The sequence below is a fragment of the Paenibacillus sp. DCT19 genome, assembly GCF_003268635.1.
GTDB lineage: Bacteria > Bacillota > Bacilli > Paenibacillales > Paenibacillaceae > Paenibacillus.
The window spans coordinates 1970926-2201611 of the sequence record NZ_CP029639.1; the positions used below are offsets into that span (position 1 = coordinate 1970926).

The 230686-nt window shown below is 45.1% G+C and carries 202 protein-coding genes, 2 tRNA genes, 11 pseudogenes and 1 riboswitch (2 of these 216 running past the window's edge); of the genes and pseudogenes, 166 read left to right on the plus strand and 49 right to left on the minus strand.

Annotated features, from left to right (window positions below; translation table 11 throughout):
- The 6 genes and pseudogenes from DMB88_RS08870 to zapA all read left to right on the plus strand — a co-directional run.
- Positions 1-49 (plus strand): annotated as a pseudogene (locus DMB88_RS08870) (EAL domain-containing protein); it begins 1945 nt to the left of the window's first position.
- A 325-nt stretch (positions 50-374) separates the two neighbouring features.
- Positions 375-445 (plus strand) — tRNA-Gly (locus DMB88_RS08880).
- A gap of 512 nt (positions 446-957) precedes the next feature.
- The gene (gene abc-f, locus DMB88_RS08885; RefSeq protein WP_128101072.1) at positions 958-2847 is read left to right on the plus strand and encodes a ribosomal protection-like ABC-F family protein; all 1890 of its coding nucleotides are present in this window, start codon (positions 958-960) and stop codon (positions 2845-2847) included.
- A gap of 493 nt (positions 2848-3340) precedes the next feature.
- Positions 3341-4375 (plus strand): phenylalanine--tRNA ligase subunit alpha, encoded by a 1035-nt coding sequence (pheS, locus tag DMB88_RS08890; RefSeq protein WP_128101073.1) that lies wholly within the window; start codon positions 3341-3343, stop codon positions 4373-4375.
- A gap of 104 nt (positions 4376-4479) precedes the next feature.
- A pseudogene (gene pheT, locus DMB88_RS08895) lies at positions 4480-6932 on the plus strand (phenylalanine--tRNA ligase subunit beta).
- Between the two features lie 139 nt (positions 6933-7071).
- The gene (gene zapA, locus DMB88_RS08900; protein ID WP_164848651.1) at positions 7072-9792 is read left to right on the plus strand and encodes a cell division protein ZapA; all 2721 of its coding nucleotides are present in this window, start codon (positions 7072-7074) and stop codon (positions 9790-9792) included.
- 143 nt (positions 9793-9935) lie between these two features.
- Here zapA and DMB88_RS08905 read toward each other — a convergent pair whose 3' ends face one another.
- Together DMB88_RS08905 and DMB88_RS08910 are read right to left on the minus strand one after the other, a co-directional pair.
- On the minus strand, positions 9936-10316 hold the full coding sequence (locus DMB88_RS08905; RefSeq protein WP_368028325.1) for a cytochrome C oxidase subunit II: 381 nt from the start codon (positions 10314-10316) through the stop codon (positions 9936-9938).
- Between the two features lie 249 nt (positions 10317-10565).
- On the minus strand, positions 10566-10931 hold the full coding sequence (locus DMB88_RS08910; protein ID WP_128101075.1) for a phage holin family protein: 366 nt from the start codon (positions 10929-10931) through the stop codon (positions 10566-10568).
- A gap of 188 nt (positions 10932-11119) precedes the next feature.
- Between DMB88_RS08910 and DMB88_RS08915 the strand changes: the two are divergent.
- From DMB88_RS08915 to DMB88_RS08930, 4 genes and pseudogenes are all read left to right on the plus strand, one after another.
- A pseudogene (locus DMB88_RS08915) lies at positions 11120-13488 on the plus strand (endonuclease MutS2).
- Between the two features lie 49 nt (positions 13489-13537).
- Entirely contained in the window at positions 13538-13984 is a 447-nt protein-coding gene (locus DMB88_RS08920) for a DUF350 domain-containing protein (protein WP_128101076.1), read from the plus strand.
- A 126-nt stretch (positions 13985-14110) separates the two neighbouring features.
- A complete protein-coding gene (locus DMB88_RS08925; protein WP_128101077.1) occupies positions 14111-14674 on the plus strand; it encodes a hypothetical protein in 564 nt (187 codons plus the stop codon).
- Positions 14675-14808: 134 nt separating this feature from the next.
- Positions 14809-16026 (plus strand): MFS transporter, encoded by a 1218-nt coding sequence (locus DMB88_RS08930; RefSeq protein WP_128101078.1) that lies wholly within the window; start codon positions 14809-14811, stop codon positions 16024-16026.
- A gap of 216 nt (positions 16027-16242) precedes the next feature.
- Here DMB88_RS08930 and DMB88_RS08935 read toward each other — a convergent pair whose 3' ends face one another.
- Positions 16243-17466: an NAD(P)/FAD-dependent oxidoreductase gene (locus DMB88_RS08935; protein ID WP_128101079.1), complete on the minus strand. Its 1224-nt coding sequence runs from the start codon at positions 17464-17466 to the stop codon at positions 16243-16245.
- Between the two features lie 95 nt (positions 17467-17561).
- Here DMB88_RS08935 and DMB88_RS08940 point away from each other — a divergent pair, with 95 nt between their 5' ends.
- The 7 genes from DMB88_RS08940 to DMB88_RS08970 all read left to right on the plus strand — a co-directional run bounded on the left by DMB88_RS08940 (position 17562) and on the right by DMB88_RS08970 (position 21900).
- Positions 17562-17795 carry a hypothetical protein gene (locus tag DMB88_RS08940; RefSeq protein WP_128101080.1) on the plus strand — a complete coding sequence of 78 codons (234 nt, stop codon included), beginning with the start codon at positions 17562-17564 and terminating at the stop codon, positions 17793-17795.
- 46 nt (positions 17796-17841) lie between these two features.
- Positions 17842-18237, plus strand: a complete 396-nt coding sequence (locus tag DMB88_RS08945; RefSeq protein WP_128101081.1) for a spore coat protein — start codon at positions 17842-17844, stop codon at positions 18235-18237.
- Positions 18238-18422: 185 nt separating this feature from the next.
- On the plus strand, positions 18423-18923 hold the full coding sequence (locus DMB88_RS08950) for an Lrp/AsnC family transcriptional regulator (RefSeq protein WP_056698588.1): 501 nt from the start codon (positions 18423-18425) through the stop codon (positions 18921-18923).
- A gap of 13 nt (positions 18924-18936) precedes the next feature.
- Complete coding sequence (locus DMB88_RS08955) at positions 18937-20145, plus strand: aminotransferase class I/II-fold pyridoxal phosphate-dependent enzyme (protein WP_128101082.1); 1209 nt, start codon at positions 18937-18939, stop codon at positions 20143-20145.
- Between the two features lie 213 nt (positions 20146-20358).
- The gene (locus tag DMB88_RS08960) at positions 20359-20580 is read left to right on the plus strand and encodes an aspartyl-phosphate phosphatase Spo0E family protein (protein ID WP_174715335.1); all 222 of its coding nucleotides are present in this window, start codon (positions 20359-20361) and stop codon (positions 20578-20580) included.
- Positions 20581-20777: 197 nt separating this feature from the next.
- Entirely contained in the window at positions 20778-21329 is a 552-nt protein-coding gene (locus DMB88_RS08965; protein ID WP_128101084.1) for a type 2 periplasmic-binding domain-containing protein, read from the plus strand.
- A gap of 37 nt (positions 21330-21366) precedes the next feature.
- Entirely contained in the window at positions 21367-21900 is a 534-nt protein-coding gene (locus DMB88_RS08970; protein WP_128101085.1) for a bifunctional adenosylcobinamide kinase/adenosylcobinamide-phosphate guanylyltransferase, read from the plus strand.
- Positions 21901-22122: 222 nt separating this feature from the next.
- On the opposite strand, the gene DMB88_RS08975 is transcribed toward DMB88_RS08970, so the two are convergent.
- Positions 22123-22734 carry a DedA family protein gene (locus DMB88_RS08975; RefSeq protein WP_128104377.1) on the minus strand — a complete coding sequence of 204 codons (612 nt, stop codon included), beginning with the start codon at positions 22732-22734 and terminating at the stop codon, positions 22123-22125.
- A 222-nt stretch (positions 22735-22956) separates the two neighbouring features.
- On the opposite strand from DMB88_RS08975, the gene DMB88_RS08980 reads away from it, so the two are divergent.
- The 9 genes and pseudogenes from DMB88_RS08980 (at position 22957) to DMB88_RS09015 (ending at position 30500) form a co-directional block, all read left to right on the plus strand.
- The gene (locus DMB88_RS08980; RefSeq protein WP_128101086.1) at positions 22957-23532 is read left to right on the plus strand and encodes a cob(I)yrinic acid a,c-diamide adenosyltransferase; all 576 of its coding nucleotides are present in this window, start codon (positions 22957-22959) and stop codon (positions 23530-23532) included.
- Positions 23529-24515 (plus strand): RluA family pseudouridine synthase, encoded by a 987-nt coding sequence (locus DMB88_RS08985; RefSeq protein ID WP_128101087.1) that lies wholly within the window; start codon positions 23529-23531, stop codon positions 24513-24515. Before DMB88_RS08980 ends, DMB88_RS08985 begins: the two co-directional genes overlap by 4 nt.
- Before the next feature lie 571 nt (positions 24516-25086).
- A complete protein-coding gene (locus DMB88_RS08990; protein ID WP_128101088.1) occupies positions 25087-25452 on the plus strand; it encodes an arsenate reductase family protein in 366 nt (121 codons plus the stop codon).
- A 179-nt stretch (positions 25453-25631) separates the two neighbouring features.
- Positions 25632-26525: a 5'-3' exonuclease gene (locus DMB88_RS08995; protein ID WP_128101089.1), complete on the plus strand. Its 894-nt coding sequence runs from the start codon at positions 25632-25634 to the stop codon at positions 26523-26525.
- Positions 26522-27118: a phosphodiester glycosidase family protein gene (locus tag DMB88_RS30940; protein ID WP_254438510.1), complete on the plus strand. Its 597-nt coding sequence runs from the start codon at positions 26522-26524 to the stop codon at positions 27116-27118. The genes DMB88_RS08995 and DMB88_RS30940 overlap by 4 nt, the downstream gene beginning before the upstream one ends.
- Positions 27118-27636 (plus strand): phosphodiester glycosidase family protein, encoded by a 519-nt coding sequence (locus tag DMB88_RS30945; protein ID WP_254438511.1) that lies wholly within the window; start codon positions 27118-27120, stop codon positions 27634-27636. The genes DMB88_RS30940 and DMB88_RS30945 overlap by 1 nt, the downstream gene beginning before the upstream one ends.
- 56 nt (positions 27637-27692) lie before the next feature.
- A pseudogene (locus DMB88_RS09005) lies at positions 27693-28351 on the plus strand (MOSC domain-containing protein).
- 76 nt (positions 28352-28427) lie between these two features.
- Complete coding sequence (locus tag DMB88_RS09010; RefSeq protein ID WP_128101090.1) at positions 28428-29306, plus strand: ROK family protein; 879 nt, start codon at positions 28428-28430, stop codon at positions 29304-29306.
- A gap of 192 nt (positions 29307-29498) precedes the next feature.
- Positions 29499-30500 (plus strand): HRDC domain-containing protein, encoded by a 1002-nt coding sequence (locus DMB88_RS09015; protein WP_128101091.1) that lies wholly within the window; start codon positions 29499-29501, stop codon positions 30498-30500.
- A gap of 92 nt (positions 30501-30592) precedes the next feature.
- Here the strand turns inward: DMB88_RS09015 and corA are convergent, their stop codons facing one another.
- A complete protein-coding gene (gene corA, locus DMB88_RS09020; RefSeq protein ID WP_056698553.1) occupies positions 30593-31528 on the minus strand; it encodes a magnesium/cobalt transporter CorA in 936 nt (311 codons plus the stop codon).
- Between the two features lie 452 nt (positions 31529-31980).
- Positions 31981-32105, plus strand: a riboswitch (SAM riboswitch).
- A 198-nt stretch (positions 32106-32303) separates the two neighbouring features.
- Between corA and metA the strand changes: the two genes are divergently transcribed.
- From metA to DMB88_RS09050, 6 genes are all read left to right on the plus strand, one after another.
- Positions 32304-33221 (plus strand): homoserine O-acetyltransferase MetA, encoded by a 918-nt coding sequence (gene metA / locus DMB88_RS09025; RefSeq protein ID WP_056698550.1) that lies wholly within the window; start codon positions 32304-32306, stop codon positions 33219-33221.
- Positions 33222-33245: 24 nt separating this feature from the next.
- Positions 33246-34433: an aminotransferase class I/II-fold pyridoxal phosphate-dependent enzyme gene (locus tag DMB88_RS09030; RefSeq protein ID WP_128101092.1), complete on the plus strand. Its 1188-nt coding sequence runs from the start codon at positions 33246-33248 to the stop codon at positions 34431-34433.
- On the plus strand, positions 34426-35613 hold the full coding sequence (locus tag DMB88_RS09035; RefSeq protein ID WP_128101093.1) for a trans-sulfuration enzyme family protein: 1188 nt from the start codon (positions 34426-34428) through the stop codon (positions 35611-35613). The genes DMB88_RS09030 and DMB88_RS09035 overlap by 8 nt, the downstream gene beginning before the upstream one ends.
- 253 nt (positions 35614-35866) lie before the next feature.
- Positions 35867-37006 (plus strand): cyclic dehypoxanthinyl futalosine synthase, encoded by a 1140-nt coding sequence (gene mqnC / locus DMB88_RS09040; RefSeq protein ID WP_128101094.1) that lies wholly within the window; start codon positions 35867-35869, stop codon positions 37004-37006.
- A gap of 254 nt (positions 37007-37260) precedes the next feature.
- Complete coding sequence (locus DMB88_RS09045; protein ID WP_128104378.1) at positions 37261-38190, plus strand: aldo/keto reductase; 930 nt, start codon at positions 37261-37263, stop codon at positions 38188-38190.
- 33 nt (positions 38191-38223) lie between these two features.
- Positions 38224-39237 carry a zinc-binding alcohol dehydrogenase family protein gene (locus DMB88_RS09050; RefSeq protein ID WP_128101095.1) on the plus strand — a complete coding sequence of 338 codons (1014 nt, stop codon included), beginning with the start codon at positions 38224-38226 and terminating at the stop codon, positions 39235-39237.
- A 144-nt stretch (positions 39238-39381) separates the two neighbouring features.
- Here DMB88_RS09050 and DMB88_RS09055 read toward each other — a convergent pair whose 3' ends face one another.
- From DMB88_RS09055 to DMB88_RS09070, 4 genes and pseudogenes are all read right to left on the minus strand, one after another.
- Positions 39382-40269: a YitT family protein gene (locus tag DMB88_RS09055; RefSeq protein WP_128101096.1), complete on the minus strand. Its 888-nt coding sequence runs from the start codon at positions 40267-40269 to the stop codon at positions 39382-39384.
- Between the two features lie 106 nt (positions 40270-40375).
- Positions 40376-41610: pseudogene (locus DMB88_RS09060) on the minus strand (cation:proton antiporter).
- On the minus strand, positions 41611-42108 hold the full coding sequence (locus DMB88_RS09065) for a cation:proton antiporter regulatory subunit (RefSeq protein ID WP_128101097.1): 498 nt from the start codon (positions 42106-42108) through the stop codon (positions 41611-41613).
- Between the two features lie 350 nt (positions 42109-42458).
- A complete protein-coding gene (locus DMB88_RS09070) occupies positions 42459-42833 on the minus strand; it encodes a hypothetical protein (RefSeq protein WP_128101098.1) in 375 nt (124 codons plus the stop codon).
- Positions 42834-43140: 307 nt separating this feature from the next.
- On the opposite strand from DMB88_RS09070, the gene DMB88_RS09075 reads away from it, so the two are divergent.
- The 17 genes and pseudogenes from DMB88_RS09075 (at position 43141) to DMB88_RS09150 (ending at position 61606) form a co-directional block, all read left to right on the plus strand.
- A complete protein-coding gene (locus DMB88_RS09075) occupies positions 43141-44085 on the plus strand; it encodes a putative sporulation protein YtxC (RefSeq protein WP_128101099.1) in 945 nt (314 codons plus the stop codon).
- A 437-nt stretch (positions 44086-44522) separates the two neighbouring features.
- Positions 44523-46460 carry a threonine--tRNA ligase gene (gene thrS, locus DMB88_RS09080; RefSeq protein ID WP_128101100.1) on the plus strand — a complete coding sequence of 646 codons (1938 nt, stop codon included), beginning with the start codon at positions 44523-44525 and terminating at the stop codon, positions 46458-46460.
- 130 nt (positions 46461-46590) lie between these two features.
- Positions 46591-47370 (plus strand): 3D domain-containing protein, encoded by a 780-nt coding sequence (locus tag DMB88_RS31710; protein WP_285858868.1) that lies wholly within the window; start codon positions 46591-46593, stop codon positions 47368-47370.
- Positions 47371-47463: 93 nt separating this feature from the next.
- Positions 47464-47670: a hypothetical protein gene (locus DMB88_RS09090; protein WP_251382838.1), complete on the plus strand. Its 207-nt coding sequence runs from the start codon at positions 47464-47466 to the stop codon at positions 47668-47670.
- 233 nt (positions 47671-47903) lie between these two features.
- Positions 47904-48671, plus strand: coding sequence for a LiaF transmembrane domain-containing protein (locus tag DMB88_RS09095; protein WP_368028326.1), 768 nt, complete (start codon positions 47904-47906; stop codon positions 48669-48671).
- A gap of 5 nt (positions 48672-48676) precedes the next feature.
- Entirely contained in the window at positions 48677-48949 is a 273-nt protein-coding gene (gene liaF / locus DMB88_RS31950) for a cell wall-active antibiotics response protein LiaF (protein ID WP_368028327.1), read from the plus strand.
- 3 nt (positions 48950-48952) lie between these two features.
- A complete protein-coding gene (locus DMB88_RS09100) occupies positions 48953-49990 on the plus strand; it encodes a sensor histidine kinase (RefSeq protein WP_174715276.1) in 1038 nt (345 codons plus the stop codon).
- Complete coding sequence (locus tag DMB88_RS09105; RefSeq protein ID WP_128101101.1) at positions 49987-50649, plus strand: response regulator; 663 nt, start codon at positions 49987-49989, stop codon at positions 50647-50649. The genes DMB88_RS09100 and DMB88_RS09105 overlap by 4 nt, the downstream gene beginning before the upstream one ends.
- Before the next feature lie 376 nt (positions 50650-51025).
- Positions 51026-52693 (plus strand): S1C family serine protease, encoded by a 1668-nt coding sequence (locus tag DMB88_RS09110; RefSeq protein ID WP_128101102.1) that lies wholly within the window; start codon positions 51026-51028, stop codon positions 52691-52693.
- Between the two features lie 135 nt (positions 52694-52828).
- Entirely contained in the window at positions 52829-53518 is a 690-nt protein-coding gene (locus DMB88_RS09115; RefSeq protein ID WP_128101103.1) for a response regulator transcription factor, read from the plus strand.
- 1 nt (position 53519) lies between these two features.
- Positions 53520-55136 carry a sensor histidine kinase gene (locus DMB88_RS09120; RefSeq protein WP_254438512.1) on the plus strand — a complete coding sequence of 539 codons (1617 nt, stop codon included), beginning with the start codon at positions 53520-53522 and terminating at the stop codon, positions 55134-55136.
- A pseudogene (locus tag DMB88_RS09125) lies at positions 55049-55972 on the plus strand (4-hydroxy-3-methylbut-2-enyl diphosphate reductase); the annotation flags it as partial. The gene DMB88_RS09120 and the pseudogene DMB88_RS09125, both read left to right, overlap by 88 nt.
- 308 nt (positions 55973-56280) lie before the next feature.
- The gene (gene aroF / locus DMB88_RS09130; RefSeq protein ID WP_056698489.1) at positions 56281-57345 is read left to right on the plus strand and encodes a 3-deoxy-7-phosphoheptulonate synthase; all 1065 of its coding nucleotides are present in this window, start codon (positions 56281-56283) and stop codon (positions 57343-57345) included.
- Between the two features lie 408 nt (positions 57346-57753).
- Positions 57754-59178, plus strand: a complete 1425-nt coding sequence (gene glnA, locus DMB88_RS09135) for a type I glutamate--ammonia ligase (protein ID WP_056698488.1) — start codon at positions 57754-57756, stop codon at positions 59176-59178.
- 231 nt (positions 59179-59409) lie between these two features.
- Positions 59410-60501: a 3-phosphoserine/phosphohydroxythreonine transaminase gene (serC, locus tag DMB88_RS09140; protein ID WP_174715336.1), complete on the plus strand. Its 1092-nt coding sequence runs from the start codon at positions 59410-59412 to the stop codon at positions 60499-60501.
- A gap of 213 nt (positions 60502-60714) precedes the next feature.
- Positions 60715-61179: a tRNA (uridine(34)/cytosine(34)/5-carboxymethylaminomethyluridine(34)-2'-O)-methyltransferase TrmL gene (gene trmL, locus DMB88_RS09145; protein WP_056698484.1), complete on the plus strand. Its 465-nt coding sequence runs from the start codon at positions 60715-60717 to the stop codon at positions 61177-61179.
- Between the two features lie 172 nt (positions 61180-61351).
- Positions 61352-61606: an AbrB/MazE/SpoVT family DNA-binding domain-containing protein gene (locus tag DMB88_RS09150; RefSeq protein ID WP_024629045.1), complete on the plus strand. Its 255-nt coding sequence runs from the start codon at positions 61352-61354 to the stop codon at positions 61604-61606.
- A gap of 120 nt (positions 61607-61726) precedes the next feature.
- Here DMB88_RS09150 and DMB88_RS30950 read toward each other — a convergent pair whose 3' ends face one another.
- Positions 61727-62071 (minus strand): serine hydrolase domain-containing protein, encoded by a 345-nt coding sequence (locus DMB88_RS30950; protein WP_254438513.1) that lies wholly within the window; start codon positions 62069-62071, stop codon positions 61727-61729.
- Positions 62032-62637, minus strand: coding sequence for a serine hydrolase domain-containing protein (locus tag DMB88_RS09155; protein WP_254438514.1), 606 nt, complete (start codon positions 62635-62637; stop codon positions 62032-62034). The genes DMB88_RS30950 and DMB88_RS09155 overlap by 40 nt, the downstream gene beginning before the upstream one ends.
- A gap of 471 nt (positions 62638-63108) precedes the next feature.
- Between DMB88_RS09155 and DMB88_RS09160 the strand changes: the two genes are divergently transcribed.
- From DMB88_RS09160 to DMB88_RS09185, 6 genes are all read left to right on the plus strand, one after another.
- Positions 63109-63873, plus strand: coding sequence for an alpha/beta hydrolase (locus tag DMB88_RS09160; RefSeq protein ID WP_128101105.1), 765 nt, complete (start codon positions 63109-63111; stop codon positions 63871-63873).
- A 10-nt stretch (positions 63874-63883) separates the two neighbouring features.
- Positions 63884-64843 carry an ABC transporter permease gene (locus DMB88_RS09165; protein ID WP_128101106.1) on the plus strand — a complete coding sequence of 320 codons (960 nt, stop codon included), beginning with the start codon at positions 63884-63886 and terminating at the stop codon, positions 64841-64843.
- Positions 64844-64860: 17 nt separating this feature from the next.
- Positions 64861-65763 (plus strand): carbohydrate ABC transporter permease, encoded by a 903-nt coding sequence (locus DMB88_RS09170; RefSeq protein WP_056698472.1) that lies wholly within the window; start codon positions 64861-64863, stop codon positions 65761-65763.
- Positions 65764-65893: 130 nt separating this feature from the next.
- Positions 65894-67489, plus strand: coding sequence for a type 2 periplasmic-binding domain-containing protein (locus tag DMB88_RS09175; RefSeq protein ID WP_128101107.1), 1596 nt, complete (start codon positions 65894-65896; stop codon positions 67487-67489).
- A 121-nt stretch (positions 67490-67610) separates the two neighbouring features.
- Positions 67611-69776 (plus strand): beta-glucosidase BglX, encoded by a 2166-nt coding sequence (gene bglX, locus DMB88_RS09180; protein WP_128104381.1) that lies wholly within the window; start codon positions 67611-67613, stop codon positions 69774-69776.
- 134 nt (positions 69777-69910) lie between these two features.
- On the plus strand, positions 69911-70927 hold the full coding sequence (locus DMB88_RS09185; protein WP_128101108.1) for a LacI family DNA-binding transcriptional regulator: 1017 nt from the start codon (positions 69911-69913) through the stop codon (positions 70925-70927).
- A 344-nt stretch (positions 70928-71271) separates the two neighbouring features.
- Here the strand turns inward: DMB88_RS09185 and DMB88_RS09190 are convergent, their stop codons facing one another.
- Both DMB88_RS09190 and DMB88_RS09195 read right to left on the minus strand, forming a co-directional pair.
- A complete protein-coding gene (locus tag DMB88_RS09190) occupies positions 71272-72336 on the minus strand; it encodes a phosphodiester glycosidase family protein (RefSeq protein WP_128101109.1) in 1065 nt (354 codons plus the stop codon).
- Positions 72333-72743, minus strand: a complete 411-nt coding sequence (locus tag DMB88_RS09195) for a uroporphyrinogen-III C-methyltransferase (RefSeq protein ID WP_128101110.1) — start codon at positions 72741-72743, stop codon at positions 72333-72335. Before DMB88_RS09195 ends, DMB88_RS09190 begins: the two co-directional genes overlap by 4 nt.
- Positions 72744-73176: 433 nt before the next feature.
- Between DMB88_RS09195 and DMB88_RS09200 the strand changes: the two genes are divergently transcribed.
- From DMB88_RS09200 to DMB88_RS09210, 3 genes are all read left to right on the plus strand, one after another.
- On the plus strand, positions 73177-73833 hold the full coding sequence (locus DMB88_RS09200) for a response regulator transcription factor (RefSeq protein WP_128101111.1): 657 nt from the start codon (positions 73177-73179) through the stop codon (positions 73831-73833).
- Positions 73834-73977: 144 nt separating this feature from the next.
- A complete protein-coding gene (locus DMB88_RS09205) occupies positions 73978-75201 on the plus strand; it encodes an aminotransferase-like domain-containing protein (protein WP_128101112.1) in 1224 nt (407 codons plus the stop codon).
- A gap of 247 nt (positions 75202-75448) precedes the next feature.
- The gene (locus tag DMB88_RS09210) at positions 75449-76075 is read left to right on the plus strand and encodes an FMN-dependent NADH-azoreductase (protein WP_056698444.1); all 627 of its coding nucleotides are present in this window, start codon (positions 75449-75451) and stop codon (positions 76073-76075) included.
- Positions 76076-76306: 231 nt separating this feature from the next.
- On the opposite strand, the gene DMB88_RS09215 is transcribed toward DMB88_RS09210, so the two are convergent.
- The gene (locus DMB88_RS09215) at positions 76307-77029 is read right to left on the minus strand and encodes a DUF2161 family putative PD-(D/E)XK-type phosphodiesterase (protein WP_254438515.1); all 723 of its coding nucleotides are present in this window, start codon (positions 77027-77029) and stop codon (positions 76307-76309) included.
- A gap of 359 nt (positions 77030-77388) precedes the next feature.
- Between DMB88_RS09215 and DMB88_RS09220 the strand changes: the two genes are divergently transcribed.
- The 5 genes and pseudogenes from DMB88_RS09220 to DMB88_RS09240 all read left to right on the plus strand — a co-directional run bounded on the left by DMB88_RS09220 (position 77389) and on the right by DMB88_RS09240 (position 88149).
- Positions 77389-79284 (plus strand): PrkA family serine protein kinase, encoded by a 1896-nt coding sequence (locus DMB88_RS09220; protein ID WP_128101113.1) that lies wholly within the window; start codon positions 77389-77391, stop codon positions 79282-79284.
- Between the two features lie 462 nt (positions 79285-79746).
- Complete coding sequence (locus tag DMB88_RS09225) at positions 79747-80745, plus strand: globin-coupled sensor protein (RefSeq protein ID WP_128101114.1); 999 nt, start codon at positions 79747-79749, stop codon at positions 80743-80745.
- 135 nt (positions 80746-80880) lie between these two features.
- A pseudogene (locus DMB88_RS09230) lies at positions 80881-81827 on the plus strand (LacI family DNA-binding transcriptional regulator).
- Positions 81828-82108: 281 nt separating this feature from the next.
- Complete coding sequence (locus tag DMB88_RS09235) at positions 82109-85408, plus strand: endo-1,4-beta-xylanase (protein ID WP_164848652.1); 3300 nt, start codon at positions 82109-82111, stop codon at positions 85406-85408.
- 278 nt (positions 85409-85686) lie between these two features.
- Positions 85687-88149: an EAL domain-containing protein gene (locus DMB88_RS09240; RefSeq protein ID WP_128101116.1), complete on the plus strand. Its 2463-nt coding sequence runs from the start codon at positions 85687-85689 to the stop codon at positions 88147-88149.
- Positions 88150-88290: 141 nt separating this feature from the next.
- Here DMB88_RS09240 and DMB88_RS09245 read toward each other — a convergent pair whose 3' ends face one another.
- On the minus strand, positions 88291-89727 hold the full coding sequence (locus tag DMB88_RS09245) for a SpoVR family protein (protein ID WP_128101117.1): 1437 nt from the start codon (positions 89725-89727) through the stop codon (positions 88291-88293).
- Complete coding sequence (yhbH, locus tag DMB88_RS09250; RefSeq protein WP_128101118.1) at positions 89724-90890, minus strand: sporulation protein YhbH; 1167 nt, start codon at positions 90888-90890, stop codon at positions 89724-89726. The genes DMB88_RS09245 and yhbH overlap by 4 nt, the downstream gene beginning before the upstream one ends.
- A gap of 396 nt (positions 90891-91286) precedes the next feature.
- On the opposite strand from yhbH, the gene DMB88_RS09255 reads away from it, so the two are divergent.
- The 10 genes from DMB88_RS09255 (at position 91287) to DMB88_RS09300 (ending at position 101481) form a co-directional block, all read left to right on the plus strand.
- Entirely contained in the window at positions 91287-92624 is a 1338-nt protein-coding gene (locus DMB88_RS09255) for an MFS transporter (protein WP_128101119.1), read from the plus strand.
- 365 nt (positions 92625-92989) lie between these two features.
- The gene (locus tag DMB88_RS09260; protein WP_128101120.1) at positions 92990-94258 is read left to right on the plus strand and encodes a sulfotransferase family protein; all 1269 of its coding nucleotides are present in this window, start codon (positions 92990-92992) and stop codon (positions 94256-94258) included.
- The gene (locus DMB88_RS09265) at positions 94255-96186 is read left to right on the plus strand and encodes an asparagine synthase-related protein (protein ID WP_128101121.1); all 1932 of its coding nucleotides are present in this window, start codon (positions 94255-94257) and stop codon (positions 96184-96186) included. Before DMB88_RS09260 ends, DMB88_RS09265 begins: the two co-directional genes overlap by 4 nt.
- A 64-nt stretch (positions 96187-96250) precedes the next feature.
- The gene (locus DMB88_RS09270) at positions 96251-96391 is read left to right on the plus strand and encodes a paeninodin family lasso peptide (protein WP_174715277.1); all 141 of its coding nucleotides are present in this window, start codon (positions 96251-96253) and stop codon (positions 96389-96391) included.
- A gap of 248 nt (positions 96392-96639) precedes the next feature.
- Positions 96640-96846, plus strand: coding sequence for a hypothetical protein (locus tag DMB88_RS09275; RefSeq protein WP_128101122.1), 207 nt, complete (start codon positions 96640-96642; stop codon positions 96844-96846).
- Complete coding sequence (locus DMB88_RS09280) at positions 96816-97583, plus strand: phosphoenolpyruvate carboxykinase (ATP) (protein ID WP_128101123.1); 768 nt, start codon at positions 96816-96818, stop codon at positions 97581-97583. Before DMB88_RS09275 ends, DMB88_RS09280 begins: the two co-directional genes overlap by 31 nt.
- Positions 97580-97879, plus strand: coding sequence for a lasso peptide biosynthesis PqqD family chaperone (locus DMB88_RS09285; RefSeq protein WP_128101124.1), 300 nt, complete (start codon positions 97580-97582; stop codon positions 97877-97879). The genes DMB88_RS09280 and DMB88_RS09285 overlap by 4 nt, the downstream gene beginning before the upstream one ends.
- Positions 97880-97882: 3 nt before the next feature.
- The gene (locus tag DMB88_RS09290) at positions 97883-98377 is read left to right on the plus strand and encodes a lasso peptide biosynthesis B2 protein (protein WP_128101125.1); all 495 of its coding nucleotides are present in this window, start codon (positions 97883-97885) and stop codon (positions 98375-98377) included.
- Positions 98367-99554, plus strand: coding sequence for a nucleotidyltransferase domain-containing protein (locus DMB88_RS09295; RefSeq protein WP_128101126.1), 1188 nt, complete (start codon positions 98367-98369; stop codon positions 99552-99554). The genes DMB88_RS09290 and DMB88_RS09295 overlap by 11 nt, the downstream gene beginning before the upstream one ends.
- Positions 99555-99558: 4 nt before the next feature.
- Positions 99559-101481, plus strand: a complete 1923-nt coding sequence (locus tag DMB88_RS09300; RefSeq protein WP_128101127.1) for an ABC transporter ATP-binding protein — start codon at positions 99559-99561, stop codon at positions 101479-101481.
- Positions 101482-101648: 167 nt separating this feature from the next.
- Here DMB88_RS09300 and cysC read toward each other — a convergent pair whose 3' ends face one another.
- Positions 101649-102287 (minus strand): adenylyl-sulfate kinase, encoded by a 639-nt coding sequence (gene cysC, locus DMB88_RS09305; protein ID WP_128101128.1) that lies wholly within the window; start codon positions 102285-102287, stop codon positions 101649-101651.
- Between the two features lie 168 nt (positions 102288-102455).
- Between cysC and DMB88_RS09310 the strand changes: the two genes are divergently transcribed.
- From DMB88_RS09310 to pdaA, 4 genes are all read left to right on the plus strand, one after another.
- Positions 102456-103292: a glycosyltransferase family 2 protein gene (locus DMB88_RS09310; RefSeq protein ID WP_164848653.1), complete on the plus strand. Its 837-nt coding sequence runs from the start codon at positions 102456-102458 to the stop codon at positions 103290-103292.
- 26 nt (positions 103293-103318) lie between these two features.
- Complete coding sequence (locus tag DMB88_RS09315; RefSeq protein WP_128101130.1) at positions 103319-103684, plus strand: hypothetical protein; 366 nt, start codon at positions 103319-103321, stop codon at positions 103682-103684.
- A 121-nt stretch (positions 103685-103805) separates the two neighbouring features.
- Positions 103806-104351 (plus strand): hypothetical protein, encoded by a 546-nt coding sequence (locus tag DMB88_RS09320; RefSeq protein WP_128101131.1) that lies wholly within the window; start codon positions 103806-103808, stop codon positions 104349-104351.
- Positions 104352-104706: 355 nt separating this feature from the next.
- Positions 104707-105489: a delta-lactam-biosynthetic de-N-acetylase gene (gene pdaA / locus DMB88_RS09325; protein ID WP_128101132.1), complete on the plus strand. Its 783-nt coding sequence runs from the start codon at positions 104707-104709 to the stop codon at positions 105487-105489.
- Between the two features lie 232 nt (positions 105490-105721).
- Here pdaA and DMB88_RS09330 read toward each other — a convergent pair.
- The 3 genes and pseudogenes from DMB88_RS09330 to DMB88_RS31715 form a co-directional block, all read right to left on the minus strand.
- A pseudogene (locus DMB88_RS09330) lies at positions 105722-106569 on the minus strand (DegV family protein).
- A gap of 111 nt (positions 106570-106680) precedes the next feature.
- Positions 106681-106935, minus strand: a complete 255-nt coding sequence (locus DMB88_RS09335; RefSeq protein WP_128101133.1) for a hypothetical protein — start codon at positions 106933-106935, stop codon at positions 106681-106683.
- Positions 106936-106976: 41 nt separating this feature from the next.
- Positions 106977-107105, minus strand: a complete 129-nt coding sequence (locus DMB88_RS31715; protein WP_302476285.1) for a hypothetical protein — start codon at positions 107103-107105, stop codon at positions 106977-106979.
- A 289-nt stretch (positions 107106-107394) separates the two neighbouring features.
- Here DMB88_RS31715 and DMB88_RS09340 point away from each other — a divergent pair, with 289 nt between their 5' ends.
- The gene (locus DMB88_RS09340; RefSeq protein WP_128101134.1) at positions 107395-107781 is read left to right on the plus strand and encodes a DUF423 domain-containing protein; all 387 of its coding nucleotides are present in this window, start codon (positions 107395-107397) and stop codon (positions 107779-107781) included.
- A 160-nt stretch (positions 107782-107941) separates the two neighbouring features.
- On the opposite strand, the gene DMB88_RS09345 is transcribed toward DMB88_RS09340, so the two are convergent.
- Positions 107942-108499, minus strand: coding sequence for a hypothetical protein (locus tag DMB88_RS09345; RefSeq protein WP_128101135.1), 558 nt, complete (start codon positions 108497-108499; stop codon positions 107942-107944).
- A gap of 290 nt (positions 108500-108789) precedes the next feature.
- Between DMB88_RS09345 and DMB88_RS30955 the strand changes: the two genes are divergently transcribed.
- Entirely contained in the window at positions 108790-109182 is a 393-nt protein-coding gene (locus DMB88_RS30955) for a hypothetical protein (protein ID WP_254438516.1), read from the plus strand.
- Positions 109183-109587: 405 nt separating this feature from the next.
- Positions 109588-109767, plus strand: a complete 180-nt coding sequence (locus tag DMB88_RS09355; protein WP_128101136.1) for a hypothetical protein — start codon at positions 109588-109590, stop codon at positions 109765-109767.
- 204 nt (positions 109768-109971) lie between these two features.
- Here DMB88_RS09355 and DMB88_RS09360 read toward each other — a convergent pair whose 3' ends face one another.
- Positions 109972-110745, minus strand: coding sequence for a hypothetical protein (locus tag DMB88_RS09360; RefSeq protein WP_128101137.1), 774 nt, complete (start codon positions 110743-110745; stop codon positions 109972-109974).
- A 286-nt stretch (positions 110746-111031) separates the two neighbouring features.
- Positions 111032-111343: a hypothetical protein gene (locus DMB88_RS09365; RefSeq protein ID WP_128101138.1), complete on the minus strand. Its 312-nt coding sequence runs from the start codon at positions 111341-111343 to the stop codon at positions 111032-111034.
- A gap of 408 nt (positions 111344-111751) precedes the next feature.
- Between DMB88_RS09365 and DMB88_RS09370 the strand changes: the two genes are divergently transcribed.
- On the plus strand, positions 111752-112054 hold the full coding sequence (locus DMB88_RS09370) for a YunC family protein (protein WP_056698365.1): 303 nt from the start codon (positions 111752-111754) through the stop codon (positions 112052-112054).
- A 190-nt stretch (positions 112055-112244) separates the two neighbouring features.
- On the opposite strand, the gene mtnA is transcribed toward DMB88_RS09370, so the two are convergent.
- Together mtnA and mtnK are read right to left on the minus strand one after the other, a co-directional pair.
- On the minus strand, positions 112245-113318 hold the full coding sequence (gene mtnA / locus DMB88_RS09375; RefSeq protein WP_128101139.1) for an S-methyl-5-thioribose-1-phosphate isomerase: 1074 nt from the start codon (positions 113316-113318) through the stop codon (positions 112245-112247).
- Positions 113319-113342: 24 nt separating this feature from the next.
- Complete coding sequence (mtnK, locus tag DMB88_RS09380; RefSeq protein ID WP_128101140.1) at positions 113343-114560, minus strand: S-methyl-5-thioribose kinase; 1218 nt, start codon at positions 114558-114560, stop codon at positions 113343-113345.
- A gap of 296 nt (positions 114561-114856) precedes the next feature.
- Between mtnK and DMB88_RS09385 the strand changes: the two genes are divergently transcribed.
- The 9 genes from DMB88_RS09385 (at position 114857) to DMB88_RS30560 (ending at position 122874) form a co-directional block, all read left to right on the plus strand.
- The gene (locus DMB88_RS09385) at positions 114857-115318 is read left to right on the plus strand and encodes a Dps family protein (protein ID WP_056698356.1); all 462 of its coding nucleotides are present in this window, start codon (positions 114857-114859) and stop codon (positions 115316-115318) included.
- Between the two features lie 141 nt (positions 115319-115459).
- Positions 115460-116041 carry a DUF1802 family protein gene (locus DMB88_RS09390; RefSeq protein ID WP_128101141.1) on the plus strand — a complete coding sequence of 194 codons (582 nt, stop codon included), beginning with the start codon at positions 115460-115462 and terminating at the stop codon, positions 116039-116041.
- Positions 116042-116405: 364 nt separating this feature from the next.
- Positions 116406-117188, plus strand: a complete 783-nt coding sequence (gene sufC / locus DMB88_RS09395) for a Fe-S cluster assembly ATPase SufC (protein ID WP_056698351.1) — start codon at positions 116406-116408, stop codon at positions 117186-117188.
- A 26-nt stretch (positions 117189-117214) separates the two neighbouring features.
- On the plus strand, positions 117215-118519 hold the full coding sequence (gene sufD, locus DMB88_RS09400) for a Fe-S cluster assembly protein SufD (RefSeq protein ID WP_128101142.1): 1305 nt from the start codon (positions 117215-117217) through the stop codon (positions 118517-118519).
- Positions 118516-119736 (plus strand): cysteine desulfurase, encoded by a 1221-nt coding sequence (locus DMB88_RS09405; protein ID WP_128101143.1) that lies wholly within the window; start codon positions 118516-118518, stop codon positions 119734-119736. Before sufD ends, DMB88_RS09405 begins: the two co-directional genes overlap by 4 nt.
- On the plus strand, positions 119726-120157 hold the full coding sequence (sufU, locus tag DMB88_RS09410) for a Fe-S cluster assembly sulfur transfer protein SufU (RefSeq protein ID WP_056698341.1): 432 nt from the start codon (positions 119726-119728) through the stop codon (positions 120155-120157). The genes DMB88_RS09405 and sufU overlap by 11 nt, the downstream gene beginning before the upstream one ends.
- 20 nt (positions 120158-120177) lie before the next feature.
- Positions 120178-121575 carry a Fe-S cluster assembly protein SufB gene (gene sufB / locus DMB88_RS09415; RefSeq protein WP_128101144.1) on the plus strand — a complete coding sequence of 466 codons (1398 nt, stop codon included), beginning with the start codon at positions 120178-120180 and terminating at the stop codon, positions 121573-121575.
- A 244-nt stretch (positions 121576-121819) separates the two neighbouring features.
- Complete coding sequence (locus DMB88_RS09420; RefSeq protein ID WP_128101145.1) at positions 121820-122416, plus strand: M23 family metallopeptidase; 597 nt, start codon at positions 121820-121822, stop codon at positions 122414-122416.
- Positions 122417-122739: 323 nt separating this feature from the next.
- Complete coding sequence (locus DMB88_RS30560) at positions 122740-122874, plus strand: YjcZ family sporulation protein (protein ID WP_217363773.1); 135 nt, start codon at positions 122740-122742, stop codon at positions 122872-122874.
- Between the two features lie 146 nt (positions 122875-123020).
- On the opposite strand, the gene DMB88_RS09425 is transcribed toward DMB88_RS30560, so the two are convergent.
- A complete protein-coding gene (locus tag DMB88_RS09425) occupies positions 123021-124070 on the minus strand; it encodes an HD-GYP domain-containing protein (protein WP_128101146.1) in 1050 nt (349 codons plus the stop codon).
- Between the two features lie 120 nt (positions 124071-124190).
- Entirely contained in the window at positions 124191-124931 is a 741-nt protein-coding gene (locus DMB88_RS31720; protein WP_128101147.1) for a molybdenum cofactor biosynthesis protein, read from the minus strand.
- Between the two features lie 123 nt (positions 124932-125054).
- On the opposite strand from DMB88_RS31720, the gene DMB88_RS09435 reads away from it, so the two are divergent.
- The 9 genes from DMB88_RS09435 (at position 125055) to DMB88_RS09475 (ending at position 133330) form a co-directional block, all read left to right on the plus strand.
- The gene (locus tag DMB88_RS09435; protein WP_128101148.1) at positions 125055-126485 is read left to right on the plus strand and encodes a bifunctional metallophosphatase/5'-nucleotidase; all 1431 of its coding nucleotides are present in this window, start codon (positions 125055-125057) and stop codon (positions 126483-126485) included.
- A gap of 69 nt (positions 126486-126554) precedes the next feature.
- Entirely contained in the window at positions 126555-127676 is a 1122-nt protein-coding gene (locus DMB88_RS09440) for an HD-GYP domain-containing protein (RefSeq protein ID WP_251382888.1), read from the plus strand.
- Positions 127677-128208: 532 nt separating this feature from the next.
- On the plus strand, positions 128209-129345 hold the full coding sequence (yfkAB, locus tag DMB88_RS09445) for a radical SAM/CxCxxxxC motif protein YfkAB (protein WP_128101149.1): 1137 nt from the start codon (positions 128209-128211) through the stop codon (positions 129343-129345).
- A 45-nt stretch (positions 129346-129390) separates the two neighbouring features.
- Positions 129391-130743, plus strand: coding sequence for a hemolysin family protein (locus DMB88_RS09450; RefSeq protein WP_128101150.1), 1353 nt, complete (start codon positions 129391-129393; stop codon positions 130741-130743).
- 193 nt (positions 130744-130936) lie between these two features.
- A complete protein-coding gene (locus tag DMB88_RS09455) occupies positions 130937-131161 on the plus strand; it encodes a spore coat associated protein CotJA (protein WP_128101151.1) in 225 nt (74 codons plus the stop codon).
- A gap of 3 nt (positions 131162-131164) precedes the next feature.
- Entirely contained in the window at positions 131165-131443 is a 279-nt protein-coding gene (locus tag DMB88_RS09460; protein WP_128101152.1) for a spore coat protein CotJB, read from the plus strand.
- Positions 131444-131605: 162 nt separating this feature from the next.
- Positions 131606-132175 (plus strand): manganese catalase family protein, encoded by a 570-nt coding sequence (locus DMB88_RS09465; RefSeq protein ID WP_128101153.1) that lies wholly within the window; start codon positions 131606-131608, stop codon positions 132173-132175.
- Between the two features lie 231 nt (positions 132176-132406).
- Entirely contained in the window at positions 132407-132772 is a 366-nt protein-coding gene (locus tag DMB88_RS09470) for a YybH family protein (protein WP_128101154.1), read from the plus strand.
- 318 nt (positions 132773-133090) lie between these two features.
- Complete coding sequence (locus DMB88_RS09475; protein ID WP_128101155.1) at positions 133091-133330, plus strand: hypothetical protein; 240 nt, start codon at positions 133091-133093, stop codon at positions 133328-133330.
- Between the two features lie 135 nt (positions 133331-133465).
- Here the strand turns inward: DMB88_RS09475 and DMB88_RS09480 are convergent, their stop codons facing one another.
- From DMB88_RS09480 to DMB88_RS09495, 4 genes are all read right to left on the minus strand, one after another.
- Positions 133466-134458, minus strand: coding sequence for a 3-oxoacyl-[acyl-carrier-protein] synthase III C-terminal domain-containing protein (locus DMB88_RS09480; protein ID WP_128101156.1), 993 nt, complete (start codon positions 134456-134458; stop codon positions 133466-133468).
- A gap of 114 nt (positions 134459-134572) precedes the next feature.
- The gene (locus tag DMB88_RS09485) at positions 134573-134923 is read right to left on the minus strand and encodes a hypothetical protein (RefSeq protein WP_128101157.1); all 351 of its coding nucleotides are present in this window, start codon (positions 134921-134923) and stop codon (positions 134573-134575) included.
- A 185-nt stretch (positions 134924-135108) separates the two neighbouring features.
- The gene (locus DMB88_RS09490) at positions 135109-135477 is read right to left on the minus strand and encodes a carboxymuconolactone decarboxylase family protein (protein WP_128101158.1); all 369 of its coding nucleotides are present in this window, start codon (positions 135475-135477) and stop codon (positions 135109-135111) included.
- Between the two features lie 11 nt (positions 135478-135488).
- Entirely contained in the window at positions 135489-137132 is a 1644-nt protein-coding gene (locus DMB88_RS09495; RefSeq protein ID WP_128101159.1) for a thiamine pyrophosphate-binding protein, read from the minus strand.
- 411 nt (positions 137133-137543) lie between these two features.
- Here DMB88_RS09495 and DMB88_RS09500 point away from each other — a divergent pair, with 411 nt between their 5' ends.
- Positions 137544-138497 carry a Gfo/Idh/MocA family protein gene (locus DMB88_RS09500; protein ID WP_128101160.1) on the plus strand — a complete coding sequence of 318 codons (954 nt, stop codon included), beginning with the start codon at positions 137544-137546 and terminating at the stop codon, positions 138495-138497.
- 195 nt (positions 138498-138692) lie between these two features.
- Here the strand turns inward: DMB88_RS09500 and DMB88_RS09505 are convergent, their stop codons facing one another.
- Positions 138693-140411 (minus strand): methyl-accepting chemotaxis protein, encoded by a 1719-nt coding sequence (locus DMB88_RS09505; protein ID WP_164848654.1) that lies wholly within the window; start codon positions 140409-140411, stop codon positions 138693-138695.
- 285 nt (positions 140412-140696) lie between these two features.
- Here DMB88_RS09505 and DMB88_RS09510 point away from each other — a divergent pair, with 285 nt between their 5' ends.
- The 8 genes and pseudogenes from DMB88_RS09510 (at position 140697) to DMB88_RS09545 (ending at position 150800) form a co-directional block, all read left to right on the plus strand.
- Positions 140697-141383, plus strand: a complete 687-nt coding sequence (locus tag DMB88_RS09510) for an HAD hydrolase-like protein (RefSeq protein WP_128101162.1) — start codon at positions 140697-140699, stop codon at positions 141381-141383.
- 276 nt (positions 141384-141659) lie between these two features.
- On the plus strand, positions 141660-142550 hold the full coding sequence (locus DMB88_RS09515) for a carbohydrate ABC transporter permease (protein WP_128101163.1): 891 nt from the start codon (positions 141660-141662) through the stop codon (positions 142548-142550).
- A 22-nt stretch (positions 142551-142572) separates the two neighbouring features.
- Positions 142573-143442, plus strand: coding sequence for a carbohydrate ABC transporter permease (locus DMB88_RS09520; RefSeq protein ID WP_128101164.1), 870 nt, complete (start codon positions 142573-142575; stop codon positions 143440-143442).
- Positions 143443-143547: 105 nt separating this feature from the next.
- Positions 143548-145299: a sensor histidine kinase gene (locus tag DMB88_RS09525; RefSeq protein ID WP_128101165.1), complete on the plus strand. Its 1752-nt coding sequence runs from the start codon at positions 143548-143550 to the stop codon at positions 145297-145299.
- Between the two features lie 11 nt (positions 145300-145310).
- Positions 145311-146915 (plus strand): response regulator, encoded by a 1605-nt coding sequence (locus DMB88_RS09530; RefSeq protein ID WP_128101166.1) that lies wholly within the window; start codon positions 145311-145313, stop codon positions 146913-146915.
- A 132-nt stretch (positions 146916-147047) separates the two neighbouring features.
- Positions 147048-148447: pseudogene (locus DMB88_RS09535) on the plus strand (ABC transporter substrate-binding protein).
- An 80-nt stretch (positions 148448-148527) separates the two neighbouring features.
- Positions 148528-148863, plus strand: a complete 336-nt coding sequence (locus tag DMB88_RS09540; RefSeq protein WP_128101167.1) for a cupin domain-containing protein — start codon at positions 148528-148530, stop codon at positions 148861-148863.
- Positions 148860-150800, plus strand: a complete 1941-nt coding sequence (locus DMB88_RS09545) for a heparinase II/III domain-containing protein (RefSeq protein WP_128101168.1) — start codon at positions 148860-148862, stop codon at positions 150798-150800. The genes DMB88_RS09540 and DMB88_RS09545 overlap by 4 nt, the downstream gene beginning before the upstream one ends.
- Positions 150801-150882: 82 nt before the next feature.
- On the opposite strand, the gene DMB88_RS09550 is transcribed toward DMB88_RS09545, so the two are convergent.
- The 5 genes and pseudogenes from DMB88_RS09550 to DMB88_RS09570 form a co-directional block, all read right to left on the minus strand.
- Positions 150883-152061, minus strand: a complete 1179-nt coding sequence (locus DMB88_RS09550) for a YheC/YheD family endospore coat-associated protein (RefSeq protein ID WP_254438517.1) — start codon at positions 152059-152061, stop codon at positions 150883-150885.
- A 54-nt stretch (positions 152062-152115) separates the two neighbouring features.
- Positions 152116-153222 carry a YheC/YheD family endospore coat-associated protein gene (locus tag DMB88_RS09555; RefSeq protein WP_128104384.1) on the minus strand — a complete coding sequence of 369 codons (1107 nt, stop codon included), beginning with the start codon at positions 153220-153222 and terminating at the stop codon, positions 152116-152118.
- Positions 153222-154594: pseudogene (locus DMB88_RS09560) on the minus strand (YheC/YheD family protein). The gene DMB88_RS09555 and the pseudogene DMB88_RS09560 overlap by 1 nt, the downstream one beginning before the upstream one ends.
- 60 nt (positions 154595-154654) lie before the next feature.
- A complete protein-coding gene (locus tag DMB88_RS09565; protein WP_128101169.1) occupies positions 154655-155848 on the minus strand; it encodes a YheC/YheD family endospore coat-associated protein in 1194 nt (397 codons plus the stop codon).
- 30 nt (positions 155849-155878) lie between these two features.
- Positions 155879-157246, minus strand: a complete 1368-nt coding sequence (locus DMB88_RS09570; RefSeq protein ID WP_128101170.1) for a YheC/YheD family endospore coat-associated protein — start codon at positions 157244-157246, stop codon at positions 155879-155881.
- Between the two features lie 270 nt (positions 157247-157516).
- On the opposite strand from DMB88_RS09570, the gene DMB88_RS09575 reads away from it, so the two are divergent.
- The 3 genes from DMB88_RS09575 to DMB88_RS09585 all read left to right on the plus strand — a co-directional run bounded on the left by DMB88_RS09575 (position 157517) and on the right by DMB88_RS09585 (position 159935).
- Positions 157517-157864 carry a YlbF/YmcA family competence regulator gene (locus DMB88_RS09575; RefSeq protein ID WP_128101171.1) on the plus strand — a complete coding sequence of 116 codons (348 nt, stop codon included), beginning with the start codon at positions 157517-157519 and terminating at the stop codon, positions 157862-157864.
- 194 nt (positions 157865-158058) lie between these two features.
- Entirely contained in the window at positions 158059-158343 is a 285-nt protein-coding gene (locus tag DMB88_RS09580; RefSeq protein ID WP_128101172.1) for a hypothetical protein, read from the plus strand.
- Between the two features lie 257 nt (positions 158344-158600).
- Entirely contained in the window at positions 158601-159935 is a 1335-nt protein-coding gene (locus tag DMB88_RS09585; RefSeq protein ID WP_128101173.1) for a DRTGG domain-containing protein, read from the plus strand.
- 160 nt (positions 159936-160095) lie between these two features.
- Here DMB88_RS09585 and DMB88_RS09590 read toward each other — a convergent pair whose 3' ends face one another.
- From DMB88_RS09590 to DMB88_RS09600, 3 genes are all read right to left on the minus strand, one after another.
- On the minus strand, positions 160096-160437 hold the full coding sequence (locus DMB88_RS09590; RefSeq protein ID WP_128101174.1) for a YtpI family protein: 342 nt from the start codon (positions 160435-160437) through the stop codon (positions 160096-160098).
- A 122-nt stretch (positions 160438-160559) separates the two neighbouring features.
- Entirely contained in the window at positions 160560-161048 is a 489-nt protein-coding gene (locus tag DMB88_RS09595; RefSeq protein ID WP_128101175.1) for a sporulation membrane protein YtrI, read from the minus strand.
- 21 nt (positions 161049-161069) lie between these two features.
- Complete coding sequence (locus DMB88_RS09600; RefSeq protein WP_056698247.1) at positions 161070-161399, minus strand: YtrH family sporulation protein; 330 nt, start codon at positions 161397-161399, stop codon at positions 161070-161072.
- Positions 161400-161568: 169 nt separating this feature from the next.
- Here DMB88_RS09600 and DMB88_RS09605 point away from each other — a divergent pair, with 169 nt between their 5' ends.
- From DMB88_RS09605 to DMB88_RS09655, 12 genes are all read left to right on the plus strand, one after another.
- The gene (locus DMB88_RS09605) at positions 161569-163221 is read left to right on the plus strand and encodes an AraC family transcriptional regulator (protein WP_128101176.1); all 1653 of its coding nucleotides are present in this window, start codon (positions 161569-161571) and stop codon (positions 163219-163221) included.
- 131 nt (positions 163222-163352) lie between these two features.
- Positions 163353-164270, plus strand: coding sequence for an ABC transporter substrate-binding protein (locus tag DMB88_RS09610; RefSeq protein WP_164848655.1), 918 nt, complete (start codon positions 163353-163355; stop codon positions 164268-164270).
- Position 164271: 1 nt separating this feature from the next.
- Positions 164272-164856 carry a nitroreductase family protein gene (locus DMB88_RS09615; RefSeq protein ID WP_164848656.1) on the plus strand — a complete coding sequence of 195 codons (585 nt, stop codon included), beginning with the start codon at positions 164272-164274 and terminating at the stop codon, positions 164854-164856.
- A 163-nt stretch (positions 164857-165019) separates the two neighbouring features.
- Positions 165020-169024, plus strand: coding sequence for a DNA polymerase III subunit alpha (locus DMB88_RS09620; protein WP_128101179.1), 4005 nt, complete (start codon positions 165020-165022; stop codon positions 169022-169024).
- Positions 169025-169234: 210 nt separating this feature from the next.
- Positions 169235-169726: a phosphatidylglycerophosphatase A family protein gene (locus tag DMB88_RS09625; RefSeq protein ID WP_128101180.1), complete on the plus strand. Its 492-nt coding sequence runs from the start codon at positions 169235-169237 to the stop codon at positions 169724-169726.
- 530 nt (positions 169727-170256) lie between these two features.
- Positions 170257-170445, plus strand: a complete 189-nt coding sequence (locus DMB88_RS09630) for a hypothetical protein (RefSeq protein ID WP_017689496.1) — start codon at positions 170257-170259, stop codon at positions 170443-170445.
- A gap of 225 nt (positions 170446-170670) precedes the next feature.
- Positions 170671-170847: a hypothetical protein gene (locus DMB88_RS30205; RefSeq protein ID WP_164848657.1), complete on the plus strand. Its 177-nt coding sequence runs from the start codon at positions 170671-170673 to the stop codon at positions 170845-170847.
- A gap of 2 nt (positions 170848-170849) precedes the next feature.
- A complete protein-coding gene (gene accD, locus DMB88_RS09635) occupies positions 170850-171743 on the plus strand; it encodes an acetyl-CoA carboxylase, carboxyltransferase subunit beta (protein WP_056695477.1) in 894 nt (297 codons plus the stop codon).
- Entirely contained in the window at positions 171744-172775 is a 1032-nt protein-coding gene (locus tag DMB88_RS09640) for an acetyl-CoA carboxylase carboxyltransferase subunit alpha (protein WP_128101181.1), read from the plus strand.
- A 106-nt stretch (positions 172776-172881) separates the two neighbouring features.
- The gene (gene pyk / locus DMB88_RS09645) at positions 172882-174309 is read left to right on the plus strand and encodes a pyruvate kinase (RefSeq protein WP_128101182.1); all 1428 of its coding nucleotides are present in this window, start codon (positions 172882-172884) and stop codon (positions 174307-174309) included.
- A 134-nt stretch (positions 174310-174443) separates the two neighbouring features.
- The gene (locus DMB88_RS09650; protein WP_128101183.1) at positions 174444-174947 is read left to right on the plus strand and encodes an acyl-CoA thioesterase; all 504 of its coding nucleotides are present in this window, start codon (positions 174444-174446) and stop codon (positions 174945-174947) included.
- On the plus strand, positions 174947-175348 hold the full coding sequence (locus tag DMB88_RS09655) for an FxsA family protein (RefSeq protein WP_128104385.1): 402 nt from the start codon (positions 174947-174949) through the stop codon (positions 175346-175348). The genes DMB88_RS09650 and DMB88_RS09655 overlap by 1 nt, the downstream gene beginning before the upstream one ends.
- A 95-nt stretch (positions 175349-175443) precedes the next feature.
- Here DMB88_RS09655 and ytvI read toward each other — a convergent pair whose 3' ends face one another.
- Positions 175444-176562, minus strand: a complete 1119-nt coding sequence (ytvI, locus tag DMB88_RS09660) for a sporulation integral membrane protein YtvI (protein ID WP_128101184.1) — start codon at positions 176560-176562, stop codon at positions 175444-175446.
- Between the two features lie 477 nt (positions 176563-177039).
- Here ytvI and citZ point away from each other — a divergent pair, with 477 nt between their 5' ends.
- The 4 genes from citZ to DMB88_RS09680 all read left to right on the plus strand — a co-directional run bounded on the left by citZ (position 177040) and on the right by DMB88_RS09680 (position 181112).
- A complete protein-coding gene (gene citZ / locus DMB88_RS09665; protein ID WP_128101185.1) occupies positions 177040-178152 on the plus strand; it encodes a citrate synthase in 1113 nt (370 codons plus the stop codon).
- A gap of 151 nt (positions 178153-178303) precedes the next feature.
- Positions 178304-179596 carry an NADP-dependent isocitrate dehydrogenase gene (gene icd / locus DMB88_RS09670; RefSeq protein WP_128101186.1) on the plus strand — a complete coding sequence of 431 codons (1293 nt, stop codon included), beginning with the start codon at positions 178304-178306 and terminating at the stop codon, positions 179594-179596.
- Positions 179597-179611: 15 nt separating this feature from the next.
- Positions 179612-180553 carry a malate dehydrogenase gene (gene mdh, locus DMB88_RS09675; protein ID WP_128101187.1) on the plus strand — a complete coding sequence of 314 codons (942 nt, stop codon included), beginning with the start codon at positions 179612-179614 and terminating at the stop codon, positions 180551-180553.
- 133 nt (positions 180554-180686) lie between these two features.
- Positions 180687-181112 (plus strand): hypothetical protein, encoded by a 426-nt coding sequence (locus tag DMB88_RS09680; protein WP_128101188.1) that lies wholly within the window; start codon positions 180687-180689, stop codon positions 181110-181112.
- A 303-nt stretch (positions 181113-181415) separates the two neighbouring features.
- Here DMB88_RS09680 and DMB88_RS09685 read toward each other — a convergent pair whose 3' ends face one another.
- Complete coding sequence (locus DMB88_RS09685) at positions 181416-182975, minus strand: histidine kinase N-terminal 7TM domain-containing diguanylate cyclase (protein ID WP_128101189.1); 1560 nt, start codon at positions 182973-182975, stop codon at positions 181416-181418.
- Between the two features lie 375 nt (positions 182976-183350).
- Between DMB88_RS09685 and DMB88_RS09690 the strand changes: the two genes are divergently transcribed.
- From DMB88_RS09690 to DMB88_RS09745, 12 genes and pseudogenes are all read left to right on the plus strand, one after another.
- A complete protein-coding gene (locus DMB88_RS09690; RefSeq protein WP_128101190.1) occupies positions 183351-184220 on the plus strand; it encodes an SDR family oxidoreductase in 870 nt (289 codons plus the stop codon).
- A 336-nt stretch (positions 184221-184556) separates the two neighbouring features.
- Positions 184557-184897: pseudogene (locus tag DMB88_RS09695) on the plus strand (cupin domain-containing protein).
- A gap of 49 nt (positions 184898-184946) precedes the next feature.
- Complete coding sequence (gene pnpS, locus DMB88_RS09700) at positions 184947-186776, plus strand: two-component system histidine kinase PnpS (RefSeq protein ID WP_128104386.1); 1830 nt, start codon at positions 184947-184949, stop codon at positions 186774-186776.
- Positions 186777-186941: 165 nt separating this feature from the next.
- Entirely contained in the window at positions 186942-187670 is a 729-nt protein-coding gene (locus DMB88_RS09705; RefSeq protein ID WP_128101191.1) for a response regulator transcription factor, read from the plus strand.
- A gap of 151 nt (positions 187671-187821) precedes the next feature.
- Positions 187822-189003, plus strand: coding sequence for a methyl-accepting chemotaxis protein (locus tag DMB88_RS09710; protein ID WP_164848659.1), 1182 nt, complete (start codon positions 187822-187824; stop codon positions 189001-189003).
- Positions 189004-189251: 248 nt separating this feature from the next.
- Positions 189252-190007, plus strand: a complete 756-nt coding sequence (pstB, locus tag DMB88_RS09715; RefSeq protein WP_128101193.1) for a phosphate ABC transporter ATP-binding protein PstB — start codon at positions 189252-189254, stop codon at positions 190005-190007.
- A gap of 59 nt (positions 190008-190066) precedes the next feature.
- Complete coding sequence (gene phoU, locus DMB88_RS09720) at positions 190067-190726, plus strand: phosphate signaling complex protein PhoU (protein ID WP_128101194.1); 660 nt, start codon at positions 190067-190069, stop codon at positions 190724-190726.
- A 188-nt stretch (positions 190727-190914) separates the two neighbouring features.
- Entirely contained in the window at positions 190915-193566 is a 2652-nt protein-coding gene (gene polA / locus DMB88_RS09725) for a DNA polymerase I (protein WP_128101195.1), read from the plus strand.
- 131 nt (positions 193567-193697) lie between these two features.
- Positions 193698-194528 (plus strand): DNA-formamidopyrimidine glycosylase, encoded by an 831-nt coding sequence (gene mutM / locus DMB88_RS09730; RefSeq protein WP_128101196.1) that lies wholly within the window; start codon positions 193698-193700, stop codon positions 194526-194528.
- A 169-nt stretch (positions 194529-194697) separates the two neighbouring features.
- Positions 194698-195486, plus strand: a complete 789-nt coding sequence (locus DMB88_RS09735; protein WP_128101197.1) for an MntP/YtaF family protein — start codon at positions 194698-194700, stop codon at positions 195484-195486.
- Between the two features lie 9 nt (positions 195487-195495).
- A complete protein-coding gene (gene coaE / locus DMB88_RS09740) occupies positions 195496-196092 on the plus strand; it encodes a dephospho-CoA kinase (protein WP_128104387.1) in 597 nt (198 codons plus the stop codon).
- Positions 196089-196652: a lytic transglycosylase domain-containing protein gene (locus DMB88_RS09745; protein WP_128101198.1), complete on the plus strand. Its 564-nt coding sequence runs from the start codon at positions 196089-196091 to the stop codon at positions 196650-196652. Before coaE ends, DMB88_RS09745 begins: the two co-directional genes overlap by 4 nt.
- Positions 196653-196818: 166 nt before the next feature.
- On the opposite strand, the gene DMB88_RS09750 is transcribed toward DMB88_RS09745, so the two are convergent.
- Positions 196819-197040: an alpha/beta-type small acid-soluble spore protein gene (locus tag DMB88_RS09750; RefSeq protein ID WP_053783555.1), complete on the minus strand. Its 222-nt coding sequence runs from the start codon at positions 197038-197040 to the stop codon at positions 196819-196821.
- Between the two features lie 116 nt (positions 197041-197156).
- Here DMB88_RS09750 and nrdR point away from each other — a divergent pair, with 116 nt between their 5' ends.
- From nrdR to DMB88_RS09770, 4 genes are all read left to right on the plus strand, one after another.
- Entirely contained in the window at positions 197157-197624 is a 468-nt protein-coding gene (gene nrdR / locus DMB88_RS09755) for a transcriptional regulator NrdR (RefSeq protein ID WP_128104388.1), read from the plus strand.
- Between the two features lie 207 nt (positions 197625-197831).
- Positions 197832-197903 (plus strand) — tRNA-Ala (locus tag DMB88_RS09760).
- Positions 197904-198336: 433 nt separating this feature from the next.
- Positions 198337-199125, plus strand: a complete 789-nt coding sequence (locus DMB88_RS09765; protein ID WP_128101199.1) for a CAP domain-containing protein — start codon at positions 198337-198339, stop codon at positions 199123-199125.
- A gap of 35 nt (positions 199126-199160) precedes the next feature.
- Positions 199161-199745 carry a copper amine oxidase N-terminal domain-containing protein gene (locus tag DMB88_RS09770; RefSeq protein ID WP_128101200.1) on the plus strand — a complete coding sequence of 195 codons (585 nt, stop codon included), beginning with the start codon at positions 199161-199163 and terminating at the stop codon, positions 199743-199745.
- Between the two features lie 135 nt (positions 199746-199880).
- On the opposite strand, the gene DMB88_RS09775 is transcribed toward DMB88_RS09770, so the two are convergent.
- On the minus strand, positions 199881-200267 hold the full coding sequence (locus DMB88_RS09775; protein ID WP_128101201.1) for a RidA family protein: 387 nt from the start codon (positions 200265-200267) through the stop codon (positions 199881-199883).
- Between the two features lie 108 nt (positions 200268-200375).
- Here DMB88_RS09775 and DMB88_RS09780 point away from each other — a divergent pair, with 108 nt between their 5' ends.
- From DMB88_RS09780 to DMB88_RS09815, 9 genes are all read left to right on the plus strand, one after another.
- Positions 200376-200714 (plus strand): winged helix-turn-helix transcriptional regulator, encoded by a 339-nt coding sequence (locus DMB88_RS09780; protein WP_128104389.1) that lies wholly within the window; start codon positions 200376-200378, stop codon positions 200712-200714.
- 270 nt (positions 200715-200984) lie between these two features.
- Positions 200985-202502 (plus strand): spore germination protein, encoded by a 1518-nt coding sequence (locus DMB88_RS09785; protein WP_128101202.1) that lies wholly within the window; start codon positions 200985-200987, stop codon positions 202500-202502.
- On the plus strand, positions 202499-203674 hold the full coding sequence (locus tag DMB88_RS09790; RefSeq protein WP_128101203.1) for a Ger(x)C family spore germination protein: 1176 nt from the start codon (positions 202499-202501) through the stop codon (positions 203672-203674). The genes DMB88_RS09785 and DMB88_RS09790 overlap by 4 nt, the downstream gene beginning before the upstream one ends.
- A 15-nt stretch (positions 203675-203689) precedes the next feature.
- On the plus strand, positions 203690-204292 hold the full coding sequence (locus DMB88_RS09795) for a GerAB/ArcD/ProY family transporter (RefSeq protein ID WP_128101204.1): 603 nt from the start codon (positions 203690-203692) through the stop codon (positions 204290-204292).
- Positions 204292-204642, plus strand: coding sequence for a GerAB/ArcD/ProY family transporter (locus DMB88_RS31955; RefSeq protein ID WP_368028363.1), 351 nt, complete (start codon positions 204292-204294; stop codon positions 204640-204642). Before DMB88_RS09795 ends, DMB88_RS31955 begins: the two co-directional genes overlap by 1 nt.
- Entirely contained in the window at positions 204573-204821 is a 249-nt protein-coding gene (locus tag DMB88_RS30210) for a hypothetical protein (protein ID WP_164848568.1), read from the plus strand. Before DMB88_RS31955 ends, DMB88_RS30210 begins: the two co-directional genes overlap by 70 nt.
- A 357-nt stretch (positions 204822-205178) precedes the next feature.
- The gene (locus DMB88_RS09805) at positions 205179-205988 is read left to right on the plus strand and encodes an alpha/beta hydrolase (protein WP_128101206.1); all 810 of its coding nucleotides are present in this window, start codon (positions 205179-205181) and stop codon (positions 205986-205988) included.
- A gap of 46 nt (positions 205989-206034) precedes the next feature.
- On the plus strand, positions 206035-206556 hold the full coding sequence (locus tag DMB88_RS09810; RefSeq protein WP_128101207.1) for a MarR family winged helix-turn-helix transcriptional regulator: 522 nt from the start codon (positions 206035-206037) through the stop codon (positions 206554-206556).
- Between the two features lie 188 nt (positions 206557-206744).
- The gene (locus DMB88_RS09815; RefSeq protein ID WP_164848660.1) at positions 206745-208100 is read left to right on the plus strand and encodes an FAD-binding oxidoreductase; all 1356 of its coding nucleotides are present in this window, start codon (positions 206745-206747) and stop codon (positions 208098-208100) included.
- A 172-nt stretch (positions 208101-208272) separates the two neighbouring features.
- On the opposite strand, the gene DMB88_RS09820 is transcribed toward DMB88_RS09815, so the two are convergent.
- From DMB88_RS09820 to DMB88_RS09830, 3 genes are all read right to left on the minus strand, one after another.
- Positions 208273-208569, minus strand: coding sequence for a putative quinol monooxygenase (locus tag DMB88_RS09820; protein WP_128101208.1), 297 nt, complete (start codon positions 208567-208569; stop codon positions 208273-208275).
- Between the two features lie 70 nt (positions 208570-208639).
- Positions 208640-209290 carry a nitroreductase family protein gene (locus tag DMB88_RS09825; protein WP_128101209.1) on the minus strand — a complete coding sequence of 217 codons (651 nt, stop codon included), beginning with the start codon at positions 209288-209290 and terminating at the stop codon, positions 208640-208642.
- 30 nt (positions 209291-209320) lie between these two features.
- Complete coding sequence (locus DMB88_RS09830) at positions 209321-209740, minus strand: MarR family winged helix-turn-helix transcriptional regulator (protein ID WP_056695410.1); 420 nt, start codon at positions 209738-209740, stop codon at positions 209321-209323.
- 416 nt (positions 209741-210156) lie between these two features.
- Between DMB88_RS09830 and DMB88_RS09835 the strand changes: the two genes are divergently transcribed.
- From DMB88_RS09835 to DMB88_RS09850, 5 genes are all read left to right on the plus strand, one after another.
- Positions 210157-212010, plus strand: a complete 1854-nt coding sequence (locus tag DMB88_RS09835; protein ID WP_254438518.1) for an AraC family transcriptional regulator — start codon at positions 210157-210159, stop codon at positions 212008-212010.
- Positions 212007-212171 carry a hypothetical protein gene (locus tag DMB88_RS30970; protein WP_254438519.1) on the plus strand — a complete coding sequence of 55 codons (165 nt, stop codon included), beginning with the start codon at positions 212007-212009 and terminating at the stop codon, positions 212169-212171. Before DMB88_RS09835 ends, DMB88_RS30970 begins: the two co-directional genes overlap by 4 nt.
- A 51-nt stretch (positions 212172-212222) precedes the next feature.
- Entirely contained in the window at positions 212223-213824 is a 1602-nt protein-coding gene (locus DMB88_RS09840) for a helix-turn-helix domain-containing protein (RefSeq protein ID WP_128101210.1), read from the plus strand.
- A 107-nt stretch (positions 213825-213931) separates the two neighbouring features.
- Complete coding sequence (locus tag DMB88_RS09845) at positions 213932-214912, plus strand: ABC transporter substrate-binding protein (RefSeq protein ID WP_128101211.1); 981 nt, start codon at positions 213932-213934, stop codon at positions 214910-214912.
- Positions 214913-215743 carry a (2Fe-2S)-binding protein gene (locus DMB88_RS09850; RefSeq protein ID WP_128101212.1) on the plus strand — a complete coding sequence of 277 codons (831 nt, stop codon included), beginning with the start codon at positions 214913-214915 and terminating at the stop codon, positions 215741-215743.
- Here DMB88_RS09850 and DMB88_RS09855 read toward each other — a convergent pair.
- Complete coding sequence (locus DMB88_RS09855; RefSeq protein ID WP_128101213.1) at positions 215732-216451, minus strand: hypothetical protein; 720 nt, start codon at positions 216449-216451, stop codon at positions 215732-215734. The genes DMB88_RS09850 and DMB88_RS09855 overlap by 12 nt on opposite strands.
- 131 nt (positions 216452-216582) lie before the next feature.
- Here DMB88_RS09855 and DMB88_RS09860 point away from each other — a divergent pair, with 131 nt between their 5' ends.
- From DMB88_RS09860 to DMB88_RS09900, 9 genes are all read left to right on the plus strand, one after another.
- Positions 216583-217464 (plus strand): helix-turn-helix transcriptional regulator, encoded by an 882-nt coding sequence (locus DMB88_RS09860; RefSeq protein WP_164848661.1) that lies wholly within the window; start codon positions 216583-216585, stop codon positions 217462-217464.
- Between the two features lie 356 nt (positions 217465-217820).
- A complete protein-coding gene (locus DMB88_RS31725) occupies positions 217821-221915 on the plus strand; it encodes a beta strand repeat-containing protein (protein WP_302476286.1) in 4095 nt (1364 codons plus the stop codon).
- Positions 221916-222030: 115 nt separating this feature from the next.
- Positions 222031-222270 (plus strand): DUF896 domain-containing protein, encoded by a 240-nt coding sequence (locus DMB88_RS09870; RefSeq protein WP_128101216.1) that lies wholly within the window; start codon positions 222031-222033, stop codon positions 222268-222270.
- Between the two features lie 319 nt (positions 222271-222589).
- Complete coding sequence (locus DMB88_RS09875; protein WP_302476287.1) at positions 222590-224014, plus strand: NAD(P)-binding domain-containing protein; 1425 nt, start codon at positions 222590-222592, stop codon at positions 224012-224014.
- Positions 224015-224244: 230 nt separating this feature from the next.
- Entirely contained in the window at positions 224245-224727 is a 483-nt protein-coding gene (locus DMB88_RS09880) for a hypothetical protein (RefSeq protein ID WP_128101217.1), read from the plus strand.
- Between the two features lie 424 nt (positions 224728-225151).
- Positions 225152-225898: a DeoR/GlpR family DNA-binding transcription regulator gene (locus DMB88_RS09885; RefSeq protein WP_128101218.1), complete on the plus strand. Its 747-nt coding sequence runs from the start codon at positions 225152-225154 to the stop codon at positions 225896-225898.
- Between the two features lies 1 nt (position 225899).
- Positions 225900-226811, plus strand: coding sequence for a 1-phosphofructokinase (pfkB, locus tag DMB88_RS09890; protein WP_128101219.1), 912 nt, complete (start codon positions 225900-225902; stop codon positions 226809-226811).
- A 79-nt stretch (positions 226812-226890) separates the two neighbouring features.
- Positions 226891-228858 carry a PTS fructose transporter subunit IIABC gene (locus DMB88_RS09895; RefSeq protein WP_128101220.1) on the plus strand — a complete coding sequence of 656 codons (1968 nt, stop codon included), beginning with the start codon at positions 226891-226893 and terminating at the stop codon, positions 228856-228858.
- A 230-nt stretch (positions 228859-229088) separates the two neighbouring features.
- On the plus strand, positions 229089-229868 hold the full coding sequence (locus DMB88_RS09900; RefSeq protein WP_128101221.1) for a class I SAM-dependent methyltransferase: 780 nt from the start codon (positions 229089-229091) through the stop codon (positions 229866-229868).
- 189 nt (positions 229869-230057) lie between these two features.
- Here DMB88_RS09900 and DMB88_RS09905 read toward each other — a convergent pair whose 3' ends face one another.
- Positions 230058-230686, minus strand: partial view of a zinc-dependent alcohol dehydrogenase gene (locus tag DMB88_RS09905; protein ID WP_128101222.1) — the 3' portion only. The gene runs 511 nt beyond the window's last position; the window shows 629 of its 1140 coding nt (coding positions 512-1140); its start codon lies beyond the right edge, outside the window — the gene reads right to left on this strand; the stop codon is at positions 230058-230060.

Sequence of the window (230686 nt, forward strand, 5' to 3'; positions counted from 1 at the left end):
GGATTTCGAGACGAAGTTTCTACGAGATGTTGATAAACCAGCAGGATAAGGCAACAGAGAGGACAGGAGCGTTCAGGCGCTGCTGTCTTTTTTTAAGATAATTGAATGGTTCAGTTTTCAGCGGAGCTGAACCATTCGATTATCGCAACAAAAACGACAACGAAACGTGGTCTGTCTTCTGTTAAGGTACGACGATAGATGTCTTTCTTATGAAAATGGTTTGCTGAATGGAAATAAAAGTTGCACATCATTGTTGCTCATGCTATATTATTATTGTAAAATTAATGTTAACCGCCTAACACATGTAAAAAGATAATCTTTAGGTTGTTAAGGCAACTGATATCTCATCAGAATATTGGCGTGATTCTTATCATGCGGGTGTAGTTCAATGGTAGAACTTTAGCCTTCCAAGCTAATAGCGTGGGTTCGATTCCCATCACCCGCTTAATTTAATGCTTAAATCCCTTGCTGTATGCAGTAAGGGATTTTTTGCGCATTCAGCCTGATGCAGGATCTGAGGAATGATCTTGCTGACCTTTGCTTTTCTACCAACATCTGTTACAATAACAGAGAAATTGATACTACACATGAATGAGAGGTAACCATACGTCCCATGAAGTAAGACACATGAACTGAACCCAAGTTAACTGCAGACGTTTTTTTATGACGCAGTCAGCCAGTCCGGCTGAGCAATGAGGGGATTCGTGTGTCCAAATTCAGCAATGGGATCAAGTGTAGAGTGAGTAGGCTATATTAGCCATACCCGATGTTTGGGTTTATTTGCTTATACTTGGGGGATATCTTTTGCCTGTTTTGTGATGCTTTTTCCAATCCTGAATTGCCCAACCGCCGGCTGATGCCAGCGGTTTTTTTGTTAGGAATAAGGGGAGATGTATTTCCTGCTACTTCCTGCAATGACCGCAGAACCTATTTTGGAAGCGGGAAGGATGAGGCCTCATGATGACATTGGTATGCTTACATGAAGTATCTAAAGAATGGAACGGAATAGAATTGTTTACAGGATTGCAGCTGGAAATTAATGAAGGGGAGAGACTGGCGATTTTGGGCCCGAACGGTTGTGGCAAAACGACTTTGCTACGTATGATTTTGGGTGAAGAAGAGGGCGGAGGAAGGATCGAGCGCGCTATACCACAGCAGAACTGGGGATTTATGCGCCAACGCTCTCAGATTGAACCTGGGATAAAGGTGCTGGATGCAGTCCGTCAGGAGAGTGGACGAATTTACGAGGTGAAGCGTAAGCTTACCGAACTGGAAGGACGCTTAAGTGCATGTGGTGCTGGGGAAGAGCAACAATGGATGGAAGCCTACACGTTAGCGATGGAAGAGTACGAGCAATTGAACGGTTATATGTGGGAGACTGAGGTTGAGAAGGTCTTAACACGTCTGGGATTAACATCCGAGCATTGGAGCAGGCCTTACGATTCCTTAAGTGGTGGACAAAAGACAAAAGCTAGGCTTGCTGGATTATTGGTCAGTAAACCGAAGTTTCTCATTCTGGATGAACCAACGAACCACTTGGATGAAGAAAGCATGCGCTGGTTAGAGAGCTGGCTATCTGCTTACACAGGCACACTCTTGTTTGTGTCACATGACCGAACGTTTATTGATGAAGTGGCAACAGGGGTCATTGAGTTTAACTCAGACAAACTCGTCAAGTACAAGGGTGGGTACAGCGCATATAAAGGTCACAAAGAACGAGAATTACGAGAACAGGAGGCTCTGTATCGTAAACAAGAGCTGGAGAAGAAGGCGTTAGAAGAGACAATTCGCAACTACCAGCAGTGGTTTCATAAAGCGCATAATTCAGCAACCGACGTGGAGGTCAAAATCACCCAAAGCTTCTATAAAGCCAAGGCAAACAAGAACATCTCTCGTTACCATGCCAAGCAAAAGCAGCTTGAACGGTTGGAGAACGAGCGCGTGGATAAACCACGTGAGGCTACTCGTTTAAAAATGGAATTGAATATGAATTCTCTCGGTGCACGCCAGCTCCTAAGATTGAATCAGGTTGAATTTGCGTATCCTGCGGGAAATCCTTTATTTCACGAATTGAGTGTTGCTGTGGAGCGTGGAGATCGTTTGGCTGTGCGTGGTTCCAATGGTACGGGGAAGACAACATTGCTTAAACTGATGATCGGAGAGCTTGAGCCGGTAAAAGGGAAGGTGACGAGGAATCCCGGTCTGAAGATCGGTTACTTTTCACAAGAACTCGAAGGACTTCCCGAAGAGCAGACATTGCTGGACAGCTTGCTCAGTCTGCCCTCCATGACCCAAAGTGCGGCACGCACGATTCTTGGATGTTTCCTCTTTTCTAGAGAAGATGTGTTCAAACGAATTGCAGATCTGAGCATGGGAGAAAAGTGTAGAGTAGCTTTCCTCCGGTTGTACTTTGGAGGAGCTAACCTGCTCGTGCTGGACGAACCAACCAACTATCTCGACATTGATACGCAGGAAGTCATGGAGAATGTATTAAAACAGGCTTCAGGTGCATTGGTCTTAGTCTCGCATGATCGAATGTTAACCAAGGTGCTTGCCAATCGGTTACTCGATCTTAAGCCGGATGGGACAGGGGTCTACTTCGAAGGCGGAGTAGAGGATTGGGAAGAGTCCCATGTTCTAAGAGCATCAGCATTGCAAAACAGAGATTCAGATGATGAACGATTGCGACTGGAGATGCGACTGTCTGAGCTATTATCGCCTATGAATAGTGTTACAAGAGATACCGAGGATCAGACCAAGCTAGAACCGGAAGCAGAACGAGCGAAGGAAGCTGAGGAAATTCAGTGGATTAAGCAGCGGCTGGGTCAACTGCATCAATCCAATTGACCTGTATGTGTAAATGGCATGCGTTTATCTCCTTGTTTTCGACTAATATCGCTGCATGAAGGTTGCTATTTCATTCAATATTGAATATAATAATGAACGATCATCAACAGCTTGCCTCGAAGAGAGGTTGCAGTATTTGAAGCCTGTTGGTATAGGTTTTCTTAACATGTAAACGCAATGATGGAGATAAGTAAGCAGTGCCTCTGTACAGGGAGGAAGCGCCGTAGATTGAGAGCGTTTCTGTAGAACAAGGCTGCCGAAATTCACTCCGAAGCGGTTCCCTGAACTTGATGATGCACATTGTGCTGCGACAGTAGGGGTAAACGGTTAACGGTCGTTATTCCGTACAAAGTGAGATAGGCGTATTGCAAGCCAGTAGGGCGCAAGCAATATCGTTGTCTAACAAGGGTGGTACCACGGTCTTTTCGTCCCTTTTGGGGAGAAAAGGCCTTTTTTTGTTGCAAATTACACCATAAAAAGGGGGCATTTACACATGAAAGAACGTTTAGAGGCATTGAAGATCGAAGCGTTGGAACAGTTGTCTGGCGTGAACGATCCACAGACGCTGGGTGATCTGCGTGTAAAGTATTTAGGGAAAAAGGGTGCATTGACTGAGATTTTGCGCGGTATGGGTGCACTGAGTGCAGAGGAACGACCAGTCGTTGGGCAGGTTGCAAATGATGTACGTGGTGCGATTGAGGAAGTCATCGATAGCAAGCAAATTCAGTTCCAGCAAGAAGAGACGGCAAAGCGTCTGCAATCGGAGAAAATTGATGTCACTCTCCCGGGGCGTCGCGGACGTCAAGGTGGATTACATCCTTTGACTAAAGTAGTGCAGGAGATTGAAGATATCTTCATCGGTATGGGATACCGTGTAGCAGAAGGGCCTGAAGTAGAGATGGACTACTACAACTTCGAGGCTTTGAATCTGCCTAAAAACCACCCGGCACGTGACATGCAGGATTCCTTCTATGTTACAGAAGACTTGCTGATGCGTACCCATACGTCGCCTGTTCAGGTGCGAACAATGCAGAGCATGAAGGGCGAAGTACCTGTCAAAGTCATCTGCCCAGGTAAAGTGTACCGCCGTGATGATGATGATGCAACGCACTCCTTCCAGTTCAACCAAGTCGAAGGTCTCGTAATTAGCGAGAACATTCGTATGAGTGATCTGAAGGGAACCTTGCTGCAATTCGTACGCGAAATGTTCGGTGCTCATACCGAAATTCGTCTGCGTCCAAGTTTCTTCCCATTCACTGAGCCAAGTGCTGAGGTAGATGTAACGTGTGTACAATGCGGTGGCAGCGGCTGTCGTGTATGTAAACAAACAGGATGGCTTGAAATTCTTGGTGGTGGTATGGTTCACCCGAAAGTATTGGAAATGGGTGGTTACGATCCTGAGAAGTATAGTGGATTCGCGTTTGGTATGGGTGTTGAGCGTATTGCCATGCTGAAGTATGGCATCGACGATATCCGTCATTTCTATAACAGTGATATGGCATTCCTCAAGCAATTTGGACGCCTATAATCTTAAAGTGCGTGTTCAAAAAGGAAGGTTTTCAGTACCGAGAAGATAGGCGTACCAAGCATTGAGCGCCAATACTAATTTATAGATAAAGGAAGTGAACGTCCATGAGAGTATCGACAGATTGGCTGTCTGATTATATTTCCCTAGAAGGTGCGACGCCACAGGAATTGGCTGAGAAGATCACCCGGGCGGGTATTGAGATTGATGTAGTAGAGAACCGGAATCAAGGCGTAAACAAAGTTGTTGTAGGATACGTAAAGAGCAAGGAAAAGCATCCAGATGCAGACAAATTAAACGTATGTTTGATTGATGCTGGTCAAGAGGAAGACTTGCAGATCGTATGTGGAGCGAAAAATGTGGATGCAGGCCAAAAGGTAGCAGTAGCCCTTGTTGGCGCTAAACTCCCTGGTGGGTTTGATATCAAAAAGGCGAAGCTGCGCGGCGTAGTTTCCCTTGGTATGATCTGCTCCGCAAAAGAGCTGGGTATGAACGACAAGCTTCTTCCTAAGGATCAGCAGGAAGGCATTCTCGTATTGCCAGAGCAAACGGAAATTGGAACACCAATCAGCCAGGTCCTTGGATTAGATGATCATGTGCTCGAATTGGATCTGACCCCGAACCGTTCTGACTGTTTGAGTATGCGTGGTGCAGCGTATGAAGTAGGCGCGATCCTGGGACGTGAGGTAAACTTGCCAGATCCGAAGCAAAAGCTCGTTGAAATTAGCGATGCGGCTGCAAATCATATTTATGTTGAAATTACAGCTACAGAGCAATGTGCACATTATGCAGCTCGTTATGTTACAGGCATCAAACTCGGTGCTTCCCCACTCTGGATGCAGAACCGTCTCATGGCGGCGGGTGTTCGACCAATCAACAATATCGTAGATATCACGAACTATGTCATGCTGGAATATGGTCAACCATTACATGCCTTTGATGCAGATAAGCTGGAGAAGGGTCATATTGACGTGCGGATGGCTAAGGAAGGCGAAACGATCGTGACACTTGATGGCCAAGAGCGTAAGCTTGAGCCACATATGCTGATCATTACAGATGGCGTGAAACCAGTAGCCATCGCTGGGTAATGGGTGGCGAGAATTCCGAGGTATCGGAAGGAACGGTTAATCTGTTGCTGGAGTCCGCCAAGTTCGATGGCGGAACAGTTCGGAAAACGTCGCGCCAACTGGGGCTGCGTTCCGAAGCAAGCATGCGTTTTGAAAAAGAAGTTGATCCAGGAGCAGTAATTACAGCCCTTGACCGTGCGGCAGAGCTGATCCAGCGTTACGCTGAAGGTGAAGTTCATCAAGGTACGGTAGAAGCTGGTGCGGTTGCAGCAGAGAAACGCATCGTAAAATTGTCTCTGGACAGACTTAATCGTTACCTCGGAACAGATCTGTCCTTGCTTGAAGTTAAAACGATCTTTGCTCGGCTACATTTCGCTTGTGGCGACGCTGAACAGGGTATTCTCGATGTGGAAGTACCAACGCGTAGAGGGGACATCACAGTAGATGTAGACTTGTTCGAGGAAGTTGCTCGTCTCTATGGATACGACAATATTCCTACAACACTTATTGAAGGGCCAACAACCCCTGGTGCGTATACTCGTTCCCAAGCGATGCGTCGTACAATCCGTGGCGTGCTTGCAGGTAGCGGCTGGCAGGAAATGATCAGTTACTCCTTCGTACATCCAGACAAAACGTCACTGTTCCCTGCTCTTACAGGGGAGAGTAAACATGTGAAGCTGGCCATGCCGATGAGTGAGGATCGCAGTGTGCTTCGCACAAGCATTTTGCCACAGATGCTGGATGCAACAGTATACAATATGAACCGGAAACAGGATTCACTGGCAGTGTTTGAGGTGGGCAGTATTTTCTTTACTGAGGAAGAGCAGCTGACTAAGCAGCCTCATGAAATTCCTGTTCTGAGCTTGCTGATTACCGGAAATCGTGCAACTCCGCAGTGGAATGTTGGGGCAGAGAAAGTGGACTTCTTCGACTTGAAAGGTGCGCTTGAGAACCTGTTTGCTTACCTCGGTCTGGAGCAACGCATTCGCTTGGTAGCGAACAGCCCAGAAGGATTCCACCCAGGACGTTCTGCTTCAGTATATTTGGATGGAAAAAATGGAGAAGAAGGCAAGCTGATCGGTACGATGGGTCAATTGCATCCAGAACTGCAACAACAATATGATCTGAATGATGTATATATCGCTGAGATCGGACTTGAAGCTATCTACAGTGAAGCTGATGCGGATATCCGTTATCGTGAGCTTCCGCGTTTCCCGGCAGTGGAGCGCGACATTGCTGTCGTGGTAAACAAAGATATTGAAGCCGGTGACATGATAAAAGCCATTCGTGAATCAGCAGGTGAACTGCTACAGACGGTACAGGTATTCGATGTGTTCACAGGCAGCAAACTGGGTGAAGATAAGAAGAGTGTAGCCATGGCACTAGTCTATCGCAATCGTGAGCGCACGCTTACGGATGAGGAAATTACCGAGGTGCATGCCCGCGTAGTTGCTCGTCTAGAGGAGCAATTCGCAGCTGAATTGCGTAAATAGAACAGAAGTCAATTTTTTGAACAAAGATTAGCAGGAATTGCTTGAAGTCACATCGAATCCTTAGCATATAGAGGATCGATGTGACTTTTTTGGTTATACAGCTTAGAATCAACATACAGACTTGAAGGAGGGCACAACTGTGACTACACCTGATCGTACACGCGTCACCGTAGATATCTACGGGACTTCCTATAAACTGGTTGGCAGCAGTGCCGACTATATGAAACAAGTAGCTAACTTGGTAGATGAGCGTATGAATGCCATCTCCAAACATCACTCTCGCTTAGACACACCGCGTATTGCGGTGCTAGCAGCAGTACATATGGCTGAGCAATCTCTTCAGACCCAGGAAATCCGGAATGAATTGAAAATGCTAACAGGTGAACGTACTGAACTTCGTAATGAAGTTAATCGATTGAACAAGGTACAAAGTGAACATCAACAGGAACTGGAACGCCGTGATGTAGCTTTGGCTGAAGCAACCAAGCTCAAGACTGAGGCTGAACAGGCCTTGGTGAAGCTGCGTGAGGAACAACAGGCTGAAATAGCCAAATTAAATTCCGCTCTGGAGAACGAGCGTGCACAAGCAGCGGCGAGAGAGCAGAAGCTCCAAGCTCAAACCTCAGCACAATTGAAAGAGAAGGAAGAGAAGATGTTAGCTCGCCTGAAAGAAGCCGAAGACAAGGCAGCGGGTCAGCTTAAGGCTGTTCAGGCACAGGCTGCAACTCAACTGAAAGAGGCACAAGCAAGTGCCAGAACACAATTAGAGCAAGCAGAAGCTAAAGCGGCTACCCAATATAAGGAACTGCAAAATAAAGTGGCTGCTCAGCTAGAAGAAGCAGAGAACCGGGCTGTTGCTGAGCGAGAGCAGCTAGAAGTGCAGGCCGCACAGCAGGTTCAGGCTGCTAAAGAACAAGCAGAAGCTGCGATCTTGTCAGAATTAGAGCAAGCGGAGACTCAGTTGAAACAAGCGAAGGACGAAGCAGAACTGAAGTACAACGCGTTGAAGTCTGAATTGGAGCAGCGTATCCAGGAAGCAGAGCAATCTGCTACAGATCAGGTGCTAGAGCTCACTGAGAAGGCGAAGCAAGATCGGTTATTGTTGGAGCAACAGGCTGACGAGAAGCGTCTTGCAGAGATTGAGGAGCTGCAGGCTTCGTTCCAAGAGTCATCGGAACAGGCTGAATTGGAATGGATGGAGAAAGAGGCGGCTTACGAAGAGCAGCTGCAGCAAGCGAAGCAAGCCGCGACAACTGAACTTGCGAAGGCTCGTGCCACTGCAGAGACTAGATTACAGGAAGAACAAGAGAAACTGCAGCAGCAGTTGGAAGCTGAGCGTGAACAGGCTGAGGCTCGTCTTGCAGATGTAAGCACACAGCTTAATAATGTGGCTGAGCAACTCCAACAAGCTCAAGAAGTCGTTGCGGATCAAGAACAACAACTTCTTAGTGAGCAAGAGCAGCTTCAAACATTACGCGAGGAACAAGTGGCTCGTAAGCAGCAACAGGAAGTTCACACACGCCGTATTACGGAGCTTGAGCATCAGCTTGAGCAATTGAAGAATGATCGTACCGAGCTTCAGGAACAGTTGCGCGAAACAGAAGCACTTCTGCAGCAGACGCTTGAAACAGAACAACAATGGAAAGAACAATATAACGAAACGATTGAACGTGAAACATCTCTTACCGCACAGCTTCGCAAGGTTCAAGAGCAACAGGGCACATTGGAACAGGAGCTTCAGAAGCTTCGTGAATCCGAAGCGAAGTCGGAAGATGAGCAGCGCAGACTGCAAAAAGTGCTGGAGCAGGCTCATGCAGCTGTGCGCACATTGCAGCATGAGATTAGCACTTTGGCACAGAGTGAACAGTCTTGGAAAGATCTTGCCGAGCAGCGTCGACTTGAAATGGAAGAGTTGGAAACACAGGTTCTTGAGGCTGTCGAACAGAATGAGACGCTGGAAGCGGGAGTTCAATCTCTACATGATGAATTATCTGTCGTGAAGGATGAAGCACAACGTCACAGAGCTGCCGTAGAACGTTTCGAAAGCCAGGCTGAAGAACAAGAACAACAACGCCTACAACTTGATGGCGAGATAAGTGAACTTCGAGAGGAACTGAACAAGCTGCAAGAGAGCTATAAGCAGATCCGCCATGATTATGGAGATGCTCTTCAGCGCGAAGAGGACTACACTCGTCAGCTTGATGAGCTGGCTGTGGATAAGGATACGCTTGAGCAGCAGCTCTCTGCTACTCGTAATGAAGTTCAACAGATTTCTGCACGAATAGATGAACAGGCAAGCTTGCTTGCGCAGACGGAGGAAGAAGCATTGGAATGGCAGATTAAGTACGAAGAGTTAACTGCCAAACAATCAGACTTGTCTTCACGTTTGCAGGCGTTAACTGAAAGAGAAGAGCAGCTTGAAGAACAACTCCGTTCCAAAGCAGCAGAGTCGGAGCAAAAGGATCAAGTTTGGCAGCGACGTGCCGACGAGTGGGCAGCACAGGAGCAATCCTGGCAAGAGCGCTGGACTGCATTGGAGAATGAGATGAATGTCTGGCAGAAGGAAAGTGCTGCAAGTGCTGAGAAGGTTGAAGAGCTGGAACAAGAGCGACAGCAATTAGATCAGCTACGTGAGGAGGCTACTTCTGACAAACAAGCTCTGGAGCATGAACTGCTTGAGATCAGTGACCGTTATGAGCTTGCTGCGAATCAGCTTCGCTTATTACAAGTGGAACGTGAAATGGAGCAAGAGAAGGCGGAGCAACTGAACACGGAGCATCGACAGTTAAAAGATGAATATACGAAGTTACAGACGGAGTATAACGAATGGATTGAATTGATTGAACAGGATCAAAACTAACCTCTGTTAGGTTTGGATATCATCCTGGCATCGATTTCTTATAGTGCATGCTCAAAAACGGGCTTTTTGAACAACCTATTGTACAATTTGTTATAATAAGAGAAAGAGCTCCCTATGTAACGGGGGCTCCTTGTCTTGGGTATCTATTCTTCAACAATAATTTTGGAGATCATGCTACTGTGCCCGCTACCACAGAATACAGAACATGACATCTCGAATTCGCCGACTTGGTCAGGGATGATCACTTTTGAAGTGTTTTGGATGTCTAGTTGCAGCTTAAGTTCAGGTACAAGCAAGCCGTGATTTCCATTGGTGTTTTCGTAAATAATGTTAACGGGAACCCCTTTTTTGAGATGATACTCGGGTTTGTCGAACTCATAGTTGCTTGCTTTGATCACGAGTTCCTCACTTGCAGTAATTCCGGGATCAGCATCGCTGCCATTACTTGAGTTTCCTGATCCACATGCGGCAAGAACCATAATCAACATGCAAGCTATGAGCCATGCTATACTTTTTTTCATCATGTGCCCCCTTATGTGTAATATAGATGAAATTTGAATAATTCTTCAGTCATCATACCGCAAATTGGCAATGCCTGTACATGTGGGCTATGTCGTTTTATTGAAAATTAAATTGTTGTGCCTTAGTTCTCGTTCCGATATAAGGAAATGCCATGGATAGGAACATAAAAAAAACCTCATCAGGCTTTGAAGCCATCAGAGGTTTACGGGAGAGCTGTGTTACAGAATTTAGCGCTATAAGCCAGGTGTAATCTAAGAACGATCTTTAGATTCACGTCCAGCTTCAAATGGTGTGGATACTGGGATGAACAAATCAATAATCCCGATAACCAGCGCGGCCAAAATGGCTCCAAGCAGGGTGACCTCAACGTGGTCGACAACATATTGACCAAGCCAGATCACAAGTGCACTGACAATGAAGCCAACGATTCCACGACCGAAGGGTGAGACCCTTTTACCAAATACGCCTTCAATGATCCAACCAAGAAGGGCAATGACCAGAGCTAGCATGAGGGCGCTCCAGAAACCACCAACGGCAAAGCCAGGTACAATCCAACTGACGACCATTAAAACAATGGCTGCGATAATGAATCGTACAACATGTCCCAAGAAGTTCAACGTGTTTACCTCCTTATATTCAGATCGGATTATGCATTAGGCATCCTATTTACTCGGGGACGTTGCAAAATCCTGACACCTGTAGTTTGTGGCGTGATGTCATAACTTATGTGTGGAAGGATTCGTTAAATAGCGTTAGAATGTTTCTTTCGCTATAATACAGTTATAGTTTGGAAGGAGTTGTACACTTGGATACGAAAATTTTACACACATTGGAATACCGCAAAATTTTAAATACATTGCAAGGCTTTGCCCAAACGACAATGGGTAAGAAGAAAGCGGATACCCTTGAGCCTGTTGGTGACTTAGAGGAAGTAAAAAGATTGCTGCAGCAAACGGACGAAGCCTTTAAGTTTGATCGATTGAAGGGTTCACCATCTTTCGGTGGCATTGTGGACATTACAGCCTCCATTAAACGTTCTGAAATTGGGGGCACCTTGAACCCACATGAACTTCTCGGGATTTCGAACACCACTCTTGCTTCACGTAGACTCAAACGGCAAATTGCCACACTTCATGAAGATGAAAAGGTGGAGTCGCTGTTCTTCATTAGTGATCAGCTGTCGGAGCAAAAAGCACTAGAAGATGAAATTCGTAGCTGTATCGAAGATAATGCTGAAGTTGCTGATAGTGCGAGTGTTACGCTTGCACAGATTCGTCGTGAACTTCGGGGCGGGGAAGCTCGGATTAGAGAGAAGCTCGATTCCATGATTCGTTCTTCAACCGTATCTAAAATGTTACAGGATCAGTTGATTACCATTCGTGGTGATCGCTTCGTAATCCCAGTAAAAGCAGAGTATCGTTCTTACTTCGGGGAATTGTACACGATCAGTCCGGTTCGGGTGCAACACTGTTTATTGAACCAGAATCAATCGTTGCGATGAATAATAAATTACGTGAGACTCGAATCAGGGAAGAGCGCGAAATTGAAGTTATTTTGCAGAAATTGACCGCTCTTGTCAGTGAACAGGCAGAGTGGCTGTTGGACGATGTCGATCTGTTGGGGACACTTGATTTCATATTTGCGAAGTCACGTCTAGCGCGTGAACTGAAAGCAACCTTACCACGGATGAATGATCGCGGCTTCATTAAGCTGAAGAAGGGGCGTCATCCGTTAATTGCCATTGAGAATGTTGTACCAACGGATATTGAATTAGGTAATGATTATACCTCGATTATTGTCACAGGGCCGAATACGGGCGGTAAAACAGTCACGCTCAAAACGATTGGATTGCTCAGTCTAATGGCGATGTCTGGATTGTTTGTCCCTGCTGAAGATGGAAGCCAGCTCTGTGTATTTGATGCGATCTATGCGGATATTGGAGATGAACAGAGTATTGAACAGAACTTGAGTACATTCTCCAGCCACATGACCAACATTATTCGGATTTTGAAAAACATGACCACGAAAAGCCTCGTTCTACTTGATGAGCTTGGAGCGGGAACAGATCCGGCGGAAGGTTCAGCACTAGCGATTTCCATTCTGGAGCATATGCACCAGACAGGTTGTCGTATGGTAGCTACAACGCATTATAGTGAGCTGAAGGCTTATGCTTATGAACGCAAGGGTGTTATCAATGCAAGTATGGAATTTGATGTGAATACATTAAGTCCAACGTATCGTTTGCTTGTGGGTGTTCCTGGTCGAAGTAATGCTTTTGCCATTGCGGAACGTCTTGGGCTTCCAAGCAACATTCTCGATTATGCCCGTGGTGAGGTGAAGGAAGAGGATCAGCGAGTGGAGAATATGATTGCTTCACTCGAAGAGAATCGACTGACAGCCGAGCAAGAGCGTGAGAAAGCTGAACACTTGCGTGCAGACATGGAAAAGCTGCGTAGTCGTCATCAATCCGAATTGGAGAAGCTGGAACAACAGCGTGACCGCCGGATTGAAAAGGCCGAAGAAGATGCCCGCCTGATTGTGGACAAGGCTAGAGCAGAAGCGGAGAAAATTATTGCCGAGCTGCGTCAGCTAGCTATGGAAGAAGGCGCATCAGTTAAGGAGCACAAGCTGATTGCAGCTCGTAAACAGTTGGATGAAGCTGAACCAGAGAAACGGAAGAAGACGGTTAAACGTACTTCATCTGCTCCGAAGGCTCGTGCTATTGGCCCAGGCGATGAAGTATTGGTGTACAGCTTGAATCAGAAAGGCCACGTTGTGGAGATGTCTGGAAGCAAGGAAGCAGTGGTACAGCTTGGTATCATGAAGATGAAAGTATCACTGGACGATCTTGAGCTTAAGCAGTCTGCTTCAACAGTAGTAACACCCAAACAAAAACCTGTGACAGGTATGAAACGAACTCGTGATGACAACGTCAAGAGTGAGCTGGATCTGCGTGGTGCTAATCTGGAAGAGGCTCTGATGGAGACGGATCGTTTTATCGATGAAGCGTTCCTCTCCAATCTCGGTCAGGTATATATTATCCACGGTAAAGGAACAGGAATTTTACGTTCCGGTATTCAGGATTATCTGCGTAAGCATAGACATATTAAGAGTTATCGGTTGGGTAATTACGGGGAAGGCGGCAACGGTGTTACCGTAGCAGAGCTGGAATAGCTAACCCAAGCCGTGAATCAATACATTTCCGCATTCTTGGTCAGCTTGAATGCGGAAGCGGGAAGGGGAACCGTGCGTGAAAGGGACGATTGACCAATTGCTGTCCCATCCCTTGGGGATGGTGCTCGGTTTTTTTTCGGTAGCCATTATGGAGCTTCTCATTTTTCTCGCTTGCTTCGAACTGGTTACCAAGTACAAGTGCTGGGATGAGATTAAGAAGGGAAATATTGCGGTTGCTATGGCAACAGGCGGCAAAATTTTTGGTATATGTAACGTACTTCGTTTCTGTATTCAAGCCAAATCTTCAGTCTATGAAGCCATGACGTGGTCATTTCTAGGTTTTATTCTCCTGCTCGTTGCCTACTTCTTGTTTGAATTTTTGACCCCGGTGTTTTCCATTGATAAGGAGATAGAAGCAGATAACCGGGCGGTTGGACTGATTTCCATGATTATCTCGGTCTCGCTATCCTTTGTTATTGGCGCGAGCATCATGTAGGAGGTCTTGCGGCATGAAACTATTAATTCGGATTTTGTTTGCTGCATCCATTGTATTTTTCACCATTGGCGTCATTTATGTTATGAATACTTGATGGTTATATAGAAAGAGAAAGGTTGATTAGATATGGAAACAACAGTATGCCCTTGGTGTCACACGGAGATTGTATGGGATGAGGAGCTGGGACCTGAAGAAGAGTGCCCACATTGTCACAATGAACTGAACGGATATCGCACACTTAACATTAACATCGGAGACGAAGAGGAGATTGACAACGAAACAGACGTCTACGAGGATGATGAGGTGCACGATCATCAAGGTACGGATATTTCTGATTTGTGGGGCGATGAGGTAGAACTGAAACTACCTGAATTGCGTACACTAACCAAGTATGCGGATGAGGGGAATGATCTGATCCAATACGAAGAAGGTGTCGAGAAGCAACTCGATCATCAGGAAGAAGTCCCAGAATGCCCACATTGCCGTGAATTCATGTTGTTAGCAGGTACTCAACAAGCAGATCAGGCAAACTTTACATCTGTTCCTAATGGTGCTGCGGGAACGGGCGATCTGTTGTCACCTCCGTTCACAGTGCAGATGTATGTCTGCTCAGGATGTTTCCAGGTTCAATACAGTCTGTCAGAGGATGATCGTCTTCGTCTGATTCAGAATCTGAGTGCGAAGAAATAAATCATTTACTAAAGCTTGATCAAAATAAAATGATAGCTATGCCAAAGATTCATCATGTTTTCCTAGCGCTTGGGGTACGTTAAACCTGAGACCTACCTGTAAAGTGCTCACTTCAGGTGGACAAAGGGGAGCAGATGAAGATATCTTTGGGTCGACAATCCATTCTGCTTTTGGGCGTGAATGGATTGTTTGTGTTAGCAGGTGCTTTGTCGGGAACATTTCTGAATGTGTACTTGTGGAAGAGCAGACCAGACTACGCGATGTTAGGTTGGTTCACGGTCAGTCAGCAACTCGCCATCGGGCTCACATTTTGGATTGCTGGTAAATGGGTCAAGGAACATAACAAAATGAGTGCGTTGCGACTGGGGACAGCGTTATCAGGGCTTTTTTATATGACAGTTCTCTGGGTTGGTTCTAACGCTGTATACTGGATTTGGCCTCTAGGCATACTGCTTGGGTGTGCGCTAGGTCTGTTCTGGATTGCATTTAACGTTGTATATTTTGAAATAACGGATCGCGATAATCGGGATTTATTTAATGGCTGGGTTGGCTTGTTAGGATCGATGACAGGTATTATCGGGCCATGGTTCTCTGGTCTAGTTATTTCCCGAATGACAGATAATACGGGATATCGCCTTATTTTTACGGTGTCTCTGGTCATTTATGTGATAGCAGTTGTGTTCAGTTTCTTTCTGAAGAAAAGAAAGGTGAGCGGTACATACCGCTGGTCTGAGCCTTGGCTACAGCTGTCCAAACCACATAGTCCATGGAGACCACTCGCCTTAGGTCTGTTTGCTCAGGGAGTACGCGAGGGCGTATTCGCATTCTTGATCGCTCTGCTGGTCTATGTGGCTACTGCTCAGGAGTACAAATTAGGGCAGTTTTCGCTCATTACTTCAGCCGTGGCACTTGTAAGTTATTGGGCAGCTGGCAAATGGTTTAAGCCACAGTATAGAGCAAAGGGGATGCTCATTGGAGCCGTACTGCTACTGGTCGTGCTCATGCCGCTTCTCTGGAAAGTGACCTACGGTACCCTGTTAATCATGGGAATCGGAAGTGCACTTGCGATGCCCTTGTACATTTTGCCGATGATCTCAGCGGGTTTTGATATGATGGGTACGAGTGGCGAAAATGTCGAGAAAAGGGTAGAACTTGTCGTATTAAGAGAACTTTCCCTAATGATTGGGCGGCTGTTTGGATTAGGGGTCTTTATTCTAACGGTCATGAATGAGCCTTCACTGCGAACGCTAACCTGGTTAATTATTGTCCTAGGAGCCTTTCCGCTGATTGGCTGGATCTTTATGCGCAAGATGTTGACACACACGGAAGGACAAGGTACGGCATCGTCATAATGCTCAGACCAGGGTTGGGTCTTACACACATTGCTTATTCACTAGGTGGAGCTTCCTGTATGCAAGTGCTGCCTGCTATATGTATTAAAAAAGGTACGTTCAAGGATGTAACTCCTGTGAATGTACCTTTTTTTGTACCTGTTTTGAATTTAACTGCTTCAATTGCTGTTATGTCCAGACTTTAGTTACATCCCTATACTTGTTCGCTTACCCTTTTTATACCGGAGAAGGCTTGCTGGTTCTTGTAAGTGAAAATAGATCCAGGTCGGCGTGCTTTGTACCTGTAGCAATGAGCTCCGTAATCAACCTTGCACCAATCATGCTGTACACAGTACCGTTGCCTCCATACCCTTCTACAAAGTATGAATGTGGGTAATCCGGATGAGAGCCAATGAAAGGGAGGCCATCATGCGTACTACCGAAGACCGCTTCCCAGGCATAATCCACCTCAAGGTCGGATAAAGGGAAATATTCAGCAATCCGTTGCAGTAAAATGTCACCCTTGTGAGCCGCCTTGATCTGACGTTGATCCTCACGTGGGCGATCTTCATCAAGTCCACCTGCAACAATTCGTCCATCCGGTGTAGTTCGCATGTACAGATAAGGTCTGGCAGTTTCCCATATCATGCATTGCTCATACCAGCTACTGAGATCCTTCAGTGGTTTGGTGGCAATGGCGTAAGTGCTCTTCAGATATGCTCCGCGGTCATTCTTGATCTCTTGAGTTTCATATCCTGTTGAAAAAATAACATGTTTAGCTCGAATTGTTCCCTGTGGTGTATAACACACCACCCCATCTTCATTGTAGTCGCAATGCGTCATGGCGGTGTGATTGAAGACTTTGGCTCCCTGACGGGAGGCCGAGTCGATGAGAGAGTGAACCAAGCGATACGGATTGACCTCCGCATCACCGCTCGTATACAATGCCGCTCTTTTATTAAAAGGGAACATGGAACGAATCTTGTCTTCATTCCAGAGTTCCACATCGAATCCATAATGTTTCAGATTGCGATATTCCGCTTCAAGCATGACCACATCATCCTCACCACTTGCGCAATATAGGCTTGTGCGAGGCACAAACCAAGGATCGATATCTAGCTTATGAGCAATGTCGGCTAGATGCTGCATTGCCTCTCGGCACAACTCGTAAAATCTTACTCCTGTCTGTTCTCCAAATGTCTCGATACAGGAGGTTAGTGTCTTATCATTCGTATATTGGAGTAAGCCTGTGTTCGCCATACTACTGCCATGCCCGATCTCTCTCTTGTCAATGAGGATGGTTTGAATGCCACGTTCGGTTAGAAGTTTGGCAGATAATGCTCCAGCCATTCCACCGCCAATAATCAGGCAATCACATGTCAGATTCTCCTCCAGGACAGGATAATTGCGTTGCGGTTGGAACGTGGTTGGCCAGTACGTTGTTCCGTTAATTAGTTCCACAATAGACCACCTCGGTTCATTTGATGAAGTATACTTTTTCAGGACAAGGTAACAATAAACTCGCATAAACTTTAGGTTAAGGAGGTCAGACATCTATGCAATATTCACAAATGCAAGCACTGAGCCCGAAGGAACTGAGTTATATTGCGGATTCAATTTCCAATGAAGAAATGCTGATTAAACAGTGTGCTGCTACAGCTTCCATCTCACACCAACCACAGATTAGGCAGGCATTGAACCAATATGTTCACGCCCATGAACAACATCTGAACACGCTGATCCAGGCACTGCATCAACATCAATCCCTTGCACCTTCCCAGTCGCAATAAACCTCAAACCGTTAGCAAGTGATTTTAATGCTTAGGAGGAAAATACGTGTACACACAATCTTTGTCATCCAGTGGGAATTTTATGCAAGAACAAGACTTATTGAAGTCGATTCTTGCAGATTTGAGACGAACTTCACGGGAATATACGACAGCAACTACGGAAGCTTCCTGTCCTACGATTCGTAGAATGTTCAATGATCTGACGAATGATACTTTGCGTTTACAGGGTGAATTGTTCAATTTGATGCAACAAAACAACATGTATTCTGTATCGTCCAAAGCGCTTCGTACAGATGTAGACAAGCAGCTTCAGTCAGCACAGCAGACACAGCAGAAATGTCAGCAATTCATTCAGGAAAAGAATACGCAAAGCAGTCCATACACTCAGGCACCCAATGTACCCCAACATCAGCCTAGTTACGGTAATCCTTATTACATGTAACCTCCGTAAAAGGGGTTTGAAGCACAAGCTTGTTTAGCAGACCATACCACCGCTTGCCTGAATTCAAGGCAGGCGGTTTTTGTCTTTGCATCAACGTTAAATTCATGTAATATAAGTATTAATTCATTGAAGAGATAGCTCGAATACGTACGTTACGGAACTCGGATGACGCTGGAGGGAAACACATGAAGGATTTGAACGACCTGCAATTGAAAGTTCTGAATCTGTTGAAGGAAGACGCGAGAAGGACTCCCGCGCTGCTATCTACGCTGCTCGGAGAGTCGGAAGATAAGATTAAGAATGTCGTCGCACAGCTGGAGCAAGAGCATGTCATCGTTAAATACGCAACGGTTGTAAACTGGAGCAAAATTGATGACGAGAAAGTCACAGCACTGATCGAAGTTCAGATTACGCCAGAGCGTGGTCGGGGATTCGAAGGTATTGCTGAACGAATCTACTTGTATCCTCAAGTAAAATCGGTTTATCTCATGTCGGGAGCATATGATTTGCTCGTTGAAGTTGAAGGTGGCAACCTTCGTGAAGTTGCTAATTTTGTATCCGAGAAACTGTCTCCAATAGATTCAGTGCTCTCCACCAAAACGAATTTTATTCTCAAAAAATATAAGCAGGACGGGATTATTTTTGAAGACCATCAGGAAGACAACCGTCTCATGATCTCGCCGTAAAGGAAGATGTGTCATGATAGTGAATGAACAGACAACAGGGAACAACAAGAAAATGACTTCGTATCTGGCACCTTTGGTACAGCAGATACCGCCATCCGGAATTCGTAAGTTTTTTGATCTGGTTGGTGATAACAAAGACATCATTACACTTGGTGTCGGGGAACCGGACTTTGTTACGCCATGGCACATGAGGGAAGCTTGTGTGTATTCATTGGAAAGAGGTATGACTAGTTATACATCCAATGCCGGTATGCCGAAGCTGAGAGAAGCGATCAGCGATTATTTGCATACCCAATTCGATACGAAATATGATCCAAAGGACGAAATTATTGTAACGGTTGGCGGCAGTGAAGCGATTGACCTCGCATTGCGGGCCTTGATCGTACCTGGAGATGAAATTCTGATTCCAGAGCCGTCGTATGTAGCATATTCCCCAATCGCTTCAATCGGTGGTGGTGTGCCTGTTGGTGTGGAAACCTACGCCAAAGATCAATTCAAAGTGACAGCAGAGGCACTCGAGGCAAGCATTACGCCTAAATCCAAAGTTGTGATTCTATGTTATCCAAGCAATCCAACCGGAGCGATTATGACGTATGAAGAATGGCTTCCGATTGCTGAAGTGATCAAGAAGCATGATCTTATTGTTATTGCTGATGAGATCTATGCTGAGTTAACGTATACACAAAAACACGTTAGCTTCGCTTCAATCCCTGATATGAAGGAACGTACAATTCTAGTCAGTGGATTCTCCAAAGCATTTGCAATGACCGGCTGGCGAATTGGATACATGTGTGGGCATCCTGAACTTATTGCAGCAATGCTCAAAATCCATCAGTATACGGTTATGTGTGCTCCAGCGATGGGGCAAGTTGCTGCACTGGAGGCCTTAACGAACGGATTAGGTGAGAAGGACAGAATGGTGGAGTCCTATAATCAGCGCAGAAGACTGATCGTGCAAGGCTTCCGTGATATCGGCTTAGACTGTCATGAACCTCAGGGGGCATTTTATGCTTTCCCAAGTATTCAAAAGACAGGCCTGACTTCCGATGTCTTCGCAGAGCGACTGCTTACGGAAAATAAGGTTGCTGCTGTGCCTGGGAATGTGTTTGGGCCACAAGGTGAAGGTTTCCTTCGTTGTTCTTATGCAACTTCAGTGACCCAATTGAATGAAGCTTTGGAACGAATCGGAAATTTTGTTTACAAGATACAAAAAGAGGGTTAATAAGTAAGAGGTTCTTTTGTATGGTTAGAAAAGGATACACGAATGATACAATTTGTTATATTAGAAAAAATGACTTTCTTTTACAAATTATTGTGATATAATTTCAATTTGAAATAACTTTTTCTAACATTTAACATTCGGAAAAACATTTTCCAAGGAGGGGTTAGCTTGTTTTGTGTTGAATATGATTTACCGACGAATCGTGGGCAATATTTGGCTGAAGGCGATCATGGCGACCGATGGTCGGTGAAACCGGATCACGCATCATTGCATGACATTTCCTTGGAAGATGAAATTCATCTGCTGCGTCTGAAGATGGAGCAGATCTTCCTTGAAGAAAAATCATTCACTTCTGACATCGTTATCGAGATCAGCAGTTTGCTGGATCTGAAGATTAACGAATACATGAGAGCTAATCCGATCAAAGGCAAGTAATGCCTTGCCCGATGTATGTGATATAGGTTGCTGTGATTGTAGGCTATCGAAACGTTACGTATATTGGCTATAGGGAGACCCTGAGGGGTCTCTTTTTTTGTGGAATGAGTCGAATCATCGCCTAAGAAGGCGTGCTTGTTTTTTTGCGTGGAACAATTGTGATATATTGGACATAGGAGACAAAAGGGGGAGCTGGAATGAAAAGAGTTTGGGGTCTTATCGCAATCATCTCCATAATTTTGGTGCTTACTGGTTGTGGAGGAAAGAGTGGATTCACGATTTTTATAATTGATAACCAGGGTGATCCGTCCGTTATTTCAGAACAATTGCAGGCGAATTTGCAACAAAAACTAGGTGAAGAGCCTAAAGTGGAAGTTGTCACCAGTGCGATGTATGATGTACAGAAAATACTGGTTGAGTATGCCGCAGGTGGACATGATATTTTTATACTGCCTGAAGCAGACATGAAACAATATGGCAACAATGGTTCAAACGTATCTTTGGATGATACATTCGATCAAGAGAAATACGCACGCGGTGTGTTTGAAGGTGGAGTATTTGTCGAGGATGGCACAGGAGATGATGGATCTGATATCAAAAAAGAAACACATCTCTATGGAATTCCGCTTGAAGATATGAAGATGTTCCAAGAAGTGCAGTATGCTGCGAAGAATTTATTTGCTACCATTCCAGTATCGGCTTCCAATATTGAAGAAGCGAAGAAAGTCTTGAAGGCATTAACAGAGTAATAGGTGTACAACCTAGCTACAGAAGGAGGGGAGCGGATTGTTGATTACGGTCACTGGGGGTATAGGTAGTGGTAAAACGAAGTTTGCCCTTAGTTATGCGGCGGGGATCAGCCGGGAAGGCATCTATTTATCCACTGGCGATCATGAAGCGATCATTCCGGAATTTCCATCCGCTCACTATCGGGTCATTGAAGCTGGGAATGGTCAACATCTGACAGAGGTTATTCATCAGATTAATCGAGAATCGAATCTATTTCTGGCAGATCGTCGGATTGTAATTGTGGATAGTTTAACCTCGTGGATGGTTGCTGGTTTTAGGGCGTATAAGGATTTGGATGAACAGCGGGGAGAAACGCAGCGGTTGCTGGATGCGATGTTATCTTACCAGGGAAAGATGCTTGTTATCACTAACGAAATGCATGGTTCACTGAACCCGACAGAAGAGGAGCGTATCTTTGCTGCAAGGATGGCTTCTGTAAACCGGGCACTTCAGGCGCACTCTGAACAGGTCTATATGCTCGTATCAGGCTTAGCGATGGAGCTTAAGGGGCGTTCAGTACGCTATGAATAAGTCGTCTTATATCATACGATTCATGGCAAAATGCTACATAATGGAGTTTAATAAAGAAAGACGTGCGGTCTATAGGAGACGGCACGTCTTTCTTCGTAGGGCACGAGTGAGTGACTGAGGAAATGATTTGGTTAGACTCTTCCCTTTATGTAACGCGAATTTACATTAGGGTGTATCTTAAGTCAAATTCGAATAAGAGCTGGCGGAATTCTAAAACATAGTCTAGTTCCGAGATTTACTTCGTTTGATCCACCAAATGACGAAGCCTACAATAAGGACAGCGAGAATGATGTAAATCACAAGGGAGTACACATCCATAAAACTCAGAATACTTTCCCATGAGGCTCCAAGTGCGGCTCCAACAGAGACGAGAATAATATTCCATATCAATGTACCGATTGTGGTAAAAAGCACGAATAATCCAAACTTCATATTGGACATACCCGCAGGGATGGAGATCAGGCTACGAACAAGAGGAATCATACGGCAGAACAAGACAGTCCACATTCCGTACTTATCGAACCATGCATCTACACGATGAATATCCTCTTTTTTGATACGTAAAATATGCCCCCAGCGGTCTACAATTTTCTCCAATCGATTCACATCAATCAGCAGCCCAATGGCATATAAAATGATAGCTCCAAGCACAGACCCGATCGTAGCAGCAATAATAACGCCAGGCAGTGTGAGGCTAGTATAGGTGGTCATGAATCCGCCGAAGGGCAAAATAATCTCAGAAGGAATGGGCGGAAATACATTCTCCAGGGCAATGATCAGTGCGATGCCTATATATCCGTAGTGCTCCATGAAATCGGTTATCCAGTTCTGCATCATCGTCTCCTCTCTTATGGGGTTTAATCAATTCGGTGTATACTCAGCATTACAACCCAATTCAATATACGAGGCAAGCTTCCAGGCGGTTTCTGAAAAAAATGCATTTCCGTATCTAATGGTGGTCAAGTATACTGGTTAAGTTGAAGTTAAGGAATGTTCGCATTATTCATTAACCCGAATATTCTACCGCGCGAATCAATAACAATTGGAGGGATTAGCATGGGCATATACACACGAACAGGCGATGAAGGCCAAACATCAGTGATTGGTGGACGAGTCATCAAGGATGATGATCGAGTAGAGGCATATGGCACGATCGATGAACTGAATTGTTTTGTGGGACAGGCAATCAGTTTAATTGATCAAGCGACAGGGCAATTCGAGGATCTCCGGGAGCATTTGCTTGAGGTACAGCAGGAGCTGTTTGACTGTGGATCAGATCTCGCTTTTGTAAGAATTAGTGAGACAAAATATAAAGTTCGTGATGAGATGGTTACTAGACTGGAACAATGGATTGACATGTATGATGCAGAGAATCCAAAGGTAGAACGGTTCATTTTGCCAGGGGGAAGCCTGCTATCTTCTACACTGCATGTATGCCGTACCGTGTGTCGTCGTGCGGAACGCCGTGCGGTTACTCTTGGACAACATACAGATATTAATCCATCGGTAAGACGTTATTTAAACCGTTTATCGGATTATTTCTTCGTGGTTGCACGGACAGCCAATGCGAGACAACAGGTAGCTGACATTGAATATGTGCGGAGCAAAAAAGTTTTCCGCCGCAAAGAATGAGCCTGTATTATTCGCCGCTTGTTTATACGATTCCTGAGCAGGAGGATGGCTGGCTGCTGAAGACCGTGCTACAGCGGCGGCTGCAAATATCACGTAAACTGTTGTCGAGATTGAAGCTCACGGAGCAAGGAATCATGTTAAACGGAGAGCGTGTGTATATCAGCGTGAAGGTGTCTGCAGGGGATAGACTCGAAGTTCGTATGGAACAAGAAGAGTCGGATGACATTTTGCCAGAAGAGCTGCCTTTTAACATTCTATATGAAGATGAACATCTACTAATTGTTAACAAAGATTCGGGCATTATCGTGCATCCCACGCATGGACATTATACAGGTACGTTGGCTAATGGCGTCGTTCATTATTGGAAGGCAAAAGCAGAGCGGTTCCGCTTCCGCCCGATCCACCGTCTGGATCAGGAGACATCAGGCGTGCTCGCGATAGCCAAAAATCCTTATGTGCACCAGCATGTGTCAGAGCAGATGATTGCGGGAACGGTCGATAAAAAGTATATGGCTATTGTGCATGGTTGCCCTGCTGAGTTGCAAGGTGCAGTAGATGGTCCGATTGACCGGGATCCGGAAGAGCCTCATCGCCGAATCGTAACACCTGATGGTTATGCCGCAAGAACCTTATACAACGTGGTAACGACATGGGGAAATAGCATTGCCAGTGTAGTGAATCTGAAACTGGAGAGTGGCCGAACGCATCAAATTCGTGTGCATATGACTTCTATTGGTTGTCCGCTAATTGGTGATCGGATGTATAAGACATTGCCAAGTGACGGAATCGATTCTGAGACAGAAACGATGCGTAACGAGCGGGATGGATGGATTGATCGTCAAGCGCTTCACGCGTATGAGCTATCATTCGACCATCCTATTCTGAAGCAGCGGATGACATTTCAGGCACCACTGCCCCCAGATTTGGCAGCGTTGGAGAAACGCCTAGATGCTGAAGCACACCCCAGAGAGGATCGCATCTAATATTTCGCAGCCATAATAAGTATTTGAGCAGACCATATGAAATGGATTGCTTGAGAAGTAAAACTGCAATGCGATGGTATCGATTTCGAGCGACTTTTGGATTTGCGAAGCAAACCAAGGGAAGCAAGAAACGAAACCGGAGCATCACGAATCATTAATGTATAGCAAGCCATATGAAATGGATTGCTTATGAAGTAAAACTGCAATGCGATGGTATTGTTTTCGAGCGACTTTTGGATTTGCGAAGCAAACCAAGGGAAGCGAGAAAATAAAACCGGAGCACCCAGAATCATTAATGTATAGCAATCCATATGAAATGGATTGCTTATGAAGTAAAATTACAATGCGATGGTATCGATTTCGAGCGACTTTTGGATTTGCGAAGCAAACCAAGGGAAGCGAGAAACGAAACCGGAGCACCCAGAATCATTAATGTATAGCAATCCATATGAAATGGATTGCTTATGAAGTAAAATTACATTGCGATGGTATCGATTTCGAGCGACTTTTGGATTTGCAAAGCAAACCAAGGGAAGCGAGAAAACGATACCGGAGCATAGGAGGAACAGTAATGAGTCAATTAAAAGTATATCAGTATGCCAAATGCGGTACATGCCGCAAAGCAGTGAAGTGGCTGGAGGCTCAAGAGCATCAGCTTGAGTTAATTCCTATTTTTGATAACCCGCCTACCGAAGCTGAGCTTACCGATTTGATCCAGAAGAGCGGGCTTGAGGTTAAGAAATTTTTTAATACCAGCGGAGAGGTCTACAAAGAGCAGCAGCTGAAGGACAAGTTGCCTGGCATGTCGGCCGAAGAGCAGATTCGTCTCTTGGCTTCGAATGGTCGCCTCATCAAACGTCCAATTGTAACCGACGGGGAAAAAGTCACCGTGGGCTTCAAAGAAGATACGTATGAACAGGAATGGAACAATCGTTAAGAACTTCGGTTAACTTGGAATCTACCGTAATTGAAAAGGTAGGAGAATCGCTGCCCTGAATGTTAAAATTCAGGGCTTTTTTGGCTGACCGATAAGTGGTAGAACTATGCTATAATGATAGAGTTATTTTGCAATTTTATTTTATTGGTTACACACAAGATAGGAGAGAGTAAACACAAGTGAATCAACGTAATGAACCTACTTTGTTGCTGGTAGACGGTATGGCAGTGTTGTTCCGGGCATTTTACGCAACATCTGCAAGCGGATATATTAGGCGTACAAAGGCAGGCTTGCCCACCAATGCAGTTTACGGATTTATCCGTTATTTCTGGGATGCGGTTCAGACCTTTGGGCCAAGTCACGTCATCTGTTGTTGGGATATGGGTGGTAAGACGTTTCGTGGTGAAGAGTACGCCGCTTACAAAGGCAATCGTCCCGAAGCCCCAAATGATCTAATTCCGCAGTTTGACCTGATTCGTGAAGTCATGGATAGTCTGAATATTCCGAACATTGGAGCTGCTGGATATGAGGCTGACGACTGCATTGGCACGTTAGCGAAATATTACACAGAGCAGACAGACATGAATGTGATGGTACTGACGGGTGATCATGACATGCTGCAACTGATTAATGATCGTACAAGCATTATTATTATGAAAAAAGGTCATGGCAACTACATGGTGTACACACCAGAGTCGCTTATGACGGAGAAACAGCTTACACCTCGCCAGGTCATTGATATGAAGGGCTTGATGGGGGATGCGAGTGACAATTATCCAGGTGTTCGAGGCATTGGTGAGAAGACGGCGCTGAAGCTTGTTCAGGAGTATGATTCGATCGAAGGTATTCTGGACAACTTGGACAAGCTTACACCTTCGGTACGCAAAAAGATTGAGAACGATCTGGACATGCTTCATCTGTCTCGCAAATTAGCAGAGATTCACTGCGCAGTTCCAGTTGCATGTGCACTGGATATGTGTGAATTACGTCTGGATCCGGATATGGTGATGGACAAGTTTGAACAACTTGAGATGAAGAGCCTTGGCTCTTGGATGGGAGTGGCAATAGGGTGAGCAGTATTCAATCACAAAGATCAAGTAAGAGATGGTGGACAGGGGCTATGGCTCTTGTCCTGGCTTTACCGGTATTATTGTCAGGGGCAGTAAGTGCTCCGCAGACAGTCGAAGCCAAAGCAGCAATCAGTACAAAAGTGCAGAAAGTAAAAGCAGCAGGACGAAGCTTCACCGTACAAACGGTTAGTATTCCAAAAGGCACACCAGTGACAGTAGGACTAGCGAAAAAGCAGGTAGGACAGACCGCAACATTGCCTTCCATTGTCAAAGCGTATGGGGCGCAAGCCGCGATTAACGGAGCTTTCTTTGAGGCTTATAATGGTGCTCCAGATCCATATGGCATGTTAATAGCTAATGGTAAAGTAATACATATAGGAAGATACGGTACAAGCATTGGTTTTAAAGAAGATGGCACAGCAATTATGGATTCACTTCGTGTAAACTTAACAGGCATGGTAACGACGCCAGAAGGCAAATCCCGCAGTTGGTATGCTACCTTTATTAACAGAACACCGTCTGCAAATGCAAGCATTACGATGCTGTATACGCCTGAGCGAGGTTCAACGGTTGGGTTCAAAGGGGTACAGCAGTAGTGATCGAGAAAGGGATTGTGACCAAAAAAGTACCGAATACCAATATTGCCATTCCGAAGAATGGTTCAGTTCTGGTCTTCACAGGTAGCCACAAATCAAACGCCGATCGTTTCGTTGTTGGCTCTACGGTGGAGATGAATTACAAATACACGAATGCAGAAGGTAAGGAGATTCCTTGGGACGAAGTCGTTACTGCTGTAGGAGCCGGTCCGCGTCTCGTTAAGGATGGGAAGATCTCAATTAATCCAGCAAGTGAGGGCTTCAAGGATCCGAAAATTCTCAATGCTTCTGGTGCAAGAAGTGGAATTGCCATTATGGCAGATGGTTCGGTTCTTCTGGCAACCGTTTCCGGAGCAACGATGAAGGAATGGGCTGCTGTGATGCAGAAGCTTGGAGCGAAGCAGGCGATGAATCTGGATGGGGGTGCATCTTCGGGTATGTATGCGGATGGTAAGATGCTCACTTCACCTGGTCGATTGCTCAGCAATACACTTGTTTTTGGTGGCTCTGTTAAGTAAGGCGTTGAACAAAGAAGGGGAGGAATGCACAAGTGAAACTCACACAACAATTCGAATTGGGCGACAGCCCTACGGCTGTCCTAGCCATAAATGTGGGTCAGCCTAAACCCTTGCCTGGTCAGAAACGTGAAGTGCTGAGCGGAATTGTGAAGACTCCCGTTTCTAGTCCTGTTTTCTTGTCATTCACAGGCATGACGGGAGATGCACAGGCAGACCTAGAACATCATGGGGACCCGACAAGGCGGTTTGTGTTTATGATCATAGTCGTTATCCGTTGCTGGAGCAATTGATGAATCGCAAGCTCGAGTGGGGCGCTTGTGGTGAAAATTTGACGGTCGAGGGCTGTGCAGAGGATCTGGTGCGAATTGGCGATGTATATCAATTAGGCGATGCCAGGGTTCAGGTTAGCCAGCCCAGACAGCCTTGCTTCAAGCTGGCAGCTCGGTATGATTACAAGGGTTTACCTGTTTATTTTCAGGAAAGTGGTTATACCGGCTTTTATTTTCGTGTGCTACAAGAAGGAGAAGTGAAGCCAGGGTCTGGGTTCAGACGAATCAGCACGGATCTAACATCCATGACGATTCTGGAAGCGAACCGGGTGATGCATCAGGGTAAGCAGGATGCGGAAGGCATTCGTGCTCTGCTGGCCATTACAACGCTCTCGGACAGTTGGAGACAGACGTTGGTGAAGCGTTTGGACAAGCTGGAGGGCTAGTCTTTGGATTGAACAATTAGAATGATCGATGACAGAATGGAATTCCTTTTTAACTTAATTGAGGAGTGTGACGAACATGACGATCTTAGGCGCAATTGAAGCTGGAGGCACGAAGTTTGTATGTGGTATTGGGAATGAAAAGGGAGAGGTTCTGGAACGAGCAAGCTTTCCTACGACAACACCTGAAGAAACGATGGCACAAGTCATTGCTTTCTTTGAAGGCAAAAATATTGAAGCGCTAGGTGTAGGTTCTTTTGGCCCAATCGATCCGATTGAAGGCAGTCCAACTTACGGATACATTACCACTACACCCAAACCACATTGGGGGCAATACAACCTTATTGGCAAATTGAAGGAACACTATGATGTGCCAATGACGTTTGATACTGATGTGAATGGAGCTGCACTTGGTGAAGCGACTTGGGGCGCAGCCAAAGGATTAGACAGTTGCTTGTATATTACGGTGGGTACAGGAATTGGTGCAGGTGCTGTAGTATCTGGTCAAATGGTGCATGGGTTGTCTCATCCAGAGATGGGACATATCATCGTACGTAGACATCCGGAGGATACCTTTGAAGGCTTCTGCCCTTATCATAGCGATTGCTTAGAAGGACTTGCTGCAGGTCCAGCGATTAACAAACGATGGGAACAGCCAGCTTATGAGCTATCACCGGATCACAAAGCATGGGAGATTGAAGCCCATTACTTGGCACACGCACTGATGAACTATGTTCTGATTCTCTCTCCACAGAAAATTGTGATGGGCGGCGGTGTGATGAAGCAGGAGCAGCTCTTCCCGCTGGTACGCAAAAAATTACAGGAATTGCTGAACGGTTATGTACAGCACCCAGCACTTCAGTCCGATATCGATCAATATGTGGTTTCACCGGGTCTTGGAGATAACGCAGGGCTGTGCGGCTCCTTGGCGCTTGCGAAGCTTGCACTAAATAAATAAAGTATACAACATGAAATGATTGACGAATTTTTCCATTATGGTATGATATGAGCAACAGCATAGCACGGTTTGTTGAGGAAGCACCTCTCTTGCATTCATTTTGCAGGAGGGGTGTTTTTTTTGCCTTTTTTGAAGGTGATGAGGGTGAGCCTTACAAGCGGTGTAGCTGAAACTCGAAGGAGGGATTGGTCAATGGAAGTCATTTTTATGAACAGATTAGCCAGAAATACAGACCAGAATGAAGAGCTCGCACAAGTGTGGATTGGCGAAGAAGAAGGAGCATGGCATCTGGGGTGGAGCTTGTACGAAGAAGGGGATCGAGAGGATATTATCTGGTATGAGGGCAGTTCGTGGGAAGAGCTCATGCATATTTATCGGCATCAACTAGCACTACAGATGAGTGCAGGGTTCCGACCGTTACTGCAAGGGTTATTTCATGAAATTGAAGAGCTCCGCTCACGAAATTATGGCGGACAACGGCTCCAATGTTACAGTGAATTGTATGCCAATGAGACATTGTACGAAGACTTATGCGCATGGCGTAGAAAGAGAGCCGCATCTGACCGAAAAGCACCTTATTTTATTGCAACGAACCGGTTGCTTCGCATGATTAGTTCGTATGTGCCGCTGACGATGAATGAGCTGATGCAATTGCCGGGTGTTGGAGAGAGCAAGGCTTCCGAGTATGGTCAAGCATGGCTGGAGCTAACAAACGGGGTGGAGCGTTCCACCGTATTTCCACTCGACTGGGTATACTCTGCATTGAAAGAAGAGGAGTATGAGAACTGGCTGTACCGACAGAAAGAGCAGAAGTATAAGCAGGAACTAGATAAGTTCAAGACTCGTAAGCAAGTACTGGAAGGCATGAAGGAAGGGCATACGTTAGAGGAGATTGTTAACCGTTCGGGATTGTCACGTCGAGAGCTAATCGAATTACTGGAAGTCTTGGATTTAGAGGGGTATGATACGGATTGTCTTCTTGATGCAGAGCTTGCGATTATGCCTGAACAAGAACAGGAAGCCGTTTGGAGCGCGTATGAGGAACTGGGAGATACGTTTCTGAAGCCTGTATTACATAAAGTATATGGTGAGGAGAAGCCAGGCGGAGGTAGCCTGGAGCAAGTATATGAGAAACTTCGTATGATCCGGATTCGTTATCGTCGTCATGTAGAGACAGAGCGAAACGTCGGTTAATGGCTGATTAAACTCAAAAAAAGACGAGGCCTTATTCCCAGTAGGGAGGCTTCGTCTCCTGTTCTTTTTTTATATGTTGATTCTGCTGCTATTCATATCCAGTCTTTTTTGCGGAAAATGAAGAACATACTCAGGCCAAGTGTTACCATAAGCCCAATAACGACAAAGTATGAATACTTCCAGTGCAATTCTGGCATAAATTCGAAGTTCATCCCATAGATACCGGTAATAACGGTCAAGGGCATGAACACTGTCGTGATGGCGGTAAACACACGCATAATCTCATTCGCTCGGTTAGCAATACTGGATTGATAAGCTTCACGTAAGTTGCCCATCAGATCCCGATAGGTTTCGAATGTCTCGGATATTTTCACTGCATTCTCATAAATATCGCTAAAGTATTTCTGCAATTGATCATCAATGAGACGCAGGTCTTTTTTGTTAAGAGTATTAATGACCTCTTTTTGAGGACCAAGCACTTTTTTGAGCCATAGAATCTCACTACGAAGCCCGATGATTTCGTTAAGGTGAGATTTTTTGGTGTGCATTAGAATATCTTCCTCAAGCTTTTCGATCCGTGCCTCAATCCGATCACCGACAGTAAAATAATTATCGACAATTAAGTCAACCAGCAAATATAACAGACGATCCGGAGTGCTGATTTCCTGTTCCCATAGAATAGGTTTTAAAGTTCGCAGCTCACTGACTTTCTGTTTAGTCACACTGATAATAAAATGTCTGCCCAAGAACAGGTTGACAGCACGTAAGAATATCTCTTCATCATCAAAACGAATGCTGTTAATGACAATAAAATAATGACTTTCATAAATTTCGATCTTTGGACGCTGTTCCTCGTCACTTAAGCAGTCTTCGACCGCCAGGTCATGCATCATAAATAGCGGCTGAAGCACGGCCAGATCATCCACATCTGCATCAATCCAGTAAAAGCCCTCCGCTGGTGGAGTCAGCGCTTGCTGAATGTCCTCCACTGGGATAAATACACCGTTGTTTACCAACCGGATTTTCATCGTTATCGACTCCTTCTGCACCCGCCGAGTTGGCGGATCTTCATCATTATGGGCGCAAAAAGAATAGATCAGCCGGTCGGCAGCGGAGCCTGGTGATCAGGTCTGCGTTCGCTCTATATGCAAACGGAAGTAACGTCCCGCTGCCGGCATGCTGATGTCAATTCTCTATGCTGTTTGTCGGAATTCGGCTGCCAGTCAGGCCTCGGGTCGCCATCCATTGATTATGTCACCTCTCACATAAGGGTTTACAACACCTGTTTAGTATACCGCTGGTCCAAGGTGCTTTCAAGCGCAAAAATGTGTCTATTTCGCGCCCTGAGGCAGTGTATGACAGGAGGTGAAAAACGGTTCCGAGATGTAGATGCTTAAGATGAACTGTAGCTTGACGTGAACGGATTAATGTTTTAAAGTAAACGGAAAGCAATTATATTTCAAAAATTAAATACAGCGAAATCTTATCAAGAGTAGGTGGAGGGACTGGCCCGATGAAACCCGGCAACCGGCGGTATACCGCACGGTGCTAATTCTTGCAGCGACTAAGTGCCCAAGAGGTACTGTTGTAACTGAGAGATGAGAGAGGCGCATATCTGTTTACATATGACCTTTCTCGGAATCCGAGGAAGGTCTTTGTTATATGCCCCGACTTCTCAGCACTGATTTTCGCTAAGGAACTTGAGCTTGTTCTACGCCTTAAGATGTAGAAATCTATGCTTGTCGGCAAGCTCAGGGCAGCAAATGCTGCAATCTATTTATGCTCAAGGAGGAGTTTGACACCATGCCAATCAAAATACCAGACACTTTACCTGCCAAGGAAGTGCTTGCAGGAGAGAACATTTTTGTCATGGACGAGACATCCGCATATCAACAGGATATTCGTCCACTTCGTATCGCTATATTAAACCTTATGCCAACCAAAGAAACGACAGAGACGCAGCTCTTACGTTTGGTGGGGAATACACCTATACAGGTTGACATCGTTCTGGTGCATCCAAAATCCCATACGTCCAAGAACACTTCCCAGGAGTACCTGGATGAATTCTACAAAACATTTGATGAAATTGAGCACCGCCGCTTCGATGGCATGATCATTACAGGTGCACCTGTAGAACAGATGGATTTCGAGGACGTGAACTATTGGAAGGAAATCCAAGAAATCTTCGAATGGACCAAAACAAATGTAACTTCAACCATGCATATATGTTGGGCCTCACAGGCAGGCTTATATCATCACTTCGGCGTTCCTAAAGTTTCACTGGACGAAAAATGCTTTGGCGTATTTCCACACACGATTAACAAATCTCATGTCCCACTCTTGCGTGGTTTCGATGAAGTGTTTAATGTCCCTCATTCACGTCACACTGAAGTGCGTCATGAAGATATTGAGAAGGACGAGCGTCTAGAAATTTTGGCTGAATCTGAGGATGCAGGTATTTTCCTAGTTGCAACCAAAGACGGTAAACAGATTTTCGTTACCGGACATGCTGAGTACGATCCGTTATCCCTCAAATGGGAATATGATCGTGATGCAGCTAAAGGATTAAATGTAGCCCTACCTAAAAATTATTTCCCGAAAGATGATCCTTCCCGTGTTCCTCCAGCGACATGGCGGGCTCATGCTAACTTATTATTCTCTAATTGGCTCAATTACTATGTGTATCAAGAAACACCTTACGATATTGGTCCGCAAATTTAATCGAGATAACAGGGGGATTCTGCAATGGAAGATAACAAGTTGAAAATCGAAAGCCGCTTAGCTCAAATTGGCTCTATTAATGAACCGGTCACAGGCGCAATTAACTTTCCAATCTATCAAGCAACAGCGTTTCGTCATCCGAAGCTTGGACAGAGCACGGGATTCGACTATATTCGTACAACCAATCCTACACGTAAAGTGTTGGAGGAAGCGGCCGCTGCACTGGAGTCTGGTGATGCAGGTTTTGCCTGTAGCTCAGGCATGGCAGCACTACAAACGATTTTTGCATTGTTCAGTCAAGGAGATCATCTGATTGTATCACTCGATCTGTACGGGGGCACATATCGTCTGCTTGAACGGATTCTGTCTCGTTTTGGTGTAACAGCAAGCTATGTCGATACGAATGATCTGGTTGCACTAGAGAAAGTTCTTCAGCCGAATACCAAAGCGGTCTTTATTGAGACACCAACGAATCCGCTGATGATGATTACAGATGTTGAAGCGGTAAGCACATGGGCGAAGAGCCATAACCTGTTGACTATTGTGGATAACACACTGTTAACGCCATTCTTCCAACGTCCAATCGAGCTTGGTGCGGATATCGTCATTCACAGTGCAACGAAGTACCTTGGTGGACATAACGATGTCCTTGCTGGATTGATTGTGACCAAAGGAGAGGAACTGTCAGCGGAAATGGCATTTCTACACAACTCCATTGGTGCAGTGTTATCTCCAACAGATTCCTACCAGTTGATGAAGGGGATGAAAACATTGGCTCTTCGGATGGAGCGCCATGAATATAACGCATTAACAATCGCGAAGTATCTTTTGGAGCATCCAGCTGTTGGTGAAGTCTATCACCCAGGATTGTCGGATCATCCCGGATATGAGGTGCAGAACAAGCAATCCAGCGGTAACACAGGTATCTTCTCTTTCAAAGTGAAGGATGCTCGTTACGTAGAGCCATTGCTGCGTCATATTAAACTCATCGCATTTGCTGAAAGCTTAGGCGGTGTTGAATCATTAATGACATATCCAGCAGTACAAACTCATGCCGATATCCCGATTGAGATCCGTGATGCTGTCGGTGTAGATGATCGTTTGTTACGCTTCTCCGTTGGTATTGAGCACGCCGAGGATCTTATCGCAGATTTAGCCAATGCGCTCGCAGCAGCAAAACTCGAAATTGAAGGAGGAGCACATCATGAGTGAACAGAATAAAAATTCCGGTTCTTCTAATTCTTCTGAATTGAAATTCGATACCAAACTGCTGCATTTCGGGGACGAGGTAGATAAAACAACGGGAGCTTCCAGTGTGCCGATCTATCAGGCATCCACCTTCCATCACTTTGATATTTTCAATCCACCACAACATGATTACAGTCGTTCCGGGAACCCAACACGTCAGGCTTTGGAGGATTACATCACGCTGCTTGAAGGCGGGGTACGTGGTTTTGCGTATTCTTCAGGGATGGCAGCGATCTCCAGTGTGTTCATGATGTTCTCGGCAGGGGATCACATCATCGTGACAGAGGATGTATACGGCGGAACGTATCGCTTGCTAACCTCGATTCTTAATCGGATGCAGATCGAAACGACATTTGTAGATATGACTAAAATCGAAGAAGTGAAGGCAGCGATTCAACCGAATACAAAGGCTGTTTATATGGAGACCCCTTCCAATCCAACGCTGAAAATTACGGATATTGCAGCAGTGACATCATGGGCTCAGGAGCATGAACTCGTTACCATTTTGGATAACACATTTATGACTCCTTACTACCAGCGTCCAATAGAGCTAGGTGTAGATATCGTTGTACATAGTGCAACCAAGTTCCTTGGTGGTCACAGCGATGTGTTGGCAGGGCTTGCCGTGGCTCGTACAGAAGCGCTTGGCAAACAGCTCAAGCAGTTACAGAACGGGTTGGGAACTGTGCTTGGTGCACAAGAGTCCTGGCTGCTGATGCGTGGTATGAAGACACTTGGCGCTCGTATGGCACACAGTGAACAGAGCACAGCCAAGCTTGCAGCATGGCTGAATGAACGAAGTGATGTTTCAGCCGTTTATTATCCAGGGTTACAAGAACATCCAGGTCGCGATGTGCATGAACGCCAATCAACTGGCTACGGTGCTGTCGTATCATTTGATGTAGGTTCTGGTGATCGTGCCAAAGCAGTGCTTAATCGTGTGAAACTGCCAATCGTTGCTGTAAGCTTGGGAGCGGTAGAGAGTATACTGTCTTACCCAGCCATGATGTCTCATGCTGCTATGCCTGCGGCGGTTCGTCGTGATCGCGGAATTACGGATGGATTGCTTCGCTTCTCGGTCGGTCTTGAGGACATTGATGATCTGATTGCAGATTTGGAGCAAGCACTAGAGGAATCCAAGTAAGACAGGCTAAATTTTCTCTGAGCGTAGTAAATAAAAACAATTGGATATGTACGTGTTTTTGAACAATCTCTATATGTCTGAATTTTCACTTATTTTTAAAGCACCTGCTCATAAGGTGCTTTTTTTCACATGTAACCTGTGTTACGATAGTTGGAGTACAGAAATACGATGTTTTCACCGGAACTTGTGTATCTAATCCACAAGCTAGGATGATCGTTATCATATTTTCACTTCATGAGGGAGGCTTTTTATAATGAGTACGGTAGACCGTATCTTAGATAAAGCCCTTCGGGGCGAGCGTTTGGATTTGGAAGATACGATTCAACTATTTGAATCGGACGAAGTGGACAAAATTGGGGCAGCAGCTAATGTCATTATGAAACGTATGCACCCTGAACCATACAGAACATTCGTAATTGGGCGTAACATCAACTACACAAACGTATGCGATGTATACTGCCGTTTTTGTGCTTTCTATCGTAGACCTGGTTCCGATGAAGGCTATGTATTGCCGGATGAACTAATCTTCCAGAAGATTCAGGAAACAGAAGACGTTAACGGTACAGAGATTCTTATGCAAGGTGGTACAAACCCGAATTTGCCATTTAGCTACTACACAGACATTCTCAGAGAGATTAAAGTGCGTTTCCCGAATATCACGATGCACTCCTTCTCTCCAGCTGAAATTATGAAGATGGTTGAAGTATCGGATGGCCTTTCACTGGAAGAGGTTGTTCGTGCGATTCACGAAGCGGGGTTGGATTCCCTTCCAGGTGGCGGCGCTGAGATTCTAGACGACCGCACACGTCGCAAAATCAGTCGTCTTAAAGGCTCATGGCGCGATTGGATGGACGTTATGCAAACGGCTCACCGGATTGGTATGAATACAACAGCAACGATGGTAATTGGTCTTGGTGAATCCATGGAAGAGCGTGCATTGCATCTGATGCGTGTTCGTGAAGCTCAGGATGAATGTATCGCTAATAAATATGATTCCGAAGGATTCTTGGCATTTATTCCGTGGACATTCCAGCCGGACAATACGAATCTCAAGTTAGAGCGTCAGACACCTCAAGAGTATCTAAAAACGGTAGCAATCAGCCGTCTCGTGCTGGATAATATCAAAAACATTCAATCCTCATGGGTTACAATGGGACCTGAGATTGGTAAGAAATCACTGGAGTTTGGTTGCAATGACTTCGGTAGCACAATGATCGAGGAGAATGTCGTATCCGCTGCAGGTGCAACCTACAAAGTAAACATTGGTTCAATTCTGCAACTAATTCGTGAAGCAGGCTATATTCCAGCGCAACGTAATACCAGATATGAAATTTTGCGTATGTTTGATGAGGAAGAGAACACCCTTGAGCAAGACTTCGTTATGCAAAACTAGTTATACATTGAACATAAGCTTTTGATACCTTAAGAAGCCATAATGCCGCGATGATCCTTCATACAGAAGGACGTCGTGGCTTTTTGCATTCACCGACTATTATTTCCCATATATAAAATGGCAGAACCTAATCAGATCATGAAACAGTATATAATTCACATTTGAAGGTATTTTATATTCTTTTTGAACTGTTACAATGAAAAGGCAATGCAGTTAGATGAGATCAGATGACATATGAGGAGAGGGGCAGGATGATGAAGCAAAGATTACTTGGAAGAACAGGACTGAACGTGCCCGTACTAAGCTTCGGCGCATCCTCATTAGGTTCGGTATTTCGTGATATTGATCCTAACGAAGGCATTCGAACTGTACATGCTGCACTAGATGCAGGAATGAACTATATTGATGTATCTCCTTATTATGGATTAACGAAAGCCGAGACCGTACTAGGTAATGCAATTCGTAATGTGCCACGTCAATCCTACACGTTATCAACGAAGGTAGGACGGTATGGTGAGGATGAGTTTGATTTTTCACGTAAGCGCATTCAGGAAAGTGTGCAGCAGAGCTTAAAACGACTTCACACCGACTATTTGGATATGTTGTTTCTTCATGATATCGAATTTGTACCCGTTGAAATCATCATTGAAGAAGCTTTTCCAACTTTGTTAGAACTCAAAGAGCAAGGAGTCATTCGATATGCGGGCATATGTGGACTGCCGTTAACCTTGTTTGAGAAAGTATTACCACAGATCGAAGCCGATGCAATCATCTCGTATTGTCATTACACCTTGAATGATACGTCGTTATTGTCGTTACTACCACTATTGGAGGAACGTAATGTTGGACTTGTGAATGCTTCGCCACTCGCCATGGGGTTGTTAAGCACCAGAGGTGCATCAGCTTGGCATCCTGCGAGCGAAAAAGTGAAGCAGGTTTGTCTGGAGGCAGCACAATTCTGTGCCGAGCAAGGTAGTGATATCGCTAAGCTGGCTGTACAATATGCAACCGCCAATGATCAGATTCCAACCACTCTAGTGAGTAGTGCAAGTGTTGAGAATATTCGGAAGAACGCTGGTTGGGTAGATGAGACGTTAGACGAGGAATTGCTCTCAGCCGTGCTCCGTATACTTGCACCGATTCATAATGAAACCTGGCCAAGTGGTCTTTTAGAATATAATTGAGATCATCCAGAAAGCTTCTAAGGGGGAATAGAGATGAGAGCTGTCGTATGTGAAGAAGTTGAACATTTATCTTTACAGGATGTGCCTGAGCCTGAACGAACAGAGCATGAAGCGATTGTTTCAATTAAACGCATTGGTATCTGTGGTACAGACCTTCATGCATATAAGGGGAACCAACCCTTTTTTACGTATCCTCGCATTTTAGGACATGAATTGGCAGGCGTCATCGAGGAGATCGGACAGAACGAAGCAGGTCTACAGATCGGTGACACGGTTAGCATTATTCCCTATTTGCACTGTGGGCGATGTATTGCTTGTCGTTCAGGTAAAACCAATTGCTGTGTCTCTATGCAGGTGATGGGGGTACATGTGGATGGAGGCATGCGGGAAAGAATAGCCGTGCCTGTAACCCATCTATTGCGAGCGGATGGGCTGACGCTGGATGAAGCTGCTATGGTGGAACCCCTAAGTATTGGAGCTCATGCCGTAAGGAGGGCTAGATTACAACCCGGAGAACAGGTTGTTGTCATTGGTGCAGGGCCGATCGGGCTTGGTGTAATGGCATTTGCGAAACAAGCGGGAGCTAAGGTTATTGCCGTGGATCGTAATCAGGAGCGATTGGAACTTAGCCGCTCTTTGGCAGGGGCAGACGTCCTGGTACAAGCAACAGGACAAGCGGTAGAACAAGTCAGAGAAGTTACGGGAGGAGATTACGCCACCGCAGTCTTCGATGCAACAGGCAACGTGAATTCGATGAATGAAGCCATTCAGTATGTTGCTCATGGTGGGCAGTTGATATATGTAGGTTTGGTCAAAGCGGATATTACCTTCCATGACCCAGAGTTTCATAAACGGGAGATGAGTATAATGGGAAGTCGGAATGCGACGCGAGAGGACTTTGAACAGGTCATGCAGGTTTTGCGAGCGAAGAAGCTGGATTTGGATACCTACCTTACGCATCGAACGCCATTTGACCTGTTACCTTCGGCAATTGAGCAGTGGCTGCTTCCAGAGTCTAGAGTCGTAAAAGCGATCGTTGAATTATAGAGTTCGTTCCTCACAATTATAAATACTAAAAACTCTCTCAGATCTTCAGGATAACAAGTATCCAGAAGGTAGAGAGAGTTTTTGGTGTCTTACCTATATAGTATTAATCGTGTTTAAGAAGTAAAGATCACTTCTCTGGATTGGTCACAAGACCCGCATGGGATCAATGTGTCGCACGATTGATTTGAGCCAGATCATTTCAAGAAAGTGAACCTCGTAATAGAGTGCGCCTGGAAAATGTTGAACCCATCCATCGCTTGCAGCTGATTGTATAGAATGACTAGACGGGTTAGATGTTAAAGGTTCTCTGCGCAATCGTTTCCGCAAAGCCTGCGTGACTTGATCCCTTTGCGCGGTTAAAATATACACCTTACGTTTCGCAGAGAATCCACGGAAAGCCACGTACACCATTTCATAAGCAATCAGATATGCGATGACAGAATACATGGCCTGATCCCAACCAAATACAACACCAGCAGCCGTTAGAATCAGCAAGTTAAGCAGCATGATTATTTTTTCGATAAGCATCCGTTTCCCGCTAAATAAACGTTCAGGTGGCCGAGAAGACGGATCACCGATTTCCAGCGTATCCAGTGTCCCGCCATAACGCACCACTAGCCCAATTCCTATTCCCAGACATAACCCGCCGAACATCGCTGCGGCAAGTGGATGTTCTACTAGTGGTGGCATGGGATGAAGCACGATGGCACCGATCGAAAAGACAACCAGACCCAACACAGTAACGAGTACAAACTTTTTCTGCACGATCTTATAGGATAAAAATATAAATGGAACGTTGAATAAGAAGAGGAATAATCCAATTCTCATCTCAGTCCAATGGGCAAATAACGATGAAATGCCCGTAATGCCTCCAATAATGATTTTATTGGGATGAAGGAACAATTCAAGTCCCACGGAGGCCAGAATGCCACCTGCTATCACAAGTAAAAGATTTAACAGGCGACGGCTCGATGAGATTCTGGTCTTGGTGGTTTGTGGCGCCGGATTAGCCGATATCAGAGGTGCCTTCATACGTCATCCTCCTTTGTGCGGTTCCGAGCCCTTCTCCCTGGGTAATTTACAGAAAGATCGGCGTAGAGCCGCGAGTTGCTATATAATGCCTATTCAGATAGACATGTTATCCTTCTTTTTGCAAAACCTTAGGTTCTTCTTTTTTCTTGCGTGGATCTTTGAACTTGAATATTTTATCCAAAATTCTAAACACATGTTTGGACTCTTTGGTCAACAATGGTCCAAGGATTGCCAGAATGAGTACATACAACGCGGCAAATGGTTGAATCATTGCCATCCCCCGGCTTTACCCATGTTGGCCAAGATAATGGAAAATTCACCACGTGACACAATGGTTAATCCAATATTAGCCGATGCTTTTGGAGATAAGCCTGCGCTACGTCCAGCCAGCATGCCTGCAAGGAAATTACCAAACAATGTTAGAGCTACTGCAATCAGAGCTAACCACACGGCATCGCCACCCAGAGACAACGGATCAATGGAGAGCCCGAAGCTGAAGAAGAAGATAGCTCCAAAGAAGTCACGGAACGGTAGAATCAAGTGCTCAATCCGTTTAGCGTGTTCCGTTTCAGCAAGAACGAGTCCGACTAACAAAGCCCCAATGGCTTCAGCAACATGAATGGTTTCAGAGAAACCGGCCACGAGGAACAATGCACCGAATACAACGAGTGAGAATATCTCGTTAGATCGTATTTTAAGCAGTTTATTCAATAATGGCGTTGCTTTACGTCCAAGAATAATCACAATTAACATGAACCCAAGGGCAATAAGTGCGGACATAATGACGCCTCCGATGGAGGATGAATCACTGAGTACCAGTCCGGACAAGATCGAGATGTATACAGCGAGAAACACATCTTCAAACATGATGATTCCCAGGATCATTTCAGTCTCTGGATTAGCTGTACGTTTCAGATCGACGAGTACCTTGGCTACAATGGCACTTGATGAAATAGTGGTGATACCTGCAATAACCAATGCTTCTGCAACTGGGAAACCGGAAGCAAAACCGAATATTAATCCCAGTGTAAAGTTAATACCGATATAGATCGAGCCGCCAACTGCAATAGAGCGACCCGATTTAACTAAACGACCTACCGAGAATTCAAGACCAAGGTAGAAGAGAAGGAACAAAATACCAATCCGACCCATGAAATCAATAAACGGCTGACTCTCAATGAAACGGAAGTCCATATGCCAAATCTTCATGGCATGTGGCCCAACGGCCATTCCGACTAAAATATAAAACGGAACAACCGAAAAACGTAGTTTAGCAGATAGGAGTCCGGCTGCTGCAATGAGCACCAGCGCCAGACCCACTTCGAATATCAAATGATCCATTCACTCACCCCTCCCGCTCAGGAGGAGGGATTTAAACAGTTTCTGTTGATTGCGTTCGCCAACGGCTACCACCGTGGATTCTGCACTGATAACTACCTCCGGACCTGGGCTGATATGTTTTTTGTGGTTTTTCTCAACAACGGCAATAACCGTTGCTCCAGAGTTTTGACGTACGTCTAGTTCGCCAATGGATTTACCGATACATCCGTAGGATGCCTCAATTTTGTACCATTCAATGATCAGATCATCAAAAGTAACTTCAATGTTCTCAAGTTGTTTAGGCTTATAGGTCAAGCCGCCGACAATAGCAGCGATCTGTCTTGCTTCATAATCATCCAGGGTGATCATGGAGATGCTTTGATCTGGATCATCGTATTCAAAGTGATACATTTCACGACGTCCATCATCGTGAATAATGATTACAATTTTATCGCCACTGCTCGTTTCAATCTGAAATTTCTTACCGATACCTGGTAGATCCGTTTCGCGTACATCCATGGATAGTTGCCTCCTTAAAATGAGGGCTGGCCACAGAAGACAGGCTTATTTCCCGTAAATAGAATGATCTAACGATGGGAAGAAACATTAAATATGCGGGTAAACAGAGCCAGGGACTCCTGACACACAGCCGTTTGTTTTGAATTGAATATGAAATATGGGTATGACAAAAGAGTGCTGCAAAGATTGGCATCAAAGCCAATAGGGTATTGTTATCTAACTTAGCTAAAAGAGTATTGAGTTATGCACAAGTATTCCGTCTTTTCATAAATGAGTAAAGAGGAACCTCTATGCAAAGCAACCTTAAATACGCTGCAACGACTAGCGAAGAGTGTAGACGTATTTTGGTGCTATAGGAGTGGGGAAACATACATACTGGTGTATTTGATAGGTAGCAGAATTAATCTGCGCTTAAACAGACAAATCAACGGTTTAAAGGGCAGACGTGGCGTCGGAATCCGAAGTATCAATAGCAATGCAAGCACAAGAAAGACTGGTTTCTTATGCACAACCGCAAGGAGTTTAGCCATCACTTGTGGGTATCTACGGATGACGGGCTTCTGTTGAGACTCTGGAATCTGAATCATTATTTCCTTGTTAGAGTTGGAATCAACAGATACGCCGACAGCGGATTCTGTCTGCATCGGAATAGGGAAGCAGAGGGCTTGGAATACGCACAAAATGATAATCAAAACGCTGCGAAGAATTCTTGGTTGTGTTCTCATTCTGGCTTCCCCCCTTTTCCGTGAAACATACTGTTATAAAAATAATAACACATTTTTGGCTGATCTCCAAACCACTTTCGAAAAACCAATGCAATTTTTTGTGAATAAAGACCCCATTTGGTCAGCAACATGTAGTATAAAACTAGGAAATAAGCCGCTAGATCTTGTACTTTAGAACGATTAAGAGTGAATGTGGCAAAATGCTGAAATATACTGAGAAATCATGACATGCTTTCCATCAATCCGCTTCGTATATCCCCATACACCTTGCCATATACTTTGAACAGGACGGAAAGGAGTGATTTTTGTGGAACTGTTTACCGTATGGACAGATGTATCCGGGCAGGAGGAAGCGGATCAATTTCATCACTGTATCAAGGAAAAAACCAAAGGTTTACATATAAGCAAAAGAGGTTTCAGGCTTACCTTCAAACATAATGATGGAAGGGCAGTCTGGGTATGCAGAGGTAATGAGAATCACAATGACTTTCAGCAATGGCTACCAAAGATTAGTGAATTGTTTGCTAATGGCTTGGCTGATTTTATTATGCTTACCCGTGAGCGACATATGGTTGAAGAAATGATCTCCAAAGCATGTTCTGTCATGGATGAGCACGAAGTAGAGAAGGTAAACCGAATTTGTATGCCGTTGTTAATCAATGGTGATCTGGATCAGCCAGGGCTCCGTGATCGTCGACGCTCAACACTCGCAAGTGAATTGAAGCGGGATTTGGAGGAGGTACATTTTTTTCTTCTGGATGGCATTGTGAACTTTCGAATGAAGCAGTACAAACAAGAGCTACATGAACTGGTGGAGTATGCTCTAGATGAGTTTTGGATGGATCGACAATATGAAGAGTTCATGGGATTGCTTAAATATTTTGTTTTTTTTCAGGAAGCGAAAGTGCCTCTAATTCATCTCGTTCATAAAGGTAAGCATGAATTCCAAGTGTATGATGCTGCGCTTAATCTCTTGCCTGTGCAAAAAGATGAACAGGTTGTGGTGGAGATGCCTGGACTGGAACTGGAGATGGATATAGAAGATATGATTGTAAGTACGCTTATATCGATCTCGCCTGAGAAAGTGATGCTGCATACCAGCACGGCAGATATGCCCATTATTAATACCATTCGCCAGATCTTTGAGGACAAGGTGCAGTTATGCCATCATTGCCCGGAATGTGAGGTGCTGCGTTCGGGATTACTAACCGGTCTTGACGCAAGCGATCTCGGCAATTATAATAACTGTTGATCCACGAATTATGGGTCGCATTACTTATAATGACTAATGAACCAAAAGCGTTGACAAAGATATGAGCCACTCGAATGGTCGGTGCAGAGAGAGGAAACCTTGGCTGAAATTTCCTCCGGATGCCACGTTTGGTTTACCCCTTTGTAGTTGCGGTTTTGAAAGCGGAATGGTAAGAGCCTATGGTAAGATATCATAAGGATACAAAGCCGTGAGTAAGGATCTGCCGGGTCATGCCCGTTATCGTCATGCCAATGAGGGCTGTACATCCAGATCGGATGAATCAGCTGAATTAGGGTGGAACCACGAGTATATTACACTCGTCCCTTTACCGGGACGGGTGTTTTTTGCGTTTTTTTGCCTTTGTGCGAAAGAGTGCAATAGATAATCAGTCCATTATTGAATGGACAAAGGTTACATTTACAGGAGGAATGAGACAAATGGCAGTTAACATTAAACTCCCTGATGGTTCCGTACGTGAGTACGCTGAGGGAAGCAGTATCGAGGATGTAGCGGCTTCGATTAGTAGTGGCCTGCGCAAAAATGCTGTAGCGGGTAAATTGGATGGCATCGTAGTGGACTTGTCCACAACGCTTCATGAAGGTGCACTGGTAGAGATCGTAACGTTGGATTCACCAGAAGGTCTGGAAGTAATGCGTCACAGTACAGCTCACTTGATGGCTCAAGCAGTTAAGCGTCTATACGGTAACAAAGAGGTTCATCTGGGCGTAGGGCCTGTTATTGAAGATGGTTTCTATTATGATATGGATCTGGAACAACCACTCAATCCTGAAGATCTGCAGAAGATTGAGAAGGAAATGGAACGTATCGTTAACGAGAATCTACCGATTGTTCGTAAGGAAGTTAGCCGTGCTGATGCAATCAAAACGTTTGAAGAAGTGGGCGACCCTTACAAGCTTGAATTGATTCGTGATCTACCAGAAGATAGCGTGATCACCATCTACGAGCAAGGTGAATTCTTCGACTTGTGCCGTGGACCACACGTACCATCAACAAGCAAAATCAAAGTATTTAAGCTGATGAATGTTGCAGGTGCATACTGGCGCGGAGACAGCAAAAACAAAATGTTGCAACGTATTTACGGTACTGCATTTGTGAAGAAAGCACAGTTGGATGAACATCTGCACTTGCTTGAAGAAGCTCGCAAACGTGACCACCGCAAATTGGGTAAAGAGCTGGAAATGTTCACATTCTCTCAATTGGTGGGACAAGGCCTGCCAATCTGGCTGCCTAACGGTGCCAAATTGCGTCGTACTTTGGAACGTTATATTGTAGATTTGGAAGAAAGTCTGGGATACCAGCACGTATACACACCTGTTCTCGGTAACGTAGAACTGTATAAAACGTCCGGTCACTGGGAGCACTACCAAGAGGATATGTTCCCGAAAATGGTTATGGACAATGAGGAACTGGTTCTTCGTCCAATGAACTGTCCTCACCATATGATGGTGTACAAGTCCAGTATGCATAGCTACCGTGATCTTCCGATCCGGATTGCTGAGCTTGGTATGATGCACCGTTATGAAATGTCAGGAGCACTCACAGGGCTGCACCGTGTACGTGCAATGACATTGAATGACTCTCACATCTTTGCACGTCCAGACCAAATTAAAGAAGAGTTCGCTCGTGTAATCGAGTTGATTCAAACGGTGTATAAGGACTTTGGTATTCATGAATACCGCTTCCGCTTGTCTTATCGTGATCCACAAGATACAGAGAAGTATTTCCAAAATGATGAAATGTGGGAAATGTCCCAACGCATGCTGCGTGAAGTTGTGGAAGAACTGGATCTACCATTCTATGAAGCCGAAGGTGAAGCGGCATTCTATGGTCCGAAGCTGGACGTTCAGATCAAAACAGCACTGGGCAAAGAAGAAACGCTCTCTACTGTGCAGTTGGACTTCCTGTTGCCAGAGCGCTTTGAGCTTGAATATGTCGGAGATGATGGACAGAAGCACCGTCCAGTTGTTATCCACCGCGGCGTAATCAGCACAATGGAACGCTTCACAGCATTCTTGCTCGAGAACTTTGCTGGAGCTTTCCCGCTGTGGCTCTCTCCTGTACAAGCAAAAGTAATCCCGGTATCGGGCAACTTCGAAGATTATGCGCGTGAGGTTGAAGAGAAGCTGAAACGTGCGGGCATCTCGGCGGAAGCAGACTTGCGGAACGAGAAGTTAGGATACAAAATCCGTGAAGCTCAGCTTGAGAAACTTCCTTACATGTTTGTCGTTGGTGAGAATGAGCGTAATGCTGGTAGTGTCTCTGTGCGTAAGCGTGGAGAAGGCGATCTCGGCATGAAGCCACTCGATGAAATTATTACTCAACTCAAAGAAGAAATTACGACACGTCTCGTGTAATGTTCTAAAAATAAGGTTATCACCGTCTGGTACAGTGGATTCGTCTGCTGTGCCAGACTTTTTTTATTTTGCCAGATACCTGTATAACGTGAATGCTTTTTGGAAAACCTTTGCAGTGAGGGGAGGTTTTATGATGAAAAAGCAATTTATATTACAACAGGGTAGTTTACGATTACTGATCTCATGGTGTGTGATCGCCGTCGGATTAGTGATAGGTATAAATCAGGCAGAGGCGTATACATTTGAAGAGGAAAATGCAGTGAGGCATGTTGAGAATCGTTATAGTAGTAGTCCAAACGTGGTACAGGTTGAAAAGCGGGAAGTCAAGTTACCTGAGAAATACAGTGATCAAGCTCAACTAACAACGATGGTCTACATGGGTTTATTGTGGTCACCGCAACCCATTGTCATTCCTAAACCTGCAGTGCCTGGTCAACAAATTGTTCTTGATCCATCCATGCCTGTTTTGGCTCCGCGTTCAGAGCAAGTGCTCGGCACGCAAAAGGTAACTGCAACGGGTTATACCGCTGGAATTGAATCGACGGGAAAAGGGCCTAAGCATCCTCAATATGGAATTACATATTCAGGTGTTAAGGTAAGGCGTGATAAGGAGACGGTTTCTACGATCGCTGCTGATCCCAAATTGTTTCCTCTAGGTTCTATCCTTTATATTCCTGGTTATGGCTATGGGATCGTGGCAGATACAGGCTCAGCCATTAAGGGCAACAAAATCGATCTTTATTTCCCAACAACCAAACAGGTGTATAAGGAATGGGGCAAAAAGGATGTAGAAGTTCAGGTGATTAAACAAGGCGCCGGAAAATGTACGGAACAAATGCTGGACGAGCTCTCACAAGCGATTGATGTGTACAAGTCGGTACCGGATTCATGGCTTGATAAAGCGGTATGATTTTGGATGTTCCAATCCATGAATAAGCGCGGTGCTCTCTTCACATAATACTCTCTGGGGACGAACCCCACGGCTCAGCAATGAGGCGCAAATATGAAGAGAGAGGTGATTGTTTTGGCTAAGAAATCCCAAGGTTACAAAACGCCAAACGAGAAGTACAATGCGGAGTTTGGTCAAGAGAACGTAGCGAGCAAAATTAAACAATCCGAGCAAAACAAAGTGAAGGATAATTTCCAAACACCTGACGAAAAATATAACGCTGAGTTTGGCGTAGAAAACACAGGCAAAACACAAAAATAAGCTGCACACAAACACCTTGGAGCATGTTCTCCAGGGTGTTTTATTATGAGAATGTGACTAACGGATATATGTCTACTACATATCAGCATTCATGAAGCAACAACGCAAAAATTACCATAAATATCCTACGTTCTCGGTCTAGAGACTGAGATGACTTCCACCTGCCGCCGCTGTTATCAGCGCCTCGTCTGAGGTACACTGGATACAGAATACAGACGAAGGAGACATGAGCGATGAAACGATCTACGCGGGACCGCTGGTGGGTGGGCATTCCCCTCATAGCTATTGGTGCAATGATCTTGTTCAGACAATTGGGATATGACATTGATATAGGATACATTTTCAGAACCTACTGGCCGTTGTTTTTAATCTGGTGGGGTGCAAAAGGGATTTCCGAAATTCGGCGCAATGGGGGCTACGCCTTCATCGGTCCTGTTATCGTATTGTTGATCGGTGGTTACTTTCTTGCCCGCAATCTGGGATGGATCGACTATTCAATGGGAGAGTTCATCCGTTATTTGATTCCGGTGATGCTGATTGGCGGAGGATTGTTTGTATTGGTCGGACCACGGAGACGTGATCGGAAGCATCAGGATAAAATGCAGTCACCTCCACCACCTGAACAGCCTTATCAGCCTTTGCCACCAGAGGATTTGGAAATGCATTCAACATTCGATGAGCAGTTCGAGAAAACATTTGGTAAACCAAAGCAGGAACAGAAACAGAATCCACATGGTTCATTCCATACAGAGCAAGAGCACTCCAACTCTTATGAGCATGAGCAATATAAAAAGCACAGCACACAAGATACTTCTCACAAAAAATATGGAAAATTTGATTCGAGCGACCATTATGGTCAGCATTCCAACGATTACGGGAGCTACGGAGGCTATGGCGGCGATACAATCAATAAGTCTGCCTTTATAGGTGATCTGTACATGGGACAGGAAGTATTCACGCTGAAGCCGATGAACATTTCCGCATTTATCGGGATACGGTAATTGATTTGACGAAAGCACAGATCCCGTATGGTGAGACCAAAATTGTGATCTCGAACTTTATAGGGGATGTCAAAGTATTCGTTCCAGAGGATATGGATCTTGGTGTGACGGTGACAACCAATTCCTTCATAGGTGATATGTCGCTGCTGAACCAGAAGCGTGGTGGTTTCATGAGCAGTGCCCAAGCTGAAACTGCACATTATCGTGAAGCAGGCAAAAAGGTGCGGATCATTGTGAGTGTATTTATCGGTGATGTCAAAGTCAATAAGGTGGGTTAACGCATGATTCGAACGATTCTCAAAGCGAATAAATGGGAGCTGATGATGTATTTTGCGCTAACGGGTCTAATCACACTTGGCGGCTTCTACCTATTATATGGAGATGTGCTAGCCGGAGAGAGCCGTCAACGTGCTTGGACCTATGTTGGCGTAGTTGTATTAGCCACTATCGTTACCGGATATATTGCTGCCTTGCGGCTACAACGCAAAATTGATCTGCTGGATCTCAATATGCTGAAAGTATCCAAGGGTAATCTATCGGTTCGTATGCCGGATGCAGATGATGCTTCGTTTGGTCGGGTATATCAGGAGTTTAATGTGATGATGGATTCCATTGAGAAAAAAATGAGACTTCTACAGCGCCTTGGTGAGCAGGAGGTCATTGAGAAGGAGCAAGCCTCAGAGCGTGCTGTTATCGAGGAGCGCAAACGAATGGCTAGAGATCTGCATGATACGGTAAGTCAACAGTTATTCGCGATGCATATGTCGGCTTCATCTTTGCCACGTTTGCTGGAGATAAATCCGGAACAGGGGCATAACGTGCTGGATCAGCTCATTCAGATGTCTCATATTGCACAGCGGCAGATGCGAGGGCTTATTGCACAGCTTCGGCCAGTGGAGCTGGAGGGACGTGATCTCTCCGCCGCACTGGATAGCTGGTTTCCTGACTACTGTAGACAGAATGGCCTCAAAGGTGTGAAAGAGCTGGAACTGGATGGCGGGATTTCGGATGCCATTGAGCACCAGCTGTTTCTTGTTATTCAGGAGGCTGTTGCCAATGTGGTGAAGCATGCCGAGGCAGGGCTGGTCAGTTTGTCGATTCGAGAAAGTGAACATCAGATTAGCATGAGCATTAGCGACGATGGGCAGGGCTTCCTGCAACAAGCCGAACGTCCCGGGTCTTACGGGTTATCCACGATGCGTGAACGGGCAGAGAAGCTTGGAGGACAGGTACAGATTATATCAAAGCCGGGAGCGGGAACAACGGTGCGGGTGTTCATCCCGAAATTCCCGAATGAATCAGAGGGGGAGACCGAATGAGCGGAAAAGTAAAGGTAATGATCGTAGATGATCATGATATGGTTCGCATGGGGCTCAAGACGTATCTCATGCTGGAGCCGACATTCCATGTAATTGGCGAGGCGGGAAATGGAGAAGCGGCACTGCATCATCTGCGTAAATTGGATGAGAGTGAAATGCCTGATCTGATCTTGATGGATCTGATGATGCCCGTAATGAATGGTGCAGAAGCAACACAGGCGATCATGAGTGAATTTCCGGCTATGAAAATTGTAATGCTGACGAGTTTCCTTGAAGACGATCTGGTCGTACAGGCCATTGAAGCAGGGGCTGTGAGTTATGTGTTGAAGACTGTATCTGCTGAGGAGCTGATCTATGCCCTTCAAGGCGCATACCGTGGGATGCCAGTCATGACAGGTGATGTGTCACAGGCGTTAACCCGTGGGATCAGACAGCGGACTGCTCGGGAGAGTGAATCTGGTCTCACTGAACGAGAGAAGGAAGTGTTGCTGCTGATTGCAGAAGGTAAGACCAATAAGGACATCGGCGAAGAATTACATATTAGTATCAAAACCGTCAAAACACATGTCAGCAACCTATTAATGAAATGTGAGATGGATGATCGCACACAACTGGCAATCTATGCTCATCGTCAAGGATGGGTGAAGACGAAAGATTAAAATGCTGGTCGGACGGGAAAAATGAACTTATAGAGGTTGTTCAAAAAGTCCGCTTTTGATTACGAAGGATGCCCTGAGGCATCTCAGCATCGAATATGGGATTCAGCCGAAATGTCCGTTGCTCACGTAGCTCCATCTACGCTCCGCTACTCCATTTCTAGCTTCATCCCATCTTCTCGGTACTGAAAACCGCCCTTTTTGAACACGCACTTATAGAGGTCGGCACTAAAAATCGTACTTTTTTGAATATGAACATATTATGATAGGGTTTTATCTCCTTTTTAATTGTTTTTAAGGTACAGTTAAGGTTTAAAGTACAAAATAAGGACAGTTAAAGAATATCTCTTACGAAGAAGAGATTGGGAGGTAGAGAGGCATGGACGAACGTAATTATAGATCAAGCCGTCAAGACGAGGAAAATGAAACAAAGCAAACGGAGAACCGTAATTCTTCCGGAACGGACGATTCCTCATATTATTATTCTTATGGACCTTTTCAGTCCGTGAATCAGGAAGATACAGCAAGCAATCAAGCGAATACGAACCCACGTGAAGAAGCAGACGTACAGATTACTAGACCTGATCCCGTGAAGCCGGTGCCTTCATATTATAGCCAAGGATCTTCCGAAGAGGCTGGTCGAGGTAAAGTAGGAAGCGGTGGTGGAAATGGCGGGAACGACGGTAAAGGTGGCAATTGGAACTATAACAATCGTCGCCCACGCTCGTCCGTCAGATCCCTTATGTTCTCTTTCATTGCAGGGATGTTAGTTATTACCGTTCTGATGTATGTGGCAGACACCACGAACATGTTTACACCACAGGCATCTATGACAAGCGCCCAAAGTGAAAGTACAAGCAAAGAATCTTCAACAAACACGGGTGGAGGAAACAATGTAACAGCATCGTTACTGCCAACAGGTAAAACGGATGTATCATCCGTCGTGACGAGCACTAGCCCGGCTGTCGTCAAGATTGAGACATTGGCGAAGCAATCAACTCGTAGTGGTGGCTACCAAGGCGGCTCTACAATGAGTGACCCGCTATACCAATATTTTTTCGGTAATGGTGGAACCAACGGCAATCAGGATCAAAATCAGCAGCAACAACAACAGCAACAGCAAAGCAGCAATCAACTTGTCCCACTGGGGATTGGTTCTGGATTTATTTTTGACAAAGAAGGTTATATCCTGACGAACCAGCACGTAGTCCAAGGTGCAGATGTCATTCAGGTTACTTTAGAGAACAATAGCAAGCCTTATGAAGCGAAATTGCTAGGAAGCAGCTTCGATCTTGACTTAGCTGTATTGAAAATTGAGAAAAACAGTGGTGATGCTGATTTCCCTGTGGCTCCACTAGGAGATTCGAACAGCACACAGGTTGGTGAATGGCTTGTGGCCATTGGTAACCCTGAAGGATTCGAACATACCGTTACTGCAGGTGTTCTGAGTGCGAAAGAACGTACGATTAGCATTCCGGACGAAGAAACAGGCAAAACACGTGAATACAGTCACTTGCTGCAAACAGATGCGTCCATCAACCCTGGTAACTCCGGTGGTCCGTTGCTTAACCTTAATGGTGAAGTGATTGGTATGAACGTTGCTGTTAGTGCAGATGCACAAGGTATCGGATTTGCTATTCCTTCCAGTGTAATTTCGGAAGCAGTGAAATACCTGAAAGAAAACAAAGAAGTTCCAAAAGAGCCAGTACCTTTCATCGGTGCTTCTCTGATGGCACTTACACCTGAAGTTGCTAAACAAATGGGAACTGACATCACTGAAGGTTCTGTAGTAGCAAGCACAATTTATCAATCTCCGGCTTATCAAGCAGACCTGCGGGCCTATGACATCATTACAGGTGCCAACGGTACGGCGTACAATACAAGCCAAGACTTGATCGATTTTATTAAGAAACAGGAAATTGGTAGTGAAGTAACGTTGAATGTCGTTCGTGATGGCAAGAAAATGGATATCAAGATCAAGATCGGCAACAAAAACGATTACGATACATCACAAACTTCAAACGAGCAACAACAAACGCAGCCTTAATCGTTGAAAGACGGTTGTTGCAAAAGCAGATAAGCGGAAGGGTTTGAGGGCCCTTTCGCTTTTTTTGCCTGAAGATGCAGATCGTGCTTGTGCCTGTTACAATAGGAATAAAATGTAGGATAAAGGAGAAAGACCATGCGCTCAACTATTCTGATTGTTGATGATGATGAAAAAATCGTGTCCATGCTTCGTCGGGGGCTGGCATTTGAAGGTTATGAAGTACAGACAGCTTCTAATGGGGCTGAGGGTCTCAGTAAACTGATGGATAAGGAACCGGATATTGTCGTTCTGGATGTCATGATGCCCCAGATTGACGGATTCGAGGTGTGCCGCAGATTACGAGAAGCGGGCAGTAAAGTGCCAGTTCTTATGCTAACGGCCAAAGATGAAGTACAGAGCCGGGTTACAGGCCTGGATACGGGAGCGGATGATTATTTGGTTAAACCGTTTGCTCTTGAAGAGCTGCTTGCGCGAGTTCGCGCGTTGCTACGACGCAAAGCGGACATTGTCGATAAGCAGGATAACCGACTTATGTACGAGGACATCATTCTCGATAATGATTCCCGTGAAGTATTGCGTGATGGACAGCGGTTGGAACTCACGGCCAAGGAGTTTGAGCTTCTGAATTTATTTATGCAAAATCCAAAAAGAGTGTTATCCCGTGATCTCATTATGGATAAAATCTGGGGCTATGATTATAGCGGCGAATCTAATGTTCTAGAAGTATATATCGCGATGCTTAGACAAAAAACCGAAGAGTATGGAGGCAAACGCTTGATCCAGACCATTCGGGGAGCGGGTTACATTCTAAGAGGTGATTCCTGATATGTCCATTCGGTTAAGATTAACCGCATGGTATTCGGGTATTTTGGCAGCCGTGCTTATCTTCTGGGCAGTCGTGATTTATGCTTTTGTCTATTTTAACTCTTACCAGGAAGTGGAACAGCAATTAAAGGTTAAGAGCGAACGCATTACCGAGCAAATCGGTGTTAATCCGCTTTCCCAATCGCTCGACCTAGATCCATTTACAGAAAGTCAGCTTCAAGAAGCACAGATCTATATTCAACTGGTGGACTATCAGAGCAGATCGATCAAGATCTCAGGAAATATGGAGAAGGCTGGCATTGACTTTCCTGTGGTGGAGCTGAAGGACATACGGGAACAGCGAGGCATATCCAAAATATACGTACATGGTACTCCTTTTCTTGTGAATCAGCAGCCGTTATCCCTTCAAGGAACGAATGAAATTAGGGGACTTCTGCAAGTGGGTGCGAATGTTACTTCCCAGGAGCGGCTACTGGAAGCACTGCGTAATATATTGATTTTTGGCTGGCTTGTGGCGATGGCTCTTGCCATTACATCAGGGCTTATTTTGGCTCGTAAATCGATGCGGCCGTTGGTTAATGTCATTGATGCTGCCAATCAGATTCAGTCAGGAAATGACCTCAGTGTGCGGATTCAATACACAGGGCCAAAGGATGAGATTGGACGGCTTATTGAAACGGTGAATAACATGCTTGAACGAACAGAATTATCCTTCCGGGGCTTGGAGGAAACCAATGCGGCTCAGCGACGATTCGTATCTGATGCATCGCATGAGCTACGTACACCACTTACAACGATTCGGGGTAACGTAGATTTCCTGAAGAAGCTGTGGGATCAGGAGAGTACGGATCGTCCGAATCTTGATGAAGAGACCGTTAAAGAGATGTCGCTTGAGGCGATTGAGGATATGGCGGATGAGGGGAAACGGATGAGCCGACTCATTAGTGACATGTTGTCACTAGCGAGAGCGGATACGGGTCAGAAGATAGAGCTGAATCCAATTCCATTGCAGATTCTGGTGCAGGAAGTGGCTCGCAGATCGCAATTCTTAGATCGTCAGTCCGAATGGCGTCAGGGTGATCTATCGATCCTTAATGGCATTTATGTTAACGGTAGCAAAGATTATTTGCAGCAAATGCTGTTTATTTTTATTGAGAATGCGTTTAAATACACTCCGGAAGGGTCAGTCACACTTGACGCTATCCTGTACAAAGGTCAGGTAGGGCTACGCATCAGTGATACAGGCATTGGTATGGAGCGAGACGAGGTACCGTTTATCTTTGACCGTTTCTATCGTGCAGATGAATCACGCGGAGCGACACCAGGGATCGGCTTAGGGCTATCGATTGCCAAGTGGATTATTGAAGAGCATCATGGCTCGGTAGAAGTCGTTACTAAACGTGGAGAAGGTACCACATTTATTATCTGGTTGCCTGTTGTCTTTGCTCCCCTATCGAATAAAGGTATAATAGAGTGGACTGCAATTACATCGGCAAATTTGCCGAAGAAAGAAAGCGGGTGGCAACCAAAGTGGAAGTACTGCGAATTTCGCCACGGGGATATTGTTACGGAGTTGTGGATGCCATGGTATTGGCACGTCAGGCTGCACGTAATCTAGATCTACCCCGGCCTATATATATATTGGGAATGATTGTGCACAACAAACATGTGACAGATTCCTTTGAAGATGAAGGCATTGTCACATTGGATGGGCCTAATCGGATGGAAATTTTGAGCCAGGTAGAGAGTGGCACTGTTATTTTTACAGCACATGGTGTATCTCCAGAAGTCCGTAAGCTGGCACGTGATAAAGGGCTGACTACAGTGGATGCGACTTGTCCAGATGTAACGAAAACCCATGACCTTATTCGCGAGAAGACGGCTGAGGGGTATCAGATTATCTATATCGGCAAAAAGAATCATCCAGAACCTGAGGGTGCCATAGGTGTTGCTCCGGATCAGGTTCATCTGATTGAAAAGGAAGAAGAGATCGAGCAATTGAATGTACCAAGTGGCAAAATTCTGATTACCAATCAGACCACAATGAGCCAATGGGACATCAAACATATTATGAGTCGTCTGCTGGAGAAATTTCCAGGCGCTGAAATTCACAATGAGATATGTTTAGCTACACAGGTTCGTCAGGAAGCTGTGGCTGAACAGGCAGGACAGTCGGATCTCGTTATCGTTGTTGGTGATCCGCGGAGTAACAATTCAAACCGGCTGGCTCAGGTTTCCGAAGAAATCGCGGGTGTCACAGCTTATCGTGTGTCAGATGTATCTGAAATTCAGCAAGAATGGCTGAAGGGCGTGAACAAAGTAGCGGTTACTTCAGGAGCATCAACACCGACACCGATTACGAAGGAAGTCATCACGTATCTGGAGCAGTATGAGCATGATCAACCAGAGACGTGGGAAATCAAACGTACAGTGAATATGAGTAAACTGTTACCCCTGTTCGCGAGAAAACACGTACAACCTAAATTACGAAAGAATCTTGTGCTAGTCCTCCTTTGTCGGGAGAACCTAAGCGCAAGATTCTTTTTTTTTTGGATGATGTACAAACGTATGGGGTCCTTGACGAAGAAGGCAGACTATGGTATATTTACTTTAGTGATTAAAAGCTTAAAAGCGAACAAGCGTTTAAGCGCGACAGAGAAAAGTTGATAATCAGATGCACTTCTTATGAGTGCTTTTATGGTTCGTAATCAGAAACGGACATATTGAATAACCTCACATACAAGGAAGGATGGGAATATATTATGATCGTTATTGCAGGTAAAGCTACTCCGGAGGAACAGATTCAGGATATTGTAGCCGTAATTGAAAAGGAAGGTCTTCAGGTTCATATTTCACGTGGAGAAGATCGTACAATCATCGGCTTGATCGGCAAGGTTGAACCGAAAATGCAGGAGCATCTTCGCCAAATGAAGGGTGTAGAGAATGTAGTCAAAATCTCGAAGTCTTACAAATTGGCTAGTCGTGACTTCCACCCGGAAGATACAGTGATTTCGATTAAGGGCGTTGACATTGGCGGTAAAGAACTTGTCGTTATGGGTGGACCTTGTGCGGTTGAATCGGCTGCACAGATTGATGAGATCGCTGGCCTGGTCAAAGCAGCAGGGGGACAGGTACTTCGTGGTGGTGCGTTTAAACCACGTACAGGTCCATACAGCTTCCAAGGTACAGGCGTGGAAGGTCTGATCATGATGGCTGAAGCAGGTAAGAAGCATGATCTGTTAACCATCACAGAGGTCATGACACCAGAATATGTAGATATCTGTGCAGAGTACGCTGATATTCTGCAGGTAGGTACACGTAATATGCAGAATTTTGATCTGTTGCGCAAATTGGGCGAGTGCGGTAAACCTGTCCTGTTGAAACGTGGATTTAGTGCGACTTATGATGAGCTGTTGAATGCAGCAGAATACATTCTTGCAGGCGGTAACCCTAACGTAATGCTCTGTGAGCGTGGTATCCGTACATTTGAATCTTACACTCGTAACACGCTCGACTTGTCAGCAATCCCTGTATTGCAGTCTCTGAGCCATCTGCCAGTCATTTCAGACCCAAGTCACGGAACTGGACGTCGTGAGCTCGTTGAGCCAATGACGAAGGCTTCTGTTGCAGCGGGTGCTAATGGTCTGATTATTGAGATGCATACGGATCCAGATAACTCCATGACAGGAGACGGTGTACAATCGTTGTTCCCTGATCAATTCGCGAACCTGTTGCAGGATCTTGAGAAGTTGGCACCAATCGTAGGTAAAACATTCAATACAGCTAAACAACCAGCAGAGTTCTTTCCAGCTAGAGTTGGCGTATAATTCATAAAGAAAGTTATATGAGCATAGCTTCCGGACATCTACAGGCCGTTCATTCAACATGAATGCAGCTTGAGGATGTCCGGTTTTTCATTCTTTTGGGCATTGAATGGATTTATTAATCAATGGTGATAAGAAACATTTATGATGTGAAGTTTTTTCCACAATTTAGGTATAAAACTACCCGCTTTACCGCATTAAATCGATTAAATATAGCTTGTGCATGTTGTTAAGTGAAGTGGGTGTATTTATAAAATGTAAGTATAGCTAACATCTTCGCAAAAAATACCTTACATAAGTATTGACGATGTCATGTTTGAGATTTTATAATGACGACAGAAAAAAATTCGAATATGGACATTTTCATTAGTGGGGTTGTTTATTGTTCGGAATATTTGGGAGGACGAATACATGTCGGTTGAAAACGTATTGAAATCAATTCAAGAGAACAACATCGAGTGGGTAGATTTTCGTTTTGTAGATTTAGCTGGTCGTGCACATCACATCTCGTTGCCAGCTTCGGCTGTTGATGCAGACACATTCGTAAATGGAGTAGCTTTTGATGGTTCTTCTATCCAAGGTTTCCGTGGAATTGAAGAGTCCGATATGGTTATGATGCCAGACCCTGAAGCGACATATGTCGATCCGTTCACAGCACACCCTACATTGAATGTAATGTGTGATATCTTCACACCTGATGGTGAGCGTTATGAGCGTGACCCACGTAGCATCGCTGTTAAAGCAGAAGCTTTCCTGCAAGAAAGCGGCGTTGGTACAGCAGCATTCTTCGCACCTGAGTCCGAGTTCTTCATCTTCGACGATGTACGTTACGAGAGCGGTACGAACAGCTCTTCTTACTATGTAGATTCCGAAGAAGCATCTTGGAACACAAACCGCAAAGAAGAAGGCGGTAACCTGGGCTTCAAAGTTCGCACTAAAGGCGGATATGTTCCAGTAGCTCCAGTTGATACGCAACAAGATATTCGTAGTGAAATGTGTCGTCTCTTGGAAGAAGCAGGTTTGTCCATCGAGCGTCACCACCACGAAGTGGCGACAGCAGGTCAAGCCGAAATCAACTTCCGCTTTGATACGTTGAAGAAAACAGCAGATAACCTGCTTGTATACAAATACATCGTGCACAACACTGCACGTCAATATGGCAAAGTAGCAACTTTCATGCCAAAACCATTGTTCGGTGACAACGGTAGCGGCATGCACGTACACCAATCCATCTTCGATGGCGATTCCCCATTGTTCTATGACAAAGCGGGATATGCTAACCTGAGCGAAATGGCTTTGCACTACATCGGAGGTATTCTGTACCACGCTCCAGCACTGATCGCTTTGACTAACCCTAGTACGAACTCATTCAAACGTCTCGTACCTGGTTATGAAGCACCAGTTAACTTGGTTTACTCCAAAGGTAACCGTTCTGCAGCAGTTCGTATCCCAGTTGCAGCAGTGACACCTAAAGGTTGTCGTATCGAGTTCCGTACACCTGACTCCACAGCTAACCCTTACTTGGCATTCTCCGCAATGTTGATGGCTGGTCTGGACGGAATCAAACGTAAAATCAACCCAACAGAGCTTGGATATGGTCCATTGGACAAAAATATCTATGACCTGTCCGATGCAGATAAAGAAAACATCCGCAGCGTGCCAGCTTCTTTGGAAGAAGCGCTTGATGCATTGGCAGCTGATAACGAGTTCTTGACTGAAGGCGGCGTATTCACTAAAGAATTCATTGATAACTATATCAACCTCAAGCGTGATGAAGCTAAAGCAGTAGCGATTCGCATTCATCCGCACGAGTACAGCCTCTACTTCGACTGCTAATCCAGTTGGAACAGACTGTTCCTCATTCAGAAAAAGCCTCCGGGATTCGTTCTCGGAGGCTTTTCCTCGAATTGAAATGTTGTAGTGCTTTAACTTTGCAGGGTGATAAAGGAATTTGATAGCTCAGATTGTGTTTTCAGTGCTTATTTCACTTGAAGCATATAGGGAATACTGATATCATAGCGATAATATTTACTTCTTATGTAAGCTATGGATGGAAAGGGCGGGGATATTTTGACAAAGAGAGCGTATAATTTTAATGCAGGACCAGCGGCACTGCCACTTGAGGTTTTGGAGCGTGCTCAGGCGGAATTTGTTGATTTTCGTAATACAGGTATGTCGATTATGGAGATGTCCCACCGTGGAGCTGTGTACGAATCGGTACATAACGAAGCTCAAGATCGTTTGTTATCTTTGCTTGGTAACCCAAAAGGTTACAAGGTTCTGTTTTTACAGGGCGGTGCGAGTACACAATTCGCTATGTTGCCTATGAACATGCTCGGTGCGGGTCAGACAGCCAGTTACGTAAATACAGGCAGCTGGGCTAAAAAAGCACTGTCTGAGGCTAAATTGATCGGTGAGACCCAAGTAGTCGCTTCGTCCGAAGCCGACAAATTCATGAAGCTACCAGATGTATCGAATCTGAGCCTGCCAGAAAACAGCGCTTATGTGCATTTGACATCCAATGAGACGATTGAAGGGACACAGTTCAAGGACTTCCCAGACACCGGCTCTGTGCCTCTGATTGCAGATATGTCCAGTGATATCTTCTGTAAGCCATTTGACTTGAATCAATTCGGAATGATCTATGCTGGTGCGCAAAAGAACTTGGGACCATCAGGAATTACGGTTGTCATTGCTCGTGAAGAGCTAGTGAGTGAGTCACCGAAAACAATCCCAACCATGTTCCGTTACAGCACACATGTAGATAATAATTCCCTTTATAACACACCGCCTTCTTTCTCGGTATATATGGTGAATGAAGTGTTGAAATGGATTGAAGAACAAGGTGGCCTAACAGGTGTTGAGCAAAAGAATAAGAAGAAAGCAGAATTGCTCTATAGTACGATTGATTCTTCCGGAGACTTCTATCGTGGTTGCGTAGATGTTAATGACCGTTCCTTGATGAATGTGACATTCCGTCTGGCGACTGAGGAGTTGGAAAAACAGTTTATTAAGGCTTCTGAGCAAGAAGGATTTGTAGGTCTGAAAGGGCACCGTAGCGTAGGTGGACTGCGAGCATCCATTTATAATGCAGCTCCATATGAGAGTGTGAAAGCACTCACGGACTTTATGAACCATTTCCAACAAACGAACGGGTAAAGAGGAGAGAGTTACAGATCAACAAGAGATAGGCGCATTAAAGCATGTGTTCAAAAGGTAAGCATCCTTTGTAATCAAAAGCGGACGATATGAACAACCTCTCAAACGTTGCATCTGTGCCTTTCCAGAGCCTTCCACATTGACGTGTGGAGGGCTTTTCTTTAAGATTAAGGGATTGTCGTTAAACATGAATAAAAAGGAGATCGAACCTATATGGCTTTACACATTGTTCTGGTTGAGCCCGAAATTCCTGCGAATACGGGCAATATATCCCGCACATGCGCGGCTACCGGCATCCACCTACATCTGGTTCACCCACTGGGCTTTCGTACGGATGACGCTACACTGAAGCGTGCAGGCTTGGATTACTGGCATGCTGTACACATTGAATATCATGATTCTTTTGCTGAAGTTCAAGAGAAATTCCCTGAAGGACGATTTTTCTACGCAACGACGAAGGCGAAAAATCGGTATAGCGATTTTGAATTCCGTGATGGGGATTTTCTCGTTTTTGGTAAAGAAACCAAAGGCCTTCCGCCGGAACTCATTGCAGCTAACCCAGAAACGTGCATGAGAATGCCAATGACAGGTGACGTAAGGTCGTTGAACCTCTCCAATTCTGCAGCGATTATCGCCTATGAGGCATTGCGTCAACTGGAATTCCCGGGTCTAGATTGACCGGGGTTCCATCCTGCGAACAGGTTACGAATGGTCAAAAAAAACATTTTTCAAAAAAAAGGACAAAAAATGTTTATTTCCAGCAGGATTCGACAAAATGTTGGCGAATCTATAAACTTAGTACAAATGTACCTAGAAATTTAGAGTGAGATAGGAGAGGTGTGCCGTAGCTATGAAGCCAGCTGGAGTCGTTCGCAAAGTTGACCAATTGGGTAGGATCGTATTGCCTAAATCTTTGCGTAAAAGGTATCAAATGAATGAGGGAGATCCTGTAGAAATCCTAGTTCAAGGGGATCATATTATTTTGGAGAGATATCGCCCAAAATGTATTTTCTGCGGATCCATGGAAGAAGTCAATGAGTTCAAAGAGCGTTACATATGCGCACAATGTTTAGATGAAATGACCCAGCTTCCACAGCACGGGTAATAAGATTACGTCATGGAGGAACACTCCATGGCGTTTTTTCTTTTTGAAGACTAGATTAACACATGGATAGGAGAGAGATAACTCAAGCACGTGTAGTTGATCTTATCATTTGTTTCTTGTTTAGGATAGGATCGGGAGAATCTCAGTCCACACAGCGTCAAGAATCTGTTGCATTTGATCTTCTTCACTGTTGATCGAGATGACGGCTTGCTGTGCAGGCAAAATGATACACAGTTGACCGTGAGCTCCATCGGCACGATATGCATCATGCGAACACATCCAGAATTGATATCCGTAACCTTTACCCCAATCACCGGCTCCAGATGTCATAATCTGTCTACGTGTAGCACTTCGAATCCACTCAGCACGTATAAGCTGCTGCCCCCTCCAGTTGCCCTCCTGAAGAAGCAATTGCCCGAATCGACTTAATTCCTCATTACTAATCCAAAGACCTGCGCAACCCAAAGTGACACCAAGTGGAGAGGTTTCCCAATCAACGTCATGTATACCGAGTGGTTCAAATAAACGGGGGTTAAATAGTCTTTCACGGTTTGCCCGGTTGCTGCTTGAAACAGAGCAGAGATCATGAATGTATCCCCACTGCTGTATGTAAATTGTTCCCCTGGCATCCGATCTAAAGGTAGCGACATGTAATATTTGACCCAATCCTTCTCTTCCAAAGAAGCACGTTCTTCTACGTGTAGCGGAGGATTGTTATGTCCTGAAGACATACGAAGCAGATCCCCCAACGTTAACTGCTGTGGAGGAAAAAACGTCTCAGAGATGGAGGGGAGATTATCGTATGTGAAATACTCGCCAAGTGTTGAATTAAGGTGAAGTAAGCCTTCTTCAATCGCAAGGCCAACAGCCATGCATGTGAAAGATTTACTGATGGAGTGCTGTAAACGGCGAGCATCTTGATCGCGATCCCATTGTGCTATGAGCTTCCCGTTACGCAAAACGCGAGCAGACAACACGTTAAGTTGATCATTCTTTATTTTATGGACAAATCTATTTAGCTTGTTAGTCATATATAAACCACCTTTCGTCGGGTGAAACCCTAGTGAAGTAGGTTGGTGAAACGTTTCCGTAACGAAATCCAAAATTAGGGCTTATGTTAGTACATTCCGAGATTGATGTCAATGAATAATGTGAAAACGGTTACGAAAAAGCAGGTAGTTCCCTGAAAAAGTGTCTTTTAGCGTAATATATTCGTTGCGAACCACGTTTTTTAATAAAAAAAGCGCGAAAATTGTAAAAAGGTTATTGACAGGATTTACTGATCGGGATTATGATTTATTCGAAACGATTCGAAGAAATCGCTTCCAAGATAATTATGGGTTTTACAAGTCCATATATATTAAAGTTGATCGAATTTGAAACGATTCGAGAGAATCGTTTCGATAACCCAGCACACTACAGGGGAATCTACGACATGCTGCATTCAAACACCGCTAACAGAGTAGAGTGAAGGCGGCAGTTGATAATGAAAGGGGTTACAAATGGCGCATATCACGATCGAAACGGGATCACCCACATTATGTATGAATACGAGCATACATGTTGTATCCAGCGACTCTGGAGAGACTTCAGGCGGTACGCTATATCTGCTACATGGGGCAGGCGATAATGCAAGTACATGGCAGCGTCTGACGACAATCGAAATGTACGCTCAGCAGTATGGCTGTACCATCATTATGCCAGAAGCGAATCGAAGCTATTACACGGATATGGAATACGGCCTGAATTACTTCCACTACATCACTCAGGAGTTACCTGACTTATGCAAGCGTCAGCTTAATCTGAATTCCGATCCAGCGAAGACGTATGTTGCCGGTTTATCCATGGGTGGATACGGTGCACTGAAATGTGCACTGACCTATCCGGAACGATATCGCAAAGTCGTTTCCTTATCGGGTGTGACGGATATTCAGAAACGTTTACAAGATCCTATGATGCCTCCAGGCATGATCAAAGAAATGAAAGCGGTTTTTGGTGAACAGCTGACAGTGAAGCCTGATCAGGATCTATACACCTTGTCAGCCAACTTGTTGCAGCAGGGTGGAACCTTACCCCGTATTCTGAGTTGCTGTGGTGATCATGATCCATTTGTCGAGATGAATCGAGCATTTGCCGAGTACATGCAGGATACCGCTTTTGAATTTCGATATGTGGAGACACCAGGCACGCATGAATGGAGATTTTGGGAACAGCACCTAAGAACGATGTTTGATTTTCTGTATAACGACAAGACCAAAGTAGAGTGAGGAGATGCAAATGAAACCTGCAGCCGAAGGACCCAGCAAAAAGCTGAAGGGACACGTGAAAGGCAATTCGCTCTGGAGTGAAATCTGGAAGCACCGAATGACATATACCCTGCTGATACCGGGACTTGTCTGGTTGATCCTATTCGCCTACATGCCAATGGGAGGTCTATCTCTGGCATTCAAAGACTACAAGGCGAACCTGGGAATCTGGGGTAGTCCATGGAGTGGATTTGAGAATTTTAAATATGTTTTCCGTGACCCGACCTTTATTGATGCCGTGTGGCGCACGCTGTACATCAATATTCTGAAACTGATCATCCAGTTCCCATTCCCGATCATTCTGGCGTTGTTGCTGAATGAATTGCGAATGCGCAGAGGGAAGAAATGGTTCCAAACCGTCCTTACCTTCCCACACTTCCTGTCCTGGATCATTGTATCGGGGGTAGTTATCAATGTGTTGGCATATGACGGACTGGTAAACAGTGCGCTTGGATTACTCGGATTGCCAACGATTAACTTCTTAGGTTCCGAATCAAACTTTGTACCGATGCTGTTATTGACTGATATTTGGAAATCAAGTGGATGGGGCGCAATTATCTTCCTTGCCGCAATCTCCGGTATTGACCAGGATCAGTATGAATCAGCACAGATTGACGGAGCTTCTCGTATGCAGCAGATGTTCCGTATTACACTGCCTAACATTCTTCCAACGATCACGGTTATGTTTATTCTGTCGGTTGGTGGGCTAATGTCTTCCGGTTTCGACCAGATCTTCAACTTAGCCAACGCCGCAACCAAAAATGTATCAGAAGTACTCGATGTATACATCTATCGAATCACGTTCCAGTCTTCAACCGATTTCTCATTCTCGACAGCAGTCAGCCTATTCCGTTCCATCGTGAACATGATTTTGTTGCTTCTCGCTGACCGATTTGCGAAATGGCTTGGCGGAGACGGATTGTTCCGATAAGAGAGGAGGAGTAACGAATGAGTAAGAAAGCGAACAAGAAGCCGAGAATTGGCACTGAAAAAATGACCTTTCTCGATTACATCATATTTGCCATTCTACTTGTGCTTGCATTGATGATTCTAATTCCGTTCTGGAATGTCATCATGATCTCATTTGCAACACAAAAAGAGTACGCTGAAAATCCATTTCTGATGTTCCCGAAAGAGTTCACACTGGATTCGTACCGAGCATTATTCGCTGATGGAAGTATCATTTCGGGGTACAAAAACACACTTATTTTGCTGGTCATTGGATTGCCGCTTAGCTTGTTCCTGACAACAAGTATGGCTTACGGCTTGAGCCGTAACAATTTTCCATTCAAAAAGTTTCTGTTTTTCCTGGTGCTGTTCACCATGATCTTTAACGGTGGGATTGTACCACTGTATCTCATTATGAAATCGTTGCATCTTACAGGCACGTTGTGGTCAGTGATCCTCGCGGGAAGCTTCAGTGCCTTCAATATGATCCTAATGATGAACTACTTCTATACCTTGCCAGAGTCCTTGATGGAGTCAGCGAGACTGGATGGAGCGGGTGAATGGAGAATCCTATTCTCTGTCGTTCTTCCACTGGCGACACCGATTATAGCGACCATCACACTCTTCTATGGTGTAGCTTACTGGAACAGTTGGTATGATGCGATGATCTTCCTTCGAAAAGCCGATCAGTTACCTTTGCAGAATGTGCTCAGGACGATCATTGTTACGTCTCAGACGAATGCATCCAATGCATCTAGTGTCGATGCAACCCAAGTGAGCAACTTCTCTATGGGAATGAAGATGGCGGCTGTATTTGTAACGATGGTTCCGATTATGTGTTTCTTCCCAATGCTGCAAAAGCACTTTGCCAAAGGGGTATTAACAGGGGCAATCAAAACCTGATTATACGTATAGAAGTCATTCAAAAAAACGCTTTTGATTACGCAAGATGCCTGTTGGTATCAGCAGCATCGAACGTCCTTTTTGGACACCAGTAGGCTTGGAAATTCAACTACAAACATGGGGTAAGAGCATGAACACGAACAAAAAGTTGTCAGTTAGATCGATCTTTGCTATCACACTTTGTTTATTGATGCTGGTGGTGACGGCTTGTTCTAATGGTGGCTCAGAAGGCAGTAACGAAAAGGACGCTGATGGCAATTACAAAGATAACCTGACCATCTCTGTAGCGAACCTGACGGAAATTAAAAACGGAAATTTGGATAATGACTTCCATAAGTTCTGGACAGACAAATTCAACGTAACTTGGGACTACAACTATATCGATTGGGATTCATGGGGTGAGAAGCTTCGTCTGTGGATCAACTCCGGTGACTTGCCGGATGTATCGGTATGGAACTACGTTCACGGGGATGCGCTGAATAACATTGATCAAGGTTTGTTCTACAAATTCCCGGATGACTGGAAAGAGCGCTGGCCTAATGTTGCTGCAGCTTATAACTTGACAGGGCTTGGTGATAAATTGGAGGAGCTGACAGGTGGAACGTATCTCTTGCCTAGACCGATTTATTATGAGAACAAACCTGCTGATCCACTAACAAACCAAATCGGTGTTATTGCTCTTCGTAAGGACTGGGCAGAAGCGGTTGGTTTCGAATTGAAGGATGCGTATACCACATCTGAATTGAATGAATATGCTGCACTTGTAAAAGAGAAAGATCCAGGCAAAGTGGGGAACAAACTTGTACCCCTGTCCTATAACGCCGCTGATGCGATGACAAACATCATTATGCCAAACAGCGTGCATGCGATCACAGATTCTCCGTTCTTCAAAGGTGAAGACGGTCAGTTCCACTGGGGACCAGCAGAGCCTGAAACACTTACAGGGCTAAAATTGATGCAACAAGCATACAAAGATGGATTGCTTAACCCTGAGTTCTACACATGGAAGAACAATGAAGGTCAGAACAACTTTAAAGTAACAGGTACAGCAGCAGTAACCAGTCTGGGTGGACTTGCTTCATACAGACAAGGTCTGGATTCGGATATTCGCAAAAATCTAGGTGTAGATAGTGATGAGATGGTTCACACGGCAATCGTTCTTGGTGACGACGGTAAATATCGTAACCTGGAGCAAGCCAACTTCTGGTCCGCATTGATCTTCAATCCGGAGATTAGTGACGAGAAGTTTGAACGTATCATGGATCTGATTGACTATTCCGCAACCAAAGAAGGACAATTGCTCATCAACATGGGCTTTGAAGGAACCGATTGGAAGTACGATGAGAACAATGAATTGGTGAGCTTACTGCCAGAAGGAACGGTTCTGGAAGATAAGTACCCAGCTCGTTTCGAAGGATTGTATCTGCTCGGTGACGATTTCAGTGTAGTCAACCCTGCGATCAAAAAGGATTACCGCGATCGTGCTGTGAAACTGTTCGAGGAAAAAGCAAAACTCGGAACAGAGGGCCAATCGCTGGCAACATACGACTGGGATGTCAACCTATACGACTCCAAAGCGAAAAGTCAGGCTTCATTCGATTACCAGAACGAATATGCAAACCTGATTCTCAAAAGTGGAGATCTGGAGGCTAACTGGAAAGAATGGGTGAACAGTAAAATGTCTCTGGTTCAACCTTACCTGGATGAGCTGAACGAACAATTTTAAGTGAAGATTCAGGAAGTAGATGGGACATGGTGGAAGTAACCTGTCTCATCCACCCGAACCCGGTGCGTAGTTAAATATGCAGCCGGGTTCTTCAATTCAATGAGGTGTGGAGGAATACATGATGAATAATGAGCAATTGATTGATCTGGTGGGGCAGATGACTTTGGAGGAAAAGACAGCCCAGCTGCTCCAATTAACTTCTAACTTTTATGAAGGGACGGATACGCAGGGGCAGATTACAGGGCCGATGGAAGAGATGGGTATCACCAAACAGTCTGTGGAGGCCAGCGGCTCCATTCTAGGTTTGTCCGGTGCTCAGGCGATTATTGATGTGCAGCAAGCTTATATGGAAAAAAGCCGACTTGGTATCCCACTTTTGTTCATGGCAGATGTTGTGCATGGTTTCAAAACCATTTTCCCCATCCCGCTGGCAATTGGCTGTTCATGGGATACCCAGTTAGCGGAGAAATCTGCTGAGATTGCAGCACGTGAATCCGCAGTCTCTGGTTTACACGTTACGTTTGCCCCTATGGTGGATTTGGTTCGTGATCCTCGCTGGGGTCGTGTCATGGAAACAACAGGAGAAGATCCTTATCTGAACAGCTTGTTCGCGGCGGCCTTTGTTCGTGGATATCAGGGGGACAATCTGAAGGAGGAGACAGACCGTCTTGCGGCTTGTGTAAAACACTTTGCTGCATATGGTGCAGCAGAGGGTGGTCGGGATTACAACACGGTAGATATGTCAGAGCGCAATCTGCGGGAGTATTATTTACCTGCTTATAAAGCTGCGCTTGATGCGGGTGTAGAGATGGTCATGGCGTCATTCAATACAGTGGACGGTATCCCAGCTAGTGGTAATGAGAAGCTTATGCGTAACATTTTGCGTGAGGAATGGGGATTCGAAGGGGTGCTTATCTCGGATTGGGCTTCCATTCGTGAGATGATTGCCCACGGGGCAGCGGAGGATGATCGTGAAGCTGCATATCGTGCCATCCGCGCTGGCGTGGATATCGAAATGATGACACCGTGCTATGTTCACCATCTACCTGCGTTGATTGCAAGTGGTGAAGTGAACGAGAAGCTTGTGGATGAAGCGGTACTTCGTATATTGCAGCTCAAAGAAAAATTAGGCTTGTTCGATAATCCGATCCGTGCAGCTAATCCAGAACGTGAGCGGGAGATCGTGTTCTCGAAGGAACACCGTCAGGTGTCCTATGAGCTGGCTACCAAGTCTGCAGTGCTGCTGAAAAATGTGAACAACGTTCTTCCGCTGAATCCGCAAGCACATGTTGCTCTGATTGGACCATTTGCCGAGAGTGAGGATATTCTGGGATGGTGGTCATGTGAAGGCGTAAAAGCAGATGCAGTTAAGCTGGGAAGCACATTGCAGAAACGTCTTGGCACAGATCAAGTTCATCTGGCTCAAGGCAGTGGTGTGCACACGATTACATCTGAGCAGATTGCGGAAGCGCTTGAAGTTGCAAGCAAGGCAGATCTGATTGTGCTTGCGCTGGGTGAAGATTCAGAGATGAGTGGTGAGGGTGGATCACGCACCGATATTCGTTTGCCAGCAGCACAATTAGAGCTCATTAAGCATTTGAAAACAACAGGTAAACCGTTGGCGAGTGTCATCTTCAATGGTCGCCCACTTGATCTGCATGGTGTATGGGGAGAATCGGATGCTGTGCTTGAAGCATGGTTCCCGGGTAGTGAAGGCGGGGCAGCAATAGCTGATGTCCTGACAGGCGTGGTGAACCCTTCTGGTCGCTTGACGATGTCCTTCCCTCAATCGGTAGGTCAAGTTCCTGTGTACTACAATCATTTTAATACCGGCCGCCCATTGAATCCGGAGAAGACTGAAGAGCGCTATGTTTCCAAATATATTGATAGCCCGAATGACCCATTGTTGCCGTTTGGTTACGGTCTATCTTATACCACGTTCGAGTATGGTTCACTTGATATCTCAAGCCAAGAGTTGAGCAATGAGCTTCCCCTGACTATTAAGGTAAAGGTAACAAACACTGGAGAACGTACAGGTGTGGAGACGGTTCAGTTATATGTGCGGGATGTAACTGGTGAAGTAGTGCGACCGATGCGAGAGTTAAAAGATTACGTCAAGCTGGAGCTGGCTCCAGGTGAAACGGGCACAGCAACATTTACGCTAAATGAAGCCCAGCTTCGCTATCACCACTCGGATCTGAGTTATCGCAGTGACAAAGGTGCATTCAACGTCTATGTAGGGCCAAATAGCCGCGATACTCAAGAGGGTAGCTTCAAATTAGTGTAGTCCGTTAGAGTTTAAGCGAGGCTACTGAAAGGTCTCGCTTAAACAAAACGTCATTTTGAATATTTAAAGCACATAGAAGACGTCGGGTTCTCTGATCTGGGGAGCCTGATCCATATAACAGGGGAGCGAAGAATGTGGTCAGTATTAAGGATATCGCCAAGAAGGCGGGGGTTTCGATCTCCACCGTGTCGTATGCACTGAATGGTAGCAACAAAGTGACAGATGAAACAAGCTCCAAGATTTTGGCCATCGCCAAAGAGCTGAACTATGTTCCTAATGCTGCTGCAAGGACGTTGAAGAAGAGGGAATCCAAAATTGTAGGCGTATTTCTGACCGATTTTAGCGGAGATGTCTATGGAGACTTGCTCACTGGCATGAAGGCGGTCTGTAATGCACAAGGGTATGACTTAATTGTATGCAGTGGTAAAGAGTCTCACCGGATGCTTCCGGAACGAATGATCGATGGAGCCATCATACTGGATCACACGTTTGCCAGTGAAGAATTGCTACAGTATGCTGATCGTGGACACAAAATCGTTGTGCTTGACCGGGAATTAGATCATCCGAACATCAATCAGGTTTTGCTGGATAATAAGGCTGGAGCAACGCTTGCAATGGAGCATCTCATTGAACAAGGGTTTACGAAAATCTATGTGGTGACAGGTCCAGAAGGCTCTTTCGACTCAGTACAGCGTATGAAGGCGGTAAGGCAGGTTACAGAGCGTGAACCCAACGTAGAGTGGATGGAGATTACGGGAGATTTCGAGAAAAGTGGCGGAGAAATGGCTGCCAATCAGATCATTCAAGAATTTACGAGCCCTGTTGGCGTATTCTGCTTGAACGATGAGATGGCGATTGGGTTATGCAACCAGATTGCCAGCAGTGAACTACAGGTTGGACAAGACGTTCACGTCATTGGATTTGATAATATTGAACTCAGCAGTTACGTTAGTCCAAGGCTCGTCACGATTGATTATTCCAAACGAAAATGGGGTTCATTGGCGGCAGAGCAATTAATCAAACTTATGGCGGGAGAACCAGTAGAACATGAACGAATCTACGTGCAACTCGTAGGAGGGGACTCTGTTCGCTGTCAGATTGAACATACACCTGTTATAACTGTAGGAAACAATTCGGCGGCGCGCTATTGATGATGCAGTCTCATTGTAGCGATGATGCAATTCTTCGTGCACAAAGTATAAGAGACAAGAATTAGAAGAATGACTACATTCTTTATAATCCTTGTCTCTTGTTGTGTCGTCTACAATCTCTATAGGCAAAGAAAAAAGCCTCTTCCGCGAAGAGGCTTGGCCATCAGAGACCTTTCGTTTTGTCATTGTTGTAGGATGCAGTCAGGATGCCTGTCATATACAAAGCGAGTACGATTGCGATAATCCAGAATGTCAATGAGAACGACATATACTTGCCACCTCCTGCACAATCTCAATTTCTTCTATTATAACCAATATGGGAAGAAAAGGAATGCCTATACAGTTTATTTATAAAATAAAAAGTGAGTAGGTACAGGTCTGAGATTTCCATCTGATGGATTGTTGACCACCCGATTGTTCAGAACCAGTGACGAAGATCCGCCTCCGTCCAGATTATAAGCGTCAACGACGCCAAGCTTGTACAGTCGGCCTTGTAGCTCTTCTAAGGTTGCCCCGGAGCTGCCTTTCTCGTTATAACCATCCACTACGATAATCAATAGCTGATCATCCTTATAATTGCCGATGACCGTACGTGGAGCCCGCTTAGGAGATACCTTCCACTTGGCGGGTATAGGCGTTTTACGACCATTTTGAAGCAATACAGGCACAAACGTAGCTCCAAATTGTGGTTGCAGGCGATCTAGGGAGCCTTTGTCAAAAAACTTGCCACCGACGAGCTTACCTGCATCGTTCAGTCCTACAAAAAATAAATCTTTAAAACTAGCTTGAAACCCATTTACGTACTTTCCGTCCATGACGGTTGTACTGAGAGGATAACGTTTGCCTCCGCTATCAGCGAAGCCGCCCGCATTAATTCCAGCAATAGCTCCATTACGTTTGACGGCCTGCATAGTCGTCTCTGACCTTCCAGCTTCACTACTGAGAGCCATCTGCATCGCTGTAGGGTCCTTAAGCTTGATTTTCATTGCATAGCCCTTATAGGTGCCTGGATTAACACGGTACATCTCAATTGTAAGACGGTCACTGTTAATTCGTTCAAATGGAACGCCTAGTTTAGACGAGATCCGTTGATTGTAGATCGCTTCTGGGCGAGTGGCTTGTGCCGTCGCCTTTTGCACGAGAGCTGACATTGTACTTGTTGTTTGATTGTATAATTGCGTTGTCTTTTTAATAGAAGAAGATGTTTGAACAGCAGCTTCTTCAGCCCCTGAGAGATTCTGACGAATCGCCTGGGTTTGAGGCGTGATTGTCTCTTCAGGCAGCGATAGATCCATTAGACTAGCCGGTTCAAGCGAAGGACGGAACAGCAGCAGACAGAGCATAAGTCCAACAAATGGAGCGAGTGCAAGCATAAAAAAACGATTAACCTGTTTAACGGGTGTAATCATTTGAGCAGATCCATCTTTTTCTGGAGGGTCTCCAGTTGTTTTTTGACTTCGCTCAGTTGGGTATACAATTTGTTGCTATTGTCCGTTTTGTCGCTTGCATTGTCCTTGGTGAAATTCAGCAATTCATTGAAGGATTGCACTTGTCCCTGAAGATCAGAAACTTCCTTCGATATCGTTGTTAGCTGCTTTTCGTATTCTGATTTCAATGCGTTAATCTGCTGTTGATTATGTGTCTGAAGCTGATCAATCATCTGCCGCTGGAGATGGTTACTATAATAGTAGGTTCCGATTACTCCGAGTGCAATGAGCACAATCCACATGACCAGAAACAGTTTAATTGAAGAACCGGCCTTGCTTTTGGTGCTCCGGGTGTGATGGGTGTCAGAAGGTTGAGCAGAAGGTTTCATATCATCACTCCTGGTTATTTATAGGTACTAAAAAAATTCCAATCCTCATTCTATCATGCCCCTATTGATTACGCAAAAATGAAATTCTTTCAGTAATAGGATAAAAAGAGATTGCATCGGAAGGAAGTCCTAGGATACAATTTCTTATAGATGCAATAAGTAGGAACTTTGGGCAAGTTTTTCGACCTTTTTAGCTAGTGATACAGGAGAATTATACTATATTGTGACCTAAATAAATGGAATAAATGGTATTTTATCACATTATAGAACGATTGTAGGGCTTATTTTTAGCCTTATCACTTATTTTTCTTCAAATTTCGACATTTTGCAGCGCATGCTTCTTCTATACGTGGACTGTCGCAGGCAAAGGTGAAGAGTGAAGTCGAAGGATAGAAAAGCAAATTTGTCCAATACATAACCAGGGGGAACAACAATGAAAAAAGTATGGCAGGTGGTCATCGTAGATATCCACCCCACCAGCATGCTGGGAACAAAACTAATTTTGGAGGAACAGCAGGATCTGTTGGTACGTGGTATGACTTCGACGGGAACAGAAGGACTTGACTTGGTGAAAGCTAATCAGCCTGATTTGGTATTGATGGATTACCGACTTCCTGAAGGTCAAGCAGATCAATTTATTTCCGAAATAAAAACGGTATCAGCGCACAGTCATATCGTTATTCTTACGGATGAGGATAACGTGAAGTTATTCCGTCATCTTATGAATCTCGGGGCAAGCGGAATGCTGTCCAAGCAGGCATCCCCTAGCCAACTGATTCATCTGATATCTGGACTGCGCGAAGGTTATGTATCCATGCCGATGTCTTGGTTGACGAGCGCAGAGTGGGCAGAGCCGATTGAATCGAGAGCGGAAGAATTCATCGTAGATTTGACGGAAACAGAAAATTTTATTATGGAAAGAATTGTTCAAGGGGTAACCTATGATAAAATAGCGAGTGAGATCAACGTTAGCCGTCGTTCGATCGACAACTATTTGCGTAAAATCTATGTGAAGCTAGACGTGAGCAGTAGAGCGCAAGCTATCGAGCGGTATGCGTTGTGTGCCAGACAGACAAAATCCATCTCTTGATGAGCCACATTTCATAACTCTCGCGTTCTAGGATTCGTTAGGTGACATGTACAATCGTCATATTCTGTGTTCTTCTGGAATAGGTTGTAGTGGCTACGAGCTATGTGCATAGCTTGGAATAGGGACGAAAGGAGAACGAGACCAATGAGATATTTCTTCGCCTCCCGTACAAACAGACTGTTGTCTTCACCGCTAAGAGATATTCGCAAAATGTCTGACAAGGATTATTTCATCTCTCTAGCGGAGGAATTGCCAGCAGAGGAACTGTTCCCGTTTAAACTGCTGGAAGAAGCGGCTGTGTCTGTATTTAGTTCGGGTCCCTCTGCACTTCAATATGGTGAGCCGGCAGGATACAGACCGCTAAGAGAGTGGCTGGACAAGGACTGGAACACGCGTAAAGGCATCCGAACAATTCCTGAGCAGATCCTGTTAACCACAGGAACACAGCAGGCTATTGATCTCGTCATGAGGCTGCTGTTAGAGCCGGGGGATTCTGTTCTAGTTGAACATCCCACATCTCCAGGCTGCCTCGAAGTTTTGGAGATGCAAGGAGCTACTATTGTACCTGTTATGGGTGACTCTGATGGGATATTGCCGGATCAATTGGAACGCCATATGCAGCAGGTGAGGCCGAAGCTGCTTTTTGCTGCACCTAGTTTCTGTAATCCCACGGGTGCGTTATGGAGCATGGAGCGGCGCGAGGCGGTATTGGACTTATGTTCTCGTTATGGTGTGCTGCTTGTAGAGGATGATTCGTACGGTGAATTGCATTTTGATGGACTGCAGACGGAGGATTTCTATCGCAAGTACCCCTCACTCTTCGCATTGGATACAGCAGATCAGGGTGGACATGTCTTGTACATTGGTTCGTTCAGCAAAACGGTTGCGCCAGCATTACGTACAGGATGGGCAGCAGGTCATCCAGCCTTAATTCAGGCAATGGCATCGGTGAAACGGATTGCGGATGGACAATCCAGCCCAATGAATCAGCGATTGTTGTATCAACTGTTAGCACATTCTCCTTTTCGCTGGACCGATCATTTATCATTATTGAACCGGGAATACAAGACCAGGCTTAAGTTGATGCTGGAATTGTTGAAGAGACCTGGCTGGAAGGGCTCCAACTACGATATACCCCAAGGGGGCATGTATTTATGGGTGGAGTTACCTGAAGGATTAGATAGTGGGGCGTTGCTTAAAGCTGCTCTGTTAAAAGGTGTATCTTTTTTACCAGGCTCTCTCTGTTCTACAGGAGAACAAGACCACCGTCATATTCGATTGAACTTCAGTCATCCTGGTCGAGATGAGCTGTTACTTGGCATGAACCTAATCAGCGAGTCCATTGCCGAATTTACGGCACGTAGTTAATTGAACAATAGAAAATAACCAAATATTATAGAAGCAAAAAATTGGATCTGCGCCTGAGATGGTTGTTATACGTACATTTCAGGCTGCGGGTTCTATTCCATATGCGTCCGAAGTAATTACGTTATTGCATCCACTAACATTTTTATATATAATGTGTATTAATAAGTTGTGCCCTTATAAATAGGGCGGCAATTTTAATTTAGTGCCTACAGCACTTATCATTTTAAACTAACGGGGGAAACCAAACATGGCTAATATTTTATTTGTTAAAGCAAACGACCGCCCTGCGGATCAAGCAGTGAGCGTTAAATTGTATGATGCATTCTTGAGTGCATACAAAGAATCCCACCCAGGTGACACAGTAACTGAGTTGGATCTTTACAATACAGATATCCCTTACTACGGTAACGATGTAATCACTGGTGGTTACAAAGCAGCTAACGGTATCGAAGCAACACCAGCAGAACAAAAAGCAGCTGCACTTGCTGCACAATTGCAAGATCAATTTTTGGCAGCTGACAAAGTTGTATTTGCATTCCCGCTCTGGAACTTCACAGTTCCTGCTCCATTGGTAAACTACATTTCTTACCTGAGCCAAGCTGGTAAAATGTTCAAATACACTGCTGAAGGCCCTGTAGGTCTGGTTGGCGACAAAAAAGTAGCATTGCTTAACGCACGTGGTGGCGTATATTCTGTAGAGCCTATGGCTTCTGTAGAAATGTCCGTTAAATATGTAACAAACGTATTGAACTTCTGGGGTATCCAAAACCCTGAACTGGTTATCGTTGAAGGACACAATGCTTCCCCTGATAACTCCGAAAATATCGTTAATGCTGGTTTGAAACTGGCTGCTGAAGTAGCAAACAGCTTCTAATTCAAACGATATGACATATAAAGCGCCTGTCGTTCCCCATGAGGAAACGATAGGCGCTTTTTTGTATAAACGTCGCAGCGATATGCGTCGATTCGAATCATGGTTGGTTGAATCATACAAACGGGAAGGTGCATCCCGTAGTTCAGTCCTCTTTTCCAGCTATATAGGATAATACCTCTTCAGCAACATGCTCCAAATCGTTACTCCATTCCAACTCATTCATGCGACGTTCTAGCAGATCCTGTTGATCAAGCATATGTGCATGTGCTGTAAGAGCCTCAATTCCCTTAACGGTAAGGATGTATTTCCCCGGGATACTCGTTCGAACCAGCCGTAATAATTTTTCTGCAGAATCGATGCGGTCGAACCCACTCCTGTTTGTTTCACAATCATAGCTGGCGAAGCTTCACCTTCGCTCCTTAAAGCAGCAGCAACACGTAATGCTTTTTCGCGGTAAGCCGTAATCAAGGGCCTTCGTGTGCTCCCCCCTGTATTGTAATCCCCGGTACGTTCATCGAATTCCTTTAGAAGCCGCTGCCGTCTTACTCCGCCTTTACGAGAAGCTGAAGGGAGCGCATGATTCAGTGAGGTGGGTTCACAGAGGACGTCAATCAGAGGCGATTTGGTTTTGTAGAACGTGACAGCGATCAAGCCAAGTTCCAGTTTAGTGCAGACTGCGGTCAATTCACTCCAGCGTTGGTTCACCGCTCCGCGTTTGCTACGGTTACGTTCTACCGCTAAATATACGTTTGGACTTAGTTTCAATCGCTGCATCCCTTGTAGAAGGAGAGACAGGTTGAAGGACTTCTTCATCTCCACAATTAAAGGTACGTCCTCATCTGCCCTGATGCCAACCAGATCACAATGCTTTACTTCGGCTCTCACGGTGTATCCCCGCTTCTCGAAGAATGCTTTTACAGGTGGATATAATTCGGTTTCGTATTGTATGGCCATTCCCGCTTCTCCTTTCCTAAGTAGATCCTCTTCCTTGCTAAGTGCTGTCCGTTTTCCTGAATTAGAACCTTTATTATAGCATATCAGTTCTTTTTTTTCTGAGGGCCAAGATGTCTGATAGAACAAGGAAAGGGTAAAATTAAGACCTACGAATTGAAAAAAAGAGGTCAACTTATCCAATTTGCCGCATAGGTATGTAATACACTTTTCACAACAATATCAGTCGTTTGGACAGAGGGTGGCGGGACTAATCCGGACCGCAGATGGGTATTCAAGCAGGAGCCGCAATTCTATTGATTTCTTCATACCATTCGGAATGGTTGACAATCACACTAAAGGAGCCATGGGAGGTACCAAGCATGAATATTTTTGAACGCGTTGCGGAACATCGGGCAGAGAGTGACCGTTTGTCATGGAACGGAACATTTGAGGATTACATCGCACTGCTGAGAGAAGATCCGACTCCGGCAATGACGGCTCACGCACGAGTGTATCAGATGATTGAATCATTCGGCGTGGAAGAAGTGGGTGGACAGAAACGATACAAGTTTTTTGAACAAGAGATTTTTGGCTTGGATCGTTCCATTGAGAAGCTAGTCGAGGAATATTTCCATTCAGCAGCACGCCGATTAGATGTACGTAAACGGATATTATTACTTATGGGACCCGTTAGCGGAGGGAAATCTACACTGGTGACGTTACTGAAACGTGGCTTGGAGAAGTTCTCCCGTACAGAAAAGGGTGCAGTGTACGCCATTGAGGGATGCCCAATGCATGAGGAGCCTTTACATCTCATTCCACTGGAGCTTCGTCCAGAAGTGGAGAAGGAAATAGGTGTTCGAATTGAAGGCAACCTATGCCCTTCCTGCCAGATGCGGCTTCGTACAGAATATGGCGGAGATATTAGCCGGGTGAAGGTGGAACGAGTCGTCATTTCGGAAGATAACCGTGTAGGGATCGGAACATTCAGTCCATCTGATCCGAAATCTCAGGATATCGCAGACCTCACAGGGAGCATTGACTTCTCCACGATTACCGAGTTTGGTTCGGAGTCTGATCCGCGTGCTTATCGTTTCGATGGGGAGCTTAATAAGGCGAACCGTGGACTCATGGAGTTTCAGGAGATGCTGAAATGTGATGAGAAATTTCTCTGGAACTTGTTATCTTTAACGCAAGAAGGGAATTTCAAGGCTGGACGATTTGCATTAATCAGTGCGGATGAAATGATTGTTGCACATACGAATGAATCGGAGTACAAATCGTTTATTTCCAACAAAAAGAACGAGGCTCTGCAATCCCGGATGATTGTAATGCCGATACCTTACAATCTGAAGGTGTCTGAGGAAGAGAAAATTTATGAGAAACTCATTCAACAAAGTGACATGAAGCATGTTCACATTGCGCCGCATGCGCTGCGGACAGCAGCCATTTTCTCAATACTTACCCGCTTGAAAGAAACGAAGAAACAAGGTATGGATCTGGTTAAGAAAATGCGGATGTATGATGGCGAGGAAGTTGAAGGGTACAAGGAAGCGGATCTGCGTGAAATGCAAAATGAGTATTTGGATGAAGGGATGTCGGGAATCGATCCGCGGTACGTCATCAACCGGATATCCAGTGCTTTGATTAAGCAAAATCTTCAGTGCATTAACGCGCTGGATATCCTACGGGCGATCAAGGATGGTCTGGATCAGCATGCTTCTATCTCGAAAGAAGAGCGTGAACGTTATCTGAACTTTATTGCTCTGGCTCGCAAAGAATATGACGAGCTTGCGAAGAAAGAAGTGCAAAAAGCGTTTGTTTATTCATTCGAGGAGTCTGCAAAAACATTGTTTGAGAACTACCTTGATAATATTGAAGCTTTCTGCAACTGGTCCAAAATTCGAGATCCATTGACGGATGAGGAGATGGATCCAGATGAGCGCTTGATGCGTTCGATTGAGGAGCAGATTGGAATTTCTGAAAATGCGAAAAAAGCGTTCCGGGAAGAGATTTTGATCCGAATCTCAGCATACTCCCGCAAGGAGCGCAAGTTCGAATATAGCAGTCATGATCGACTGCGTGAAGCGATTGAGAAAAAGCTGTTTGCTGATCTGAAAGACATTGTCAAGATTACGACATCAACGAAAACTCCGGATGCGACGCAGTTAAAACGAATGAACGAAGTCATTAAGCGATTAATCGAGGAACATGGCTACACTGCGGCGAGTGCCAATGAGTTATTGCGCTATGTGGGCAGTTTATTGAATCGCTGACCGAATATCAGACCATTCCGGATCAGGCTCTTAATGCCTGCTGTGAGGCTCCTTCACGGCAGGATTGAGAGCCTTTTTACATGATTTACGTAGAAATGAAGTGAGTTTAATCACAATTCAGTACAAATTTATGACAAAATAGTTCTAATGGTTTATGAAAAGGTAGGCCATTTAGTCTATAATCTATACAATATTTAGAAATTAAAGTTTCTTATAGTACGTGTTCAAAAAGATCGGTTTTCAGTATCGAGAAGATGGGATGAAGCAGAAATGGAGTAGCGGAGCGTAGGCAAACTACGTGAGCAACTACATGTTTCCGAAGGAAACAAGCTGCGTAAGCATCCACTTATTTCGGCTGAATTCCATATTCGATGTTGAGATGCCGCTCGCGCATCATTCGTAATCAAAAGCGGACTTTTTGAACAACCTCTTATAGCTTACTAAGGAGTCGATTACATCACTATGAGTATTACTGCAGCAAGACAGAAACAACTCGATTATATTGGACTAACAAACAAGGATTTGCAGTTACTTGCCGCTCACCGGCCTGTTTTTGAGAAGGTAGTCAATGAAGTTGTTGATCACTTTTACAGACATGTAGGCAACTATCCTGAACTGGTGGATCTGATTGCTCGATTCTCGAACATTGACCGATTAAAAGAAACACAACGCATGTATTGGTTATCGATGACAGATGGTGTCGTGGATGACGCCTATATTCATCAACGCATTGAGATTGGGCTGGTACACTCACGAATTGGATTGTCTGAAGATTATTATTTAGGTACATATATGGTCTATCTCGATATTGCGACAACCATTTTCCAGCAGGTCATTCCAGAGTCATGGCATCCCATCATTCAGGCACTTAGCAAAATGTTCAATCTGGACTCTCAGCTTGTACTGGAAGCTTATGAGAAAAAAGAAAAAGAAAAGCTGCATCATCTCGCTGCGGATCAACAAAATACGTTGCTGGCGATTACGCAAATTACACAACAGTTGACAGGTATGATCACTGAACTGAATGAAAATGCACGAGCGATCTCCGATGTAGCTATGCAGACGGCAGCTTCCCAGGATCAAGCACATAAATTGCTGGAAGAGTTAACAGGAGAGATTAATCAGATCGGTAAGATGGGAGAACTGATCCGTGAAATTTCAGATCAGAGTCACCTTGTAGGATTGAATGCAGCAATTGAAGCTGCACATGCCGGGGAGTTCGGTCGGGGCTTCGAGGTGGTTGCGAGTGAGGTGCGTAAGCTTGCAGCGAGTTCTCGCGATGCGCAAGGTAAGATTCAGGCTAATCTAGAACAGATTATGAAGAAGCTCAGCCATGTACAGAAAGAATCAGAACATACATCACAGGGGGCACAGAGTCAAGCATCCCGTTCTCAGGAGCTGGCTGTATTCGCCACAACGATGGAGCAATTGGCAGTAGATCTGCAGAAACTGGATCATTAAGTTGTAGATAATACACCTGTTGGAACCGGTATTACCGTTTCTGGCTGTTTTGAGCTATAATGGGTAGACAAACCTGCCGATGCGTTAGCGAAAGCAGTCGGAGACAGGGGATTTATAAGAGGTTGAGGTGATCAGATGGCTTCTATCCATGATGTGGCCAAAGAAGCGGGCGTATCTGTTGCAACCGTTTCCAAAGTGCTGAATGACTATCCGGATGTAAGTGATAAAACTAGAAAAAAAGTCAATATAGCCATCGAACTATTAAAATATCAACCGAATGTGGTCGCACGTGGATTAGTTAAACGTCGCTCTTGGACAGTAGGTGTTCTCTTAACCGTTCCGTTTACCAATCCATTTGTATCGGAATTACTGGAAGGGATCAAAACAGCGCTGGAGAACAGTGGATATGATCTTGTTCGTTTATCTACACGTTTCGATGACCCTGGCTACTCATTCATCAAGCATTGTCGTAGCCGTAATGTGGATGGTGTTGTTGTATTTGGCGAAGGAAGGGAAAACCAAAGTATTCAAGAACTGATTCATGCAGAGATTCCAACGATGTTTGTGGACACCGATTTGTTTGGCAAACGAGCTGGATATATCACAACAGATAACGCGAATGCTATCGGCATGAGTGTTAAACATTTAGTTGAGCTCGGGCATCGCCGGATCGCATATATTTCGGGTACATTAGGATCGGCGGTAGCGAATCTAAGGCTGGACGGGTACAAAGAAGGACTGCGGCTCTGTGATATCCCATATTCGACCATCTATTTGGAGGAATGTGATTATTCATTTGATGGTGGGGTAAGGCGGCAAGAAGACTATTAGCCCTGAAGGATCATCCTACTGGCATTGTCTGTGCTTCAGACATGTCTGCATTTGGAGCGATTCAAGAAATTGAACGGCATGGTCTGCGTGTACCTGAGGATATATCGGTTATTGGCTTTGACAATACATACTATGCGCAGGTGTTTAAGCCTGGACTAACGACCATTAATCAAAATATATATTCAATTGGAATTAAGTCGATTGAGTATCTGATTGCAATGGTCGAGAATCCAGACTATACCCCCCGGTAGTTACGGAGCCTTCCAATCTAGTTATTCGTCATACAACAGCACCTGTGCCTGAATAGGTGGCAATATTAACAAAGAGAGGACAGCCAATGGCTGTTCTTTTTTTGTGTGTAATTGGGTGATCGATATGCTTCATCTAAAGCTAGGCGTATTCCCTGCTGAAGGTTGCTGATGGTAAAAGTTGAAATGGAACAAGATGGTAATTAAATCTCTTGGCGGTCTATATAATGAAAGTGTTTACAAAGGAATTGAAGCTTAAAAAGAAGTGCGAAGGAGGCAATGGGATGAGATATCGAAAATGGTGGAGCTTGTGCTTGACAATGGTCATGGTAATCAGTGTACTGCCTTTGACGAGTCTGGGAAAGATAGGTGCTGAGGCAGCGAGTGAGGGTGAACTATTGCTGTCTCATTCTTATGAAGAGGGCACGTCCCAAGGGTGGATACCTAGAGGCAACGTTACACTTGCAGTGACGGAGGAAGATGCATACGAAGGTACACATGCTCTCCAGACGACAAGCCGAACTGCTGCGTGGAATGGGCCTGCCTTATCCGTAACGAATATATTGGAGAAACATGCTGTCTATGAAATAACAGGATATGTGAAGCTGTTGCCTGGGGCGACGCCGTCTAATCTTAAATTTACCGTTGAGCGTCGTGAAGGTACTCAGGCTGCACAATACGATCAAGTGAATACGGCTATCCCTGTAACCGATCAGGGATGGGTTAAGTTACAGGGGCAGTACAGCTATCAGCAAGGAACAGATCTGTTATTGTACTTAGAAAGTGATGACCCAACGAGTAGTTATATGTTGGATTCGTTCCAATTGCGACGGGTTACTCCTGCACCGGAGCCGGAGAATCCAGGTGAACCTGGTGAACAGCTGTTTGTAGCCGATTTTGAGGATGATCAGGTAGGGAACTGGCGCCCACGAGGTTCTGAACAGCTAAGTATTGTCACAGGCATTGGTTATAACAGCATGCGTAGCTTGAAGACGTCCTCCCGTACTGAAACATTTCATGGACCGCTCATTGAGGTGTTAAATCACTTGGAAAAGGGAAGTACCGTGCATGTTTCCTTTTGGGCGATGTATGATGAAGGACCAGCTACTCAAGTGATTAATGGTTCTTTGGAGAAGGAGTACCATAACGACAGTTCAACCCGAGAGTATGCTACGTTTGCTTCAACAAATCTAACCAAGGGTCAATGGAAGAAAATCGAGGCGGATGTCGTCGTTCCAAGTGAAAGTAGTGGAATTACTGGCTTTCGATTCTACGCGGAAACGCCGTGGAAACCGTCTGGAAATGTGACAGAGTCAGATACGATTCCATTTTACATCGACGATGTTGTTATTACAGCGGTAGCTCCACTCGAAATCGAACAGGACATTCCGAACCTAGCAAGTACGCTGGGAACATCCTATGACGTTGGGGCGGCCATTGACTTGTCAGCTCTAAACCCACAAGATCCACATGCTCAGTTGCTAGTCAAGCATTTTAACAGTATCACTGCGGGTAATTTTATGAAGATCGATGCGATGCAGCCACGTGAGGGAGAGTTTGTCTGGACGGATACGGATCGATTGGTTGAGTTTGCCGAAAACAACAATATGCGGGTGAGAGGTCATACGTTAGTGTGGCATAGCCAAGTCCCCGAATGGTTTTTTACAAGTCCAGATGATGTATCGCAGCCAGCGACTAGGGAACAACTTCTTGCACGGATGAAGACACATATTCAGACAATCATGCATCGATATCAAGGCAAAGTGCATACTTGGGACGTCGTCAATGAGGTCATTTCCGATGGAGGAGGTCTGCGTAATCAGGCTAGTGGTTCCAAGTGGAGAGATATCATTGGTGATGTCGATGGTGACGGCGATGACAATGATTACATTGAACTTGCGTTCCGGTATGCGCGTGAAGCTGACCCTAACGCTGTGCTGGTCATCAACGATTATGGGCTGGAAGGCAGCATTAATAAACTGAATGATATGGTGAATTTGGTAGAAAAGTTGCTCGCAAAAGGTACACCCATTGATGCGGTCGGATTTCAGATGCATGTGTCCATGTATGGGCCAAACGTACAGCAAATCCGTGAAGCTTTCGAGCGAATTGTTGCGCTAGGGGTCAATATACAAGTGACGGAGCTGGATGTGTCTATCTATTCAGGTTCATCGGAACAGGAGAAGCCTGTTACGGATGAACTCATGATGCAGCAGGCATACCGGTATAAGGAATTATTCGATCTGTTTCAGGAGTTTGATCAGCGTGGAGTGCTGGACAGCGTAACTGTCTGGGGGCTTGCCGACGATGGAACATGGCTGGATAATCATCCCGTGCAGGGACGCAAAGATGCACCGCTTTTATTTGATCGGAAATTGAAAGCGAAACCTGCATACTGGGCTTTGGTTGATAAGACAACACTGCCGGTGTATCGCAACGAATGGACAGCAAGCAAGGCCAGCCCTGCTACGCCGGATTCCAAAGGAAAGGAAGATATACTTTGGGGAGCTGTGAAAGGTGTGCAAGTTGCCCATCGGGTAGAAGGTACATCGGATGTTACGGGGCAAGCCAGCGTGCTGTGGGACGATAAAAAGGTGAATCTTCGCATAGAGATACAGGACACCTCCCGACATAAGGGAGATCAAGTGCAGGTTTTCCTTGAAGAGGAATTATATGAAGCAACAGAAGGAGCAGGGAATGATTTTACTGTTACTTCTAAGAAGAAGAAAGAACCCAAGCCACTGAATGGGCAGTATACATTCGAACGAGATGGAGGCAAAGGCAAGGACCATAAAATTTACAAAGTAAAAGAGACATCGACCGGTTATATCGTTTATGCATCTATCCCGTTACCTGCCTCTGTACTTGCTGAAGGCAAAACATTGTCCATGGATTTTCGGATTAAGGATCAGCAGGCTGACGGTCAAACCTCCATTGTCGTCTGGAACGATGTAAATGATAAACAACCGAATGAACCGGGGAATCGTGGCAAATTGAAATTAGGCAGTAAGCTGAAACATACGAAGGTCACGTACGGTACCCCGGTGTTAGATGGTCAGAAGGATCGTATATGGAAAAAGGCAGCTTCCATTCAAACCGATGTGTGGGTTCTTGGTAACTCAGGGGCTACAGCGACAGCACAATTGTTATGGGATGAACAATACTTGTATGTACTCGCAGAGGTCAAAGACCCGTTACTCAGTAAAGCTAGTGTGAATGCATATGAGCAGGATTCCATTGAAGTTTTTGTTGATCTCAATCATAACAAAACGTCGTTTTATCAAGAGGACGATGCTCAATATCGAATCAATTATGATAATGAAACATCTTTTGGAGGTAATGCTCTTCAGGATCAGTTTCAATCTTCTACACGTTTGACGAATGCAGGTTATATTATAGAAGCAGCAATTCCATTAGATCTGGTGCCTACCAATGCTATACCGTGGATCGGATTTGATCTACAAGTGAATGATGATAGCACAGGTGAAGGCAGGCGTAATAGTGTATCGATCTGGAGTGATGCTTCAGGGAATTCATATCGGGATACCTCTGGATTCGGTAACCTACTGCTTGTTGGAAAATGATGAAGCTTAATTCTTGTCTGATTCAATGAAATGAAAGACGATAGATATGGAAATAAGTGTTGATTTTCGTGTGTAGGACGTTTAGACTATATACATCAATATTAAACGGATTTCAGATGTGCATATAGCTAGGGATACGTGATGTATCCGCTCGCTGGAGTTTGTGGTTACAAGTTAAATGAAGTGAAGGGAGTGCCTGTCACCGGGACAGAGCACTCGCTTCTTTTTTTACTTTTAACATACATACAAGACATTTGCCGGTTGAAAGGAAAGACGGAGTGGAGCACATACATGGAACGTACAACTCGGAACTTGTTATTTTATCTTACATTATTGCAGCAGTAGCTTCGTACGCAGCACTTGATCTTGCAGGGCGGGTAAGCTTGGCTAAGGGGATGCCAAGAAACGTATGGCTCACCTGTGGTGCAATGTCGATGGGACTAGGGATTTGGTCGATGCATTTTGTTGGCATGTTGGCCTTCACCCTCCCAATGAACGTTTCCTATTCAACGGGTGGAGTTACACTTTCAGTTCTGCTTGCCATCGTTGCATCCGGTGTGGCTCTGCATATCGCGGGTAGAGAGTCTGTGTCGATGAGACAAATCATTGTCGCGGGCTTGCTTATGACTGTCGGGATTAGCAGTATGCATTATGTGGGGATGGCGGCGATGTCCGCATCAATTACGTATGAGATATCTAAGGTGATCTTATCCATATTGATTGCAGCTGGGGCTTCCTTTGCCGCATTGTGGCTTATGTTTTTTTTCAGGCATCGACATTCACGGTTTACATGGGTGTATAAACTGGGTAGTGGACTCATCATGGCAATCGGCATTACGGGAATGCACTACACGGGGATGTCTGCTGCGCAATTTCATAATGGGCATGTCATGGGAAAACACCATGGAATGCAGATGAACCCCGACATGCTCGCATATTTAATTGCGGCAGGTACGTTTGTTACGTTGGGCTTTACCTTATTCGGTATTTTCTTCAATCAACGTCTCTCTCAAAAAGACCAGCGTATCCATGAGAATGAACAATGGTACCAAGCGCTGTATCATAACCATTCGGATGCTATTATATCTGTGGATCGAGAAGGCTACGTCAAAGGCATTAATGCTGCAGTTACTCGTATAACAGGATTTGAAGAGCAATATGTGATTAATCGACGCATTGATCATACTCTCGATAATGTTGAGATTTATTGGCAAAACGATATTCAGCAAGTGGCTTGGGCAGATGGTTTTCTGGATCAGCACAACTACAACGCAACGATGAGAGTCGTGGATGGCCGATTGCGTGACTTGCATATTAGTGTTGTGCCTGTGATGATCGAAGGTAAACATATGGGGAGTCATATTTTGATCAAGGATGTCACAGAGGAGAAGCAGGCACAGGAGGATATTCTTTATCAAGCTCTGCATGATTCACTTACAGGGTTACCCAACCGGCGAAAGCTGGATGATGTACTGGCGGCAACTTTGGCATCCTCTGAGTTAACAGGTCATAAATTCGCGGTTATGGTGATGGATATCGATCGTTTCAAAATGATTAATGATTCGCTGGGGCACTCCATCGGAGATATCTTCTTGCAAGAGGTTAGTGTTCGGATCATGGATGCGATGCAAGCCTGGGATGCCAAAGCCGAGGATAATGTTATGTTGGCTCGTATGGGCGGGGATGAATTCACATTAGTTGTCGCTAATGATCAGAGAAACGAGATTGGCGTGGCTGAGCTTGCAGAGCGAATCGTCAATGCAATTCAATTACCATATCGACTTAAAGAGAATGACTTCTATGTTACCGCAAGTATTGGTATTGCGATGTACCCCGATCATGGGACGGAAGCGGATAGTTTATTGAAACATGCAGATACCGCTATGTATGAAGTGAAGAAAAATGGTAAGAACGGCTTTCAGTTCTATACAACCCAACTCGATTCAGAGTTATACGAGCGAATTGAGCTCGAAGGATATTTACGTAAAGCGTTGGAGCGCGATGAGATGCTGCTGTATTACCAGCCTCAGATTCGAACGGAGGACAGCCGGATGATTGGTGTGGAAGCTCTTATTCGCTGGAACCATCCACAGAAAGGCATTCTGGCACCCAATGTCTTCATTCCACTCGCAGAGGAGACAGGCATGATCTATGCGATTGGGAACTGGACGCTAAGGGAAGCCTGCAGACAGATGAAACAATGGCATGAGGCTGGTGGACCGCTCATTCCGGTCTCGGTTAACTTATCAAGCTTGCAGTTCCACCAGACTAACCTGTTAGAGCAGGTGCAACATGCGCTGCTTGAAACCGGGCTGGAAGCGAAATATCTGGAGCTGGAGATTACAGAGAGCATGATGATGGACGCTTCTGTATCTGCGGACATCCTTAATGAACTTACCTCACTTGGCGTGAAGATCAGCCTTGATGATTTTGGTACAGGCTACAGCTCGCTCAGTTATTTGAAGCATTATCCGATCCATAAGCTGAAGATTGATCGCTCGTTTGTCACCGATATTACGGAGAATCGGAGTGATCAGGCGATTGTCGCGACGATTATTTCAATGGCTCAGCATTTGAAGATGGAAGTTATTGCGGAAGGCATTGAGACCAAGGGGCAGCTGGATATCTTAATGGAGAATGACTGCAAAGAGATTCAGGGTTACTATTTCAGTCGTCCTCTGCCAGCTCAAGAGGTTGAAGATCACTTTTTCGTTCCACTGCGGTTAGAAGAGCAATCTTAAAATTAATTCATGCCAAGCGGCAAGTCCCCGTCATTCTACAGGGACTTGCCGCTTTATTTGTTAAACATACATATTAGATTACATAAGAAACTGAATCATTAAATCCATTCGGATTCATCGAGCCATTCAAGTGAGGATATCTCAGAGAAACTTGCGATGATGCTTCTTGCCATCATAGGTGAACCAGATTGGTTTTTCTTCCACACGGGTTTCCAGATGCACTGTGCGTCCCCACAACTTGTAGAGATAAGGAAGGGTGCGCTCCATATATTTAAGATCCAGTTCGATGCCTTCATATTGATGTTTGAGGACAAGCTCGCCGGTTCGCAAATAGTCTGCGTCTTGAACAACGAGATAAGGAGAGCCGCCGTTCACGCGTGAGAATACAAGTTGATCCCGTATGTTCTCCCAAGACTTGTCGGTAATTTTCCAGTCTGGGCCCTTTTTCTCAAATACATATAGGTCAAGGTCTTCCGTTAACTGTTTGGTCATGTAATTGCGGATAAACGAGGTGTCTGAATCGAATTCGCGAACCTCGAACATTTTGGCACGACCCATACCCGGTTTGCGTCCCAAACGCTCCTGCTCATCTTTCGATGGATGATCCCATCTACGCTCAATACCCTCAAATATTTTCAGTCCCAGATAATATGGATTCAGGCTTTGTTTGGATGGCTGCACGACAGAGGAATTCAGCTTGGCGAATTCAATGGTATCTTCACTACTTAGATCCAATTCGCGTATAATGCGTTGATGCCAGTATGAAGCCCAGCCTTCGTTCATGATCTTGGTTTCCATCTGTGGCCAGAAATAAAGCATTTCTTCGCGCATCATACTCATAATATCCCGCTGCCAATCCGTTAACACTTCGGAAAACTCTTGAATGAACCACATCACATCTTTTTCAGGCTCAGGTGGGAAGTGATGAACTTGAATTCCGTCCGTAGGCGTTTCCTCAACCTGTCTGTCATCCAGAGCCCATAAATCATCATACCGTCCTTCAGGTTTAGGTGCTTTGTCTCCACGTTGCTCCCGTACTTTCATTTCCATGTAACGTTGTTTGTCCAAATGACGGGGCTTGATAAGCTGTGGATCAACATGCTCCTGAATGGCAATGACCGCATCGATGAAGGCCTCCACGGCCTCCGTACCATATTCCATCTCATAGTTGCTGATCCGGTCGGCTGTTGCTGCCATGCTCTCGACCATATTGCGGTTGGACTTGGAGAAGCGGGCATTGTTTTTGAAAAAGTCACAGTGTGCAAGCACGTGTGCCACAATGAGTTTATTTTGGATAAGGGAGTTTCCGTCGAGCAAGAAGGCGTAACAAGGGTTAGAGTTGATCACAAGCTCGTATATTTTGCTGAGTCCAAAATCGTATTGCATCTTCATCTTGTGAAAGGTCTTGCCAAAGCTCCAGTGGCTGAAACGAGTGGGCATACCATAGGCACCAAAGGTGTAGATGATGTCGGACGGGCAGATCTCATAACGCATGGGATAGTAATCTAGGCCGAATCCATCGGCAATCTCCATAATTTCGTCAATGGCATATTCAAGGTCGCGGATTTCATCGGTCATCCTACACTGCCTCCTTCGCGTTTCTGAAAAAAGCTGCGCAAAGCTTTGTACACTTCGCTTTTTTCTTTGATCACATAATACATGAACTGATCCATCTTGATATGGCGATAAGCAGACATGAGTGTACTGCTTCGATTATATTGATTCACTTCGCCATATCCGAACATGTTGCTTCGTTTCATTAATTCGCCGATCAGCTTCACACAACGCTCGTTGTCAGAGGTCAGATTATCTCCGTCAGAGAAGTGAAACGGATAGATGTTGTAGCTGGAAGGAGGGTAACGTGAATCAATAATATCCAGTGCCTTCATATATACGGAGGAACAGATGGTGCCGCCGCTCTCGCCGCGGGTGAAGAATTCCTCTTCGGTAACCTCTTTCGCTTCGGTATGATGGGCAAGGAATACAATTTCCACCTTCTCATATTGACGACGCAGGAAGCGAGTCATCCAGAAGAAGAAGCTACGTGCGCAATATTTTTCGAAAGAGCCCATCGACCCTGAAGTATCCATCATGGCAATAATGACAGCGTTGGATTGTGGAATGATCTTATCTTCCCACGTCTTATACCGCAGATCGTCAGGACTGATGTGATGAATGCCGGGATTGCCCGTTGTTGCATTTCGCCGTAAGTTCTCCAAAATGGTTCGTTTCTTATCAATGTTAGACTGCATTCCTTTTTTGCGAATATCGTTGAACACGACCGTATGTGTCTCGATGAGATCTTTGTCCTTCTGTTTCAGATCTGGAAGCTCCAGTTCTGCGAATAACATATCTTCCAATTCCTCTATGCTAACTTCCGCTTCCACGATGTCATGACCGGGCTGATCGCCGGCTTTTTCGCCTTTTCCTGGCTTCTGCGACGCAGGATCACGACCGATGACGTCACCGACCTGACTGTCACCATCACCTTGCCCCACATGTTTTTGCTTCTGGTAGTTATACACAAAACGGTACTCATCCAGACTGCGGATTGGTACCTTGATGATTTGTTTTCCATCAGACATGATGATGTTTTCCTCCGTGATCAGATCCGGAAGATTTTGCTTAATGACATCTTTAACCTTTTGCTGATGGCGCTGTTGGTCCTGGTACCCTTTGCGGTGAAGCGACCAATCTTCCCGGGATACGACGAACGAGTAAGGCTGGTGTGAATTTGACATGTAGGCACCCCCCATTGATTACGCGGCACAGTTTGGCCTGTCGGTAATTAAGTATATTCACGGGCGGGGACGATATGTGATGCGAGAGCATATAAAATGATACAATTATGAGGCGAGTATCTTTGAATCATTCGGAATAGTCGCACCAGATGGGATGTTAAGCCTCATTTTAGACTATTTCAATTGGAACATATGTTTTTGTATAATTTCTCTGCGATAATTTACAAAAAACGGGAACAAGTATGATAAACTTCCTTTAGAATAGAAAAGTGCGAGTTCAAAAGTTGCGTTGCCATAAGGTATGTTTTGTCAGCCTTTAACGGACTTTTGGAATAACCTCGAAATGAAATTGATCTGGTATCCCATATGAGGATGCATGCAAAGGAAGGGTTTTATTTGGAGAAACGGGCGGTTAAAGCTTGGATTATGTATGACTGGGCTAATTCGGCTTATGCAACAACAGTGCTGGCGGCAGTACTTCCTGTCTTTTATGCCTCAGTCGCTGCAGCGACACTAGACGCGGATACGGCTGCGTCTTATTTGGCGTACACTCATTCCATCGGTATGTTATGTGTGGCTTTACTTACACCTTTGCTAGGCACAATTTCCGATCTATCAGGACGTAAAGGGGACTTCCTTCGGGTATTTGCCATCATAGGCATACTCGCTACACTGGGATTCAGCATTGTAGGGGAGGGAGACTGGCTCCTGGCATCGGTACTGCTCATTATTTCTACGATTGGTTTTGCAGGCGGTAATACGTTCTATGATGCCATGTTGCCTGATCTAGTGCCGATTGAACGGCGAGAGATGGTCTCTTCCAAAGGATACGCATATGGTTACATTGGCGGAGGTTTGCTGTTAGCAATTAACTTGTTAATGATACAACAGCCAAGCTGGTTTGGCTTAAGTAGCACATTAGCGGGTACTCGGCTTGCCTTTATCTCTGTAGCGATCTGGTGGTTACTGTTCTCTATTCCGATCTTCCGCTTCGCTCCGCGCCGTCCTGCGGCAAGAGATTTACCACAATCGTGGACAGGGTACGCTAGAGTAGGCGTGCGCAGATTGCGTCAAACGTTCAAACAGATGTTACGTTTTCCTCAATTGATACGCATGCTGGTTGCCTTTTGGTTTTTTAACGATGGAATTAATACCATTATCCTGATGGCTACCATATACGGGACAAGCATTGGTATTGGAACTACGGATCTTATGCTTGCGCTGTTAATTACCCAATTCGTTGGTTTCCCTTGTACGTTATTACTGGGGGCTTGGGCACAGCGTTGGGGAGCCAAACGAGTATTGCTGGTAAGCTTGTCGGTGTACATATGTATTGTCATTCTCGGTTATTTCATGACAGAGGCGCTTCATTTCTATATACTTGCCGGGCTTGTTGGTGTCGTGCAGGGTGTCAGTCAATCTACGGCACGTTCCTTGTTCAGTAATCTGATGCCTTCTGGCAGAACAGGTGAGTATTTTGGATTCGTGAACATAACAGGCAAATTTTCCTCTATCTTTGGGCCGTTTGTGTTCGGACTGGTGGGTCAATTAACGGGTTCAAGTCGTTGGGGAATACTGTCTTTGATTTTCTTCTTTGTTGCAGGTATTGCTTTCTTGTTAACGGTCAAAGTACAGGAGGGAATCACGGATGCCAAGCTTGCAGATCAGGAGGATCAGAAGCAGTGGGGCGGACGTGTACCCAAGGTTGGATCAGATATAAATGTATCGGGGTAACAGCGATCGGCTGCAATTCATGTCATAACCCTATAGAGCTTCAGGTCAGTTCATTCATTGAACAGATCCTGAAGTTTTTTTTATTTGGCTACAAGTCATAAATGAGAAGAAGGTCGGAATAGGTATGGAGGGGTGATTCCACAACGGCAGAAACGAAGATTCGCACGAAAATTATGAAAAATTGAAAATAAAAGATTGACATGATACATTTTGTATCATAGAGTAAAACTATGAATACATAACGTATCAAAAACGTTGTCGAAAGTACATATATTGTCTAGGCATACGAAATCACGTCTGATCCTCAAGTTTTGCTGAGTATACCAACTGCATGCTTATTATATAAACAAAAGGAGAGGATGCCATTGGTAGATATTCAAGGTAACGGTCTTGTATTTTTACTTTGTGTCCCCCGCAGTGGAAGTTCACTCTCCACCGTCATGTTACAAAATCACAGCCGCATATTTGCTACACAAGAAATGTGGTTCTTGATGAGTCTGGTCGATCTGGCTAAAGTAGACCCTCGCCCGTATGGTGGCAATGCCATCATTCGTCAGTTCTATAGTGCGATGGTATCTGAGGATGTATTTGAACAAGCGTGTCGACAGTTCGCCCTAGAAATCTATAATGGTTTCTTACAAGGCAGCGGGGCAGACTTCGTTATTGATAAATCTCCGCGTTACTATTACATGCTGGAATGGCTTGACCGTCTTTTTCCACAGTCCAAGCGAATTCATCTCCAGCGTAATCCACTTTCCATTGCTGCATCGTTCAAAAAAGTTAATCGTAACTCAGGCAATGGATTCGAACTCATTCAGAGTTTACAAAGTCCCGAATTGAATATGAGAGCAGTTGACCTGACCTTAGGTTTGCTCAGGCTAAATGATTACTTTGAGGTGAAGCATCCTCAAGCTTATGAGATAAAGTATGAACAACTCGTCGCAAGTCCTAAGGACGAACTGGAGAAGCTGTGCAGCTTTCTCGGAATCGGCTATGAACAGGGCATGGAGCAATATGGACGGTTTGTGGATACGACGAAATCCAATATGTTCTACAGTATGGGTGTAGGTGATCCGTTTTTGTCATCACATCAGGCAGCACACAAGGATTCTGTTAACAACTGGAAAGAGATACTGGATCGTCAGGAAGTTGAACTGTATTGCCGAACCATTGGAGCAGATCTGTTTCATCGAATGGGATATAGCCAGCAATTAGAGGAAGCAGAGCAATGGACAGGTGTGCGCTATGAAGCGAGTGCAGATCAAGAGGTTGTAGATCGACTCACACTTCAATTCACCAAAGCAACCGGATGTGAGTGGCAATCTCATTACCGAATAAAGCCTGAAGTTGTAACCGTTGATTCCGAGCATGAAAGATCAGATGCCACGGATACACAAGAAGCGTCAGCAACCGATCCGACCCTAGCTGCATTAGCAACGATAAGGCAACTGGAAGCTGCATTACGTGCTGCGGATCACCGGTTAGAGCGAGGTTATAACGAGCGTGAGAGATTAAAGTTACAATTGGCCTCTACGCAAAGCAAGATACAGCGGATCAAATCCTTGATTCCATTTGGTCATCAGCTTAGTGCCTGGGCATCCCAGCGCAAGATTCTACGGGGAGGAAAGTCATGAGCGCTATTGCGGGGATTGTTCACACCGAGGGTCAAGAAGCACTGTGGGAGGATAGTTGGCGTCTGTATGCCAGCCTGGGTCATATTCCAGCAGATACTACTGGGGTGTGGAAAGGCAATGAAGCATTCCTGAGTTGCCATGCGCAGTGGATTACACCCGAATCTGTTCATGAAAAAATACCTCTATATGACGAGGTCAGCGGCCTCTCTATTACGGCTGACGCGATTCTGGACAATCGGGAGCAATTAGCAGACCAATTGCAGATATCGAGAAGAGAATTAGTCGAATTGCCAGATAGTGAGTTAATTCTAAGAGCTTATCAACGATGGCAGACAGACGTGACAAGCAAACTGCTTGGAGATTTTGCATTTGCCATCTGGGATGATCGCAAGCGTACCTTGTTTGCAGCTAGAGATATTACAGGCATGAGATCGCTATACTACCGCCATGATGGACAGCGCTTTGCTTTCTGTACCCTCATGAATCCCTTGCTATCGTTAGAGGGAGTTTCCAAAGAATTAAGCGAATCCTGGTTATCCGAGTTTCTCGCCATCCCTGCAATGCATGGTGCAGCAGATATCCAATTGACTGCATATCGGGGTGTGAGACAGCTCCCACCGGCGCATACGCTGTTATTTCGAGACGGTAAGATCGAGTTGAATCAGTACCATCGTTGGGATGAGGTTGAACCACTTCGCCTCAAATCAGATGGAGAATATGTAGAAGCATTCCGCGAGGTTTTTGCAGAAGCTGTAAGCACAAGGTTGCGGACTCATCGGCAAGTGGCTGCAGCTTTAAGTGGTGGTCTGGATTCAGGAGCAGTTGTAGGCTTTGCTTCAGGTACACTGCGAAGCCAGGGGAAAACGCTGAATGCCTATAGTTATGTACCGGTGTCTGATTTCAAAGATTATACACCCAAAACGTTGCTTGCGGATGAGCGGCCCTTCATTCGATCTACAGTGAACCATGTAGGGAACATCTCGGAGAATTATCTTGATTTTGAAGGTAGAAGTCCCTTCAGTGAAGTGGACACATGGCTCGACATGATGGAGATGCCTTATAAATTTTTTGAAAACTCGTTCTGGATTCGAGGCTTCTATGAAAAGGCTAGCCAGCAGGATGCGGGTGTTCTACTCACTGGAGCAAGAGGCAACTTCACGATCTCCTGGGGGCCGGCACTAGAATATTATGCAAGTTTGATGCGTAGTGGACGCTGGCTGAGGCTGTTAAAAGAAATGAAGCAGTATAGTTCACGTACAGGGATGAAATTTTCACGGATTGCCCGAATCACAGCACAAAAGGCCTACCCAGAGAGGTTTCAGAATTCTCGTAATGGTGCAACTCCAAACGCAACCAATCAATTAATACATCCGGAATTTGCACAAAAGACAGGCGTATTGGATCGCTTGGGTTCGCTGGTTGTACTACAGGGTGGAGCCCAGGCAGACGCTCTGAAAGTACGGGCGGAGAAGTTCAACAATCTGGCAATTGCAAGCAAAAATGGAGCGATGGCAACCAAATGCTCACTCCGTTATCGTGCATGGGAGCGAGATCCTACGAGTGATGCTCGTGTGATACAGTTTTGCCTTTCTGTACCGATTGAGCAATATGTTAATCAAGGCACAGATCGATCGTTAATCCGCCGGGCAACTTCACCCGAGCTACCGGATAATGTGAGACTGAATCAGCGTGTGCGAGGTGTTCAACCAGCCGATTGGTTACATCGCATGATTCCGGATTGGGGAGCGTTCACAAGTGAAATCCGGGCACTGTGTTCTGATAGCCGAGTAGCTGGCATATTAAACACAGATCGAATTTACACGGCTCTTCAAAACATACCCCAGCCTCGTCCGGAGCTTGCATCACATCCTGACTTGCGCTTAATGATGCATAGCCTCATTGTATACCGGTACATTCGTCAGTTCTGATATCCATGTGATATTCAGAAGGGATGCATGATCCTACATGCGCTCATGAAAGGGGGTGAATACAATGCAAATCGAAAAAAAGCAATGGCAAGCACCAGCACTGGAAGTTTTGGAAGTAAACCAAACCCTCGCAGGTAAAGGTTACAGACAAATCGACTGGATCACAGAACACGATGCTGATCTGTATGATCCACCTGTTTCCTAAGTAAGAATCAATAAGCTTTGTCATTATACTTAAAAGGGCGGAAAGGCAATAGCTTTCTTTTCGCCTCCGCCCTTATTAAGCCACGAATATAAGGGCTTTTTTACTTTTTAAGAGGTTGTTCAAAAAGTCCACTTTTGATTACGAATGATGCCTTGAGGCATCTCAGCATCGAATATGGAATTCAGCCGAAATAAGTGGACGTTTTAAATATTCACTTTCACAAACTTGCCAAGAGGAGGCGTTTACTGTTGTCTCTGCGTTATGAAGCCTATGGATTACACTGGATAAGCCAGATTCACATGCCGGAGCTCCGGATTGTGCCGAGTGGTCATGAACCGAAGACGAAGACCACAGACGTATACATCCAGTCCACCGATTTAACCCCCCTGTGGGAGTCATGGGATGTGGGGGACAGTAACTTTGTATGCAGAGATGGGAGCCTTTTTTTCGGGTAGCTGGAACAGGTCTCTTCTTGATGGAGCAAGGTCAGCGTATCCTGGTATCTCCTGAACCGGGAGCCGAAGAGAAAAAAGTTCGTTTATACATTCTGGGTACGTGTATGGCAGTAACGATGATGCAGCGTGGTATCCTTCCCCTTCATGGGAGTGCCGTAGTCATTGATGGATGGGCGTATGCATTTGTTGGTCACTCTGGTGCAGGAAAGTCTACACTATCGGCCGCACTCGCTTCACGCGGTTATCCGCTTATGACCGATGATGTGGTTGCATTGACGTGGGATGCAGGTGGAAGAGCGATTGTATCGCCAGGGTATCCGCAACAGAAGTTATGGCAAGCCAGCTTGGATGGTTTTGGCATGAATGAGCAGAACTACGCCACCATTCATGCCGAGGTAACGAAATATGCGATACCTGTTCAGCATTATTTTCATGATCGGGCTGTTCCGCTTGCGGGAGTATTCGAATTAGATCCGAGGCCAGAGGAAGCTTCAGCAAGCATTCAAATGACAGAAGTCATGGGATTGGAGCGGTTGCATCTATTGTGTACGCATACGTTCCGAAGCACACTTGTATCACGTCAAGGACTCGCACAATGGTTGTTCGAGACCGTTTCTAGGTTGTCGGCAAGTATAGAAGTTCACCGAATTACGAGGTCAGGCTCTGATTTTACGGCGTTTGAGATGGTAGATCGGATCATAGACCATGTACGCAAAGGAGTGTATACAGAACAATGAATATGACCCAACCAATCCATGAGCAGGATCGTTTCGTACAGAAGGAAGGCCATCTCGTCAGTGATATGGGCGGCGAGAAGGTGATGATGAGCATTCAAAGTGGCAGGTATTACAATCTGGGCAGTACAGGGGGACATATCTGGGAATTGATTGCGGAAGAGCGGACATTGACGGAGCTGGTTAATACACTCGCCTCGGAATATGAGATCGATCCTGAGGTTTGTCGTGAACAGGTTGTGCTGTTTCTGGAGCATTTGACCCGTGAGGGATTAATTAACATCACTCGTGGAGAATAGAAGATGTTTCGCAAAATAGTTCACAAAATCAAAGCGTACTTCTCATTAACAAGCACGCTGCGTCTTATGTTGTGGGAAGCTTTCTTCTATCTCGGAGTGGCGCGAATTCTTAAGGCTATGCCTTTTGCCAAAATTGCTCCAGGGCTCGGCATCCCCATGCATGAGACCCCGATGACTGGCTTGAATCGTAGTCAAATCGTCACCTTACGGAATGTGTCCAAAGCAATTATGCTCGCAAGCAAAATTACACCATGGCAAAGTCGCTGTCTCGTTATGGCTATTGCTGCAATGAAAATGCTAGAACGTCGCAACATCAGTAGTACGCTCTATATGGGAACGGCTCGGAATAAAGAAGGACAGATGATGGCTCACGCCTGGCTCAGAAGTGGGAAACTAATCGTGACCGGAGCTGATACGATGGATCAATACACCGTTGTTGGTGTGTTTGGTAAACAATGTTCAGAGAAGGGGTCTGGGGAGATTGTCTATGAATCTTGAATTTGAAGATTATACAACGGGGTTCCCGCAGGAACTCAAGCTGATGTTGTTCATGATCCAAAGTGATCCAACTTCTCAGCCATCATTATTGGAAGCGATGGCGGAGAACATCGATTGGAATCTATTTATGCGCTTGGTATACCATCATCGGCTATATTCGGTCATTTATCTACAGATCAAACATGCCAATATGTCATTTGTTCCAGCAAATGTCGTGGAGAGTCTTAGACAGGAGTACACAGCGAATACATTTCGTATGTTACACCTGACAGCTGAGATGGAGCAGGTATGCAGTACCTTGGATGGACAAGGGATTCGTAATATCACGTTGAAGGGACCGGCTCTGGCTCATGATCTGTATGGTGATATATCTATGCGTACATCGAAGGATCTGGATATCCTTATTCCTTTGGAGGATGTCGAAGCCGCTGAGGAAGTGCTGGAGAAGCTTGGATACATCACGAAGGAAGGGCGACGCATTACTGCGGTCCAGAGCTGGAAATGGCGAGAACATCATGTCTGTTATATGCATCCAGTCAAACGAACACAGGTGGAGGTTCATTGGCGCCTGAATCCGGATTCAGGCAAAGAGTCCGATTTTGAGGTGTTGTGGAAACGAAGCCGGTTGAGCACGTATACTCAAACCCCTGTACGAATGCTGGAGAAAGAAGATCTATGGGTGTATTTGGTGACACATGGTGCACGCCACGGTTGGTTCCGATTACGTTGGCTTTTGGATATTGATCAGATGATTCGTACAATGCAGATAAACACCGATCTTTTAATGAAACGCTTGAAAGCGGAGGGACGAGTGGCGATTGGAACGCAAGCTCTGCGCTTGGTCTCAGCTTTGCTGAATACACCTCTGAGTTCGAGCTACCATAATCTGTTATCTACGAATTCAAAAGCAGGAGAGCGGCTTGCAAGACACGGTGTGCTGTTTATGCATGAGATGGTTGAAAGCCCTGCACACGTGAAGAGTTACCAGTCCTATCTGTTTGCGCTGAGAAGCCGGAGACAGAAAATGTTTTTTTTCATTGAACGATTGTACCCAAGCACTTGGGATGTGGAACAGTTTCCGCTCCCACGTTATTTGCACTTTTTGTATTTTCCGTTACGTCCGTTCCTCTGGTTCTGGCGTCGAATGAAAAGGAACACGATGGCGGAAAGGGGATAACACAATGCTTTCAGAACTTCGGTTTTATATGCGGAAATTACGCAGTGTAACTGGACCGGTACTCTATTGGAATCTACTTGGGATGATCAGTATCAGCTTGATGGAAGGCATCGGCATTTATATGTTGGTTCCCATGCTGAGCTTAATTGGTGTATTTCAGATGAACTCGGCGGGAATTCAGATCCCGTGGATCTCTGATGCCTTAAGCGGGTTATCTCAGAACAATCAGTTGCTGCTAGTGCTTGGTGCTTTTGTCGTCATTCTCTCGGGTCAGGCGTGGTTGCAACGTCTGCAGACGATTCGAAACACCAAAATTCAGCAGCAGTTTATACGGACATTACGCCTGGAAACCTATCGTTCAATTCTCATGGCGGGGTGGCCATTTTTTCTCCAAAAAAGAAAATCCGATTTTAACCATATATTAACAACTGAACTGGCTCGGGTTAGCCAAGGAACAAACATTATGTTGCAGATGGCTGCCTCATTGATCTTTACGGGTATTCAGATCGGGCTTGCTTTCTGGCTATCCGCCAAACTAACTACACTTGTACTGGTCTGTGGATTAGTGCTGTTCTTTGTTCTAAGGAAATTTGTCAAACGTGCCAAGCAAATTGGAGATAAGACATCTGAATTCTCGCAACTATATTACCACGGGCTGACAGAACATTTTAACGGGATAAAAGATATCAAAAGCAACATGCTTGAACATTCCCATATTCATTGGTTTGATGGCATGTGTAGACGAATTGAACGTAACGTTATCCAGTTTAGTAAGCTTAATAGTGGAACTCAGTTAATCCACAAGGTATCTTCTGCCGTCATTATTGCTGCATTCATCTATCTCTCGATGCGTGTGCTGAATGTACCCCCAGCGAGCCTGCTGCTTATTATTCTTATTTTCTCCCGTCTGTGGCCAAGATTCACTTCGATTCAGTCTAATCTGGAGTATATCAGCTCCATGCTACCTGCATTTCGGATTGTTCGTGAGCTACAGCTGGAGACGGAGAAAAGTCGTGAAATACATAATCCCCTCACAGGTGCGGCAGTTCAGTCTGACTCTGATCCGTCTAGTCCTGGTCCGCGTTCCATGCGGGTGAAAGCGAAAGCCCAAGCCCAGACCCAGGCTCAAGTGAGCACAAGTGGTATGGTGGAGGATATGCGTCCCATTCAGCCCTTGGAATTACTGCGGTCCATTAGCTGTGAGCATGTGAATTATCGTTATGAGGGGAGTAATACGTATGCTCTTCATGAAGCGAATGTCACAGTCCCGGCTAAAGGCATGACGGCTATTGTAGGTAAATCCGGTGCAGGAAAAAGTACTCTGATTGATCTTATTATGGGTCTGATTCGTCCAGAGAGTGGTCAGATTCTCATTGATGGTGTGCCTCTGAGCGAAAGCTCATTGCTGGCGTGGCGAAGTTCAATCGGATATGTGCCTCAAGATCCATTTTTGTTTCATACCAGTATTCGTGAAAATCTACGTTTGGTTGACCCTGATGCCAGTGAAGAGCAGATGTGGCAAGCGCTACAGTTCTCGTCTTCGGCATCCTTTGTACGGAAATTGCCACAGGGTCTGGATACCGTTATCGGTGATCGGGGAATAAGGTTATCCGGCGGGGAACGCCAACGGTTAGTGCTTGCTCGTGTGATGCTACGCAATCCTTCTGTGCTTGTACTGGATGAAGCGACAAGTGCATTAGACAGTGAAAATGAACAGCATATTCATGAGGCGCTTGAACGATTAAGAGGACATGTAACAATTATCGTGATTGCCCATCGTTTATCAACTATTCGTACAGCCGATCGTGTCATTGTCCTGGATGAAGGCCAGGTTATTCAGCAGGGCGGTTACCAGCAACTGTCCACGGATCCTGTAGGTACCTTCAGTAAACTGCTTAACATGCAGGCAGGTGTAGTGGGTCAGTAGGTGTAGAGCAATAGGTGTTGGTGATGTAAGCATTGCTTGATGTTATGAAATGCAAAGAGGCGCAGACATTGCTGCGCCTCCGATCTGTAACACGTGTCTGCGAACTGCCACATACAATGTCATACCTTTTACCTTTAAACTTTGAAAATGAAGACTAACGTATGAACTTATCCAATGCTATTGGTGGTTGTAGAGAGAGGAAGTTGCAGAGAATCCGTCTGTTCTAGATGTTTTACAATTTCAGCTACAGCTTCGTCCAGAGAGAGCAGTTCCGTATCGATAATGAGCGAAGGTTCTTCGGGAACATCATAAGGTGCTGAGATTCCAGTGAAATGTGGGATATCACCGTTACGTGCTTTTTTGTATAAACCTTTGGGGTCACGCCGTTCACATTCCTCAATCGAGCAACGAACATAGATTTCAATAAAATCACCAGGTTCGAATAACTGCTTGACCATCTGTCGATCCTCAGCGTGAGGAGAAATGAAAGCAGAGAGAACAATCAATCCAGCATCCACCATTAGCTTAGAAACTTCACCAATCCGGCGTAGATTCTCCTGACGATCCGTGGTGGTAAAGCCAAGATCCCGGTTAAGTCCATGACGCACATTATCCCCATCCAGCACATAACAACGTATTCCTGCGTCATACAAATGCTTCTCTAACGCAAATGCAAGGGAGGACTTCCCTGCACCAGACAGACCTGTGAACCACAGTGTACGGCTGCGATGACCATTGCGAATCTCGCGTTCTTGTCGATCTAAGCTGGATTGTTGCCAGGTAATATTACGTTCTTCTCTCGTCACAGATATCCGCCTCTTCCTAAGTAGTATATGTATAATATTTTAACATCTTTTCAAGATTATAGCATCAAATTATACCTATCAATCATAGGCTATGTAAGGTATTTATTCGCAATCAAGAACCTATTTCTGCATCATAATATGGTATGGAATGGAGAGATCACAGGGAGCATGTTAAGTTCAATTTTGATCGCGCTGCAGGTCGTGATTTTAATCTGGTTTGGGTACTGGTTTATCATCTCATTGTTTGGATTCGGTAAAGCAAAACCGATGGAAATGCGTGCTCCTAAGAGTCGGTTCTTGCTGCTTGTTCCTGCTCATAATGAGGAGGTTGTAATCGGAGATCTACTAGATAATTTGAAGATGATTGATTATCCAGCGGAGCTGTTCGATATCTGCCTTATTGCCGATAATTGTTCTGATCTAACCGCCGATATTGGTCGGGAAAAGGGAGTCATTGTGCTGGAGCACTATTATATGCCCGGTGAACCTAAAGGCAAGCCATATGCAATGAAATATGCACTAGATATGATCGACCTGGATGATTATGAAGGAATTTGCGTTTTCGATGCAGATAACTTGGTAACTCCGAACTATCTCAAAGAAATGAATAACCATCTCATCGCAGGTCACCGGATCATTCAATGTTATTTGGATACGAAGAATCCCAAGGATAATTTTATCACCATGTCTTACGCAACCAGCTATTATATGATGAATCGCTCCTGGCAGTTAGCCAAATCTCGATTGGGTCTGGGAAATGCAATTGGTGGTACAGGATTCTGCGTTGAACGCCAATTGTTTAACGAGATTGGTTGGACTGCGCGCAGCTTAACGGAAGATCTGGAGTTCACGATGCAGGCATTGTTGAAAGGTGTTAAAACCCATTGGTCTCATTACGCCAAAGTGTATGACGAGAAACCAACGAATTTTTGGTTCAGTTGTGTTCAACGTTTACGTTGGGCAAGGGGCACTGGGACGTATGTTTCAAATATGCTTTTCCTCTAATCTGGCGAGGTATCACGAAGCGTGATATGTCTGCGATCGATGGTGCGATGTATCTGCTTAACCCTGGGAAAGTAGTTGTCGCTACAGCGATGAGTATGATGTTTTATATCTCTCTGGTGTTTGGAGATCAATTGTATGATCCATTTGTGCCGATGTGGTTATATGGGGCGATGATTCTATTTAATGTCATATATATCGGTATTGCGCTCAGAGACGCATCTCACAAGATCAATCTATTTAAATCCTATGCAAGTCTGCTGTTCATTAGTTACTCCTACATTCCTTTATTTATGTGGGCGTTGGTTACCTTTACGAAGCGTGTATGGATTAGGACAGAGCACACCAAGAGCACAAGTTTACAAGAGGTGGAGAAAGCTCAAGTTAGTGCTTAATTAACGAGAAAGAGTCATCGGAATCTCAGGCTCCGAGGGACTCTTTTTTTGCTATACTATGAGGAGGCTGAATCGGTTCAAAGGCTCGCAGCAACAACAGCTTAGGTGGAGGTTTCTTTGTATGAAAGTTAGTATTACGAGATGGTATTCACAGCAAAATCAAGAAACCTATATGCAGATCGCTCCAATCAAGCGAGGCCTATTGTTTAATCTGGCACATACATACGAAGCTTTACATGCAGCAGGTGCATATGCTTTTGTTATGGAGAATAAGCAATTGCAGAAGCTGCAAAGGTTGTTGACCCGAAAGAGGGCGCAAGAGCACAGGTTTCCTTCTTCCCTACGAGTAAAATGCAATGATGACGTTAAACGCAAATTAGTTATTCGAAAAATAGGACAAGATCAGCTTGGAATGCAGTTACAAATGGATGACTGTACACTTGAGACAAATGGAGAAGATCTGGCCGCTATTCTTAGATTCATTACGGAACAATTGGCTATGTTAAGTGGGCAAGAGGATGAAGACCGTCGCTGCCAAGAACGTGTGACGTTGTATTCTCCACAAACAGCAACACAGTTTGAGTATGAAATTATAGGCCGCGGATTCCATATCGTCATGATGCAGAAACAGTTCATAGAGGATCAGGTGCGGGGGAGCCATATATGAGTTTCACCTCGATATTCAAGACCTGCTCCGGTTGCAAACTTGGATGGAGCACAGTTCCTTTCATCCGCTGAGTGAATCCGGAATGACTATAAGGTTATCCGATGTGATGGATATTGACCTCAACGTGATGTGTTCTGAAGAGATAATTCAATTTACTATGATTAAAAAAGGGGTTAACCAGTGCCAGTTTTCCTTCCAAACCGGTGAGGAAATTCAGCAATTCGGTGAATATATTCACGAAGCGATATATCGTTACTAAGAACCAAAATACATATATTTGCTGTCCCTGAGGCATATTACCTGTAGGTGTTTGTACTAGGAATATAAACAATACTCAGGAACAGGGGCGAATTGAATGAAGCGATTGGTGCTTTACGTGCTGTTAGCAATAGTAGTAGCAACCGGCACGCTGCCGGCACAGATTGAAGCATCGCCGGTGAACGGAGCATATCATTTCGGATTCAAAAAAAGTCAAAATGGGCAGTTGCCTTCAATCGATCAGGAAGGTTTTAAAGCGATCTTGGAGCAAAATGATGCCATTTTCTTGGGAGATACCAAGCAAAAAGAATTGTATCTCACGTTCGATAATGGATATGAAAATGGGTTTACACCAGCAATACTGGATGTACTTCGGGATAAAAAAGTGCCTGCGGCCTTCTTTGTTACAGGACATTATCTGAAGGATCAGTCTGAGCTTGTGAAGCGAATGGCAACTGAAGGCCATGTGGTCGGCAATCATTCCTGGAGCCATCCAGACATGACCAGAATCTCGAATGATAAGATCCGAACAGAGCTGGATCAGGTCAAGTCTGAGATCAACCGCTTGACTGGACAACAGGTGAGTTTCTTGCGTCCGCCGCGAGGTATTTTCAACGCTCGCACGCTTGCAGAGAGTCGCGCACAGGGTTATGTGAATGTATTCTGGTCTGTGGCGTACAAAGACTGGGATACCAATGTACAACGTGGCGCGGACTATGCACGTCAGCAGGTGCTGAAGCAGTTGCATCCAGGAGCGGTTATTCTGTTACACTCGGTTTCCAAAGATAATACAGAAGCACTCAGTTCCATTATTGATGAAGCGCGTCGGCAAGGATATGTTTTTAAACACTTGAATGATCTCAAAACCAAAAGCTACTAATAAACTGTAGTTAAAAAAGAGTTTAAGCGCGATGTTGAAAGAGGCTATGCTTTGTTTATGGAGCACTTTGCGGTTGTGAGCAGTTGTACCTTAACATAGCGTTCAGCAAAATAGTATATCGTTTGAATGCCAAAGGGCATCCTTAGTTATAGCTAAGGATGCCCTTTAATCTGTAAATATAAAAGCGATATAGAAGCAGTGTTCATGTCACCTATGATGTAACCTTCGGATGTTACAATGCAGTATTATAAATAATACCAATCGTTTTGGGGCCACAATGACTACAGATCACACATCCTGCGGTAGCTAGCTCGACGCGGGCACCGGTCTGTTCCTGAAGTGATTTTTGCAAGTCAAGCGCATCTTCCTCTGCCATCGTATGCACAACGATAATCAGATCCTTGTCGATCTGCTCTTTATTGCTTAGCGTGTTCTGTAGCATTTGCTCCAGAGCCTTTTCGCGTTTACCACGAACTTTGTAAGCAGGAGCCATTTTTCCATCCGTTACGCGAATCACTGGACGAATCTTCAACAGACTGCCAATCAGATTTTGCATGCCAGAGCATCGACCGCCCTTATGTAAATACTCCAGGGTATCAATGACAAATTCAGTTCGTACATTGGGCTTGAGAGCCTCGATCAGATGAGTGATCTCCTGTAGTGTTTGACCATTCTGCGCTGCATGAATTGCTTTCATAACAAGCAGTCCGATTCCGGACGAGAGATTCAAGGAATCCACAACAGAAATTCGGCCTCCCGGGAATTCGGAGCTGGCGAGGAGTGCATTTTGATATGTAGATGAAAGTTCGGAGGATAAGCTGATGTACAGAATATCGTCCCTTGGTCTATGTATGGCTGAAAAGCTGTCATGAAGTCTGCTGGAGAAGGCGCAGCCGTTTTGGGGAGGCGTCCATCCCTGCTTACACGTTCATATAGCTGCTCAGGTTTAATCTCAACACCGTCTTTCAATGATTCCTCGCCAAATACAACATAGAGCGGAATAATTCCAACGTCATACGTTTGGATCCACGATGGGGTCAGATCGCTGGTGCTGTCTGTGAAAATTTTGATTCGTGACATGTTGATCTCCTTTGGATATGATAATTTGAACAAAAAGTTTATGTCATTCGTTTGATGTTTGCAACATGTATGATGCTGCTGTATGAGACAAGCAATGTCTGTGTGATTCGATTACGTCAGGAACATCCCCGCTACAATCAGTCCGGCAAAGGCCAAAATCAAAATACCATTAAGTATCGTTCCGATGATGGCGAAGATTTTCTTCCGATTTTTGAGCACAAGACCAATGACACCAACGATAAGCCCAGCCAAATTGAGGATGAGGCAAACCAAGATGGAGAGTGAAGCAAGCACGACCGCAGGATGAAAAGCGATTTCCTCAACATTCGCAGGGGTGAACGAACCAAGTGAGCTGCTCAGCGCCATCGCAGCGAAGAAGAACGTTAAAATATAAGCAAACAGAGCAACTAGTCCAAGTATAAAGCTAGCAATCCCGGACCGGATTGTTTCAATCGGATGGTGTTCGGTTCTTCTGGGTATGGTGTGAATGAGTTGTTATCGTATGAATGTGGTTCATTCGTATGGTTATTATTCATATTTTATGATTTCCCTCCTATCCTGCTGATTAGTTAATGCATGTTATTACCCTTATTTAAACGTAGTGATTCTTGAGTTGGTTTCAAAAAGCACACCTTTTTACTTTTCCATAAAAGTCGATAAAAATCAAGATATCTCTGCACTTTCGCTAGTGTTATCGAGTGAATTGTTATATACAACCCAATTAGGCGAGTACGTTCAGTTAGCCAGCTAACTGGCAAACGATAGTGAGATTCGGGTACAATAAAACATAGTGCAAACTATGAACTTAAAGGGAGAGAAAGGGAAATGCAACGTAAATGGATGATGCTGGGCGCGATACTTACGATGCTGTCTGTGGCGATTGGTGCGTTCGGTGCACATATTGTGAAGGAGCATATTGATGCCAAAGCCCTTGCTACCTATGAAACGGGTGTACAGTACCATATGATCCACGCCATCGCTTTGCTGATTGTTGGACTTACAGCAGGACAACTAGGGGAGTCGACGAAGCTTAAATGGTCGGCACGTCTTCTGCTAATTGGTATCATTGTGTTCTCTGGTAGCTTATATGTACTCAGTACAACCGGGATCAAAATATTAGGCGCCATTACTCCAATTGGTGGTGTAGCTTTTATTACGGGTTGGCTGCTGTTCGCGTTAGACGTGTGGCAACGAGGTAAGGGACGATCCTAAACTACTTAAGGATGCTACCACGCTTCCCTTGAAAAACCACTGTAATATGGAATACTTCATTAAACTGATGCGCATACACAATGTTTTAAAAAAAAGCAGCCTGCATGGAAATGTTATGGGATTTCCATGCAGGCTGCTTTTGATTATACTTTGTTGTTTTTTACAAAAACTCATCAATTTCATTGGTTCTGAATGAATAAACCTGCTTCTCATCAACATGGTAAATGCTTACTATGTTATTATCCCGATCAAAATTTAAAATGCGGCAAGGGATACTTTGATGTTTACCATTCTTGTTGTTTACAACAATGCGTGTCAGGCGATTTTCCTTGATCAGTGTGTCGATCCATTCATCAAACGAGTTTCCGATCTGAGAAGGCTCGGATGATTCCTTCTTAGGATTGACATCTTTAGGTTGCTCTTTTTTGACTGGAGCAGAAGAAGCATTCGTTGAAGCGCTTTTCTGTACCGTACTGTCCTGAGCTTTTTTTCGTCCATTGTGTAGAGTCGTAATGGATTCTTTTCTAGATTGAATTGTCGCTTCAATAATCTTGCCAAGCTCTATACCGGATTGAATCCGGAAGTCCGCAATCTGTTCCTCTTTGTTCATGAGCTCCAACAGGGACTGCAGTGCCAGTGCATTTGAGCGGTTCTTAATCAGAATATCGACGTTGAATAGATAGCCGATTTCTTCTTCGTTGGATATGGTTTCTTTCATTCATCCCAGCCCCGTTTAAATATATGTGAATACCATAATACGTCTAACCTACTATATCATTAATGTGGCAATAATCATAGTGTCAAGGCGGAGAAAATGCTATGGAAGAATCGGTCAGAATCATGGTGATTGAAGGGGCAATTATTTTTACTTTTTAGCCATGTTATTTGTATATAAAGTTTGTAATGACTGGTGATTCAGTAGAGTTATAGATGTGTATAGTAATCAAATTCGAAAGATACGTTTTGAAGACTATGAAAGAACATTTAGAAATTGATGGAGATGAACAGATGAGTTATTACGAATTAGCGGCGAATAGAATAAGAAATATTGACCCTAACCTATATATTGGAATCTCGCAGAAAAGATACGAAGAAGTAAGAACTAAAGGGGAGTATGCTGCAGATGCCACATTGATTGCTGAATACTACCGTAGGGTGGGCGTTTTTTTGCAGCATCTCTCCAAAGAATCCACTAGCATTTATGTGGGAATGGATTGGTTAATTGGTTATCGAATTCCTGATGATGCATGGGACAACTTCGTAGTCGATTTTCCTAATTTTAAAGATATTGATCTCATGATTATAAAGCTATTAAGTATGCATTATCTGCGATGGTGCTCTCTGCTTGATGAAAAAATAGTTTTGTATTACAGTACCCAGACATCTATGAACCGATCATAACATTATTTGAAAGAGGTGGTGGACGAATTAGTACCCATCACCATGAACTGGTTGGAGGATTTGGAGGTTTCCCTAAGACCATCTATGCTACGAGAGGGGACATGAATTCTTTTGACATTAGTGAGGCGGCACTTGAAATGATCATTGAAGAGGTAAAGTTAGCGGAAGCATATCTTCAGGTGTATAAAAATGGGGATCTAACTGAACGGAACTGTATTCGTTGCGGCAATCGTCTATTGATCCATTCACACATCACGGAATATGGTTATCCATGGTATAAAATTAAATGTGAGTCTGAGAATTGTTTTGATAAAAATTTCTCATGATTAATTGATAAAAAGATTAAAAGCTTTTGCTAATTTGAAAGTAAATTGATCTTACTCATTGGATAAGGAGGGGATTCTTATGAAGAAGCATTGGGGAAAGTATCTTATTCTTCTTGCAATTATAGTACCTATAGGAGTTGTTACTATATTTTCGCTCCCTCAAGATCGAAAATATATTGCAGTAGCCATAGTTCCTTTGGAAATACGCATATTAGTATTTTTTGTACTGACAACCTTCTGGATTTTGACATCAATGTAGTGATGAATTCTTAGTATGCTTCAGGTTAAGTCAAATGAAAAGCTACCTCAATTAGGAGGTAGCTTTTATTGTATGTGTTAGTACTAAATTAAGTTTGCGAATATCTTCGACCGATTAATTTATTGCAATAGCTTTAGCTGGTTCAAAATTATTAGGAGGCTGGACTCTAGAATTCACTCTTAGAATATGTATCTAAACTAACATCTATTTAAATTTTAAAATTACTTCTTGTTGTTGAGATTCATACTTAGCTTCCATGTTCAGTCCTAATTTTTTGAACACATCATTGATTGAAATAAGATAGTTCTTTGATTCCTTGTCGTAAACTACACCTACACTAGAGTTGCTATTCAATACAATATCATATGATTTGTTATCCTCAGAATTTTTAAGTCTGTATGACTTTTGTTTCTCAATTATATCGACATACTTGTATCCATTTGCGAAATGGGTTGCTGTTACAAAATCAGGATTGTCATTATTTGTTTCATAAATGAAATAATCATTAGAAGCGATTGATACAATAAGATCAATAACATCAGAATTATAGACAATATATGGAGTGTTTCCATCAATATAGATTGCAGTAGCGCTTGCTAAACCATACTCTTTTTGATTTAAGCTCAGTTTCAAGGCTGTTCCATCCAGTTTTACGTACTCATCTGTGCTTACCTTCGTCGACGTATTAGATTTACTCTCCTCTTTGCCCTCAATATTAATTACATTCATACTCTTATCAAAACTAACATTAGCATTCAATGCTCTGCCAATATCACCAACAGGTAAGTAGTTTAAATTTTGGTAAGTAATTGGCTGCAAATTCATCTTTTTACCGTTTACGACTACTGACACAGAGTTGTTAATCTTAGCTTGAATTGTTTTTGCTGTAGCGGCTAAGGCTGGAACCGATACCGTAAGAGACGCTCCCAAAACAACACCCAAAGTTAAATAGCCTACTTTTTTTAATTTACTCATCATACCACTACTCTCAATTGTTTTTTGTGCAAAAAGCACTTATCTATAATTATACTATTATATTAACTTTTCTTCCATAAATTTCACATGAAATCGGACAATTCTTTTAAAAACTAAACTGGTCAGATCACGACAGGAAAATACTTTTGGAGAAAATCATTTGTAATAAGTATTTTTAAATCTAGACTTTAAACATGTTTGCACAGTTCAGGTGGGTTGCCAAGAAAGTTTGGTAGAACCCTTCTGTTAGAAGATAAGAAGCACCTCAACCCAGCCGAGTGCTTGTATATTACTTATATAGTTCAAGGATCTTCTCTGAATAATATATGATTTGCTCAGTGTATTTCTTTATCTGCTTGAGATTTGCTATATGTTCTTTTGAACCATTAACCATTATACTACGTTCAATCTCTAACTTAGCGATCAACTGTCTAAGTTTCTTGATTTGTTTTTGGTAATACGCCACTTTTTCTGCTGCAGTACTCTCCTTTTTAGCAGCAGCTTCTACTTTAGATTGTAGTAAAGAGAGTGGAACAACAGTATATACTATAGAGAAACAAAGTATAACGTTCAGTATCTTGTTTAGTTTATTTTTTTTCACAGGCTACTCCATCTCCATTGCTAATTAAAATAGTGGCTAACATAGCAAAAACTAACTTCCTTTTCATGCTTCAAATACTCCTTCATTTTGGTATGTAAGTTGCAAAAATAGTTTATCAGGAATATGTGTGTAGAACTACATATTCCTTTTGGCCGAACAAATAAAATAGAACATTTTAATAGAAATGGAATCTAATATTCCATTTAATGAAATAAAGATAATCACATCCATATTCATATGTCCATAGCTCATATGTAATTTTAGAGCTGCGGTAGATACTAATATCGTTAGCACCCCTTAAGGGTTTATTAAGCCATTTTCTCGATACACGGCAAGTGTCCACACGACTCTTCAGGGCGAGGCATACAATTATCTTGACCTGCGGAAGAGGAGGTGGATCGGAAGATTATGGTGACGATGGAGCCGATTGTGGTTGGAGAACATGTGTTGGTGGGAGTGGAAGTGAAGCTACCCAAAACAACGCTGCTTACGATTAATACATCCAAGGGGTATATCATGTGCGGAGCACTTGATGTGGGATTACTTAATGAGGTGCTGGGAGATCGCAAAATTATTGCAGCTCGGGCAGTAGGTGTGCGTACACTGGAACAATTACTGCATGCTCCGATGGAATCGGTGACAACGGAAGCCGAAGCTATGGGAATTACAGTTGGCATGACGGGTGTAGATGCGTTATTGAAAATGATCTGACCCACACGGTGTAATGATTTTGGCTCATCACGTTGACCAGTCATGCGTTGCTGCCAAGACTATATGGTGTACTACTCTATGGATTAAACGATTCGCTTGAACATTAAAATGGCTCCCTTCAGAACCTCAAGGGAGCCATTTCTTTTTTGAACGAATCGATTATTTCATTAACTTAATTCAAAAATAAAAATTAAGCTTCTTCTTTAGCAAACAATGCAGCCAGATTCTCTTTGAATGGCGCACGTACGACACCTTTTTCCGTAATGATGGCTGTGACGTATTCGTTCGGAGTGACATCGAAGGCTGGGTTAAATACTTTAACACCTTGCGGTGCGGTACGTTTGCCAAAACCTTCTGTAACTTCCTCTGCTGCACGCTCTTCAATTGGAATAAGATCGCCAGATGGTGTAGACAGGTCAATGGTGGACAGTGGGCTAGCTACATAAAACGGAATGTTATGGGCTTTGGCAAGCACTGCAACGCTGTACGTTCCGATTTTGTTTGCTACATCGCCATTCGCAGCCACACGATCTGTGCCGACGATAACGGCTTGAATCCATCCCTTCGACATGACCATTCCGGCCATGTTATCACAGAGCAGTGTAACGTCAATGCCAGCCTGTTGCAATTCGAATGCAGTCAGGCGTGCACCTTGCAGTACAGGACGAGTTTCGTCCGCAAAGACTTTAAGGTTAATACCGCGTTCTTGAGCGAGATACATCGGTGCAGTTGCTGTGCCGTATTTGGCTGTCGCGAGTCCACCCGCATTACAGTGCGTCAATACACCCATACCATCCTCGAACAGTGGGAGTGCATTTTCACCGATCATACGGCATACTTCTTCGTCTTCTTTTTGAATGAGAAGAGCTTCGGCTTCAAGCGCTGCATTACCATCTTCAATCGATGTGCCAGCTTCTGCAAGCTCATTGGCCTTTTGCATCATACGATCCAACGCCCAGAACAGATTCACTGCCGTTGGACGAGATGTTGCCAAGTGAGCACAGATAGATTTTACATGATCCAGCCAGCCTGGTGTAGCTAATCCATCATAGGCTTTAGCGCCTAGAACGACGCCGAATGCAGCAGCAATTCCGATCGCAGGAGCTCCACGTACTTTCATGGAGTGAATGGCTTCCCATACTTCCTCGGGAGTGTACAGCTTCAGCATCAGAATGGTCTCGGGTAGAAGACGCTGGTCAAGCATTTCAAGCTTGTCCTGTTTCCATATAAGGGAGGACAAAGGCTGGTGTTCAGAAGTTGTCATGGGTGTGCCTCCGTTTTACTAAATTTATGATTTAAGTGCAGAGACAGCTGTAGACACGGTGTCTAACAGTTCTCCGATGGTGTTCAAGCGACGATTGCTCTTAATTAGAGCTTTACCGATGGCAAGTGCTTTGCGCTGTGCGCGTTCACGTTCTGTTGCATCTTCAATGGTATCGATATCCGCTACGTGTGCAAGACCAACAATCCGGCGTACCATTTTCGCACCGGCGAAGCCAGCCGTATCTCGGAAAACTTTTTGTACATAGTGGTCTTGATATCCAGGCGCTTTTGCCATAGGGTCAACCAGATCATTCACCCACAGTGCACGGAAACGGCTCTCAAATTCAGTCCAGACGTCCCGAACCATGTCTAGCAGCATAGCTTCACGCTCTTGAAGTGCTTGGCTATCTTTGATCGATCCTGGAAGGGAAGCATAATTAAGCAACAGGTTCGCAATCACTGCACCAATATCGAAGCCCATCGGCCCGTAATAGGCAAACTCAGGATCAATGACTTTAGTGGATTCCGGTGTTACAAAAATACTGCCTGTGTGCAGGTCGCCATGAAGGAGCGCTTCACCATGAGTTAGAAATTTCTCGCGCAATAAAGCGACTTCCAAGTGCAGTTCTCCATCCGTACGAAGCGCCTCAGCCTCGTCCTCGATAGCTGCTTCATAATTATTTTTCTCAGCGATCCGATAGGGCTCATCGAATATCAAATCCTCGGTTATTTTACACTGATCTGGATTGATAAATCGACCTTGTTTTTCTTTCTTCAGTTGTTGGTTCATGCCGAGGTCTGAAGTAAAGAAGAGCGTTCTTGCCATAAATTCACCGATGTGTTGTGCGAAAAGCGGATAGCTTGTACCCTCGATAAGACCTTTGCGCATAATCACATGATCACTCAGATCCTCCATTACCGTTAATGCAAGATCGTCATCGTAATGATACACCTCAGGCACCATTCCCGGGCAGAGACGATACTCTTCCTGAAGAATTTCACGCTCAATGCGAGCTCGTACAAGAGACAATGGCCATGATTCTCCTACGACTTTCGCATAAGGAAGCGCCTGTTTGATAATGATACTTTTATCGGAGTTCTGATCTGTGATATGGAAAACCAAATTCAGATTGCCGTCACCGATCTCACGACATTCTAGATTCGAATCTGCCGTAAACGGATCAGGTAATGTTCGCGCCAATTCGATTGCTTCCTGGGGTGTTAAAGGGTGATATTGGGACAAGAATGCCACCTCCATATATATGAAGAAACAGGAAAACCCACTTCTTTGCTTGGTATATGTCAGTATATCGGAATTAGCTCGGCTTTTGTACCCTTTTTTTGATACCGGCGATGTCAATCTTGTTTCACACTTCAGGGACGAGGGTAAAAACAAATAGGCCGGACGGTTGAAGTAAAACGCCCGACAAGGCTTCCCGCAAGCAGCGGTGCCGACTAGCTAAATCTCTGTTATACAGAGGCAGAATGACTCTGCTTTCTCGTATAATGGACTAACTTTAAATAAAGGATGGGATTCAAATGGCTACAACTAACAAAACAAATCAAACAAAAACAGTTGAACAATTACTTAATCGTCAAGTGGCAAACTTGAACGTCCTTTACGTCAAAATTCATAACTATCACTGGTATGTAAAAGGCCCAAATTTCTTCACGTTGCACGTTAAATTTGAAGAGTTCTATAATGAAGTGACTGTACAAATGGATGAAATTGCTGAGCGTATTCTTACACTCAAAGGCAGCCCAGCAGCTACAATGAAAGAATATCTGGAGCTTTCTTCTATTCAAGAAGCAGCGGGCGGGGAAGACGCGAAACAGATGGTGCAGAATCTGATCGAGGATTTCGCAACGCTGTCTAACGAATATCAAGAAGGTATTGAAGCGGCAGATGCTGCTGAAGACCAACCTACATCAGATATGCTGACAGGATTCAAAGCAGATCTGGAGAAACATATGTGGATGCTTCGCTCTTTCTTGGGCTAAGACATCGTTTATTAACCATTACTATAGTACCTGAGTATGTACTAGTACACGAATCGTCGCCTTTCCTACGTTATGGAGAGTTGTCAGGTAGGCGCATTAACGTCTATACTGCTGACAAGACCGATTCGGGGAGGGGAGCATATGATAGGTAACAATATACCGGCATTAAAAGAGTGGGCTTCCACGATCAAGGCTTTAGAAGACGGTCGCCAAATTATGGTGATGCGTAAAGGCGGGATCGTGGAGGAAACTCGACATTTTGAGCTGAAAAGTCCAGCGTTTGTTCTGTATCCGACTTATGAACATCAGCGTAAAGAACTGATCAAGTCCTCTGATCATCCATATGTTGAGGAATCATTGGCCGAATGGGTGCCCGAAGCCTCGACAATCCGCATCACCTCTTATGCCGAAGTGGTGCAAGATGTGGAGATTAGAGATCAGGAGACGCTGGATAAACTTCTAGATTTACATATGTGGACTGCGGATTTTGCCGAAGACCGCCTCAAGTGGAAACGAAAAGATCCGCTCCATGTATTATTGCTGCGTGTGTACCGTTTGAATGAACCGATGGAAATTCCAATTTTGTCAGAATACAATGGTTGTCGTTCATGGATTTCCATTCCGAATGGTTCTTTGCCGAGCGAAATGACGCCGGTGATGGACGTTGCGGATTTTGACGAACAGGTACGGAAGGTTAATGAATTGCTCAAAAATGAAGAATAAAGACAAGAAGGGCTTGTCCATCATATGGATAAGTCCTTTTTTTTGTAGGAGGACATGCTAAGACAAAAGATGAGTTACAGTGATTTTTGTCACTGTTTATATACTGTCAAGATGTATTCTCATTTGATTCAAACCTACTTTTATTATAGAATCAGGTAGAATAATGTTTTCTCCAGAGGACAAGAGTTCTCGGAAATGACTTGATAATCAATGAGAATCAGTTTAGAATTATTCTAAAGTGTTCTTGGCTTTACAGATTACAGTACCCTAAGAAATTCAGAGGAAGCTCTGTTCAGATATTAATAGGCGCTTTTTCGTTTTCGACAGCAAACATCAATTTAATCAATGGAGGGAAACAATACACATGGCTACGAATTTCGTCATTGAAGGTCTGAAAGCGACGATCGAAGGTAAGGAAATCCTGAAAGGAATCAACTTGGAAATGAAAGGTGGAGAAATTCACGCAATCATGGGTCCAAACGGAACAGGTAAATCTACACTGGCTTCCGCGTTGATGGGACATCCTAAATATGAGGTAACTGACGGTGTAGTAACACTTGACGGTGAAGATGTACTGGATATGGCCGTAGATGAGCGCGCGCGTGCTGGCTTGTTCTTGGCAATGCAATATCCGAGTGAAATTGCTGGTGTTACGAACTCCGACTTCTTGCGTAGTGCAATCAACGCACGTCGTGGCGAAGGAAACGAAATCTCCCTGATTAAGTTCATTCGTCAAATGGAAGGTAAAATGAAAGAACTCGATATGAATCCTGAGTTTGCTCATCGTTATCTGAATGAAGGTTTCTCCGGTGGTGAGAAAAAACGTAACGAAATTCTGCAAATGATGCTGCTTGATCCAAAAATCGTAGTACTTGATGAGATCGACTCCGGTCTGGACATCGACGCTCTGAAAATTGTTGCAGACGGTGTAAATGCAATGAAGAGCGAAGATCGTGGATTCTTGATTATCACTCACTATCAACGTCTCTTGAACTACATCACACCTGACTATGTTCACGTTATGATGCAAGGTCGCATCGTGAAATCCGGCGGACCTGAGCTGGCTCAACGTCTGGAAGCTGAAGGTTATGACTGGGTAAAAGCAGAACTGGGAATTACAGACGAAACTGTAGGTCAAGAAGCGTAATAGACAAAACGGAGGAGGATCATTTCATGACAACACAAACAATTCTTCCGGTTGAGTCTGAAGCGCTTCGTACCCTGTCGGAGAGCAATAATGAACCCGGCTGGTTGACTGAGCAACGGCTTGAGGCTTTGAAGCTTGCAAGTGAGCTTGCGCTTCCTAAACTGGAAAAGCAAAAAATTGAACGCTGGAATATCAGCGAGTACGGCACATATAAAACGAACGGAGCAATTACTTCTTTGGAAGAAGTACCTGCTTCAATTAAAGAGTTGGTTCAAGACCAAGCTGAAGGTAGTCTGGTGATCCAACGTAACTCTGCTACAATCTACTCCAACCTGTCTGCTGATTTGGCAGCAAAAGGCGTAATCTTCACAGATCTGGCATCAGCTGTTCGTGAACATGGAGATCTGGTAAAACAGTATCTGGGCACAGCAGTAAAAGCGGATGAGCATTCTATTGCGGCACTACATGCAGCACTTTGGAATGGTGGAGTTTTCCTCTATGTTCCAAAAAATGTTGAGATTGAAATCCCATTGCAAGCCGTATTGCTTACAGATGATGCATCTGCAACATTTGCACCTCACGTGCTCGTTGTTGCTGAAGCAAACAGCTCTGTTACTTATGTAGACAACTATGTATCCGGTGAACTGTCCGCACCTGTTTTCCATAATGGAGTTGTGGAAGTATTCGTTAAATCCGGTGCAAAAGTACGCTTCGCAACAGTACATCAGTTGAATGTGAACGTAACGGACGTTTCCTTCCGCCGTGCAGTGGTAGAGAACGACGGCTCGATCGAATGGATCGTTGGTGAAATGAACAATGGTGACACAGCAAGCAACACGATGACTGTGCTCAAAGGGAATGGATCCAGCTCCGATTCCAAAGTAATTGCTGTCGGTTCAGGTTCACAGAAGATAAACTACACGACAGAAGCTCGCCACTTTGGTAAAAATACGCCAAGCCAAATGATTACGCGTGCGGTTATGCGTGAAGAAGCTTCTGCGATTATCAACGGTATTACGAAGATCGAGAAAGGTGCTACAAGAGCGGATGGACAGCAAACAGAGAAAGTACTGATGCTGAGCCCTAAAGCACGTGGAGATGCCAACCCGATCCTTCTGATCGATGAAGATGATGTAACAGCAGGTCACGCAGCTTCCGTAGGTCAAGTGAACGCGGAGCAGATCCATTACTTGATGTCGCGCGGGATTAACCGTACGGATGCGGAACGCCTGATCATTTATGGCTTCCTCGCACCGGTGGTGGCGGATATTCCTTTGGAAGCACTGCGTACCCAATTGCAGTCCCTGATTGAGAAGAAGCTGGGACAATGAACCCATCCATTCGCGAGCAGTTCCCGATCCTCCACCAGGAAATTAACGGACATCCGCTCGTTTATCTAGATAGTGCTGCAACTTCACAGAAGCCTCGTGCTGTGATTGAAGCAGTTAAGCATTATTATGAATATGAGAACTCAAATGTGCACCGCGGTGTTCATACCCTTGGTAGCCGTGCCACAGACGCTTATGAAGGCGCGCGTGAGAAGGTTGCTAAGTTTATCAATGCACGTCGCACGCAAGAGATCATATTCACACGTGGGACTACGACAGCCCTGAACCTAGTGGCTTCATCGTATGCCCGCGCGAATTGCAAAGAAGGCGACGAAATTGTTATTACGCAGATGGAGCACCATAGCAACCTGATTCCTTGGCAGCAAGTGGCTAAGGAGACAGGTGCAACATTGAAATACATTCCACTTCAGCCTGATGGTCATATTGAATTGGCTGATGTGGAGCAGACGATTACGAACAATACCAAAATTGTAGCAATCGCGTACGTATCCAATGTGATGGGGTTAGTCCATCCCGTGAAACAAATTGCTGAAATTGCACACCGCAATGGTGCGGTCATCGTGGTTGATGGCGCACAGAGCACACCGCACATGAAGGTGGACGTGCAGGATCTAGATTGTGATTTCTATGCGTTATCCGGCCATAAAATGTGCGGTCCAACCGGAATCGGTGCACTTTACGGCAAAAAGGCGCTGCTGGAGTCCATGGAACCGGTTGAGTTCGGCGGTGAAATGATTGATGATGTAGGATTGTATGAATCAAACTGGAAAGAGCTACCTTGGAAATTCGAAGGTGGAACGCCAATTATCGCTGGTGCGGTAGGCTTGGGCGCTGCTATCGATTTCCTAGAAGAGATTGGCATGGATGAGATTGCGCATCATGAGGGCGTGCTGGCAGCTTATGCTACGGAACGTTTGTCCGAAATTGATGGACTTACGATCTATGGACCAGCTAAACGGCATGTCGGTGTCGTAACCTTTAACTTGGGAGATGTTCACCCCCATGATGTGGCAACGGTGTTAGATGCGAGTGGCGTAGCTATTCGTGCTGGACACCATTGCTGTCAACCGCTAATGCGCTGGCTTGAAGTGAGCTCAACAGCTCGTGCCAGTTTTTATCTATACAATAACGAACAAGATGTGGATCGGCTTGTCAGCGCCTTAATCCAGACAAAGGAGTATTTTGGCGATGCAACTTGATGATCTGTACCGGCGTGTTATAATGGATCACTACAAAAACCCGCGTAACCGCGGAACGTTTGATAATGACGCTGTCACGGTGAATTTGAATAATCCAACGTGTGGCGACCGGATTTCACTGCAGCTTATGCTGAAAGACGGAATCGTTCAGGAAGCCAAGTATACGGGCGAAGGCTGTTCCATCAGCATGTCTTCGGCATCGATGATGTCTGAGGCGGTTAAAGGTAAAACCATGGAGCAGGCTCTCGATATGGCTAACCGTTTTTCCTCACTGATGAAAGGGGAAGAAGTCGATTTCGACGATTATGAAGATCTCGAAGCCCTATCCGGTGTGAACAAGTTCCCTGCACGCATCAAATGTGCCACCCTGGCCTGGAATGCATTACGCAAAGGAATTGACGAAGAGGACAATGTACAATAACGATAGGGAGGTAGAGTAAGATGGCTAAAAAAGCACCAGAAATGGAAGAGTATAAATATGGTTTTCGTGATGAGCACGAATCCATCTTCAAAACCGGTAAAGGTCTGACTGCAGAGATCGTTACTGAAATTTCTCGGATTAAGAATGAACCAGAATGGATGTTGGAATTCCGTTTGAAATCCTTGAAACAATTCGAGAAAATGGCTATGCCAAAATGGGGTGGAGACCTCGACGGATTGGACTTCAACGATATTCAATACTATGTTCGTCCTTCTGATAAGCAAGGGAAAACATGGGAAGAGGTTCCTTCTGAGATCAAAGAAACCTTTGATAAACTGGGTATTCCTGAAGCAGAGCAGAAGTTCCTTGCAGGTGTATCGGCTCAGTATGAGTCCGAAGTGGTATACCACAACATGCAAAAGGAATTGGAAGATCAAGGTGTTATCTTCATGGATACCGATACAGCTCTGAGAGAGCACCCGGAAATCCTGCGCGAATATTTCGCTACCGTTATTCCACCAGCAGACAACAAGTTTGCTGCGTTGAACAGTGCCGTATGGTCCGGAGGAAGCTTCATCTACGTGCCAAAAGGCGTGAAGTGTGAAGTGCCTCTGCAAGCCTATTTCCGGATTAACTCCGAAAATATGGGACAATTCGAGCGTACACTGATCATTGCGGACGAAGACAGCTTCGTTCACTATGTTGAAGGTTGTACAGCTCCGATCTACAGCACAAACTCACTTCATAGTGCGGTTGTTGAGATCATCTGTAAGAAAAATGCCCGTGTTCGTTACACAACGATTCAAAACTGGGCGCCAAACATCTACAACCTCGTTACCAAACGTGCGGTTGCAGAAGAGAATGCAACAATGGAATGGGTCGATGGTAACATCGGTTCCAAACTGACGATGAAATATCCTGCTGTTGTTCTGAAAGGCCGTGGAGCAAAAGGTTCCGTTCTGTCCATCGCTGTAGCTGGTAAAAATCAGCATCAGGATGCAGGTGCGAAAATGATTCACTTGGCTCCAGACACAACTTCAACGATCGTTTCTAAGTCCATCAGTAAACATGGTGGTAAAGTAACGTATCGTGGTCTGGCTTCCTTTGGTCGCCAAGCGGAAGGTGCGAAATCCAATATCAAGTGTGATACCCTCATTCTCGATAATGAGTCCACATCTGATACAATTCCTTACAATGAAATCATGAATGACAACATCATGCTGGAGCATGAAGCGACGGTATCCAAAGTATCTGAAGATCAACTCTTCTACCTGATGAGTCGTGGTCTGACCGAAGCAGAAGCAACACAGATGATCATCATGGGCTTCATCGAGCCGTTCACGAAGGAATTACCAATGGAATACGCGGTAGAAATGAACAGATTGATCAAATTTGAAATGGAAGGATCTATCGGTTAATCTTTGTCTGACAAGGGTTAGCGGATAAGCTGGACGCTTGCGTCCTAATTCCTGCCTGAATAAACTTCATGCAGATTAAGATCGAGGATTCTCCTCGGTCTTTTTTTGTTGTCTAAAAGTGTGTTTTATTTTGTGTGAAACGGTCGTAGATGCATGCTAAATGTTGATTTTTTGGTATAAAATAGGATCATTCGCACAAGCCATCTCATAGATTCAAGCATCTATTGATAGAAAAGGATGTGACATGATGAGCTTAAATCCATTTGAGGGATATCGTATTACCAGCTCATTTGGTTATCGTATTCATCCCATCCATGGCGGGCAGACATTTCATCGGGGTATTGATCTGGTCACAGAGCCCTGGAATGGCCCTGTCTATGCTTTTTTGGAGGGAGTCGTACGATTTGCTGGTGAAGGGGTTACAGGCTCAGGATTCGGGGGCTACGGGCTTACAGTAGCGATTGAGGATCATCGAGGTTACTTGCATTGTTATGCTCATCTGTCTAGAATTGCGGTGAAGGTTGGGCAACATGTTCAGCAAAAGCAACTCATCGGCAATCAGGGCAGTACGGGTCAGAGCACAGGACCACATGTGCATTATGAAATACGTAAAGTAAGCAGCCCTTCATATGGATTCACAGCGAGTGAGAATGGTGTTGTCGAGCCAGAAACATATCTGAAGTCCGAATATCGCTCTATGGTGGAGGAAGAGGAGGCACAGCCAATGACAAGTGAGGAGAAACAGAGGTTTGACTCTATGCAGAGAACATTGGAAGCTCAGGCGTCCTGGATCAAGCAGCAGCAAAATCGTGCCAACATGCCTTGTCCCCCTGGGCAGTAGATGCATACAATTATTACCGTTCATTCATCATGACGGATACAGGGAGTTATGATTTTTGGAGGCTGCTTGTCATCATGTACCGTAAGGAGAAAAATATTAACGTAAACCCGAATGCAACCACTTAAGAACTAAGGAACGACCTTGCGAGCGATCACTCCAACTATGATATACCCATGTGATAATTTAGAACATAGTCTCCAAGCAACTCATCACGTAACTGAATTTAGGCGGATAACTATTTATGGAATATTGCCAATTCGCCCGGTTCAAAAAAACGCGGTTGTCATATGTTAGGGTATACCTGATGAAGAGGAGGCAATCACATGAGCGAAGTAGGATATGGTTGTGGTGGCAACAATGTAGGTGGCGTGGGTGGTTACAACCCATTCACATCGACAGGCGCAATCTTAGTATTGTTCATTCTGTTGGTTATCATCACTAAAGCATTCTGTGTATAATAACTAACTGTTCTTCAAAATACAAAAGGGAGGCCGGTTTAACGGCTTCCCTTTCATATGTTATAAAGACGAATTATGATTACATACTGAGACCCTGAAATGTCTTCAAAAAATCTCGATGTGTCTGTTTTGGTGCCTAATACATGCTACTGAACATAAATCTCAACAATCGCAACATCTCTTTCCTTCGCTAAATCGATAAAGGCAGAGGATGTCTGTACGAGTGGACGGAAGTAATCCGCTGGATTATTCATGACAATTAAGCCGGTCTGACCCGTAGTGAGAAGAACTCGTTTACCAATAAAATTAGGAAGCATATGTTTAATGAGTTCCTGAGTTACTTCTCCGTTTAATTGACCAAAGCTAAGGCTGTATAGCTCGCATAAGACAGAGATCAGCTCTTGTTTGGTCTGATATACCCGATTGGTTGTCATGGCGCTGTACACGTCAGCTACAGCCGTAATACGGGAGTAAGGATGAATCTCATCTCGTTTTAGTCCGTAAGGATAACCGCTTCCATCCTCACGTTCATGATGCTGTAATGCTACGGTTGCAAGAAGTTCATCTTGAGTGGACTCCATAATAATCTCATATCCATATAAAGTATGCTTTTTCATTTCTTCGAATTCTTCCGGAGTTAATTTCCCCGGCTTATGTAACATTTCAGGAGGAATCTTCGATTTGCCGATGTCGTGCAAATAACCAGCTTTGGCCACAGTCAAACACTCTTCTGGATTATACCCCATCCAACCCGCGATATAGAAGGCAAGCATGCCAACTTGTAACGAGTGGGTGTACGTATATTCGTTATCACCATCCATCATGAGAAGAAGGGAAACGACATCTTTTTGTTTTTCAAGCTGAGATGTTAAGTTAATTAAAATATGATCGACCTGAGTCTCATCAATAAATCCCTTCTCCAAGGCTTGCTTGAACAACGTTTCAGTACCTTTGATCGTATCTTCAAACAGGTTAGTTAAAAGACGGGTTTGATCGGAACGTAAGGTTTGTTCATTAGAGTGTGAATCGGATGGTGTATGCTCTACATCTGCGTAATCGATTCCGTGTTGAAGCAATTTGGCAATATCATCTTCGCTAAGCGTGGAACCTTTCACCAGCATGTGGAGACCTGAACTGTTGTATACGTCATTTATTAACAGGTCGCCAGGTTTAAGATCAGTAACATGCACTCTCACGTATAAACCACCTTTTCCTCGACTAATATCGACACATATGATTATAATAACAAGAAAAAAATGGGTTGACAACGACTTATTTACTAATTTAATTAGTAATTCAAGAGGTAGAATAACTAATTATTGTTGTTGTAGAGGGTTCCAAGGACCCAATTGATGACCCTTCCACTCGGAACCATCTTCCCATATTTCTTTTTTCCAAATCGGCACAGTTTGCTTTAATCTCTCGATAGCATAACGACTTGCGTCATAACAATCGCTGCGATGCGGAGAAGAGACCGCAATGACCACACTAATCTCAGCGACATCTACTTGTCCAATTCGGTGGCTTATTGCGCATAAGACTCCAGGCCAGCGCTCAGAAATTTCATCGCCGATCGCTGCCATCTGTGCTAGAGCCATGGGGACATAAGCTTCGTATTCCAAGTGCACTGTCCGTTGTTCGCCCGTCATTTCACGCGTAGTTCCGACAAAAGTAAGAGCAGCACCGTGATTAGCGGTGATGACGAGATTGGTCGTTGCTTCCACAGAGAGAGGGGATGTGGTGATGTGATATCGCCCATCTGGAGTAGTAGAGGAAACCCCGTGCTCGGACTTCCGATCCTCCGTACCGTCACCTCCAGATACAGGAGGTATCAAAGCAATCTCATCTTGAGCCGATATAATAGTATCGGCAGGAGCGTACTGTTGGTTTACAGCAAGAAAGGAAGTACGAATCTGAGAAGCGAGCTCTGGGTATGTTTCAGCTAATTGTTCCTTCAAATGAGCAGCCGTTGGTTCGGCTCCATCGTATTCATATTCAATCAAAGAAGTGCCGAGACGTTCAGCAATACCTGCAAATAGTTGAATGTTCAATTTCATGAGAATGTTCCACCTTTTTTTCAAAATCTAAACCCTTTCAATATATCATAACGAGACGGAAAATGTTATGCTTATCTATTAGAGGAATGAACGTTTTAAACGGAATTAGAAGGAGGCGGTGGGATGAGCACCACGAATACACAAGTGTTAACAATACTGCATACGAATGACATTCATAGTCATTTTGGTGCCATGAGTTCGATCGCCGCCATGATTGAAAAAGAGAGAGAACAAGCTGAGAATGTTCTGGTTCTTGATATAGGAGATCATATGGATCGTAAGGCTGTGGAAACGGAAGGTACACTTGGAGCAGCCAACGTCGACGTGATCAATCTTACTGGGTATGATGCGATTACAATCGGGAATAACGAAGGACTAACTATAACACCTGAACAGCTGGCAATAACCTATTCAGGGCTTCAATGTCCCGTAGTTTGCGGGAATGTTGTCGAACATGACACTGGGCTTGTACCGTCATGGATGCAAACGTCGCTCATCGTGACTAAGGGTGAATTTCGTATCGGTTTGTTAGGGGCGACGGCACCATTCACTACGTTTTATGATTTGTTAGGATGGGATCTGCTTGATCCGATAGAGACGTTAAGTCAGCAAGTCGCTGAATTATCTCCTAAGGTGGATGTCATCATCGTTTTATCCCATTTGGGTCTTTCGACAGATCGGAGATTGGCAGAGCAGGTTGAAGGCATTGACGTGATTTTGGGTGGGCATACACATCATGTACTTGAGGAGCCTCTGATGATTGGCAATACCACCATAGCAGCAAGCGGCAAATTCGGGGAGTGGCTTGGCAAAGTGGTCTTAGAGCGTCAGAACTCTGCAAGCAAGCCTGTACTAGTAAGCAGTGGATGCGTTCCGGTGACAACAACACTTTTGGAAGAGCAGGTTACCCTGGCGATCGCTACGAATCGTGCGGAGGCAGAGAAATCATTAGAGCAGACAGCTGTAATGGTGGACAAGTCACTTTACGTTCATTATGAGCGTGAATCCCCTTTTGCCAGCTTGCTTGCACAAGCGGTTAGACAGGCTACAGGTACCCAAGTGTCTCTGGTTAATGCAGGACAGTTACTTGGAGATCTTCCACAGGGAGTGATTACCAAAGGAATGTTACATTCCCTATGTCCTTCTCCGATCAATGCTTGTACAATATGCTTAAAAGGCAGCCACATCCGTGAAGCACTTGAGCAATCATTGCTGCTAGAGTTTACGGATAAACCAATCATTGGTTTTGGATTTCGTGGGAAGGTTCTAGGAACGTTATCCGTGGATGGAATGGACATTGAATTTGATCCCCAGAGACCGGCATATGAGAAAATTCGTTCCATACGTATTGCAGGTAGCCCTATCCAGGAGGAGCAACAATATGTGGTAGGTACGCTAGGGATGTTTACTTTCAATGTGGGATATCCTTCACTCGCTCTGGGTACAGAGACGAATTATTATCTTCCAGAATTCTTGCGGGATCTAGTGGAAATAGAATTAAAACGACCAGGAGCGCTGGACGATTGTCAGCGACCTCGCTGGCGAGAAATATAACAAGTACTTGCCTTCTGCTATAGCGGCGGCTAGTTGCAATTACATCTACGGAGCGGGAGAGGATAGGCTGTGCGTTTAGTACATATAAACTTTTTGCAGCCTGGCATGAAGCTGGGGAAACGAATATATAGTGAAGAGGGCTTGGTACTGCTCAGTGAGGATGTTGAATTAACTCAGCGATTAATTTCTCGAATGAAAGATCTGGGGATTGGATATGTCTATGTTAAAGATGCAGCAACAGAGGATATCGTTGTACCGGAAATGTTGCAGGAGGAGACTAAACGTAGAGCACTGGTTGAGATTAAGCAGCAGTTCCAGAACATGTCTGGCTTTCGAACGAAAAGCCGGATTCCGCATTTTGGAAAAACGCTGACTGGATTAATGAATACAATTCTGGAGGACATCGGTAGTCAGAAGGAAGCAATGATTATGCTGATGGACATGAATTCTGATTTTGACCTATATAATCATTCATTGAATGTTTGCGTATATACATTGGTTCTCGGGGTAGCATCGGGTTACAACAGACAACAATTAATGGAGATTGGCCTGGGTGCATTGTTACACGATATCGGAAAAACACAGATACCTTCAGAAGTACTGTACAAGCCTTCCAAATTAACTGATGAGGAATTCAAACTTATTCAGCAGCATACTACATATGGACATCGTATCCTCAAAGACGAACCGGGCATACCACTTCTTGCTGCACACTGCGCTCTCCAGCATCATGAACGAATTGACGGTAGCGGTTATCCTTTCGGCTTAAAAGGTAATGGAATTCATGAATATGCCAAATGGATTGCACTTGCGGATTCATATGATGCGATGACAACGAATCGAGTGTATCAGCAAGCCTTATTGCCGCATCAAGCTGTGGAAGTACTCTATACCGGTTCTTGTACGCTTTATGAACAACGGATGCTTGAGAAATTTCGAGATTGTGTTGCAATCTATCCCATCGGAATGACGGTTACGTTAAGTACGGGTGAGGTCGGAGTGGTGTCCTCAATCCATCCACGTTTCCCGCAACGCCCAGTTATTCGAGTGCTGAAAGATACGGAGGGTCAGGTTTTGCATGCACCATATGAGATTGATCTTTCTACTGCATTGTCAGTCATGATTACAGGTGTGGAGGGCGCGGATGAGATGCCTTCGATGCCAGTTAGTGGACAGTATTTGGATAGTTGACATCCAACTTAATAAGTACCAGGCGCTTCTATCGTGATATCTGGGTTGAATAGACTCAATATACAGGAGCGTTTTTTGTCTTTTAATTGTACCCTTTCCATATAGAGGTTGTGCAAAAGCTTGCTTTTTAATGATGAAAACAAGTCTGGTTGGGTGATCCACATCGAAATGGAACTTACAGAAGAAAATGTAGTCTGCGTAGAGCGGTTTCCTTATAGAGGTTGTTCAAAAAGTCCGCTTTTGATTACGAAGGATGCCTGAAGGCATCTTAGCTTCGAATATGGGCTTCAGCCGAAATGTCCGTTGCTCACGTAGCTTAATCTACGCTCCGCTACTCCATTTCTATCTTCATCCCATCTTCTCGGTACTGAAAACCGACCTTTTTGAACACGCACTTACACGAAATAGACAGACCCGTTCCTCCGAGGGGTTCAAAATTGTGCTATGATAAAAGATAGCTCCAAAAAGATGAAGTCGGAGTATGATGTAAATAAAAATTTTTAGGTTAATAAAAGGAATAAGGTGAAAAACAATGACCATGCTAAATTCAGGATCGGTTCAACCGATGCCTTTATCGCCGACGAATGATCCATGGGATCCAATCGGTTCTTTGCGTACATATGGACGCCATGTACTGACCAGTGTAGAAATGACCGTGACTCATCTGTGCAATATGCGCTGTGAGCATTGTGCGGTGGGTGACATGCTCACGATGCGTGAGGCTCCGGCACTTCCATTGCCTTTGATGTTGAAACGTTTAGATGAGGTCGAACATCTGCAAACGATTAGTTTGACAGGTGGGGAACCAAGTTTCAGTCAGAAAACGGTGGATGAGATGATTATCCCACTGCTCAAATATGCGAAGGAGCGTGGCATAAGATCGCAGATCAATTCCAATCTTACGCTAGATCTGAATCGATATGAGAAGCTGCTTCCTTATTTGGATGTCATGCACATTTCCTTCAATTATCTGAATGCAGATGATTTCCATCAGGTTGGATTTGCGAACAGTGGCAGACCGGTTAAACGTGAAGTAGCAGTGAAGATGTATGAGAAAATGATTGAAAACTCACGTAAATTGAGTGAAGCTGGCATGTTTATCTCGGCCGAGTCCATGATTAATTATCGTACGCATGACAAGCTAGAGGGTATCCACCAGTTGATTCGTGAGATGGGCTGTGTACGACATGAAGTGCATCCGATGTACAATTCGAACTTTGCCTCCAGCCTGCCTGTTCTGTCTCTTGATCATATGCGTGCGGCGATTCATCGACTGTTGGACGTGCGTGATAAGGAGATGTGGATGCTGTTCGGTACACTTCCATTCTTCGCATGTAGTGCTGCAGAACAGGATCGTGAGTTGATTAATCGTCTGCACAGTGAACCTAACGTAACAGTGCGTAATGACCCGGATGGTCGTAACCGTGTTAACGTAAATATGTTTACAGGTAATGTGTATGTGACTGACTTTGCGGACATCCCTGCCTTTGGCAACATTCGCGATCGTAAGCTGGATGATGTCTTCCATGAATGGTCTGCAGAGCATCCGCTGAACCAGACAGTGAATTGTCACTGTGATATCGCATCCTGTTGCGGTCCTAATCTGCTAGTGGCAGATATGTATTATAAGGGTGTGGATTTCAAATCAAGAAAGGCAATTACACGCTGATCTTCCAGGTGCATTCCTGAATAGATAGAAAAGGGGAGTTTCGACTTGGATATTCATACCGAATTTCATCTTGGGCAGTTACTGTTTAACTTGGTGTGTGTGTTTCTGCTCGTCTTCTTGAATGGTGTATTTGTCGCAGCGGAATTTTCTCTCGTTAAAGTGAGACAGACCCGGCTGACACAATTACAGAGTGAGGGTAATCGTCTGGCGGGTTATGCGTTAAAAGTGAACGGCAAACTGGATGCCTATCTATCGGCAACCCAGTTCGGTATCACATTGACGTCCCTTGGACTTGGATGGCTCGGTGAACCAGCAATATCTGAATTGCTTGTTCAACCCCTGATGACCAAGCTTGGTGTGGCGGATACAGCGCTGATATCGACGGTTTCGGTTATTGTAGGTTTCAGTATTATTACGTTCCTGCATATCGTGCTTGGTGAGCTTGCACCCAAATCACTGGCAATTCAAAAGACGGACGGTGTTGCTCTGCTGTTGTCAGCACCGTTGCTCCTTTTCTATAAAATTTTCTTCCCATTCATCTGGGTGTTGAATGCGTCAGCGAATGCGTTGCTTCGTCTTGCTGGAATTGAACCTGCAAGCGAAGGAGAAGCACATTCGGAGGACGAGCTACGCATATTGATGAAGCAAAGTGCGAAGAGTGGTGTTATTGATAAAGATGAGATCAAGCTGATGGATAACATCTTTGACTTCTCTGATATGCTCGCCCGTGAGATCATGTTGCCGCGTACAGATATGGATTGTCTTTACACGAATCTGCCTTTGGAAGAGAATCTGAAGATCATCAATGCTACGAAGCACTCTCGTTATCCGGTAGCGGTAGAGGATAAGGATGAGATCATTGGATTTATCCACATTACGGACTTGCTATTGGCTGAACCAGAACAACAGCGTGATCTGGCTGCGCTCGTTCGTCCGATTCTCAACGTTCCGGAATCCATGGAAATAAGTCATGTGTTAAGGCTGATGCAGAAGAAACATTCCCAGATGACGTTGGTGGTTGATGAATATGGCGGTACAGCCGGCTTGTTAACAGCCGAAGAGATTCTGGAAGAGATTGTCGGAGATCTATATGATGAGTTTGAGGACGAGCGTCCACATATGGAGCGTAACGGGGATTCCTTTTCAATCGATGGTCGATCTCTTATTGAAGAGGTTCATGAATGGACTGGAGCCGTTATCGAGGATGATGAAGTAGATACCATTGGTGGTTGGCTGTTCAAGGAGCTTGAAGGTAGTCCTGTTAAAGGCAAAACACGCGAACGGAACGGATACGTATTCGAAGTGGAGGAAGCCAGTCGATTGCGAATTACCCGGGTGAAGGTATACAAGCGTGCAATAACGCAGGACGAAGACAAACCAGACAATCAAGATAAATAATTAAAGTGAATACGTGAGATGATTAATCATCAATAATGTTGACCTTTGTGAAGCTGCCCTGTTGGGGGAGTGGAGCAGAGGTCTTTTTTTAGCTTTTACGGAAAAATACGGATTAACCCACATGATTGAGACATATGGTTATAGAGACGGGAAGCGTAGGGATATGAAGAAATGTTGAAAGGAGGTTTATGGTATGAAAGATCCGCAGATTCGTGCTTACAGGCCATTTATTGGGCCATTTGATCCATGCGAGCCTAAGGAGATTCGGACGTATCTGGTTCCTCCCCAATTGTTTATTCCTTTTCAGCCCATGGGTTGGCCTCAGTACAGTCCGGCAGAAGCGCTGAGAGTAGGAACGTTATGGCCTGCATTGTACAGTCCATACACATCGGCGAGAGCTAAGGAAAAGGGGGTGTAATTGATGGAATCTGAAGAGGTAGCGAAGGTTTGTGATGCTAAATATTATGAGTTGCTTGAAGAATTACAAGCGTTAGATTTTGTATTGGTGGAGCTTAATCTATATTTGGATACACATCCTGGAGATTATCAGAGTATTGAGCAATACAATAAGTTTTCTCAAGAGCGAATGCGAGTGGCACAGGAATTTCAGCAATTATACGGTCCATTAATGAACTTTGGCCATGCCTTTTCCAAATATCCGTGGGAATGGTCTCAGACGCCTTGGCCTTGGCAAGTGTAGAAGTAGTGGGCAGAAATTAGATCATGTGCATAATGAGCAATTGAAATTTTTGTGTTGGTTGATTTTGAGGATACGAAGATCGAGGCGTTTTGGGAGCCTATGAGCTGGAGCGAGAGTTAGATTTGAAGCTGAACCAAATGGATGATAAAGGGGGAGCCCTGTGTGTGGGTGTATGAGAAAAAATTGCAGTATCCCGTTCGGGTAAGTAAATGTGACCCTCATATGGCTAAACTACTTATGGAGCAGTACGGCGGTGCCGATGGAGAATTGGCTGCGGCTCTACGATATCTGAACCAACGTTATACGATTCCTGATAAGATCATTGGTTTGCTGAATGACATCGCTACGGAAGAATTTGCTCATCTCGAAATGATTGCAACCATGATCTACAAGCTAACCAAAGACGCCACCATTGAACAGTTGGATCAGGCGGGGTTAGATGCTCATTACGTAAGCCATGATCGAGCGCTGTTTTATAATAATGCTGCAGGCGTGCCTTTCACAGCTACGTACATTCAAGCTAAAGGTGATCCGATTGCCGATCTCTATGAGGATATTGCAGCCGAGGAGAAGGCACGGGCTACTTATCAATGGTTAATTGATATGACCGATGATGTCGACCTGCAAGATAGTCTGAAGTTTCTACGTGAACGGGAGATTGTGCATTCTCTGCGATTCCGCGAAGCCGTGGAGATTCTGAAGGATGATCGGGAGACGAAGAAGATATTTTAAGGGGTTATATAGGGGTTAAAAGATTTGAATAAGAGCCACTCCTTTTGTAGAGGAGTGGTTTTGATTTCAAGCGAGGCAAATACATATATATAACGCACGACAAATAAACATCTATACATCAAATAGTTTGATTTGATCAAGCAGAATCATTTTGTACAATCTTGACACGAAATTTATATAATGATAGTTAAATAGAAACATCAACAAATGAGCAGAGGAGAGAGCCGATCAATGAATTATGAGAATGCACTGCAACGTTATATCGACGCGACAAACACCCACCATTTTGAAAATGTTAAGCAGTTACTACACCCTAATGCGATTTACTGGTTTTCAGATCGAACGTGCAAGACGACGCATGAAATTCAAAGTTATTTTGAGAACTCATGGGATACGATTAAGGATGAAGTTTACTCCATCTCGGATGTACATTGGCTAGTGACTGAAGAGAATACAGCAACATGTATCTATACATATCATTATGAGGGAGTGCTTAACGGAACGTTTGTATCTGGCAGTGGTAGAGCGACAAATGTTTTTGTCAAAACAAAAGAAGAAGAGTGGAAAATTATTCACGAACACCTCAGCAGTCTTTAGTGTCTATCCCTAACACATCTTCGTAGCAGTATCCCATTATGAAGAGGATCAATTTATCTAGATAATCAATTTGATTAGAGACATGAAGCAACTTATTACAAACAGGAATGAAACTATTTACGAGAACAGAGAACATGATCAAATAGAAACGAAATGGCTACCTTTAAACAGGGTGGATATCATTTGATTCCGTTTTACATTTTATATGTATAATTGCTATAATAATACTTATTAAGTTAAATCAAGAATTTCCCTCAAACTTCACAGGATACTTGTATCGCTAACGTTAGACACAATACATACTTTAGGAGGGATCGAATGACAAGAAGCATATTTAGGAACATGCCGATGTGGTTTATACTCGTCGCAATTGCAGTGTTTGTTCTCCTTTCAGTCAATTTCTTTTACTTGAATACTGCGGTTAACATGATTGCATTAACAATCTTGAATGTTGCCAACGCCATTCGATTGTGGAAAGCTGAACGGAGTATGGCCATCGTATTGTTAATAGTGGGTATTGCTTGTGGGCTGTATCTCATCAAGTACTTATTGAATTGAAATCTCTCAAGAAGCACTACAAATAAAATCTGGTCGTCCACTTTGGACGATCTTTTTTTACGCATAATAAAAAAACAACCGCCATTGTAGTTAACCAATGAACGGTTGCCTTCATTTTATTTAATAGTCAACTAATTAATATTCAACGACCATGGCAACATTTTGCCACCCAGCACCGACAGTCCAGAATAACACTTTATCACCACGCTCAATCTGTCCTGAGGTAATGGCTCGGTGTAATGCAATGAATGGACTGCTCGTGGATGTATAACCGAATTCATCTCCGATGTATACCGCAATGTCATCTGTTATGCCAATGTTCTCCGATACAGCACGGATATTGGCGATGGATAGTTGAGAGAAGCAAGCGGCTTTGATCTCACTCGGTGATATTTCATTACGCGCGAGCAACGTTCGAATGGATTCGGAGGCGGCATCTACACAGATGGAATCGTCGAATGGGGTGAATTTTACATGAAAAGCACCCGCATCTACTCCGGTTTTACCGAGCTTTGCTAATCCTTCGGCAGGAAAGAGAGAATTGCCATACACACACGTATCTGTCTGATAGATGGAGTCAATGAAACCAACACTTTGTTCTTCACGTTCTACGATTACGGCTGCCGCAGCATCCCCGAAGTTAGCAAAGTATACCGGATCATCTGGGTTTGCATGAGGAGCTACATAATCCGAACCGATAATGAGCGCGCGGCGGATTCTCGGATTGCCTAACATCTGGCGGCTAACCTGTTCAAAGGCTGCGGTCATTCCAGCACAGTTGGCATTGCTATCGATACAGATGGTATGAGAAGCTCCATTAATTAGGCGATGAATCATTAAGGAATTCGTAGGGAAGATGTACTCTGGTGTTTGGCTTGCATAAGCAATCAGGTCGATATCTACACCCGTGAGTCCAGCCTTTTCCAGAACATTGCTTGCTGCTTCGAACGCCATACTGAGAGAGTTTTCATCTTCATTGTCAATCTTATAACGCTGATCGCGCCCAAGTGCTTTTAACAACCCGCGAATATCTACACCTCTCGCATCAAAATGTTCAATATAGAAGTCATTGCCCACCTTGTTTGACGGATGATAGATATCGATGTCTACAATACGAATTCCAGCCATCTTCGGTCTCCTCCTGTGCGGCACGCTGTATCCAGAGCTTGTCCGCCTGGTATTTTAAGAAGTTGTTCAAAAAGTCCGGTTGGTACTGAAAACAGTCCTTTTTGAACACGTACTTTAAGTAGTCACAGTAGATATGATTTCGAGGTTGTCCAGACCAACCGAACGGCCGAGTCGGGATAACTGCATTTTAAGAATAGAATTATTCTCAAGGGTCAGAACGACTTTTTTGTAGCCATCTTTTTTGAACATCGCGAGGCAGCCTTCAAGCAATGGTACAATTTCTGGAGCGGTAACGTTCAGCTTTTTGCAATCAATATTCAAGTTGTACTCTTGGGTGTTAATCTTAGCAATGGTATCTTGATACGCAGAGATTGAACGCAATCCGTCTTCCTGTGAAAATGAACCTTCTAGCTCAATGTTTAATACCTTGTTTGCTGCATCCGTTTTAAGAATAAAACTTCCCATGATTGTTCTCTCCCTTTAAATGAGTTAAGGCTATCCCGATAGCAAATTCACAGACTTTCAGTTCTTGTAGACGACATATGACCTGTGGGCTATAACGAAGGATAATTTAACCATATTATAAAGGGATTGATGTAAGAAGATCAATAAAAAAAGTCGAATCATGTATAAAAATGTAGAAAAGTGAATTACTGGATTTCTTCGAGTGTTGCGAGCAATATATTAAACGCGCTAATGATGCGCGGAGCACCGACACATGGGGCTAAATGTAGCAAAATTCCTTTGAGTTGATCCACGGTTATTCCAACACTTAGAGCCATTGCATAATGCACACCTAACTGCTCGTATTGTCCCTGTGTAATTAATGAAGAGATGATGGCGACTTCTTTCCACTGATCTGTTATCGTTGTTCGTTGAAAAATATCCCCGTAGGCTGTCCCCATAATGAACTCAGCCAATTCAGGAAACTGTCCCTTGATCGGATTCAGCGCACGCGCACCATATTCTCCGGATAACTTGGCAAAACGTTCTAGACCCTGAGTTACTTGTTCACTCATCGCAGTTCCTCCTAGTTCAAATTAAGTGTACGATGCGCTGTTGGTGGAATCTCATCACGATCTGTAAGCAGTTCAATGACCGTAACTTGATTTAGTTGTTGGGCTTCCTTAAGCGCGACGGTGAATTCGGCCTGTGTCTCTGCTCGGAAGGCCACAGCGCCAAGAGATTCTGCAAACTTCGATGCGTCCATTGGAACCTCGAATAACGTGCCATCAATCCGTCCGGTTGTTTTTTGCATACCTTTAAGTGCCATATCCAATTGCTTGTTGTTCACCACGATGAAAATCACCGGAAGCTGGTTGCAGACGGCGGTATTAATTTCAGTGCCTAACATCATGAAGCAGCCATCCCCTGTAATACATACGATCGTTTCTTCAGGTGAAGCGGCTTTGGCTCCGATCGCCATACCGATGGCATTACCCATGCAAGCGAAGTAGGCATCGAATACGAAACTTCCAGGTTTCTTGACTTTGTACCGCTGAACCGCATGGAATCCGTGGCTGCCATCATCCACGAACAAGGTGTGGTCATATGGAAGGAAATCGCTCATGTCCTCTAGCACAGATGCCAACGATAACTGAGATAATTCAGGGAGCGGAAGGGAATACTCCGCAGGTGGTGTCTCCCTGTTCAGTGCTTGAAGTTGTTCTGTATGTTCTGTGAGGTGCCCAAGAAGGTAGTTCATATTATCTTTAAGATCGCCGGTGATATGTAAGGTTTGTGAGTTTAGAATTTTACCAACGAAGGTAGGATCACTATCAAACTGAATGAGGTGTGCTGGGTGATTCTCAGCCTTAAGATTACATATCGTCATATCACTTAAACGTGAGCCAAGTACAATAAATAGATCACTCTGATTCATTAGATCATCTGCATGGGGGAAACCTCCGACTCCGCAAGGGCCGTGATATAACGGATGATTCCAGGCAATGGCGCCTTTGCCACCAGGTGAAGTGATGACGGGAATATGAAGTAGTTCTGCCAGATGTAATAGTTCATCATGAGCATGTGCACGGCTAACGCCTTTACCCGCAATAATTAATGGATTTGTGGATTGTTGAATTAAGGGGAGGACTCGGTTTAGATTGGTGATGCTAATCATAGGTTCAGGTTCGGGAAGAATGATTCGGCATTGCTCCAAAAGCTCAGTCTGTACATCGAACGGAAGACAGAGATGAACGGGTCCTTTGTTCGGACCCAGCGCAATGGAGATTGCGTGATTGAAAAGTGTGGCGAAATGGTCTCCACGCTCGACTAACTTACTAAACAATGTGGCAGGTCTGAACATCTCAGCTAGATCAGCTAAATAAGAGGAGGAATCCTGGCACTGAGGAAGCCCCAATTCCTGTATGGACTGATGTCCGGTAATGAATAATACAGGCAGGTTGTTCGCCTTCGCATGGGCAGCAGCGGTTAGTAGATTGGTTCCGCCTGGACCTGAGGTTGCAAATGCTACACCCAACTTCCCAGTCTGAAGTGCATAACCTGATGCGGCAAATCCAGAACTGGATTCATGGCGTCCGGGGATGAATTCCAAACCATAATCGACCATCTTCAACGCAGCAGGGCAAATGGATTTTCCGATAATGCCAAAGACATGGGTGACGCCTAGATTACGCAAAGCTTCCGCTAAATAATCTGCAACGGTTCTCATTTCGGCACCTCGCTTCATGAAATAGGTTTGTAGACCTAAAGGCCTGATTCCTTCTATTGAGGGGAAATCACGGTATTGGGTTGTAATAGGAAATAAATGCTTGATACTAGGGAGAGTATCTTTTTTTGTGGTTTTTTGTCAATAGATTTTTAAGATTATTAATTTTTGATTCTTAGGATGGTTGCGCTTAAAGTCTCATCACATCTAATAAAAAAATATAGTAAAAAATATCTGGAACAAAATACCTATTATTTTATAATTACATTTAATGTAAAATAATGACTGAAAATGATGGTTTTTAACTGAATTAAACATAAAAACAAGAGCAAGGTATCGCTTTTCGTATCTATGCAAAAAGGAGTGGCGCTTTATCACTTTCTGGTATACTAGAATTCGATTGGAGTGATATCAATGAAAACGATAAAAATGGCTGTAATTGGACTAGGTAAAATGGGCTTACATATGATTCATCAAGCCAAGAACGAGCACGTAGACATCGTTGCCGTGTGTGATAGCAATGAGCAGGCTCTTGCTGATTATGCAGCCTCAAACCCTGAGACAAGTACATATACGGATTATCGCCGTTTGTTAGATGAACACGAGATTGATCTGGTGTACGTTGCGGTACCACCCAAGTATCATTATGCAGTCGTGATGGAGGTACTTCAGCGTAAAATCCATATCTTCTGTGAGAAACCTCTGGCTAACAGTGTGGAGGAAGCCGAGGCTATGCTTGCTGCAGCGGAGCAGTCAGGTGTGGTTCATGCCATCCATTTCTCCATGCCTCATGAACCTGCGGTTCTTCATTTGCAGAAGCTAGCACAGGAAGGCACGACGCTTGGTAACATTCGTAAAATCGAACTGATTCTCCAGTTCCCGCAATGGCCGCGAGCTTGGCAACAGAATCCATGGATTACGACCCGAGATCAGGGTGGATTTATTTTAGAAGTGGGTATTCACTGGATTCATGTAATCCAGACGGTGTTCGGAGGACTGAATGTGGTTAGCAGTCAGGTACAATATCCCGATGATTCGAACGGTTGCGAGACAGAGATACATGCTGAAATGCAGCTTGGAGACGGTACTCGGGTAGAGATGAATGGAATCTCACACTTTGCGGGTGAGGAACGCGTATCTATGGTGGTGTATGGAACGGAAGGTACAATCGCACTCGAAAACTGGGATCAACTGATGAGTGGACGAATTGGAGAGTCACTAACACCTGTTACTGTCGACGAATCGTTAAGTGAATTACCTGTATTGAAACATGTAATTGCACGCATTCAAGACAGACCAGGCAGAATATATGATTTCAGAGCTGGACTTGAAGCACAACGAATTTTGGAGGCACTTCGAAGTAAGTAACTTGAGTGATATGATGAAATAATTGAAGGGATACCTTCTGGATCTACTTGATCATAAAATGAACGATACAGAAGGTTTTTTCTCTCTACACAGGGTTTCAATGTGCTCCAAAATCAAAAAAAGAAGCAGTTGCCGAATTCAGGCTGCTGCTTCTTTGTATTTAAGTTTAGTAAATTAACTTCCTCATTACACTCATTATGCAAGCTTAAATCGGTTCACGAGCTGATCCAACGCATCGGACATTTGGTTTAACTGTTTAGATGTATCGGTCATTTCCTGCAAGGAGGCCAATTGTTCCTCGGTCATGGCGGATACTTCTTCGGTTGCTGATGCAGTGTCTTCGACCACAGCGGATACGGCATGAATAGAAGACATAACAGCTTGACTGCCTGCTGTGAGCTCTTCCACCACAGCGGAGATGTCCACCATTTCCCCACTTAGATTATGAATGTGTTCTGTAATATTAGCAAAGGCATGTCCAGCATCCTCTATTGTTCGTAATCCTTCTGTGACATGAACGGTATTAGAGTCTACAATCTGAACCGTGTTCTGAACGCCTGCAAGTACAGTTTCAAGGATGCTAGTAATATGTTTGGCTGAGGTAGCGCTCTGGTCTGCCAGATTGCGAATTTCGGTGGCGACAACAGCGAACCCTTTACCATGTTCTCCAGCTCGTGCGGCTTCAATTCCAGCGTTAAGAGCAAGGAGATTGGTTTGTCTAGCCGTTCCTGAGATTGATTCTGCAATGGAGATGACCTGATCCGACATTTTAGAGATGTCATTAATGGACTCCTGAACGGAGCGGAATGATTGTTCAATGGTTCCCATTTTACCCACTGCATTATCAATACGTTCTTGTCCATCCAGCGCGATGGATTCCGTTCTTACAGCACGTTCAGCTACATCGGCAGTAGAAGAGGATACTCGGTTTAGTCCAGTCAGCGATTGCCCCATGGCAGCGACCATCGTTTGTGTCAGAACGACTTGTTCATCTGCACCTTCGGCGACTCGTTCCATGGCGGTGGCAACTTCCTTACCTGCAGAGAGATTATCCGACACACCTTTATCCAATCGATCAGAAGCCGTACTCAGTATGCTGGCATTGTTCTGAATCTCAAGCATCATGTGTTGCAATCCGAGCAGCATTGCATTAGCCGCATCTGCGAGTTCACGCGTCTCATCCTTCATATGGGTCGCAATCCGGAGGGTTAGATCTCCGTTAGATGAGCCAATGTCGTTCAGTGCGCTGGTGACGCTACGAATGTTTTTGACAATAGAGCGTGACAGTGTCAGAGCTGCAATGATTGAAATCAAGGCAACAAGGATGAGCGCACCGTATAACTCTATATTAAGTAGCTCGTTTTTTTGTTTGAGTGCTTCGGTACGTTGTTCGGTTAACGCTAGTTCATTAGTGCGGAACGTCATGAGTGAATCACGAATTTGATCCATATCCTGCTTACCAGGATCATTCACGAAGAATGCCTGCACGGTGGACATATCGTTAGCTCGTCGTGAATCAATAACGGGTTCGCCTGCAACCTGTACCCAATTGTTCATAACATTATGTATGTTCTCAAGCAAGACGAGCTGTGCTGGATTATCAGCAATGAGTGCTTTGAGTTGTGTGGTGATCGTTTCCTTCTGTTCTAGACCTTCGGTGTAGGGAACGAGATAGCTGTCCTGTCCTGTAATGACATATCCTCTTTGCCCTGTCTCCATATCTACCATCGTTTTTTCCAATTCATACGTCAAATCATGCACTTTCATATCGTGATCGACCAGAAAATCAAGCTCGTGTTGGAGCTGGTTAATGCTATTTTGGATCAATACAATAGAACCGGCTAGAACAGCCAGCACGAGCAAATAGCCCAAACCAATCTTGTAGAAAATTTTAAAGGTTCTGCGCTTTACCATGTTTGTTATTCCTCTCTGTCGGGTATATATATTTGTCGAAAAAACAGGAAAAACATAAAATAGGGACTTTAGATGTAGGGTCTGAATGACTATTTTCAGTATTATACTTAAACTCAACCACTTTGTATATAGTTTGTTTACTTTATGTATAATGTTATCTTTTGAATTGTATAACGTTTGCGAAGTGTGTTTTACATTGTTCGGTTTACACTTACAAACGTTTATGTTTATCATGGGGAGGGAACGATTCCGAATACATATCCCAATCCGAAAGGACGTTTTGATATGACAAAAGAGAAGGCACTGCTTAAACCGGAAGCAATGATATTTGATATGGATGGCACACTATTCCAGACAGAGACGTTGTTATTGCCTGCCTATCACCAATTGTTTGATACACTGAGAGCCGAAGGGCACTTCGAAGGAGAGACACCACCTGAGGAACGGATGCTTGGAAGTCTTGGTATGTTACTTGAAGATATTTGGAAAGTAGTTATGCCTGAAGCATCAGAGGCAGCACATCGCCGTGCGGATGAATTATTGCTTCAATTGGAGATTGAAGGACTCGATCAAGGAAGTTCTACCCTGTATCCTAACGTTAAGGAAACTCTAACAGCGCTCAAGGAGCAAGGGGTGCGGTTATTTGTAGCGAGTAATGGACTTGAGGATTACGTCAAAGGTGTGGCGTTTGCTCATGAGATCATGCCTTTGTTTGAAGGGGTGTATAGTGCCGGTCAATACCAAACGCCTTCCAAAGTTAATCTTGTTCAGATCCTGCTTGAGAAACATCGGATTCAGGATGCGTGGATGGTAGGTGACCGTTCATCGGATGTAGAAGCTGGGAAAATGAATGGGCAGACCGTCATTGGCTGCGCCTATGCTGGTTTTGGTAGGGATGAAGAACTGGCCGGATCGGATGTACTGATCTCTGATTTCACAGAGCTACTTCGTCTGTATAAGGAAGCAGAATAACCGTATAAAACATTTCACATTTATTGTTGTTAACAAGGTATAACCTGCATTTCCAATGAAGTTTTGTTGGAGGTGCAGGTTTTTTTGTTTTATGCTTCTCATACTCTTTCACATTCTTTCCCATTCGCTCAATTCATTCACTCCTTCACGTTCATTTATCTACAATCTACAATCACTCAGTTACATTCTCCCCTGTAAAAAGTGGATTTCCCCATCCCGCTTCACACGGTGCTCGCTCTATACTTCTTGCAAAAGCTAGTAAGGGGGTCAATGTTGATGAAGCCAAAAAAAGTGCATGCGTACCTGTTCATCTTTCCCAGTCTATTTCTAACTCTCGTGTTTGGGGTGTATCCCCTCTTATGGGCTCTACGTTATATGTTCTACGATTATCAAGGTATTGGAACGCCCGTATTTATTGGACTCGGCAACTTTGCCCGCATTATGCGGGATACACAGTTCTGGTCTTCTGTTGGTAATACAGGCGTCTATGCATTAGGTAAACTCGTGGTCACAATTCCGCTAGCTCTGACGCTCGCGATCATCTTGAATCGCAAATGGAAAGGGCGTTCGCTGCTGAGAGCGGTGTACTATCTTCCAACTATTTTTAGTGCTTCGGTGATGGCGATTGTGTTCTTTATTATTTTTAATTCGTACAACGGAATCTTGAATCAACTACTCGTGAAGTATCATGTGATCTCTGCCCCGATTGGCTGGTTGGATGCGGATCATGCCATGATGACGACCATAATCATTGCGATCTGGGGAGCTGTAGGGAACTATATGTTGCTGTTTATCGCTGGTCTGCAAAGTATTCCTGAAGAGCTGTATGAGGCGGCATCGCTGGACGGAGCGAATGAGTTCCAGAAACTTAGAAATGTAACGATTCCGCTACTTGGTCCTGTGCTGCAGATGATTATTATGCTGGCGATTACCACCGCACTCAAAGGATACGAGAGCATTATGGTATTAACCGAAGGAGGCCCATATGGCAAAACGGAAGTGATGTACTTGTATCTCTTTAAGTTGTTATTTCCGATCTCAGCTGATACACAATCACTCCAGCAACTGGGTTACGGCAGTGCGGTAGGCTTTACTACGGCCATTATTGTAGGCGCTGTCACGCTCATTTATTTCTGGATATCCAAGAAGCTTAATGATGTTTATTAACAGCAGACAGGAGGAACCGAACATGTCACAGATTGTCATGAAACCAAGTCTTTCACCCAAATGGATGCAAGGAATAAAGCGAACACTACTCACGATTTTCCTGCTTCTGATTGCTGTCCTGTCGCTGTTTCCGATTCTATTAGTCCTGCTGGGCTCTTTCAAAACGAATCAGGAATTAACGGGCGGTGCAACGATATTGCCTAAGGTTTGGCAGTTCTCTAACTATGCTCAGGCATGGCGAACAGCCAATTTCTCAGGATTTACGCTCAACAGCGTTTTTGTTAGTGTCACTGCAACAACAGGAATGCTGTTGGTTTCATCCATGTCGGCTTATGCCGTGGATCGGGTGAACTTTAGAGGCAAGAAGGCATACACCGTATTGATGGCATCTACCTTGTTTATATCCATCGGAGCCGTGGTTCTGCGTCCGCAGTTCGATCTGATGGTCAAATTAGGCCTGAATCATACCCTATGGGGCGTCATCATTATTTTAATTAGTGCCCATGCCGCGACGTACTTCATTTTAGTGGGCTTCTTCAAAAGCATCCCGCGTGATCTGGATGAGGCAGCCATGATAGATGGCTGTAATTTCTACACCGTGTATTGGCGCATCATCCTTCCACTGCTTCGCCCCGGTTTGGCGGTTGCAGGACTTGGAGCATTTCAGAGTTCGTGGAATGAGTACATCTTGCCTTTTGTATTTACGATGAACAATCCCAATCTGCAGACCTTGCCTGTGGGCTTGGCGAATCTGCGCTATGGCATTGGAGCTGCCGCTGAGGTTCAACTCATGATGGCTGGGGCTTGTCTATCCATATTGCCACTGCTCGTTGTGTATATTTTTGCGAACAAATCATTTATGCAGGTGACATTAGGCGCAGTCAAAGGATAGGCGAAACTCCTTAAAATGGGAACGGTATTATGGGATATTCTGCTGTGCTATACTCTTGTTAATCTACAGTGGCAGAGCTGATCCGTATCCGAGGAGTGAACGCCGATGAACATGAACTTCTATAAGATGACTCTGAAAAAAAGGATACAACTGTTGTACATTTTCCTCGTAGTGTTGTGTATCAGTGTAACAGGAATTAGCTCGTATTTATTTGCTGCACGCAGCATTGAACGGAACGCGCTTGAACTGAAGCAGGGAATCCTGAATAAGTCTGTGCAGGTAATGGATGAACACTTAAGGCATATCGTTGTATCTTCATATTCTTTTATGCTGAATGAGACCTTCACTCAGGTGATGCGAGATGTTCGCAACAATAATGCCTCCCACTATTATCAGAATCTTTCACTTCTGCAAACGTCATTTGCGCAATTGAAGCTTGTAGAGCCCTTAATTGATACGACCTATTTAACAACACCGATTGGTGACTTCTACTCAACCAAAGATGTACCGAACCGAAATGATGGATTTGATAAGGAATACGGGCAGCTTGTGAAGCAGCAGGGCTGGAACACGATGTGGTTTGGTTCACATCAAAGTCAGTTGTTCCAGTCGAAGGATCATGTGTTGTCACTCTTACTCAAACCGATTGTGGTTGATAATCACTCATTGTCGAACGTGTATATGGTGGTCAATATGAAGGAAGAAGCGATGAGGGATATTCTGGATCAGGACTTGATGAATAACTCAATTCAGTTGTTTTTACTGAACAAAAATGGGTCACAGGTTATCCGGTCAACCTCACAGGATGTGAGTTACCTTACTGACCCTGAATTTAGTAGCGAGATCAATCGTGGTACAGGTGGGGATTTTAGATATACGAGTAATCAGGGAGAGGACATGCTTATTAACTATTCTTCGTTATCGATGAATGAGGACTGGGTGATGGTCAGTGTGCAGTCCAAAGCAGATTTATTGTCTCCGCTGCGCAAAATTCGCTGGCTCGTTATTGGCATTATGGGTTTTTGCATCGTGCTTGCTCTGGGGCTGTCGAACTTGCTGGCATCCGCGCTGCTCAAGCCGCTGAATAAACTACGCCGTTTAATGGTTGAAGTCCAATCGAATGATCTGGATGTGCGCTTCCGCAGCAAGTACGATGATGAGGTCAGTGCGGTTGGGCATCGTTTTAATCGCATGCTGGATCAGATTCAGGTTTTGTTTGAGGAGGTACGAGTAACCGAGCGGGATAAACGCCGGTTTGAAGTGAAAGCGCTTCAAGCACAGGTTGATCCTCACTTTCTGTACAATACGTTAAATACGATGTTCTGGAAAAGTGAGAGTGGTGAGAAAAAAGATGTTAGTGAAATGATCGTATCATTGTCACTATTGTTCCGACTCGGGTTGAACGATGGGAAGGACATGACCAATCTAGAACAAGAGATTAAGCATGTGGAGCAGTATCTACAACTTCAACAAAAATGTTATGAGGATCTATTCATTTATCGCATTGAGGTGGGTGATCCATCCTGTTATTCCGTAGAAATATTGAAAATATTACTGCAGCCTTTAGTTGAAAACTCCATATTGCACGGATTCCGGGATAAGGATGAGCTCGGTATCATTGCGATCAAAATTAATCGAGAAGGAGACCTGCTGACACTAGAGGTTGCTGATAACGGTTGCGGTATGGATACTGCTGAGGGGCAGGTCAGGGAAGGCGCCGAAGGCAGACGTCAAGGATACGCGCTCGCTAATCTCGATGGCAGACTAAGCCTATATTACGGAGATGCCGCTTCAGTTGTATTTGAGAGCAGCAAAGGCGTCGGAACGACGGTCATCATCACGATTCCAATCACCTGAGGAGGGGTAGTATGGATCATTTGACGGTATGTGTAATGGATGATATTCAGGCGGTTGTAAAAGGCATATCCTCGACCATTGCTTGGGAAGATCATCAGGTACAAATTGTAGGTACAGCCAACAATGGCGATCAAGGGTGGTCCCTTCTTATCGAGCAAGAGCCGGATCTTGTCATTACCGATATCAAAATGCCTCGCCTCAGCGGGCTTGAATTGATGAAACAGGCATCGGATGCTGGGCTACGCACCAAGTTTATTTTCATCAGTGGATACTCCGACTTCCGTTATGCCCAGGAGGCGATTAAACTAGGCGCTTCCGATTATTTACTCAAACCATTTACCCCTGATGAAATATTAGGCGCAGTGCTCAAGGTAAGAGAAGTGATTGAAGGTGAGCAGGCTCAGTCGAGACAGCTTGAACAATTGGAACAAAAGGTTGAGAGCAGCAGCGTGTATATTCGTCATAGCTACCTTCTGGGACTGCTACGTCAAGAGGTTGGTGGTTTTATGAATGAGAATCGCTGGGATGAACTACAGATCGATCTCGATTCTTCGAATCTGCAGCTTATGGTGATTGAAGTAGACGGGTACACCCGGTGTGAAAATACAATCCATCTGGATGCCGAGATCGTGCCTTTTGCCGTTCAGAATATTGTGGAAGAGACGCTGAATCGCCATACCAGAGGGGTTGTATTACGCGAGAGCAGATACCGGCTTGTGGCAATGTTCAATACACCAGCATCCATGACAGCTCCAGAGCTACTGGAGGAATGTCGGCTCAATGTGGAACAGTTCAGCAAAAAGACGATTTCCATCGGTTTAGGCACGATTGCCCGAAGACCTCAGGAGGTGTGGAGTGCGTATGCACACGCCGATAAAGCCATTGCCTACCGCTTTTATAGTGAGGGTAACTGCATCTTCCAATATGCAATCGTCGAACGTCAGGAGTGGGTAGCCCCTGCTTACCCTTTGGAGAAGGAGAAGGAACTCTTTTATGCGCTTAAGTGCGGCAATGAAAGTACCTGTCACCGGATTATTGATGATATTTTGGATGAATGGCAGTTTTCGGAGGGGTATCCTGAGCCACTTACGATGATTCGTCTGTTGTCTGGGCTTGCGTTCGCTATCTATCGTGCCTTTTGCGATGAGATTACGGAGGAAGAACGCATGCGTTTAGAAGCTGATCTAATGGTGCTTGAGGAGATGCGCTCGTTGACATTTGACGGTTGGAAAGGGTACATCAAGCATTTCAGCAGTATGGGCTGTGAGATCATGGATAAGAAGCGGCTTACGGATGTGAAGCAGGCTATTCATAAAGCACAGGAATTTATCAGTATGAACCTGGAAGAGAACTTGACGTTGAATCTTTGTGCCCAGTCGGTTCACCTAAGTCCAAGTTATTTTGCCAATGCATTCAAGAAAGAAACGGGCATGACCTTGATTCAATATATTACGAAAATGAGGATGGAGAAGGCCAAGGATCTGTTGGTCGCAGGCATACAAGTACAGGAGATTTGTCAGATGCTTGGTTACGAGGATCGCCCGTATTTCAGTGGTTTGTTCAAAAAGTATTGTGGTATGACACCTACGCATTTCCGTCAAATGTATCTGAATTAATGAATGCAGGGAACATCATTTGTCCCCCATTCATAGTTATAATGTCCCTCACTTCATCTACAGTTGAGCGATTATCATTACGTTATCGGGTAACCTGACAGGTTGTCCAGACAAGCATAGGGGGGCATTTCAATGGTTAAAAAATGGATGATGACTACACTGAGTGCATTGCTCGCATTGAGTTTGGCTGGTTGTTCTACCAACAGTGCAACGACAGCAAGCACCGGAACGGGTGGCAGTGATGGGAAAAGTACAGAAGGGAAAACCAAGGTCATCTACTGGACGCCCGATCGCCATGATGCTGATTTTATGAAAACAAAAATTGATGAATTCAATAAAACCAATAAAGATAACATTGAAGTGGAAATGACCGTGATGGGTGACAATTACCCTCAGGCGGTAGATATTGCTTTTGCGAGTAAACAAGCGCCGGATGTGCTGCAAGTCAATGATTTTCAGACCTATTATCAAAAGGGATATCTTGCTCCAATTGATGGGTATATGAGTGAGGATATGAAAGCTACGTTCAAAGACAGCCTGATTGATAACAAGAATACAATAGATGGAAAAATATATACTCTTCCAAATACAGGACAAGTATGGAGACTCGTGTATAACCAAGATATTTTCCAAAAAGCCGGGATCACAAGTCCGCCTAAAACGTTGAGCGAAATGGTGGAGGATGCGAAGAAAATTACGGAAGCTGGGAAAAGTGAAGGAATCTATGGCTTTGCTAGCCCGTTCAAAAGTGGAAGCGGTTTCTGGAGAGCGGCCAACACCATCGCAGGAGCCAGTAACAACTACGGCATTGATGGCTACAACTACCGTACAGGTCAATTCGATTTTGGCATGTACAAGGATGTTGCGCTTGCGCTTCGCCAGATGAGTGAGGATGGAAGTATGCTGCCAGGGGTTGAAAGTCTGGATATTGATCCGCTGAGAGCGCAGTTTGCACAAGGCAAAATTGGGATGTATATCAACCATTCCGGTGAACCGGGGGTGTACAAAGACCAATTTCCTACCGAAGAGAACTGGGCTGCTGCTCCTGTGCCAACAAGTGATGGAACGATCAAGGGGCTTCGCAAGTTATAGGCGGTTCATATATCGGCATCAGTGCAGATTCAACGCAAAAAGAAGCGGCATGGAAGTTTATGGAGTATGTGTACAGCAAAGACCTTCAAAGTGAGTATTACGAAAAAGGCTATGGCATCTCCCTGATTCCAGCGGTATTAAGCTCAGGTAAGAAGCCAAACATTCCTGGCATTGAAGGCTTCCTGCCGAAGCGCTATGATGCGATTTTCCCTGCGAATCCAGGGGTAGTAACGGAGAGTTCACTGGAAGGAACCAAATGGACGGATGCTTTCTCCATCTTTGTCTTCACGGGTGGCGATATCGACAATGTGATCAAAGATCTGAATAGCAGATATAATACTGCACTGGAGAAGACCAAAGCGGCAGGATTGACTAATATCAGCGCCGATTCTTCTTTTGATTCCTCTAAGCTTCAAGGCAAATTATCTACTGAAGAATAGCAGTGTGGTGATAAGTAAATATAAGCGGCCGGTGTCTACGGACTCCGGTCGCTAATTCCAGAGGAGAGGGGCAAATAACAATGATATTGGAAAATGGAGCGATTCCTGCACAAGTCATTAACGCAACGAGCTCTCGTAAGATTTTGGGTATGGGCGGAACATTGATGATGGTAGAGGTGAGCTTTGCAGAAGGTGGAATTGGTGAGGTTCACTCTCATGATCGGCATGAACAGGTAAGCTATATCGTCAAGGGTAGCTTTGAAGTTCAAGTTGGTGAGGATACACGCATCCTGAAAGCAGGGGACAGTTTCTATGCTGGCTATAACGTCCCGCATGGAGTGAAGGCACTGGAAGATTCCATCATCCTTGATGTGTTTACGCCATTTCGTGAGGATTTCATTGAGGAGCCCCAATGAGTGATTTCTTCCTTTCGACAGTTGAACTGCATGAAGCGGCCACTCATTATGAGAGACATTTCCCAGAGGAAGCGCGAAATTCGGTAACGATTGCTAATCGTGCCATACTCAATGAATTTATCGTACCTTATACGAATGATCTGAATCGATGGATTCCAATGGGAACCCCTGTAGATTGGCTTCATAATCCAACAAATGATCTGGAATTCACCTGGGGGATCAACCGTCACTGGCACATGATTGATCTGGGTAAGGCGTACTTGATGAAAGGCAATCCATTGTATGTGTCCACCTTTATGGCTCACGTTCGAAGCTGGAGAGAACAGAATCCGGTACCTGTTCAATTGCCTTATGATGAGGCCGTCTTTTTCCAAAAGCCAGGTCCTTGGCGTCTGCTAGAGACTGGACTGCGTGTACAGTCATGGGTAGCTGCCTACAAATATATGGAGGATAGTTCACTACTGGACGCAGACTTCCAAGCGGAGTTCAGGCAAGGTCTGGAGGAGCACGCCGAATTTTTGACCAGTTATCTAGGAAGCACGGAAATCAATCACGCGATCATGCACATGCAGGGATTATTCATGATCGCAATCTTTTATCACACCCACCCGAGAGCTGCTTATTGGCGGCAGGTAGCGGTGGAACGACTGGAGTTGTGTCTGCTTCACCAGATTAACTCAGAAGGAATACAAGTTGAACTGACAACTCACTACCATAATGCGAGTATTGAAATGTTTGGAACACCTTATTTACTGGGGAAAATAGCGGGTCATCCCTTCTCGGCATGGTATGGTGAAGGTCTACGCAAAATGGGTGCGTTTACCGAAGCGTTAATCCGGCCAGATCATCAGTCAACCGGAATCGGTGATTCCGACTGGGTCAGCGATGGAAGGCAGCGTTTAACCCTGCTTGGTGCTATTCTGGAGGACGATCATTGGATTGGTCGCGGGGCAGAAAGCTCAGAATGTCTCTGGCTTCTCGGTGCAGATCCGTATGAACGATGTATGACACTTCAGAAGGCTAGCACGCCTTCATTGTCAAGCTGTGCTTTTCCGCAGACAGGGTATTACGTGATGAGAGACCATCGTCAATATCTCTTCTTGGATGCTGCTTCTATGGGCGGAGCGCATGGACATGCGGATGCTTTGAACTTGGAGTGGATGTGGGGCAATCAGCTTTTGTTCACAGATACCGGACGTTATACGTACGAAGAAGGCGAGTGGCGACACTATTTCAAAAGCACACGAGCCCATAATACGATTACCGTGGATGGGCTTGATCAGACTCCTTATGTATCGACACAGCAATGGGGAGAGCCTGAAGCCGTAGCTACGACATTCCGCTGGGAGAGTAATGAAGGCTATCATTTTGTAGACGCATCACATGACGGTTATAACCGTCTATCCGATCCGGTTACACATCGCCGCTGGATTTTATCGGGTGTAGATGTTCCTCTGCTCCTTGTTGTGGATTGGCTGGATGCGGAAGAAGAGCATGTATTAGAACAACAATTTCACTTGCATCCAGATGCTCGTCTCACATGGCAAGGGGATGTAGCTGATGAGCGAGTAGCTCACATGACGTATTCAGAAACGGACACCACGCTTTCCATGCGATGGATCACAGCAGGTATACCCGAACATGCATTTCAACTTACGCAGCAAACGGGCTGGGTATCCCAAATATACGGCACCAAGCTAGAAACCACGGTGATCCAAGGCAAAGCTTCCTTTACAGGTTCAATCGGTATCCTTACGCTATGTTTGCCCGCCAATCAGCAGATTGACCAGGTGACAGAGGTAACCTCGTGTAAACTGGAACCTGAACGGATGCGAATGGAAGTGGCGTACAGGTATGGTGACGAAGGTGGAGTCATCGTAATTGATAACGACACAGTGCAATGGACAGTTGAAAAGGATTCGATTCAATCCCCATGACTGGAATGGGTGGAGCAGAACGGTGAGAAGGAGTGGATGTTCACATAAGTGACATTCCACTCCTTCTGCTGTAACCAACCATTTATCTGGTTTTCCGGACTTTTCTCATCCGAGTATTTTTCTTCACCGTCGTTATGATGGTACCTTCTTTTCGAGGGATGCCTGGTTTCTTGTTGCGGTACACCCACAATGCGTAAACCAGAGGCTGTGTGATGGCCTTTTGATATATTTCGCGTTCACCAATACGAGCAAATACCTCGCGTGCAGGTTTGGGATTCACCTCAAGCAGATAGATCCGTCCACTTTTATCAATGGCTAAGTCTAGCGCCAGTTCACACAAATCCCCATACGTATCCTCCAGAAAGGAAGCCACATCAATGCCGAATTTCTCGGCGGTTGTGTTAATCTCCATTCGCTGGTCTTCATCCGTAATCCATTGCTTCATCAATCGGTTCATGGCTACCGCCTGACCCCCGCCATGGAGATTAGATGTGACACTTTTCTCGGCTCCCATTCGTCCAGCGCAACCTGTCAGTTCCCACTGACCCTCGCCGTTCTTTTGAACAAGCATGCGGTAATCATGTACACGCCCGTTGGGAAGCTGGAGATTTATACCTTCTTGAACCAGATATTTATCTTTCATATTCCAGTGCTGGAGCAGGGAGCCAAGCCGAGATAAATGGACTTTACGCGGTGTAATAATCCGCCTTTTCTGATCCCGTCCCTGAACCAGAACCATATTGGGTTCACCTTTAATTCGTTCAATGCGCAGAATACCACGCCCACCGGTTCCATTAATCGGTTTGAGGTATATGAGAGAAGCGCTTTTCAACATGCGATTCACGTCGGACATATCTTGGAACAGAATCGTTTCCGGCAGATGCTCGCGAAAAGCGGGTTTCCCAGACAGCGTCTGATGAATGGTCCACTTGTTTCGTAGTGGACGATTCAAAAACAGGAGATGCCCATATTTTTCGCGAAAAGCAAGAAGCTGCTGAAATCGACGATTACGCTGTATCCGACAACGATCGAAGATCATATCGGGGAAAGGACGCCACTCTCTGGACCAGCCCTTCTCCGAATGAAAAACCATTGCTTCAATCTGCTTACCTCCAGAATGTACATCCGCAGGTGTGAATACATATATATCGAGTCCTCGCTTGCGTCCTTCGAGGATCATCCTGCGATATATGCTTCGTTCTTCTAAGGCTCGGTGTTCGTTCAGGTATAGCGTCATAATGCCTAGAACAGGTGAGGACACAAACAATCACCTTCTTTAGCTTTTATTCCTTTCCAGTAAGTGTTCAACTAAGCGTTATCGTTTGGACTGACGGGCAAGATAGGCACTGTAGTGAAAAATACGTTCCAGTGACCTCCGTCTAATCTGTGGTTCATCGAATTTCATAGGCTTCGCATTGGCTTCAAAAAACCAGATTTCACCAAGATCGTCTATCCCAAGATCCATGGACATCTCACCAAGGGTGTGCCCTGACCCACGTTCAACTTGCCTAGCAATCATCAGTGAGGTTGATTTCACCCTTTTCATCAGCGTGGTAGTTAATTCCTCACCGAAGAGCTCAGTCAGCAGTTGTTCTGGATCCTCGACGCTGCCTCCGCGAGGGACATGTGTTGTGATGCTGCGGGAGCCGGCCAACCTCGCACCGACGCCCGTAACACTCCATTGACCTTTACTATTCTTCTGCACAAGTACCCGTAAGTCGAAAGGGCGTTTGCGAGAGGAGGCGAGTTCAATGCCTTGCTGCATAATGTACGGGGTGTGACCCGTCTCTCTACGAATGCGAGCCCATAATTTTGCAAGTGTAGCTGTTTTGTATGTGGTGCTTTTTCTGGAGCTTTGGACTTTGAGCCGATAAGGGAGCCGATCCTTTTCTTGAAACTTGAGCATCATGATGCCTTTTCCTGCTTTGCCGCTCTCTGGTTTCAAGTACAGATAAGGATAGCTTTTGAGCACTGTAGCAAGTGCGGATGCACTGCGCATACGGCGAGTGTATGGAATTAGGTTTTGAGTGGCTTTCGACTTTTTGAGCCATTCGAACAGATTCCACTTGTTGAAGAAAAAAGGATTATACAACTCAATTCCGGATTCCATGCATTCAGCGATTTTACGTTGTACCGACGGTTTGCGTTCATCTTCCCGGTTAGGTATACGATTGTACAGGACATGCGGAAGTGGGAAGGACTGTGAAGTCCATTTTCCACTTCCTTTGTGGTAGGTGTAGCCCTTAACGGTAGGGCCAGCCACATTCAGATCGCGAACAGTCACGATGTACACCACATAACCCATACTTTCTCCGGTCTGTATAATGTCTTGAAAATTTTGATGATTCCCCCTGAACATCCGTTGATCATCATGCATCGTCAACACGGCAATGACAGGTTTAAAATCATCGTGAAGGCTCATCAAATGTCGTCCTTCTTCCTGAATTTGCTCAAGTACAGGCAGTGTTCCAAGATGTGCTCCACTGATGATTTTCCCTCCACTCGGAGTGAAGGGTGACGGAAAATGGAGCGTCCGGGTTTGGCGTTCGCTTCGAACATCCATACATGTTCCTCCTGATCGATGCCCAGATCAAAGCCAATCTCACCAATCAAATGCTGGTGCTGGGTTTCAATCGCCTGGGCCAGTGTAATAGCGACGGATTTGGCCTGCCCTAGCACTTCTCCCGCGCGGTCACCGAAGTTACGGCTGAGCGCCTGCTCAGGGGTCATTAGAGAGCCGCCGTTTTTGATATGTGTTGTTACGCTACCCCGACCTGCCTTCTTGGCGCCGATACCAACGACGACCCACTGATTGCTGCCGTTTTTGTGCATGTGAAAACGAAAATCAATCGGGCAATCATCTATTTCGATTAGACGGATTCCCTGTTGAACGACGTAACCACGGAGCTGCTTGCCGTGTCTGCCTTGCAGCATCCGCATCAAACTATTGAACGAGCCAAAACGCAAAAGCGCATTGCCGCTTTTTTTGCGATAACGTGCAAAATATCCCCGTTTAGGCGAGTAGGTCAAACGATAAATCCCATTGCCGAGACTTCCAGCTGTCGGTTTATAGTAGACAAATTGATGGCGTTCGAGCATTTCTTTCATTTGCTCAACTGTAGGGTTTGTAATGGATTCCGGAATATAACGTCCTGCAGATTGGTCATTCTCCAGCAATTTATAGATGTCCGATTTGTTGAAGAAGCTCCAGTTAAAGAAAGGAATCTTCCGCCGGATGAACCGTTCACGCAGCTGGTTAATCGCAGGCGAAAAATCGGAACGTCGGCTCGGCAACCGATTATATACAACGTCCGGCAACGGTACAGTTTTACGGACAAAGCCCCCGTTTTCATTCAGAAAGTACCCGGACACCGTCTCATTTTGCCAATTGATATCTCTTGGTGTGAAGGCATAAATATAAGATTTACGACTTCCTTCACGAAGCAACTGCTTGATAAAGCCGGTACGAGAACTGAACGGATTTGTACTGGTTCCCGGACCGTCAGACAATACGCCGATCAGTGGTCCAAGCTGAACCTCATCGTTCTGCAGGTTACGCAAGTAGATGCTCCCACGCTTGGGACATTCATCAGATTGCGGATGCCTGAGGCAAGATAGAGGTGTTTACCCGCCTTCTTAATGGGTTTGATCGTAGCGGGTACGCGGTCTCGGCCGAATCGCAGATTTATCGTTTTTTTACCAGACAGGTTGAGGCTCTTCATTAATGCGTTGGACACATATACCACCTTATCCGGCTGTTGTGTGAAATGCAGATTGCAAAAGGTCAAACTCATGATTTATCCTCCTATCCTGAAAAGATCCTTCGGCTCCATGGCAAGCGGGCGCTGCAGGCCTTAGCCGCCGTGAATCGGGATGGGTTTCAGGCCAGCTTTGCTGGATGTATTCGGCATTTTCATTGTTGGACGGTAGACGTCCGTGAGAACATGTTGTTGCAGCAAATAATGAGCATAGGCAAGTGGTTCGGTATACGTCATTGTATGCATCTGCGGATGATCCGCCATTGCAAATGCGGATCGACCTGGTTTGGAATTCACTTCGAGCAGCCAGAGACGACCGTCAGTGTCTGCTCCGAAATCAATGCCAAGTTCAGCCAGCCGGCCAAATCGGCTCTCCAGCAGAGAAGGAATTAGAGTAGCCGCCTGCTTGATCCTCTCCAGCAAAATAGCGGTATGAGATGAACCGTATCGATCCATCAAATAAGACTGCACAGGATGTGCTGTACCTCCACCATGCAAATTAGAAGTGAGCGATCCTTCAATTCCCTCACGCACCATACATCCGGTCAGGGACCAATGTCCGTTTCCGTTTTTTTGTACTAGGGCGCGAATGTCAAATGGATGCCCGTGATGGCTTAAATTAAGATAAGGCTGCATAATCATGCTGTGGCGGATCATAGCTGATTCGACCCAGTTACGTACCGATTGATGTGTATGAAGTGCATAGCTAAACGTCACATTGCTGGAGTCTCTACCATCTATGCTCCATAAACGGCCGTTTTCTTCTGAAACGAGTCGGAATGTATCCCGTCCGTGAGTTCCAGCCACCGGTTTGAAGAACAGCCCTGATGGCCAGCGATCTAACCAAGGCTCCCACTTCACACCAGGCTGTAGGAGGAGTGTAGGTGTGAGTAAGGAACGCAGCGCTGGTTCACCGGATAACGCCCGATGCACCTTCCATTTGCCAGGTAGCGAAGTTGACCAGTAACGCGCTCGCTGTCCACTAGTTGACCATACAAGATGATGAAGCTGTTGGCGTACTTGTTTGGGGATAGGTCGCAAGCAACGATCCATTAGCAGATGGATCTCGGGAATAGGGGCTTTCTTCCATTGCCCGTGCCGATACACATATCCATGTGTAGGCAGCTTGCGTGTCACCTCGCTTGATATGACGAGAACAAATATGTTGAGATTGAACTCAGGGCTTTTCAAACTAAGACGCCTGCAGAAGAGTTCATCTGCGAAGGGAGAGGTTCCTTCCTCGCCACGAACCAGTATCGCCATGGTTTTGGGCGGATGCCATGGAAACATTGCTCTACACCTCCTGTTATAGATGACTCTTCAGAATCCGGCGAGATAGCTTGAATATTCCAACATCGCTTTGACCGAAGGACGGATTTTGCTTTCGCTTAGTGGCGTATTATCATTTTTGGATGGCTTGGAATTGACCTCCAGCAGCCACACACGTCCTGAGGTATCCAGAGCCAGGTCAATCCCGAGTTCACCAAAATGCGCAGGAATCGCTTGCTCGATCCCTTTTGCAATATCGAGTGCAGCCGTGTGAAGACCAGCATAGGCTGAAGCTTTGGCTGCACTGGACAATGCCGTCTTGGCTACAGCTTCCTTGACGGTACTTAGACTGCCGCCTCTTGCCAGGTTGGAGACATAGTGACTTCCACCAGCAATGCGAGCAACAATGGAAGTGACACTCCATTTGCCTATTTTGTTTTTCTGCACCAGAGCACGGAAGTCTACAGGTCTGCCGCTATTATCGATCAAGGTCAATCCCTGCTGGATCTGGTAACGGGTTGTTTTCATTTTTCCAGACAGACTGGCATACAGTTTATCCAGTGAAGTATAGGTCTGTTTGCGAGTACCTCCAACGCTTGTAGCTAGAGTGAGGAAGCTTCCATCGTTCTGGCGGGAAACTCGAATGATCCCTTTGCCGAGCGATCCGCGAACAGGCTTCAGGAAAACGACGGGATATCGGTTGCACATCGTTTTGAGCATGGTAGAAGTTTTGAGCAGATGAGAATCCGGCATCACTCTTTTGAGCGTTGTAATGGACTTCAGAGCATCGAACACTTCATTTTTGTCCAGAAATTTTTCATTAAAGGTTTGTGTACCGTAGAGCGATTTTACTTCTTTCATGAAATGCTGTACGCTAGGTTTGTTCTCAAGCTTACGGGACGTCAGCCGGTTATTGACGACATCTGCTACAGGCAGAACGGTCTTTTTCCAGCCGTCATCGTACACCCAGCCTCGCATTTGACCTGTGGTCGTTCCAATATCCTCTGGCGTAAAGAAGGATACATAGGCGCCTTGCTTTCGACAGGCGTTCACCAGTTCATGACAGAACATCGTGATGGAGCCGAAGGGTCGATCAGGCTGATCGGGGTAATCCTGGCTCACTAACACACTGATGAAGGGTCCAAGGCGCAGCGTACGACTGGCGGAACGATAAGATACGCTAAGCACAGAGCGGGGCACAAGGCCAGTTTGGCTGGCTACCGTCTGATTGATGCGTAGACCGTCATAGCGTGGAACCGGGATGACGGTAACTTCACGGCGGAAAGAGCCGAATTGTAACTGAAGCGGCCTTCCCGAAGGGATCTTTAATGCTTTGAGTACCCCTTCGCCCAGCATGATGACGTCGTCCTGCAGGATGCCCGAGCCGGTAACCTGAATCGTTACTTTTTTTTTGGACATCACGGATCTCCTTCCGGGCGGCAACTTGATGTCTGATCTCGAATTGAAGTGGCATCTGAACATGGCATGTGCTTCATCATATGAGGACATATATCCCTTGGTGATTGACCCATTTGGATTAAATACATTTCATTTGTGTCAGGTGATGGAGGGCTTGTTTTGACTTGCCTTGTTTGACAGTAGTTATTTACGTGTATTAACACGGATGAACGTTGCGATGAGAATGTGATGAACAAACGAACAACAACTCATATCCGAGGAGGAATTATAGTGAACATTTATGACAAAGCCAATGACTTGGCAAAAGCCCTGAGAGAAAGTAGTGAGGTGGAGGAAATTACCTCTGCAATGAAGTTGATTGAAGCTGACCCAGAAGCGAAACGTATGTTAGACGGCTTCCGTGACCAGCAAATGGAGCTGCAACAACGTATGATGAGCGGGGATATGCCTGCACCAGAAGAGATGGAGAAAATGGAGAAGCTGTTTGAGGTACTGAGCCTTAACCTGAACATCCGTCGTCTATTCGATGCTGAGCGTCGCCTGAGTGTCATTATTGAGGATGTGAACAAAATTATCGCTGATAGCCTGGGTCACTTGTACGGTGGCTCAGAAGCATAAGGTGATCTATATAGATTGAACAGACATTTACTGTTTATAGTTGAATCTGTATAGTAGCTCCACACGCTCGTATGTACGTCGATTTATGGCTATACGAATGCATTCTAACGATTTGTCCAAACCTTTCATATTACAGCGATCTGGTTCATAGACTAGACATATAGAGTCGATCAAGAACGAAGGAGCTGTGAATAGTGAAAAGGTTGAAAAAAGCAAAACATGTGATCTATCTGTTAATTGCCCTGTCGATGCTAGTTATTGCATTGCCGCGAATTTCCTTCGCAGGTGGAATGGACTGGGTGAACATTTTTGGTATCGTGTGGGTGCTATTCTCCATGTTAATTATCGGTGCTCACTTACATTTCATTCTGGGCGTGGATGAAGAGAAGAAACGTGCTCTTGAAGCCGTTAGACGAGCCAAGTTGCGGCAATGGGAAATGAAGCTGATGGACAAGCAGGAACAGAGTAAATCGGTGTAGTTGCTGTTCACTAACGTATAGTAGAGCAAATAGGGTTACATGCGTAGTGCACGAATTGGAGTTATTGTAGAAAGGCCGTATTCTCTTCTAGAGTGAAGAGATGCGGTCTTTTTTGGTGCCCTTTTTCAAAAAAAATGAAGGTGTCCCTGAGCTATTAAAGAGGTTGTATACATAAGGAGAGACAATGGGGTTATTTTCCTTTGCTCGTGTTATAATAGATACAGAATAGTACAGATGCATCTTCGGGGTGATACAGTTTGGACGGACAAGAAGAGAATGTAACAAAGCATGAACAACTGCTGCAGCATATCGAACAATTGAAGGTTGGCAGTAAAATATCCGTTCGTGGATTAGCAAAAGAGCTTGGTGTCAGTGAAGGCACAGCATATCGTGCGGTGAAAGAGGCAGAGAACTTCGGATTAGTTGTGACCAAGGAAAGAATCGGAACCGTTCGAATCGAGAAGAGACCTCGGGGCATGACTGAACAGCTTACTTTTGCCGATGTGGTGACAATTGTAGAAGGGCATGTGCTCGGTGGTAGTGACGGACTTGCCAAACCGCTTCATAAATATGTGATTGGTGCGATGAAAGAGCAAGCGATGGCTCGTTATATTGATGCAGGAAGTCTGCTGATTGTCGGAAACCGTGATAATGCACACTCACTTGCGCTTGAGCAGGGAGCCGGTGTATTGATTACCGGGGGCTTCGGAACAAGTCGAGAGGTACGTCTGCTGGCTGATGAGCTTGGGCTACCTATTATCTCCTCCAGACATGATACGTTCACTGTGGCTTCAATGATCAACCGAGCGATCTTTGATCGACTGATCAAGAAAAAAATTATGCTGGTTGAAGATATCATCGGTCAGAAACCACGACTTCAGGTACTTAAGGTGACTAGTGTAGCCTCGGATTTCCACAAGCTGGTTGCAGAGACAGGAGACCATCGCTTTCCCGTGGTGGATGAATGGAACCGTGTCATTGGCATTGTGAGTCTCAAAGATGTGAGCGAACTGAAAGAGGATCAGAGCATTGAAAAATGTGTAGTACGTCGCCCGGTTACGGCCTCATTGCAAACCTCTCTCGCTTCGGCCGCTCAGATCATGACTTGGGAGGGAATTGATTTCTTACCCATCGTGGATCGGAATCGCAAATTAATTGCCTCCGTCACACGCAAGGAAGTCCTTCAGGCGATGCGGGACGCTCAGAAGCAACCCCAGCTTGGGGAGACCTTCGATCATCTGATCTGGAACGGGTTCGCCGAAGAACGTGGAGAGCAGAATGAACTGATGTTTCATGGATTTATTATTCCGCAGATGGCGACGGATCTTGGAACCATCTCAGAAGGGGTTCTCCTCAACGTCATGACACAAGCTGGACGCCGCGCTGCATGGGATGTGACAGGCAACGACCATGTTGTGGATAATGTGACTACTTATTTTGTCAGACCCGTGCAGATTGAGGATCAGATCCTCGTTCGCCCGATTATTTTGGAGACGAGCCGCCGCACCTGCAAAATGGATATTGTGATTACGCGTGATGGAAATGTAGTATGCAAAGCGGTCATGACCCTACAATCGATTGATCATGCATAGCGTCGTGTTCCCTGTTGTGAGTGCTAGTGGAATGCCGAAGAGGATATCCCCTCATCGTATACATCAACCGTCATGAAGTACGGGATCAGATATGTATTCGATGTAGGGAGATATCCTCTTTTTTTACTTTAAACGTATGGAAAGACATAGTGGATAATAACTACACGGACGGACTGGATGGATGAGGTGATCTGCCTTCTGCCTGTTGCTGTAGCCGCGCATAGTGACTACGGTTACGTAAACCGGCAAACAGATTGTATGCACCCACCAGTAAAAATAGCGCTTCCACAACGATGGATAACGTTGAACCGCTAAAGACAAACATGAGGATTAGAGCCAGCACGATAAGCATTGCACCCATCCAGATGTTTGTCCAGGAACGATACACACCTGTGGTAGCAGAATGTGTGCTTCGATGGGAACGGATACTATTTACGGCTGCGCAGACCAGAGTCAGTGTGAAGATGGCGATAAGGCTGTATTTGAGTACTTCAATAAACACGAATACCAGGCTCCTTTTCTGGAAAGCATTTACTGCCCTTATTGTATCATGCCATTTGCAGACAAGGGCAGTTTTTTTGCTGTAGTACTCGTGAATTTACATCGTCAAACTACTTCTGCAGGTTACGATGGAACATGTTGACGAATCTGCACCCAGACTTGGAGGACACCTTCCATGACTAGCATTGTTTTTACTTGAACAGAATAATCTTTCTCTCGAACGGTATAAACCTTTTGATTCAGCATAATCCGGGTCATTTTACTATATTCGTCGATGTTGAAAACGTCGCGTCCACGAAGCGCCTCCAATTCATCTCCGAGTTTCTGCAATAACACTTTTAACGAAGCCTCGTCTGGCCCCTTATCAGAATCCTCTGCCCGAACTTTAATTTCTTTGATGACTGTCTGGCGTTTACTATATTTTTTCAGCGTTTTGATATCTTTCTCATTCTGATGAAGTTGCAGCTGCAATTCCTGATTGTTCAACCACAAAGTATTGTAACTGAGGTGGAATATACTGTTGTAAACAATGGCTCCTGCAATCATGCCGAGAACAAAAACAGCGGTCATTCGCATTAATGGACGGTAGTTGGAGAACGGCGGAATTCTCATGAACTTTGTCCCGTGACCATATCAGCCACGTCCTCCGCCACATACCCACTTCACAAGCTCGGTTCCCATGTGAGCGCCCATGAAGGCTGAGATAAGATACAGAATTTGTTTAACTGCCGGTGATAGATTACCGTCAAAGAAATTACTTTCAATGACACGCATGGGATCAATCGTACCTCCGACTGCCGCTGCGAGCGCCCATATTTTTATTTTGCCTGAAATATCTAGCATCGTCTGTGTAGGCGGCTGAAGTGAAATGACGGCTCCAATGCCTCCAATCATGGCACCACCAAGTACGATCCCAAATGCGATAAAGAAATCAAGAATAGCTTTGGACAAAAATGTGCTCATCTAGCAACACTCCTTCTCAGACCCTGTACGCATCCCCAAATCCGAGTTCGAATAGGAGGGCGGCTTGTACTTCTATTGTATGGGCGTGCCCCCAGACGTTATGATAGAATATCGATAAAAATGTATCTTGCGAGTGCAGTTACTTATAGTATGGCAAGGGAGATTAATTATGAATTTGGGATTGAACTATGGGGTGTTATTCAGAGATTGGACAATGGTACTGAAGGATGCTGTACAGATCAAGCTACTGACAGGTGAGACCTATTGCTCAGGTAAAGAAATAACGGGGAAGCCTAGTACTGACTCTGGGGTTCAGTTTATCCTTGGGGTTAGTGGTGAGGGAGAGATTAGTCTTGGACAGGATATCCGGTCATTTTATCCTCATAATCTTTTTCTAATCGAGGAGGGACAAGCAGCGGTTGTGATCAATCGGGAACGAACTCCTCTCGTTTGTTACATCATTCATTGTCAGAGGGTCGGTTTATTACAGGGGTCGGCACCGGAGCAAAATCAATCGGACAACCAGAATAGGACTGGTGTGCTTGAGGTTGAGCTGTGTAACTCTGTTAACCTTCAACATATGGCCATGGATGAGATGAAGCAGATCGTCGAGATTTTTCAACGTGAGGATCTACATGATCCGTTGGGGTGTCATCTTCTTTTTCATAAATGGATGTGTGCTATCGTCGAACAATTACGAAGGGAAGCTGAACTGCAGCAGCCCAATCTGGCTATACAAAAAACAATTGACTATCTAGATGAACACTACGATGATCCAATAACAGTCCAGCAACTAGCGAAGATGGCAAATGTAAGCCGAAAATGGTACACGATGAGGTTTAGGGAAATAACGAACCAAAATCCCAGAGACTATATTACTGAATTACGAATTAAACGAGCCAAGGAGCTATTGAATCTAACTGGAGACAGCCTCTATGAGATTGCCCGCAAGGTCGGTTATGAGGATGAACATTATTTTAGTCGGAGATTCAAACAAATGGTAGGCCGTTCACCGCGTCTTTATCTACATCATCGTCGATATCTGGGAACAACGATGACTTCGCCTGAACTACTACATACTCTTGGGATGACGCCAATTGTGGCCAAAGCTCCGTTTTCCGAATTTCCTCATTACCTGAAAGAATCGTTTAAACAAGTACGGAAATGGGAGGCAGGGAACTCACTCGACATGGATGAGATTCGGGGATTGAAGCCAGATCTTATTATTGCATCTGCTTGGCAGGACGACCAACATTATGAGCAGCTTAACCGTATTGCAACGACAGTACTCTTGCCCGAACGAAACAATTGGAGAGAAGAACTGAAGGATCTGGGAGAAGTATTAGGCAGAAATAAGCAGGTACAACAAGTGATCAACAATTTCAATGAGAGGTTAAACCAGGCAAGAGTGCAGTTACACAGGCTTATTTCCGATGAAACAATAGTATATATTCGGCTGACTAGTGAAGGTATCAATCTATATGGGGAAAAGTCTTCAAGAGGAGATACGTTGTACCGGGAGCTTGATCTGAAAATGCCGAATACCTCTTTGCTCTATGGAGAGGGGATGCTCATTTCGGTTGAAATTCTTGCTCAAATTCAGCCTGATCATATTTTGCTGCAAATGGAGAATAGCTTGATTGCCCAGCATGCTCTCTACGATCATCCGATGTGGAATCAGTTGCTCGCTGTTCAGAATAACCAAGTGCATATTCTAAGTAACCGAGAATGGTATAATTTTTCGTTCTCTCCGCTTGCAACTCAGTATGCCATTCAGGAGATGTTAAACCTTTTGACAAAAAAAACGGTCGTAATAAGATAGTTAAATGGTAGAATACGTTGACTTCGCAAAAATCCAAATGAGAACGGTCAAATCTCCATTCATTAATGTTTGGACATGTATATAATGAGAATGAGAATCGTTATTATTTATATACTGAAGGGGATAGACTGATGAAATATTCAAAAAAATGGCTAGGATTAGGAATGATTCTAACCCTGCTACTAACTACAGCTTGCGTTGGGACCAGTGGAGAGAACTTGGAGTCTAATGCAAAAGCCGAACCTCAAACACAAGAACAACGTGTGGTCGCCACTTCCGTTACATATCCTGATTTCTTGTATGTGCTTGGTGTTACACCTGTCGCAGCAGAGAATTATCATTCGGATTATCCGGATTATTTGGAAGGCAAATTCGACAACGTACCGAAGCTGGGGAATGGTTCTAACTTGGAGGGTATTCTTGCAGCTGAGCCGGATATCATCATTGCTCCTAAATGGCGAGATGAGAAAATATATGACCAGTACGCCAAAATAGCTAAAACCGTACTTCTTCCCGACCGGGAGAATTGGCGTGATGAATTGAAGGACATGGGTGAAGCCTTGGGTAAACAGAAGGAAGCTGAGCAGGCTATCCAGGATTATGATCAGAAAATTGCTGATGCTCGCGAGGAACTGAAAGGTCTAGTTGGAGATGAGACGTTTATCTACTTGAGAGTTATGCCCAAAGAAAGCTATGTAATGGGTGAACTTTCGAGCAGGGGTATGGTAATTCATAAAGAGTTAGGACTTAAAACTGTAGCAGCTTACCCAGCGAATGAAGGGAGTGTTCCTGTCTCGCTTGAGCTGCTAACCGAGTATCAGGCTGATCACATTATTCTGCAAATTGATGGTGGGGATGATAACACCAATGCTCAGAAACTATACGATGAAATGAAAGAAAGTAACATCTGGAAAGACATGAAGGCAGTTAAAGAAGACCAAGTGTATTTGGTAGGTGACAAGGAGTGGATGAATTTTGGATTCTCATCAGTCGCTACTTTGAATGCAGTCGAGGATATTATGTCTGTCATCCGGGAGAGAAATCGTTAAGATGGATAACCTTCAAATGAGCTTTGTGGAGCGGGTAATTCGAGAGCGAAGGACAGTTAGATCTTTTAGCGAGAGATCTATTTCTCAAGATAAGTTGCTTGGACTGCTTGAGGCAGCAGTGTGGGCTCCGTATCATTCCAAACAAGAGCCATGGCGTTTTATTATTTTTATGGACGAAGGTCGTAAGGTGTTCTGTGATGCTGTGCTCTCGACTTATACTTCGGAAGAGTTAGAACAATTTGGCCAAGGTACAACAAGGGATTACTGTGAGGACACTCCAGTACATGTGTGCGTTGTTGTTCGGCAGGGTAGGGATCCTGGGAGAAATGAAGAGGCGATACTTGCTGCAGCAGCACTGATCCAAAATTTGCAGTTGCTTGCCTGGGAAGAACGTATTGGACTAGTGTGGAAAACTAACGAATACAACAGGGAGCAGGCGTTTGCTACGCAAATAGGTCTGAATTCGGATGAACGGTTGGTGGGGACACTTCACCTTGGATATCTGCCGGACGATGCGGTTTCTCGACCAGTGACCAGAAAACCGGCAGAACAACTCATCACCTGGATTCGTCATGAACAGGAATAGAAGTTCGTATGTACTTGTAAAAAGAGAGGTGCAGATATTATGATATATCTGTTACTATCTCTTTTTTTTTGTTTCTAGTCATACGTTTTGGAAGATGTGTTGTTAGAACTTTTTATTTATAGATTAATATGGAATGTTTTGAGTGGGGAAAGGAAGAAATAACATGAGTTCTTTTGTGCATTTGCATGTTCACAGTGAGTATAGTTTGCTGGACGGCGCTGCGCGTATTTCGGATCTCGTGGACAAAGCTGCAGATCTCGGAATGACATCACTTGCGCTAACCGATCACGGCGTGATGTATGGCGCTATTCCTTTTTATAAAGCGTGCGTAGCACGGGGCATTAAGCCAATCATCGGATGTGAAGCGTATATGACCGCAGGCTCTCGCAAAGAGCGGGGGAGTCGTAAGGATCAGCCGATACATCATTTGATTTTGCTGGCGAAGAACATGACTGGTTACCGTAATCTGATGAAGTTATGTTCAATTGGTCATTTGGAAGGTTTTCATTATAAGCCACGAATCGATATGGAGAGCTTGCAGGCACACCACGAGGGTATCATTTGTTTAAGTGCGTGTCTGGGTGGAGAGGTTCCACAGCATTTGCTGCACGGACGAGAAGAGGAAGCACGGCGTGCGGCGCTGCGTTACAAAAACATTTTTGGAGAAGACTTCTATCTTGAACTTCAGGATCATGGTCTTTCGGAGCAAAAACGTGTGAACCCACAGCTGATCAAATTAGCCGCTGAGCTGGAAATTCCGCTCGTAGTGACGAATGATGCTCACTATCTGTCAGAAGAGGATGCCGAGCTTCAGGATGTGCTGATCTGCATTGGGACAGGTAAAACCGTTGATGATGAAACTCGGCTGCGGATTGGATCGAACCAGCTATATCTGAAAAGTGGGGAAGACATGGCGCGTTTGTTCCCTCATGTGCCTGAAGCTGTAGCCAATACCGTTCGTATTGCGGATTCATGTGAACTGGAGCTGGAGTTTGGCAAATCTATTTTGCCTGAATATAGACCTCTTCCGGAAGGGCTGAGTCCGTCTACGTATTTGCGTCAATTGTGCGAGGTAGGCATGGAAGAGCGGTACAGCAACACTGTGCGTTGGACAGACAAGGAGCAGCGTTCAGAGCTGGAGCAGCGATTGGATTATGAGCTTCGGGTCATTGATAGCATGGGATTCTCCGATTATTTCCTCATCGTGTGGGATTTTATCGCCTATGCTCACCGTCAGAACATTGTGACAGGGCCTGGTCGGGGTTCATCCGCAGGCAGTATCGTCGCTTACACGCTGAAAATTACAGATGTTGATCCTATGAAGTACAACCTGCTCTTCGAGCGGTTTCTAAATCCTGAACGGATCTCCATGCCCGATATCGATATTGACTTCAGTGACGAGCGTCGGGACGAAGTCATTGATTATGTTGCGGACAAGTATGGAAAAGCACATGTGGCGCAGATTATTACCTTTGGTACAATGGCTGCTCGTGCAGCGGTACGTGATGTTGGACGGGCACTCAACGTGCCATATGGTGAAGTAGATAAGGCCGCGAAGTTAATTCCGGGTCAGCTTGGTATCAACATTCAGCGGGCGATGGAGACAACGCCTGAATTGATGACGTTATATGAGACTAAACCGAAAACGCGTGAGCTATTGGATATGGCGATGAAGGTAGAAGGTATGCCTCGTCATGCCTCCACACACGCAGCCGGAGTGGTCATCTCTCGTGATCCGCTGACAGATGCTGTACCGCTCCAAGAAGGCAGTGAGGGGACAGCTCTGACGCAATATTCCATGGAGAATTTGGAAGCTATCGGATTGCTCAAAATGGACTTTCTCGGATTACGTACCCTTTCTATTATTGAGCGCTGTCTTCGTTGGATTGGAGAGCATGGAGAAGTGCCAGATTTCCGCCATATCCCGGATGATGATGCACAGACGTATGAGATGCTGGGGCGCGGCGATACGATGGGCATATTCCAATTAGAGTCTGCGGGAATTCGGCGTGTCATGAAAGACATGAAACCAAGTGTATTCGAGGATATCATCTCCGTGCTGGCTCTGTATCGCCCAGGTCCAATGGAGTTTATATCCAAATATATTCAGGGTAAGCATGGTCTGATTGCAGTGGATTATCCGCATGCCGATCTGGAGCCGATTCTGAAAGATACTTACGGCATCATCGTCTATCAGGAGCAGATCATGCAGATTGCTTCCCGGATGGCCGGTTTCTCACTAGGAGAAGCAGATTTGCTGCGCAGAGCTGTTTCGAAGAAAAAACGGGAAGTGCTGGATCTGGAGCGTGGACACTTTGTTCAGGGTAGCCTGAAACAGGGGTATAGCGAAGCAGAGGCAGACTTGGTCTATGATATGATCGTCAAATTTGCAAACTATGGGTTCCCACGTGCCCATGCCGCCGCTTATGGTGTACTGGCTTTCCAAACAGCGTATCTCAAAGCCCATTATCCGGTTCATTTTATGGCATCCATGTTAACAGCAGTGATGGGTAGCCACCGGAAGGTTGCCGAGTATGTCGTGGAGTGTCGGCGGATGGAGATAGAGGTATTACCGCCGGATGTGAACGAGAGTGGTATTCTGTTTACGCCGGTCTTTACTACTACTTCTTCTGATCGACAGGAAAGTAATGCTACAACTCAAACCGATGAGAACACGGAAGAGGAAGCTATGAATGTTCATGATGATGGCTATGACCATGCACACTACGGTGATGCACCTCTGCCAGATGATCCTGGGCCTGAGCCCGGAGAAGAGGAGGCTGCTTATGAATGGCAGGCATCCACTGCGATAACCGAATCTTCTCCGAAGCCCGAAGGGGCGGGCATTGTCACAGCTTCTACAGCAGAACATGCGAACGAAGAAGAGAAGTCAGATTCACAGCCGACGGTTTCATTTACAGATGCAGGGTTATCGGTGGAATCGGATGAAAGAGTACAGGAATCTCTGACGTCGGGTGCCATTCGCTTTGGTCTTGCCGCTGTCAAAAACGTAGGTACCCAAGCGATGGAAAGCATCATGATGGTGCGTAAGGAACGTCCTTTCGACAGCTTGCTCGACTTTTGTCGACGTGTTGATCTACGTGTATGCAATAAACGGGTAATTGAATCGCTGATCCAAGCGGGAGCCTTTGACTCGTTGCCAGGTCATCGAGCACAGCTGCTTGCCATGCTGGATGAAACGGTAGAGGCGGCGCTGAAATGGCGCAAGGAACGTGAAGACTTGCAGATTCAATTGTTTGATTTTGTGGAGACACCCAATTGGGAGATTGAATATCCGGAAATTCCGCCTTTCTCTGCGAGTCAGCAGTTGGAGCTAGAGCGCGAATTACTCGGTCTCTATCTCTCTGGACATCCGTTGGATGATTTTGAGAAAACACTGGAATCGAGCGGCGCGGATCGAATTATGGAACTGACCGAGGCAGCCGACGATACGATGGCGGTTGCAGCGGGCATGGTTGTCTCTGTGAAGTCGATCACGACGAAACAGGGGAAAGCGATGGCGTTCATGGAGCTCGAAGACCAGATTGAACGCTGTGAAGTGGTTCTCTTTCCCGAAGTATGGCGGCGAAGCCAGCAGGTGATCGGGAAAGGTGAACTGCTCGTCGTGCGCGCCAAGGTGCAGCAGCAGGACGAAGGGTTTAAGCTGCTGGCTGAGGAGGTGGCGCCGCTCACACCGGCGGCACTGGAACAGCAGCTACGCAGTCGCGAACGGCGCGCGAAGCCCGGCAGCGCTTCACGTCCAGCGGCTGCGCCGAAGCAGCCAGCTGGTGCGGGTGCTTCGGCGCAGCATAGCGGCGTAGGCTTTGCAGCAGTGCGCGGTAGCGATGCTGCAAGGGGTGACGCAGCCGGGGCGGGAAGCGCTGCGATTGGACGCCCTGGTGCAGGCAGTGCGGAGCCGACTCGTCGGCCTCAGGCGGTGGAGCAGCGGGTGTTTGTGAAGATTAGCCCACAGGCGGAGACTCCTGAGCTGCTTGCCCGGTTGAAGCAGCTTCTGGAGAAGCATCCAGGGCCAGTAGCCACCGTGCTTTTCTATGAGCAGCAGCAGAAGCTGCTCGCACTGAGTGACGGCTATCGGATTAAGCCTTCACCAACCCTCTTTGCCGAAATGGAGAACATGCTCGGTGAGGGAACGGTCAAAATTAAATAAAGGCAGTAGACCACTTGTGTGTCTACACAAGATAAGAAGAACCTGTTCGGTGCCAATGAACAGGTTCTTTGTGTTTTATTTATTTGTTTATTCCCAGCTGGATTGACATGGTGTGGCTTTTTTTATGAACATTTTGTGAGTATGCTGCATACACTTGAGAACACCGAAGAACCTGGGGTTCTCCGGGGGAGTGAGGCGGGAGGTCGAGATATGTCATATGAAATCGTAGAAGCTATGCTGGCCCGGCGGGGTGTACAGATTGAAGCGATCGCGGAGATTGTATATCATCTGCAAAAAGGGTACCACCCGGAACTGACCATGGATGATTGTGTCATCAGTGTTAAATCTGTGCTGCAAAAACGTGAGGTGCAGTATACGCTGTACACAGGTATAGCCCTTGACGAGCTTGCAGAGAAACGTTTATTACCTCAGCCACTACAGGCTATTATGGAAGCGGATGAATCCTTGTACGGAGTGGACGAGACTCTGGCACTTGGCATTACACATGTATTTGGCATGATTGGTTTAACTAGCTTTGGTTATTTGGACAAAGAAAAAATAGGCATTATTCATGACCTGAATGAGCATGGATCAGCCATTCATGTGTTTCTGGATGATCTTGTTGCAGGGCTTGCAGCAGCAGCTTCTGCTCGTATTGCACACAAAAACATAAAAGCCAAAAAATATCCCAGTGATGTATAAGAGGTTGTTCAAAAAGTCCGCTTTTGATTACGATGGATGCCTGAAGGCATCTCAGCATCGAAGATGAAATTCAGCCGAAATGTCCGTTGCTCACGTAGTTTTGCCTACGCTCCGCTACTCCATTTCTATCTTCATTCCATCTTCTCGGTACTGAAAACCGATCTTTTTGAACACGCACTATAAGTGTAGGCCTGTAAACGTAACGGGATGAATGAAGTCCAGCATCCACAACTTACGGGTTCAATAGATACGTATAGGTTGTGTGTTAGATTCAATTTGTCCTTTGTCGAGCTAGAGTTGCGGGTCTTCCATGATGTAGCGGTCGCTTGGAAGACCTGCATAAACTTCCATATTGCTTCAATATGCAAACATTTCGTTGACCGTTTCGGTTGCCTTTGGGGAGCAAATGTCCCTTATAATCCTGTTTTCTACCGATAGATCGCGAACCCTTTCTTGCAGAAAAAAAGTGAGGTATGTTATCATTAGTCCAATATACGGGCTCTGAACATTAGCTTAGGGGCGGACATGGTATGTGGACGGTGATTTACATTGCACCGACGGCAAAGGTTGCGGACAAGATCAAGACCAAGCTTTCGGAAGAAGGTTTTCTGGTACAGACCCGTCCCATCAGTTTATCCAAACAGCAATTTGAGATTCGCGTTCCTTCAGGGGAACTGGAAGAAGTCCAGGAAGTGCTGAATTCAATTCTGCATTCCTGATCGTTCAACATCAGACACGCCTTGGCGAATGAGAAAGTACCATTGGTACATAAGGCTGACCGCGTAAGCGGAGAGAGAGGAATCGACTTGCATGTGCTGTATGCTGCTGTCCTTCCTTCTTTTTTTGTTAGGACAAGAACCGATCTCGTTGCATTCGGAGACCCTACCAAGATAGATTCAAGCATCGGCGCAACAATCTTTCGGTAATTGCAGGTAACATCAAACGTGCTGACAGAAGCCGCTGATCCTTGCCTTATTCCGGTGGATTTTTTTGTTGTGAGTGCTGGACAAGACCCACGGCAGCTTGTGGGACGTAAGCGGTTTACCGTCGTACGTGGAGAAGTCGTCATTGACGATAACTGCAAGTTGCGGCTAATCAAATCAACGGCTGGAGAGGTGTAGTTGTGTTCAAAGATATATTCCAGAAAAAAAGGAAGTACGCCACCATACCTTCCGAGCGTGCGCTTCAAGGCGAAGGTCAAGAAGTGAGTGAGCGCCCAAAACGAGAAATACCTGAAGGGCTAATGAACAAGTGCAGCAAGTGTGGCACGATTCAATATAGTAAGGAACTAGAGAAGAACCTGAAGGTTTGTCCTTCTTGTGGTTACCATATGCGTCTTAACGCAATGGAACGTATCGCGATGATTTTGGATGAGCAAGGATTCGTGGAACATGATGCGGATATGGTATCGGTAGATCCCCTTGGCTTTCCAGGGTACAGTAGCAAGCTGGAGCAGCAACGTCTGAAATCCGGTCTGAAAGAAGCCGTTATTACAGGTGAGGGTACGATTGAAGGTTTACCCGTTGTAGTAGCGGTTATGAGCTTTGACTTCTTTACAGGTAGTATGGGTTCAGTGGTTGGGGAGAAAATTACGCGTGCCATTGAATATGCTACTGAGAAGCGTCTGCCCATTATTATTTTCTCTACATCAGGTGGTGCTCGGATGCAAGAGAGTATTCTTAGCTTGATGCAGATGGCTAAAACGAGTGCAGCGTTGTCCCGATTAGATGAACAGGGTGGCTTGTATATTTCAGTAATTACAGATCCGACTACGGGCGGTGTTTCGGCGAGCTTTGCGAGCTTGGGCGATATTAACATTGCTGAACCGGGAGCTGTATTTGGATTTGCCGGCAGAATTGTTATTGAACAAACGATTCGTCAAAAACTGCCTGATGATTTCCAAACAGCAGAATTTAATATGCAGCATGGACAGTTGGACTTGGTGGTTCACCGGAAGGAACTTCGTACAACCCTTGCCAAGCTTCTAGATATGCATAGTGAAAAAGGAGGGGTCTAAATGGCGGGTGAGTTGCCATATGAAGCGCCTCTGGTTGAGATGCGCAAAAAGATTGAAGAACTCGTACAGTTCGGACAGGAAAAAGGCATCGACTTCACAGACGAGATTGCGCGTCTGGAGGAGCGTTATCATAGACTGGAAGAAGAAATATACTCTGGCATCACAGCGGCTCAGAAAATGCATCTGGCTCGTCATCAGCAGCGTCCAACAGCACTCGATCTTATCCAGTTGATTTTCACGGATTTCATTGAGCTGCACGGTGACCGCATGTTTGGCGATGATCTGGCTGTTGTTGGTGGACTAGCGAAGCTGGATGGCAAGACAGTGACCGTCATTGGACAGCAGCGGGGGAAAGATACAAAAGACAATATCGCCCGCTTTTTCGGGAGCGCTCATCCGGAAGGATTCCGGAAAGGGCTACGCCTGATGAAGCAAGCAGACAAATTTGGACGTCCAATTATTACGTTTATTGATACTAAAGGGGCGTATCCGGGTAATACTGCTGAAGAGAGAGGTCAATCGGAGGCTATTGCTCGTAACTTGATGGAGATGGCAAAATTGTCTGTGCCTGTTATTGTTGTCGTTATTGGTGAAGGCGGAAGTGGCGGCGCACTTGCTCTTGCCGTGGGTAACCGTGTGCTCATGCTGGAGCACGCCATCTACTCGGCGATCTCTCCGAATGGAGCAGCTTCGATTCTGTGGAAGGATGCATCCAAGGCAGACCAGGCTGCAGAAGCCATGAAGATTACAGCCAAAGATCTACTTGAAATGAACGTTATTGAGGACATCATACCTGAACCTCGTGGCGGAGCTCACCGGGATTATGAAGCTTCTGCGTCAGCCATTCATGAGGCACTCATCCGTCATCTGGAAGAGATGAAAGGATGGAGCAGCGACCAATTGAAGCAGGATCGCTATGAGAAGTTCCGTAAGATTGGCTCGGTCACATTTGAATCTCCAGTCCCAGATCAAGCTCCGCAGCCACCTGTAGAAGTGGATGTTGTGAATAATTTGTCGGGAAATGCTGAATGATGTGACGAATTTCCTATACAAATGAACCAAAGTATAGTAAATTTAATAGTTGGAAAAAGAAAAAGACATATACAGAGAGACCTTTTAAAATCGGAGGAAACCCAAAATGCGCAAAACGAAAATTGTATGTACGATTGGCCCATCCAGTGAGTCACTGGAAAACACGAAAAAATTGATTATGGCCGGTATGAATGTGGCCCGTCTGAACTTCTCCCACGGTGATTTCGATGAGCACGGCGGACGGATCAAAGCGATTCGCCAAGCATGCGAAGAACTGAACAAAACAGTAGCGATCCTGCTGGACACCAAAGGACCGGAAATTCGGACAGGTAAACTCGAAGTTGAACCAATCGAATTGGTTCAAGATGAGTACATCACTTTGACAACAGAAGAGATTCTGGGAACCAAAGAACGTCTTTCCATTACGTATGCAGATCTCCCAAATGATGTTGAGCCGGGATCTACAATTCTGATCGACGACGGTCTGATCGGACTGACTGTGGTGGAAGTGCAAGGCACCGAGATCAAATGCCGTATCGTTAACGGTGGTTCGATCAAGAGCAAAAAAGGTGTTAACGTTCCGGGCGTTGCTATTTCTCTGCCGGGTATCACTGAAAAAGATGCTAACGATATCGTATTTGGTATCGAGCAAGGTGTCGATTTCATCGCGGCTTCTTTTGTGCGTAAAGCTAGTGACGTACTTGAGATTCGTGAATTGCTTGAGAAACATAATGCTGGACATATCCAAATCATCTCCAAAATTGAGAACCAACAAGGTGTAGACAACTTGGATGAAATTCTTGAGGTGTCTGACGGTCTGATGGTTGCTCGTGGAGACCTGGGTGTTGAAATTCCTGCTGAAGAAGTACCATTGGTACAAAAACGTATGATCGAAAAATGTAACGTTGCAGGTAAACCGGTTATCACAGCTACACAAATGCTGGATTCCATGCAACGTAACCCACGTCCAACACGTGCTGAAGCAAGTGACGTGGCTAACGCAATCTTTGACGGTACAGATGCAATCATGTTGTCTGGTGAGACGGCTGCGGGTAAATACCCAGTTGAATCCGTTCTGACCATGTCTCGTATTGCTGAGAAAGCTGAATCTGCTCTGCCTTACCAAGAGCTGTATCTGAAACAGCGTGTTGCTCAACAAACAACTGTAACAGAAGCAATCAGCCAATCAGTTGCATTGTCAGCTCAAGATCTGAACGCAAAAGCGATCATTACTTCAACTGAATCAGGTCATACAGCACGTATGATCTCGAAATATCGTCCAGAAGCACCAATTATCGCTGTAACAACAGAAGACAGAACTTCCCGCCGTCTTGCACTGGCTTGGGGTGTAACACCTGTCAAAGGTAGATTGGTTGATTCTACAGATGCATTGTTTGAAAATGCAATTGAAGGCGGAGTGAAATCCGGACTTGTTAAAGAAGGCGACCTGGTTGTAATTACAGCTGGTGTACCTTTGGGTCGTTCCGGTTCCACGAACCTGATCAAAGTTAGCCAAATTCCTAACCAAGCTTAATGGTTGGATTGGAATTAATGATGTGAAGAATGGCAATGAAGCAATGGGGCGTTATGTCCCATTGCTTTTTTCCATCTATATAGCAATGTGCAACCACAACACATTCAGACTCGTATAACGAAGGGAGTAACCTCATGAAGCAAAATGAAACAGGGAATTGGTATGCGGCTAACCTCCGCGTGCGTTATCAAGAGAGTGACCAGATGGGCGTAGTTTACCACGCGAACTATTTAAATTGGTTTGAGATCGGTCGAACTGAGATGATTCGCCAAATGGGGTATACATATCGTAAAATGGAGGAACAGGGGTTACTGCTTCCCGTAACCGGGCTGGATGTGAAATATCATAAACCTGCAAGGTACGATGATGAAATTATGATTTTCACCCGAATTACTGCATTTAGCGGTCTACGACTGAATTATGAATATGATATAAGACGAGTGACTGCAGATAATGGTGTGGACAGCATAGGACAACGAGTGTGGTCATCAGATGAATCTAGGCCAGGAGAACGATTAGTCACAGGCTCTACCCAACATGTATGGGTGAACGGGGACTGGAAGGTAGTAAGGCTGGATAAGGCGGCCTCTGAGCTCTACAGTGCACTTGAGAAAGTGTGGCTCTCAGGAAAGGAGTAATACGAATGCGTAGATGGATGTGGGCTGTACTGCTCATCGTTCCCGTTATTGAACTGTTTGGTTTTATTCTTATGAGCGACTGGATCGGAGCGGGAAAAACACTGCTTCTTATGATTCTCACGTCCCTGATCGGTATAGCAATGCTGCAATTTGAAGGACGGAAAGTGCTTGTGGATGCCAGAAATGAGATGGAACGAGGTAAAGTACCTGGCCGAAAAATGGTCGATGGACTATTTGTTTTCGTTGGCGGCTTTTTGCTACTGATTCCGGGTTTTGTTACGGATCTCATCGGGTTTACATTGGTGTTTCCATTAACACGTTCGGTGTATCGTCTATTTTTCTTAGGATGGCTTGAGAAAAAGATGCGGAATGGCAGCATTAAATTTTATCGTCGTCCATAATGATAATATGTACTCGAGCAAAAAGGCTCCACCCGTGCAGATTCATCTGCCGAGTGGAGCCTTTACTCATACTCTAAGTAAACTCACTGTACGCTTCATCGAACCCTTCCGTTAATGATGTATGTTCGCAGATCCCGTAGCACATTGGCTCGATTGAATGCATCGAGAATGACCAGGCTTACCGGACCGATGATCAAACCAAGCACGCCAAATAGCTTCAACCCTACAAACATGCCCACTAGTGTGGCAAGAGGGTCTAGTCCTACACTGCTAGCTAATACTTTAGGCTCAATAATCTGCCGTGCAACCAGCACAATCAGATAGATGACTGATATGCCAATCCCCAGATACAGATCTCCGTTCATAATGAGATAAGCTGCCCACGGAACCATCACTAATCCGACACCGAGATAAGGTAACAGATCAACAAGCCCGATAAGAAGTGCAATCGTGAAGGCAGATTTAACCTGTAAAATGAGTAATCCAATCATCACAAACACAGCGGTAATGGAGATCATAATGAGTTGTGCTCTTGCATAGCCAAACAAAGCTTTCTTCAAGTCATTCCATATATCAGTGATCGGTTTGCGAATAGAGGAAGGTACCCAGCCGGATACGGTGATGCTATGACGACTCCAACTTTTACTTATAAAGAACGTGGAGAGGAGTACAACGATTAATACTGCACCCATGTTAGGTAGTGAAGTAAGGAGATTAAGAATCATGTTGAAAAATCCAGTGACAAGGTCTGTAACCGCCGTTCCGAGCGTCTCGGTTGTTTTGCTGATGTTGCTGTTGATCGTTTCCTGATAGTTCGGATTTTCTTTGTAAAATTCATTAATCTGTGTAATTAGACTTTGGATCGTATCATTCTCTGTCCAGCGGATAAATACGGCCTTAATTTCATCAACATGAAGATCAAAGCTAGTTGTTAATGAAATGACCTCTTTCACCATGCGAGTTACAGCAGCGGATAACACCAGTACGATAGCCCCAAAATACACGATCAATGATAGAGTGACAGCGAGCCAGCGTGGAAACCGTGCTTTATGCTGAAGCAGTTTTACAAGAGGGTTCATGGCATAGGCGATGATCCAGGCAATCGCAAAAGGGTACAACAGGGGAAACAGCAGATAAATGGCCACTGCGATGAGGATCGTTGCAATAATAACCCATAATCCGCGCAGTAGGCGCTTCAATATAATTCTGTCCAAACCTCACGTCTCCTTATCTAATGATTCATTCAGTTCCATGAAGGTATCTAATTAATATAGAGCAAATAGGACATTTTGAAACGCTGATTGCGTGAAAATGCATAAGATTTGTATTCTTTTGCCTAGAGTATGCCAGATGGCAGGGGAGAATAGCAATAAAAAAGAATAAGCTGAACAGGTCAATGTCAAAATTATATATGTAGAATAAAATGTAAACCTTGTTTGTGTAAAGGCTTTCAAAAATGCTTTATCGACCCGATAAATATGTTTGATGTGCAAAAGAGCTTCCGTCATGTTCACATAAACGACAAAATCCAGTATGATTATATAAGTAATTATCGATTGACAGATGAAAAACCCGAATTTTTACTTCTTTACTATTTTATGAAATGTAAATGTTTACAACACCAGAAATGCTTATGGAAAGCTTCATTAGGCTAGTGTTTTTTGATTTCGTTTAATAAAGGAGAGAGTAATATGACAGCTACCAAAGGTCTGGAAGGCATCGTTGCAACAACCTCCTCGATCAGCTCTATTGTAGACGGTGTACTTACATACCGTGGATACAATATTGATGATTTGGCAGAGCATGCAAGCTTTGAAGAAGTTGCTTATTTGCTGTGGTTTGGTAAATTACCGAGCGCAGATGAATTGAAATCCCTTCGCAAAAGCTTGAGTGATTATGCGCCGATTCCAAGTGAACTCGTTGCACAAATCAAATTGTATCCCCAAAACATGAGCACGATGGCAGCTCTTCGTTCTGCTATTTCTGCCCTAGGATTATATGACGAGCAGGCTGACGAAATGACGGCTGAAGCGAACGAGAACAAAGCGGTTAAATTGCAGGCTCAATTGCCAACGATTGTTGCAGCAATCGCTCGTATTCGTCAGGGTAAAGAACCTGTAGCACCAAAAGAAGGCGCTTCCATTGCCGAAAACTTTTTATATATGTTAACTGGTGAAGAACCGACGGATACAGCAGTAAAAGCGTTGGATCAAGCGCTCGTATTACATGCGGATCACGAGTTGAATGCTTCCACTTTTGCAGCGCGTGTAACTGTTGCGACGTTGTCCGATATTTATTCCGGCGTCACTTCCGCTATCGGGGCGTTGAAGGGGCCGCTACATGGCGGTGCTAACGAAGCCGTAATGAAGATGTTGAATGAGATTGGCACACCGGATCGCCTTGAAGCAGCAATTCAGGAAAAACTGAATAACCGTGAGAAAATCATGGGCTTTGGACACCGTGTGTACAAAAATGGCGACCCACGTGCGAAGCATCTGCAGAAGATGTCTAAAGAACTGGGCGACATGAATAATGATACACGTCTCTATGATATGTCTGTGAAGATTGAAGAATTGGTTACAGGTCAAAAAGGTCTGAAGCCAAACGTAGACTTCTACTCTGCGTCTGTCTATACACAGTTAGGCATCGAGCACGAGTTATTCACACCAATCTTCGCGATTAGCCGGGTATCCGGTTGGACTGCTCACATTCTAGAGCAGCTCGCAGATAACCGTATCATTCGTCCTCGTGCTGAGTACACTGGACCAACGGAACAGAAGTACATTTCAGTCGAGCTTCGCTAATTACGTCAAAACCAGTATAATAATGAAGGATGGGGCGAAGGGTGGTTTCAATTGACGAGAGTTGGTTGAAAACAAAAGACCCTTCCCTCGATTAGACAAGCGGTATGAATCATACCTAAACTCATACAACGATCAAGGAGGAATTGTAACTATGAAATTAGAAAAATTCGCTCATCCAACTGAAGGAGAAAAAATCCAGATCGATAATGGTGCACTGCAGGTTCCTAACAACCCGATCATTCCGTTCATCGAAGGTGACGGTACAGGTCGCGATATTTGGAAAGCTTCCAAGCGTGTATTGGATGCAGCAGTTGAAAAAGCATATGATGGCAGCAAAAAAATCGCTTGGTACGAAGTATTTGCTGGTGAAAAAGCATTTAATACATACGGGGAGTGGTTGCCGAACGATACGCTCGAAGCGATTCGTGAGTACATCGTAGCAATCAAAGGACCTCTGACTACACCTATCGGTGGTGGTATTCGTTCCCTGAACGTAGCACTTCGTCAAGAGCTTGATTTGTATACATGCCTGCGTCCAGTACGTTATTTTGACGGCGTACCTTCCCCGGTTAAACGCCCTGAATTGGTCGATATGGTTATTTTCCGTGAAAATACAGAAGATATCTATGCAGGTATCGAATATGCAGAAGGTTCCGATGAAGTGAAAAAAGTAATCCAATTCCTGCAACAGGAAATGGGTGTTAACAAAATCCGCTTCCCTGAAACTTCTGGTATTGGTATCAAACCAGTTTCTTCCGAAGGTTCAAAACGTTTGGTTCGTGCAGCTGTGCAATACGCAATCGACCATAACCGTAAGAGCGTTACATTGGTACACAAAGGTAATATCATGAAATTTACTGAAGGTGCCTTCAAAAACTGGGGATATGAAGTGGCTGAAGATGAGTTCGGCGATAAAGTATTCACTTGGGCTCAATACGATATCATCAAAGATAAAGACGGTACAGATGCAGCGAATGCAGCACAAAAAGCAGCTGAAGATGCTGGCAAAATCATCGTAAAAGATGCAATTGCTGATATCGCTCTGCAACAAGTATTGACTCGTCCAGGCGAATTCGATGTTATCGCAACATTGAACCTGAACGGTGACTATCTGTCTGATGCACTTGCAGCGCAAGTGGGCGGAATCGGTATTGCTCCAGGAGCTAACATTAACTATGTAACTGGACATGCTATCTTTGAAGCTACGCACGGTACTGCTCCTAAATATGCTGACAAAGACGTCGTGAACCCTGGTTCCGTAATCCTGTCCGGCGTAATGTTGCTTGAGCACCTGGGCTGGCAAGAAGCGGCTAACCTGATCTACAAAGGTATGGAAACATCCATTAACAATAAAACAGTAACGTATGACTTCGCACGTCTGATGGACGGAGCAACTGAAGTGAAATGTTCTGAATTCGCTGATCAAATCATTAAAAACCTGTAAGGGGAGATGTGAATCGTGACTATTCAGCGCAAAAAAATCACAGTAGTCGGTGCCGGTTTTACTGGTGCTACGACTGCACTGATGCTTGCCCAAAAGGAACTCGGGGATGTTGTACTCGTGGACATTCCTCAATTGGAGAACCCGACAAAAGGTAAAGCACTCGATATGCTGGAGGCAAGTCCTGTTCAAGGCTTCGACAGTCATATCGTCGGAACTTCCAACTATGAAGATGCTGCAGGTTCGGAGATTGTTATTATTACGGCTGGAATCGCCCGTAAACCGGGAATGAGCCGTGATGATCTGGTCAATACGAATGCGGGAATCGTGAAGTCCGTCTGTGAAAATGTGAAAAAATATTGCCCTGATTCAATCGTCATTATTCTGAGCAACCCGGTAGATGCAATGACTTATGCAGCATATAAAACTCTTGGTTTTCCCAAAAACCGCGTGATTGGTCAGTCAGGCGTACTCGACACTGCCCGTTATTGTACATTCATCGCTCAAGAATTGAACGTATCCGTTGAAGATGTGCGTGGATTCGTTCTTGGCGGTCACGGAGATGATATGGTACCCCTTGTTCGATATTCAAGCGTTGGAGGCATTCCGATCGATACGTTAATTCCAGCAGACCGGATTGAAGCGATCGTACAACGTACACGCGTTGGCGGTGGTGAAATTGTGAACCTGCTTGGTAACGGTAGCGCGTATTATGCCCCAGCGGCTTCCCTCGTGCAAATGACGGAAGCGATCTTGAAGGACAAGAAACGTATCATTCCTGTCATTGCTTATCTTGAAGGTGAATATGGCTATAACGATCTGTTCTTGGGTGTGCCGACGATCCTAGGCGGCGGCGGGATCGAGAAAATATTTGAATTGGATCTGACTGCTGAGGAAAAAGCAGGGCTGGATAAATCTGCTGAATCCGTTCGGAATGTCATTTCCGTTGTAAATATCTAAGTTTGAAAAGATTTTGAACAAGAATATGGAGAAAACCCCCGAAAAACCGGGGTTTTCTTTCTTTTGGATAAGTTCCCCAGTATAATGGTATGTGATGTATAGCACACCGAATTTATTGAGGAGGATGGAAATTTTGGGAATGATTATGTATCTGCTTCATATTGTTGGAGCACTGTCGTTAGGCTTCTACCTGATTCTGCCGTTCGTAGTTGGCAGGATCCGTAAGCTGAGTGTAGCAGCACAAGAGGGCGCATTCACATCACTTCGATCCTTGAATCGTATCGCTCAGTATGGACTAATTATCCAGCTTCTCACTGGGGGTTACCTGATGACCAAAGGGGAGTACTCTCACTTGTGGATGGGTGTAGTGGTTGTCCTGTTGCTTGCAATGGCTGCTATCGGTGGAATCATGGGGAAACCGCTGCGTTTGGCTGCAGAAGGTGTGAAGAGCAACCGTGATGTAAGTCCAGAACATGGCAAGATTCGTATGTTCAGTACACTACTGGCTGTGTTCTTGCTCATTATGGTTTATCTCATGGTAGATAGTAGCGTAATCTAAGAATAAACAGTACGACAATACGTAAAGCGTTCTAACCTGATTTTTAGCCTTGGTCAATTGTGCCAGCAAAATGACGATGGGACAAGCTGAGCTGGCGTAATTTCAGGTGCACATACAAACCAAGATATAACACAAACAGACAGCCCTCAGACTGTCTGTTTTCTTTTGATTAAGGTATTCTCAACCCAGTGGTATTAACGATGACGTACTAAATTAAGGATACGTTCCAGAATGGAGCCGTGTGTTGGAGTTCTTGTTATTATTCGAGTGTGGAACCAGCTTAATTTGGCTTGGCGGGGTGAATTAAGCGAGACTGGCGCTATAGGCAAAAACAGCATTCCGCCCATTACGCTTCGACTCATATAACGCAAGATCTGCATCTCGTAGTAACGATTCTAATGAATCTTCTTCCCCATTGTACTGTGCAACCCCGAAGCTTGACGTCAGCGAAATAATTACACCTTCCACCTCAAGTGGCTCATTGAACAACGCAATTCGTAGCTGTTCAGCAAGTTGTTCTCCATCCTGAAGGGACGCGCCAGGCATTGCAATCACGAATTCTTCGCCACCATATCTGGCAAATAGCGTTTCTGAGTTCAGATAACGGTTACATACCGTGACAACGTGAATAATTGCTTTATCACCTACATCATGTCCATAGGTATCGTTAATTCGTTTGAAGTGATCGATATCAAATAAAATAAAGGCAGCTGGCCGCAAGTTCAGTTTGGCATCGTTCAGAATTTCCTTGCCCTTATTCAGAAACTGCGTTCGGTTATAGATTTTGGTGAGCCCATCAAAATAAGCCATTTGCTTCAGCTGCTCCTGCAGAAAACGTTGTTCGGTGATATCAATGAGCATAATCAAAATTCCAACAACCTGAGCACCTTTATTAAATACATATGATGTTCTAACCTGATAACATACGGTATGTCCTTCTAACTGCCAGTACAAATCGGTCTGAAGACCTTCTCTACCATACTCCACTGGAAAGGTTTCCCCCGCAAGGCCAAGCCAGATATCATCCCACCTTTTTCCGATCATGCTCACTTCAAGTTCAGGCAACATGAGACACATGGCTTTATTGTAATCCACAAGTCGATTGGAACTATCAAGTACAAGTACACCTTCGCGCATGCTCTCAAATATGCTGTCTTTGGCAATCGGGACGATCGTAAGCAGGCGTGAGGATAGAATGGCCCAGATATACATAGCAGAGGTGATACACATCAGCACCGGAACGGGATCTAATCCACCCGGAGTGAGCCCCAGCAGATAAACAAAGGCAGCAGCCATCGGAATAAGCTGTGAAGTGATTAGCGTGAGTAATTGTCTACGATACATTTTCTTCGTATGTTTCCATTGCCCAACGAGAATGAGACAGGCACATAAGAGACACGAGAAGGTAAACGCCCCTTGTACAACGTACCACTGGCCTATGGAGATATTCATAAGGGGGACTCCCGTATCTATTTCAAGCCAAACCTGTTTGTAAAATAAATGGTGGTAATCATTGGTGGCTACCATGAAGAGCGAAATGGAAGGGATGATAAACATGGCAATGGTTGCTTTTCGAGATAATGTCCTCCCGGTGTATTGAATCATGAGAAGCAAGCCGAGTGAAGCGGAGAATGGCATACCCATATACTGAACGACTGTCCAAAATTTCATCTGCTCCAGTGTATTGCTGGCTAGTTGAATCGCATATCCGAACGTATAAACGCTAAGAGCTGCTGTATAGAGCATAAATATTTTGGAACTAGGAATCTCAGCTCTTCTAAAATACGAGTATAAACACAAAAAGACATTCAAAACGGCTGAAGTGGTCACAAGTGTTATATATGAATCAATGTTTGATCCCATGGTCTGGTCTCCAAATCGTAATGATTTCTAAAAACTTATCTGTATACTGTACATTGTACATCAGCCAAAGCGGCATAGGAATACAAATTACGATATGAAACAGTGCTTTTTTGAAAATAAAACGAACTTTATCGCCTAGTATATGGTTAAACGGTGAAAAACATCGAAAATACATAAAATTACAGTAATATCATTCCAATTCCATACATTTGCTTGTTTAATTCGTAGGCGAAGTGGTAAGTAAATTTAGAGGCAACATGCTGAAGGTTGTCAGGAAGAAGATTGAAGATCAGAATAATCTGTCCTGTTCATGCCATCCTACACAGTGAGACAAGAGTCAATATCCAATTCAGTTTAATGAGAGGAGAATGCTTTATGTCAACGCAAACACAGACCCAAAAAACAATGCCAGCCCAGCATCAGGATCAGCAGCCTGGTATTGAATCAGAAATGCATCCTAGACCGGAGTTTGAAAAACCTGAATATAAAGCAGCCGGAAAGTTGATAGGTAAAGTGGCGTTAATCACGGGTGGAGATAGCGGTATTGGACGCGCTGTAGCAGTTACTTATGCAAAAGAAGGTGCAGATGTCGCGATTGTGTATTTGAACGAGCATCAGGATGCCGAGGAGACGAAGCGACAGGTTGAGCAGGAAGGAAGAAAATGCATTTTGATCGCTGGAGATATCGGTGACAATCAATTTGCCCAAGAATCCGTGCAACAGACGGTTGAGCAACTAGGTAAACTTGATATTGTTGTGAATAATGCTGCTGAGCAGCACCCGCAGCAACAGTTAGAGGATATTACACCTGAGCAGCTGGAGCGAACGTTCCGCACCAATATTTTTGGAATGTTCTATATTACTCAGGCGGCTATGCCACATCTTAAAAAAGGCAGCACCATCATTAATACAACATCCATTACAGCCTATAGAGGCAATCCATCCCTAATCGATTACTCATCGACCAAAGGTGCGATTACGTCGTTCACACGCTCTTTGTCTATGAACGTTGTGGAGAAGGGAATTCGAGTGAATGCCGTTGCACCTGGCCCGATCTGGACACCTCTTATTCCATCAACGTTTGATGAGAAAAAGGTGAGTGAATTTGGATCAACTCAGCCCATGAAGCGTCCAGGGCAGCCTGATGAGTTAGCTCCTGCTTATGTATATCTGGCTTCAGATGACTCTTCCTACGTGAGTGGCCAGGTCATGCATGTCAATGGCGGCGAAGTAGTGAATGGCTAATCAGCCTTAACCTAAGATGAATGTAGACATGACGTCCCTTTATCAGCCTAGCTGGTCGGGACGTCTTTTTATATATAATTGAGAATACTTACAAAAAGATCGAAATTCCATGGAGAATTTACATAGAACAGCATCAGACGTAATAGTTACATGATATTTTATGTAGATATCTATTATAGTTGTCGCTCGTTCCCACTGATGTAATATGACATCAATAACGATGAGCGAGGGCGATCGCAAAGGAATCTTATAAGTTGATCGTCTGCACGAATGCCCATATTGTCAAAAGAAATCTGTGATAAGATAGACAAACAGACTTCGACAGGGGGAACCGATGTGAAAATTAGCAAACAAAATGCATCACATTATATATGGGGAATCAATGTGACGGATGGCACCTGCTACAGAACGAAGGATTGAGCATCATCCATGAGCGAATGCCAGCGGGAACAGTTGAGATAAGACATTATCACTCGGTTAGCCGACAGTTTTTTTTCGTGTTAAGTGGCACAGGTTATATGGAACTCCAGGGTGAGGAATTCGAGCTTGAAACGCATGAGGGGATAGAGATTCCTCCAGGCGAACCTCATCAGATGCAGAATCGAAGTGCAGCGGATGTTGAGTTCCTGGTCATCTCTCTGCCGAGTACACGTGGAGATCGTATTGAGTTGAGTTGAAGTACCGAAAGATAACCTTTCGATAAATCAATAATAAAGGAAGAGAATGATGAGACCATTTCGAGTTCGCCTGTCCATCATCATGATGGTTCTAATTGGTGTATCCGTTATTGTAGCGGGATATACGATGGGCAGAGTGTTTAAGACAACACATACCACAGCGTTGGAACAAACGATGGTGCGTGAGATTAATTTGTTAAAAGCGACATTTCCGTTTCATGATGCAAGTGATCCGACATCTCCGGAGACCAGACAGTATTATTCTGCGCGAGCACTTGAACTCGATCGGCTGACAGATTCGCGAGTAACTTTTATCAATAAGGACGGAACAGTCATCGGTGACTCGGAGAGCGATCCAGCCAACATGGATAATCATCTGGAACGTGAAGAAATCAAGGGAGCGATTGGAGAAGGATATGGTCAGGCAATACGATATAGTGAGACGTTAGGGCAGGACATGCTCTATGTCGCACTTCCTGTCAATTCCGATCAGAGTGACATGGTTGAAGTACCTGGAGGTAAATTCGACGGTTATATCCGTTTATCCATGAGCTTGGCTGCTGTCGATCAAGGACTTCAACGTGGCTGGGTGATCACATTTACAGCTCTTGGATTGTTGTTTCTCATCGTAGCCCTGGTGAGTTATCGTGTGGCACGAAGCTTAACCTCGCCAATAGAGCATATAATCAAGGTGGCTCATCGAATTACTAAATTAGAGTATGACGCCAGAGTTGATGTTACACGCCGGGATGAGATCGGCCAGTTGGGGCTTGCGATTAACGGAATGGCCGATAGTCTTCAAACCCAGCTCAAGACAATTCGCGATAATGAAGCATTGCTGCAAAGTGTCCTTGCCAATATGACGGGCGGCATTGTCATGATTGACGCAGGACAGTCCATTGCACTGGTGAACCGAGAAGCAGAACGGATGCTAAGCATTCAGGCTGCGCGAGTTACGGGTAGACCGTATGTAGAATTAAAGAAACACTACGAGCTGACCCGTTCCATAGAAGAGAGCGTCGCTTTGCAAGAACGAATGCATGAAGAAGTAAGTGTATTTAATCCGGAGGAACGATTGATTCGTATTGATGGTGTGCCCATGACCGAAGACGATGGTAGTTACCGCGGAATGTTATTCCTTCTTCAGGATGTGACGGCAATACGTAGGCTGGAGTCCATGCGAAGTGAGTTCGTAGCCAATGTATCCCATGAGCTGAAAACGCCTGTAGCAGCGGTTAGAGGATTTGCTGAAACGTTATTAAGCGGTGGTGTGCAGGATAAGGAAACAGAACGCTCATTCCTGAAAATCATCTATGATGAAGGGGATCGACTGAACCGACTGATTGGAGATATTCTGGAGTTGTCCAAAATTGAATCCAAGCGTGCTCCGTTACAATGTTCACCTGTTCACGTACACTCCTTCTTCGAAATGGTTCTGGGAACACTATCCACTGTGGCCGAGAAGAAACAAATCCGGATGCAGATGGTTGTGCCTGAGGAACTCTATATCGAGGCGGACGAGGATAAGATGAAGCAGATCTTCATCAACTTATTGTCCAATGGCATCAATTACACCCCTGAAGGTGGACGCGTGAAATTACAAGTGACAGTAGAGCATGAGGATGATGAGGAGCAGGTCGTATTTGCGGTATCTGATACCGGCATAGGTATTCCGAAGAACGATTTGCCAAGAATCTTTGAACGTTTCTACCGTGTCGATAAAGGGAGATCACGTAACTCGGGTGGTACGGGACTTGGATTATCTATTGTCAAACACCTTGTTGAACTTCACCACGGCAAACTTTCTGTAGAAAGTGAACTCGGTCTGGGAACAACGTTTCGTGTCACTCTTCCGTTAATTCAGGATGAAGAAGTATAGGCCTCGGGAAGCGAATTGTAAAAAGGTGTGCTTTCCTTTACACTTAGTTAACAAATGGGTGCTATGATAGGAAATGTGTTGTGGCTATAGAACAGCTTATAAGAGGTAGGGTTGTGCTCATAGTTGGAATGTTTGAACGCGCACTATAAGGAGAGAAGGGGTATCATGGCACAGCGTTTGCTTGTAATTGAAGACGAACCTACATTATCAAGATTACTCACGTATAATCTTACACAGGAAGGCTACGATGTAACAGCAGAGGATCACGGATCTTCTGGATATGATCGAGCATTATCGCAGGAATTTGACCTGATATTGCTAGATCTGATGTTGCCAGGAATGAACGGTCTAGACATTCTGAACAAATTAAGAGTTCAAGGTGTAACCACACCGGTGATCATTCTGACAGCCAAAACCGGTGAAGCTGAGGTTGTACAAGGTCTGAAATCAGGAGCAGATGATTATATCACCAAGCCATTTGGCGTATCGGAATTGCTCGCCAGAGTAGACGCAGTGTTAAGACGATATTCTAACGGTGAGGACTTGCCTCAACCAGAGGACAAAGAAGGTTCCCGAATTGTGCTGGGTGAGCTGGAGATTTATCCATTGAAGTATGAAGTAACACTTGGTGGACAGTCCATTAGTTTGCGGCCGAAGGAGTTTGAGGTGCTTCTCTATCTTGCGAAGAAACCGGGCGTTGTGCTCACTCGCGATGATCTGATGAATGCGGTCTGGGGCTTTGATTATATCGGAGGTCAACGTACAGTCGATGTTCATGTAAGCTCATTGCGGAAAAAGCTAGAGTTAGATCCAGAATCGGTTCACATTGATTCGATTCGTGGTGTAGGTTATAAATTGGTTGTAAAAAGAAAAACTCCCCATCATTCGAGTTAACGATGATTGGGGAGTTTTTTTTACAGTGATTTTACATAAAGAATTATTTTCCTTCATGAATGAGGAGTAGCATAAATTCGAATGAATGATACTTTATACCTACATAATGCACCGCAGGATGGAGTTCATACGTAAAGGAGAATGCGCATTTATGCCTATGTTGCTTGAAATGAGGCCAACAGACCCGTTAGAACAAGACAGCCATGTACAAGAGAACATAACCGATATGAAGGAAGTTCAAAAGCCTGAAAGGACACTTCTTAAGCATCCGTTATCCATTCGTGATTATTGCCGTGAAGTTCCGGTTGTATATGTACATACCACTTGTGGGGAAGCGGCTGGCATGTTAAATGCAGATGAGGCATATCCATGTATCGTAATGTGTGATGAGCAAATGAAGCCGCTTGGTTTGTTAATGCGGGAGACGTTATACCGACTCCTGAATGGACGTTTTGCAGCAGATTTATTTTATCGTAAAGCAGTCCAAAATGTAGTAGATCCAATGCCGGTTATTGTGGATGTTTCCGCAGATGCGCCGAGCATCATTGATATCGCACTGAAGCGAGAGGAACAGCACTTTTATGACTGTATCCTAGTTACGGAAGAGGGCAAGCTAATAGGCGTGTTAACGATGCGGGATATGATGTTTCTATCACGGAAGCTGCAGCATCAGGCGAGTGAAGAACGTGCCAGTACGATCACCGAATCAAGACAGGAGATTGCTCGCATTAACGATTCGGTCACAAGTCTAGTGCAGGCTGCAGGACAAGCAGGTGAAGAAGCACAGCGGATTATGAAGTTGTCCGCAGAAGGAGAGCGAAGCCTCACACAAGTCGAAATGTCGTATCAACAGGTCTACCGACATATGGAGGGGCAACGTCAGCATGCGAATGTAATGCTGGACTCGATTCAAACTGGAGCAGGGATGGCAAGTTCAATCCGATCGTTGGCAGATCAAAGTGCATTGCTCGCTATGAATGCTTCGATCGAAGCTGCCCATGCAGGAGAATACGGTCGCGGCTTCCAAGTGGTAGCTGGTGAAATTCGATTGCTTGCCAAGCAGACTCGTGAGGTGGCAGGTAATATGTCGTCTTTGCTTGAAGGTATCGGAGACTTGACGAAGCAGACGGTTGAATCGATCCGGGCAAGCGCCGCAGAGATTGATGACAGTTCAACGCATGTTACTGCTGGAGAGGTTGCTTTCAGGGATATGAACAGCGCTGTTGTAGGATTGTCTCGAATTGCAGAGGGGATAGCAGAAGAGGGAGAGAAAGCAGCAAATATGGCTACACATATTCGTACACAGTTGAAAGTGATGGTGCATTCTCAATAACAACTTCTCCTTACATATTTTCTTAACATAAACATAGATATAAGGCATCCATCGTTGCTGTGATCAGACCCTGATGGGTCATAGCGTAGAAGATGTCTTTTTACATTCCGTTAACATGAAAGTGATACGGTTTTTACAATCGGAAGGTAGGATGTTAAAGATGGCCAAGAAGCTTGTTCTGATCATAGTGATTGGGCATCAACGTAAAGGGACTAAATTTCCCTGCAGCGAAGGAGAAGTGAGCATCCATGAAAGACCTCATTCACATTGATAAACTTAATTTATACTATGATACGCATCATGCGCTTAAAAATATATCGATGGACTTGCCGGAGCGAACGGTTACTGCGTTTATTGGTCCTTCAGGTTGTGGTAAATCCACATTGCTCCGTACATTGAATCGGATGAATGACATGATTCCAGGTGTCCGTGTGGAAGGACAAGTTCTGCTGAACGGCTCGGATATTTACAGCAACGAGATCGAAGTTGAAACGTTGCGCAAGCGGGTAGGTATGGTGTTCCAGCAGCCGAATCCTTTTCCAAAATCAATCTACGATAACGTAGCTTATGGCCCGCGCTTGCATGGGGTAACGCAGAAAGCCGAGCTGGATCAATTGGTGGAGCAAAGTTTGACACATGCAGCCCTGTGGGACGAAGTGAAGGATGTACTCAAAAAGTCAGCACTTAGCCTATCTGGTGGTCAACAGCAGCGTCTGTGTATTGCACGTGCACTTGCTGTTCAGCCTGACGTTTTACTTATGGACGAAGCAACCTCAGCCCTCGATCCAATTTCTACGCTTAAAATAGAGGAGCTTGTTAAGGAATTGCATCATAAATATACAATTGTTATGGTAACCCACAACATGCATCAGGCCGCACGGGTATCCGGTCGGACAGTCTTTTTCCTGAATGGTGAAGTGGTGGAAGCCGCGGATACGGAGACATTGTTCTCCACACCGCAGGATTCCCGAACCGAGGATTATATATCCGGTAGGTTCGGTTAAGTAAGCTGATTGAATGTTCCCGGCATATCCGGAGATGATGGACGAGGGGGATGGAACCTATGATTCAAAGAAAAGAATTTGATCAAGAGCTTGAGGAACTGCGTACATTGCTTCGTGAGATGGGCGAGCACGTAGGAACAGCACTGGATGGTGCAATCGAGAGTCTGCAGACGTTGGATGTGGAAAAGGCTCAGGTCATCATCAAGAATGACGCGAATCTGAATGCGTTGGAAGACAAAATCATGGAACTCGGTTCCAAGCTCATTATTACACAACAGCCGGTTGCCAAGGATCTGCGCCGAATTATTGTTGCTTTCAAAATCTCCAGTGATCTAGAACGCATGGGTGATCTTGCACTGGATGTAGCCAAAGTAACACTCCGTATGGAAGGTCAGCAGTTGATCAAACCCCTTGTAGATATTCCGAGAATGGCGGAAATTGTGAAGGTAATGATCGATGAATCCATCGAATCCTTCTTGAAGGAAAACACGGATCTGGCTTACAAAATGGCTCAGACTGATGATCAGGTGGATCAACTGTACAGCCACATGATTAGTGATCTATACACGTTCATGACAGATCATCCGAACCGGGCTTCACAAGCGATGCTGTTGATGATGGTAGGCCGGTACATTGAGCGTATTGGTGACCACGCAACTAACATTGGTGAGAGCACGGTATATCTGGTTACGGGCAAACGTCCGGATCTGAATCAGTAATTGTAATTTACAAGCATACGATTGGAATTGGGGACTTACTTGCACGGAATGAAGGAACTTTCTCAGGACACCTATCCATATAGGTAGTTCATAGGGAAGGTTCCTTTTTTGTTGTTGCAGGTGTGTATGGTATCATGAGAGTAGATATAGAATTTGAAGTATGACCATATGATACGTGAGGTGCTGGAATGGACAAGTTTATTCTTATAGATGGAAATAGCATTATATATAGGGCGTTTTTTGCAATGCCGCCGCTGACCAATTCAAAAGGATTACATACCAATGCGGTGTATGGTTTCACCACAATGCTGTTAAGGCTGCTTGAAGAGCATAAGCCAACACATGTGATGGTGGCATTTGATGCGGGCAAGGTGACTTTCCGCCACGAAGGATATCAGGAGTACAAAGGTGGCCGCGAGAAAACACCGCCTGAATTATCGGAACAGTTCCCATTGCTCAAAGAGTTGCTGCAAGGATTCGGCATTGCACAGTTTGAGCTTGAAGGATTCGAGGCGGACGACATTATCGGAACGTTGACCAAACGTGCGGATGAAGCGGGAAGACAGGTGCTCGTTGTATCGGGTGACAAGGACATGCTGCAGCTTGCCTCAGACCATGTTCATATCGGGTTAACACGTAAAGGTGTAACGGATATTGAATTGTACGACCCTGCCCAGATTAAGGAACGTTATGGCTTGACTCCATTGCAGATTATTGATCTGAAAGGTCTGATGGGCGACACCTCGGATAACATTCCAGGCATTCCTGGGGTTGGAGAGAAAACAGCATTGAAGCTGTTGCATCAGTTTGGTTCGGTGGAGGATGTACTGAATGGCACAGCTGAGCTGAAAGGTAAAATGAAAGAAAAGATTGAAGCTCACGCCGAAGATGCTCGGATGAGTAAACAGTTAGCAACGATCCACCGCGAGGTTCCACTGGAGCAGACGTGGGAAGATATGCAGTTTGCTGGTTTGCAGGAAGAAACAGCAGGGCCAGCACTAGCGAAGCTGGAATTCAAGTCATTACTTGAACGTCTAAACTTCAGTGGCAAGGTAGACGCAGCAGAAGCTGTGCCAGCGGCTGAGGTCGTATCTACAATTGCTACAGAGGAAACGATTGAAGAGTTATTTGCATCGCTTGAGACGATTGATGTTATCCATGTGGAAACGCATGGAGATAATCCGCATCAGGCGGAATTGGTAGGGATCGCATTAGGTGCGGGCGAAGAATACACCTTCTTGTCTCCCGAATTGCTTCAATCAAACGCGGCATCTTCTGTGAGAGCGTGGCTAGGGAATCCGGACGAGCCGAAGCGAGGGTATGATCTACATCGCGTAGATCTTGCGCTTCATGCCCATGGCATTGAATTTGCGGGAGCGGCTTTTGACGTGCAGTTGGCTGCATATCTGCTTGACCCAACAGAGTCGAACCAGACGATTAGTGGCTTAACTGCCAAATACGGGCTACCTTCTCTGGTAGAGGATGATACCGTGATGGGCAAAGGCGCCAAGTATAAAGTGCCTGAGGCTGACGTATTAGGTGATTTTCTATGTCGTAAAGCAGCGGCGGTAGCAGCCATAATTCCACTACAGGAGAAGGCGCTAGAGAGTGATGAGATGAATGCGCTGTTCCATGAGCTGGAGATGCCGTTATCACGTATATTGGCTGACATGGAGAAACAGGGAATTAAGGCAAATACGGCTGATTTGCAAGCACTGGGTCATGAATTCGAAGAACAGATTGGCCGGTTGATGTCGGAGATCTATCGCTTATCAGGTACAGAATTTAACCTTAATTCACCGAAACAGTTGGGTGAGATTTTGTTTGATAGATTAGGTCTGCCTGTGGTGAAGAAAACCAAAACGGGTTACTCCACCGATGCGGAAGTATTGGAAAAGCTTGCTCCGTATCATGAGGTAGTGCAGCATATTTTGCAATACCGTCAGCTGGCGAAGCTGCAATCCACTTATGTGGAAGGTTTACTGAAGGAGATTTCACCACGAGATGGCAAAGTTCATACGTATTATCGTCAGACAATCGCGGCTACAGGCCGCCTGAGCAGTCAATTCCCGAACCTACAGAACATTCCGATCCGGATGGAGGAAGGTCGTAAGATCCGGAAGGTATTCGTTCCTTCGGAACCTGGCTGGACGATTTTGGCGGCAGACTATTCCCAGATCGAATTGCGTGTACTTGCACATATCTCGGATGACGAGCGGTTGAAGGAAGCTTTTGTACATGATATGGATATCCATACGAAGACAGCATCTGACGTATTTGGGGTGAAGGCTGAAGAGGTGGATAGCGATATGCGTCGGTCAGCGAAGGCGGTAAATTTCGGAATCGTGTATGGTATAAGCGACTATGGTTTATCTCAGAACCTTAACATTACGCGTAAAGAAGCCGCCCAGTTTATTGATCAATATTTTGAAGTATTCCAAGGCGTACGTCGGTATATGGATGATATTGTGAGGGAAGCGCGTAAGGATGGATATGTCAAAACGTTATTGGAGCGTCGTCGTTACCTCCCTGAAATTAATGCAAGTAACTTCAATATACGTTCCTTCGCTGAACGTACAGCGATGAATACACCAATCCAGGGAACAGCAGCAGACATTATCAAGCTTGCCATGGTTCAGATGGATGAGGCGTTACGTGAGCGTAACTTGAACAGTCGTATGCTGCTCCAAGTACACGATGAGCTTGTATTCGAAGTGCCGGCAGATGAACTGGAAACGATGAAAGAGCTAGTACCAGCTGTCATGGAAAAAGCGTTAGAGCTGTCTGTGCCGCTCAAAGCTGAAGTGAGCTACGGGGAGAACTGGTACGAGGCGAAATAATAGATAATGGTTGAATGGAAAATGGTGGGAGCTACCGATATTTTACAATTGGTTACGCCCATGCTTTTGACACAAGAAAGGGTGCCGCTGAGCCTCATCTTCCGTTATAATATAGGGGAGGTGAGAACATCATGCCGGAATTACCGGAAGTCGAAACAGTCAGAAGAACATTGAATCAACTTATCGTAGGCAAGACCATTGATCGAGTTACAGTTAGTTTGCCGCGTATTATTCAGCGGCCGGACGATATAGATGCTTTTGCATTAGAACTCGCGGGACATACAGTGATCGGTGTGGAGCGCAGAGGGAAGTTTTTACGTATTTTGCTGGACGGGCTGGTGCTTGTCTCTCATCTTCGGATGGAAGGGCGCTATGGTGTGTACCAGCAGAACGAAGAGGTAGAGAAGCATACGCATGTAATCTTCCATTTCACCGACGGAACTGAATTGCGTTATAAGGATGTACGCCAGTTTGGCACGATGCATTTGTTCAATGCGGGAGAGGAGCTTGTCTCCAAACCCTTGTTGAAGCTAGGTCTAGAACCGCTCGATCCGGCGTTTACGGTTGCTGCCTTTCGCGATGCCGTTGGCAAACGGACAACCAAGATCAAGGCGGTATTATTGAATCAGGCATATGTCGTCGGGATTGGGAATATATATGTGGACGAGGCTCTGTTCCGCGCAGGTATTCATCCAGAGACGATTGCCAAAACATTGTCTGAAGCTCAGCTAACGGTTTTGCACGAAGCGATTGTGTCCACATTACAGGATGCGGTTAATGCAGGTGGCTCATCGATTAAGTCTTATGTAAATGGTCAAGGTGAGATGGGCATGTTCCAGCATCAATTGAAGATATATGGACGTAAAGCCGAGCCTTGTCATAATTGCGGTACAATGATTGAGAAAAGTGTGGTGGGTGGCAGAGGTACACATTACTGCCCGAAATGCCAACCTATACTTTAGTTGCATCACTACGCTGAGCCTGAAGTCATCATTACTTTTCGAACGATCTCTTAAACTGTAGCACCCTTGGATTCCTCCTTCCATATACTGATATGGCAGAAATAAGCGGGCGAATACCCATACTGACATCTGTCGGTTGGAATGGATCCGCACAGGGGAGGAATCCGGGGTGCTGCATCATTTTATTTCATTACTGGCGCTTGCTTTGGCGCTTAGTTTAGATGGTTTTGGAGTCGGGATTACATATGGGCTGCGCAAAACCAAGATTCCGTTGTTGTCCATTGCTGTTATCTCCATTTGTTCGGGATTAGTTATTGCCTTGTCTATGCAGGTGGGAGTGCTTCTCTCCCGTGTAGTTTCACCGAATGTAGCATCCGAAGTTGGTGCTGTGATCTTGATTGTGATTGGTGGATGGTCACTATTCCAGCTTATTCGCAAGCAGAGTAAGGAAAAAGCGGAGACAGACGAAGGTACGGAGGAAGACTCGGCAAGTGAGCATGTGGAGCGTAGAGCCATCGGAACATCAGCCTTGACAGAGCAAGACGTAACTTCCAAAGGAAGGAATCAGGTTCTTGCACTGGAACTGGAGCAATCTGCTTCAGGCGGATCTGTGGAGCGGATGGTCTTCACCTTAGAACTTCGAAAATTAGGCGTCGTGATTCAAATACTACGAAGTCCCTCCAAGGCAGATATGGATAATTCGGGAAGCATCTCGACTCAGGAAGCAATGTGGCTGGGGATTGCTCTATCACTGGATGCATTCGGTGCAGGACTTGGAGCAGCATTACTTGGATTTCCAACGTTGTGGACAGCACTTGTCATTGCATTGTTCAGTGGAGCGTTTCTGTCACTTGGGATGAAGGTTGGACTTCGTTTTGCTGCGTTGCAATGGATGCGTCGCTTGTCCGTGTTGCCAGCACTGTTATTAATGTTTATGGGAATAATGAAGCTGTTGTGAGGTGAAATGATGAATATTGGCTTAACCGGCGGAATCGCCACAGGAAAGAGCAGTGTTTCCGCCCTTCTTGCCAGTAAAGGAGCACTGCTCATTGATGCAGACGTTATTGCCCGGGAGGTTATGATGCCCGGGCATCCTGTTTTGGCTGCCGCTGTTCAGCGGTTCGGACAAGCCATTCTTCATGAAGACGGGACGTTGGATCGCAAGAAGCTAGGTAGTATTGTTTTTCAGCATCCAGAGGAACGTAAAGCGCTTGAGGCTATTACCCATCCGGCGATTCGCCGAGAGATGAGAGAACGAGCGGCTGCATATGAGCAGGCACACCCGGATAAGCTTGTCGTATCGGATATTCCGTTATTGTACGAGTCGGGTCTGGAAAAAGGGTTCGATGAAGTCGTCGTTGTATACGTACCTAGAGAGTTACAGCGAGAACGATTAATGAGCCGGGATGGGTTGACTGGTGAGCAGGCTGATGCCCGGATTGCAGCCCAGATGGACATTGAGCAGAAGAAACAGCTTGCCGATATCGTGATTGATAACAGCGGATCATGGGCCGATACAGAGCAACAAGTCATATCTCTCCTTCAAGGTAAGGGTTTAATATGAAATGGCTGCGTAAGAAACGAGTACTGTTGTTGATGTTTGTTTCCTTCGTTCTAGTGCTGTTCCTGAATACGAACTGGATGGCGTGGTTCTACCCGATTCAATATAAGGATGAGATACGGGCACAATCCTATAGCTATGAGGTAGACCCGTTTCTAATTGCTTCGATCATTAAGGTAGAGACTAATTTCAAAACAAGCTTGGAATCCAAACGCGGTGCGATCGGACTCATGCAACTTATGCCTGATACGGCAAATTGGATTATGGAGCAGGCCAAAATTCCGGGTACGTCATTAGAAGAACTGAAGCATAAGCCTGAAAGGAACATTCAGCTTGGTACTTGGTATTTGAAGAACTTGTCCGATCAGTTCGATGGCAACGAAGCGGTTATGATTGCTGCATATAATGCAGGACCTGGTAAAGTAAGTAGCTGGCTCCGAGATGGCGTGTGGGATGGTTCTTTTGATACAGTCAAGGACATTCCTTTTGGCGAAACCCGGCACTATGTACAACGCGTTATTTATTATTATAATCAATATGTTAAGATCTATAATACGTTCTAGTTCGGATATATCGTGGGATGCTGTAGTTAGATGCAGGTGATTTGTGAAAAAACGAATGGCATCATGCACGGTACAAGAGCCGGTTATAATAGTAGAAGCACAGAGCAGACCGGTTGTTCACCGGTCGCCCCATGCTCCTCTATAATACCGTATTACGATGCAGATATTATTGGTATTGACCTGCCAATTGCTGTTCTGCAATTGTTACCAGACGCTTCGTGATGTATCCACCGATCGAACCGTTCTCGTAAGAAGTCATGTTACCTTGGTATCCGTCTTGTGGGATGCTGATTCCGAGTTCTTGAGCAACTTCGTATTTCAGTTGTTCCAGGGCTGCGGAAGCTTTAGTTACCACCAAGTTGTTGGAGTTACCGTTGCTTTGTGCCATTGCTGTTCACCTCCTCGCGGTTGGTAAAAGTATTATGTGTCGTAGATACCATTTTCATTACAAAATGCTTACAGGGAACTTATGGAAAAAAGTCAAACATGGGAAGTGATCGAAAAATGAAATGTCCTTATTGCGCTTTTATGGGCACCAAGGTGCTTGATTCCCGTCCGGCCAATGAAGCAAAATCCATTCGTCGCCGTCGTGAATGCGAGCAATGTAGCCGCCGATTTACCACTTTTGAGATGGTGGAAGAAACACCGCTGATTGTTATTAAGAAAGATGGAAGCCGAGAAGAGTTCAGTCGGGATAAAATCCTCCGCGGGCTTATTCGCGCATGTGAGAAACGTCCAGTCTCGGTGGAGACACTTGAGATGATGGTTTCTGAAGCAGAAAAATCATTGCGTAACACCGCTGATGCGGAAGTGGAGAGTCGCCAGATTGGTGAGTTATTGATGGAACAACTCTTTCCCGTGGATGAAGTGGCGTATGTTCGCTTTGCTTCGGTGTACCGTCAATTCAAAGACATCAATATGTTCATGAAAGAATTGAAATCATTGCTGTCCAAAGAAGACCTCGAGGATTAGGATTCCTAGGCAAAGGGAGAAGAGCAAGCTGGGGTTACGATACGTGGTCATGATTGTGTTCCAGGTAAGAAGATTGTTCTTCTCCAGATCCTTTGGTCAGCTTTGTGGGAGCAGAAAAAGATATTGACAGTAAAACACCGATTGAATATGATAAAGGGGTCGCCTGCGGATTGTTGTAGTGGTGGACAAGTTATCATTGTATATCTTGGGGCCTTAGCTCAGCTGGGAGAGCGCTTCGCTGGCAGCGAAGAGGTCAGGGGTTCGATCCCCTAGGCTCCATACTAAAAGAACCCGCTAAACACAAGGATTTCCGAGTGTTTGGCGGGTTTTTTTATGTTAAATTGCAGTTTTTATATGCAAAAAATTCAGTGCACACGAACAAATTTAAAGGTGATGCTTCTATCACTAAAGGAAGCCTCTATTTTCACACCCGCGTGCAGCTCCCAGCTCTAGCTGCCGTGCTTGATGGCAAGGTTGGTCAGCTTGGTTAAATATAGTAGAACCCACATAAGGGTTCTGTTATGATGATGGAAGGTTTATAAGTTTATGGCATACAAGCAACTAAATATGATAGTAAAGGAGTGAGCTTTTTTTTTAGGTACATCTTACATCTTGCTGGAGAGATACATAGTTAGAGCTAGAGGAACATCCATTTTTAAGATCAAAGACTTCTTATACTAATAGCAACGAAGAGAATGGGGAATATAGAGAGATGAAACGAATTGTATTGCGATGGTCTGCTGTGACGATGGCGTGGCTTGTGATATTTATGCTAGCGCCTAATCTGACATCAGCAGCAGGACTTGTTTTTCCAGAACGGGATGAGGTCAAGCGAACATGGAATCAACTGCAGGACATGAATGTTGGATTAAAGACTTATGATACGGAACCTTCCTTTAAAGCACCATATGAGATCGGAAAAGTGAATCAGACAATGCTTGAACAAGCCTTGTTAGCTACGAATCTTGCTCGTGCCTTGGCGGGATTGCCAAGTGATGTGCAGTTGGATGACGAATTGAATGCGTTGGCACAGCATGGTGCGGTCTTACTGGCTGCTACCGATAAGCTGTCTCACTATCCTGAGAAACCAGCAGATATGACAGATGATTTCTATAACAAAGGCTATGAATCCACTAAAAGTAGTAACCTGTCAAGCGGAAGAGATAACTTAAGTAGGAATGTATTAGACGGTTATATGCCAGATACAGGTAGGAATGCAGATCGAGTAGGACATCGCCGTTGGGTGCTCAATCCTTCTTTGCAGAAGGTGGGTTTTGGTATCGCTGGTGGATATGGTTCAATGCAGGTGTTCGACAAGTCTCGTGCTGAGGCAGTGAATTATGATTACATCGCCTGGCCGGCAGCAGATTTCCCGCAGCAGTTATTTGGCGGTTCTCACCCATGGTCGGTCACGTTGAATCCTGATAAGTATGAGAAGCCTTCTTTGCAGAATGTAAAGGTACAAGTCACTGATCTACAAAGCCAGAAAAATGGGCGTTAGATAGTACAAATAACGATCTCAACAAGGATCTATACATGAATGTGCAGTTAAGTGGGTTCGGCGTGTCTAACGCTATTATTTTCCGTCTGGACGGAGTAGAGGACTACACAGGGAAATACCAAGTTAACATTAGTGGCTTGCGAACAGTGGGTGGACAGGCTACCGAGTTATCTTATACGGTAGACTTCTATGATTTATCCCAGCACTTCTATCCGGGCGAGACGGAGAAATGGAACCTGCAATTTTCTGTTGAGAAAGGTTGGTCATATGAGACACGTACAGGAACGAAATATTTTGATGAGGAGAATCGTCCTTATATTGAAAAAGGAAGCACGCTCGTTCCACTAAGGCTTGTAAGTGAGTCACTAGGACTCGACGTCGAGTGGGATCCAGCAGATCGAGTCATTCGGATCTCAGATGATAAGAAGGAAATTGTTTTGAAGACGGGTAGCCAGCAAGTTCGGGTCAATGGTGTAGAAACGACAGTTTCCGTAGCTCCAAAAGTTGTTCGGGGTGTAACCTTTGTGCCACTGCGATTTGTTTCTGAACAGTTGGGTCTGTCCGTTGATTTTGAAGAGAGTAGCAAGTTAGTCCGAATTGAGCGGGAGTACGTGCACTAAGTCGCTCTTTTAATTGTGGCAGTTTTTTGATCAGACTGTACTAATTGTTATGAGAAGCGGAGATTCCCGGCACATATGCTGAGAATCTCCGCTTTTCACTTTGCTAAGAGAGGCTACTAACCGCTTATAATAGCGTTATTCCGTATGTGCTACTGCTCTGATCTCGACTAATTGTTCGGGGAAAGCTAAGTAGGTAACACCAATAAGGCTACCGGCAGGACGATGGTGATTCCCGAGGTATTCTTTAAAAATCTCAATAACTTGCCCTCCATGTTCCTGTGCGTTAGTTAGGTACACTTCAACATAAGCGAGATTGTTTTTCGTAATTCCGAATTCTGCTAACACGTGATCCAGGTTGTCCAGGGTTTGACGCGTCTGGGTTTCAATACTACCAACTCCAACGAACTCACCTGTTGCATTATGGGAGAATTGACCCGAGATGTAGAGGGTACCGTTGACACTGTATCCTTGTGAAATACCGTGATCCCAGAGATTGTGATTATACGTTTGAACTGCATTCATATGTTTCTCTCCTTTACTTGAAAGTAAGGCTAAGTATAAACTTGGGACATAGAATAGGATAGTACGCACTTTAAAGATAGGTACTATCTGAAAGGATAGTGTGAAATGATGGGAATATCCGATTTGAACGGCGGAGATACGAATATTGCAGATACACCCTTTGGTTATACGATGTCCGTAATTGGAGGGAAGTGGAAAATGATTATTCTCTATCTCTTAGCGGAAAAACAAACGGTTCGCTTCAATGAGATGAAAAGGCAGCTGGGGGGAATCACATTTAAGACGCTAAGCTCACAACTCAAAGAGTTGGAGGCCGATGGGATGGTTCAGCGGAAGGAGTATCCACAAGTGCCGCCCAAAGTCGAGTATAGCCTCACGGACAAGGCTAAGACGTTGTTGCCCGTGTTGGAACAGTTGTGCGATTGGGGAGTTAAGAACCGCAGCTAGAGTTATGGCGAAAGTCTCAAAAGTTTGGTAAGAGCACCGTCACATCATGTGATGGTGTTTTTTAGTTTTTATCATTTTGATAACTTGAAAGCCTTGAGTACTAGTGGTTTAGCCTATGCTAACATTCCAACCCCACGCACCTAAAACTTCATACATGATGCCATTGAGTAGCTTGTGTCTTTGCCAAGAGAGAATAAAAAATCCGTTTTGAGAAAATATATCCTTAAGTTAGACTTACGCAACTACTCTACTCACTTAAGGAGCATTGAGATGGTCGACATTTTAGATTACCGGGATATGCCCTTCAGCACGGAGCTAGCAGCGAATGTGGACATCATCAAGAAGATTTATAACAATTCATCGGATATTAAAACAAGAACGTTTCCGCTCGCCAGCAGCGTAGATGCTTTTCTAATGTTTATCGACGGAATGGTCAATGAGTCGCTTCTTGACCTGCATGTTCTGGCACCGTTGCTACAAGCGCGTGCTGGTGATTCCCAGATTGACTTTGCCTACATTTGCTCGATCGTCACTACAAGCCAGCTAACCATCGTTACGAGTTTTGAAGATCTGCTTAACCACATTTCAAACGGAAGCGTAGCGCTGTTCGTGGATAAGCTGCCATTCGGCATTACCGTCGGCGTACCTGGTTGGCAGCAGCGTGGCATTGAGGAGCCTGCGGCAGAATCGATTATCCGCGGACCTCGTGAAGGGTTTACCGAAACATTAAGTGTCAACACCTCGATGCTGCGGCGCAAAATTAAAGATCCCGCACTGAAGTTAAATCCGATTCAGGTTGGGCGATATACGAAGACCGCTGTCCTGATTGTGCATATTGATGGCATCGCCAATCATTCTCTGGTAGAAGAGGTCAGAAGACGCATTGAGAAAATTGATATTGATGGCGTGCTGGAAAGCGGATATATCGAGGGTCTGATTGAGGATCATCCGTATTCGCCATTTCCGCAGATTCAGGTTACGGAGCGTCCTGATGTCGTTAGTGCCTCATTGCTCGAAGGGAAAATCGGCATTATGGTGGATGGTACACCATTTTGCCTCATCGCACCTACAACTTTTTTTGCTATGTTGCAATCGCCGGAGGATTATTATCAGCGCTATATTATCAGCAGTTTCATTCGCTGGCTTAGATTTCTGTTTCTTATCATCTCGCTGCTTCTACCCTCGCTATATGTGGCGGTGCTGACATTCCATCAGGAAATGGTACCTACCTCACTGCTGCTCAGCATAGCGAAGTCACGGGAAGATATTCCTTTCCCAGCCCTTGTGGAAGCACTGCTGATGGAGGTTTCCTTCGAGGCATTGCGAGAAGCCGGTGTACGCTTGCCGAAGCAGGTAGGTTCCGCCGTCAGTATCGTTGGTGCGCTTGTCATTGGACAAGCGGCAACCTCCGCAGGGCTTGTCTCATCACCAATGGTTATGGTCGTTGCTATAACGGGCATCGCTTCTTTTCTACTGCCACAATACAGCGCTGGTATTGCCATTCGTCTATTGCGGTTTCCCATTATGTTTTTATCGGGGATGTTTGGTCTGCTTGGGCTGATGCTTGGCGTAATTGCCATCATTATTCATCTATGTTCCATTCGTTCACTGGGTGTTCCCTACTTGCAACCACTTGCGCCAATGAAATGGAGTGAGATGTTAGACAGCTTCATGCGGGGGCCGATTTGGAGCAATACGAAACGACCAAGCCTGACTGGGAAGAAAAAAACGATTCGGCAATCCTCTTTCGATCGTCCCGATCAAGGAGAAGAAGGAGCTTCCTCATGAACCGGCGGGTGCGTATTGCCTTACTTTTGCTAGTCGTCCTGTTACTGTGTCCTTTGCTGAGCGGCTGTTGGGATCGTAAGGAAGTCAATGACTTGGCGCTTGTAACAGGTGTAGCCATTGATCAGCGGGATGACAAGACGATTGAAGTCAGTATACAAATCTTCATCCCTCAAGATTCAGCGCAGGGTCAGTCACCCGGGGAAGCGTCAGGCGGGACAGGTACAACTTTTGTACAATCTGCCTCCGGTGTAAATATTGCGGATGCATTGTCCCAGTTACAGATGAAATTTTCACGCAAAATTTATTGGGGGCATGCTGAAGTATACATATTTGGCGCAGACAAGGTAGAACACGGCATAAAGGAGGATATGGATTTCCTTATGCGGGATTCAGAGCCGCGTGAGCGAGCTTATGTCTTTGTTAGCAAAGGTAAAGCCAAAAAAGTACTAGAGATGCACTCCATTCTGGAGCGAAATACATCTGAAGTTTTGCGTGAGATGGCTGTTAACAAAACGAGCATCACCTCGTCGATGGCACATTTGATGGAGATGTTAGAAGAAGAGAGCAAGACGGCGTTGCTCCCCTGGGTTGAATTGCTTCAAGCACCTAATCAGGACGATCCTTCAAAAGACGTCGGTTATATCAATGGAACAGCGATCCTGCATGACGGTAAGCTGATCGGTGTATCCGATACTCGAGTAACCAGAGGTATTCTTTGGGCTATTAACGAAATGGATAATGCGATTATTACCATACGTCCAGAACATTCGGACGGTACGCTGTCGGTACAGCTGCTGCGAAATCGCTCAAGAATTAAGCCTGTTTTTAAAAACGGCGAATGGTTCATTACAATCCATGTTAATTGCAAGAATCAATTAATTCAGAATACAACGGACATTAACACCGATCAGAGTAGCAAGAGTCTGCACAGGATTGAAAAGCAGCTTGAAGAAAATATCGAGGAGCGTATTTATCTGGCAATTGATGAAGCCAAAAACAAATACAAAACGGACATTTTCAATTTTGCTGGCGCTTTTCACCGTAAATATCCTCGCATATGGAAAAAGCATGAGAAGGATTGGGCGGCTATTTTCCCGCAAATCAAGTTCACGGTTATAGTAAAAGCGGATATTTTACGTCCCGGTATGTTTAGCACCCAACAATCCAAATAGAGAGGAGTAGGCCCCATGAGCAAGGAGAAGATCAGCGGCAATCAAATTTTTTGGATGATCTCTACAATGCAGATTGGTATGACTATTCTACTCACTATCAATCCTACCGTTGCTATTGCCAAGCAGGACGCCTGGATATCCATATTGCTCTCCAGCATGTTCTCCGTGGGGCTGGCCTATATCTTGACTCGCATCAGTATGATGTATCCGAACGAATCCCTCATTACCTATGCACCTAAGATTATGGGCAAGATTCTAGGGCATCTTATCATTTTGCTATACGTTTTGTACTGGTTTACAGTGCTAGCGATCATTTTGAGACAATATGGCGATTTTATGATTGGTACGATTCTTCCATTGACCCCAGTCATTATCCCCATTGTTGGTATGATTGTTGTGGCGGTTTACGTATCATTCGCTGGGATTGAGGTGCTGGCCAGATGCAGTGAGGTATTGGGACCGCTCATTCTGCTCGGCATTATGGTGCCCTTGTTGCTCAACATGTCACAGGTTCAGGTTCATAATCTGATGCCAGTAATGGCTGACAACAATCTATTAGTGCTGGTCAAAGGTGCTCTGCCAACTGCGTCCTTTCTAGGGACAACATATTGCTCATGATGATATTACCTTTTCTCTCTCATCCACGCGATGGTGTGAAAGGGGCTGTACTCGGATCAGTGGTAGCAGGTCTCTTTACGCTATTGTCTGCAATGCAATGTGTCGCAATTTTTGGCTACTCAACTGCATCCAGACAAACATATCCGTTTCTCAATCTAGTGCGCTTTGTTTCCTTCGGCTTCTTGCAAAATCTTGATTCAATCGTTGTCGCGATCTGGATTATGGGGATTTTCATCAAGGTATCGCTTTATTTGTTTGCAGCCTCTTACGGGACTTCTCAATGGTTGGCATCAAGCGTTGGCGCATTTTTATATTTATCGCTGCCCCAATTGCGATTGTGCTCTCGATGATACCGCGTGACTTCGTGGATAGCTCCATTCTTTTTCCTAAGCTAGTGGCTGTACCGTTTAATCTACCTGTGAACTTTATTCTGCTGCCACTCTTGTTATGGATTGTGGGATCTATCCGGAACCGAAAGAAGAAGAGCGGGGAGCAACAGCGGAATTCAACGGAACAAGAGGTTTCATAAATGGTTTCGAGTTAAGATAGAGAGTTCAGTTGATTAATATGGTACATCTCTAATACACTTCATCATATAAAATTGAATTTTAATTGGGCTATTATTCTATTTAATGATGAGGGGAAATCGACAAGCATGAGAGGATTTGTGGTTGGACTGCAGAAGGTATGCATTTGCCTGTTTTGTAAGCGCTATAATTTCTCGTAGACAAGGTACATAAGTCGTGATATATTGTTTCCGTAAGAAACAATATTATGTTTAATGAATACAAATTGAAGTTGACTTAGAATCATGGATTGGTGATTCACAAGCACTCCAGCTACAACATTTCGATGACTTGAACTCAGTGAAAGGGACGGGATGAATATGAACACAGTGGAGACAACGATTAAATCTTTTGACGGAACTCAGCTTTATTTCAGTAAAAATGTTGTCAGTGATGTGAAGGCCGCGGTCGTTATCGTTCATGGGTTATGCGAGCATGCTGGGCGCTATGATTATGTAACCGAACAACTGAATAAACGTGGGGTTAGTGTGTATCGGTTTGACCATCGGGGTCATGCCAGATCAGAAGGGCAGCGCACGTTCTACAGTGATTTTCATCAAATCATTGATGATGTCAATGTCATTGTTGAAGCAGCATTGCAAGAGAGCGGTGATATCCCGCTATTTGTGATTGGACATAGCATGGGCGGCTTTGCAACTTCTGCGTTTGGGACGAAATACCCTGGCAAAGTAAAAGGTATTATCCTTTCAGGAGCACTCACTCGTTACAATACGAAGGTTGCCGGAGACCTTCCGCTTGACCTTCCACTTGGCACGTATTTTCCGAATGAGCTTGGAAGTGGTGTATGTAGTGATCCAGAGGTTGTATCCGCATACAATAATGACCCGCTGGTTGAGAAGCAAATTTCTGTAGATCTGTTCAATAGCTTGGGGTATGGGGTAGCGTGGCTGAAGGAACATGCGAAGCAATTTGTTGATCCGGTACTTGTTCTGCATGGAGCGAATGATGGACTGGTGAGTGAACAGGATTCACGTGACTTTTACGGAGATATTGCCTCTACCGATAAAACGTTGATAATTTACGCACACCTCATGCACGAGATCTTTAACGAGCCTAATCGTGATGAAGTTATTGAAGAAGCGATAACGTGGATTGAAAAACATATCTGATTTCAGTACATTTAGAGAGAGAATTTGAAAATGAAAGGGATTACCGATGAAATTGGAATGGATGGGCAACCATCGAGCACTCGTTGAGAAGATTATCAAATATGGCAATGCATATTCTAACACCTATAAGCTGCAGCGAAGTTATGGTACAGATGTGATGTTCTCGGCTTCACAGATTCAGACTTTGGAGTACATTCTTGAAGCTGAGGATAAAGAAGAGAAAATGTCCGAAATGGCAGCACGTCTTGGCGTTAGTCGCAGTACGTTCTCCAAGAACGTGAAAAACTTGACTGAAAAAGGCTTGCTTGAGAAGTACCATCTAAGCGGCAATCGCAAAGACATCTATGTTAAACCTTCTGCAAAGGGACGAGAAGTGTATGCCGAGTACACGGCGTTTGTGCGTAAGCTGTGTTTCGATGAGATTTTTAAATACGCTGATAACATCTCAGCGACTGACCAGGAACATTTTATTCGCATTCTGGATAAGTTAGCTGATGTCTTAGTTTGGTATGGTGAGAAAGAACAGGAGCCACGCAAGCTTGTTAAGATTGACCCAGTTGACGGTTAAACGCATTTTAATCGATCTGTGATGATCATTATATCTCATCGTATAAGGAATTTTCCCAGGTCCAATTGGCCGAGAGGGAAGATTCTTTTTTTTTGAACTCGCCCATTCCCTCCGCGAATGTCCTTCATACAGTATAGGGTACTTTCGTGGAGTGGGAGTCAACAAATGGTCAATGGGGAGAGTGGCATATGGTGAAATCATCAACAAAGCTTACCGGACGGGTTATTTATAAAGGAGATCCAGATTATGAGGCAGCACGTAAAAATTGGGATCCTCATACCGACAGAAAACCTAAAGTCTTCGTTTTTGCCCAAAAAACGAAAGATGTATCCAATGCCATCAAGTGGGCTCGTGAAAATAACGTACCCATCAGACCACGGAGTGGAAGGCATGCACTTGAAGTGAATCTATCGCAGGTGAATGGTGGCATTGTTATTGATGTTAGTGAACTGAATACCATTAAGCTGGATACCAAAAAGGGAACAGTCGTTGTGGGCACAGGAAATCGAGTGGGGCGAATCGCACATACGCTGGCGAAAAAAGGCTTCATCGCTCCATTTGGTGACAGCCCGACGGTAGGTATTGGTGGAATTACGTTAGGTGGCGGGATCGGGCCACTCCAGCGCACCATTGGATTAATTAGCGATAACTTGCTCGAACTTGAGATGGTGGACGCTAACGGAAAAGTCATTCGGGCAAGCCGAAATTGTAACGCAGATCTCTTTTGGGCATCTCAGGGAGGCGGCGGAGGTAACTTCGGGGTATACACCAAATACAAATTCAAAGTACGTCGTGCACCGGAAAAGGCTACGGTATATCGGATTACTTGGCCGTGGGCTCAATGGGAGAAAGTTCTGAAAGCTTGGCAAAAGTGGGCTCCGTCCGTGGATACAAGACTGGGCAGTGAGTTGTCCATTGGACCTAAAAAGGGTGGAAATGTGAGTATGGAGGGGTTATTTCTTGGCTCCAAAACAGAAGCACTTCGCTTGTTAAAGCCACTCACCAGTGTCGGAACACCAACGCAAACGATTATACGCTCGGTGCCTTATCCTGATGCTGTAACCTTCCTGTTGCCACCAGATCCGATACTTACTCAAAGGTATAGTAACCAGTTCTCTTCGGGTTTCGCCAAACGACCATTTCCAGACCAAGCGATCAAGTCGATGTGTAGATTTTTGGAAAATGTAGAAGGAGAGTTTGCGGGATTCTTTTTCCTCAACTGGGGCGGAGCAGTAAGTCGTAAATCACCTAGGTCTACAGCGTTTTTCTGGCGCAAAGCGAAGTTTTATGTTGAATGGAACAGCTCTTGGACGAAACCATCTCAAGCCGCCAAAAATATTGCAATCGTACGTAACACACGCCGAAAATTACAGCCATACATTGTAGGTTCATATATTAACGTACCAGACCAAGGCATCAAGCATTATGGACCTGTGTATTATGGTGCAAACTACGCCAGATTACGGAGAGTCAAAGCCAAGTATGATCCCAAAAATGTGTTCAACAACCCGCAAAGTATTACTCCTGCTCGTCCCATCAAGTAGGTAACTTCAATACTAGTACAGTTGAAAACCAAACTATCTAGTGTATGTGCTGTTTGTTTCAATCTTTAAACATGAAAGAGCCACATGAAATCATCATCAGATGAGCTTCATGTGGCTGTACTGTTCTATACATATCGCATGCATAGCTTGAGTATGCAACACGGAAGGAATATTAGTGTTTAACAGCTTCTCCAGCAAATACTTCAACATTCATTGGTGCAGCCATGAAAGCTGCGGCTTGTTGAACAAAAGCTTGGAAATGCGCACTTGCGTTATGAGCAGCTGTAGCTGCTTCATCTTTCCACAGTTCAACCATCGTATATTTTTGTTCTTGCTCTGTATGTTTCAACAATTCATAGCTGATGTTGCCTTCTTCTTGGCGTGTTGCAGCGATCAATTCTTTCGTTGCAGCAAGGAAAGCTTGCTCTTGATCCGGTTTAACTTGCAGGTGTGCGTGAATGATAATCATAATAGTCTACCTCCGTTATTTTCAAATATATTGTGTATGAATCAAATTTGGCTGTGACGAAGAGCTAAGATTATGCCCAAGTTGTGATTGTATCTACAGGCAAACGATAGGAAGGATGACCTTCTTTGGCAGATTTACCAATCGAGATCAGCATTACTGGTTGATAACGCTCTTTGTCCATTCCGAATGTTTCTGCGATTTGATCTTTCTCGTAACCACCGATAGGGTTAGTGTCATAACCGTGTGCACGAGCAGCCAGCATCAATTGCATGGAAGCAAGACCAGCATCAATCAGGTTAACGTCACGCAGAGCTGCTGCAGGCATATTATCATAATAAGGTTTAACAAATTTAACTTGTTGATCTTTGACATCCTGTGGCATGAAACCATGTTCCACAGCTTTGCTGAAGATCTCTTCCAGGTGTTCAACATTGTTCATGTCGATAAATACACCAATGACAGCAGCAGAAGTCAGCACTTGATTTTGGTTGAATTTAGCCAGAGGAGCAAGTTTTTCTTTACCTTCTGGTGTGTCTACAACAAGAAAACGCCACGGCTGCATATTCACAGAAGAAGGTGCACGTGAAGCTTCTGCCAGAATCTCTGTCATTTCTTCACGACTGATTTTAACTTCAGGATCGTAAAGTTTAACGGAGCGACGGCCGTAAGTTATTTCGTTAAAATCATTTGTTTTTTGGAATTTGCTTTCAATTGTACTCATGTATATTTCTCTCCTCTGTATTTAGGTTGGTTAGAAGTTGTTTTGCATACGTTCCAAGTAATCAGCGAGTGCAAGCACTTCTTCTTCACTAAAATCTTGTAGAATCTGGTTAATAAAATTGGTTTTCTCTGTCTTATAGCCTTCAATCTGCTTGCGACCATGATCTGTCAGACGAACAAAAGTTACCCGGTTATCATCGGGATTCTTACGTCTGGTCACCATCTGATCCGCTTCTAGTTGCTTTAGGTGGCGTGTAATGGCAGCACTATCGATATTGATGATTTTCTGAAGCATGGACTGGTTAATCTCATCGACCTGATCCAATTCATGCAAAATCTCAAAGCGAGAGGAGCTGATACCTGTACAGCGTTCGAACTTGGGACTAATTTTGTTACCCAGTACATTCAGCAGATTGATGATCTGTTCTTCTTTGGAAACCATACGTGTCATGACTAGACCTCCCGGGTGAATCTGAATCATGAACAACGGCGTATGTTAACAAATAATTAAAGTTGCCAGTATACAATGCCATTGCCTAATGATTACTACGTTGGCTGCTGTCGATCATTGATGGATCAATATTTGAGGTATCAATCATTGACGGCTCAATTAATATATCATGCCTTTTATGGATTTGCAACAGGTTAACAAAAGATGGAGTTTGTATAGTACGCAGCTGAAATATCGATGTGGATGTAGTTTATCCGTTTGAAGGCAAACATATTGGCAGTATTTCATTGAGAATTATTATCATTTAAACTATAATAAAAGCAAGTCTTTATCCGAAGAAGGCGTAACAGACCGGTTTCATATTGTTAAAGTTTAACGTTTAGAGCTGTGCCTAGACAGGAGGATCGTACGAAAAAATGAATTTAAATGATCATATCCTTCTATGGAATCATGTTTTTATCAAAATTTTGGATGTCCGCAAAAATACTTTAGAACCTGGAGAGAAGCTAAGCCATTATCAATTGCCCGCAAGTACTTACTTATATATGATTGACGGAACCGCAAGGGTAAGAATGGATCAACAGCGTTATATCATTGATGGTTTCCATGTCGTCCATGGAGGTAAGCTTGCCGCGCTAGAAATAGAGACCGATTCCGGTGTTGCTTATTATATGATTTTGTACAAAGCGGTTCTAACATTGCCCTGTCGTATGGAAGTTCAATATCTGATGGAGCATGAGCGTCCATTCCAGGATCAGTTTGCCATGATTCCAGCTAATCCGCTGGACATGTATCAATATATTGAGGCACTTTATCTAGAGTGGGAGCGGCCTACCCAACTGGCTAAGTTGCATGCCAAAGTGTTATTCCAGCAGTGGGTTTACGCTTTATTGGAGGATTTACATAACCGGTCTATTCAGCCTTTCAAACCGGATTTGGTGACAAGAGCGGTCGAATATATGAACACGCATCTACATGAACCTCTTGGTTTGGACAAGATGGGGCAGGAATTGGAATGTAGTGTGGGGCACTTGTCTAGACTATTTAAACAAAAGTTAAATGTCAGCCCTATTCAATATCTGGCACAGAGACGTGTTGAGAGAGCTGCATACCTAATGACTCATACCGATGCGACGTTGCAACAGATTGCCGAGCAGGTTGGTTATCCAGACGCCCATTCACTGAGTAGGAGCTTCAAGAAGATCCAGGGACTTTCACCTCTGCAATACAAAAAGAAACAGCGTATGAATGGAGCCAAACAAGCGATTACTTTTCAAAAAAAGCATGATTTGCCCCATTTGATGCAAGAAAATGCCCTTCAACCTCTTAATTCTCACCTTTATAATGATATTGATTATCAATATCATAAGAATGTTGGAGGGGAATTATTTATGCAAGGAAAATTTAAAATGACAGCATTGTCGATGTTGCTATGTTTCACGCTTTTGCTCGCGGCTTGTTCAAGTCCTGCACCGTCTGCAAGCAATACGCAACCAGCAACGACTACGTCTACGGCACAATCCAGTAATCAGGCAACGACGGACGGAAAATCAGCTACGTCCGCAGAGACGCGGACAGTGTCAACGTTGCGAGGTGATGTTGTCATTCCAGCCAATCCGCAGCGTGTAGCCTCAGATCAATATATGGGATACTTGTTGAAGCTCGGCATCATCCCTATCGGTGTGAGAACATTTATGCTAAACGAATCGTGGATTGAGAAGTCCGGTATCTCCGAAGATATTATCGCAGGCATTGAAGATTTGGGCGGGGAATTCCCGATGAATCTGGAGAAGTTGGTTTCACTTGAGCCGGATCTTATTATTGGTTCTATTGACAAAAATATTGAGGATTACGAGAAAATTGCGACTACCGTCTTTTTACCTTATTGGGAAGGGGAGACGACCTCAGGGCCACTGGAGAAGCTGCGCCGAATCGCTGGTGTGTTTGGGAAAGAGCAGGAAGCGGAGAAGTGGATCACTGCGTACCAAGAAGACGTCGAAGAAGCGAAGCAGCAGATTGATGGAATTATCAAAGAAGGTGAGACCGTATCCATCGTACAGGTTGGAAATAAAGCACTGTATGTTATGGCAGCAGAAGGTGGAAATTACGGCAGTTCTACCATCTATGATATGTTGAAGCTTCCGCCTACTCAGCAAGCGCTAGATATGAAGGAAGGATTCGTGAATATTTCTCTTGAGGTACTGCCTGAGTTCATTGGAGATCATGTCTTCATATATGGTTCACAAGATGAAGGGCTAATGAAGTATTGAACAGTGAAGTATGGAAACACCTTCCTGCTGTGCAGAAAGGACAGGTCTATGCGTATGGCTCCTTCGGAGACAAAGGGGACGAATTCGTGATGGAAGATCCATACTCACTGGAATTGCAGCTAGATACCATCAAGAATCTGTTACTGAATGCCAAAAAGTAGATTGTTATTTATGGATTAGTGAATTTGATCCAAACAGGAAAGGAATTCAGCATGGAAGAAATGGATTGGATAAAACGACTGGAGCAGCTGTATTTCTCTGCTGTGCATGTCCGTCAATACGCCAGCAAGCCGGGAGAAATTCAGCGAAGAACCTGGAATAGATTTGCCATATGTAGAGTTATCGCTGGAAAGGGAACTCTTATGATCAATGACGTTGTACATACAGTGTCACAAGCGGAATGGTTCCTGTTAAAGCCTGGCATGCATGTGGAGCTCCAGACGTATACGGAGGCACCAGTCCGATATCAGATCATTTTATTTTCGTGTGTGGCACTTACTCGCAGTCAGAATAATTGGCATACGTCTACGTTTGATTTTCCTGTTATGGGCAAGCTTCACATGTCTTCCAATACACAAGATATTCATGAGCTTATGAATGAACTGGTAAGTGGTAAACGTCCTACAGAGAGTCCAGTAAACCTACGTAGGAAGCATCTTGTGCACCAGTTATTGATACAGCTAATGAGTCAGTTTAAGCAAGCAGCTCCACCTGTCGCAGGTATGGATCTGGCTCTTGAATACATGAAGGATCATTATACCGAAGATCTTCGCATGGAGCAGATGGCCCAAATGGCGGGGCTTAGCATGAATCATTTTACCAGAACGTTCAAACGGCAACTTCATATGACGCCAATGGAATATATATTGAAACAACGTATGGCTAAAGCCAAACAATTGCTGTTCTCCTCCGATAAGATTAAAGCGATCGCAGAGCAGGTCGGTTATAAGGACGAGCATTATTTCAGCAGGATGTTCAAGAAGAAGGAAGGCATTGCTCCAACCCTGTATATGAAAAAGAAAGTAAATCGTATCGCTACCACGTATTACGGGTTGGATGATTACGTCATTACGCTTGGTCTGACGCCGGTATCCGCTCTATCCTATGATCAGAGAGTGGCACATCCAGTTGCTATTCCTATGCTCCAAGCACATCGTCATCAGGGGATTATGTTGAACAGCTTCGATGAGAGTTACGACAAGCTGCGAAGGTTGCAACCAGATTTAATCATTACGAGTGACCGACTAGAGCCTAATGAAGCACTGCATCACATTGCCCCTACGACTCTGCTGGAACACAGTAATCATTTTGATGAAAGGCTTCTGTACATGGCTGACATTATGGGACGAACTGAACAGGCTGAGCGGTGGATTGAAGAGCATGCAGAACTAAGTCAGCTGCTTCGAGGGCGCATTCAATCGAGATGGGGAAAGCAGCGTGTGATGTTTCTTCGGGTGACCGCGAGGTTTTACCGAATGTATGGACGCAATAGCCAGACAGGGGCTTTACTATACGATGATCTAGGGTTTCATTTGCCATATCGATTTCCAGAGAAGCAGTGGGCTGTTGAAACTCAATTTGATGCTTTGCGCTTATATGAGGCAGATCATATTTTTGTCATGGTTGATCCGACGGCTGAGGCTAGCGCTCAATTTCGTCAGTTGCAGAGTTCGGCTGAGTGGCTAGCATTGAAGGCAGTTCAAGAGGGTCGTGTATACAATGCAGAGGATATCTTCTTCAAAACGTTAGGGCCTACAGGTCGCATGTGGGCTATGAGATATGTAGCGGAGCAGCTTGGTATTACTGCACGGTGATATTGTCCAAGTGAAGAGAGTGAAATAATCCATGGTAAGCAAGAACTCTTTTCCCTACTATAGTGATAATGATTATTATTATTAAATAGTAGAGGGGTTTTACTAGAATGTTTAGACAGAGAGCATCATGGATCGTACTGATAACCCTGCTTGTGTTTGTTCTAGCGGCATGCGGGAAAACGTCGGAAGTAGCGGAGACTACACCTCAGGATCAGGACACATCGGCAGAACAGAGTGGTACCCAGTCGATTGAACATCTTAAAGGAACAGCAGTTATACCACAAAAAATTGATCGTATGGTCGTCTTGTCTGCTTCTTATATTGATCACATGTTGACGATAGGCGAGAAGCCAGCAGGTGTTAATGTAGAAGTGCGTTATGGAGGAGATTACCTTCCTTATCTTGCAGATCAGTTGGCTGGAGTTCCAATCGTAGGTTCTGCAGACAGCCCCAACTTAGAAGCTATTCTTCAGATTGATCCAGATGTTATCTTAATTGAGAGCCGAACGGCTGAGAACTCGTATGAGCAGTTGGAGAAAATTGCGCCGACCATCGTACTTGGTACCGAATGGCTGGATTATACGGACGATACCACCTATTGGACACAGGACTTGTTAACTATTGCAGGGATGTATGACAAGGTCGATCTGGCCAAAACAAAAATTGCTGAAGTGGAACAACAAGCCAGCCAGCTTAAAGCAAAAATTGAACAATTGGATGAGAAGAAGCTAGCTTATCTGCGTGTAAGAGAAAAAACATTACAGATCTATGCGGCAAAAGGACATCCAACCAATACGCTGTTGTATCATGATCTTGGATTTGAACCTACTGGAGTGACGCCAGCCGAACAACGTGAGGATCTGTCTATGGAGAAGATTGCAGATATTGATGCTGATTTTGTAGTTCTGGAGGTTGACCCAAACGCTGAGGATTATCTAAATGGCATTAACGAAAGCTCCCTTTGGAAGAGTGTCCCTGCGGTCGTTGCGGATCAGGTCTATACAACGGATTCCTTCTGGTTGTTCAAGGGCTGGGGAGTTATCGGACGTAGCGAGATTATCAACGAAATTGAAGATATGATTCAATAGATGGGACGTTATTCAGGTTCAGATCAAGATTCAGATCCAAAACACTCCGAGCTAGTTGAGGCATTACAGCACTTTTTTGTGACGAAGATTAGAAGTTCATGGGAGACTTCCGAGTATTCTTTTACGGTGAAAGATCTGCTCGATGAGGAGCGACGAAAATCGTTTCTAAGTGAACAGGCTACACAGCAGGGGCTTAAACTTGGAGGCACGGGAAGTGTTGCTGTTGGCACACTTTTTGCGAAGCGTTATTCGGTATGGGTTCTGGCTGTCGTCTCTGCATTCAGTCTGTATGACACCTTACTCCAAATTGAAAACGATGTTGTACGTGTGGAACTGACTGGATCAGGAAGAATGCGTTATGAGAGTCAGTTGGAGCAGTGCTTAGTTGCAAATGCAGATCTTACTCAGCGAAGATCTCAGCTCACCATGCTTAAAGGAAGACTGCAGCTACATCTGGAAACGATCTTTAAGGGTGTAGCTGCTGATACGGGAGCGAGTGAGAAGGTCATGTGGGCACTTATTGCACACAATGTGCAACAGCTGTATGCACAAATGATCCATGATGAAAGCATATGGAAAACGGCTGAACGATTAACACGAATACAAGAGGATCGCAGCGTATGGCTTACTCCGCAAGGTGATACCGAATCTCCGTTTGCGAGTAAGCTAAAATGTTTCGAGCATCCCAAGTGGCAAGGACAGCCGCTTTTGATACGCCGATATTGTTGTTTGGCCTATCAGGTTGGAAGCGGCAGTCATGCACATGGATACTGCAACAGTTGCCCGAAGTTAGATTCGGAATCCCGATTGCGCAATCTTCTACAATCGTGAGCTAATACATTTGTACCGCATCGTGCGAATCTGTTTCAACTGCTCCATGTTCTCTTCAAAAGTAATATCTGAGGCTCTAGCCAGCCCAAGTCCAAAATCTTTTTTATACTTAAATGGGGCTTCTGGATATAGCGCAATAATATGAAGCTGGTTCCACCCAGGGTAGTCTGGATGATGCGTCCACACTTGTTCAGTCTCCAGTGCGTAGAAGCTATGGCACCATCTTCGTTCATTACAAATAAAATGCATAGCTGGTCCATTTCGCTGCATCATGATGTCGCGGAATTGTTCCAATTTATTGAACTCCACATCAACATATTCAACAACCTGCAGCGGCTTAAGCCAGCGTCTGCGGGTTTGTTCACTTTGAATAGGGAAATGGCTACGTGGCGTACTGGAGAGCAATTCCTGACGAACAACGACAGCTTCAGGAAACGGTTGTATACGATCTAGTTCGTTCTGAAGCGAATCGGCTTTCTCGCGATGATGAAGTTGCAGAACATGTAGAATGTTCCATACGGGAAAATCACCGTGTTTTTCAGTCGTTATTTTGTGTGTGTACAATTTATAATCTGAAATCATCGTATTCCGATGGCGCTTATAAACGGGAATAACTTGGGTTTCAAGGTATGTGCGATATGGTTTAAGCCTCTGCTTGGGGATGTGAAAGGTGAGTGCAACGTAATAAATGTGATCTAGGGATTCCATGTAAACTGCTCCTTGTCGAGGTTAGATATGATTACAAGTTAAAGGATCTTGTTGATGTATATGTTACATGGTTTGCTGATGCACTTGTTAGCTCAATCGGGAGCTTGAATAGCTGAAAAAGGAGGATGCACATGACGACATTTGATGTTCCAGAACATGTAGGGAGTGGGCTGTTTCAATCGTTAAGGCTGGGATCACAAGCCACATGGTCATGGTCAGATCTTACCCCACGCCGGAATACATTCGTAGACGAACAAGGTGAACATGCAGGGGTTGTGCTTGCTTTTAACCTTATGGGTGAGCAGAGATGGCGCAATCGAGATACGGGGCGTGAGCATCTTTTACCAGAGAATTATTTCGGGATATACGATGGTGGTGCATATGCGGCGACCAATACATATGAAGAAAATGAGCGCAGTATGCAAATGGGGTTCCAGATCGCTCCTGGATTCTGTTCCATACTGTTCGAGAAGATTCGGGAGACCGGAGCAATTAGCAACTTCAATCATGTGCCTAGAATAGCCGGAATGGACATCCCGCCTGTAGCCCGTCGTGTTATACAGGATATGTTGGGATGTACATATTCTGATGACCTTCGTGAACATTATTTGCAAGCCAAGTTGACGGAATTAATCGTCGTGCTTACTGGAGAGCTGACTGATCGACCACAGCCGCAATTGCCAGAGATAAAGTTAAGTGATTCCGACCTGGCTGGGTTGAAGGAGGTAAAGCGAATACTAAATGCTTGTTATGCAGATTCACCTACGATTCCGGAGTTGGTTCGCCCCGCAATGATGAACGAAAATAAGCTGAAACGAGCATTCAAGCAGCAATACGGGAAGTCCATTCATGCATATGTCATTGAGAAACGAATGGAGAAAGCGCACGAGCTGTTGGAAAGTGGCAAAGTTAGTGTATCAGAGGCGGCTCATCAGGTAGGATACGTAAACACAAGTTACTTTATCAGTAGATTTAGGCAAATGTATGGTACTAATCCGGGCACACTGAAATGATGGAGTATTTTGGTTTTTAATATGAATGACGCACAGAGCAAGTCCCTTGCATAGAGTGTACTATTGCCAAATTCGGAGATTGGACGTGGAGTACAAGAAGGAGGGATGATCTGATGAGCTATTCATATAAAAAGAAGTGCAAAAATGTTTCAAGCCGCCGAGGCAGACGAAAAGTTAAAAAATCAACAGTGCGCTTCATCCAAAAGAAAAAAAAGAAGTTATCTCACGTAAACAGGTGTAAACGTAAAAAGAAGAAAAGCCACAGAATTCTTCTCCTTCGAGGACCACGAGGTTATCCAGGGATTAGGGGAAGTACTGGAGCAACTGGTACTACCGGAAAAACGGGAGCTACAGGCTTGGTAGGTACGACCGGTGTTACCGGCTCAACAGGAGTTACTGGTATTACTGGAGTAACCGGAGCTACGGGCGCGACTGGTACTATAGGTATAACAGGAATCACTGGAACCACAGGTTTAACCGTTGTAACAGGAAGTAGTGGTTCAACAGGTGCCACGGGAGTCACCGGGGCAACAGGTAGTGCGGGTGAAAGTATAACAGGAGCGACTGGTGCAACTGGCTCTACAGGAACTACGGGAGTCACCGGAGCAACTGGAAGTACGGGTGAAGGAATAACAGGAGCGACTGGTGCGACGGGCATTACAGGTACAACTGGGGTTACCGGAGTAACCGGAAGCACGGGTGAAGGAATAACAGGAGCGACTGGTGCGACCGGCTCTACAGGAACAACGGGATTTACTGGAGTAACCGGAAGTACGGGTGAAGGAACAACGGGGGCAACTGGTGCAACAGGCACTGCAGGCGCGACGGGAGTTACCGGAGTAACCGGAAGCACGGGTGAAGGAATAACCGGAGCGACTGGTGCGACCGGCTCTACAGGAACAACGGGAGTTACTGGAGTAACCGGAAGTACAGGCGAAAGTATAACGGGAGCAACTGGTGCGACCGGCTCTACAGGAACAACGGGAGTTACTGGAGTAACCGGAAGTACAGGTGAAAGTATAACGGGAGCTACCGGTGCGACTGGAACTACAGGCGTGACGGGAGTCACTGGATCAACAGGAAGTACGGGAGTAGGCACAACGGGAGCAACTGGTGCAACCGGTACTGCAGGCGCGACGGGAGTCACTGGAGTAACAGGAAGTACAGGTGTCGGTATAACAGGGGCAACGGGTGCAACAGGAAGTACTGGAGTCACTGGAAATACGGGTGAAAGTATAACGGGAACAACAGGTGCAACCGGTACTACAGGAACAACGGGAGTCACCGGAGCAACAGGAAGTACGGGCGTAGGAATAACAGGAGCAACTGGTGCGACTGGCACAACAGGGGTTACTGGAGTAACCGGAATAACGGGAGCAACTGGTGTGACTGGAACTACAGGTGCTACAGGCGTGACGGGAGTTACCGGAGCAATAGGAAGTACGGGTGAAAGTATAACGGGAGCGACTGGTGTGTCCGGTGCAACAGGGAGTACGGGTTTAGGAATAACAGGGGCAACAGGTGCAACCGGAACTGCAGGTGCGACGGGGGTTACTGGAGCAACGGGAAGTACAGGCGAAGGAATAACCGGAGCGACTGGTGCGACCGGTGCTACAGGAACAACGGGAGTTACCGGAGCAATAGGAAGCACGGGTGAAAGTATAACGGGAGCGACTGGTGTGACCGGTGCAACAGGTGCGACGGGAGTTACCGGAGTAACCGGAAGCACGGGTGAAGGAATAACCGGAGCGACTGGTGTGACCGGTGCAACAGGTGCGACGGGAGTTACCGGAGTAACCGGAAGCACGGGCGAAGGAATAACCGGAGCGACTGGTGCAACCGGCATTACAGGTGCGACGGGAGTTACCGGATCAACCGGAAGCACGGGTGTCGGTATAACCGGAGCCATTGGTGCGACCGGTGCTACAGGCGTGACGGGAGTTACCGGAACAACAGGAACTACGGGAGTCACTGGAGTAACCGGAAGTACGGGTGAAGGAATAACAGGAGTGACTGGTGCAACAGGTACTGCAGGCACAACAGGGGTAACTGGAGCAACAGGAAGTACAGGTGTGGGTATAACAGGAGCGACGGGCATTACAGGTACAACTGGGGTTACCGGAGTAACAGGAAGTACAGGTGTTGGTATAACCGGAGCCACTGGTGCGACCGGTGCTACAGGCGTGACGGGAGTAACCGGATCAACAGGAAGTACGGGTGTGGGTATAACGGGAGTAACTGGTGCAACGGGCACTACAGGAACGACGGGAGTCACCGGAGTAACGGGAAGTACGGGTGAAGGTATAACGGGAGCAACTGGTGCGACCGGCACTGCAGGTGAGACGGGAGTTACTGGAGTAACAGGAAGTACAGGAGTAGGAATAACCGGGGCAACTGGTGCGACCGGTACTACAGGCCCGACGGGGATCACCGGAGCAACGGGAAGTACAGGAGTAAGTATAACAGGAGCGACTGGTGCGACCGGCATTACAGGTACAACTGGGGTTACCGGAGTAACCGGAAGCACGGGTGAAGGAATAACAGGAGCGACGGGTGCAACCGGGACTGCAGGTGCGACAGGAGTTACCGGAGCAACAGGAAGTACAGGTGAAGGAATAACGGGAGCAACCGGTGCGACCGGTACTGCAGGAACGACGGGAATCACCGGAGCAACAGGAAGTACAGGTGTGAGTATAACAGGAGCGACAGGTGCGACCGGTACTACAGGAACCACAGGAGTCACCGGAGCAACCGGAAGTACAGGACTAGGGATAACGGGAGCAACTGGTGCAACCGGTACTGCAGGTGAGACGGGAGTTACCGGAACAACAGGAAGTACGGGTGTCGGAATAACGGGAGCAACCGGTGCAACGGGCACTACAGGAGCGACGGGAGCCACCGGTGTAACCGGAAGTACGGGAGTAGGTGTAACCGGAGCAACAGGTGCGACCGGCACTACTGGCACGACGGGAATCACTGGAGCAACGGGAAGTACGGGAGCAACTGGTGCAACTGGTACTGCAGGTGAGACGGGGGTTACCGGATCAACAGGAAGTACGGGTGTCGGTATTACAGGAGCAACTGGTGCAACCGGCATTGCAGGCGTGACGGGAGTTACCGGAACAACAGGAAGTACGGGTGTCGGAATAACGGGAGCAACCGGTGCAACGGGCACTACAGGAGCGACGGGAGCCACCGGTGTAACCGGAAGTACGGGAGTAGGTGTAACCGGAGCAACAGGTGCGACCGGCACTACTGGCACGACGGGAATCACCGGAGCAACGGGAAGTACGGGTGTCGGTATTACAGGAGCGACTGGTGCAACCGGCATTGCAGGTGCGACGGGAGTTACCGGAGTAACGGGAATTACGGGTGAAGGTATAACGGGAGCGACAGGTGCGACCGGTACTACAGGAACGACGGGGATCACCGGAGTAACGGGAAGTACAGGAGTAGGAATAGCAGGAGCAACAGGTGCGACTGGCACTACAGGCGTGACGGGACTCACGGGAGCGACAGGAGTTACCGGTATTGCAGGTGCGACAGGAGACACTGGAGCAACGGGAAGCACAGGTGTGGGAATAACAGGAGCAACCGGAGCCACAGGTTTGGTAGGAACGACAGGTGATACCGGCTCAACTGGAAGCACCGGCACAACAGGAGCTACAGGGAATACAGGAACCACGGGAGGACCAGGAAACACAGGAGCAACAGGAAGTACAGGTGTAGGTATAACGGGAGCGACTGGTGCAACTGGCATTGCAGGTGAGACGGGAGTTACCGGAGCAACGGGAAGTACGGGAGTAGGAATAACAGGAGCAACCGGTGCAACGGGCACTACAGGAGCGACGGGAACAACGGGCGCGACAGGAACCACAGGAACCACAGGAACCACAGGAACCACAGGAACCACAGGTATAACTGGTGCAACAGGAAGTACAGGAGCAACAGGTGCGACGGGACCGAACTTTGCCACACAAGGTTTCTCTGCATTCCTTGCAACTCTTTCTACAGCAACAAGTACTCAGTTAACCAACTGGACGACTACTAGTCCTTATTACGGCAATGCCAGCTTTAATGCAACGACAGGCAATTATACAGTTCCCGTGACGGGAAGGTATTCTATTGAAGCTACAATCAATTATGCAACGACCGCGGCCATAGCCTTATCGTTAGGTGCTGGGGTTAACCCTGCTTTTCTTGTCCAAAGAACATCCCCCACAGTAACGACACTGGTTAGTGGATTATTACCGATTTTGAATGTGGCGGTTACACTACTAACGCTACGCGCGGTCCTAGGAAGCAGTTCGGTTACATTAGCAGTGGAAGTGGAATTAAACGCAGGAGATGTGATTGGGTTGTTCTATGCTGCAAATGGATTGACGGTCACGTTAAATCTAGGTAGCGGTGCAACAAATGGAATTGTATGGTCAGTACACCAGATGACCTGATTACTGTTTCAGAGCCATGAGCCTATAGACAAATCCGTAAAGTTGTATTAACTTAGTTTGAAGATATTCGAAATATCTGTTTGAACATTGCAGTAACAAAAGTGAGGTGAATGTCATGATTCCTATTTTGGGACGTATCAACGAATTAAGTAGAAAACAACGTAGCAGCACTGGGCTGACGCAAGCAGAACAACAAGAACAGCAAGAACTGAGAAAAGAGTATTTGCAGGCGATTCGAGGTCAAGTACTTACAACCATGTTAGGCGTGTCCGTTGTCGATCCACTGGGCAATGACGTGACACCTGAGAAATTAATTATTGAAAAAGTGCAGCGCCGTAAACAGACGGAGCATTAGACTCATAGTGAAGACAGATCAAGGTAATTTCTTGGTCTGTCTTTTTTTTGTATTTGTAGACTTACTTGTACGAGGAAGAAAAGTAAACCAGCTATCTCCATCTTTGATGAGGTGCTTCGTGTAAATTAACAAGTATGATCCTTATTTTTAGACTTAATGACAAGAAATCTATCATCAACTTCAAATGAAGTATCACAACTCATATAATAACGCTAATCTATTTCCATACGGACATGAGAAATAATGAGGAAAACGAACAAAACGAACAATGAATGAAAAATAAACTGACAGTCTTGCACCAGGAAAGGGTTGATGCGTTGTGAGCCTTGAAACATTGAATGAACGTGTTATGCATGATCTTGCTTGTTTGTCATATGGTGGTGCAGACTGGACGTGTACAAGAGAACATACAGAAGGTCATGTGTATGATGTCGTTATTGTGGGCGCGGGACAGAGTGGACTTGGGGCTGCGTTTGGCCTTCTTCGTGAACGAATCTCCAACATCGTTGTTATTGACGAGAACGAAGCTGGATTCGAAGGGCCTTGGGAGACATATGCACGAATGGTTACGTTGCGTACGCCCAAACATCTGACCTCCATTGATCTGGGCATCCCATCGTTAACCTTTCGTTCCTGGTGGGAAGCGCAGACCGGGCGTGATGGCTGGGAAGAGGTAGATAAAATTCCCCGTGGGGATTGGATGAACTATTTACGCTGGTACCGGAAAGTATTGAAGCTTCCTGTGATGAATGAGGTGAAATTGACACTGGTTGAGCCTACGGAACATGGAGTATACCGACTTCGGGTAAATAGAGCAGGACATAAAGATATCATCCTTGCACGTAAAGTGGTGCTTGCGACTGGAATTCAAGGGGGAGGCGAGTGGCATGTGCCGCCGATGATTGCAGATAAGTTGCCTCGGGAGCTGTATGCACATACTTCTGAAGTGATTGATTTTGAACGAATGAAGGGGAAAAAGATTGCTGTGCTTGGTGGGGGCGCCTCTGCTTTTGATAATGCAAGCCATGCGCTCGCTACCGGTGTGGCAGAAGCCCATGTATTCGTACGCCGAGAACAGCTTCCCCGTGTGAATCCGATTCGTCAGATGGAGCAGTCAGGCATGATTGAACGTTTCCATGCCCTGCCTACATCAGATAAATATGCGGTCATCTCACATTTCTTCAAGTTTAATCAGCCGCCAACGAATGATACGTTTAATCGAGCAGCGGTCTGGCCTGGATTCAGACTACATCTGAACTCGCCATGGCAGAATGTCCAGGTTCAAGGCAATGAGGTAATTATCACAACAGAGCAAGGAAACTTCACGTTTGATTTTCTAGTGATTAGCACAGGCTTGATCAGTGATCCGGCTCTTCGTCCAGAGCTGAAATTAGTGGAAGGGCATATAGCACGCTGGGAAGACCGTTACGAGGCACCTGTAGAACATCGCAATGCTTTACTTGATGCCCACCCTTATTTAACTCCAGGCTTTGCGCTGACAAGTCGAGATGAGGAGGGAGCTTCTAAGTTACACGGACTCTTTGTATTCAATTATTCTGCACTGGCAAGCTGCGGCTTATCCGCGTCGGCTATATCGGGAACAAGAAGTGCAATCCCGAAGTTAGTATCCGCCATAGCGGATCAGCTCTTTTTGGACGATCGAGATATGATATTACAACGCTTTTTTGCTTATAATGAGCAGGAGTTCACAGCCACATGGGCAGAGAATGCTTCACTGAAATGAAAGTCATTTTGAAGCGATAGGAATTTGTAGAGTGATTTAGGTCTGTTCGAGACTCGAATCATTTAATATTACCCGGTAACTTCAGAATACATTTAGTTGAGTATACTAAACGTGTGCGAGGCATCAGCATACGTTTTTTTGCTTTTTTTGTGCGATAATCTTACACTTCCCGACGATTTGTTGTAAAATGTCGATTGGAACACGTTAGAAGGCAGGTGTATGTACTAGACATGGTTGAGGTTCAAATGAGTTATGAACAATTCAGAGCACATCTAAAAAAAGCTTCGCGGCAGCGTAACGTACCGATTATTAAAATCGTTGCCTTTCAAGAAAAGTATATGAAGATTGAAGAGGTTCAATTTTTCGATGTAGAGAAAAACTACATGAGTGTTCAGGCATGTAATACAGTATGGATGAATCTGGGGAATAAGTCGTTTCACAACCTGGTGTCTCAATACTTGAATGATTTTAAGAATATGGAGAACCTTGGACGAAGTTCATTCGAGAATTTGATCAGAGAATTATATGATACTGCTGTGCCTATACTTATAAACTATGATCCGAATCAATACTACACGTCAGCCCAGTTGGCAGAAATTTTGGCAATCGACGAGGGTAAGCTGATTGAGCAACTGGAGATGGGACGTTACAAAGGTGCGTTCATCAATGAAGAGGGGCAGTGGCTTAAGCCTAAACCGCAGATGAATGGATAAAGGGAAATCCTGTAGTGCAGCAGAACGTTGCATTCCAGGATTTTTTATCGTTCTAATATAGAATCTATATCCGTTGAACTAGACATTTACACAAGAACGGAGAGGACAGAAATAACGTGAAGAAGCGAAGCGTTCGCCTTTATCACCGGATTTTTCCCTTTGAAAAAGGGAATCAAAAAAATCTGGGGATAACAGCGATCGAAAGGTTGTTCTGTCATAGGAGTGGTCAGTGTAAATATTTATGGTTCAATCTCCAGAGTTCAGGATTTGAATGAATTTGAACGTTTGGGGTTATTATGGTTCAATATTGAAAGGTTAGCACGTCGAAAATTGCATGTTTTTGAAGGTTTATAAATTATTTTGAATGAAAATGATTGTTTTTTGCTGGATTTATGATACTATAGAAGCAGTTGGAGGAATGAAGATGCTGACTGAAGAACGATATGCTGCAATTATAGAGCGCTTACATTTACAGGGAATTGTGAAATTACAGGAGCTTGTCGATGTACTTGGCGCCTCTGAATCAACAATCAGGCGTGATCTTATCGATTTGGAAAGTCGTCAGATGCTCAAGCGGATTCATGGCGGCGCTGCATTGGTGAATGAGAAGTCATTGGAACCTGGCATGGAAGAGAAAACGTTCAAAAACATCCAACAGAAGGTGACGATTGCTCGTTTGGCTGCTCAGGAAATCCAAAATGGCGAATGTGTCTATCTCGATGCAGGGACAACGACCCTTGCCATGATTCCATTTATTGAAGCAAAAGATGTCACGGTTGTGACGAATGGACTATCTCATGTAGAAGCCTTGGTAAGCAAGCGGATTCGCAGCTACTTGCTTGGGGGCATGATGAAAATCCATACAAAAGCTGTGATTGGCAGTATTGCGTTACAGAACATGGATAATTTCCGCTTCGATAAATGTTTCCTTGGAACGAACGGGGTAGATGCCGAAATGGGGTATACAACTCCCGATCCGGAGGAAGCCTTGATTAAAAGGCGTGCACATCAGTTGTCGGGAAAATCTTACGTGCTGGCTGACTCCAGCAAAATCGGGGAAATAACTTTTGCCAAATTGTTTGATTTGGAAGAGGCAGATCTGATTACGGAGCAGTTACCAGAACACTGGCGGCTCTTAATCGCCCAGAAAACTAAAATAATCGAGGGATAACATGATATATACGTTAACACTTAATCCTTCCATCGATTATATCGTGGAAGTGGATGATCTGAAACTTGGTGGACTGAATCGAATGAACCGGGACTTGAAACTTCCGGGTGGTAAAGGGATTAACGTATCCCGCATTCTGAATCAGCTTGGTGCCACAAACACAGCATTTGGATTCCTTGGTGGATTCACAGGACGTTTCATTAATGATCGATTGCAGGAAGAAGCGATCCGCACTGATTTTGTTACCATTGCAGATGACACACGCATCAATATTAAGTTGAAGCATGGTGAGGAGACAGAGATCAACGGACTAGGGCCTGCGATTAGCTCCGAAGAGTCAGAGCAATTGCTTCAGAAGATGTCAGGACTGCAGCAAGGGGATATCGTTATTCTTTCGGGAAGTGTACCACCTGCTCTAGGGTCTGATTTCTATGATCGTTTGATCAAGGTATGTAAACAAGCTGGCGCCGAGTTCGTAATTGATACAACAGGCAAGGCGTTGATGGAGGCTCTTGTCCATGAACCATTGCTTGTGAAGCCGAATCATCATGAACTTGCAGAACTGTTCGGCGTAAGGATTGAAACTCGTGAAGAACTCATAACCTATGGTCGCAGACTATTAGAAGCAGGCGCTAAGCATGTCCTTATTTCCATGGCTGGTGAGGGAGCACTATTCATTACGCAGGAAGAGGTTCATCATGCCAATGTTCCAAAAGGTGTCGTTAAAAACTCGGTAGGTGCCGGAGATTCCATGATTGGTGGATTTGTGGGTACTTACGTTCTGAACGGTGATTTGCTGGAAGCCTTCCGTACAGGTGTTGCATCTGGAAGTGCTACTGCGTTCTCTGATGACCTTGCCACTAGAGATTTTATCGATGAATTACGCACGCAAGTCAGCATTACTAAACTGTAGTTGATCTACAGAAGGTTTGCATTGTATACATGATCGGCCTGCGAATGCAGGTCGACTGAACCTAAGGGAGTGTACCAAAATGAGAATAACAGATCTGATGATCCAAGAAACGATGATCATGGATTTACAAGCGACAACAAAAGATGAAGCGATTGATGAATTAATTGCGAGTCTGAACAAAAGTGGACGAATCAATGATCCCGTATTGTTCAAAGAGATGATCTATAAACGTGAAGCTGAATCCAGCACAGGTATTGGCGGCGGAATTGCTATGCCACATGCCAAAACATCTGCAGTTAATGAACCAACGGTTGTATTTGCAAAAAGCCGTAAAGGTCTTGACTTTGCAGCATTGGATGACGAGCCAGCTCATGTGTTTTTCATGATTGCAGCACCAGAAGGTGCGGGTAATACACATTTGCGTACACTTGCTGCACTTTCCAGGTTGTTGATTGATAGCGATTTCATCTCGCAGTTGATGAGCACGGATACACCAGCAGAAGTTAGCGCATTGTTCGATGCCAAGCAAGCTGAAGAGGCGAAGAAAGAGGAAGCTAAAGAGAAAGCAAAAGCAGAGAAAGCGGCCGCAGCGGCAGCTAATGCATCAGCTAACAAAGAGCAAACCTCTGGTGTGATTGTTGGGAATGCTAACTCTGAGGACTTTGTCGTTGCGGTTACGGCGTGTCCAACAGGCATCGCCCACACGTTTATGGCAGAAGATGCACTTAAGAAAAAAGCACAAGAGATGGGCATTAACATCCGTGTAGAGACGAATGGTTCTGAAGGTGCTCAGAATGTTCTGACTGCTGATGAAATTGCTCGTGCCAAAGGCGTTATCGTGGCAGCAGACAAAAATGTAGAGATGGCTCGTTTTGATGGGAAGCCGGTTCTGCAAAGACCTGTAAGTGACGGTATCCGCAAATCCGAAGAACTGATTCGCAAGGCCGTTAACGGCGATGCACCGATCTATCGTAGTCAGGGTGCAGCTGGCAAGAATGACGAAGCCACAGCAGGTAAAATGAGTGTAGGTAGCAAAATCTACAAAGACCTGATGAACGGGATTTCTCACATGCTTCCATTCGTCGTGGGTGGTGGTATCCTGCTGGCGATTTCCTTCCTGATTGAGCAAATTGCAAGCCCGGAAAACCCACTTGTACAATTGCTGCAAACAATCGGTGGTGGCACAGGTGCATTCCACTTCTTGATCCCTGTCCTTGCTGGTTTTATCGCGATGAGTATCGGTGATCGTCCAGCCTTAATGCCAGGTATGGTCGGTGGTTTGATGGCCGTGAACTCTAATGCTGGTTTCCTTGGCGGACTTGCTGCCGGTTTCCTAGCAGGTTATGTCATCATTGGGCTGCGTAAGGCACTCAAAGGATTGCCAAAAGCAATTGATGGTCTGAAACCAATCCTGTTGTACCCGGTGCTTGGTCTGTTGATCGTGGGTGCCGTGAGTTACTATATCTTTGATCCAATTTTCGGTTCCCTGAACACATGGCTTGTTGATGCACTTGGTAATATTGGTACAGGTAATGCAGTACTGCTTGGCTTGTTACTTGGTGGCATGATGTCCATTGATATGGGTGGACCGTTCAATAAAGCGGCATATACTTTTGCGATTGGTGTCTTCACATCCAGTGGTAACACAGATGGTGCTTGGATGGCTGCTGTTATGGCAGGCGGTATGGTACCACCACTGGCGATTGCTTTAGCAACAACATTCTTCAAATCTAAGTTTACAGATCAAGAACGTAAATCCGGTTTGACGAACTACGTACTGGGATTCTCGTTCATTACAGAAGGTGCGATTCCATTTGCAGCTGCTGATCCGCTTCGTGTACTGACATCTTGTATCCTTGGTTCGGCTGTTGCGGGTGGACTGACACAATTATGGAGTATTAACGTACCGGCTCCACACGGAGGAATCTTCGTTGCATTCTTGGCAAACCATGCCCTGTTGTTCCTGCTTGCAGTAGCAATTGGTGCAGTGATCTCAGGTCTGATTCTGGGATTGTGGAAGTCGAAATTGCCTAAGGTTGTAAAATAATAAAACAAGTTCAACAATAGCTTAATAATCAAATGAGCACTTTCTGAGTAACGTTTACTCGGAAGGTGCTCTTTTTTGATTGTTACTTTGTTCAGGGGTATGTTATGATTTAATAGTTAATTAATGAAACATGGTTTCATACAATGAAACATAGAAGTAGTGAAACAAAAGAAAAATGCATTAAGGTGTAAATCCAGCGAAGTCATACCAAACAGAACGGAGGACATTCTATGTCTAATGAGATCAAAGGACAGGTTCAAAAGCAGTTTGCCAGTAATGCATACAAGTATGTAACGAGTGCTCGGCATGCCAAGGGTGAGGATCTAGCATGGCTGGTTGCATCGTCTGAAGTGAACTCTTCGATGAACGTACTTGATATTGCTACAGGTGGAGGACATGTTGCGAACGCATTGGCACCGCTTGTAAGCCGTGTGACTGCATTAGATTTAACCGAGGAAATGTTACAGGTAGCCCAGCAATTTATTCATGGGAATGGACATACCAATGTCGATTTTGTAGCAGGTGATGCGGAGCAGCTTCCTTTCCCGGACAATACCTTTGATCGCGTAACCTCTCGGATTGCTGCACATCATTTTCCGGACGTTGCTGCTTTTGTTAATGAATCATTACGGGTCTTGAAGCCAGGTGGTAAGTTGCTGTTCATTGATAACGTTGCACCTGAAAGTGATGTTTATGACCGTTTTTATAATGATATTGAGAAATGGCGTGATCCAAGTCACGGTCGTGCTTGGCGTAAGTCAGAATGGATCTCGATGTTCGAAAAGGCAGGCTTCCGGATTGACGCTATGGTGACCTTTGAGAAGCCTTTCCAGTTTACGGACTGGTGTGAACGTGCTGCCTTGCCCGCAGAGGCAATGAGAGAGTTGGAATCCAGCATGTTACATGCTGAAGAACAGATTCATAAGTACTTTAAGCTTGAAAAATCAGCGGATGGGAGTTTACTAAGCTTTGAGGGAGAAAGTGTGTACATTCAGGCTCGTAAACCTTAATAGTTTGTAAAGGGAGTTTATTCCACTGGTACACACAGTGATTATACTTTGAGGGTAATCTTAGGTACTTATTCTAGTTTAATTTTCCAAGACAAATAGGTAGACGTACCCATCATCTGTATGGGGTGTCTACCTATTTTGGGATAGAGTTCATTTTCAGTTCATGATCTATGTTAAGCTACATCTGATTTACGGTTTTAAGATGACTTTGGTACACTCGTCTTCATGATCGTTGAAGATTTTGTAGGCTTCGCTGGCATTTTCTAGCGCAATGCGGTGGGAGATAATTTCCGTTGGATCAAACTCTCCAGCCGTGATTTTACGGAACAATTCTGGCATATAGTGAATAACAGGAGCTTGTCCCATTTTTATATTGATGTTTCGTTCAAACAGATTCCCCAGAGGGAACATGTTGTAAGAGGAACCGTAGACGCCGGTAAGGTGAAGAGTACCGAATTTCCGCACGGCCTTCATGCCAATCTCAATGGCTCCGAGCGAACCGCCATGAAGTTTAAGCTTTTGCCCAATTTCCTCTAGCGTCGACTTCTTGCCGTCCATGCCAACACAGTCGATGACAACGTCAGTACCTCCCTGAGTGATTTCACGGATATACTCGCCCATATCGTCGTATTCTTCAAAATTATATACTTCTGCATCATTCATGCGTTTGGCCTTGTCCAGTCGGTAGGGAAGACGATCCACAGCGATAACTCGCTTCGCGCCCTTCATCCAAGAGAACTTCTGTGTCATGAGCCCGATGGGACCACTTCCTAGCACTGTAACGGTATCCCCAGGTTTTACACCAGCGTTCTCTACAC

Excerpts from the sequence above, each read along its gene's own strand:
- DMB88_RS08990 (WP_128101088.1), top strand. The coding sequence starts at position 25,087 with ATGAGTCAATTAAAAGTATATCAGTATGCCAAATGCGGTACATGCCGC.
- DMB88_RS09280 (WP_128101123.1), top strand. The coding sequence starts at position 96,816 with ATGCAGAGATGGGAGCCTTTTTTTCGGGTAGCTGGAACAGGTCTCTTC.
- DMB88_RS09065 (WP_128101097.1), bottom strand. The coding sequence starts at position 42,108 with ATGGATGTACGCGAAACGGATCTACCAGGTATCGGTAAGAAATTTCAG.
- DMB88_RS09150 (WP_024629045.1), top strand. The coding sequence starts at position 61,352 with ATGAAGCCAGCTGGAGTCGTTCGCAAAGTTGACCAATTGGGTAGGATC.
- DMB88_RS09770 (WP_128101200.1), top strand. The coding sequence starts at position 199,161 with ATGAATGTGCAGTTAAGTGGGTTCGGCGTGTCTAACGCTATTATTTTC.
- DMB88_RS09750 (WP_053783555.1), bottom strand. The coding sequence starts at position 197,040 with ATGGCACAAAGCAACGGTAACTCCAACAACTTGGTGGTAACTAAAGCT.
- sufB (WP_128101144.1), top strand. The coding sequence starts at position 120,178 with ATGGCTAAAAAAGCACCAGAAATGGAAGAGTATAAATATGGTTTTCGT.
- DMB88_RS09105 (WP_128101101.1), top strand. The coding sequence starts at position 49,987 with ATGAGCGGAAAAGTAAAGGTAATGATCGTAGATGATCATGATATGGTT.
- DMB88_RS08920 (WP_128101076.1), top strand. The coding sequence starts at position 13,538 with ATGCGGAAGCGGGAAGGGGAACCGTGCGTGAAAGGGACGATTGACCAA.
- nrdR (WP_128104388.1), top strand. The coding sequence starts at position 197,157 with ATGAAATGTCCTTATTGCGCTTTTATGGGCACCAAGGTGCTTGATTCC.
- DMB88_RS09610 (WP_164848655.1), top strand. The coding sequence starts at position 163,353 with ATGAAATATTCAAAAAAATGGCTAGGATTAGGAATGATTCTAACCCTG.
- DMB88_RS09090 (WP_251382838.1), top strand. The coding sequence starts at position 47,464 with ATGAAGAGAGAGGTGATTGTTTTGGCTAAGAAATCCCAAGGTTACAAA.
- coaE (WP_128104387.1), top strand. The coding sequence starts at position 195,496 with ATGAATATTGGCTTAACCGGCGGAATCGCCACAGGAAAGAGCAGTGTT.
- DMB88_RS09640 (WP_128101181.1), top strand. The coding sequence starts at position 171,744 with ATGGCGGGTGAGTTGCCATATGAAGCGCCTCTGGTTGAGATGCGCAAA.
- DMB88_RS09165 (WP_128101106.1), top strand. The coding sequence starts at position 63,884 with ATGAAACCTGCAGCCGAAGGACCCAGCAAAAAGCTGAAGGGACACGTG.
- DMB88_RS09470 (WP_128101154.1), top strand. The coding sequence starts at position 132,407 with ATGAATTATGAGAATGCACTGCAACGTTATATCGACGCGACAAACACC.
- bglX (WP_128104381.1), top strand. The coding sequence starts at position 67,611 with ATGAATAATGAGCAATTGATTGATCTGGTGGGGCAGATGACTTTGGAG.
- DMB88_RS31720 (WP_128101147.1), bottom strand. The coding sequence starts at position 124,931 with ATGAAATTGAACATTCAACTATTTGCAGGTATTGCTGAACGTCTCGGC.
- DMB88_RS09370 (WP_056698365.1), top strand. The coding sequence starts at position 111,752 with ATGGTGACGATGGAGCCGATTGTGGTTGGAGAACATGTGTTGGTGGGA.
- sufC (WP_056698351.1), top strand. The coding sequence starts at position 116,406 with ATGGCTACGAATTTCGTCATTGAAGGTCTGAAAGCGACGATCGAAGGT.
- DMB88_RS09390 (WP_128101141.1), top strand. The coding sequence starts at position 115,460 with ATGATAGGTAACAATATACCGGCATTAAAAGAGTGGGCTTCCACGATC.
- DMB88_RS09540 (WP_128101167.1), top strand. The coding sequence starts at position 148,528 with ATGATATTGGAAAATGGAGCGATTCCTGCACAAGTCATTAACGCAACG.
- DMB88_RS09500 (WP_128101160.1), top strand. The coding sequence starts at position 137,544 with ATGAAAACGATAAAAATGGCTGTAATTGGACTAGGTAAAATGGGCTTA.
- DMB88_RS08930 (WP_128101078.1), top strand. The coding sequence starts at position 14,809 with ATGAAGATATCTTTGGGTCGACAATCCATTCTGCTTTTGGGCGTGAAT.
- DMB88_RS09870 (WP_128101216.1), top strand. The coding sequence starts at position 222,031 with ATGATTCCTATTTTGGGACGTATCAACGAATTAAGTAGAAAACAACGT.
- DMB88_RS09505 (WP_164848654.1), bottom strand. The coding sequence starts at position 140,411 with ATGGTAAAGCGCAGAACCTTTAAAATTTTCTACAAGATTGGTTTGGGC.
- DMB88_RS09705 (WP_128101191.1), top strand. The coding sequence starts at position 186,942 with ATGGCACAGCGTTTGCTTGTAATTGAAGACGAACCTACATTATCAAGA.
- yhbH (WP_128101118.1), bottom strand. The coding sequence starts at position 90,890 with ATGTCAAATTCACACCAGCCTTACTCGTTCGTCGTATCCCGGGAAGAT.
- DMB88_RS09835 (WP_254438518.1), top strand. The coding sequence starts at position 210,157 with ATGAATTTAAATGATCATATCCTTCTATGGAATCATGTTTTTATCAAA.
- DMB88_RS09615 (WP_164848656.1), top strand. The coding sequence starts at position 164,272 with ATGGATAACCTTCAAATGAGCTTTGTGGAGCGGGTAATTCGAGAGCGA.
- aroF (WP_056698489.1), top strand. The coding sequence starts at position 56,281 with ATGATCGTTATTGCAGGTAAAGCTACTCCGGAGGAACAGATTCAGGAT.
- pstB (WP_128101193.1), top strand. The coding sequence starts at position 189,252 with ATGAAAGACCTCATTCACATTGATAAACTTAATTTATACTATGATACG.
- DMB88_RS09855 (WP_128101213.1), bottom strand. The coding sequence starts at position 216,451 with ATGGAATCCCTAGATCACATTTATTACGTTGCACTCACCTTTCACATC.
- DMB88_RS09210 (WP_056698444.1), top strand. The coding sequence starts at position 75,449 with ATGGCTAATATTTTATTTGTTAAAGCAAACGACCGCCCTGCGGATCAA.
- DMB88_RS09650 (WP_128101183.1), top strand. The coding sequence starts at position 174,444 with ATGAAGCAAAATGAAACAGGGAATTGGTATGCGGCTAACCTCCGCGTG.
- DMB88_RS30955 (WP_254438516.1), top strand. The coding sequence starts at position 108,790 with ATGAGTTATTACGAATTAGCGGCGAATAGAATAAGAAATATTGACCCT.
- DMB88_RS09620 (WP_128101179.1), top strand. The coding sequence starts at position 165,020 with ATGAGTTCTTTTGTGCATTTGCATGTTCACAGTGAGTATAGTTTGCTG.
- DMB88_RS08950 (WP_056698588.1), top strand. The coding sequence starts at position 18,423 with ATGAAGGATTTGAACGACCTGCAATTGAAAGTTCTGAATCTGTTGAAG.
- mutM (WP_128101196.1), top strand. The coding sequence starts at position 193,698 with ATGCCGGAATTACCGGAAGTCGAAACAGTCAGAAGAACATTGAATCAA.
- DMB88_RS09200 (WP_128101111.1), top strand. The coding sequence starts at position 73,177 with ATGAAAAAAGTATGGCAGGTGGTCATCGTAGATATCCACCCCACCAGC.
- DMB88_RS09520 (WP_128101164.1), top strand. The coding sequence starts at position 142,573 with ATGTCACAGATTGTCATGAAACCAAGTCTTTCACCCAAATGGATGCAA.
- DMB88_RS09530 (WP_128101166.1), top strand. The coding sequence starts at position 145,311 with ATGGATCATTTGACGGTATGTGTAATGGATGATATTCAGGCGGTTGTA.
- DMB88_RS09570 (WP_128101170.1), bottom strand. The coding sequence starts at position 157,246 with ATGTCCAAAAAAAAAGTAACGATTCAGGTTACCGGCTCGGGCATCCTG.
- DMB88_RS09830 (WP_056695410.1), bottom strand. The coding sequence starts at position 209,740 with ATGACACGTATGGTTTCCAAAGAAGAACAGATCATCAATCTGCTGAAT.
- DMB88_RS09490 (WP_128101158.1), bottom strand. The coding sequence starts at position 135,477 with ATGAGTGAACAAGTAACTCAGGGTCTAGAACGTTTTGCCAAGTTATCC.
- DMB88_RS09820 (WP_128101208.1), bottom strand. The coding sequence starts at position 208,569 with ATGATTATCATTCACGCACACCTGCAAGTTAAACCGGATCAAGAGCAA.
- glnA (WP_056698488.1), top strand. The coding sequence starts at position 57,754 with ATGTCGGTTGAAAACGTATTGAAATCAATTCAAGAGAACAACATCGAG.
- DMB88_RS08905 (WP_368028325.1), bottom strand. The coding sequence starts at position 10,316 with ATGATGAAAAAAAGTATAGCATGGCTCATAGCTTGCATGTTGATTATG.
- DMB88_RS09175 (WP_128101107.1), top strand. The coding sequence starts at position 65,894 with ATGAACACGAACAAAAAGTTGTCAGTTAGATCGATCTTTGCTATCACA.
- DMB88_RS08975 (WP_128104377.1), bottom strand. The coding sequence starts at position 22,734 with ATGCAGAACTGGATAACCGATTTCATGGAGCACTACGGATATATAGGC.
- sufU (WP_056698341.1), top strand. The coding sequence starts at position 119,726 with ATGCAACTTGATGATCTGTACCGGCGTGTTATAATGGATCACTACAAA.
- DMB88_RS09010 (WP_128101090.1), top strand. The coding sequence starts at position 28,428 with ATGACGATCTTAGGCGCAATTGAAGCTGGAGGCACGAAGTTTGTATGT.
- DMB88_RS09495 (WP_128101159.1), bottom strand. The coding sequence starts at position 137,132 with ATGAGAACCGTTGCAGATTATTTAGCGGAAGCTTTGCGTAATCTAGGC.
- pdaA (WP_128101132.1), top strand. The coding sequence starts at position 104,707 with ATGAAGCGATTGGTGCTTTACGTGCTGTTAGCAATAGTAGTAGCAACC.
- polA (WP_128101195.1), top strand. The coding sequence starts at position 190,915 with ATGGACAAGTTTATTCTTATAGATGGAAATAGCATTATATATAGGGCG.
- DMB88_RS09015 (WP_128101091.1), top strand. The coding sequence starts at position 29,499 with ATGGAAGTCATTTTTATGAACAGATTAGCCAGAAATACAGACCAGAAT.
- DMB88_RS09285 (WP_128101124.1), top strand. The coding sequence starts at position 97,580 with ATGAATATGACCCAACCAATCCATGAGCAGGATCGTTTCGTACAGAAG.
- DMB88_RS09190 (WP_128101109.1), bottom strand. The coding sequence starts at position 72,336 with ATGATTACACCCGTTAAACAGGTTAATCGTTTTTTTATGCTTGCACTC.
- DMB88_RS08955 (WP_128101082.1), top strand. The coding sequence starts at position 18,937 with ATGATAGTGAATGAACAGACAACAGGGAACAACAAGAAAATGACTTCG.
- DMB88_RS09625 (WP_128101180.1), top strand. The coding sequence starts at position 169,235 with ATGTCATATGAAATCGTAGAAGCTATGCTGGCCCGGCGGGGTGTACAG.
- phoU (WP_128101194.1), top strand. The coding sequence starts at position 190,067 with ATGATTCAAAGAAAAGAATTTGATCAAGAGCTTGAGGAACTGCGTACA.
- DMB88_RS09880 (WP_128101217.1), top strand. The coding sequence starts at position 224,245 with ATGGTTGAGGTTCAAATGAGTTATGAACAATTCAGAGCACATCTAAAA.
- thrS (WP_128101100.1), top strand. The coding sequence starts at position 44,523 with ATGGCAGTTAACATTAAACTCCCTGATGGTTCCGTACGTGAGTACGCT.
- DMB88_RS08925 (WP_128101077.1), top strand. The coding sequence starts at position 14,111 with ATGGAAACAACAGTATGCCCTTGGTGTCACACGGAGATTGTATGGGAT.
- DMB88_RS09205 (WP_128101112.1), top strand. The coding sequence starts at position 73,978 with ATGAGATATTTCTTCGCCTCCCGTACAAACAGACTGTTGTCTTCACCG.
- DMB88_RS08940 (WP_128101080.1), top strand. The coding sequence starts at position 17,562 with ATGCAATATTCACAAATGCAAGCACTGAGCCCGAAGGAACTGAGTTAT.
- trmL (WP_056698484.1), top strand. The coding sequence starts at position 60,715 with ATGGCTTTACACATTGTTCTGGTTGAGCCCGAAATTCCTGCGAATACG.
- DMB88_RS09460 (WP_128101152.1), top strand. The coding sequence starts at position 131,165 with ATGGAATCTGAAGAGGTAGCGAAGGTTTGTGATGCTAAATATTATGAG.
- DMB88_RS09345 (WP_128101135.1), bottom strand. The coding sequence starts at position 108,499 with ATGAAAGAAACCATATCCAACGAAGAAGAAATCGGCTATCTATTCAAC.
- mtnA (WP_128101139.1), bottom strand. The coding sequence starts at position 113,318 with ATGACAACTTCTGAACACCAGCCTTTGTCCTCCCTTATATGGAAACAG.
- DMB88_RS09045 (WP_128104378.1), top strand. The coding sequence starts at position 37,261 with ATGAAGCAAAGATTACTTGGAAGAACAGGACTGAACGTGCCCGTACTA.
- DMB88_RS09780 (WP_128104389.1), top strand. The coding sequence starts at position 200,376 with ATGGGAATATCCGATTTGAACGGCGGAGATACGAATATTGCAGATACA.
- DMB88_RS09790 (WP_128101203.1), top strand. The coding sequence starts at position 202,499 with ATGAACCGGCGGGTGCGTATTGCCTTACTTTTGCTAGTCGTCCTGTTA.
- DMB88_RS09710 (WP_164848659.1), top strand. The coding sequence starts at position 187,822 with ATGCCTATGTTGCTTGAAATGAGGCCAACAGACCCGTTAGAACAAGAC.
- DMB88_RS09290 (WP_128101125.1), top strand. The coding sequence starts at position 97,883 with ATGTTTCGCAAAATAGTTCACAAAATCAAAGCGTACTTCTCATTAACA.
- DMB88_RS09685 (WP_128101189.1), bottom strand. The coding sequence starts at position 182,975 with ATGGGATCAAACATTGATTCATATATAACACTTGTGACCACTTCAGCC.
- DMB88_RS09120 (WP_254438512.1), top strand. The coding sequence starts at position 53,520 with ATGTCCATTCGGTTAAGATTAACCGCATGGTATTCGGGTATTTTGGCA.
- DMB88_RS08980 (WP_128101086.1), top strand. The coding sequence starts at position 22,957 with ATGGGCATATACACACGAACAGGCGATGAAGGCCAAACATCAGTGATT.
- DMB88_RS09160 (WP_128101105.1), top strand. The coding sequence starts at position 63,109 with ATGGCGCATATCACGATCGAAACGGGATCACCCACATTATGTATGAAT.
- DMB88_RS31710 (WP_285858868.1), top strand. The coding sequence starts at position 46,591 with ATGATGAAAAAGCAATTTATATTACAACAGGGTAGTTTACGATTACTG.
- DMB88_RS09195 (WP_128101110.1), bottom strand. The coding sequence starts at position 72,743 with ATGAAACCTTCTGCTCAACCTTCTGACACCCATCACACCCGGAGCACC.
- DMB88_RS09115 (WP_128101103.1), top strand. The coding sequence starts at position 52,829 with ATGCGCTCAACTATTCTGATTGTTGATGATGATGAAAAAATCGTGTCC.
- DMB88_RS09300 (WP_128101127.1), top strand. The coding sequence starts at position 99,559 with ATGCTTTCAGAACTTCGGTTTTATATGCGGAAATTACGCAGTGTAACT.
- DMB88_RS30560 (WP_217363773.1), top strand. The coding sequence starts at position 122,740 with ATGAGCGAAGTAGGATATGGTTGTGGTGGCAACAATGTAGGTGGCGTG.
- DMB88_RS09215 (WP_254438515.1), bottom strand. The coding sequence starts at position 77,029 with ATGGCCATACAATACGAAACCGAATTATATCCACCTGTAAAAGCATTC.
- pnpS (WP_128104386.1), top strand. The coding sequence starts at position 184,947 with ATGAGACCATTTCGAGTTCGCCTGTCCATCATCATGATGGTTCTAATT.
- DMB88_RS30210 (WP_164848568.1), top strand. The coding sequence starts at position 204,573 with ATGGTTGGCATCAAGCGTTGGCGCATTTTTATATTTATCGCTGCCCCA.
- DMB88_RS09840 (WP_128101210.1), top strand. The coding sequence starts at position 212,223 with ATGGAAGAAATGGATTGGATAAAACGACTGGAGCAGCTGTATTTCTCT.
- DMB88_RS09320 (WP_128101131.1), top strand. The coding sequence starts at position 103,806 with ATGAAAGTTAGTATTACGAGATGGTATTCACAGCAAAATCAAGAAACC.
- corA (WP_056698553.1), bottom strand. The coding sequence starts at position 31,528 with ATGAAAATCCGGTTGGTAAACAACGGTGTATTTATCCCAGTGGAGGAC.
- DMB88_RS31715 (WP_302476285.1), bottom strand. The coding sequence starts at position 107,105 with ATGAATAATAACCATACGAATGAACCACATTCATACGATAACAACTCA.
- DMB88_RS09100 (WP_174715276.1), top strand. The coding sequence starts at position 48,953 with ATGATTCGAACGATTCTCAAAGCGAATAAATGGGAGCTGATGATGTAT.
- DMB88_RS09455 (WP_128101151.1), top strand. The coding sequence starts at position 130,937 with ATGAAAGATCCGCAGATTCGTGCTTACAGGCCATTTATTGGGCCATTT.
- DMB88_RS09485 (WP_128101157.1), bottom strand. The coding sequence starts at position 134,923 with ATGGGAAGTTTTATTCTTAAAACGGATGCAGCAAACAAGGTATTAAAC.
- DMB88_RS09545 (WP_128101168.1), top strand. The coding sequence starts at position 148,860 with ATGAGTGATTTCTTCCTTTCGACAGTTGAACTGCATGAAGCGGCCACT.
- DMB88_RS09630 (WP_017689496.1), top strand. The coding sequence starts at position 170,257 with ATGTGGACGGTGATTTACATTGCACCGACGGCAAAGGTTGCGGACAAG.
- DMB88_RS09095 (WP_368028326.1), top strand. The coding sequence starts at position 47,904 with ATGAAACGATCTACGCGGGACCGCTGGTGGGTGGGCATTCCCCTCATA.
- DMB88_RS09795 (WP_128101204.1), top strand. The coding sequence starts at position 203,690 with ATGAGCAAGGAGAAGATCAGCGGCAATCAAATTTTTTGGATGATCTCT.
- DMB88_RS09785 (WP_128101202.1), top strand. The coding sequence starts at position 200,985 with ATGGTCGACATTTTAGATTACCGGGATATGCCCTTCAGCACGGAGCTA.
- DMB88_RS09295 (WP_128101126.1), top strand. The coding sequence starts at position 98,367 with ATGAATCTTGAATTTGAAGATTATACAACGGGGTTCCCGCAGGAACTC.
- DMB88_RS09220 (WP_128101113.1), top strand. The coding sequence starts at position 77,389 with ATGAATATTTTTGAACGCGTTGCGGAACATCGGGCAGAGAGTGACCGT.
- DMB88_RS09480 (WP_128101156.1), bottom strand. The coding sequence starts at position 134,458 with ATGGCTGGAATTCGTATTGTAGACATCGATATCTATCATCCGTCAAAC.
- DMB88_RS09355 (WP_128101136.1), top strand. The coding sequence starts at position 109,588 with ATGAAGAAGCATTGGGGAAAGTATCTTATTCTTCTTGCAATTATAGTA.
- DMB88_RS09110 (WP_128101102.1), top strand. The coding sequence starts at position 51,026 with ATGGACGAACGTAATTATAGATCAAGCCGTCAAGACGAGGAAAATGAA.
- DMB88_RS09885 (WP_128101218.1), top strand. The coding sequence starts at position 225,152 with ATGCTGACTGAAGAACGATATGCTGCAATTATAGAGCGCTTACATTTA.
- DMB88_RS09270 (WP_174715277.1), top strand. The coding sequence starts at position 96,251 with ATGCAAATCGAAAAAAAGCAATGGCAAGCACCAGCACTGGAAGTTTTG.
- DMB88_RS09815 (WP_164848660.1), top strand. The coding sequence starts at position 206,745 with ATGGTGAAATCATCAACAAAGCTTACCGGACGGGTTATTTATAAAGGA.
- pyk (WP_128101182.1), top strand. The coding sequence starts at position 172,882 with ATGCGCAAAACGAAAATTGTATGTACGATTGGCCCATCCAGTGAGTCA.
- DMB88_RS09070 (WP_128101098.1), bottom strand. The coding sequence starts at position 42,833 with ATGAGAACACAACCAAGAATTCTTCGCAGCGTTTTGATTATCATTTTG.
- DMB88_RS09515 (WP_128101163.1), top strand. The coding sequence starts at position 141,660 with ATGAAGCCAAAAAAAGTGCATGCGTACCTGTTCATCTTTCCCAGTCTA.
- DMB88_RS09335 (WP_128101133.1), bottom strand. The coding sequence starts at position 106,935 with ATGGCGCTGAGCAGCTCACTTGGTTCGTTCACCCCTGCGAATGTTGAG.
- DMB88_RS09030 (WP_128101092.1), top strand. The coding sequence starts at position 33,246 with ATGGAAGATAACAAGTTGAAAATCGAAAGCCGCTTAGCTCAAATTGGC.
- DMB88_RS09310 (WP_164848653.1), top strand. The coding sequence starts at position 102,456 with ATGTTAAGTTCAATTTTGATCGCGCTGCAGGTCGTGATTTTAATCTGG.
- DMB88_RS31955 (WP_368028363.1), top strand. The coding sequence starts at position 204,292 with ATGATATTACCTTTTCTCTCTCATCCACGCGATGGTGTGAAAGGGGCT.
- DMB88_RS09805 (WP_128101206.1), top strand. The coding sequence starts at position 205,179 with ATGAACACAGTGGAGACAACGATTAAATCTTTTGACGGAACTCAGCTT.
- DMB88_RS09745 (WP_128101198.1), top strand. The coding sequence starts at position 196,089 with ATGAAATGGCTGCGTAAGAAACGAGTACTGTTGTTGATGTTTGTTTCC.
- yfkAB (WP_128101149.1), top strand. The coding sequence starts at position 128,209 with ATGACCATGCTAAATTCAGGATCGGTTCAACCGATGCCTTTATCGCCG.
- DMB88_RS08965 (WP_128101084.1), top strand. The coding sequence starts at position 20,778 with ATGAAAAGAGTTTGGGGTCTTATCGCAATCATCTCCATAATTTTGGTG.
- abc-f (WP_128101072.1), top strand. The coding sequence starts at position 958 with ATGATGACATTGGTATGCTTACATGAAGTATCTAAAGAATGGAACGGA.
- DMB88_RS09810 (WP_128101207.1), top strand. The coding sequence starts at position 206,035 with ATGAAATTGGAATGGATGGGCAACCATCGAGCACTCGTTGAGAAGATT.
- DMB88_RS09055 (WP_128101096.1), bottom strand. The coding sequence starts at position 40,269 with ATGAAGGCACCTCTGATATCGGCTAATCCGGCGCCACAAACCACCAAG.
- DMB88_RS09360 (WP_128101137.1), bottom strand. The coding sequence starts at position 110,745 with ATGATGAGTAAATTAAAAAAAGTAGGCTATTTAACTTTGGGTGTTGTT.
- DMB88_RS09555 (WP_128104384.1), bottom strand. The coding sequence starts at position 153,222 with ATGAGCCTTCACGATGATTTTAAACCTGTCATTGCCGTGTTGACGATG.
- DMB88_RS09405 (WP_128101143.1), top strand. The coding sequence starts at position 118,516 with ATGAACCCATCCATTCGCGAGCAGTTCCCGATCCTCCACCAGGAAATT.
- DMB88_RS09525 (WP_128101165.1), top strand. The coding sequence starts at position 143,548 with ATGAACATGAACTTCTATAAGATGACTCTGAAAAAAAGGATACAACTG.
- DMB88_RS09595 (WP_128101175.1), bottom strand. The coding sequence starts at position 161,048 with ATGAGAATTCCGCCGTTCTCCAACTACCGTCCATTAATGCGAATGACC.
- DMB88_RS09475 (WP_128101155.1), top strand. The coding sequence starts at position 133,091 with ATGACAAGAAGCATATTTAGGAACATGCCGATGTGGTTTATACTCGTC.
- DMB88_RS09775 (WP_128101201.1), bottom strand. The coding sequence starts at position 200,267 with ATGAATGCAGTTCAAACGTATAATCACAATCTCTGGGATCACGGTATT.
- DMB88_RS09035 (WP_128101093.1), top strand. The coding sequence starts at position 34,426 with ATGAGTGAACAGAATAAAAATTCCGGTTCTTCTAATTCTTCTGAATTG.
- DMB88_RS09565 (WP_128101169.1), bottom strand. The coding sequence starts at position 155,848 with ATGTTTCCATGGCATCCGCCCAAAACCATGGCGATACTGGTTCGTGGC.
- pfkB (WP_128101219.1), top strand. The coding sequence starts at position 225,900 with ATGATATATACGTTAACACTTAATCCTTCCATCGATTATATCGTGGAA.
- DMB88_RS09435 (WP_128101148.1), top strand. The coding sequence starts at position 125,055 with ATGAGCACCACGAATACACAAGTGTTAACAATACTGCATACGAATGAC.
- DMB88_RS09600 (WP_056698247.1), bottom strand. The coding sequence starts at position 161,399 with ATGAGCACATTTTTGTCCAAAGCTATTCTTGATTTCTTTATCGCATTT.
- DMB88_RS09235 (WP_164848652.1), top strand. The coding sequence starts at position 82,109 with ATGAGATATCGAAAATGGTGGAGCTTGTGCTTGACAATGGTCATGGTA.
- DMB88_RS09315 (WP_128101130.1), top strand. The coding sequence starts at position 103,319 with ATGTCTGCGATCGATGGTGCGATGTATCTGCTTAACCCTGGGAAAGTA.
- DMB88_RS09265 (WP_128101121.1), top strand. The coding sequence starts at position 94,255 with ATGAGCGCTATTGCGGGGATTGTTCACACCGAGGGTCAAGAAGCACTG.
- citZ (WP_128101185.1), top strand. The coding sequence starts at position 177,040 with ATGACAGCTACCAAAGGTCTGGAAGGCATCGTTGCAACAACCTCCTCG.
- metA (WP_056698550.1), top strand. The coding sequence starts at position 32,304 with ATGCCAATCAAAATACCAGACACTTTACCTGCCAAGGAAGTGCTTGCA.
- DMB88_RS09825 (WP_128101209.1), bottom strand. The coding sequence starts at position 209,290 with ATGAGTACAATTGAAAGCAAATTCCAAAAAACAAATGATTTTAACGAA.
- DMB88_RS09170 (WP_056698472.1), top strand. The coding sequence starts at position 64,861 with ATGAGTAAGAAAGCGAACAAGAAGCCGAGAATTGGCACTGAAAAAATG.
- DMB88_RS09510 (WP_128101162.1), top strand. The coding sequence starts at position 140,697 with ATGACAAAAGAGAAGGCACTGCTTAAACCGGAAGCAATGATATTTGAT.
- DMB88_RS09860 (WP_164848661.1), top strand. The coding sequence starts at position 216,583 with ATGACGACATTTGATGTTCCAGAACATGTAGGGAGTGGGCTGTTTCAA.
- DMB88_RS09765 (WP_128101199.1), top strand. The coding sequence starts at position 198,337 with ATGAAACGAATTGTATTGCGATGGTCTGCTGTGACGATGGCGTGGCTT.
- DMB88_RS09340 (WP_128101134.1), top strand. The coding sequence starts at position 107,395 with ATGCAACGTAAATGGATGATGCTGGGCGCGATACTTACGATGCTGTCT.
- DMB88_RS08985 (WP_128101087.1), top strand. The coding sequence starts at position 23,529 with ATGAGCCTGTATTATTCGCCGCTTGTTTATACGATTCCTGAGCAGGAG.
- DMB88_RS09690 (WP_128101190.1), top strand. The coding sequence starts at position 183,351 with ATGTCAACGCAAACACAGACCCAAAAAACAATGCCAGCCCAGCATCAG.
- pheS (WP_128101073.1), top strand. The coding sequence starts at position 3,341 with ATGAAAGAACGTTTAGAGGCATTGAAGATCGAAGCGTTGGAACAGTTG.
- mqnC (WP_128101094.1), top strand. The coding sequence starts at position 35,867 with ATGAGTACGGTAGACCGTATCTTAGATAAAGCCCTTCGGGGCGAGCGT.
- DMB88_RS09895 (WP_128101220.1), top strand. The coding sequence starts at position 226,891 with ATGAGAATAACAGATCTGATGATCCAAGAAACGATGATCATGGATTTA.
- DMB88_RS09605 (WP_128101176.1), top strand. The coding sequence starts at position 161,569 with ATGAATTTGGGATTGAACTATGGGGTGTTATTCAGAGATTGGACAATG.
- DMB88_RS09225 (WP_128101114.1), top strand. The coding sequence starts at position 79,747 with ATGAGTATTACTGCAGCAAGACAGAAACAACTCGATTATATTGGACTA.
- DMB88_RS09850 (WP_128101212.1), top strand. The coding sequence starts at position 214,913 with ATGGGACGTTATTCAGGTTCAGATCAAGATTCAGATCCAAAACACTCC.
- sufD (WP_128101142.1), top strand. The coding sequence starts at position 117,215 with ATGACAACACAAACAATTCTTCCGGTTGAGTCTGAAGCGCTTCGTACC.
- DMB88_RS09845 (WP_128101211.1), top strand. The coding sequence starts at position 213,932 with ATGTTTAGACAGAGAGCATCATGGATCGTACTGATAACCCTGCTTGTG.
- DMB88_RS09155 (WP_254438514.1), bottom strand. The coding sequence starts at position 62,637 with ATGACTAACAAGCTAAATAGATTTGTCCATAAAATAAAGAATGATCAA.
- icd (WP_128101186.1), top strand. The coding sequence starts at position 178,304 with ATGAAATTAGAAAAATTCGCTCATCCAACTGAAGGAGAAAAAATCCAG.
- DMB88_RS09420 (WP_128101145.1), top strand. The coding sequence starts at position 121,820 with ATGATGAGCTTAAATCCATTTGAGGGATATCGTATTACCAGCTCATTT.
- DMB88_RS09900 (WP_128101221.1), top strand. The coding sequence starts at position 229,089 with ATGTCTAATGAGATCAAAGGACAGGTTCAAAAGCAGTTTGCCAGTAAT.
- DMB88_RS09385 (WP_056698356.1), top strand. The coding sequence starts at position 114,857 with ATGGCTACAACTAACAAAACAAATCAAACAAAAACAGTTGAACAATTA.
- DMB88_RS09245 (WP_128101117.1), bottom strand. The coding sequence starts at position 89,727 with ATGACCGATGAAATCCGCGACCTTGAATATGCCATTGACGAAATTATG.
- DMB88_RS09050 (WP_128101095.1), top strand. The coding sequence starts at position 38,224 with ATGAGAGCTGTCGTATGTGAAGAAGTTGAACATTTATCTTTACAGGAT.